General features: G+C 67.3%; 203 protein-coding genes, 1 tRNA gene, 1 pseudogene and 1 CRISPR repeat array (2 of these 206 cut by a window edge). Of the genes and pseudogenes, 127 read left to right on the top strand and 78 right to left on the bottom strand.

The window, feature by feature from the left end; genetic code table 11:
* Nucleotides 1-67, top strand: the end of a protein-coding gene (locus ACOGI8_RS14265) for a vWA domain-containing protein (protein WP_419854456.1). The gene continues 773 nt to the left of window position 1, outside the view; the window shows 67 of its 840 coding nt (coding positions 774-840); its start codon lies beyond the left edge, outside the window; the stop codon is at nucleotides 65-67.
* Between the two features lie 48 nt (nucleotides 68-115).
* Here ACOGI8_RS14265 and ACOGI8_RS14260 read toward each other — a convergent pair whose 3' ends face one another.
* Together ACOGI8_RS14260 and ACOGI8_RS14255 are read right to left on the bottom strand one after the other, a co-directional pair.
* Nucleotides 116-418, bottom strand: coding sequence for a hypothetical protein (locus ACOGI8_RS14260; protein WP_419854455.1), 303 nt, complete (start codon nucleotides 416-418; stop codon nucleotides 116-118).
* 15 nt (nucleotides 419-433) lie between these two features.
* Entirely contained in the window at nucleotides 434-598 is a 165-nt protein-coding gene (locus ACOGI8_RS14255; protein ID WP_419854454.1) for a hypothetical protein, read from the bottom strand.
* Between the two features lie 228 nt (nucleotides 599-826).
* Between ACOGI8_RS14255 and ACOGI8_RS14250 the strand changes: the two genes are divergently transcribed.
* The 6 genes from ACOGI8_RS14250 (at nucleotide 827) to ACOGI8_RS14225 (ending at nucleotide 6,092) form a co-directional block, all read left to right on the top strand.
* Nucleotides 827-1,975 carry an amidohydrolase family protein gene (locus ACOGI8_RS14250; protein WP_419854453.1) on the top strand — a complete coding sequence of 383 codons (1,149 nt, stop codon included), beginning with the start codon at nucleotides 827-829 and terminating at the stop codon, nucleotides 1,973-1,975.
* Between the two features lie 163 nt (nucleotides 1,976-2,138).
* Entirely contained in the window at nucleotides 2,139-2,915 is a 777-nt protein-coding gene (locus tag ACOGI8_RS14245; protein WP_419854452.1) for a TIGR00266 family protein, read from the top strand.
* A 91-nt stretch (nucleotides 2,916-3,006) separates the two neighbouring features.
* On the top strand, nucleotides 3,007-4,077 hold the full coding sequence (locus ACOGI8_RS14240) for a hypothetical protein (RefSeq protein ID WP_419854451.1): 1,071 nt from the start codon (nucleotides 3,007-3,009) through the stop codon (nucleotides 4,075-4,077).
* A 124-nt stretch (nucleotides 4,078-4,201) separates the two neighbouring features.
* Complete coding sequence (locus ACOGI8_RS14235) at nucleotides 4,202-4,981, top strand: hypothetical protein (RefSeq protein ID WP_419854450.1); 780 nt, start codon at nucleotides 4,202-4,204, stop codon at nucleotides 4,979-4,981.
* On the top strand, nucleotides 4,974-5,537 hold the full coding sequence (locus tag ACOGI8_RS14230) for a UGSC family (seleno)protein (protein WP_419854449.1): 564 nt from the start codon (nucleotides 4,974-4,976) through the stop codon (nucleotides 5,535-5,537). Before ACOGI8_RS14235 ends, ACOGI8_RS14230 begins: the two co-directional genes overlap by 8 nt.
* Before the next feature lie 87 nt (nucleotides 5,538-5,624).
* Complete coding sequence (locus ACOGI8_RS14225; RefSeq protein ID WP_419854448.1) at nucleotides 5,625-6,092, top strand: VOC family protein; 468 nt, start codon at nucleotides 5,625-5,627, stop codon at nucleotides 6,090-6,092.
* Between the two features lie 110 nt (nucleotides 6,093-6,202).
* On the opposite strand, the gene ACOGI8_RS14220 is transcribed toward ACOGI8_RS14225, so the two are convergent.
* Nucleotides 6,203-7,567: a hypothetical protein gene (locus tag ACOGI8_RS14220; protein ID WP_419854447.1), complete on the bottom strand. Its 1,365-nt coding sequence runs from the start codon at nucleotides 7,565-7,567 to the stop codon at nucleotides 6,203-6,205.
* Between the two features lie 102 nt (nucleotides 7,568-7,669).
* On the opposite strand from ACOGI8_RS14220, the gene ACOGI8_RS14215 reads away from it, so the two are divergent.
* Both ACOGI8_RS14215 and ACOGI8_RS14210 read left to right on the top strand, forming a co-directional pair.
* Nucleotides 7,670-8,707, top strand: coding sequence for a TIGR03617 family F420-dependent LLM class oxidoreductase (locus ACOGI8_RS14215; RefSeq protein WP_419854446.1), 1,038 nt, complete (start codon nucleotides 7,670-7,672; stop codon nucleotides 8,705-8,707).
* On the top strand, nucleotides 8,704-9,348 hold the full coding sequence (locus ACOGI8_RS14210; RefSeq protein ID WP_419854445.1) for a DNA-3-methyladenine glycosylase I: 645 nt from the start codon (nucleotides 8,704-8,706) through the stop codon (nucleotides 9,346-9,348). The genes ACOGI8_RS14215 and ACOGI8_RS14210 overlap by 4 nt, the downstream gene beginning before the upstream one ends.
* A 21-nt stretch (nucleotides 9,349-9,369) precedes the next feature.
* Here the strand turns inward: ACOGI8_RS14210 and ACOGI8_RS14205 are convergent, their stop codons facing one another.
* Nucleotides 9,370-9,978, bottom strand: coding sequence for a 5-formyltetrahydrofolate cyclo-ligase (locus tag ACOGI8_RS14205; protein ID WP_419854444.1), 609 nt, complete (start codon nucleotides 9,976-9,978; stop codon nucleotides 9,370-9,372).
* Between the two features lie 47 nt (nucleotides 9,979-10,025).
* Here ACOGI8_RS14205 and ACOGI8_RS14200 point away from each other — a divergent pair, with 47 nt between their 5' ends.
* A complete protein-coding gene (locus tag ACOGI8_RS14200) occupies nucleotides 10,026-10,979 on the top strand; it encodes a sterol desaturase family protein (RefSeq protein WP_419854443.1) in 954 nt (317 codons plus the stop codon).
* 168 nt (nucleotides 10,980-11,147) lie between these two features.
* Here ACOGI8_RS14200 and ACOGI8_RS14195 read toward each other — a convergent pair whose 3' ends face one another.
* On the bottom strand, nucleotides 11,148-11,927 hold the full coding sequence (locus tag ACOGI8_RS14195; RefSeq protein WP_419854442.1) for an SDR family NAD(P)-dependent oxidoreductase: 780 nt from the start codon (nucleotides 11,925-11,927) through the stop codon (nucleotides 11,148-11,150).
* Between the two features lie 175 nt (nucleotides 11,928-12,102).
* Between ACOGI8_RS14195 and ACOGI8_RS14190 the strand changes: the two genes are divergently transcribed.
* A complete protein-coding gene (locus ACOGI8_RS14190; RefSeq protein ID WP_419854441.1) occupies nucleotides 12,103-13,443 on the top strand; it encodes an MFS transporter in 1,341 nt (446 codons plus the stop codon).
* A 35-nt stretch (nucleotides 13,444-13,478) separates the two neighbouring features.
* Here ACOGI8_RS14190 and surE read toward each other — a convergent pair whose 3' ends face one another.
* The gene (gene surE / locus ACOGI8_RS14185) at nucleotides 13,479-14,294 is read right to left on the bottom strand and encodes a 5'/3'-nucleotidase SurE (RefSeq protein ID WP_419854440.1); all 816 of its coding nucleotides are present in this window, start codon (nucleotides 14,292-14,294) and stop codon (nucleotides 13,479-13,481) included.
* A gap of 85 nt (nucleotides 14,295-14,379) precedes the next feature.
* Here surE and ACOGI8_RS14180 point away from each other — a divergent pair, with 85 nt between their 5' ends.
* On the top strand, nucleotides 14,380-15,198 hold the full coding sequence (locus ACOGI8_RS14180) for a metallophosphoesterase family protein (RefSeq protein ID WP_419854439.1): 819 nt from the start codon (nucleotides 14,380-14,382) through the stop codon (nucleotides 15,196-15,198).
* Between the two features lie 127 nt (nucleotides 15,199-15,325).
* Here the strand turns inward: ACOGI8_RS14180 and ACOGI8_RS14175 are convergent, their stop codons facing one another.
* Together ACOGI8_RS14175 and ACOGI8_RS14170 are read right to left on the bottom strand one after the other, a co-directional pair.
* Nucleotides 15,326-17,356 (bottom strand): ABC-F family ATP-binding cassette domain-containing protein, encoded by a 2,031-nt coding sequence (locus ACOGI8_RS14175; RefSeq protein WP_419854438.1) that lies wholly within the window; start codon nucleotides 17,354-17,356, stop codon nucleotides 15,326-15,328.
* Nucleotides 17,357-17,467: 111 nt separating this feature from the next.
* A complete protein-coding gene (locus ACOGI8_RS14170) occupies nucleotides 17,468-18,385 on the bottom strand; it encodes an LLM class F420-dependent oxidoreductase (protein ID WP_419854437.1) in 918 nt (305 codons plus the stop codon).
* 241 nt (nucleotides 18,386-18,626) lie between these two features.
* Between ACOGI8_RS14170 and ACOGI8_RS14165 the strand changes: the two genes are divergently transcribed.
* Nucleotides 18,627-20,336, top strand: coding sequence for an ABC transporter substrate-binding protein (locus ACOGI8_RS14165; RefSeq protein ID WP_419854436.1), 1,710 nt, complete (start codon nucleotides 18,627-18,629; stop codon nucleotides 20,334-20,336).
* 241 nt (nucleotides 20,337-20,577) lie between these two features.
* Complete coding sequence (locus ACOGI8_RS14160; RefSeq protein WP_419854435.1) at nucleotides 20,578-22,290, top strand: ABC transporter substrate-binding protein; 1,713 nt, start codon at nucleotides 20,578-20,580, stop codon at nucleotides 22,288-22,290.
* A gap of 82 nt (nucleotides 22,291-22,372) precedes the next feature.
* Here the strand turns inward: ACOGI8_RS14160 and ACOGI8_RS14155 are convergent, their stop codons facing one another.
* A complete protein-coding gene (locus tag ACOGI8_RS14155; RefSeq protein ID WP_419854434.1) occupies nucleotides 22,373-23,974 on the bottom strand; it encodes an FAD-binding oxidoreductase in 1,602 nt (533 codons plus the stop codon).
* Between the two features lie 47 nt (nucleotides 23,975-24,021).
* Nucleotides 24,022-25,218: an acyl-CoA dehydrogenase family protein gene (locus tag ACOGI8_RS14150; protein WP_419854433.1), complete on the bottom strand. Its 1,197-nt coding sequence runs from the start codon at nucleotides 25,216-25,218 to the stop codon at nucleotides 24,022-24,024.
* A gap of 110 nt (nucleotides 25,219-25,328) precedes the next feature.
* Here ACOGI8_RS14150 and ACOGI8_RS14145 point away from each other — a divergent pair, with 110 nt between their 5' ends.
* Nucleotides 25,329-26,372, top strand: coding sequence for an LLM class F420-dependent oxidoreductase (locus tag ACOGI8_RS14145; protein WP_419854432.1), 1,044 nt, complete (start codon nucleotides 25,329-25,331; stop codon nucleotides 26,370-26,372).
* A 17-nt stretch (nucleotides 26,373-26,389) separates the two neighbouring features.
* Nucleotides 26,390-26,884 (top strand): YbaK/EbsC family protein, encoded by a 495-nt coding sequence (locus ACOGI8_RS14140; RefSeq protein ID WP_419854431.1) that lies wholly within the window; start codon nucleotides 26,390-26,392, stop codon nucleotides 26,882-26,884.
* A gap of 27 nt (nucleotides 26,885-26,911) precedes the next feature.
* Here the strand turns inward: ACOGI8_RS14140 and ACOGI8_RS14135 are convergent, their stop codons facing one another.
* Entirely contained in the window at nucleotides 26,912-29,290 is a 2,379-nt protein-coding gene (locus tag ACOGI8_RS14135) for an MMPL family transporter (protein ID WP_419854430.1), read from the bottom strand.
* 220 nt (nucleotides 29,291-29,510) lie between these two features.
* On the opposite strand from ACOGI8_RS14135, the gene ACOGI8_RS14130 reads away from it, so the two are divergent.
* A complete protein-coding gene (locus ACOGI8_RS14130; protein WP_419856418.1) occupies nucleotides 29,511-31,541 on the top strand; it encodes a 5'-nucleotidase C-terminal domain-containing protein in 2,031 nt (676 codons plus the stop codon).
* A gap of 50 nt (nucleotides 31,542-31,591) precedes the next feature.
* On the opposite strand, the gene ACOGI8_RS14125 is transcribed toward ACOGI8_RS14130, so the two are convergent.
* Nucleotides 31,592-33,265 (bottom strand): Ppx/GppA phosphatase family protein, encoded by a 1,674-nt coding sequence (locus ACOGI8_RS14125; RefSeq protein ID WP_419854429.1) that lies wholly within the window; start codon nucleotides 33,263-33,265, stop codon nucleotides 31,592-31,594.
* Nucleotides 33,266-33,359: 94 nt separating this feature from the next.
* Between ACOGI8_RS14125 and ACOGI8_RS14120 the strand changes: the two genes are divergently transcribed.
* Complete coding sequence (locus ACOGI8_RS14120; RefSeq protein WP_419854428.1) at nucleotides 33,360-33,770, top strand: acyl-CoA thioesterase; 411 nt, start codon at nucleotides 33,360-33,362, stop codon at nucleotides 33,768-33,770.
* A 119-nt stretch (nucleotides 33,771-33,889) separates the two neighbouring features.
* Here the strand turns inward: ACOGI8_RS14120 and ACOGI8_RS14115 are convergent, their stop codons facing one another.
* Nucleotides 33,890-34,675, bottom strand: a complete 786-nt coding sequence (locus ACOGI8_RS14115; RefSeq protein ID WP_419854427.1) for an SDR family NAD(P)-dependent oxidoreductase — start codon at nucleotides 34,673-34,675, stop codon at nucleotides 33,890-33,892.
* Between the two features lie 98 nt (nucleotides 34,676-34,773).
* Between ACOGI8_RS14115 and ACOGI8_RS14110 the strand changes: the two genes are divergently transcribed.
* From ACOGI8_RS14110 to ACOGI8_RS14095, 4 genes are all read left to right on the top strand, one after another.
* Nucleotides 34,774-35,805 (top strand): zinc-dependent alcohol dehydrogenase, encoded by a 1,032-nt coding sequence (locus ACOGI8_RS14110; RefSeq protein ID WP_419854426.1) that lies wholly within the window; start codon nucleotides 34,774-34,776, stop codon nucleotides 35,803-35,805.
* Between the two features lie 110 nt (nucleotides 35,806-35,915).
* Nucleotides 35,916-37,466 carry an acyl-CoA carboxylase subunit beta gene (locus ACOGI8_RS14105; RefSeq protein ID WP_419854425.1) on the top strand — a complete coding sequence of 517 codons (1,551 nt, stop codon included), beginning with the start codon at nucleotides 35,916-35,918 and terminating at the stop codon, nucleotides 37,464-37,466.
* 152 nt (nucleotides 37,467-37,618) lie between these two features.
* Nucleotides 37,619-38,869 (top strand): acyl-CoA dehydrogenase family protein, encoded by a 1,251-nt coding sequence (locus ACOGI8_RS14100; RefSeq protein WP_419854424.1) that lies wholly within the window; start codon nucleotides 37,619-37,621, stop codon nucleotides 38,867-38,869.
* Between the two features lie 70 nt (nucleotides 38,870-38,939).
* Nucleotides 38,940-39,722: an SDR family oxidoreductase gene (locus ACOGI8_RS14095; protein ID WP_419854423.1), complete on the top strand. Its 783-nt coding sequence runs from the start codon at nucleotides 38,940-38,942 to the stop codon at nucleotides 39,720-39,722.
* Nucleotides 39,723-39,735: 13 nt separating this feature from the next.
* Here ACOGI8_RS14095 and ACOGI8_RS14090 read toward each other — a convergent pair whose 3' ends face one another.
* Together ACOGI8_RS14090 and ACOGI8_RS14085 are read right to left on the bottom strand one after the other, a co-directional pair.
* Nucleotides 39,736-40,596 (bottom strand): alpha/beta fold hydrolase, encoded by an 861-nt coding sequence (locus ACOGI8_RS14090; protein WP_419854422.1) that lies wholly within the window; start codon nucleotides 40,594-40,596, stop codon nucleotides 39,736-39,738.
* Nucleotides 40,593-41,561: a crotonase/enoyl-CoA hydratase family protein gene (locus ACOGI8_RS14085; RefSeq protein WP_419854421.1), complete on the bottom strand. Its 969-nt coding sequence runs from the start codon at nucleotides 41,559-41,561 to the stop codon at nucleotides 40,593-40,595. Before ACOGI8_RS14085 ends, ACOGI8_RS14090 begins: the two co-directional genes overlap by 4 nt.
* A 138-nt stretch (nucleotides 41,562-41,699) precedes the next feature.
* Here ACOGI8_RS14085 and ACOGI8_RS14080 point away from each other — a divergent pair, with 138 nt between their 5' ends.
* From ACOGI8_RS14080 to ACOGI8_RS14055, 6 genes are all read left to right on the top strand, one after another.
* Complete coding sequence (locus tag ACOGI8_RS14080; protein WP_419854420.1) at nucleotides 41,700-41,942, top strand: FitA-like ribbon-helix-helix domain-containing protein; 243 nt, start codon at nucleotides 41,700-41,702, stop codon at nucleotides 41,940-41,942.
* 6 nt (nucleotides 41,943-41,948) lie between these two features.
* Nucleotides 41,949-42,392 (top strand): PIN domain-containing protein, encoded by a 444-nt coding sequence (locus ACOGI8_RS14075; protein ID WP_419854419.1) that lies wholly within the window; start codon nucleotides 41,949-41,951, stop codon nucleotides 42,390-42,392.
* A 389-nt stretch (nucleotides 42,393-42,781) separates the two neighbouring features.
* Nucleotides 42,782-44,776, top strand: coding sequence for a fibronectin type III domain-containing protein (locus ACOGI8_RS14070; RefSeq protein ID WP_419854418.1), 1,995 nt, complete (start codon nucleotides 42,782-42,784; stop codon nucleotides 44,774-44,776).
* A gap of 286 nt (nucleotides 44,777-45,062) precedes the next feature.
* A complete protein-coding gene (locus ACOGI8_RS14065; RefSeq protein WP_419854417.1) occupies nucleotides 45,063-46,241 on the top strand; it encodes an AAA family ATPase in 1,179 nt (392 codons plus the stop codon).
* Entirely contained in the window at nucleotides 46,238-46,870 is a 633-nt protein-coding gene (locus ACOGI8_RS14060) for a DUF4276 family protein (protein WP_419854416.1), read from the top strand. The genes ACOGI8_RS14065 and ACOGI8_RS14060 overlap by 4 nt, the downstream gene beginning before the upstream one ends.
* A gap of 3 nt (nucleotides 46,871-46,873) precedes the next feature.
* A complete protein-coding gene (locus ACOGI8_RS14055) occupies nucleotides 46,874-47,395 on the top strand; it encodes a hypothetical protein (protein WP_419854415.1) in 522 nt (173 codons plus the stop codon).
* A 240-nt stretch (nucleotides 47,396-47,635) separates the two neighbouring features.
* Here the strand turns inward: ACOGI8_RS14055 and ACOGI8_RS14050 are convergent, their stop codons facing one another.
* From ACOGI8_RS14050 to ACOGI8_RS14035, 4 genes are all read right to left on the bottom strand, one after another.
* On the bottom strand, nucleotides 47,636-48,856 hold the full coding sequence (locus ACOGI8_RS14050) for an HNH endonuclease (RefSeq protein WP_419854414.1): 1,221 nt from the start codon (nucleotides 48,854-48,856) through the stop codon (nucleotides 47,636-47,638).
* 196 nt (nucleotides 48,857-49,052) lie between these two features.
* On the bottom strand, nucleotides 49,053-49,514 hold the full coding sequence (locus ACOGI8_RS14045; protein WP_419854413.1) for a HEPN domain-containing protein: 462 nt from the start codon (nucleotides 49,512-49,514) through the stop codon (nucleotides 49,053-49,055).
* Nucleotides 49,507-50,103, bottom strand: a complete 597-nt coding sequence (locus tag ACOGI8_RS14040) for an ArsR/SmtB family transcription factor (RefSeq protein ID WP_419854412.1) — start codon at nucleotides 50,101-50,103, stop codon at nucleotides 49,507-49,509. Before ACOGI8_RS14040 ends, ACOGI8_RS14045 begins: the two co-directional genes overlap by 8 nt.
* A gap of 125 nt (nucleotides 50,104-50,228) precedes the next feature.
* Nucleotides 50,229-50,693: a hypothetical protein gene (locus ACOGI8_RS14035; RefSeq protein WP_419854411.1), complete on the bottom strand. Its 465-nt coding sequence runs from the start codon at nucleotides 50,691-50,693 to the stop codon at nucleotides 50,229-50,231.
* 411 nt (nucleotides 50,694-51,104) lie between these two features.
* Here ACOGI8_RS14035 and ACOGI8_RS14030 point away from each other — a divergent pair, with 411 nt between their 5' ends.
* From ACOGI8_RS14030 to cas2, 6 genes are read left to right on the top strand one after another with little or no spacing between them, the layout of a single operon-like run.
* Nucleotides 51,105-53,600 (top strand): CRISPR-associated endonuclease Cas3'', encoded by a 2,496-nt coding sequence (locus ACOGI8_RS14030; RefSeq protein ID WP_419854410.1) that lies wholly within the window; start codon nucleotides 51,105-51,107, stop codon nucleotides 53,598-53,600.
* Nucleotides 53,597-55,936, top strand: coding sequence for a type I-U CRISPR-associated protein Csx17 (csx17, locus tag ACOGI8_RS14025; RefSeq protein WP_419856417.1), 2,340 nt, complete (start codon nucleotides 53,597-53,599; stop codon nucleotides 55,934-55,936). The genes ACOGI8_RS14030 and csx17 overlap by 4 nt, the downstream gene beginning before the upstream one ends.
* On the top strand, nucleotides 55,923-56,891 hold the full coding sequence (gene cas7u / locus ACOGI8_RS14020; protein ID WP_419854409.1) for a type I-U CRISPR-associated RAMP protein Csb1/Cas7u: 969 nt from the start codon (nucleotides 55,923-55,925) through the stop codon (nucleotides 56,889-56,891). The genes csx17 and cas7u overlap by 14 nt, the downstream gene beginning before the upstream one ends.
* Nucleotides 56,861-58,285, top strand: coding sequence for a type I-U CRISPR-associated protein Csb2 (gene csb2, locus ACOGI8_RS14015; protein WP_419854408.1), 1,425 nt, complete (start codon nucleotides 56,861-56,863; stop codon nucleotides 58,283-58,285). The genes cas7u and csb2 overlap by 31 nt, the downstream gene beginning before the upstream one ends.
* Nucleotides 58,286-58,295: 10 nt before the next feature.
* Entirely contained in the window at nucleotides 58,296-59,936 is a 1,641-nt protein-coding gene (gene cas1, locus ACOGI8_RS14010; RefSeq protein ID WP_419854407.1) for a CRISPR-associated endonuclease Cas1, read from the top strand.
* 4 nt (nucleotides 59,937-59,940) lie between these two features.
* The gene (gene cas2 / locus ACOGI8_RS14005) at nucleotides 59,941-60,237 is read left to right on the top strand and encodes a CRISPR-associated endonuclease Cas2 (RefSeq protein ID WP_419854406.1); all 297 of its coding nucleotides are present in this window, start codon (nucleotides 59,941-59,943) and stop codon (nucleotides 60,235-60,237) included.
* Between the two features lie 170 nt (nucleotides 60,238-60,407).
* A CRISPR array of direct repeats spans nucleotides 60,408-61,169; the repeat unit is 36 nt; unit sequence GTTTGGCGGGGAATATTCCCCGCCCTTCATTGCAGG.
* Nucleotides 61,170-61,324: 155 nt separating this feature from the next.
* Here cas2 and ACOGI8_RS14000 read toward each other — a convergent pair.
* From ACOGI8_RS14000 to ACOGI8_RS13965, 8 genes are all read right to left on the bottom strand, one after another.
* Entirely contained in the window at nucleotides 61,325-62,320 is a 996-nt protein-coding gene (locus tag ACOGI8_RS14000) for a molybdopterin-dependent oxidoreductase (protein ID WP_419854405.1), read from the bottom strand.
* Nucleotides 62,321-62,404: 84 nt separating this feature from the next.
* Nucleotides 62,405-63,529 carry an ABC transporter substrate-binding protein gene (locus tag ACOGI8_RS13995; RefSeq protein WP_419854404.1) on the bottom strand — a complete coding sequence of 375 codons (1,125 nt, stop codon included), beginning with the start codon at nucleotides 63,527-63,529 and terminating at the stop codon, nucleotides 62,405-62,407.
* A 52-nt stretch (nucleotides 63,530-63,581) separates the two neighbouring features.
* Nucleotides 63,582-64,364 carry an ABC transporter permease gene (locus tag ACOGI8_RS13990; protein WP_419854403.1) on the bottom strand — a complete coding sequence of 261 codons (783 nt, stop codon included), beginning with the start codon at nucleotides 64,362-64,364 and terminating at the stop codon, nucleotides 63,582-63,584.
* Nucleotides 64,361-65,182 carry an ABC transporter ATP-binding protein gene (locus ACOGI8_RS13985; RefSeq protein WP_419854402.1) on the bottom strand — a complete coding sequence of 274 codons (822 nt, stop codon included), beginning with the start codon at nucleotides 65,180-65,182 and terminating at the stop codon, nucleotides 64,361-64,363. The genes ACOGI8_RS13990 and ACOGI8_RS13985 overlap by 4 nt, the downstream gene beginning before the upstream one ends.
* A 13-nt stretch (nucleotides 65,183-65,195) precedes the next feature.
* On the bottom strand, nucleotides 65,196-66,239 hold the full coding sequence (locus ACOGI8_RS13980) for an ABC transporter permease (RefSeq protein ID WP_419854401.1): 1,044 nt from the start codon (nucleotides 66,237-66,239) through the stop codon (nucleotides 65,196-65,198).
* A gap of 10 nt (nucleotides 66,240-66,249) precedes the next feature.
* Nucleotides 66,250-67,251, bottom strand: coding sequence for a TIGR03842 family LLM class F420-dependent oxidoreductase (locus tag ACOGI8_RS13975; RefSeq protein ID WP_419854400.1), 1,002 nt, complete (start codon nucleotides 67,249-67,251; stop codon nucleotides 66,250-66,252).
* A gap of 66 nt (nucleotides 67,252-67,317) precedes the next feature.
* Entirely contained in the window at nucleotides 67,318-68,727 is a 1,410-nt protein-coding gene (gene hydA, locus ACOGI8_RS13970) for a dihydropyrimidinase (RefSeq protein WP_419854399.1), read from the bottom strand.
* Nucleotides 68,728-68,785: 58 nt separating this feature from the next.
* Nucleotides 68,786-69,628, bottom strand: coding sequence for a nitrilase-related carbon-nitrogen hydrolase (locus tag ACOGI8_RS13965; RefSeq protein WP_419854398.1), 843 nt, complete (start codon nucleotides 69,626-69,628; stop codon nucleotides 68,786-68,788).
* A 125-nt stretch (nucleotides 69,629-69,753) separates the two neighbouring features.
* Here ACOGI8_RS13965 and ACOGI8_RS13960 point away from each other — a divergent pair, with 125 nt between their 5' ends.
* The 7 genes from ACOGI8_RS13960 (at nucleotide 69,754) to ACOGI8_RS13930 (ending at nucleotide 77,968) form a co-directional block, all read left to right on the top strand.
* Nucleotides 69,754-71,121 (top strand): MFS transporter, encoded by a 1,368-nt coding sequence (locus tag ACOGI8_RS13960; RefSeq protein WP_419854397.1) that lies wholly within the window; start codon nucleotides 69,754-69,756, stop codon nucleotides 71,119-71,121.
* A 5-nt stretch (nucleotides 71,122-71,126) separates the two neighbouring features.
* Nucleotides 71,127-72,503, top strand: coding sequence for a cytochrome P450 (locus tag ACOGI8_RS13955; protein WP_419854396.1), 1,377 nt, complete (start codon nucleotides 71,127-71,129; stop codon nucleotides 72,501-72,503).
* A gap of 28 nt (nucleotides 72,504-72,531) precedes the next feature.
* The gene (locus ACOGI8_RS13950; protein WP_419854395.1) at nucleotides 72,532-73,542 is read left to right on the top strand and encodes an LLM class flavin-dependent oxidoreductase; all 1,011 of its coding nucleotides are present in this window, start codon (nucleotides 72,532-72,534) and stop codon (nucleotides 73,540-73,542) included.
* Nucleotides 73,543-73,591: 49 nt separating this feature from the next.
* Nucleotides 73,592-74,500 (top strand): TauD/TfdA dioxygenase family protein, encoded by a 909-nt coding sequence (locus tag ACOGI8_RS13945; protein ID WP_419854394.1) that lies wholly within the window; start codon nucleotides 73,592-73,594, stop codon nucleotides 74,498-74,500.
* A gap of 24 nt (nucleotides 74,501-74,524) precedes the next feature.
* Nucleotides 74,525-75,736 (top strand): CaiB/BaiF CoA transferase family protein, encoded by a 1,212-nt coding sequence (locus ACOGI8_RS13940; protein ID WP_419854393.1) that lies wholly within the window; start codon nucleotides 74,525-74,527, stop codon nucleotides 75,734-75,736.
* Between the two features lie 103 nt (nucleotides 75,737-75,839).
* A complete protein-coding gene (locus tag ACOGI8_RS13935; protein ID WP_419854392.1) occupies nucleotides 75,840-76,544 on the top strand; it encodes an RNA polymerase sigma factor in 705 nt (234 codons plus the stop codon).
* Entirely contained in the window at nucleotides 76,541-77,968 is a 1,428-nt protein-coding gene (locus tag ACOGI8_RS13930; protein ID WP_419854391.1) for a hypothetical protein, read from the top strand. Before ACOGI8_RS13935 ends, ACOGI8_RS13930 begins: the two co-directional genes overlap by 4 nt.
* Nucleotides 77,969-78,078: 110 nt before the next feature.
* On the opposite strand, the gene ACOGI8_RS13925 is transcribed toward ACOGI8_RS13930, so the two are convergent.
* On the bottom strand, nucleotides 78,079-79,884 hold the full coding sequence (locus tag ACOGI8_RS13925; protein ID WP_419854390.1) for a fibronectin type III domain-containing protein: 1,806 nt from the start codon (nucleotides 79,882-79,884) through the stop codon (nucleotides 78,079-78,081).
* Between the two features lie 266 nt (nucleotides 79,885-80,150).
* On the opposite strand from ACOGI8_RS13925, the gene ACOGI8_RS13920 reads away from it, so the two are divergent.
* Nucleotides 80,151-81,209, top strand: coding sequence for a TIGR03857 family LLM class F420-dependent oxidoreductase (locus ACOGI8_RS13920; protein ID WP_419854389.1), 1,059 nt, complete (start codon nucleotides 80,151-80,153; stop codon nucleotides 81,207-81,209).
* A gap of 114 nt (nucleotides 81,210-81,323) precedes the next feature.
* A complete protein-coding gene (locus tag ACOGI8_RS13915) occupies nucleotides 81,324-82,694 on the top strand; it encodes an amidase family protein (protein ID WP_419854388.1) in 1,371 nt (456 codons plus the stop codon).
* 118 nt (nucleotides 82,695-82,812) lie between these two features.
* Here the strand turns inward: ACOGI8_RS13915 and ACOGI8_RS13910 are convergent, their stop codons facing one another.
* Nucleotides 82,813-86,541, bottom strand: coding sequence for a UvrD-helicase domain-containing protein (locus ACOGI8_RS13910; RefSeq protein ID WP_419854387.1), 3,729 nt, complete (start codon nucleotides 86,539-86,541; stop codon nucleotides 82,813-82,815).
* The gene (locus ACOGI8_RS13905) at nucleotides 86,538-90,092 is read right to left on the bottom strand and encodes a PD-(D/E)XK nuclease family protein (protein WP_419854386.1); all 3,555 of its coding nucleotides are present in this window, start codon (nucleotides 90,090-90,092) and stop codon (nucleotides 86,538-86,540) included. The genes ACOGI8_RS13910 and ACOGI8_RS13905 overlap by 4 nt, the downstream gene beginning before the upstream one ends.
* Nucleotides 90,093-90,770: 678 nt before the next feature.
* Here ACOGI8_RS13905 and ACOGI8_RS13900 point away from each other — a divergent pair.
* Nucleotides 90,771-91,370 carry a hypothetical protein gene (locus tag ACOGI8_RS13900; protein WP_419854385.1) on the top strand — a complete coding sequence of 200 codons (600 nt, stop codon included), beginning with the start codon at nucleotides 90,771-90,773 and terminating at the stop codon, nucleotides 91,368-91,370.
* A 161-nt stretch (nucleotides 91,371-91,531) separates the two neighbouring features.
* Here the strand turns inward: ACOGI8_RS13900 and ACOGI8_RS13895 are convergent, their stop codons facing one another.
* Nucleotides 91,532-91,909, bottom strand: coding sequence for a clan AA aspartic protease (locus ACOGI8_RS13895; protein WP_419854384.1), 378 nt, complete (start codon nucleotides 91,907-91,909; stop codon nucleotides 91,532-91,534).
* 269 nt (nucleotides 91,910-92,178) lie between these two features.
* Here ACOGI8_RS13895 and ACOGI8_RS13890 point away from each other — a divergent pair.
* Both ACOGI8_RS13890 and ACOGI8_RS13885 read left to right on the top strand, forming a co-directional pair.
* A pseudogene (locus ACOGI8_RS13890) lies at nucleotides 92,179-92,577 on the top strand (AAA family ATPase); the annotation flags it as partial.
* Nucleotides 92,578-92,684: 107 nt separating this feature from the next.
* A complete protein-coding gene (locus ACOGI8_RS13885) occupies nucleotides 92,685-93,488 on the top strand; it encodes a DUF4143 domain-containing protein (RefSeq protein WP_419854383.1) in 804 nt (267 codons plus the stop codon).
* Nucleotides 93,489-93,550: 62 nt separating this feature from the next.
* On the opposite strand, the gene ACOGI8_RS13880 is transcribed toward ACOGI8_RS13885, so the two are convergent.
* The 4 genes from ACOGI8_RS13880 to ACOGI8_RS13865 all read right to left on the bottom strand — a co-directional run bounded on the left by ACOGI8_RS13880 (nucleotide 93,551) and on the right by ACOGI8_RS13865 (nucleotide 98,360).
* Nucleotides 93,551-94,480: a TIGR03621 family F420-dependent LLM class oxidoreductase gene (locus tag ACOGI8_RS13880; protein WP_419854382.1), complete on the bottom strand. Its 930-nt coding sequence runs from the start codon at nucleotides 94,478-94,480 to the stop codon at nucleotides 93,551-93,553.
* Between the two features lie 127 nt (nucleotides 94,481-94,607).
* Nucleotides 94,608-95,837 carry a TRAP transporter substrate-binding protein gene (locus ACOGI8_RS13875; protein ID WP_419854381.1) on the bottom strand — a complete coding sequence of 410 codons (1,230 nt, stop codon included), beginning with the start codon at nucleotides 95,835-95,837 and terminating at the stop codon, nucleotides 94,608-94,610.
* A 122-nt stretch (nucleotides 95,838-95,959) separates the two neighbouring features.
* Nucleotides 95,960-97,528 (bottom strand): TRAP transporter large permease, encoded by a 1,569-nt coding sequence (locus tag ACOGI8_RS13870; RefSeq protein ID WP_419854380.1) that lies wholly within the window; start codon nucleotides 97,526-97,528, stop codon nucleotides 95,960-95,962.
* Between the two features lie 7 nt (nucleotides 97,529-97,535).
* Nucleotides 97,536-98,360, bottom strand: a complete 825-nt coding sequence (locus ACOGI8_RS13865; RefSeq protein WP_419854379.1) for a TRAP transporter small permease subunit — start codon at nucleotides 98,358-98,360, stop codon at nucleotides 97,536-97,538.
* An 83-nt stretch (nucleotides 98,361-98,443) separates the two neighbouring features.
* Here ACOGI8_RS13865 and ACOGI8_RS13860 point away from each other — a divergent pair, with 83 nt between their 5' ends.
* A complete protein-coding gene (locus tag ACOGI8_RS13860; protein WP_419854378.1) occupies nucleotides 98,444-99,394 on the top strand; it encodes a thioesterase family protein in 951 nt (316 codons plus the stop codon).
* A 54-nt stretch (nucleotides 99,395-99,448) separates the two neighbouring features.
* Here the strand turns inward: ACOGI8_RS13860 and ACOGI8_RS13855 are convergent, their stop codons facing one another.
* Nucleotides 99,449-100,294, bottom strand: a complete 846-nt coding sequence (locus tag ACOGI8_RS13855; protein WP_419854377.1) for a response regulator — start codon at nucleotides 100,292-100,294, stop codon at nucleotides 99,449-99,451.
* 39 nt (nucleotides 100,295-100,333) lie between these two features.
* Nucleotides 100,334-101,566: a CaiB/BaiF CoA transferase family protein gene (locus ACOGI8_RS13850; RefSeq protein WP_419854376.1), complete on the bottom strand. Its 1,233-nt coding sequence runs from the start codon at nucleotides 101,564-101,566 to the stop codon at nucleotides 100,334-100,336.
* 52 nt (nucleotides 101,567-101,618) lie between these two features.
* Here ACOGI8_RS13850 and ACOGI8_RS13845 point away from each other — a divergent pair, with 52 nt between their 5' ends.
* Nucleotides 101,619-102,455 carry an SDR family oxidoreductase gene (locus tag ACOGI8_RS13845; RefSeq protein WP_419854375.1) on the top strand — a complete coding sequence of 279 codons (837 nt, stop codon included), beginning with the start codon at nucleotides 101,619-101,621 and terminating at the stop codon, nucleotides 102,453-102,455.
* Between the two features lie 106 nt (nucleotides 102,456-102,561).
* Here ACOGI8_RS13845 and ACOGI8_RS13840 read toward each other — a convergent pair whose 3' ends face one another.
* The 5 genes from ACOGI8_RS13840 to ACOGI8_RS13820 form a co-directional block, all read right to left on the bottom strand.
* Nucleotides 102,562-103,158 carry a class I SAM-dependent methyltransferase gene (locus tag ACOGI8_RS13840; protein WP_419854374.1) on the bottom strand — a complete coding sequence of 199 codons (597 nt, stop codon included), beginning with the start codon at nucleotides 103,156-103,158 and terminating at the stop codon, nucleotides 102,562-102,564.
* Complete coding sequence (locus ACOGI8_RS13835) at nucleotides 103,155-104,384, bottom strand: ABC transporter permease subunit (RefSeq protein ID WP_419854373.1); 1,230 nt, start codon at nucleotides 104,382-104,384, stop codon at nucleotides 103,155-103,157. Before ACOGI8_RS13835 ends, ACOGI8_RS13840 begins: the two co-directional genes overlap by 4 nt.
* The gene (locus ACOGI8_RS13830; RefSeq protein ID WP_419854372.1) at nucleotides 104,381-105,325 is read right to left on the bottom strand and encodes a branched-chain amino acid ABC transporter permease; all 945 of its coding nucleotides are present in this window, start codon (nucleotides 105,323-105,325) and stop codon (nucleotides 104,381-104,383) included. The genes ACOGI8_RS13835 and ACOGI8_RS13830 overlap by 4 nt, the downstream gene beginning before the upstream one ends.
* Nucleotides 105,322-107,565, bottom strand: coding sequence for a S8 family peptidase (locus ACOGI8_RS13825; protein WP_419854371.1), 2,244 nt, complete (start codon nucleotides 107,563-107,565; stop codon nucleotides 105,322-105,324). Before ACOGI8_RS13825 ends, ACOGI8_RS13830 begins: the two co-directional genes overlap by 4 nt.
* Nucleotides 107,566-107,727: 162 nt before the next feature.
* Nucleotides 107,728-108,702 (bottom strand): AAA family ATPase, encoded by a 975-nt coding sequence (locus tag ACOGI8_RS13820; RefSeq protein ID WP_419854370.1) that lies wholly within the window; start codon nucleotides 108,700-108,702, stop codon nucleotides 107,728-107,730.
* 80 nt (nucleotides 108,703-108,782) lie between these two features.
* Here ACOGI8_RS13820 and ACOGI8_RS13815 point away from each other — a divergent pair, with 80 nt between their 5' ends.
* From ACOGI8_RS13815 to ACOGI8_RS13780, 8 genes are all read left to right on the top strand, one after another.
* Nucleotides 108,783-110,126: an amidohydrolase family protein gene (locus ACOGI8_RS13815; RefSeq protein ID WP_419854369.1), complete on the top strand. Its 1,344-nt coding sequence runs from the start codon at nucleotides 108,783-108,785 to the stop codon at nucleotides 110,124-110,126.
* Between the two features lie 5 nt (nucleotides 110,127-110,131).
* Complete coding sequence (locus ACOGI8_RS13810) at nucleotides 110,132-110,920, top strand: S-methyl-5'-thioinosine phosphorylase (RefSeq protein ID WP_419856416.1); 789 nt, start codon at nucleotides 110,132-110,134, stop codon at nucleotides 110,918-110,920.
* Nucleotides 110,921-110,981: 61 nt separating this feature from the next.
* Complete coding sequence (locus ACOGI8_RS13805; protein ID WP_419854368.1) at nucleotides 110,982-115,925, top strand: fibronectin type III domain-containing protein; 4,944 nt, start codon at nucleotides 110,982-110,984, stop codon at nucleotides 115,923-115,925.
* A 205-nt stretch (nucleotides 115,926-116,130) separates the two neighbouring features.
* Entirely contained in the window at nucleotides 116,131-117,051 is a 921-nt protein-coding gene (gene paaA / locus ACOGI8_RS13800) for a 1,2-phenylacetyl-CoA epoxidase subunit PaaA (protein ID WP_419854367.1), read from the top strand.
* Complete coding sequence (locus ACOGI8_RS13795; protein ID WP_419854366.1) at nucleotides 117,048-117,584, top strand: iron-sulfur cluster assembly protein; 537 nt, start codon at nucleotides 117,048-117,050, stop codon at nucleotides 117,582-117,584. Before paaA ends, ACOGI8_RS13795 begins: the two co-directional genes overlap by 4 nt.
* Nucleotides 117,581-117,853 carry a 1,2-phenylacetyl-CoA epoxidase subunit B gene (paaB, locus tag ACOGI8_RS13790; protein ID WP_419854365.1) on the top strand — a complete coding sequence of 91 codons (273 nt, stop codon included), beginning with the start codon at nucleotides 117,581-117,583 and terminating at the stop codon, nucleotides 117,851-117,853. The genes ACOGI8_RS13795 and paaB overlap by 4 nt, the downstream gene beginning before the upstream one ends.
* Nucleotides 117,850-118,623, top strand: a complete 774-nt coding sequence (gene paaC / locus ACOGI8_RS13785; protein ID WP_419854364.1) for a 1,2-phenylacetyl-CoA epoxidase subunit PaaC — start codon at nucleotides 117,850-117,852, stop codon at nucleotides 118,621-118,623. Before paaB ends, paaC begins: the two co-directional genes overlap by 4 nt.
* A 57-nt stretch (nucleotides 118,624-118,680) precedes the next feature.
* Complete coding sequence (locus ACOGI8_RS13780) at nucleotides 118,681-121,017, top strand: xanthine dehydrogenase family protein molybdopterin-binding subunit (RefSeq protein WP_419854363.1); 2,337 nt, start codon at nucleotides 118,681-118,683, stop codon at nucleotides 121,015-121,017.
* Here ACOGI8_RS13780 and ACOGI8_RS13775 read toward each other — a convergent pair.
* Entirely contained in the window at nucleotides 121,014-122,255 is a 1,242-nt protein-coding gene (locus ACOGI8_RS13775) for a DNA recombination protein RmuC (RefSeq protein WP_419854362.1), read from the bottom strand. The two genes, ACOGI8_RS13780 and ACOGI8_RS13775, sit on opposite strands and share 4 nt — an antisense overlap.
* Before the next feature lie 448 nt (nucleotides 122,256-122,703).
* On the opposite strand from ACOGI8_RS13775, the gene ACOGI8_RS13770 reads away from it, so the two are divergent.
* On the top strand, nucleotides 122,704-124,275 hold the full coding sequence (locus ACOGI8_RS13770) for an ABC transporter substrate-binding protein (RefSeq protein ID WP_419854361.1): 1,572 nt from the start codon (nucleotides 122,704-122,706) through the stop codon (nucleotides 124,273-124,275).
* A 64-nt stretch (nucleotides 124,276-124,339) separates the two neighbouring features.
* Nucleotides 124,340-125,368, top strand: coding sequence for a ribosome small subunit-dependent GTPase A (locus ACOGI8_RS13765; RefSeq protein WP_419854360.1), 1,029 nt, complete (start codon nucleotides 124,340-124,342; stop codon nucleotides 125,366-125,368).
* Nucleotides 125,369-125,399: 31 nt separating this feature from the next.
* Here ACOGI8_RS13765 and ACOGI8_RS13760 read toward each other — a convergent pair whose 3' ends face one another.
* Both ACOGI8_RS13760 and ACOGI8_RS13755 read right to left on the bottom strand, forming a co-directional pair.
* On the bottom strand, nucleotides 125,400-126,185 hold the full coding sequence (locus tag ACOGI8_RS13760; RefSeq protein WP_419854359.1) for an enoyl-CoA hydratase: 786 nt from the start codon (nucleotides 126,183-126,185) through the stop codon (nucleotides 125,400-125,402).
* A 44-nt stretch (nucleotides 126,186-126,229) separates the two neighbouring features.
* On the bottom strand, nucleotides 126,230-127,057 hold the full coding sequence (locus tag ACOGI8_RS13755) for an enoyl-CoA hydratase/isomerase family protein (protein ID WP_419854358.1): 828 nt from the start codon (nucleotides 127,055-127,057) through the stop codon (nucleotides 126,230-126,232).
* Nucleotides 127,058-127,122: 65 nt separating this feature from the next.
* Here ACOGI8_RS13755 and ACOGI8_RS13750 point away from each other — a divergent pair, with 65 nt between their 5' ends.
* Nucleotides 127,123-128,289, top strand: a complete 1,167-nt coding sequence (locus ACOGI8_RS13750; RefSeq protein WP_419854357.1) for a mechanosensitive ion channel family protein — start codon at nucleotides 127,123-127,125, stop codon at nucleotides 128,287-128,289.
* A 13-nt stretch (nucleotides 128,290-128,302) separates the two neighbouring features.
* On the opposite strand, the gene valS is transcribed toward ACOGI8_RS13750, so the two are convergent.
* Complete coding sequence (gene valS / locus ACOGI8_RS13745; RefSeq protein ID WP_419854356.1) at nucleotides 128,303-130,930, bottom strand: valine--tRNA ligase; 2,628 nt, start codon at nucleotides 130,928-130,930, stop codon at nucleotides 128,303-128,305.
* A 138-nt stretch (nucleotides 130,931-131,068) separates the two neighbouring features.
* On the opposite strand from valS, the gene ACOGI8_RS13740 reads away from it, so the two are divergent.
* On the top strand, nucleotides 131,069-131,479 hold the full coding sequence (locus tag ACOGI8_RS13740) for a hypothetical protein (protein WP_419854355.1): 411 nt from the start codon (nucleotides 131,069-131,071) through the stop codon (nucleotides 131,477-131,479).
* On the opposite strand, the gene ACOGI8_RS13735 is transcribed toward ACOGI8_RS13740, so the two are convergent.
* Genes ACOGI8_RS13735 through ACOGI8_RS13725 form a run of 3 tightly spaced genes read right to left on the bottom strand, consistent with a single transcriptional unit; the run spans nucleotide 131,480 to nucleotide 133,935 of the window.
* Nucleotides 131,480-132,718, bottom strand: coding sequence for a CaiB/BaiF CoA transferase family protein (locus ACOGI8_RS13735; protein ID WP_419854354.1), 1,239 nt, complete (start codon nucleotides 132,716-132,718; stop codon nucleotides 131,480-131,482).
* A 12-nt stretch (nucleotides 132,719-132,730) separates the two neighbouring features.
* Entirely contained in the window at nucleotides 132,731-132,994 is a 264-nt protein-coding gene (locus tag ACOGI8_RS13730; RefSeq protein ID WP_419854353.1) for a hypothetical protein, read from the bottom strand.
* Between the two features lie 29 nt (nucleotides 132,995-133,023).
* A complete protein-coding gene (locus ACOGI8_RS13725; RefSeq protein WP_419854352.1) occupies nucleotides 133,024-133,935 on the bottom strand; it encodes a DUF5317 family protein in 912 nt (303 codons plus the stop codon).
* Nucleotides 133,936-134,043: 108 nt separating this feature from the next.
* Here ACOGI8_RS13725 and ACOGI8_RS13720 point away from each other — a divergent pair, with 108 nt between their 5' ends.
* The 17 genes from ACOGI8_RS13720 (at nucleotide 134,044) to ACOGI8_RS13640 (ending at nucleotide 148,380) form a co-directional block, all read left to right on the top strand.
* Complete coding sequence (locus ACOGI8_RS13720) at nucleotides 134,044-134,262, top strand: biotin/lipoyl-binding carrier protein (protein WP_419854351.1); 219 nt, start codon at nucleotides 134,044-134,046, stop codon at nucleotides 134,260-134,262.
* 30 nt (nucleotides 134,263-134,292) lie between these two features.
* Nucleotides 134,293-134,973 carry an ATP-binding cassette domain-containing protein gene (locus tag ACOGI8_RS13715; RefSeq protein ID WP_419854350.1) on the top strand — a complete coding sequence of 227 codons (681 nt, stop codon included), beginning with the start codon at nucleotides 134,293-134,295 and terminating at the stop codon, nucleotides 134,971-134,973.
* Nucleotides 134,963-135,631 carry a heme exporter protein CcmB gene (locus tag ACOGI8_RS13710; protein WP_419854349.1) on the top strand — a complete coding sequence of 223 codons (669 nt, stop codon included), beginning with the start codon at nucleotides 134,963-134,965 and terminating at the stop codon, nucleotides 135,629-135,631. The genes ACOGI8_RS13715 and ACOGI8_RS13710 overlap by 11 nt, the downstream gene beginning before the upstream one ends.
* Before the next feature lie 8 nt (nucleotides 135,632-135,639).
* Nucleotides 135,640-136,467 (top strand): cytochrome c biogenesis protein CcsA, encoded by an 828-nt coding sequence (ccsA, locus tag ACOGI8_RS13705; RefSeq protein WP_419854348.1) that lies wholly within the window; start codon nucleotides 135,640-135,642, stop codon nucleotides 136,465-136,467.
* The gene (locus ACOGI8_RS13700; protein WP_419854347.1) at nucleotides 136,464-136,631 is read left to right on the top strand and encodes a hypothetical protein; all 168 of its coding nucleotides are present in this window, start codon (nucleotides 136,464-136,466) and stop codon (nucleotides 136,629-136,631) included. Before ccsA ends, ACOGI8_RS13700 begins: the two co-directional genes overlap by 4 nt.
* Complete coding sequence (locus tag ACOGI8_RS13695) at nucleotides 136,624-137,187, top strand: cytochrome c maturation protein CcmE (RefSeq protein ID WP_419854346.1); 564 nt, start codon at nucleotides 136,624-136,626, stop codon at nucleotides 137,185-137,187. Before ACOGI8_RS13700 ends, ACOGI8_RS13695 begins: the two co-directional genes overlap by 8 nt.
* Nucleotides 137,184-139,148 (top strand): heme lyase CcmF/NrfE family subunit, encoded by a 1,965-nt coding sequence (locus tag ACOGI8_RS13690; RefSeq protein WP_419854345.1) that lies wholly within the window; start codon nucleotides 137,184-137,186, stop codon nucleotides 139,146-139,148. Before ACOGI8_RS13695 ends, ACOGI8_RS13690 begins: the two co-directional genes overlap by 4 nt.
* Nucleotides 139,145-139,948 carry a TlpA family protein disulfide reductase gene (locus ACOGI8_RS13685; RefSeq protein ID WP_419854344.1) on the top strand — a complete coding sequence of 268 codons (804 nt, stop codon included), beginning with the start codon at nucleotides 139,145-139,147 and terminating at the stop codon, nucleotides 139,946-139,948. Before ACOGI8_RS13690 ends, ACOGI8_RS13685 begins: the two co-directional genes overlap by 4 nt.
* The gene (locus ACOGI8_RS13680) at nucleotides 139,945-141,204 is read left to right on the top strand and encodes a cytochrome c-type biogenesis protein CcmH (protein ID WP_419854343.1); all 1,260 of its coding nucleotides are present in this window, start codon (nucleotides 139,945-139,947) and stop codon (nucleotides 141,202-141,204) included. The genes ACOGI8_RS13685 and ACOGI8_RS13680 overlap by 4 nt, the downstream gene beginning before the upstream one ends.
* A gap of 159 nt (nucleotides 141,205-141,363) precedes the next feature.
* Nucleotides 141,364-142,548: an Mrp/NBP35 family ATP-binding protein gene (locus ACOGI8_RS13675; protein ID WP_419854342.1), complete on the top strand. Its 1,185-nt coding sequence runs from the start codon at nucleotides 141,364-141,366 to the stop codon at nucleotides 142,546-142,548.
* Entirely contained in the window at nucleotides 142,545-144,179 is a 1,635-nt protein-coding gene (locus ACOGI8_RS13670; RefSeq protein WP_419854341.1) for a protein adenylyltransferase SelO, read from the top strand. Before ACOGI8_RS13675 ends, ACOGI8_RS13670 begins: the two co-directional genes overlap by 4 nt.
* A gap of 94 nt (nucleotides 144,180-144,273) precedes the next feature.
* A complete protein-coding gene (locus ACOGI8_RS13665; RefSeq protein WP_419854340.1) occupies nucleotides 144,274-144,501 on the top strand; it encodes a CopG family transcriptional regulator in 228 nt (75 codons plus the stop codon).
* Nucleotides 144,498-144,890, top strand: coding sequence for a type II toxin-antitoxin system VapC family toxin (locus ACOGI8_RS13660; protein ID WP_419854339.1), 393 nt, complete (start codon nucleotides 144,498-144,500; stop codon nucleotides 144,888-144,890). Before ACOGI8_RS13665 ends, ACOGI8_RS13660 begins: the two co-directional genes overlap by 4 nt.
* A gap of 462 nt (nucleotides 144,891-145,352) precedes the next feature.
* Nucleotides 145,353-146,513 carry a hypothetical protein gene (locus ACOGI8_RS13655; protein ID WP_419854338.1) on the top strand — a complete coding sequence of 387 codons (1,161 nt, stop codon included), beginning with the start codon at nucleotides 145,353-145,355 and terminating at the stop codon, nucleotides 146,511-146,513.
* Between the two features lie 65 nt (nucleotides 146,514-146,578).
* Nucleotides 146,579-146,833, top strand: a complete 255-nt coding sequence (locus ACOGI8_RS13650) for a hypothetical protein (RefSeq protein ID WP_419854337.1) — start codon at nucleotides 146,579-146,581, stop codon at nucleotides 146,831-146,833.
* 198 nt (nucleotides 146,834-147,031) lie between these two features.
* A complete protein-coding gene (locus tag ACOGI8_RS13645; RefSeq protein ID WP_419854336.1) occupies nucleotides 147,032-148,042 on the top strand; it encodes a hypothetical protein in 1,011 nt (336 codons plus the stop codon).
* Between the two features lie 65 nt (nucleotides 148,043-148,107).
* A complete protein-coding gene (locus ACOGI8_RS13640) occupies nucleotides 148,108-148,380 on the top strand; it encodes a hypothetical protein (RefSeq protein WP_419854335.1) in 273 nt (90 codons plus the stop codon).
* Between the two features lie 713 nt (nucleotides 148,381-149,093).
* On the opposite strand, the gene ACOGI8_RS13635 is transcribed toward ACOGI8_RS13640, so the two are convergent.
* A complete protein-coding gene (locus ACOGI8_RS13635) occupies nucleotides 149,094-149,819 on the bottom strand; it encodes a recombinase family protein (protein ID WP_419854334.1) in 726 nt (241 codons plus the stop codon).
* 178 nt (nucleotides 149,820-149,997) lie between these two features.
* Between ACOGI8_RS13635 and ACOGI8_RS13630 the strand changes: the two genes are divergently transcribed.
* The 4 genes from ACOGI8_RS13630 to ACOGI8_RS13615 all read left to right on the top strand — a co-directional run bounded on the left by ACOGI8_RS13630 (nucleotide 149,998) and on the right by ACOGI8_RS13615 (nucleotide 152,522).
* Nucleotides 149,998-150,228 carry a DUF3107 domain-containing protein gene (locus ACOGI8_RS13630; RefSeq protein ID WP_419854333.1) on the top strand — a complete coding sequence of 77 codons (231 nt, stop codon included), beginning with the start codon at nucleotides 149,998-150,000 and terminating at the stop codon, nucleotides 150,226-150,228.
* A 7-nt stretch (nucleotides 150,229-150,235) separates the two neighbouring features.
* Nucleotides 150,236-151,822 (top strand): sensor histidine kinase, encoded by a 1,587-nt coding sequence (locus ACOGI8_RS13625; RefSeq protein WP_419854332.1) that lies wholly within the window; start codon nucleotides 150,236-150,238, stop codon nucleotides 151,820-151,822.
* An 83-nt stretch (nucleotides 151,823-151,905) separates the two neighbouring features.
* The gene (locus ACOGI8_RS13620; protein WP_419854331.1) at nucleotides 151,906-152,130 is read left to right on the top strand and encodes a hypothetical protein; all 225 of its coding nucleotides are present in this window, start codon (nucleotides 151,906-151,908) and stop codon (nucleotides 152,128-152,130) included.
* A complete protein-coding gene (locus tag ACOGI8_RS13615; protein ID WP_419854330.1) occupies nucleotides 152,127-152,522 on the top strand; it encodes a hypothetical protein in 396 nt (131 codons plus the stop codon). The genes ACOGI8_RS13620 and ACOGI8_RS13615 overlap by 4 nt, the downstream gene beginning before the upstream one ends.
* Before the next feature lie 106 nt (nucleotides 152,523-152,628).
* Here the strand turns inward: ACOGI8_RS13615 and ACOGI8_RS13610 are convergent, their stop codons facing one another.
* From ACOGI8_RS13610 to ACOGI8_RS13580, 7 genes are all read right to left on the bottom strand, one after another.
* On the bottom strand, nucleotides 152,629-152,772 hold the full coding sequence (locus tag ACOGI8_RS13610) for a hypothetical protein (RefSeq protein WP_419854329.1): 144 nt from the start codon (nucleotides 152,770-152,772) through the stop codon (nucleotides 152,629-152,631).
* A gap of 135 nt (nucleotides 152,773-152,907) precedes the next feature.
* On the bottom strand, nucleotides 152,908-153,153 hold the full coding sequence (locus ACOGI8_RS13605) for a hypothetical protein (protein ID WP_419854328.1): 246 nt from the start codon (nucleotides 153,151-153,153) through the stop codon (nucleotides 152,908-152,910).
* Nucleotides 153,154-153,200: 47 nt separating this feature from the next.
* Nucleotides 153,201-154,202: a hypothetical protein gene (locus ACOGI8_RS13600; protein WP_419854327.1), complete on the bottom strand. Its 1,002-nt coding sequence runs from the start codon at nucleotides 154,200-154,202 to the stop codon at nucleotides 153,201-153,203.
* Between the two features lie 197 nt (nucleotides 154,203-154,399).
* Nucleotides 154,400-154,702 carry a hypothetical protein gene (locus tag ACOGI8_RS13595; RefSeq protein WP_419854326.1) on the bottom strand — a complete coding sequence of 101 codons (303 nt, stop codon included), beginning with the start codon at nucleotides 154,700-154,702 and terminating at the stop codon, nucleotides 154,400-154,402.
* Entirely contained in the window at nucleotides 154,674-154,934 is a 261-nt protein-coding gene (locus tag ACOGI8_RS13590) for a hypothetical protein (RefSeq protein WP_419854325.1), read from the bottom strand. The genes ACOGI8_RS13595 and ACOGI8_RS13590 overlap by 29 nt, the downstream gene beginning before the upstream one ends.
* A gap of 38 nt (nucleotides 154,935-154,972) precedes the next feature.
* Nucleotides 154,973-156,703 (bottom strand): hypothetical protein, encoded by a 1,731-nt coding sequence (locus tag ACOGI8_RS13585; protein WP_419854324.1) that lies wholly within the window; start codon nucleotides 156,701-156,703, stop codon nucleotides 154,973-154,975.
* 419 nt (nucleotides 156,704-157,122) lie between these two features.
* Complete coding sequence (locus ACOGI8_RS13580) at nucleotides 157,123-158,061, bottom strand: diacylglycerol/lipid kinase family protein (protein ID WP_419854323.1); 939 nt, start codon at nucleotides 158,059-158,061, stop codon at nucleotides 157,123-157,125.
* Between the two features lie 117 nt (nucleotides 158,062-158,178).
* Here ACOGI8_RS13580 and ACOGI8_RS13575 point away from each other — a divergent pair, with 117 nt between their 5' ends.
* Nucleotides 158,179-158,958 (top strand): electron transfer flavoprotein subunit beta/FixA family protein, encoded by a 780-nt coding sequence (locus ACOGI8_RS13575; protein WP_419854322.1) that lies wholly within the window; start codon nucleotides 158,179-158,181, stop codon nucleotides 158,956-158,958.
* Nucleotides 158,959-159,030: 72 nt separating this feature from the next.
* Nucleotides 159,031-159,993: an electron transfer flavoprotein subunit alpha/FixB family protein gene (locus ACOGI8_RS13570; RefSeq protein WP_419854321.1), complete on the top strand. Its 963-nt coding sequence runs from the start codon at nucleotides 159,031-159,033 to the stop codon at nucleotides 159,991-159,993.
* Between the two features lie 54 nt (nucleotides 159,994-160,047).
* Here the strand turns inward: ACOGI8_RS13570 and ACOGI8_RS13565 are convergent, their stop codons facing one another.
* From ACOGI8_RS13565 to ACOGI8_RS13555, 3 genes are read right to left on the bottom strand one after another with little or no spacing between them, the layout of a single operon-like run.
* Nucleotides 160,048-160,821 carry an SCO1664 family protein gene (locus tag ACOGI8_RS13565; RefSeq protein WP_419854320.1) on the bottom strand — a complete coding sequence of 258 codons (774 nt, stop codon included), beginning with the start codon at nucleotides 160,819-160,821 and terminating at the stop codon, nucleotides 160,048-160,050.
* 58 nt (nucleotides 160,822-160,879) lie between these two features.
* Complete coding sequence (locus ACOGI8_RS13560; RefSeq protein ID WP_419854319.1) at nucleotides 160,880-161,392, bottom strand: DUF3090 family protein; 513 nt, start codon at nucleotides 161,390-161,392, stop codon at nucleotides 160,880-160,882.
* On the bottom strand, nucleotides 161,389-162,027 hold the full coding sequence (locus ACOGI8_RS13555; RefSeq protein ID WP_419854318.1) for an MSMEG_4193 family putative phosphomutase: 639 nt from the start codon (nucleotides 162,025-162,027) through the stop codon (nucleotides 161,389-161,391). Before ACOGI8_RS13555 ends, ACOGI8_RS13560 begins: the two co-directional genes overlap by 4 nt.
* Before the next feature lie 34 nt (nucleotides 162,028-162,061).
* On the opposite strand from ACOGI8_RS13555, the gene ACOGI8_RS13550 reads away from it, so the two are divergent.
* Both ACOGI8_RS13550 and ACOGI8_RS13545 read left to right on the top strand, forming a co-directional pair.
* Entirely contained in the window at nucleotides 162,062-162,811 is a 750-nt protein-coding gene (locus ACOGI8_RS13550; protein WP_419854317.1) for a uracil-DNA glycosylase, read from the top strand.
* Nucleotides 162,812-162,848: 37 nt separating this feature from the next.
* The gene (locus tag ACOGI8_RS13545; protein ID WP_419854316.1) at nucleotides 162,849-163,412 is read left to right on the top strand and encodes a hypothetical protein; all 564 of its coding nucleotides are present in this window, start codon (nucleotides 162,849-162,851) and stop codon (nucleotides 163,410-163,412) included.
* 4 nt (nucleotides 163,413-163,416) lie between these two features.
* Here the strand turns inward: ACOGI8_RS13545 and ACOGI8_RS13540 are convergent, their stop codons facing one another.
* A complete protein-coding gene (locus tag ACOGI8_RS13540; protein ID WP_419854315.1) occupies nucleotides 163,417-164,589 on the bottom strand; it encodes a Coenzyme F420 hydrogenase/dehydrogenase, beta subunit C-terminal domain in 1,173 nt (390 codons plus the stop codon).
* A 248-nt stretch (nucleotides 164,590-164,837) separates the two neighbouring features.
* On the opposite strand from ACOGI8_RS13540, the gene ACOGI8_RS13535 reads away from it, so the two are divergent.
* Nucleotides 164,838-165,254, top strand: a complete 417-nt coding sequence (locus tag ACOGI8_RS13535) for a TIGR03668 family PPOX class F420-dependent oxidoreductase (protein WP_419854314.1) — start codon at nucleotides 164,838-164,840, stop codon at nucleotides 165,252-165,254.
* Between the two features lie 143 nt (nucleotides 165,255-165,397).
* Entirely contained in the window at nucleotides 165,398-166,585 is a 1,188-nt protein-coding gene (locus ACOGI8_RS13530) for an IS481 family transposase (protein ID WP_419854313.1), read from the top strand.
* On the opposite strand, the gene ACOGI8_RS13525 is transcribed toward ACOGI8_RS13530, so the two are convergent.
* From ACOGI8_RS13525 to ACOGI8_RS13505, 5 genes are all read right to left on the bottom strand, one after another.
* Complete coding sequence (locus tag ACOGI8_RS13525) at nucleotides 166,569-167,414, bottom strand: NotI family restriction endonuclease (RefSeq protein ID WP_419854312.1); 846 nt, start codon at nucleotides 167,412-167,414, stop codon at nucleotides 166,569-166,571. The two genes, ACOGI8_RS13530 and ACOGI8_RS13525, sit on opposite strands and share 17 nt — an antisense overlap.
* Complete coding sequence (locus ACOGI8_RS13520; RefSeq protein ID WP_419854311.1) at nucleotides 167,411-168,337, bottom strand: DNA adenine methylase; 927 nt, start codon at nucleotides 168,335-168,337, stop codon at nucleotides 167,411-167,413. Before ACOGI8_RS13520 ends, ACOGI8_RS13525 begins: the two co-directional genes overlap by 4 nt.
* A gap of 12 nt (nucleotides 168,338-168,349) precedes the next feature.
* A complete protein-coding gene (locus tag ACOGI8_RS13515) occupies nucleotides 168,350-169,357 on the bottom strand; it encodes an IS1595 family transposase (protein WP_419854310.1) in 1,008 nt (335 codons plus the stop codon).
* A gap of 123 nt (nucleotides 169,358-169,480) precedes the next feature.
* Nucleotides 169,481-169,552, bottom strand: a tRNA-Arg gene (locus ACOGI8_RS13510).
* Between the two features lie 41 nt (nucleotides 169,553-169,593).
* A complete protein-coding gene (locus tag ACOGI8_RS13505) occupies nucleotides 169,594-170,481 on the bottom strand; it encodes an ABC transporter permease (protein WP_419854309.1) in 888 nt (295 codons plus the stop codon).
* A 118-nt stretch (nucleotides 170,482-170,599) separates the two neighbouring features.
* Here ACOGI8_RS13505 and argS point away from each other — a divergent pair, with 118 nt between their 5' ends.
* Nucleotides 170,600-172,267 (top strand): arginine--tRNA ligase, encoded by a 1,668-nt coding sequence (gene argS / locus ACOGI8_RS13500; RefSeq protein WP_419854308.1) that lies wholly within the window; start codon nucleotides 170,600-170,602, stop codon nucleotides 172,265-172,267.
* Nucleotides 172,268-172,459: 192 nt separating this feature from the next.
* Nucleotides 172,460-173,977 carry a diaminopimelate decarboxylase gene (gene lysA, locus ACOGI8_RS13495; protein ID WP_419854307.1) on the top strand — a complete coding sequence of 506 codons (1,518 nt, stop codon included), beginning with the start codon at nucleotides 172,460-172,462 and terminating at the stop codon, nucleotides 173,975-173,977.
* Between the two features lie 16 nt (nucleotides 173,978-173,993).
* On the opposite strand, the gene ACOGI8_RS13490 is transcribed toward lysA, so the two are convergent.
* Nucleotides 173,994-174,335 (bottom strand): type II toxin-antitoxin system PemK/MazF family toxin, encoded by a 342-nt coding sequence (locus ACOGI8_RS13490; protein WP_419854306.1) that lies wholly within the window; start codon nucleotides 174,333-174,335, stop codon nucleotides 173,994-173,996.
* Nucleotides 174,322-174,558, bottom strand: a complete 237-nt coding sequence (locus tag ACOGI8_RS13485; protein ID WP_419854305.1) for a hypothetical protein — start codon at nucleotides 174,556-174,558, stop codon at nucleotides 174,322-174,324. Before ACOGI8_RS13485 ends, ACOGI8_RS13490 begins: the two co-directional genes overlap by 14 nt.
* 369 nt (nucleotides 174,559-174,927) lie before the next feature.
* Here ACOGI8_RS13485 and ACOGI8_RS13480 point away from each other — a divergent pair, with 369 nt between their 5' ends.
* From ACOGI8_RS13480 to ACOGI8_RS13360, 25 genes are all read left to right on the top strand, one after another.
* The gene (locus tag ACOGI8_RS13480; RefSeq protein WP_419856415.1) at nucleotides 174,928-178,614 is read left to right on the top strand and encodes a DUF2339 domain-containing protein; all 3,687 of its coding nucleotides are present in this window, start codon (nucleotides 174,928-174,930) and stop codon (nucleotides 178,612-178,614) included.
* A 129-nt stretch (nucleotides 178,615-178,743) separates the two neighbouring features.
* Complete coding sequence (locus tag ACOGI8_RS13475) at nucleotides 178,744-180,948, top strand: hypothetical protein (protein WP_419854304.1); 2,205 nt, start codon at nucleotides 178,744-178,746, stop codon at nucleotides 180,946-180,948.
* 65 nt (nucleotides 180,949-181,013) lie between these two features.
* A complete protein-coding gene (locus ACOGI8_RS13470; RefSeq protein WP_419854303.1) occupies nucleotides 181,014-182,357 on the top strand; it encodes a homoserine dehydrogenase in 1,344 nt (447 codons plus the stop codon).
* A gap of 120 nt (nucleotides 182,358-182,477) precedes the next feature.
* Complete coding sequence (gene thrC / locus ACOGI8_RS13465) at nucleotides 182,478-183,878, top strand: threonine synthase (RefSeq protein WP_419854302.1); 1,401 nt, start codon at nucleotides 182,478-182,480, stop codon at nucleotides 183,876-183,878.
* Nucleotides 183,879-183,974: 96 nt separating this feature from the next.
* Nucleotides 183,975-184,223, top strand: a complete 249-nt coding sequence (locus tag ACOGI8_RS13460) for a hypothetical protein (protein ID WP_419854301.1) — start codon at nucleotides 183,975-183,977, stop codon at nucleotides 184,221-184,223.
* Nucleotides 184,224-184,226: 3 nt separating this feature from the next.
* Nucleotides 184,227-184,646: a type II toxin-antitoxin system VapC family toxin gene (locus ACOGI8_RS13455; protein WP_419854300.1), complete on the top strand. Its 420-nt coding sequence runs from the start codon at nucleotides 184,227-184,229 to the stop codon at nucleotides 184,644-184,646.
* 292 nt (nucleotides 184,647-184,938) lie between these two features.
* Nucleotides 184,939-186,138, top strand: a complete 1,200-nt coding sequence (locus ACOGI8_RS13450) for an RCC1 domain-containing protein (RefSeq protein WP_419854299.1) — start codon at nucleotides 184,939-184,941, stop codon at nucleotides 186,136-186,138.
* 237 nt (nucleotides 186,139-186,375) lie between these two features.
* The gene (locus tag ACOGI8_RS13445; protein WP_419854298.1) at nucleotides 186,376-187,809 is read left to right on the top strand and encodes a transcription termination factor Rho; all 1,434 of its coding nucleotides are present in this window, start codon (nucleotides 186,376-186,378) and stop codon (nucleotides 187,807-187,809) included.
* A 67-nt stretch (nucleotides 187,810-187,876) separates the two neighbouring features.
* Nucleotides 187,877-188,134 (top strand): type B 50S ribosomal protein L31, encoded by a 258-nt coding sequence (locus tag ACOGI8_RS13440; RefSeq protein ID WP_323671809.1) that lies wholly within the window; start codon nucleotides 187,877-187,879, stop codon nucleotides 188,132-188,134.
* Between the two features lie 82 nt (nucleotides 188,135-188,216).
* Nucleotides 188,217-189,302, top strand: a complete 1,086-nt coding sequence (locus ACOGI8_RS13435; RefSeq protein WP_419854297.1) for a hypothetical protein — start codon at nucleotides 188,217-188,219, stop codon at nucleotides 189,300-189,302.
* A 45-nt stretch (nucleotides 189,303-189,347) separates the two neighbouring features.
* On the top strand, nucleotides 189,348-190,433 hold the full coding sequence (prfA, locus tag ACOGI8_RS13430) for a peptide chain release factor 1 (RefSeq protein WP_419856414.1): 1,086 nt from the start codon (nucleotides 189,348-189,350) through the stop codon (nucleotides 190,431-190,433).
* Between the two features lie 29 nt (nucleotides 190,434-190,462).
* On the top strand, nucleotides 190,463-192,013 hold the full coding sequence (prmC, locus tag ACOGI8_RS13425) for a peptide chain release factor N(5)-glutamine methyltransferase (RefSeq protein WP_419854296.1): 1,551 nt from the start codon (nucleotides 190,463-190,465) through the stop codon (nucleotides 192,011-192,013).
* A gap of 62 nt (nucleotides 192,014-192,075) precedes the next feature.
* Nucleotides 192,076-192,516, top strand: coding sequence for a ribose 5-phosphate isomerase B (gene rpiB / locus ACOGI8_RS13420; protein ID WP_419856413.1), 441 nt, complete (start codon nucleotides 192,076-192,078; stop codon nucleotides 192,514-192,516).
* A gap of 55 nt (nucleotides 192,517-192,571) precedes the next feature.
* A complete protein-coding gene (gene glyA / locus ACOGI8_RS13415) occupies nucleotides 192,572-193,840 on the top strand; it encodes a serine hydroxymethyltransferase (protein WP_419854295.1) in 1,269 nt (422 codons plus the stop codon).
* A gap of 18 nt (nucleotides 193,841-193,858) precedes the next feature.
* Nucleotides 193,859-194,218, top strand: a complete 360-nt coding sequence (locus tag ACOGI8_RS13410) for a hypothetical protein (RefSeq protein WP_419854294.1) — start codon at nucleotides 193,859-193,861, stop codon at nucleotides 194,216-194,218.
* The gene (locus ACOGI8_RS13405; protein ID WP_419854293.1) at nucleotides 194,215-194,652 is read left to right on the top strand and encodes an ATP synthase subunit I; all 438 of its coding nucleotides are present in this window, start codon (nucleotides 194,215-194,217) and stop codon (nucleotides 194,650-194,652) included. The genes ACOGI8_RS13410 and ACOGI8_RS13405 overlap by 4 nt, the downstream gene beginning before the upstream one ends.
* Nucleotides 194,649-195,473 carry a F0F1 ATP synthase subunit A gene (gene atpB, locus ACOGI8_RS13400; protein ID WP_419854292.1) on the top strand — a complete coding sequence of 275 codons (825 nt, stop codon included), beginning with the start codon at nucleotides 194,649-194,651 and terminating at the stop codon, nucleotides 195,471-195,473. Before ACOGI8_RS13405 ends, atpB begins: the two co-directional genes overlap by 4 nt.
* Nucleotides 195,474-195,582: 109 nt before the next feature.
* Nucleotides 195,583-195,834, top strand: coding sequence for an ATP synthase F0 subunit C (gene atpE, locus ACOGI8_RS13395; protein ID WP_419854291.1), 252 nt, complete (start codon nucleotides 195,583-195,585; stop codon nucleotides 195,832-195,834).
* 9 nt (nucleotides 195,835-195,843) lie between these two features.
* A complete protein-coding gene (gene atpF / locus ACOGI8_RS13390) occupies nucleotides 195,844-196,377 on the top strand; it encodes a F0F1 ATP synthase subunit B (protein WP_419854290.1) in 534 nt (177 codons plus the stop codon).
* A gap of 102 nt (nucleotides 196,378-196,479) precedes the next feature.
* Nucleotides 196,480-197,007, top strand: coding sequence for an ATP synthase F1 subunit delta (gene atpH / locus ACOGI8_RS13385; RefSeq protein ID WP_419854289.1), 528 nt, complete (start codon nucleotides 196,480-196,482; stop codon nucleotides 197,005-197,007).
* The gene (gene atpA, locus ACOGI8_RS13380) at nucleotides 197,004-198,560 is read left to right on the top strand and encodes a F0F1 ATP synthase subunit alpha (protein ID WP_419854288.1); all 1,557 of its coding nucleotides are present in this window, start codon (nucleotides 197,004-197,006) and stop codon (nucleotides 198,558-198,560) included. Before atpH ends, atpA begins: the two co-directional genes overlap by 4 nt.
* Nucleotides 198,561-198,577: 17 nt before the next feature.
* Nucleotides 198,578-199,546: a F0F1 ATP synthase subunit gamma gene (locus ACOGI8_RS13375; protein WP_419854287.1), complete on the top strand. Its 969-nt coding sequence runs from the start codon at nucleotides 198,578-198,580 to the stop codon at nucleotides 199,544-199,546.
* A gap of 39 nt (nucleotides 199,547-199,585) precedes the next feature.
* Nucleotides 199,586-201,043 (top strand): F0F1 ATP synthase subunit beta, encoded by a 1,458-nt coding sequence (gene atpD / locus ACOGI8_RS13370; RefSeq protein ID WP_419854286.1) that lies wholly within the window; start codon nucleotides 199,586-199,588, stop codon nucleotides 201,041-201,043.
* Nucleotides 201,044-201,111: 68 nt separating this feature from the next.
* The gene (gene atpC, locus ACOGI8_RS13365) at nucleotides 201,112-201,495 is read left to right on the top strand and encodes an ATP synthase F1 subunit epsilon (RefSeq protein WP_419854285.1); all 384 of its coding nucleotides are present in this window, start codon (nucleotides 201,112-201,114) and stop codon (nucleotides 201,493-201,495) included.
* 138 nt (nucleotides 201,496-201,633) lie between these two features.
* The gene (locus tag ACOGI8_RS13360) at nucleotides 201,634-202,905 is read left to right on the top strand and encodes an ammonium transporter (protein ID WP_419854284.1); all 1,272 of its coding nucleotides are present in this window, start codon (nucleotides 201,634-201,636) and stop codon (nucleotides 202,903-202,905) included.
* 52 nt (nucleotides 202,906-202,957) lie between these two features.
* On the opposite strand, the gene ACOGI8_RS13355 is transcribed toward ACOGI8_RS13360, so the two are convergent.
* Nucleotides 202,958-203,452, bottom strand: a complete 495-nt coding sequence (locus ACOGI8_RS13355; RefSeq protein ID WP_419854283.1) for a phosphoribosyl-AMP cyclohydrolase — start codon at nucleotides 203,450-203,452, stop codon at nucleotides 202,958-202,960.
* Between the two features lie 3 nt (nucleotides 203,453-203,455).
* Nucleotides 203,456-204,496 carry a class II fructose-bisphosphatase gene (gene glpX / locus ACOGI8_RS13350; RefSeq protein ID WP_419854282.1) on the bottom strand — a complete coding sequence of 347 codons (1,041 nt, stop codon included), beginning with the start codon at nucleotides 204,494-204,496 and terminating at the stop codon, nucleotides 203,456-203,458.
* A gap of 144 nt (nucleotides 204,497-204,640) precedes the next feature.
* On the opposite strand from glpX, the gene lhgO reads away from it, so the two are divergent.
* Nucleotides 204,641-205,852 (top strand): L-2-hydroxyglutarate oxidase, encoded by a 1,212-nt coding sequence (lhgO, locus tag ACOGI8_RS13345; protein ID WP_419854281.1) that lies wholly within the window; start codon nucleotides 204,641-204,643, stop codon nucleotides 205,850-205,852.
* Nucleotides 205,853-205,915: 63 nt separating this feature from the next.
* On the opposite strand, the gene ACOGI8_RS13340 is transcribed toward lhgO, so the two are convergent.
* From ACOGI8_RS13340 to ACOGI8_RS13330, 3 genes are all read right to left on the bottom strand, one after another.
* Nucleotides 205,916-207,511, bottom strand: a complete 1,596-nt coding sequence (locus ACOGI8_RS13340; protein WP_419854280.1) for a replication-relaxation family protein — start codon at nucleotides 207,509-207,511, stop codon at nucleotides 205,916-205,918.
* Between the two features lie 240 nt (nucleotides 207,512-207,751).
* Nucleotides 207,752-208,330, bottom strand: coding sequence for an alpha/beta family hydrolase (locus ACOGI8_RS13335; protein ID WP_419854279.1), 579 nt, complete (start codon nucleotides 208,328-208,330; stop codon nucleotides 207,752-207,754).
* A gap of 41 nt (nucleotides 208,331-208,371) precedes the next feature.
* Nucleotides 208,372-209,955, bottom strand: coding sequence for an MFS transporter (locus ACOGI8_RS13330; protein WP_419854278.1), 1,584 nt, complete (start codon nucleotides 209,953-209,955; stop codon nucleotides 208,372-208,374).
* A 94-nt stretch (nucleotides 209,956-210,049) separates the two neighbouring features.
* Between ACOGI8_RS13330 and murA the strand changes: the two genes are divergently transcribed.
* Together murA and meaB are read left to right on the top strand one after the other, a co-directional pair.
* The gene (murA, locus tag ACOGI8_RS13325; protein WP_419854277.1) at nucleotides 210,050-211,330 is read left to right on the top strand and encodes a UDP-N-acetylglucosamine 1-carboxyvinyltransferase; all 1,281 of its coding nucleotides are present in this window, start codon (nucleotides 210,050-210,052) and stop codon (nucleotides 211,328-211,330) included.
* 42 nt (nucleotides 211,331-211,372) lie between these two features.
* On the top strand, nucleotides 211,373-212,338 hold the full coding sequence (gene meaB / locus ACOGI8_RS13320; protein WP_419854276.1) for a methylmalonyl Co-A mutase-associated GTPase MeaB: 966 nt from the start codon (nucleotides 211,373-211,375) through the stop codon (nucleotides 212,336-212,338).
* Between the two features lie 69 nt (nucleotides 212,339-212,407).
* Here meaB and ACOGI8_RS13315 read toward each other — a convergent pair whose 3' ends face one another.
* Nucleotides 212,408-213,565: an SRPBCC family protein gene (locus ACOGI8_RS13315; RefSeq protein WP_419854275.1), complete on the bottom strand. Its 1,158-nt coding sequence runs from the start codon at nucleotides 213,563-213,565 to the stop codon at nucleotides 212,408-212,410.
* A gap of 89 nt (nucleotides 213,566-213,654) precedes the next feature.
* Nucleotides 213,655-214,644 carry a LysR substrate-binding domain-containing protein gene (locus ACOGI8_RS13310; RefSeq protein WP_419854274.1) on the bottom strand — a complete coding sequence of 330 codons (990 nt, stop codon included), beginning with the start codon at nucleotides 214,642-214,644 and terminating at the stop codon, nucleotides 213,655-213,657.
* A gap of 302 nt (nucleotides 214,645-214,946) precedes the next feature.
* Here ACOGI8_RS13310 and ACOGI8_RS13305 point away from each other — a divergent pair, with 302 nt between their 5' ends.
* From ACOGI8_RS13305 to ACOGI8_RS13295, 3 genes are read left to right on the top strand one after another with little or no spacing between them, the layout of a single operon-like run.
* Nucleotides 214,947-216,134 (top strand): cysteine desulfurase family protein, encoded by a 1,188-nt coding sequence (locus tag ACOGI8_RS13305; RefSeq protein WP_419854273.1) that lies wholly within the window; start codon nucleotides 214,947-214,949, stop codon nucleotides 216,132-216,134.
* Nucleotides 216,131-217,231, top strand: coding sequence for a tRNA 2-thiouridine(34) synthase MnmA (mnmA, locus tag ACOGI8_RS13300; protein ID WP_419854272.1), 1,101 nt, complete (start codon nucleotides 216,131-216,133; stop codon nucleotides 217,229-217,231). Before ACOGI8_RS13305 ends, mnmA begins: the two co-directional genes overlap by 4 nt.
* Entirely contained in the window at nucleotides 217,228-217,683 is a 456-nt protein-coding gene (locus tag ACOGI8_RS13295) for a hypothetical protein (protein WP_419854271.1), read from the top strand. The genes mnmA and ACOGI8_RS13295 overlap by 4 nt, the downstream gene beginning before the upstream one ends.
* Here ACOGI8_RS13295 and ligA read toward each other — a convergent pair.
* A complete protein-coding gene (gene ligA, locus ACOGI8_RS13290; protein ID WP_419854270.1) occupies nucleotides 217,680-220,013 on the bottom strand; it encodes an NAD-dependent DNA ligase LigA in 2,334 nt (777 codons plus the stop codon). The two genes, ACOGI8_RS13295 and ligA, sit on opposite strands and share 4 nt — an antisense overlap.
* A 125-nt stretch (nucleotides 220,014-220,138) precedes the next feature.
* Between ligA and ACOGI8_RS13285 the strand changes: the two genes are divergently transcribed.
* The 4 genes from ACOGI8_RS13285 to gatB are packed head-to-tail and all read left to right on the top strand — an operon-like array spanning nucleotide 220,139 to nucleotide 224,330.
* On the top strand, nucleotides 220,139-221,008 hold the full coding sequence (locus ACOGI8_RS13285) for a hypothetical protein (RefSeq protein WP_419854269.1): 870 nt from the start codon (nucleotides 220,139-220,141) through the stop codon (nucleotides 221,006-221,008).
* A gap of 26 nt (nucleotides 221,009-221,034) precedes the next feature.
* Nucleotides 221,035-221,346, top strand: a complete 312-nt coding sequence (gene gatC / locus ACOGI8_RS13280) for an Asp-tRNA(Asn)/Glu-tRNA(Gln) amidotransferase subunit GatC (protein ID WP_419854268.1) — start codon at nucleotides 221,035-221,037, stop codon at nucleotides 221,344-221,346.
* A 30-nt stretch (nucleotides 221,347-221,376) separates the two neighbouring features.
* Nucleotides 221,377-222,909 (top strand): amidase family protein, encoded by a 1,533-nt coding sequence (locus ACOGI8_RS13275; protein ID WP_419854267.1) that lies wholly within the window; start codon nucleotides 221,377-221,379, stop codon nucleotides 222,907-222,909.
* Entirely contained in the window at nucleotides 222,909-224,330 is a 1,422-nt protein-coding gene (gatB, locus tag ACOGI8_RS13270; RefSeq protein WP_419854266.1) for an Asp-tRNA(Asn)/Glu-tRNA(Gln) amidotransferase subunit GatB, read from the top strand. Before ACOGI8_RS13275 ends, gatB begins: the two co-directional genes overlap by 1 nt.
* A 23-nt stretch (nucleotides 224,331-224,353) precedes the next feature.
* Here gatB and ACOGI8_RS13265 read toward each other — a convergent pair whose 3' ends face one another.
* Both ACOGI8_RS13265 and ACOGI8_RS13260 read right to left on the bottom strand, forming a co-directional pair.
* On the bottom strand, nucleotides 224,354-225,664 hold the full coding sequence (locus ACOGI8_RS13265) for an MATE family efflux transporter (RefSeq protein WP_419854265.1): 1,311 nt from the start codon (nucleotides 225,662-225,664) through the stop codon (nucleotides 224,354-224,356).
* Nucleotides 225,665-225,698: 34 nt separating this feature from the next.
* Nucleotides 225,699-227,051, bottom strand: coding sequence for a PQQ-dependent sugar dehydrogenase (locus ACOGI8_RS13260; RefSeq protein WP_419854264.1), 1,353 nt, complete (start codon nucleotides 227,049-227,051; stop codon nucleotides 225,699-225,701).
* Nucleotides 227,052-227,304: 253 nt separating this feature from the next.
* On the opposite strand from ACOGI8_RS13260, the gene ACOGI8_RS13255 reads away from it, so the two are divergent.
* The 3 genes in view from ACOGI8_RS13255 to ilvC are tightly spaced (at most 46 nt apart) and all read left to right on the top strand, a layout consistent with a single transcriptional unit that may run on beyond the window.
* On the top strand, nucleotides 227,305-229,059 hold the full coding sequence (locus tag ACOGI8_RS13255) for an acetolactate synthase large subunit (RefSeq protein ID WP_419854263.1): 1,755 nt from the start codon (nucleotides 227,305-227,307) through the stop codon (nucleotides 229,057-229,059).
* 40 nt (nucleotides 229,060-229,099) lie between these two features.
* Nucleotides 229,100-229,684 (top strand): acetolactate synthase small subunit, encoded by a 585-nt coding sequence (ilvN, locus tag ACOGI8_RS13250; protein WP_419854262.1) that lies wholly within the window; start codon nucleotides 229,100-229,102, stop codon nucleotides 229,682-229,684.
* A gap of 46 nt (nucleotides 229,685-229,730) precedes the next feature.
* A protein-coding gene (gene ilvC / locus ACOGI8_RS13245; protein WP_419854261.1) for a ketol-acid reductoisomerase crosses the window boundary here: on the top strand, nucleotides 229,731-230,686 show its 5' portion. 82 nt of this gene lie beyond the right edge of the window; 956 of the gene's 1,038 nt are visible here — the first part of the coding sequence; it begins with the start codon at nucleotides 229,731-229,733; its stop codon lies beyond the right edge, outside the window.

Below are 230,686 nucleotides of genomic sequence, written 5' to 3'. Positions count from 1 at the left end.
CGACAACGACGACTTCTTCGGGGGCGTACGCGAAGCCGAGGACGGAATGCGGCGCCGCTCGCAGTAGGCCAGAGGCCATATGGGCTTGAGGTCGCTCGAACTCAGGGCAGGGAACTCACGGCAGGATGGTGTGACTTCCCACCCGATGCCAGATGATGTGACGCTTCCCTTCGACGACCGGGTGGCCCATCGAGAACAGGGCACGCCCGTCCGGGGCCCACGTCATCTCGAACAAGCCGGGGGCACCCCGGACGGCCTTGACCCGCAGGCCTGGTCGGAATCTGTGGGTTGAATCACGTTCCATCGCCAAGAGGTCAAGGATGAACTCGCGTCGTTTGGTGTCGAAGCGGACTTGGTCGGCGAGCGTCAGCAGCCTGAAGTCACGCCAGAACGCGGCTGTCTCGTCGTGCGTGGGCACGCTCGCGGACTGTGCTCAGTCGGCTGGCAGTTCGGAGCGACGGCGCTGCATCGCTGCGAGCAGTTCTTCGTCGCTGTGGTAGCGGGCAGCAACAGCGTCATCGGGTGCTGACTCGTGCAGACCTGTACTCGCATCGAGATCGGCGAGGGTCGGTGAGTCGTGCACAGCGTCTTCGCTCACCTTTGCGGAACCTGTGATGCTCATCTCGTTGCCTCTCATGACGGCACTGCCCGCAGCGTCCCGTGAACGCATCTTGAGGTTATCTCGACGGAGCTGCGCCTCGGCCGACGCGACGGTGCGCCGGCTGGTCCCGGCGCTCGCGGTCGGTGCCGCGGCGACCGGGTGAGCCCGGCGGTGCTTGGAGGCTGGACAGTACGATCCGCTGCGGGGACCGACCTGGAGGGGAACGTGGACGTCGACTATCCGATCATCTCGGCCGACTCGCACATTGCGGAGGCACGCAACACCTACGTCGACTACATCGACCCCAAGTGGCGCGATGTGGCGCCCCGGGTCGAGTGGACCGAAGAGCGCGGCGACGTGTACGTCATCGACGGCATGAAGCGCACGATCGACATGGGCCTCATCGCTGCCGCAGGACAGAAGCCCGAGGAGCTCAAGCGCAGTGCGGCGTACGAGGAACTGCCCATCAGCAGCTACGACCCAACCACGCGGACTGCTGACCAGGACCGAGACGGCGTGTCGGCAGAGGTGATCTACCCGTCGGTGGGCATGGTGCTGTGCAACCACTCCGATCCCGATTACAAGAAGGCGGCCATGGACGCCTACAACCGGTGGATCGCCGACTACTGCTCGGTGGACACCGACCGGCTGCTGGCAGTAGGGCAGACGGCACTCCGCTCGGTGGAAGAGGCCATCAGCGACATCGAGGCCATGGCCGAGGCGGGCATGCGCGGCGTGATGATGTCGGGCAACCCCCATACCGAGTTCGACTTCGACGACCCCCGCTGGGACCCGTTCTGGCAGGCCGCCGTCGACCTCAACCTGCCGGTGTCGTGGCACATCCTCACCAGCCGCGGTCAAGGCCGGCCGAGGGGTCCGAAGGCGAACGCCTTCATGACCATCATCCGGGCCAACCAGGACATCATGGGCACGCTGGTGTTCGGCGGTGTTTTCGAGCGCAATCCCGGTTTGCGGGTGGTCTGCGTCGAGGCCGATGCCGGCTGGGTGCCGCACTACATGTACCGGATGGACCATGCCTACAAGCGCCACCGGTACTGGCTGCCGCCCGGCCAGGAGCTGTCCAAGCTGCCCAGCGAGTACTTCAGCGAGCACATCTACACGACGTTCCAGGACGACTGGGTTGCGTTCAAGATGGTGAACGACGTCAACCACAAGCGACTGCTGTGGGCCAACGATTTCCCGCACTCCGACAGCACCTGGCCGTGGAGCCAGGAGCTGCTCGACGAGCACTCGGCCAATCTGACGCCCGAGCAGCAGCAGGACATCCTCTGCAACAACTCGGCCGAGCTGTACGACATCGACTTGTCGAAGCTGCCTGTCGGTGGCGACCGTCTGGCCGCCAGCGCAGCCTGACTCCGGCGCTCGATTCCGCCGTCGGAACAGAGAAATCGACAGCGCTCCGAGTCGCCGCGCATCGGGACCATCCGCGTCCCGAACCGCATCAGGCCGACAGGTACCGTGGGCCATGCGCGCTGCGAGCGCCTGCTAGCGGCGTACCAGCGAGGAGCCACCACCTATGCAGAGCCACGAAGTCGACTACGAGATCTTCGGCGACGACATGCAGTTCGTCGAGGTCGAACTGGATCCGGGCGAGACCGTTGTCGGCGAGGCCGGCACGATGATGTTCATCGAAGACGGCATCACGTTCGAATCGGTCATGGGCGATGGCTCCCAACCAGACTCAGGCATGTGGGGCAAGCTCAAGGGCGCCGGCAAGCGGGTCATATCCGGTGAGTCGCTGTTCCTCACCCACTTCACCAACACCGATGCCGGCGGCAAGGCGAAAGTCGGATTCGCTGCGGGATATCCGGGCAAGATCATCCCGGTCGACCTGGCGCAGATGGGGGGCGAGATCATCGCCCAGCGAGACGCCTTCCTGTGCGCGGCGCTCGGCACCAAGCTCGACATCGCCTGGCAGCGCGGCATTGGCACGGGCCTGTTCGGCGGAGAGGGCTTCATCCTTCAGCGCCTGTCGGGAGACGGGATGGCATTCCTGCACGCCGGCGGCTCGATCAAGGCCGTGCAGCTGAACAACCAGACCGTGAGGCTCGACACCGGCTGCCTCGTGGCATTGCAACCCTCGCTGCACTACACGATCGAGCGCGCGGGCAACCTCAAGTCGATGTTCTTCGGCGGGGAAGGACTGTTCCTGGCGACCGTGTCGGGCACCGGCTGGGTGTGGCTGCAGTCGTTGCCGTTCGAGCGGCTGTCGTCGCGTGTGCTGGCCAACGCCGCCGGTCCCATGTCGGACGACTCCCGCGGCCTGCTCTCGGGACTGCTCGAGCGAAACTGACAGCCTTGCGACCCGACCCGCGGGCGCGCCCGATTGGTGCGGGCAGTTGGCAGAACAACCAGACGCGGCCAGCCGACCCAGCCATACAGTCATGGCTATGCAGCTGACCTCGAGTCGCATCAGCGTCGACGATCTCTCCGAGGCCCAGGAGGCCTACCACGCCCGCGGGTGGACCGACGGCCTGCCCGTGGTGCCGCCCACCGACGACGCCGTGACGGCGTGTCTGGAGTGGGCGATGCTGCCGCCCGATCACCTCATCGGCATCGAGCCAGTGCGGGCGCGGGCCATCACCGCGGAGAAGGCGGCCGTCAATGCCGTCATGGCGGGCTGCCTGCCGCCGCACTTCCCGGTTGTCGTGACCGCGCTCACGGCCCTGCTTCAGCCCGAATTCGGACTGCACGGGCCCACGGCTTCAACCGGCGGTTGTGCGCTGCTGCTGATCGTGAATGGCCCCATCCGGCACGAGCTGGCGATGGACGCCACCTTCAGCGTGCTCGGGGGAGCCGACCGGTCGCGCGCGGTCATCGCACGGGCAGTGCGGTTGGTGCTCGCCAACGTGCTCGACGTGAAGCCCGGCGGCATCGACCGCTCCACGCTCGGTCACCCCGGCAAGCTCGGCTACTGCATCGCCGAGGACGAGGAGGCCACGGGCTGGGTCTCGCTCGGCGACCAGCGGCTCGGCACCGCGCCCGCCGAGCGGGGCCAGCTGTCATCGGTGACAGCGGTGGCCTCGATGGCGCCCCGGCAGGTCATGAACGAATGGACCACCGACCCCACCGAGCTCTGCGAGACCCTGGCAGCGGAGATTCGGGCCAACCAGCTCAACTACTCCATCTGGCCCGGCAACTACGTGGTCGTGCTGCCCCCGCAGCTGCGAACGCACTTCGACGCAGCCGGCTGGACCAAGGATGACATTGCTGCCTGCGTGTATGAGCGAGCACGCGTGCGCCGGGGCGATTGGGCGGCCGTCGGCAAGGGAGCTGTCGTCAAGGACCGGGCCGAGCGCAGCTACCCCGCGCTGGAGTCGCCCGACGACCTGCTGATCGTTGGCGCTGGCGGCCCGGCAGGCGGTTTCGCAGCCGTCATCCCGCCGTGGCTCGGCACGCGCAGCCACGCAGCCACGGTGGCCGTGGGCGCCTGCGTGGATTGCGAGATCAGCTAGCGCGACGAGCCGTCGGTGGCGAGGCGGAACCTCGACACCCTCGGCGTGTGCGTCCTGCTTGGAGCCTGCTGCGCTCAGCCGCGAGTGAACGCCACCGCACGCTTCGTCGCGCAAGACTCCGAATATGGACAAGAACCACAGTTCGCACCAGCCGCAGACTGTGCACGATGGCCTGCTGGCGGAGCTGCCCGATGAGTACCTGGCCTCGGTCGAGGACTATCACCGGCTGGCGTATGCCGTGGTGGGCGAAGCGCGCCGGGTGGCGACCGGCAGGTTCGGGTTGCGCAGCCTGGACGCGGGTTTCGGCACGCCCGTCTTCGAGGTGACGATGGGCCGCGCCGGCGAGATGGAGTGCCAAGTGTGGGTCAGCGGCGACGAGCTGTTTGCCACCGAAGGCGGCGCCCTTCGCAGTGCCCACATCACGACGCTGGCGACAGCAGCGAGTTTCGCCGGCGTGTCACCGGGCACCGAGGCGCGCGAGCACGACAGTCCAGAGCTTGGCGACGTCGATCGCTGGCTGCGGGTGAGCCCCGAGATGGGAGCGCACCTCACTGCGTGGTTCCGGCTCGGCAAGCAGGCCCTCGGGCAGCTGCACGAGCTGCCCGGTGCAGTGGAGCCCGACGAGATCCAGCTATGGCCGGGGCACTTCGACATCGCAACGGCCATCGGCAACGCTGATGCCGGCACGCGGGCCACCTATGGCCTGTCGCCCGGCGACGCTGCGCACCCATTCCCGTATGCCTACGTGGGGCCCTGGGGCGAGGTGGATCGCAGCGATCCGTACTGGAACGACGATGCCTTTGGCGGGGCGTCGCTGCCGTATGCAGAGATCATCGCTGCGGCAGACCCCGCCAGCGCCGTGTTTGAGTTCCTGTACGCCGGTTTCGACAACATCAATGGCTGAGATACTGGGTCTCGGCCACGACGCCAGGGAGGACAGCGTGGAACTGCTGGACCCGACACACGAGCAGGATCCCGCCGGGTTTGTAGCCCCGGCGCGCCTCACCAGCCTGAAGGGCGCCACGATCGGCGTGATCTCCAACGGCAAGGAGAACACCAAGCCGTTCTTCGACCATGTCGAGCGCCTGCTGCGTGATCGCCATGGCGTGGCCAAGGTGATCCGGCGGATCAAGACCAACTACAGCGCTCCGGCGCAGCACGAGCTGCTGGCCGAAGCGATGGGCTGGGACGCGGTGCTCGCAGGCGTCGGCGATTGAGGCAGCTGCTCGTCGTGCAGTCTGCACGACGCCGTCGCCGCCGAACGGGTCGGCGTGCCCGCGATCAGCGTGATGACCAGCGCGTTCATCGATGCCGCCGAGCTGATGGCCCGGGTGCAGGGCGTGCCCCACCACCCATTCACCGTGATCGAGCACCCCATCGCCAGCGCTGATGCAGCAGGGCTCGAAGACCGAGCCGAAACGGCGGTGGAGCAGGCCGTCAGGGTGCTGGTGGCGCACTAGCTTCTGGCTGCGCCCGCGGAACGGCGGATCGCACCGATAAGCGCTCCGGCCGATGCGCCGGTATCCCGAATTCAGGAGTACATCGCGATGGTGAACCCAATTCCCGACGACTACCCGCGCATCTCGGCCTCGATGAGCATCGACGGCGCGGCAGACGCCATCGCGTTCTACACCGAGGTTCTCGGCATGACCGAGCGGATGCGCATCGACATGGGCGGCAGGATCGGCCATTCCGAGTTGGAGCTGGGCGACTCGCTCATCATGGTGGCCGACGAATTCCCCGAGATGGAGTTCCACTCGCCCAAGCACTATGGCGGGTCACCCGTACAGATGAGCGTGTACGTGGAGGACGTCGACGCCACGTTTGCGGCGGCGCTCGCAGCGGGAGCCACCGAGGTGCGGCCCGTTGTGGACCAGTTCTACGGCGACCGCTCGGGCATGATCGAGGACCCGTGGGGCCATCGCTGGAACCTCACCACCCACATCGAAGACATCGATCCCGAGGAGATGGCGCGCCGCTCGGAAGCCGCCATGGCCGAGATGGCTGACGGCTGACAAGAGCCGACCAAGCCCACTCGGGATCTCACGCCGGAGTCTGGATCAGCCGCGACACGACGGCTCGGTCGTCATGGCGCGCCGATGCCCGACGTGCCCTGCTGCGTGAATCAATCCTCTGACGCGGCAGTGCGCCACCCGACAACTGCCGCGGGCGCTGCGGAGACGGCGAAGAGCGCCGCGGCAATGGCGAGCGCGAACGGCACCGAGACGAACTGCGCCGCCGTTCCCAGCGCCAGACCGATGGACACTTCTCCCATCGCCTGGGATTGCCCGACGAACGAGACCACTGTGGCGCGAACTGACGAGTCGGCATGCCGATTCGCCATCGCCTCGGTCAGCGAATATGCCGTCTCGCCCGCCACGTCGAGGACTGCCCAGCCGATGAGCGCCACCGTGAACCACGGGCTCAGCGCCAACGCCAGAGCGCCTGCTGCGGCGACTGTTAGGAATCGCGCCAGCAGGAAGGCATCCCGCTGAGCGCTTCGCTGGTCAGCCTGGGAGCGCTCGAGGTGACGGCGCAGCCACGTCATCATCGGGATCGCCAGGGCGGACATCACGAACCACGTTGCGCCGAAGAACAGCACGGCCTCCCGCCCGCCCAGCTCGGTGAGACCGAGTTCGAACAGCCGCAAGACCGAAAGTCGATCGTTGGCTTCCCACGCTCCGGCGGCGACTGTGGCCGAGAGGGTCACCGCCAGTAGGGATGGATTGCGGCGGACGAGCCGTGCGCCTCGCTTCCAGAGGGCGATCGCGTCCTTCCACGCGCTCGTGCGCGCTGGCCGGGGTGCGCCGCTGGCCCGGCGGCGGGGCGACTCGAAGCCGGCTTCGGGCATCGTGACGGCCAGGTATCCGGCCGCCGCGATCGCAAGCAGGCCCATCACGGCCATCGACCCCCGAACCGACCACGCACCCATTGCGGTGGCGGCGACCAGGCCCACCATGACGCCCACCGACCGGAAGACGGCATGGCGCACGATGAGCCCGTCCACCTGGCGGCTGGGATCGCTGCCGGCCGCGCCGCCGGCTTCAGCACCGGAGTCGTCGCCCGCGGTCGAAGGCTCGACCGGCATCACCGCGGCACTGCGATGCGAATGCGATGCGTGATGGGCAATCTCGTCGGTCATCCACGCCGTGGCAGCGCCGCTCTGCAGCGTCCAGCCGACGCCCCACAGCACCTGCCAGATGACGAGCACGCCGAATAGCTCTGTCACCGGGGTCAACGCCATCGCCAAGCCCATCACGACGTACGCCGCCACCACCGAGTACTTGCGGCTGTACAGGTCGGCGACCACGCCGGTCGGCGTCTCGGTGACCAGAATCGACAGCACCAGCGCAGTGCCCAGCACCGCAAGCCGGAATGGGGACAGCCGCAAGTCGACCACCCACCACACCATCGCCGGCAGGCCCCACGAGAAGGCCAAGCCCTGTACGCCCCCCGTCAGCAGAAAGAGCCGATCAGGCCGATGCCGCACAACGCCGCAGCCTATGGACGCCCGATAGGGCAAGATTCACCCGGCTCGGCAGCAGCTTTTGTCGGCGAGTCGCGAACTGAGAGCGTTGAGGAGACCTATCTCATGAATACAACCGGAACAGCACAGCACCGCATCGACGGGGCGACGACTGCGTCGACACCGGGAGGCTGCGCCGACGAAGCAGCGCAGTTCGAGGAGATGGGGCTGTCGGCGGCGTGGTCGTTCGAGGCGTCCCACGATCCGTTCCTGCCGTTGGCGCTGGCAGCAGAGCGCACCGAGAGCATCGAGCTCGGCACAGCGATTGCCGTGGCCTTCGCCCGCAACCCGATGACATGCGCCGTCACCGCGTGGGACCTGCAGCGCCACAGCGGCGGCCGTTTCATCCTGGGGCTCGGCACGCAGATCAAGCCCCACATCACCAAGCGCTACAGCGAGCAGTGGTCACGCCCTGCCGAGCGGATGCGTGAGTACATCGAGGCGGTGCGGGCCATCTGGCACACCTTCGAGACCGGCGAGCGGCTCAACCACCGGGGCGAGTTCTACACCCACACCCTGATGACGCCGTTCTTCAATCCGGGCCCGATCGGCATGGCACCACCGGCGATCTACGTGGCCGGCGTCGGTCCCCGCATGGTCGAGGTGATCGGTGCGGCGGCGGACGGATTCTTCGTGCATCCGTTCCACACCGCCCAGTTCATGACCGATGTCACCCTCCCGGCCATGGCGGCCGGCGCCGAATCGGCCGGACGCGATGTCGGCGACGTCACCGTTGCCTGTCTGACCATCATCGCGATGGGCGAGAACGACGAGCAGATCGACAAGGCGCGCCGCTCCGCCGCAGGCCAGCTTGCGTTCTACGGATCGACACCGGCCTATGCGGGTGCGCTCGACCACCACGGTTACGGCGAGCTGCAGCCACGCCTGAACACGCTGTCCAAGCAGGGCGACTGGCGCGAGATGAGCGACCTCATCGACGATGATCTGCTGGATCTCGTCGTGGTGTCAGGCACACCGTCGGAGGTGGGTGCGCAAGTCGCCGAACGCAACACCTTCGCCGACCGCACGACGATGATGTTCTACGGACCGACACCCACCAACGACGCCATCGCCGAAGCCGTAGCAGCCGCCGGCAACGCATGAACCAACCGGCCGATGTGCCCTCCGGCCTGCGGCGGCGCGAGGACGGAACGCTGGCCTGCTGGTGGGGCGAAGGCCACGACGATTATGAGGCCTACCACGACACCGAGTGGGGCATGCCGGTCACCGACGACGTGCGCCTCTACGAGAAGATGTGCCTCGAGGGCTTCCAATCGGGACTGTCATGGCTGACGATCCTGCGCAAGCGCGAGAACTTCCGGGCCGCGTTCTGCGGGTTTGACTTCGAGATTGTGGCGGGCTTCGGCGACGCCGATGTCGAGCGACTCCTCGGCGATGCCGGCATCGTGCGTCACCGCGGCAAGATTGAGGCCACCATCAACAACGCCCGGGCTGCGCTCGACACCATCGAAGTGCACGGCAGCTTGGCGGCATTCTTCTGGTCGTTCGAACCCCAGCCAGAGGATCGGCCGGCAGTCATCGACTACCGCACACTCGCCTCGATGCCGTCAACGCCTGAATCGACCGCCCTCAGCAAGGCACTGCGCAAGCTGGGCTGGCGGTTCGTCGGCCCCACCACCTGCTACGCCCTGATGCAGGCGTCGGGCATCGTCAACGACCACCTCGAAGGCTGCCACCGCCGGCCAATCATCGAAGCCGCCCGCGCAGAGCTGATCCGACCGTGAATCGTGTCGGCCGGCGAGGAATCAAGCGCCGATGGCGATGACGCCGTCCTCGGTGGCGAGGTGGGTCATCGACACGTCATGGGGTTCACACGGAAGCCGTTCGAAGACGATGTCGCGGCACGCGACCCCGACCCGCGGGCAGTCCTCGGGCAGCCGGGCCAGCAGTTCGTCGAAATAGCCCACGCCGTGGCCCAGTCGTGTGCCGTGGCGGTCGAAGGCCACGCCGGGCACCAGCGCCAGCGAGATGTGGCGGGGCTGCAGCTCGAACGCATCCGCGGTGGGCTGGGGGAAGCCGTAGCGGTGCTGTTCCATGGCACCGATCGCCGGGTGCAGCGTGAGCGGGCCGTCCGGGGGAGTGCGCGTCACGGCAAAGCGCTGCCAGCCGACGGCGTCGGCCAGCCCGTCGAGCGACAGCTCATTCGCCATTGCCCGGTAGAAGAGGATCAGATTGGCCCGCGAGGGCACCGGCCCGCCGGCGACCGCAGTCGAGCCTTTGTCGAACGCCTCGATGAACGCTCGCAGGCCCGCTACGACGGCGGCGGTCGACGCTGCTGTGACCGGCTGGCGGTGTTCTCGGATCCACTGGCGCCAAGCGTCCTTCGAAGTCCCAGGCCCGGGCTCGCCGCTCATCTCAACGACGCTAGGTGTCTCGCGCCCGCGGCCATACAATTCGCGTCGTGGGGATTGGGGAGGTGACGCTCCCGCCGCTGTACGACCGGCCGCCTCGCCCCTTCGCGATGGCGCGCTGGACGATCACCAAGTTCCTGTGGTGGCAGGGCGGCCTGTGGATCGCCGTCGGCATCGTGACATGGAACTGGCTCACGCCGCCGCTCGAGAGCTTCGCGTCGCCCGCGGCGTGGGCCGTCGCAGCGGTGTACCTGCGCAACGTGGCGCTCATGATTGCTGTGGTCGGCGGCCTGCACTGGTGGCTGTTCATCCGGCGCAGCCAGGGAACCCAGCACAAGTACGACGAGCGCTGGCTGTCGGTCGGGCGCCGCCCGTTCCTGTTCCGCAACCAGACACGTGACAACGTGTTCTGGTCGCTCGCCAGTGCATGCTCCATCGCAGCGCTGTACGAGACGCTGATCCTGTGGTTGTATGCCAACGACCTCATCTGGACCGTTCCCACGAGCGGCAGCCTCGGGGCTGGTGCCTACACCGCAGCGCTGACGCTCGCCGTCTTCCCGCTGGGGTCGATCCACTTCTATGGCACCCACCGGCTGCTGCACACCCGGTTCCTGTACCGCTGGGCGCACTCGCTGCACCACCGCAACGTCAACATCGGGCCGTGGTCGGGTGTGTCGATGCACCCGATCGAACACCTGCTGTACCTGTCGGTGCCGTTCTTGTTCCTTGTGATCCCCGGCAACCCGTACCTGGTGACGCTGGCGACGACCTACTTCTTGCTGTCACCGGCAGCGTCGCACTCGGGCTTCGACCGCTTCGTCGTCGTCGGCGGTCGCACCGTGGCAGGCGGGGATCGCTTCCACACGCTCCACCACCGGTACTTCGACTGCAACTACGGAACCGCGCTGGTACCGCTCGACAAGTGGTTCGGCACCTTTCACGACGGCAGTGACGAAGCCACCGACCGCATCGTCGAGCGCCGCCGCAGCGAAATTCGTTCGTAGTTCGGCGCAACCGGTTCGTATGGTGATCCGTGAGGCGGGTCGCTGTCACGACATTGACAGGCCAGCGCAGCGACCTGCCTCACTTGTCGGATCCGAGACACCACGGTACCACGCTCCGGCACCGAGCCGTCCGGCGCATTACGTCGATGTCTCGCTAGGCGGCGAGTTTCAGGCGATGGTCTCTGGTTCGGTGGTGACGAGCAGTTCGGCGACCGATGCGGTGTTTGGCAGCCGCAGGATCGTGGCCAGAGCCTGGGCCAGATCGTCGGCTTGGATCATGATCGACGGGTCCACGCCGAAACCCGATGTCATGTCGGTCTGTACGTAGCCGGGACATACGGCCGTGCAGCGGATCCCGTCAGGAAACGTGAGGTGCCGGACCGAGTGATGCAGCGCCATCGCGGCGTGCTTGCTCATGGCATAACCGGGCGCGAAGGTGCCTCGCACTCGCTTGCCCGACATCGAGATCACGTTCACGATGCGGCCCTCGCCGCTGCGGCGCAGGTGGTCGAGCGTGGCGCGCAGCATGCGGAACGGCCCCTTGGCGTTGACCTCCCACATCTCGTCGAGCATGTCCTCGGTCAACTCTTCGAACACATCGGTATGGGCGACGCCGGCGTTGTTCACGAGGCAGTCGATCCGGCCGTGTGCCGCAATCGTCTCGGCGGTCCAGCGCTCGGCTGCATCGAGGTCGGTCGCGTCGTAGCGGTGCAGGGTGACGGCCGGTCCGCCGTCGTGCCGCCTGCTGCCGTCGCTCCGCCGAGCAGCGTCGTCGGCATCGCCGCTGACATCGGTTCGGTACACAGCCGCCGAAGCCTCGAGCGCGGCCATATCGCGAGCGCCCAGCGACAACGCCCAGCCGTCGGCATGCAGTGCCGCGGCGATGGACTCGCCGATGCCGCGATTCGCACCGCTGATCATCGCCACGCAGCCGGTGATGTCTCGCATCTTGCGCTCCCCGCGAGCGGCACCCGTCGCCGGACGCGCTGTTGTGCCGCAACCGTAGGCACGGCAGGCCGTTCGCCGCACCTTCCCACCTCCCGATCGGCTGCCGTGCGACGGCTGGCATCTCGCCGTAAGCACCCTGAAGCTGCGGCACGGCCCCCGCTAGCGTTCCGGGGCGGTGCCGCGGTACACGCCGCCAGCCGATCCGGAGGCCAGGTCGATGGTGCAGAGTTTGTCGGAGGGCGGCGAGGCATCTGCATACCTCCCGGGTTCGCCCGAACGCGAGGAACTGGCACGCCGCACCATCGGGGTCCTGCAGCTCGGGGTGATACCCGGCGGGCTGGCCATGACGGCGTCGTTCGCGGCGGCTACCTTGCTCGCCGACCAGATGACCGGCAGCGAGACCAAGGCCTCGCTGGCCGCCGTGTGCCTCAGCATCGGCGGCACCCTCGCAGGCATCCCGCTGGCTGCACTGATGGCCCGCCACGGCCGCCGGACTGGCCTGGGCGTCGGCTACCTGATCGGCGCAGCAGGCGCCACACTCGCCTTGCTGTCCGCGTTCGCCGGCAGGTACTCGATGCTCGTTGGGGGCATGGTGCTGATCGGCACCGGACAAGCGGCGAACCTGGCTTCTCGCTACGCAGGCGCCGATCTGGCCACCGACGAGAACCGGGCTCGCTCGATCAGCCTGGTGCTGTGGGCAAGCACGGTCGGCTCGGTCTTGGGACCCATGGCGGGGCTCGGTCTCAAGCACTTCTTCGCCGATACCGAGGGGCTCAGCGGGTTTGCATTGCCGTACGCGTTGGCGCTCGGACTGTTCCTGCTCGCTGCGGCCAACATCTTGCTCCGGCTCCGGCCCGATCCGCTGCATGTGGTGGCCGCCGATGCCGGCTCGACAGGCATCAAGCTGCCGAGCTTGGCCGAGGCCGGCCGCATCTTGGCCCATCCCGTGGCGTCCATTGCGCTCATCGCGATGATGCTGTCCCAAGCCGTGATGGTGGGCGTGATGACGGTGTCGCCCATTCACATGTCCCATGGCGACCAGAACCCGCTGATCATCGGCATCATGCTCTCGCTGCACATCACCGGGATGTTCGCCTTCTCGCCGTATGTGGGCTGGCTGGTGGACCGAGTCGGCGGCCAGATCATCATCGTCGCGGGTGCGCTCGTGCTCACGGTCGGCGCTGTCATCGCCGCCAACACCGACGCCGAACATGCCACCGGTCTGCTGTTGGGGCTGTTTCTCATCGGCATCGGCTGGAGCTGCTGCGTAGTGTCCGCCAGCTCGCTGCTGACGTCGTCGTTCCCGGTGGAACGCCGCGTCAGCGTGCAGGCCACCGCGGACGTGCTGATGACCGCACTCGGTGCTGCCGCCGGCGTGAGTTCAGGCTTGGCGGTAGAGCACCGCTCCTATGCCGATCTGGCGAGCTGGGGAGCGTGGGTGGCTGTAGCGCTCGGCATAGCGGCCGTCGTGATGCTGGTGCGCAACTTCCGGGTCACTCGGCGCTTCACGGCTTGATCAGCCGCTCGGCTTGCAACACCGTCCAGAGCGGGTCAGAACAGGCCGTTGAGGCAGGCGGTCAGCTTGGTGTCGGCCGTGGGCGGCTGGGCAGTGATGCGTGACAGGAACGACACCGAGACGAAGTCGTCCATGACGGCGCCGGTGTCGACCTCGGTGGGCATGTCGACGGCGTCGCCCCACTCCATGGCGACCCGGAACGCGTCAGCGTTGTCGGGATGCGGCTCAAGGCTCACCGAGGTGATCGAACGCGGCGGCAGGGTGCCCACCTCGGTGAACCGCCAGCCCTTCATGTCGGCGACTTCACGATTCGGCACATTGAGGTTGACTGCCCACGCCGATTCGTGTTCGTCGGCCAGCAGACCGCTGAGCACGACGCTGGCGACCTCGGCCGCCGAATGCCACTTCTGGTCGGCGATGGCGTCTTCCCAGCCTTGGCCCTCAACCCCGAATCCCTCGACGGTCTGACTGACCGCCAAACCCGGGATGTTGCCGTTGCGACCGGTCAGCACAGCACCGACAGTGCCCGAGTGATACACAGACCGGCCGACATTCGCGCCCGGATTGATCCCCGACACCACCAAGTCCACCGGGCCGAAGGCACCCAGCCGGGCGAACATCACGCACAACGCTGGCGCCCCCGAGACCGCCCAGGCATCGGTGACGCCTTCGAAGCGCACCTTGTGGACTTCGGGATCCATGAGATGCAGCGGACCGATCGCAGCGCCTGCGCCTGAGTATTCGGAATCTGGCGCCACGACAACCACATCGCCGTGAGCGGTCATAGCGCTCGCGAGGACGTGCAGCCCCTCCGACTCGATGCCGTCATCGTTGGTCACCAGGATCCGCACCGTGTCGAAGGTACTGCCCGCAGGTGACGTATCGACGTATGGCTCCCGAACGGAAAGTGTCGGTGCCGTGGCAAGCTGTCTCGCTGTGAAGGAGTGGGCTGAAACGGGCTCGTCTGCGACTGAGCGGGGCAGCGGGCGCCAGTTGCGCGTCCTGCACACATCCGATGTGCACATCGGGCATGTACGCGGGCCGCACGGCAGTCACCGGGACATATGCCAGTGCCCTATCCATGCCCTCGCGGCAACCGCGGTCGCCCATGCGGCCGACATCTTGCTGATCGCGGGCGACCTGTTCGACCACGCTCGGCTGAAACGGTCCGATGTCGCGCACACCATGGAGCTGCTGGGCGGCGTCGATGCGTCGGTTGTCATCATCCCCGGGAACCACGATGTCCATGACGAGCAGTCGCTGTGGGGTACCCATGCCGACCACGAGCACCGGCTCGAGGTCACCGGCGCCGGCGTGATCTTCCTCGACGACCCCGAGGGAGCGACGCTGCATTTCGGCGAGCACGACCTGACGCTGTGGGGCCGGGCGATGGACCTGCACCACTCCGAGTACCGGCCCCTTGCTGGCGTGCCGGCACGCCCCGACGACGGCTGGTTCATCGCCGCCGGGCACGGGCACTTCCAGCGCAACGCCGACGATGCGCACCGATCATCGCCGATCGCCGCCGAAGAGATCGAGGCCACCGGAGCCGACTACGTGGCTCTCGGGCACTGGCATGTGACGACCGATGTCTCGGTCGGCGACGTCGTCGCTTGGTACCCGGGGGCACCCATGGGCGTCCCGTCGAATGGCACTGCCTCGCTCGTCACGTTCTCGCAGAGTGCTGACGGCGCTGACCGCTCGGTCGCTGTATCACATGTGCCCGTGGCTGCGCCTCTCGACGGCTGCGCCTAGCCGGTCCGCGCCCGATCCGCGAGGCAAAGCCCCGGGCCGAAGCGAGCTAGAGCGGCAAGCGTAGGGTGCCGCCGTGGTCTAAGCGAGCGGGAGCGATGGGGGCCGCAGGTACCGACCGCTGAGTCGTCTACAAGCTGGCAGTGGCGCGGTCGATGCGTCGTTGCAGCACCTCGCATTCGGACATGTGGCGCATCGCATCGGACTTGGCGGTGCCGTAGTCCTCGGCGACCTGGCGCGCTCGTTCGGGGTCGTCGTAGGTCTCGGGCTCGCCGAGCAGTGCTTGCAGTTGCGCGACGCGGTGCTCGGCGGCTTCCCAGGCTCGCTCGGCCGCAGCCAGTTCCCTGCGCATGGAAGCGGTCGCTTCGTGGACGGCCTGGCGCTTGCTGGCCCCCTCGCGACGGCGCTCAGCAGCGGCAGCCCGCGACGTCGTTGCTCCCGTGCCGGCGCCCCGGCCATCAGTGTGCTGGCTGCTCGTGCCTCTGCTGCTCGTGTGCTGGCTGCCGGTGCCGCCGGTGCTCCCCGCAGTGCTGCCACCAGCGGTCCGTCTCGTGCTCAGCCCGGGTGGTCGCAGCAGATCCTCGTCGACGCCGGGGTGCAGGGTGGCGGTGCCGTCACGCACCACGATCAGCGAGTCGGCCACGCTGCGGATGAGGTGGCGGTCGTGGGTCACCAGCAGCACTGTGCCGGGGTATACCGACAGCGCATCCTCCAGCAGATCGCAGCTCGGCAGATCGAGATGGTTGGTGGGCTCGTCGAGCACCAGCAGGTTCACCGGGTTCGCCATCGTGATGCCGAGTGCCAGCCGGGTGCGCTCGCCGCCGGAGAGATCCGCCACCTTGCGGTCTGCAGCGTCGCCGGGAAATCCGAACCCGCCGAGCATCGTGCGCACATTCCGCCCGGGCTGATCGCCCACTGAGGCGGTGAACTCCTCCACCACCGACCGTCGTGGATCCATGACCTCGGCAAGGTGCTGAGCGAATGTGGCCATGTCCACATTGCGGCCGCGGTGCAGCTCGCCGCCGAGAATGCCCAATTCGCCCTGCAACACTCGCAGCAGCGTCGTCTTGCCCGCGCCATTCGGACCGACAACTCCCACCTTGGCGCCGCGTTCGATGACGAGATCCACGCCTTCGAGCACCGGAGCGTCGCCGTCGGCGTATCCCACCGAAGCGTCGATCATCTCCACGACGACCCGCGACGAGCGCCGCGGCGTGCCGAATCCGAAGCGGGCCGCCAGCTCCTTGCGGCTCGGCACCTCGACTGGCGCCAGCTTCTCCAGTGCCTTGATCCGGCTCTGCACCTGCCGAGCTTTCGTGGCCTTGTAGCGGAACCGCTCGATGAATCGCTCCGTGTGAGCCCGCCTGCGAGCTTGCTGAGCCGCAGCCGCCTCGGCAGCCGCTATCCGCTCCTCGCGGGCGACAACGAATTCGGCGAAGCCGCCGACGTGCTCGTGCACCGTCGTGCCGTCCATCTCGATCACGCGGTTGGCAACTGCGTCGATGAAGTCACGGTCATGGCTGACGAACAGCAGCCCGCCCTCCCACGACGCAAGCTGGTCCTCCAACCAGGCCACTGAGTCGACGTCGAGGTGGTTCGTGGGCTCGTCAGCCAGCAGCACATCGGGTTTTGCCAGCAGCAGCTGTGCGAGAGCGACCCGCATCCGCCAGCCACCCGACAGCTGCGCCACCGGCCGCTGCGCATCATCGGCTGCAAAGCCCAAGCCGGCGAGCACCCGGTGCGCATCCGCTTCGAAGCCGTAGCCGCCGATCTGGCGAAAGTGAGCCTCCAGCTCGCCGTAGCGGGCGAGCACCTCGTCGTGGTCGGCAGCGTCCACATCGGCCAGCCTCGCCTCGAGCGACCGAAGCTCGGCCGTCATAGCGGTGATGTCACCCGCCCCGGCCAGCGTCGCGTCGAGCACAGTGCCGTCGGCGATCTCGGTGAGTTCTTGGGGCAGGTAGCCGATCGTCAGCCCGCTTTGGCGGTGGACCGCGCCCTCATCCGGTTCATTGATGCCAGCCAGGATCTCCAGCAAGGTCGTCTTGCCGATCCCGTTCCCGCCCACCAGCGCCACGCGCCGGCCAGGCGACAGCTGCACGCTGACATCGGCAAACAGCCGCCGCGGCGGGTACGACTTGGCGAGCGAGGATGCCCACAGCACGGCCCGAGTCTGCCGCCGGACGGCGGCGCATCACCCGCTGCGGCAGTTGCGCCTGCCGCCAGGCCGCAAAGGGAAGCGCTCGTCTGCCGGCGGCGCCGGAAGACCGAGCCGCTAGACAAAGTGGGGAGCCACGTCGGCCATGAAGGCACGCAGCGCGTCGAGACGGCCCTCGATGCCGCCGCGCGCCACCGGGTCGAGCACGAAATGCGTCACGCCGGCCTCGGCAACTCGCCCGACACTGTCGATCATCTGCTCGGTGCTGCCGGCGATCGACACTTCGGGTTTCATTGCTGATGCCGGGTCGAGGTAGTAGCGCAGCGACAGCGTGATCTCGCTGCGGTCCCGGCCCTCGGCATCGCATGCCTCGCCCACCCCGCTCCAACCCGAAGCCACCTCGTCGACCGTCTCGAACGCCGCGTGGAAGCCGTGCCCATGGCGTGCCACCCGCCGGTAGGCAGCGGCCGTGTTGCCGCCGACCCACACCGGCACCGGGTCTTGCACCGGTTTGGGCTCGAAGCCCACGGCGGGGAACGAATAGAACTCGCCGTCGAAGCTCGGATCGTCCTCGGTGAACAGCGCGCGGAACACCTCGAGCTGCTCGTCAGAGCGCTTGCCACGGCGATCCCATGGCATGCCCAGCACTTCTGCTTCCTCGCGCATCCAGCCCACGCCCACGCCCAGGATCAGCCGGCCGTTCGAGAGCACGTCGATGGTTGCGAGACGCTTCGCCGTCTCCACTGGCGGCCGGTACGGCAGGATCAGCACGCTGAAGCCCAGCCGCAGGTTCTCGGTGACGGCGGCGACGAACAGCAGTGTGCCGATGGGGTCGAGCCATCCCGTCTTCGGCGGCGCCGGGAACGAGCCGTCGTCGGAGTACGGGTACTTCGACACCAGCTCGGCGGGCCAGCAGACATGGTCGGACGCCCAGCCCGAAGTGAATCCGAGCCGGTCGACCTCCTGAGCGAACGTGATGAGCCCGTCCCGTGATCCGATACGGCCCAAGTGCGGCAGAGTGACTCCCCATTCCATGGGCCGACACGCTATGCCGCTCGCGCCCCCGCCTGCCGGGTGCGCCCGTTGCGGAGACCGCAGGACCCTCGGCTCGGCGATTGTCACGCAATCGTCGTACCTGAGCTGAGAACGGCCCGGTGCGGCGCGATTACTCTCGCGCGCACCGCCGCAGCGGTCATGGGGAGACAGTCGGGGGCTACGGCTGCTGATTGTCGGCTTGCGACGCCGCGGTGGCTGCTGTTCCACCGAGGAGGGACCCATGCAACTATCCAAGAACCGCCTATTGCGCTTGCTAGCGCTGCTCTTCGCGTTCTCGCTCGTCGCGGCCGCCTGCGGTGGCGACGATGGCGACGACGACGCCGGCGAGACCCAGACCACCGAGGCCATGGCCGAGGAGGAAGCGGACGACCACGACGAGGACGACGGCCACGACCACGAAGAGGAGGAGATGGCCGCCGACGAGCCCGAGGAAGAGGCCGGCGGTCTCAGCCAGGACGTCATCGAGCAGGCCTCCGAAGAGGAGGAGATGGCTGACGAGGAGATGATGGACGACGAGGAGATGATGGAGTTTGACCGCTCCACCATGGAAGGCATCTTCGAAGAGGCCACCTTCCGTCGTGCGCAGGTCGTCGAGCGGATCACCGCGCAGATCGAGGCCGGCGAGTGGGGTGTAGGCGACGACAACATCCTGCGGGGCCCTGAAGGCTTCATGATCGACCTCAACGAGTGTCCCGACGACTGGTCGAACACCGAGGGCATCACCGACACCGAGATCCGTCTCGGCCAGACGGGCCCGCAGTCGGGCACCCTGGCGCTGTACGGCAACGCTCGCTTGGGCTGGCAGACCTACCTTCTGCATGTGAATGCCGAAGGCGGCGTCGCGGGCCGCGACGTGGTCATGAAGTCCTACGACGACGCATATGTGGCTGCACAAACCATCGAGTTCGTCGACGAGCTGATCGAGAACGACAACGTCTTCGCGATCCACACGCTGGGCTCGCCGAACACGCTGGCCGTGTACGACACGCTCAATGCCGAGTGCATCCCGCAGCCGTTCGTGTGGACGGGCCACCCGGCGTGGGGCGATCCCGAGGTGCACCCATGGACGACGGGCAGCATCCTGTCCTACTCCACTGAGGCCGTGCTGTGGGGCAACTGGATCAAGGACAACCTCGCCGATGAGCTGCCGGTCGTGGTGGCTGGCCTGGTGATGGACAACGACTTCGGCTTGGCCTACGAGCTGGGCTTCGAGGAGTACGCACACAACAACCCCGACGTGGTGTCGGAGTTCGTGCCGGTACGCCATGACCCTGCATCGCCGACGATCACCAACGAGATCACGACCATCGCTGCGAGCGATCCGGACGTCTACATCTCGATGACGGCGGGCAACGCATGCCTGCTGGCCATCCAGGAGGTCGCAGCGTCGGGTCTGAAGGATGACATTTCGGCAGCCTTCACACCGTCGGTGTGCAAGGCACCGGCGAGCTGGGTCTCCCCGGCAGGCGACGACGGCGACGGCTGGTACATCGTGGGCGGCGGTGTCAAAGACACCACCGACCCGGCGTTGATCGGCAGCGATGCGTTCATCGACTTCATCATCGAGAGCCTCGAGGCCAATGACCTCGATCCCACCATCTCGATGTTCGGCAACGGCTACATGCTGGGCTACCCGTACGTGGAGGCGCTGCGCATCGCCGCGGAGCTGCCTGCGAGTGCGAACAACCCGGCGGGCCTGAACCGGGCCAACTTCATCCTGGCCGTGCGGGCCATCGACATCCACCACCCGATCTTCCTGGACGGCATCACGTTCGCCATGAACGGCAACGCGGATGCCTTCCCGATTGAGGGCACGGATATCAGCCAGTACGACTCGTCCACGCACTCCTGGATCGTCTCGAACGTCATTGACGTGAATGGCGCTTCGGGCAACTGCGTCTGGGACAAGGACAACGGCGGCTGCCGCTAGGCAGGCGCATGGTCTGACTCGGGGCTGGCGTTAGGTCAGCGTCGAGCACCTGACTGAATCAGATAGGCGGCCGTCGCCGCCGGGAGCAATCTCGGCAGCGGCGGCCGCTTGTCGCGTTCGGGCTCCGTTGCCGATGGGCGGGGCAACGCGGCGTTCGGCCAGCGATTAGCTTCGGCGGAACTGTTGGGCGCCAGGGGATCGTTCGGCCGCTGGTGCGGAGACACATCAAGAGGGAGTACCCATGACCGGATCACACCGACGGCTGTGGCGCTTGCTGGCGCTGCTATTCGCGTTCTCGCTCATCGCAGCCGCATGCGGCGGCGGTGACAGCGACGATGCCGACGACGGCACAACCGACGCAGGCACGCAAACCGCCGAAGAGGACATGGCCGATGACGAGGCCATGGCTGACGAGGAGGAGATGGCCGACGAGGCTGAGCCGGAGGACGAAAGCTCCATCGGCGGCGGCATCACCCAGGAGGCGCTGGAAGACGACGCCGCCGAAGACGAGGGTGACATGGCCGATGAGGACATGGCCGACGACGGGATGATGAGCGTCAACCCCGACGACTTCGATCTCTCCACGATCGACGGCATCTGGGAGCTGGCAGCGGCACAACGTGCCGCCATCGTCAGCAATCTGACTGCCGGCATCGAAGCCGGCGACTACGGCGTCGGAAGCGATGGCATCCTGCGCGGACCGTCAGGCTTCGAGATCGACATGAACGAGTGCCCGTCGGACTGGTCGGACACCACCGGCATCACCGAAGACACGATCCGGATCGGCCAGACCACGGTGAAGTCAGGCAACCTCGCTGCATACGGCGACATCACCGTCGGCTGGGAGAACTACTACGAGTACGTGAATGCGACCGGCGGCGTAGACGGCAAGGACATGGTGCTGATCTCCCGTGACGACGGCTATGTGGCCGCACAGACCATCGAGTTCATCGACGAGCTGATCGAGTCGGAGAACGTCTTTGCCCTGCACACGCTGGGCTCGCCGAACACGCTGGCCGTGTATGACCAGATCAACGACGAGTGCATCCCGCAGGTGATGGTCGCGACGGGCCACCCGGCCTGGGGCGACCCGGTGAACCACCCGTGGACGACCGGCCTCCAGATGTCGTACTCCACCGAGGCGATCCTGTGGGGCAACTGGATCAAGGAGAACCTGGCCGATGAGCTGCCGGTGAAGGTCGCGGGCCTGGTGATGGACAACGACTTCGGTCTGGCCTACGAGCTGGGCTTCGAGGCCTATGCACACGCCAATCCCGATGTCATCAGCGAGTTCATCCCGGTGCGCCATGACCCGGCCGCTCCCACGCTGACCAACGAGGTCACCACCATCGCTGCGGCGAGTCCGAACGTGTTCATCTCGATGACTGCGGGCAACCCGTGCCTGCTGGCCATCCAGGAGGTCGATGCGTCGGGCCTGCTCGACGACCTGTCGGTGGCGTTCACGCCGTCGGTCTGCAAGGCCGTGGCTGCCTACATGGCACCGGCGGGCGACTCCAGTGACGACTGGTGGATCGTGGGCGGCGGCGTCAAGGACACCACCGACCCGAAGCACGTGGACGAGCCGTTCATCTCGTTCCTGCGCAACGAACTGGCCGATCGCGGTCTCGATCCCGAGATCTCGCTGCTGGGCACGGGCTACTACTTCGCGTACCCGCACACGGAGGCGATCCGGGTGGCCGCTGAGCTGCCGGGTGGGCTGACCAGGACGAACTTCATCCTGGCGGCGCGTTCGCTCGACATCTACCACCCGCTGCTGCTCGACGGCATCAGCTTCGCGGCCGACGGCGCGGTGGACGGCTACTACGTCGAGGGCTCGGACTTCAGCCAGTACGACGCCACAGAGCAGACGTGGAACATCGTCGGCGACATCGTGGATGTGAACGGCGGCTCGCCGAACTGCGCTTGGGACAAGGACAACGGCGGCTGCCGCTAGGCAGGTGCGCAGCGTCTGATTGAACGACACAGCGGCCGTCGCCGCCGGGAGCGATCTCGGCTGCGGCGGCCGCTCGTCGCGTCTAGGGGTCGATCAGCACGCCGGGGTTGAGGATGCCGTTGGGGTCGAGCCGCTTCTTGGCAGCTCGGATCGCCTCGGCAAACAGCTCTGGGCGCTGGCGGTCGTAGGCGTTGGGACGGTGCATGCGGCCCACTGCGTGATGGTGCGTGCACGTGCCGCCGGCTGCCTCGAGTGCCTCGTTGGCGGCGTCCTTGACGGTCTGCCACTGCTCGATCTCGCCGCCCTGCGTGCCCATGCCCGACCACGTGTAGTACGGCGCCGGGCCGTCGGTGTAGACGTGGGTGAAGCGGCACGACAGCGTGTGATGGTCGCCGAACACCTCAGCCAGCACGGCGCCGACCTTCTCGCGCACCACGGCGTCGAATTCGGGCCACCGGTCCCAGGTGATGGCGGTTTCGAATGTGTCGTTGATGAGACCCAGCGAGGTTTCCACGCCGTTGCCCACACCGATGAACGCGTTGCGCCACGCGCCGACCGCGCCGCCCCGGCCGGTGGGCGTACCGCTGCCGTCGTCGATCTGGATCTCGTCGTCGGGCACGTAGCCGTTGCACTCACGCGCGATCTCGACCGCCTGGGCGACGTTGTGGCGTTGGGTCAGTTCGGCCGATTCGAACGACACGATGACCAGCGCGCGCTCGCCGTCCATGCCCGCGGCGCGCCCGGCTTCGGCCGGGTCGAGGATCCGCAGGTTGGCCGGCCACAGCTTGGCCTGCACCAGGTGCCGCACGGCGTCGTAGCCGGCTTCCCATGACGGGAATGTGATGCCCGCCGTGGCGCGGAAGGTGGGGCGCTTCTGGATGCGCATCCACGCCTCGGTGATGATCCCGTAGATGCCTTCGGAGCCGATCACCATGCGGTCGGGGCTGGGGCCGGCACCAGAGCCGGGCAGCCGGCGCGATTCCCACCAGCCCGACGGCGTGATCATCCGGGTCGACTCGACGAAATCGTCGATGTGGGTGTGGTTGGTGGCGTAGTGGCCGCCGGAGCGTGTGGCGATCCATCCGCCGAGAGTGGAGAAGCGGAAAGATTGGGGGAAGTGGCGCAGCGTGTGGCCGCTGGGCCGCAGCTGATCTTCGAGGTGCGGGCCGAACACGCCGGCCTGGATGCGAGCCGCGCGAGACACGTCGTCGATCTCGAGCACCTGGTCGAGCTGGTCCAGCGAGATCACCACGGTGGGGCCGCGGTCCTCGGGCGGCGTCAGGCCCCAGACCACCGACGAGCCGCCGCCGTAGGGCACCGCGATGTAGCCGTTGGCGTCGCACCAGTCGAGCGTGGCCTCCACCTCGGTGTCGTTGCGGGGGTGCGCGACCACGTCGGGCGGGTTCGGGAAGTCGAGGTTGAAGGCCCGGACGCGTTCGGTGAAGTGTGCGCCGTAGGCGTAGCGGGCCCGGTCGTAGGTGCTGGTCGAGCACCAGCCGGCCACCGAGTCGGGAATCGCGATGCGAGGCGGGCGCAGGTCGGCGTCGTCCACCGACGGCACGGGCTTCGCGGCGATCTCGGTGCCGTATTCCGCCGACAGCTTTGCGGCCAGCTCGGCCCGATCAGCGTCAGTGGGTTCCTCCGATTCCAGGCACCACGCCCAGAACGACTTGCGGTCTGCCATTGCTCATGCCTCCACGTGCGTGCTCGTCAACCTAGGCCAGAGCTGTCTCAGTCGTCAGCGAGCAGGGCGCGGCTGATCACGAGTTTCTGGATCTCGCTGGTGCCCTCACCGATGATCATGAGCGGCGCATCGCGGTAGTAGCGCTCCACCGGGTACTCGGTGGAGAACCCGTTCCCGCCGTGGATGCGCATTGCGTCGAGCGACAGTTCGGCAGCCGTTTCCGATGCAAATAGTTTGGCCATGCCCGCGGCCAGGTCGACCCGCTCACCCGCATCGGCCCGGCGGGCGGCGTCGTAGGTCATCAGCCGCGCGGCGTGCAGCTTGGTGGCCATCTCGGCAATTTTGAAGGCGATCGCTTGGTGCTTGGCGATGGGCTTGCCGAAGGCTTCGCGCTGCTTGGCGTAGGCCACCGCGGCGTCATAGGCGGCCTGGGCCACGCCGACACCTCGTGCCGCCACGTTGATGCGCCCCAGTTCCAGCGCGGCGAGCGCCCAGCGGAGCCCGTTGCCGATCCCGTCAGGCCCGCCGAGCACCCGGTTCGCCGGCACCCGGTGGTCGACGTAGGCCATCTCGACGGTTTCGAGGCCGCGGTAGCCGATCTTGTCGATCTTGCGGCTCACCGTGATGCCGCCCGAGTGCTTGCCCGGTGTCTTGTCCACCAGGAAGCAGGTGATGCCCGAGTTGCCCGAGGGGTCGCCTTCGGGCACCCGAGCCAGCAGTGCCACGATGCCCGCACGCTCGCCGTTGGTAACCCACATTTTCGTGCCGTTGATGACGAACTCGTCGCCGTCGCGCACCGCACGGCAGCGCAGCGCGCCAGCGTCGGAGCCGCTGTCGGGCTCAGACAGCGAGAAACAGCCGCGCAGCTTGCCGGTGGCCATGCCGGGCAGCGATCGGTCGCGCTGCTCGTCGGTGCCGAAACGGGAGATGAGCTTGGCGCAGATGAGGTGGCTGTTGACGATGCCTGCCAGCGACATCCAGCCTCGCGACAGCTCCTCGATCACCCGCGCATAGGTCACATGATCGAGGTCGAGCCCGCCGTGCGATTCGGGGATCGTCGCGCCGAACAGGCCGAAGTCCTCCATCTGTTCGGCCATCTCGGTGGGGTATTCGTCGGCTAGCTCCAGGGCCGACGACCCCGGCACCACCACCTCGTCCACCCAGCGCCTCAGCGTGTCGACGATCTCGTCGGAGACATCGTCTGCGGTCGCCGACGACCCTCCGGCGTCTCCCTGGATATCCATCACTATTCCTCCCGAGTGGGTGCCGCCGATGCTTGCCCCGTCATCGACGCGACGTTGCTCCTAGCATTCGCCCCGACCGAATGCAGCAGTGAGCACGACGGAGTACGACGATGAAGATATCCATGGCGATCGGAGCGGGTGCGAGCTTGGACCCCAAGCGCCTTACCCAGCATGTAACCGATCTCGAAGCTGCCGGTGTCGACATGATCTGGGGCGGCGAGATCTACGGCTTCGACCTGGTGTCGACGCTGGCGTATGTGGCGGCCAAGACCGAGCGCATCCAGCTCATGACCGGCATCCTGCCCATCTATTCGCGCAGCCCTGCCATCATCGCCCAGACGGCGATGACCATCGACACGCTGTCCGAAGGCCGGTTCATCCTGGGCTTGGGAACCTCGGGACCACAGGTGATCGAGGGCTGGCACGGCGTGCCGTTCTCCAAGCCGATGGGACGGACCCGCGACGTCATCGAGATCTGCCGCAAGGTGTGGTCGGGCGACAAGGTTGTACACGACGGCAGTGCCGTCAGCCTGCCCTATGACGGGGGCACGGGCTTGGGCAAGCCGCTCAAGCTCATGGCCAAGCCGCACCGCCGCGACATCCCGATCGCGGTCGCATCGATCGGCCCGCGCAATGTGGAGATGACTGCCGAGCTCGCCGAGGTGTGGCAGCCCATCCACTTCCTTCCCGAGAAGTTCAACGACGTATGGGGTGATGCGCTGGCTGCAGGCGGCGCCAAGCGTGCCGACGACTTGACCGACCTGCAGATCGTGGCCGGCGGCACCGTGGCGATGGGTTCGGGTCCGATGGTCGACGCGGTCCGCAAGGGCGTGCGTGACAACGTGGGCTTCTACGTCGGCGGCATGGGCGCTCGCGACAAGAACTTCTACAACGACCTGTTCAAGCGCTACGGCTATGTGGACGAGGCCGAGAAGATCCAGGACCTGTTCTTGACCGGCAAGCGTGACGAGGCGTTCGCGGCGGTGCCCGACGACTACGTCGACCGTGCCAGCCTCACCGGCGACCCCGAGCGAGTGCGCGAACGCATCGAGGTGTATCGCTCGGTGGGCGTGAGCTACCTCGACATCACCATCCCGCCCGAGACCGAGAAGCCGCTCGACGTCATCTCCCAAGTCAAGGCCTGGGCCGAGTAGCGCGGCGCGGGCTGCTGATGGGTGGCGAAGCCGCGTCCAGCGCGCGCCTGAGCGCTCGTGAGCGGTTCCTGGCCGGCGCTGAAGCACTGGGCTTGACGCCGGAGATCCTGCGTTTCCCGGAGGGCACGCGTACTGCTGAGCAGGCGGCTGCGGCGGTCGGCTGCGAGCTCGGCCAGATCGTGAAGTCGCTGGTGTTCCTCTGCGATGGTCAGCCAGTGCTGGCGCTGACCTCCGGCGCGAACCGGGTCGATACGAAGCGGCTGGGCGAGCTGCTCAGCGGCAAGATCACCCGGGCCGATGCTGCGGGTGTGCGCGAGGCCACCGGCTACGCAATCGGCGGCACACCCCCGTTCGGCCACGCGCAGGTGCTGCAGGCTGTCGTGGACCGGGCGCTGCTGACATACGAGACGGTGTGGGCTGCCGCAGGTACGCCCGACACGGTTTTCGAGCTGACGCCCGGCGAACTCGTGGATGCGAGCGGCGCGGAGGTCGCTGACTTCGTCGCTGGCTGACTGCGATGGGCTCAGCCGTGCGCGCGCTCAGCCCGCGTGCTCGGGCTCTTCGCCGTGTTCGGGCTGCTCAGCGTGCTCGGGTTCAAGATCCTCGTCGTCGGCCTGCCCGATGTCGGGCAATTCGCCTTCGACCCGCAGGTTGGGGATGATGCGGTCGAGCCAGGCAGGCAGCCACCAGTTGCGAGCGCCGAGCAGTTCCATGGTGGAGGGCACGATCAGCATGCGCACGAGCGTCGCGTCGATGGCGATGGCCGTGGCGAGGCCCAGGCCGAACAGCTTGACGACCCGTTCTTCCTCCAGCACGAAGCTGCCGAAGACCACGATCATGATCGCTGCCGCTGCGGTGATGACCCGGGCCGTCGCGGCCAGCCCGTCGGCCACGGAGTTGACCGGATCGCCGGTGCGCTCGTATTCCTCCTTCATGCGCGAGAGCAGGAACACCTCGTAGTCCATCGACAGCCCGAACAACACGGCGAACAGCATCATCGGGATGAACGGCTCGATCGGCGCCGGCTGGATGCCGAGCACGCTGCCGAACCAGCCCCACTGGAACACGGCCACGAGTACCCCGTAGGACGCCCCGATGGACAGCATGTTCATGACGACCGCTTTGAGCGGCACCACCAGCGAGCGGAACACGGCCATCAACAGCAGGAACGACGCCCCGAGCACCGCTCCGAAGAAAACCCACATGCGTCCGGCCAGGTAGTCGCTGAAGTCGATCTGGAAGGCCACGGTGCCGCCGACCAGCGCGTCGACGCCGGTGCCGTCCATCGTCACCGGGATGACCTGATCGCGCAACGTGTGGACAAGCGTCTCGGTACCGCCGTCTTGGGGGCCGGTTACGGGCAGCACCCGGATCATCGCGGCCCCCCCGTCGGGGCTCGGGAACGGGGGAGAGGCAGCCACGACGCCATCGGTGCGGTTCAGCGCGTCGGTCAGCTCAAGTAGAGCGAGGAAATCCTGGCGTCCAGAGGTCTCAGCGACGATCAGCAGCGGGCCATTCGCTCCTGGGCCGAAGCCATCGGCGATGAGGTCATAGGCCTTGCGGGTCGTGCTGTCGGGCGGAAAGTTGCCCTCATCGGAAAAGCCCAGCCGCAATGCGAAGACTGGGGCGGCGGCCAAGACCAGCACGGCCGTGCCGCCGAGCGCAAACAGCCACGCTCGGCGCTGCACGACCCGGCTGAGCCGGTACCAAGCAGTGGCTCGCAGCGGCTTGGGCTGACGGTGGTGCAGGATCCGCCTCAACGGGTTGCGGGGGCCGCCGAACGCCCCTGCGAGCAGGACGGCGGCAGCCGCAGGCAGCCCGGCCAGCAGCGGGCGGATGCCGAGGCCGAAGCCCAGCAGCGCCACCGCCACCAGCGATGCGGCGAACATGCCGCGGACCCGGGTGGTCGTCATCCGGTTCCGCATCAACCCAAGCACGGCGGGCAGCACGGTCATCGAACCCGCCATCACGATCGCGACGGTGATGGCCGCCGACAGCCCCAATCCGGCCACGAAGGGCAGCCCCATGAGCAGCAGCCCCAGCAGCGACACGACCACGGTGGCCCCGGCGAAGACCACCGAACGGCCTGCAGAATCCAACGCTGCACCCACGGCGTCCAGCGGCCCGAAGCCATGGCGAACCCATTCTCGGTAGCGGTTGAGAATGATCAGCGCGTAGTCGATGCCCACGCCGAGCCCGATCATCACGCCGAGCGTCGGGGCAATGTCGGGCACGGTTACCACGTTGCTGAGGATCGTGATGGTGAGCGCGCCGATGCCCACGCCGATGAGCGCCGTTCCGACGGTCACGCCCATGGCCACCACCGAGCCCACGGCGGCAATCAGCACGAAGACCGCAAACGCGAGCCCGATGGCCTCGGTTTCGGGAGGCTCCTGGCCGGCGAGCCACGCGCCGCCGACCTCGATCTGGACGCCTGGGATGTCTCGCACGCCGCTGCGGTCGATGAGTTCGGTGATGTGTTCGCCGAGCCCACCGGCCTCGTCGATGTTGAACGAGCGGCTGATCTGGATCTCGGCAACGGCGATCTGGCCCGCATGCGGGCCCTGCTGGGCGATGAACTGGCGGCCTCCAGGCGCGTACGGGGAGTTGATCGTCACCTCGTCGATGGCGTCGACGGTGGCGAACAGTTCGGTGAGCGTCGAGCGCACGGCCGGGTCGTTCACTCCGGAGCTCGACCTGACCACGATCGAACCGCCGATGTTGGCTCCGATGTCGCCGAAGTGCGTCGACAGCACATCGGCGGCGCGGTCGCTCTCGGAATCGGGTGTGTTCAGCGCTGCGCCGAATGACGGTCCGACGAGTCCCGCCAGCAGTCCGGCTGTGACCGCGAGTGCCAGCCACGCGGCGAACACACGCCACGGGTTCCGGAAGCACCACTGACCGAGCGCGATGTACATGGTCGGCGTCCTTCCGTGGTGGCGAGCGTTGCGGTGGCGCAGTGTGAATGCTGGTGCCCGATACACGGCGCTCAGAGAGGGTCAGCCGGGCAAGTTACCGTCGCGGCGCGCAATGCGGTGCGCGCTCAGAGTTTCCCTCTACGTTTCCTGCCGATGGCATTGCCGTCACACGGCGCTGCAACACTTCGTGGCGAATGAACCGAGGAGGCAGCAGGTGGCTATGACCATGACGAGAACCGAGTTCGCGGCGCCGCGGCGCACGGCGAGGCGCCTGCGAGCGGCCGTGATGGCCGTCGTGATGCTCGCGGCCGTGCCGCTGGTTGCCACGCCATCGGGTGCCCAGGCCGGCGGCGATGGCGACGGCGATGCCACGCCCACGCTCATCTCTGCGGCTCCAGTGACGCTCACGATCCTGCACAACAACGATGGCGAGTCGAAGCTGCTGCCCGACGTCGAGTCGGGATTTCCGGGCGTCGCGAGGTTCGCAGCGGCCATGCGCGAGTTGCAGGTCGCTGCGACCGGTCCCGTGGTGACGCTCACCTCGGGCGACAACTTCCTGGCATCGCTGGAACTCGGCGTGTCGCTTGACCGCGACGGTCCGATGTACGACTCGGTCGCGCTCAGCGGCATCTACGACGCTATGGCCCTCGGCAACCACGATTTCGACTTCGGACCCGACGTGACAGCCCGCTTCATTGAGGGGTTCGACCCGCCGATCCCCTTCCTGAGCGCCAACATCGACGTCTCGGCCGAGCCGGCCTTGGCGGCCCTAGCCGAACGGGGATTGGTGGCGCCGTCGACGGTGATCGAGACCGGCGGCGAGCGCATCGGTGTGATCGGCGCGGTGACGCCGTGGCTCCCGAACATCTCCAGCCCGCGCAAGGTGGTGGTGAGTGCAGTGCTGGCCGCTGTGCAGGCCGAAGCTGATCGCCTGACCGCTGATGGCGTCAACAAGATCATCCTCGTCAGCCACCTGCAGGACCTGAGGGAAGAGGAGGCGCTGGTTGTCGGGCTCACCGGCGTGGACGTGATCATCGCCGGCGGCGGCGATGATCTCCTGGCGAACCCCGGCGACACCTGCCAGCCCGATGAGGAGCCGGTGGGGCCGTACCCGACGTGGGTCGACGATGCAGCGGACAGCCGGGTGCCGGTGGTGACTGCTCCCGGCGGCTACCGCTGCATCGGCAAGCTGGACGTGACCTTCGACGCCGACGGCAACGTCACCGCCGCGGTGGGCGCTTCGATCGGGATAGCGCTCGACCGCGATCCCGATGCCACGGTGCAGTCCGATGTGGTGGAGCCGCTGACTGCAGAGGTGGCCCTGGTGGGCAGCACCGCCCTCGGCACGAGCGACGTCGATCTCGAAGGCCGCAAGCCGGTCTTGCGCACCCAGTCCACCAACGTCGGCAGCCTGGTGGCTGACGCGTTGCGGGTGCGCGGCGCGCATCTCGCCCCTGGCTTCGGCGTGGCGGTCCCGCAGGTGGCGGTGACCAATGGCGGCGGGCTCCGCAACGACTCGGTCATCCCTGCGGGCACGGTGAGCGTGGGCACCACGTGGGACATCGCCCCGTTCAACAATGTGCTGGTGACGGCCGAGGTACCTCGCGCCACGCTGGCCGAGCTGCTCGAGCGGGCGCTGAGTGTCTTGCCGCGAGCGACGGGCCAGTTCCCGCATGTCTCGGGCATGACCGTCGTCTACGACCCCGACGCCGCGGGGCAGGGCATCGACCGTGACGGCGACTGCGCGCTCATCGAACCGGCCGGTGCGCGTCTGTGGGAGGTCACACTGGACGACGGCACGCAGATCGTGCGATTCGGCAACGTGGTCGACGGCGACCCGGTCTCTCTTGCGACTCTCGACTTCCTGGCGAACGGCGGCGACTGCTACCCGCTCGCCGACATCGCGTTCACCCGTCTGGGAGTCACCTACCAGCAGGCCCTGGCCGACTACATCGCCGAGGACCTGAATGGCTCGATCAACGCTGAGCAGTACCCCGTCGACGGCGGCAACCGCGTGATGGCGCAGGCGACCGAAGACGAACCTGACGACGAGGCCGCCGAGGACGACTACGTGCTCTACACGGTGCAACCCGGCGATTTCCTGTGGAACATCGCGGTGGCGCACCTGGGCCACGGAGCACGCTGGCCGGCCATCTTCGAAGCGAACCAGGGGCGCCCCCAAGCCGACGGCGGCGCGCTCACCGACCCGAACGTGATCCGAATCGGCTGGGTGCTGCGCATCCCGTCATAAGCCGACCGCTCAGGCGATCGATCAGCGACGGCGCGGGCGTCGACGCCGATTCAGGTGCCGGCGCTCGCGGCCAGGGTGTCCTCGGGCTGGGCTCTCGACTCGTCGGCGTCACCGCAGCCCAGCCCGTTGGTGGGGTGGCCCGGCTTGCCGGTTACGGCGACTTCAGGCTCGATCACCACGCTTCGTCCGGTGATCGCGGCCAGGAGCTCGCTGCGGTTCTGGGCGGTGAACAGCTCCACTGAGGTGTCGACACCGGGGGAGACGCGTGCGACCAGGCAGAGCTCGCCGTTCTGCGTCGGGGGCGGGCCGTCGCCTGCGACACGCACGCGGGTCACCACCTGACGATTCGAGCGGTCCAGGCCGATGGCGACGCGCAGCATGGCCGCCATCCACCGCACCCGATCCTTGTCAGCCCCATTCAGCGATGCGAACTCGACATGCTTGGACTTGGGCGCACTCTTGCGGTGGTAGCGGGCGACTTGGGCGATGATCTCGATCTCGCGTTCGGTGAAGCCGGTGAGGTGCTCGCTGTTGCGGATGATGTAGTAGCTGTGGCGGTGGTGGGCGCTGTGGGAGATGAAGATGCCCACGTTGTGCAGCAGCGAGGCCGCCTCGAACAGCTCCCGGTCCTCGTCGTCGAGCCCGTGCAGCGGGTACAGGCCATCGAATAGCTCGAGCGCCAGATCGGTGATGTGCTCGGCGTGACGGAGGTCCTCGTGGTAGCTGTTGGCCACATACATCACGCCCGAGCGCCGCAAGTCTTCCAAGCGGTGGAACGGATCCAGACCCGGCGCCGTGGCCCGGCGCAGCTGCTCGAACAGGATGCCCTCACGCAGTGCGTAGTCGGAGACCTCCATGCGCTTGATGCCCAGCAGCTTGAAGGTCTCGGCCAGCAGCAGCGCGCCTCCCACGATGATGTCGGCCCTTCGTTCTTCTAGCCCCTCGATGCCGAGACGGCGTGCGGGAGTCGAGGCATCGGCGAGGTCGCCTGTGAGCGATCGGAGCTCCTTGGCGGTGAACGACAGCCGTCCGGTGCGGCTGTCGCGGTCGCCGCGGCGGATGGCGCACATGCGTGCCAGTGCGGTGATGGTTCCCGACGAGCCCACTGCAGTCTCGAAGCCGAGCGCTGCGATCTCGGCGGGCAGGTGTCCGAGGAACGACCGGAGGTAGTTGCGGCACTCGCGCACGGAGCGCTTGCGTGTGCGGCCGTCGGGGAAGAAGCGATCGGTCAGCCGGATGGAGCCCAGCTTGAGGCTGCGCAACAGCAGCGGCTCGGCGCCGTCGCCGATGATGAACTCGGTGGAGCCGCCGCCGATGTCGATGATCAGGTGGCGCTTGTCGAGCAGCGGCACCGCCGCCAGCACGCCGAGGTGGATGAGCCGGGCCTCTTCGAACCCGGAGACCACCTCGATATCCACGCCCGCCTCGATGCGGGCGCGCTCGGTGAACTCGTTGCGGTTGTCGGCCTCGCGCACCGCGCTCGTGGCGACTGCGGTGATGCTCTGCGCGCCGGCATGGGAGGCGATTCGCTGCATCCGGCCGAGCGTCGCGATGCCTCGCTCGATGGCGTCGGGCTCGAGCACCTTCATGTCCTCGCCGCCCGAGCCGAGTCGCACCGGCTCGCGCTCTCGCGTCAGTACCTCGAAGTGGCCCTCGTCGTCAACGTCGGCGACGACGAGATGGAACGAATTCGTCCCGACGTCGATCGCCGCGATGACGCTCACGTGTCGCAACGCTAGAGGGCGAGCGCCCTGTCACCGAAGATGGCAGCAGATTGCGACGGATGGCAGGGGGCGGCTGCCCACTAGCGTTCCGCCGATGGCGACACACGCGACCCAGATCGTGCCCCGATTCGGCGAGCTGGACCCGTACAACCACGTCAACCATGCGGTGTATGTGTCGTACTTCGAGGCGGCCCGCTGCCTGGCGCTGGAATCCGCCGATCTTGCACTGCCGAACCTGTCAGATCAGAACGTCCAGATTGTGGTGACGAACCTGGAAGTGCGTTTCCGGGCGCCGGCGACCGCCCGCGACACGCTGCGCGTCGAAACCGAACTGGTCGAGCGCCGCCGTGCGAGCACGCGCTGGCAGCAGCGGATCATTCGCGAGTCTGACGACGCCGTGCTGGTGGAGGGTCATCTGACCGCAGCCATCTGCGACAACAGCGGCAAGCCCCGCCGACCGCCCCCAGATCTGATGGACAAGCTCGGTGCCCTCACCCCCGGTTAGGGGCTTGAGCCTGTAGGTGCGCCCGCTGCGGCGGCGTCAGAACCAGCTGCGACCAGCGATCCAGCCGGTCGCAACGTCGCAGAGTTCCCTGCCGCCTCCGCAGATATGGCATCTGCGTCCTAGACGACCGGGGACAATCCGCCGTCGATGTTGATTGCGGTGCCGGTGACGTAGCTGGCGGCGTCGCTGGCGAGGAACAGGGCCAAGTTGGCGAACTCTTGGGCGTTGCCCATGCGCCCTACGGGGATGCGATTCCCGATGGCCGCGGTGTAGTCCTCGAAGGCGGTGTCGTGACCCTCGCGTTCCCAGCGTGTCTGCCACTGGTGGGTCACCAGCAGTCCGGTGATGAGGGCATTCACCAGCACGCCGTCAGGGGCAAATTCTGACGCCAGCGCCTTGGTCATCGCCAGGCCGGCGGCACGACTCGCTGAGGTGGGGCACGTCTGCGCGCTCGCTGCCTTCGCACCGACGTTCAGCGAGTTGATGATGCGGCCCCAGCGCTGATCGCGCATGTGGGGAATGCAAAGTCGGCAGAGGCGTACTGCCGAGAAGAGCTTCAGATCGAGGTCGTCCTGCCAGTCGTCATCGTCGATGTCGAGAAATGGCTTTGCATTCGATGTCCCGGAGTTGTTCACGAGGATGTCGATCGGGCCGCAGGCCTCCACCGCCTCGGCGTAAGCCCGCGCAACCTCGTCGGCCCGCCGGACGTCGGCCGAAATGGCTGCGTGAGCCGCGCCAGGGTTTGCAGCTCGGAGTGCGCCGAGCGTGTCATCAAGCACCGCCTGGTCGCGGGCGACTACCGCCACCGCGGCACCTGCAGCCGCAAAGGTCTCGGCCATCGCCCGTCCCAGACCTCGGCTGCCCCCGGTGATCAGCGCTGTACGGCCGTCAAGTCTCAATTCCATACGCGCACCATATTTGTGGGCGCTGTCTCGCGCTCAATCTGGGCGCCGCTGACCACCGGGCCCGGTGCGCTGGGGCCAGTCGTGCGCGACCATGTGGCATGCGCACGGGACTGGTGACCGGCAAGGAACAGTTCGAGCTACGGGAGGTCGACGAGCCGACGCCCGGGCCGGGCGAGGCGCTGGTGGAGATCTCGCTCTGCGGGATCTGCGGCAGCGACGTGCATGCCTATGCCGAAGGCTGGCCCTATGCGCCGGGAATCTGCGGCCACGAGTGGGTCGGCAACGTGGTTGCCGTGGATGCCGATGTTCAGGTGGTGGGCATGGGCGACCGTGTCACGGGCGGGCTGGCACCGGGCTGCGGCCAGTGCCCGGAATGCCGCGCCGATCACCCCGCCTACTGCTCCACGGCGCGCTCGTACTACATGGGTCCGAAGGCGCCGGCCTCGGGCGGTTTCGCGCCGTTCATGGCGGCGAGCGCAGACCGACTGGTGCGCGTGCCCGACGAGCTCACCGACGACGACGCTGCGGTGATCGAGCCCGCCTCGGTTGCGTTGCACGCGGTGCGTCGCAGCCGAATGCGAGCGGGCGACGTGACGTGCGTCGTGGGCTGCGGACCGATCGGCCTGCTGGTCGCCCAGTGCGTTCGCCTCGCGGGAGCGGGGACGGTGATTGCAATCGAACCCGACGCCGACCGGCGACGCCTCGCGCTCGAAGTCGGGGCCGATATGGCTGTGGAACCCGGCGCAGAGATGCGCGAGGCGGTGAATGAGGCCACCGGCGGCTTGCGGGCCGACATCGCATTCGACTGCGCCGGCATCCCGCAGACGATCCAGCAGTCCGTGGACATGGTGCGCTACGGCGGCTCGATCTGCATTGTGGGCGTGACGGGCAGCGATGCGGTGATCCGGCCGAACCGCTGGCTGTTCAAGGAAGTCTCGGTGGACACGTCGCTGGCATTCACACTCGACGAGATGCGCGCCGCGGCTGGCTTCATCGCCGATGGCCGCATCAGCGTCGCCCCGCTGGTGCAGGGCACGATCACGCTCGATGAGCTGCCGCAGACGATTGACGATCTCGCGACGCGGCGCAATGCGGCGATCAAGCTGCTGGTCGATCCCACTGCCGGCTGAGTAATTCGGGATCTTCTTTTGGCTTCAACGGCAGGCACCCCGAACTCGGCCGTACGCTCTGTGCGGAACTCAGAGGCTGAGCCGGAGCGAGCAGCCAGAACGGGGGTCGCATGAGCTGGGAGCCTGAGATCGCTGAGCTGCGCCGCCGCGAAGCGTTCGCTGAGGCGCTGGGCGGGCCCGACAAGGTCGAGCGGCAGCACTTCTTCGGCAAGATGACCGTGCGCGAGCGCATCGATGCCATGGCGGACAAGGGCTCGTTCCACGAGATCGGCAAGACCGCCGGCGTCGCCGAGTACGACGATCACGGCAATCTCGTCCATCTGACGCCGTCCAACTTCATCTTCGGCCTCGCCCGTATCGACGATCGGCCTGTTGTCCTCTCGGGGGACGACTTCACCGTGCGCGGCGGCTCCTCTGACGCCACAATTCCCGAGAAGCGCAATGCGGCGGAGTCGATGGCGTACGAGATGCGGCTCCCGCACATTCGCCTAGTGGACGGCATGGGCGGAGGCGGCTCGGTCAAGTCCATCGAGATGGCAGGCCGCACGTACATTCCCGAACTGCGGGGCTGGGATGTCATCGTGAACCACCTCTCGGTGGCACCGTCGGTGTCGCTGGCACTGGGTTCGGTGGCGGGCATCGGCGCCGCACGGGTGGCCACGGCGCACTACTCGGTCATCGTGCGCGACACCGCGCAGATGATGATTGCCGGGCCGGCACTGGTCGAGCAGGCGTCGCTGGGCGATCACGGCAAGGAAGAACTCGGCCACGCCGACATCCATACGGCCAATGGCGCCATTGACGACGTGGTCGACAGCGAGGACGAGGCATTCGAGCGCGCACGTCGGTTCCTGTCGTACCTGCCTGCCAATGTGGACGAGCTGCCCGAGCGGGTGCTGAGCGGCGACAGCCCCCAGCGGCGCGACGACGATCTGATCTCGATCGTGCCCCGCGAGCCACGGCGCGTCTACAAGATGCGCTCGATCATCGAATCAGTCTGCGACCAGGGCAGCTTCTTCGAGATCGGCAGTCGCTGGGGGCGATCGATCATCACCGGCCTGGCACGCCTCGACGGCTGGCCAGTGGCGATCTTCGGCGAGGACCCCTACGTCTATGGCGGCGGCTGGACTGCGGACAGCTGCCGCAAGCTCATCCGCCTGCTCGACACCGCCTCCACGTTCCACCTGCCGGTGGTGCACCTCGCGGACTGCCCGGGCTTCCTGATCGGCAAGGAATCCGAGGAGAGCGGCACGATCCGGTTCGGCTCGGCGGCGCTGGCCGCACTGGGTCAGCTCACCGCGCCGTTCGCCTGTGTGGTCATCCGCAAGGCGTTCGGCGTGGCCGGCGCGGCCAACAACCAGCCGGGCGCCCGCAGCTTCCGGGTGGCATGGCCCTCGGGCGACTGGGGCTCGCTGCCCATCGAGGGCGGCCTCGAAGTGGCCTACAAGCAGGACCTGGCCGACAGCGACACGCCCGACGAGCTGCTCGAAGAGATCCGTGAGCGGCTCAACAGCGTGCGCTCGCCTCACCGCTCGGCAGAATTCTTCGAGATCGAGGAGATCATCGACCCCCGCGACACCCGCCCGGTGCTGTGCGAGTGGGTGGATCTGGCCCGCCGCTCACTCCGGCCCGGGCCGAGTACCTTCGGCTACCGGCCGTAGGCCGGGGCCGAAGCGACCAGCACAGGGGCTACCGGCCGTAGGCCGGGGCCGAAGCGACCAGCACAGGGGCTACCGGCTCTGAGCCAACCCTCCTGTCGCGTGGCAGACTCAGCGGCGAGCTGAGCTGAATCTCAAGCAGGGGAGCGCACACCATGGATCCCACCTACACCGACGAGGCCGACGACTACCGCGAGAAGATCCAGGCCTTCCTGGCCGAGCACCTGCCGGCCAACTGGGGTGGCATGGGTTCACTCGACGAAGAGGCCCGCGACCAGTTCGTCGAGGAATGGCGGGCGCTGCTGTCGGAGAATCAGCTGCTGGCCGTCTCATGGCCGGTCGAGTACGGCGGCGCCGGGCTCAGCGAGGTCGAGCGTGTCGTGATGGCCGAGGAGTTCGCCAAGGCTGGCGTCCCCGTCGGCGGCGACAACGACGGGTTCAGCATCACGATGGTCGGCAACGCCATCATCGAGTGCGGCACCGAGGAGCAGAAGCGCCATTTCCTGCCCAAGATCATCTCGGGCGAGCATCGCTGGTGCCAGGGCTACAGCGAGCCCGACAGCGGCTCAGACCTTGCCAACCTGGGCACACGCGCCGTGCTCGACGGCGACGAGTGGGTGATCAACGGCCAGAAGATCTGGACTTCCAGCGGCCACACCGCCAACTGGATCTTCGTGCTGTGCCGCACCAACCCCACCGAGGCAAAGCACCGCGGCATCTCGTTCCTGCTGGTGCCGGTTGATCAGCCCGGTGTGGAGATGCGCCCGATCATCAACATCAACAACCGGCACGACTTCAACGAGGTGTTCTTCACCGACGCCAAGACGGCGAAAGAGAACGTCGTCGGCGATGTGAACGACGGCTGGCGGGTCGCCAACGTGCTGCTCGGTTTCGAGCGCGGCCATGGCGCCACCACCGACGCGCTCCGCTTCCGCGACGAGCTCGACCGCATCACGGCTGTGGCCGTCGAGCGCGGCGCCACCGACGATCCACTCGTGCGCCAGGACCTCGCCCAAGCGCACGCCAAGGTCGAGATCATGAAATGGATGGGCCAGCGCAACGTCACCAACGTGCTCGCGGGCAAGGCCCCTGGGCCCGAGTCATCGCTGCACAAGCTGCTGTGGAGCGAGTATCACCACTGGATCACTGAGTTCTCGATGGACCTGCTCGGCATGGAGGCAACGGCGCCCAGCGGGCATCCAGCGGTGAACGGCATCAATACCGACGCCGTCGGGGCGGACTTCTCCTCGCTGGCGTGGGTGCAGACGTTCATGGGTGCGAGGCCCGGGACGATCTACGCGGGCACCTCGGAGGTGCAGCGCAACATCGTCGGCGACCGCGTGCTCGGGCTGCCGCGTGAACCGCGTGCCGACGGCGGCCCGTGGAACCAGATCGGCAAGAGCTAGGCCGGGCGGAACGAGACCTGCACGAACGAGGCGCGCACGCGCACTCACCTACGACTGAAGGGGACTGATCATGGAACTGCGACTGGATGGCAAGACGGCGCTGGTGACCGGCGGCTCGGCCGGCATCGGCAAGGGCATCGCGAAGTCGTTCGCCGATGCGGGCGCGAACGTGATGATCACGAGCCGCAAGGCCGAGAAGTGCGAGGCGGCAGTGGCCGACCTGGCCGAGAGCGCCAGCGGCGAGGTGAGCTACATCGCGTCCCACATCGGGCACCTCGAAGAGGCCGAGCGGGTGATGGACGGCACAATCGAGCGCTACGGGTCGCTGGACATTTTGGTCAACAACGCAGCCACGAACCCATGGGCAGGCCCGATGATGGACTGCGACATCCCCCGGCTCGACAAGACCTACGAGGTGAACCTGCGCGCACCGCTGCAGTGGTCGCAGGTTGCTTGGGACAAGTGGATGGGCACCCATGGCGGTTCAGTCATCAACATCGCTTCGGTAGGCGGGCATCACACGTCCGAAGCGCTGGGCGTCTACTGCATGTTCAAGGACGCTCTCATGCACATGACCCGCCAGCTTGCGGCGGAGATGGGGCCGAAGGTGCGGGTGAACTGCATCGCGCCGGGGCTGATCCGCACCGATTTCGCTCGTGTGCTCTGGGATGGACCCCGCGGGAAGATGATCGCCGACCAGTTGCCGCTCAAGCGGCTCGGCGAACCGTCCGACATCGGCGAGGCTGCGCTGTTCCTGTCGGCTGCCGGCTCGTGGATGACCGGCCATGTGATGGACATCGACGGCGGCGAGTGCGTGAAGATCTCCGGAGAGCTGCCGCTCGAAGAGGGCTGAGCCGGGCTGCCGGTCAGAGGGCGTCGGCGAACCCAGGCAACGTCGCGAGCCAGTCGATGACCTGTTGCGGGTCCTCGACCATGGCGTTGTGACCGACGCCTGCGAACACAAACGGCGTCGTGACGCCTGCCGCCAGCGGCTTCGATGACGCTGCTGCGGCCAGATCGTGGTGGTGGTCGACAGCGACCAGCGGATCATGCTCGCCCAGCGCCATCACCACCGGGCACTTGGCCGCCGCGAGCAGGCCCGTCATGTCAGGCGGGCCGACTTCGACGGTGGCAGGGTCTTGGGCCACGCACCAGCCCGGCGCCGGTCCGGGCGGGTCGATGCGCATCGGCTCGCCGTCGTCGGTGAAGCGCAGCTCGGTGTCGGTGCGCATGACGCCGGCGTCGATCGCCTCTTCGATGCGCTCATCGTCGGGAGCGATCACGCCGTGCAGGCCCGCCAGCTTCATGAACCATTCGACGGCGTCGGCACGGTCGGGGAACTCCCGCGGCGGTCGGCTGGCCAAGTCGTCGATTCGGCCGATCTCCTCGTCGGACCAGCGCAGCTTCACCCCGATGGTTGCAGCAGCCAGCGGCGGTGCCCCGAACCAGCCCGACGCCAATGCCAGGCCCACGATGCCGCCCATCGAATGACCGAGCACCACATACGGGTCGTCGGCGTATTCGTCCGCCAGCATCTCGGCGACGTCGGCCGCCATGGCACCGAATGAGTACCGGCCGCGCCACTCCGCGCCGCCGTGCCCTCGCAGGTCGGGTGCCACGATGGCGCCGTCCCACGGAAGCGAGCCGATGAGCGGGTCCCAGACGAACTGGTTGGCACCGAGCCCGTGCAGCAGAACCAGCACTGGGGGATCTGCCGTTGCGCTCACCGGGGGCGCTCGCCGTAGTCGCCGTGGGGTGCGTCGCGTTCGGCGATCACTTGGCGGAAACCCTTCGTCTCGAAGTCCTCCACCCAGCGGTAGGCCTCCTCGGTGTGGCGTGTCACGCCGTCGAAGAACGTGCCGAGCAGCTGGCTGGTGCGCAAGCCCATGTTCTCGTAGGCCTGGTTGACCAGCAGCTTGTTGAGCGCGAGCTGGTTGGCGGGGATGTGCGCCAGCCGACGGGCGAACGCCTCGACCCGCTCGCCGAGTTCGTCGGGCGGGTGCACGTAGGCGACGAGACCGATGCGGTGGGCAGTCTCCGCATCGATGGCATCGCCCGACAGCAGGAACTGCTTGGCGTGCTCGAGGCCCAGCCGGTACACCCACATCATCGTGGTGGGCGTGCCGTAGATGCGCGACGGCGCGTAGCCGATATGGGCGTCATCGGCCATGAACAGCAGGTCGCAGCACAGGATCATGTCGGTGGCCCCGCCGATCGCCCAGCCGTGGATCTGGCCCAGCACCGGCTTGGGGCACTCCCAGATCTTCATGAACCGCTTGACGTTGTGGCCCATGAACTGCCAGTCGCGCACCGGGTCCCAGGCGCCCTCGCGGGGCTTGGGGCCGGGGGCGCCATAGGGGCTGCCCCAGGAGTCGTACAGCTCTTCGGCGCTGGCTGTGTCATTCCCGTGGCTGCCGCCACGGGTGCCGCCGCCGGGGTTGAGGTCGTAGCCCGCCGTGAGCGTGGGGCCGTTGCCCCGGATGACGATCGAGCGGACGTTGCGGGAGGCCGTCGCCCGGTCGATGCCGTCTGCCACCCCGGCAATGACGCTCTCAGTCAGCGTGTTCATGCGCTCCGGCCGATTCAGCGTGATGAACGCGACCGTGTCGACCTCGTCGTACAGCACCACCGCCTCGCCGCCCGTATTGCCCGCCCCGTCCGCCGTCCCGCCGACAGCACTGCCCGCATCCATGCCGCGGACGCTACTTGTGCAGCACCCAACCAGTAGGCCGCTGTCGTCATTCGGGCGACTGACGGCCGAAACGGTCAGGCCCGATATGATTGCAATGCAATCATCCGCGAGAAGCCGCAGGTATCGGGAGTCGCAGCGTTGGCAAGCATCACGATTCGTAACCTCGACGAGCACGTCAAGACCGGGCTGCGAACGCGCGCGGCGGTTCATGGCTGCTCAATGGAGGAGGAGGCCCGCCGGATCCTCCGCTCTGCCGTCGAGGCCGACGTCGTGCCTGCGGATCTCGTGGCGTCGATTCGCGCACGCGTCGAGCCGCTCGGCGGGGTGGAGCTGGTGCTGCCTCCGCGCGAGCCGGTGCGTGAGCCACCAGTGTTCAGCTAGACGGCGATGTTCATTCTGGACACGAACGTCGTGTCGGAGTTGTTGCGTCCCATTGCCGAGCCGTCGGTGGTGGGGTGGGTTGCCGCTCGGGACGCTTCGCATCTGTTCCTGACTGCCGTGACCGAGGCAGAGCTTCGCTTTGGTGTGGAGATCATGCCGGCCGGGGCACGCCGGGATGCTGTCGGTGAAGCCATAGACGCGCTGTTGCGCGAGGACTTCGCCGGTCGAATCCTGCCCTTCGACAGCCCGGCCGCAGTCGCGTACGCCGAGTTCGCCGCAGCGCGGAGAGCAGCTGGCCGTCCGGCGGCGCACGCGGATGCCCAGATCGCTGCCATCGCATCTGTGCACCGCATGTCGGTGGTCACGCGCAACGTTGGCGACTTCGCTGGCGCGGGCCTCGACATCGTCAATCCGTGGTCGGCAGGCGAGGGCGACGTCGCAAGGCCGTGACGGTACGAAGCGGGTGCCGTCCGGCTGTGGGTCCCAATCCCGCTGGTCACGGCACTCGCTGCCGGGTCGTGGGTGTTCGGTCGCATGCGCTTGGAACTGCAGATCGATGACGGTGGCTTCACGGCCCGTGTGCGACCGTCTCCCCGCACCGTGAGGGCGATTCCTCATATGCGCGGAATGTGCGACCCCGGCGCAGCCGGCATGTGTCTGTCCGCGGTCTGCCGCGTGTAGTGTCGCCCGCGTCCATGGACGACAAGGGCGAACGACAAGGGCATGAATGATGACTGAACCAGCACGTACCCCGACCCGAACCGCACGCATGTTCGGGGGGGGGGGGGGGGGGGGGTAGACGTTCCGCCCTCAAACTGACGCTGGCCGCAGCGGCCAGCATGCTCATGCTCAGCACCGCGCTCACGTTGACCGCCCAGCCGGCCGCGGCGCAGACACCATCTTGGTCCGCCACGCTGGCGGCGCAGACGCTGGACAATGGAGCTGGCTGCCTGAACGGGATAACGGACGCCGAGTGCAGCGACACGGACAACCTGTCGGAAGACGACTTCACGTTGGGAGGCAACGCCTGGTCGATTACCCAGATCGTGTACAGGTCAGCCCACAACGACATCGTTGTATCTTTCAACCGCAGCGTGGTGACCGCGCTGGACAGCTACAAGTTCTGCGTCGGCGCGACCGCCCATGCGTTTTCCTCGGCCACGCATCCGGCCAACGACGAGACGGCTGAGTTTGACACCACCGCCAGCTGGTCCGGCGGCCGCGGCGCGGTGCTCAGCATCGTGGCCAGCGGCGCATCCTGCCCCCAGCCGGTCTCGATCGGCCGCCAGGGCAGCATGTCTGTTGACGGGTTCCACCCAATGGGACCCGGGCGCATGAAGATCGCCGAGGGCGCATCGATCACCTACGGCATCGTGCTCCACCAGCCGCCGACCGCGGATCTGATCATCGCGCCGCGGCATCACAACGTCCGGCCGGACGGCAGTGATTACCCCAATGTCGACAACGGTCTGTTAACGATCCACAACTCGGTCACTTGGAAGGCCGCTCCGCATCCCAATTACTTGAGCGGGGACTGGCAGCGGTCCAAGTCGGTCCGGCTCACCGCGGTGGACGACAACGTGTGCAAGTCTCCGCCCGGCACCCGGTACTGGATCAGGCACCACGGCATCGGCGGCGGTCCCGACTGGGGAGGCTGGGACCGCCAGGACCGGCACCATGGCCTGGTGGTGTCGATCGAGATCATCGACGACGACTGCCGCTTTTTGGCTCCTTCCCCGGGCTCCGTGTGGCTGGAGGAGGGCGCCAGCGCGACCTACACCGTCCGCCTGAAGACGCCGCTGGAGGACGCCGCGTACATTTCCCCGCGCGTCAGCGCCGCCGGCGACAGCGACATCGACGCGATCACGGTCTCTCCCGAGCGGATCTGGGTCGAGGCGGGAGACACGAGCCCGAAGACGTTCACGGTCAGCGCCGGAAAGGACGCGGACTCCCGTGCCGAGGTCCTGCACGTCGACCACAGCGTCGACTCGCCGGAGGTCCCGCCGGATTACCTGGGCGCCCGGGTGACCGTCGTTGTCATGGACGAACAGAGCGCGCAGAACGCGGCGAGGCACCAAGAGCGCGACCCGCTGACCGTGACCGGGCTCGCGCTCACGGCCGGTTCGGGAGCGGTGGCGCTGAGCCCGGCCTTCTCGACCGATGTGACGTCGTACCGGGCGGAGGTCCCGGCGGGGACGACGAGCGTGACGCTGGCGCCGCACTGGAGCGGCGGGGAGAGCGTGCACGCGGGCTCGCGCCAGGGCGCGACGACCTTCACGCGCCCGGCGCGGGTGCGGCCCTCGGGCACGACGGTCGATCTGGCCCTCGCGCCCGACGGCGGCGCGACCGAGCTGTACGTCATGGTCAGCGGTTCCGGCGGCACGACCACCTACAGCATCGAGGTGACCGAGGCGCGCCCCGAGCCGAAGATCGTCACCGTCCCCGACGACGACGCCCCCGAACCACAACAGCAACAACAGCCACAGCAGCAAATCCCCGAACAACAACAACCAGAGCAGCAGCAGCAGACCGCGGACCCGGTGGAGACGCCCGGCCCGGTGGTCGGCCTGCAACTGACGGCCAAGCGCAACAAGGTCATCGTCACCTGGGAGGCCCCGGCCTCCGGCGACACGCCCGACCGCTACATCGCGCACATCAAGAACACCGACACCGGCAAGGGCAAGAACCGCAATATCGCGGCGGGCAAGACGACCACCACCTTCGGCAACCTCACGCCCGGCGCGACCTACCGGGTCTGGGTGCGAGCCCAGAACGAAGCCGGCAAAGGCGAGCGCATCCACGCCCGCATCACCCTGCCGACCGAGGCCGAGTAACAGGCCGCGCAGCCGGAACCCGAACAGCAGTAGCCACAGCAGCAGCCGGAGCCGCAGAACACTGATCCGCCACAGCCGGAGCCGGTCGAGCAACCGCCGCCGAACAGCTTCAGGCATCTCTGGATTTGATGCCTCCAAATCCCCAACTCGAATCGTCGCCCGTGTCGTAGCGACGCCTCCGAACCCGTCGCGCCCCGGGTGGCACCGTAGGATCAAGAAGCATCCGATTGCCGCAGAGTTGGGCCAGACCATGGGCAGCCCCGGTCAATGAGGTGTCGAGTTCCTGATGGATGACGAATCCCAGTGGGAAAAGCGGACGCATACAGCTGCGGAATCTGCAACGGCGAGGCTTGAGTCAGTGGCGATTCGCGGGTTCCGTTCGCTAGCTAACGTCGAGTTGGAAGGATTGCGGGGCGTAACGGTTCTCATCGGCGCGAACGGTTCGGGCAAGTCAAACTTCGTTCGCTTCTTTGAGATGTTGGGTTGGATGCTGCGATCAGGCCGCCTTGAACAGTTCGTTAACCAATACGGCGGTGCCGACGACCAGCTGTTCATGGGGAACAAAGTGACGCCGCGAATGGATGCCGATGTTCGCCTCTCGACTTCAAAGGGACTGAACGAGTACTCGATCTCGCTCTCCTACGGTGCTCCCGATCGCTTCATCTTCAGCGACGAGCGCTGGCGATTCAGCGATCCGAAAAGAGGGACGGGGTTGGCCAAATGGATCTCGGTGGGCAGCGGTCATACTGAAGCGAGGATTGATGACGCCGCCAAGGGTCGCATTCCCGATCTCAAGCCGACGACGGCGCGTGTGGTCTGCAACCTGCTGAGGGATTGCCACACCTTTCAGTTCCACGACACCTCCCTAGGCGCCCCCATGAAGCGGCCATGGGACGCGAGCGACAACCGTTTGCTGCGCTCCGATGGCGGCAACTTGGCCGCTGTGCTACTTCGACTCTTGGAGGAGTACCCGGATCACTACGAGTGGGTCCAATGCAATATTCGACGCATCCTGCCCAACTTTGATCAGTTTCTCCTTGAGGAACGGAACGGCAAAGCGATCTTGAGGTGGCGCGCGGCGGAATGGGACAAGACTCTCGGCGCCCATCTGACCTCGGATGGGTCGCTGCGATTCTTCGCGTTGGTCACGCTTCTCAACCTTCCGTCCGACATGCTGCCCAAGGTGATGGTGCTCGATGAGCCAGAACTGGGCCTGCACCCTGCTGCTGTCTCGCTGATGGGGTCGATGATCGAAGCCCTCGCAGATCGGTGTCAGGTGATCGTGGCAACCCAGTCGCCGTTGCTTGTCGATGCATTCGATCTCAGCGAGATTGTGGTGATGGAACTGGAGAAGTCCGAGACGAAGGTGCGCCGCCTGAACCGAGCGGACTATGTGCGCTGGCTTGACGAGAACTACACGACGGGAGAACTCTGGCAGATGAACCTGCTCGGCGGTCGCCCGTGAAGCGGGTGGCTGTCGCGGTCGAGGGCGAAACCGAGGAAGAACTCGTCAAGCAGCTGTTGTCACCGCACCTCGCTGACCAGGGCATCTTGGTTGACCCGATCAAGCCATGGAGTCGAGGCGGAAACATCAACGTCGACCGGCTGGCGCCGCACATGGCGAAGCTGTCTTGGAACTACGACGCCGTGACCTCGTTGGTGGACTTCTACCGTTTCGGCCGGCTCGAGCCGGGCGAGACGGTTGACGACCTCACGGCGCGAATCGACGCGGCAATCGGCAACCACAGCCGGCGAGAGCCTCGTGCCACCCCGCAGTTCGCGTACGTCCAGCAGTATGAGCTTGAGGCGTTGCTCTTCTCGGACCCGAGTTCGTTCGGCGTCATTGCGGGCCTGCCAGCATCGGCAGTGGAGTCCCTCGGGCAGATTGCAGCTGGCTTCGGCACGCCCGAGGACATCAACGACGGCGACACGACTGCCCCGAGCAAGAGGGTCGAGCGCTGCTTCAAAGACCACGGGATGAAGTACGAGAAGCGGCTTCACGGCCCGGCGATTGCCAACGCGATCGGACTCGTGAGAATCCGTGAAGAGTGCCCTCGCTTCGACGGTTGGGTCGCTCGACTCGAAGCGTTGTAGGCCGTGGCGAGCGAGCTCGTGGAGCGGTTCGACGGCAAGAGCCGGCGCGCGCAGCAGATATTCGTAGCGGCGCTGCTGGTCATGGCGGCAGGGCTGGGCACGCTCGTCACGGCGGTCCCCGACGATGACCTGACGGGTACAGCCCGGTTGTGGGTCACGGTCCCGCTGGTCATGCCGTTCGCCGCTGCGTCGTGGATGTTCAGCCGTATGCGTTTGGAACTGCAGATCGACGATGGTGGCTTCACGGCCCGTGTCCGGCCGTTCCGCGGTCAGCGCGTGGATGCCCGAACGGTCGTGAGCGCAGAGATCGTCGAAGTGGAACCGTTCTGGGAGTTCGGCGGCTGGTGGCACAAGGGCCTGCGCAGCAATCGCCTGCTCGGTGGTACCGGCAGCACTGCCCTGCGCGTGACCTACGTGCACCAGGTCGGCGCTCGCGAGCCGAAAACCTGCCGCCTCACGCTCCTGACCGCCCACGCCGGCCACCTGCTCGATGCGCTGCAACGGGGTACGCCGAACCGAGCCTGAGCACGGAGCGCCGCCGGTAGAGTGAACCCAATCCTGCCCGCCTTTCTGGACGCTCCGGCTTGACTAGGAATGGCGGGCCTTTTCGTCGGTCGTCGTCTGCCGCCTCCGGCAAGCCGGGTCCTATTGGTGCCAATCCCACACGCCGGGTCACCTTGGCGCCGATCCCGCGATCCTCGGCCTCGGCACACAGGCTGTGGGCGCTCTCGGCCGAAACCGGCCCGCACCCCGCCGCCCCGACGTTCAAGCTGGGGGTGCTCTTGGGGCCGTGCTGTCACCCGTCGTCGGCGGCGTTGCAGGAGCACGCAGTTCGTAGCGGCTGGTGCAGGGCACTTGTTCGACGGTGTGGCCGTGGTGGTGGATTTTGTGGTGGCAGTCGTTGCAGACCAGCACGAGGTTGTCGTAGTCGGTGCGGCCGCCGTGCTGCCATTCGATGATGTGGTGCGCCCGGCAGTAGTCGGGCGACACGTCGCAGCCGATGCAGCCTTGGTCACGGAGTGCGAGCGCGGCACGCTGCAGTTCGGTGGCTGTGCGACGGCTGCGGCCCATGCGCAGGTCACCGGTTGCGTGGTTGAAGATCGCTGGTAGCACCTGTGCGTCTGCGGCGATGCGGCCGATCTCGCCGATGGGGATGGGGGTGCCGTCTGACAGGCGGGCGTTCGTGAGCTGGTGGTTCACTGCGTCGTAGTCAGCTACCACCAGCAGCGAGGTGCCCACGGGCCGTGCGGCGTCGGGCTCAAGGATCAGCATTGCGATCGAATCCGCGGTGCGCTGGGGGTGCGATGGCCGTGACTTGGGGTCTTCGTTGCTGTAGAGGCGCCGTTCTGTCGCGGCGATCACGGACGCCAGGCGAGCTCCGGTGACGGGGTCGAACTGGGCATTGAGCACCACCATGCCGTCGTGCCGGCTGGTGAAGATCTTCCCTGCGCGCGCTTGGCGCTGGCGCTCCAGCAGTGAGGCGCCGTCATCACTGCTCGCCTCAGCCTGATGTCGGGCGACGGTGCGGCGGAACTGGTCATACCCCTCGCGCTGAGCCCGCTCAGCCAGCCATGCCTCGTCGATGGGCCCCTCAGTCGATGCACGGGCGATCAGCTGAGCGTGCCCGTCGGGAATCGTGCCCTCCTCGAGACCGCTGCGAGTCGCGTCGAGGTCGCCGAGCGCCACGCTGAGCTTCACATCGCTGCGCGCCGCCCGCCCCGGGATTCTCAGTGTGTGCTTGGCCGTCTGTTCAGCCGTAGCGGTGTCAGTACGGCGCGTCAGCTCCCGCAGCGTCTCGCTGCGCAACGCCGCCAACGCCGACGTTGCCCGGCCGATCTCGGCCAGCCGTCGATGCAACGCAGCATCAGACAGCTCAGACACCGTCACCGCATCGGCCCGCACCTCGACACCGGCAGATGCCTCATGTGCCGTATCTGAAGCAGGGGAGTCGCCGCCGCCAGCCCGGTCGCCGCTGTCCGTTTCCATGAGAACAACCGTACGAAGGGGGTGTCACAAGTATCAAGCCGAGGCAGAGCCGAGGGCCGCGCTGCACGACAGCACGACCGCGGCGGATCGCCGCGGCGGCTGTCCATCCGGTGAGTTGATCGACCCTTCACCGATAGGGCGCGCGGCGTTGCCTGTGCGCCCGGGGCGCGATCTTGCGCACGGGCGCGGCCGCTGGTTATATCTGCTGCGTCGATTCGCCTGCGAGAGCGCTGGCGATTGCGTTGACGACTCGTTCCGCTACGTCGGCCGCATCACGGGCGTGGCTTGCAGTCAACTTTCTGGACGCAAAGTCGCCATATTCGGCGAGGGCGCGGTCCATTCGGATCTCGTTCGCTTCGACCAGATCACTCTCGTTGATCGTGCCTGCCAAATGGTGTCGGGCGTAGTCGAGAGTGATGCGATGAGTGCCTTCGCCTCGGCGCACGCGCAGCCCTCGAGCTGACATGTGGCCCGTCAGGGCCTTGCGGATGGCGTCGTGGCAGGCTGCTATGGCAAGCGTCGTGTCGCTCTCGGCGATTCTGCGGGCCGAATGGACGTGCCGCCTGGCGTCGTTGATGCGCTCGCCGGCGGCACCCATGTTCGCCGGCACTCGCTCCACGTCTCCGGTTGCAATCGCCTCCGCCAGCCAGTCAGCCATCGGGGCCTGCGTCGAGCGAGATCGGCACCAGCGGCTGCTCCCGGATGTGAGCAACGAACGGCTCCGCTTCTGGAGCACTCCAAGCACCCTTGTCGATCACAACAGGATTGATGTCTACTCGCAGGTGCTGCTCGACCTCGCGGCATTTTCTGCGGACTGACCGCAGCGGCACGTCGCCGACTACGACGACATCGACATCGTTCGGAAAGGGACCTGGCTCGCCTTCGAAGCGAGCGGCCCACGATCCGAACACAAACGCTTCATCGGCACCTTCCAGTCCGCTGAGCGCTTCTCCGAGGCGCCCCAGCACGCCGACGGTCTGCAACAGAATCGAGCGCAGCTCCGGCGCCCACGGGAGGCTCCAGTTAGGGCGCACCAGCCGGTTGCGGCCCAGAGCCCGCGTCTTCACGAGGCCGTGCTGTTCGAGACGAGCGACCTCGCGGCTCGCGGTAGCTTGCGCAACCTCAGCGCGCACGGCGAGTTCTCCCACAGTGAGTTCATCTCCAGTACCGCCGAAGAGGACACCGAGAATGCGCAGCTGCTGATCTGATCTGAACAGCGGCACCAGCGCCGGCGCTGACGTATTCACATTCTCAATCTTATCATCGAGTATGCGAATATTTAGGTCCGAACGTTGCCGCATTCAGTACGAGTGCGCGCCCACCGGAGCAGCGGTTCGCCACGGCGGGTGTCCCATGCAACTGGGGCTGGTGCTCAGGACTGCTGGCGCGAGTCGATGGTGCCGTTCAAGAGCAGGGCTTCGATGCGCGCGAGACGCTCGGCATGATCGAGCAGCACCGCACCGACCTCGGTTCGGAAGTCGTGCAGTTCGGTGCGCAGCGATCCGATCTCGTCTCGCATCTCGGTGCGCAGTGATCCGATCTCACCGTTGATCTCCTCTCGCAGCTCGGTTCGCACGGAGATGATGTCGGAGCGGAGCGTGTTGAACGCCGTGACCGCCGCGAGCGTCATGGACGCGATCAGCGCGGCGATGATCGTGATCGCGGCCGTCTGGCCGAGGAAGGGCCTGCGACTGCTGCTGCGATCACCGGCAGTCGGTGCCGGTTGTGTGCTGCCCGCGCCGCCATCGCGCCCGCCCGCCGACACTCGGGACTCGGCCGCACTGTCGGGGCCGTCTGTCTCGCTGGCCGTGTCTGTTGCAGCGGGCTGCTCCGGCACAGTCTGAATGGTAGCCATGCGCTCTCCTGCCGCTCGGCTCGCGATGCACCCCCGAAACGTAATGTCATCGGTTCGGCGCACCCGAATGGTTTTTGAGGTATCTCACGCCCGTCGCCGGAACTGAATCGCTGTGGTGGTGTTGCCGCTGCCGACGGCGGAGGACCGCGGCATGCCGCTATCGACCATCTCGGCCTTCGACCCGCTGCCTGTGCCGCAAACAGCCGATTCGGCAATACGCCGACGCGCTGTTCGGAAGGGTGGGCATGAGACTGCCCGACTGCGGTATCGGGCGATCGGTGGCCTGTAGATGTTGAGCACCTCTGAGCAATTTCACTCAATGCGAACCACTGGAGGCAGATCATCACGCGGTGGTCACCGTTCGTGTCACAGCCCCCGACTAAACCCTGACCAATGGTCCACGATGCCGCCTCAGATGCAAACCGACCTGCGCGGGTGCCCAGTTCCTCGCATCGGTATCGATCGACTCTCGCGGCGCGGTCCGATCTCACGGTAGAGGAGCTGTACCTGCGAGCGACAGGGTTCAGGCCGTATGGATTTCAGCGACGTGTTGCTGACAACGGACTTCCCGAGCTGCTTCAAGTTCCGACAGGCTGTGGCAAGACGGAAGCCGTTGGCCTGGGATGGCTCTATCGCCGCCGCATGCACCCGGATGCCCATGTCCGCGCTGCCACTCCCCACTGGCTTGTCGTTGCGCTGCCGATGCGAACCCTCGTCGAGCAGACCGCCGACCGATTCGAATCGTGGCTCAAGCGCCTCGGCATGGATGGTGACATCGCCCTTCACAAGGTTCAGGGTGGAGCTGGTTGGAGCGACGACGACTGGCGGTTCAGCCCTGATCGTGATGCTGTGTTCATTGGGACCATCGACATGCTGCTGTCCCGAGCTCTCAATCGCGGGTACGCCGATCGCCGGTGGCATTGGCCTATGGCATTCGGGGGGTTCAACAACGGAGCGCACTGGGTGTTCGACGAGATCCAGCTGATGGATGTCGCCACGCCCAACACCCGCCAGCTCCAGTCGTTCCGTGACTCTTTCGGCACGGCTCTACCGACGTCGAGCACGTGGATGTCTGCCACCGTGGATGAGCGGCTCCTGCGCACGGTAGATCGGCCTGACATCGGGCCCAAGATCGAGCTAGATGATCATGATCGCCGTGGTTTCCTCAGTCGCCGCTTGGATGCACTCCGGACGGTCTCAGAGATCACCTTGCCGGCGAAATGGCCGGAGCGAACTCTCGCGGAACAGCTGGTTGACCGCCACCAACCAGGCACCCTCACGTTGGCAGTGTTCAACACAGTGGACCGAGCGACAGCTGCCTGGAATGCGCTTAAAAAGCTCGGCCCAGATGCCGACCTGGTGCTCCTGCATTCTCGTTACCGGCCCGCCGACCGTGAGGCGCACACGGCTGCTGCGCTGTCCCCACCGGGTCTGGCGGGAAAGATCATTGTCAGCACGCAGGTTCTGGAAGCCGGCATCGATCTCTCGGCGACGCTCCTGTTCACCGAGTCTGCGCCGTGGCCATCGGTCGTGCAGCGTGCCGGGCGCTGCAACCGAGACGGCGCACGAGACGACGCTCAGCTGTTGTGGGTGATGCCGCCCAAGTCCCCGCCCTATGAGGAAGACGACGTGCACGAGTCGGTCGAAGCGCTTCGCTCGCTTGACGGGCAACGAGTGTCGACTACCCGATTGCAGAACGCTGACGTGCACACAGCCGATCGGATCACGCCGGTGATTCGGCGCAAGGATCTGATCGACTTGTTCGACACCACTCCAGATCTGAGCGGCAACGATGTCGACGTCGCCCGGTTCATTCGTGACCGAGACGATCGCACGGTCCTGGTGGCATGGCGCGAAATCGCCGACAATCAGCCGTCGGGGGCATCGCCGCGTAGAGATGAACTCTGCGGCGTGCCGATCGCCGAACTTGGGCAGTGGTTGCGGAAGGGCAACTCGGGGAAAGGCAATTCGGCATGGTTCCTCGACCACTTGGCTCGCGACCGCGACCAGCCTTGGGCGCGATGCACCGCTCGCGACCTGCGCGACGGGATCGAGGTGGTGCTCGACGCGAGCAAGGGGGGATATGACTCAGAAATTGGTTGGAATCCGAGGAGCGCCGAGCCGGTGGCCGTCGTCACACCACCTGACGCGCCATCGTTCAACGCGGGGTTGTCACCCGACGAGGACGTCGCGGTGGCTGACGAACCAGCGTCACTCGCTGATGCCTGGTATCCGCTGACCGAACATCTCATCGATGTCGAGCGCGAGTGCACGATGTTGCTTGAAGCGTTCGGAGCCAACGGCCTGAGTCCCGAGATGCACCGTGCCGCAATCGTCGCCGGACAGCTACACGACATCGGAAAAGCATCAGAGGTGTGGCAACAGGCGGCACTGGCAACCGTAAGCGCCGACGAGCGAGCTGGTCTCCAATCAGACGGCCCGTTTGCCAAGACGGGCAATCGCAGGCCATTGCGCTTCGATCCACCATTCTTCCGGCACGAGCTTGCGTCGGCGCTGGCTCTGATGAGTGAGGGTGCGTCCGCACTGGGTGACCACCGGGAAACTGATCTAGTGATCTACCTCGTTGCGTCTCACCACGGACGCATCCGTCTGTCGATCCGCCGGCCACCCGAAGAACTCGGCACCGATGATCGGATCGTTACCACGCTCGGCATTGCGCCCGGGTCAGCGCTGCCGGAGGTCGACCTTGGCGATCGGACGATTCCAAAGAGTCATCTCAGGATTCCAACAGGGCACGATCGGTATGAGCGACGCGCGCTCGCCTTGCGGGACCGTCCCGACCTCGGTCCGTTCCGCTTGGCGTTCCTTGAGATGGTCGTCCGCTGCGCGGATTGGCGGGCGAGCCGCAACGCAGGCCAAGCCCCATGAACACAGTCCATCTGCGCGGGTGCAGAGCCGAGCCCTTGCTGTCCTACCTGACAGGTCTCGGAGTCATCCGATTGGTCGGCGAGCAACTCGATCCAGATGCATCGGCCAGATGGGATGGCGATCATTTGGTCGTCTCCAGCTCGGAACTGAGCGAGACCAATCTCGTCGACTTCTTTGCTGAGGACTACAAACCCACTCCGGCAGTAGCCCCTTGGAACAGCGGGGGCGGCTTTCAGGATGCAGGCAAGCCCACCTCCCCATCCGCACAAAGAGTCGTCGAGAAGGTCAGAAACAGTGACTTGGCGCGGCTAGGCCCGTACCGCGAAGCGATAGTCGCCGCCGACGAGGCACGGCACAGGGCACGCCGACTCGGGCTGACCAAGGACGGCAAGGTCCTCAAGCAAGGTAAGGCGCAGCTCATTGAACTGTGCCGCGGTTCGTTTCCGGACGAAGCACTCGCGTGGCTGGATGCATCGGTGGTCCTGCTCGACGACGACATTCGCTACCCGTTGATTCTCGGCACCGGGGGCAACGTCGGCAGGATGGACCTCTCAGCCAATTTCTTGGAGCAGCTAGAGACAGCCGGGCTCTTGGAGGATTCACCGAATCAATCGGTACGGGGGCGCAATGACGCCCCCACGTCAAGAGCGCTTCTTCGTCATGCTCTGTTTCGAGTCGGCGAGGTTCAATTCGTTCCGAGCAGTACCAGCCAATTCGACCCGGGTGCCAAGGGCGGCCCAAACTCTTCCGCGTTCGGCGATGGCAAGGCTCTCTCGAACCCGTGGAGCTTTGTGCTGGGTATCGAGGGAGCCATGGTGTTCGCCAGCGCAGCTGCCCGGCGGCTCAGTGTCGAGAGCCAAACGGGCAGCAGCAAGGCCAGCATGCCCTTCACTGTCGATGCAACGGCTAGTGGCTATGGGTCAGCCTCGACAGGCGAGAACGTAAAGGGTGAGTTGTGGGCGCCGTTGTGGCGTAATGATCTGTCTCATCGTGAGATCGAGCACCTGATCTCAGAAGGGCGATCTCAGTGGGGCCGCAGTCAAGCTCGCTCGGGGCTTGATTTCGTCCGAGCCACGGCAACGCTCGGCGTTGATCGCTCCATTGATGAGTTTGTTCGTTATCTCATCGGCGTTAGGGATGGGCGGAGTCCGCTGGCAGTGCCGATCGGACGATTCAAGGTTCGCGACCGGGTGAGGCCCGAGGTCGATCTCTTGCGTCAACTCGATGGATGGGTCGGCAAGGCGCGACTCAACTTCAACAGGGTGCCTGCAGCCGTCAGGTCGGCACTGAACGCTGTGGAGCGGGAGCAGTTCGCGGTGTCGACGTTTGGCGGTGCCGTCCGTCTTCAGACGGTGCTTGCCGTGCTCGCCCAGACGGAACGAGCCGCGTCCCGGTCAGCCAAGTATCGGCAAGACCGACGTCTTGAGCCGATTTCGGGGCTCTCGGCCCGAGAGTGGGTGCCGACACTCAATGATGATTCCGTTGAGTTTCGGATCGCAGCAGGCCTTGCTTCGCTAAGCGATCGCATGTCTGCGGGGCGGCCCACCCCCGCGGAGGCTGTCGGTGGAAGCCTCATGACGCTTCTTCGTCCGGTCGTCCGGACTCGATTCGGTTTGGGCTGGGCGAACGGCGGGCCGAGGGTTCCGAACCTGGGCCGTCGCCCGCTGTTCGATGTCCTCAACGATGTCGTGGGTGCTCGCGCTGCTCTTGCGTGCTCCATGCAATCAGGAATCGAGGTTTCGGATCAAGTTGCAGGTCTGCCCTTCGCGTTCGACTATGGGCTTGGCGTTGACCTCGCCGACATCGGATGCCTCCTGCATGGGCAGGTCAACGAGGAACGCCTAGATGCGATTCTCAGCGGCTTGCTGCTTCTGGAATGGAAGGACTCGTTCAACGTCATCGGGCATGGTCTGGCTGTCCCTGATGATCCGGTCGCCCGATTTCATGCCGTGAGCGAGCCCGCCTATGTCGTGCTCGCCCCCTTCTTCGCCGGGCGGTTGCCGGTCGCACCGAGCGACGCAGAACCAAGACCCAACGGGTCAATCGCGGTACACCCGCGGCCCGAGTGGGTCGGAGCGGTCCGCACAGGACGTGCCCATGCCGCAGCACGAGCTGCTGCGCGACTACTGCGCGGGCGCGGCTGGAGGCTCATCGTCGACAGCTTCGAACGGTCCAACGTTGAGCGGGGCCGGTTGGCAGCGGCGCTGTTGCTGCACCTCGGCCGGGGCGACGGTGATCTGCGCCAGATTCGTTTTCTGCTCAACCACCAATGCACAGTCGGAACTCGCTGGATTGCGAGTCGAGAGAGTCAGGAGTCAAGCAATGAGCAAACGTGAAATGCACGCGATCGAGCTGAGGGCCGTGCCCTCGGATCGCTTTCAACCCACCGGCTTCCCAGACTTGGGAGCAGCCAAGTTCGAGAAGCCGGTCGGCAGCAGCGAATGGGTCGACGCCATCCTCGTTGAGTCCGCTCAGTCCATGGCGAATCGGTTCGAGGCCGTGGGCTGGAGTGAGGCACTCCAGGAGCCGGTATCGACGCTCAAGGGATTGCCATGGATCAAGGTCGTAGCCGAAGACGACGGTCGATACTTGACATCCAGCCGCACTGAGGCGCATCGGCTGGCTTCTGCGTTCGTCAAGGAATCGATGAATGCCAAGGGCGAGGACATGGTCACCAGCCTCGGCGGCCTTCTTGAGCTGTCTGACGATACCCCTCTCGCGGCGAACCGCATAGCTGCTGCCATCTTCGCCTTGGACCCTCTGTGCCTGATCCACGGTGTTTTCTTTGCCGACGCGAAATGGCCTGGCCAGCCCAAGGTTGCTCGCGCACTCACCGGCTTCATCGAGGCTGTCGATGTCAGAGAGGCCTACTCCGGAGGTGTGAAGCGAGATGATGTTCGGCACAAGATCGGCGAAGGGGACAGCGGATCCACCGAAGGGTACGGACACGTCCCGTACCACCGAACCGAGTACACCGCCCGGTCAATCACGCTGTATGTGTCGATCGACATAGGCCAGATCGAGGCATACGGCCTCTCTCCGGAGGCAACAAACCTGTTGCTCGCCGTGGCCCGCTGGGAGGTCCGCTCACTTCTCGACAGCGGACTGCGTCTACGCACAGCCTGCGAATTCGAACCGCGACACGACGACCAGACGATCGATCTCGCGGACAGCGAAACCCTGGCGTCGGAGATACGAACCCTCGTTGGCCCAGGAATCCCCGAGCTCCGAGACCTTGCTGAGCCTCCCCTGATCGTCCGGTGGTCAGATGGGAAGAAGCGCTCAAAGTGACCACGGTTCTCCGGCTGGAATTTCCGTGGGGCCGGTATCACGCCACGCCCTGGGGCCGCAATGTGAACGAAGGGCTGCCCGAGTGGCCCCCATCGCCATGGCGCATTCTTCGAGCGCTGGTCGCTTCGTGGAAGACCCGCTGTCCAAGTCTCCCAGCCGAGGATGTCGGAGCGGCCTTGGGTCAGCTCGCAGGTGCGCCAACGATTCACGTCCCGGCGATGAAGCCTGCCCACCTGCGCCATTACATGCCCCAGATCGCTCATCGTTCGGTTGGCAAGCGCTCCACGACGCTCACCTTCGACACGTTTGCGGTGATGAACCCCAGTGCGTCGATCTTCATCGAGTGGGACGCCGACATGGCGCCTTCGGCACTGAAGGCGCTCGACGAAATGGCACTCGGAATTCCATACTTGGGCAGGTCGGAATCGATCTGCAACGTGGCGTTGGTGCACCAAGTCGAGGATCGCGCCCCCGTCTCGTGGCGACCAGTAGCGAAGGACGATCCGACGGATGCCGAGATCCTGTGTGCCCAGCAGCCCCTCGAGTTGAGTGACCTGATGCAGAGCCCGGACATCGTCCGGAGGAACAGGCGACTGTTCCCTACAGGAAGCAGGCTTGTGCCCTATCGGAAGACCGACTCGGCAAGGACTCCGGCGACCGCCGATGACTGGCGACCGACACACGCGGCAGTGCGGTTCGCAGTTCACCCCCGACCTCGACCGACGCTCGCTGACGCGGTCGTTGCGGCCGAGTTGCTGCGACGCGCTTCACTCAGCAAGCACGGAGCCCCGTCCGCGACCCTCAGCGGCAAGCGGTCGACTGGGGAGCGGCAATTGGGCAGGCATGAACACGCCCATTACATTTCCCTTCCCGATCAAGACCGGGCGGGACCATCGTCGCCAATCGAATCGCTCCTCGTGTGGACACCTAGGCGGTTGAACGGAGATGAGTTCGCAGCGCTTGCCCAAATCCGATGGCTCCGCGCCGGCCGCGCCGTATCAGGCTTTCCAGACATCGCAATAGCAGTTCAGGGTTTTGGAGATGTAGATGAAGTCGCTCCCGAGATAGTCGGGCCATCGTCCGTCTGGGTCTCGTGCACTCCGTTCGCACCGGGAAGGCACCCCGGCAAGAGGATCACTTGGCCAGACCACGTAGCGGCCGAGGTCGAACGTGAACTAACGACGTACCGTGATTACCCGCCCCCGGTTTCCGTCGAAGTGATTGACGGGAACGCTCGAAGATTCCGCAGGTATCGCTTGCCGCCCAAGGAACGCTTGGCGAACAGCCGGTATGCCTCCATGGTCGAAATCCGATTTGCACATGCCGTCCGAGGCCCCATCGCCCTCGGCTCTTTGAGCCACTTTGGGCTCGGCCTCTTCAAGCCGATCGGGTAGATCCCTCGACGTGGCTGACGTACCTGAGCTCGTGCCGGCCCGGATGGTCAACGAGTTCGTGTACTGCCCGCGGCTGTTCTACCTCGAATGGGTCCAGGCCAGATTCGAGGACAACGCTGACACGGTGCACGGCCGCTATGTGCATCGCAACGTGGACAAGGGCGGCGGACGCATGGGTGAGTCGTCGGAGGACGATCCTGTTCGCGACGCTCGCTCTGTGCTCGCGAGTTCCGAGCGTCTGGGCCTCATTGCGAAGACGGACATCGTCGAGGGTTCCGACGGCAAGGTCGTGCCAGTGGAGGTCAAGCGGGGCCGACCGCCGAAGCACGGTCCCGCGTGGGAGCCCGAGCTGGTGCAGTTGGCCGCAATCGGGCTCATCTTGCGTGACAATGGCTACGACTGCGACCGGGGCCAATTCTACTTCGCCTCGTCACGCGAACGCACAACTGTTGAGTTCGACGACCGATTGGTTCACCGGACGCTCGACACAGTCGACCGTTTGCGCGAGGTCGCCGCTGCCGACGATCCGCCGCCGCCGCTGGTGGACAGCCCGAAGTGCCCGCGTTGTTCGCTGGTGGGTATCTGCCTTCCCGACGAGACCAATTTCCACACCGGGCGTGTCGAAGGGACGCCTCGACGCCTGACGCCTCGCGATTCGGCTGCACGGCCGCTGTATGTCGGCCAGCAAGGCGCCCGGCTCGGCATCAGTCAGCGTCGGGTTGAAGTGAAGGTCAACCGCGAGGTGGTCAGCAGCGAGCGCCTGATCGATGTCTCGCAGATCAATCTCACTGGCAACGTGCAGGTGTCCACTCAGCTTCTCCACGCAGCGTTCCGGGAGGACATCCCGGTGTGCTGGTTCAGCTACGGGGGATGGTTCCAAGGGATGGCCCACGGCCTGCCGTCCAAGCATGTGGAGCTGCGGCGGCGCCAGGTCGCGGTGGCAGCCCAAGCCGGCCTGCCGTTGGCGCGTCAGATGATTGTCGGCAAGATTCGCAACTCCCGAACTCTGTTGATGCGCAACTCTCGTGAACCGGTGGACTCAGCCGTCGCGCAGATGAAGGAGCTCACCGCGAAGGCTGCCGAGGCTGACTCGGTCGAGTCGCTGCTCGGGATCGAAGGCGCCGCCGCTCGCTCGTACTTCGGCAGCTTCGCAACGATGCTGAAAGACGACCGCCTCGGCACATTCGACTTCGATGGGCGCAACCGGCGGCCTCCCCGCGATCCCGTGAATTGCCTGTTGTCGTTCCTGTACGCCCTGTTGGTCAAGGACCTCACCGCGGTGGCGTTCTCGGTCGGCTTCGATCCCTACCTGGGCGTCTATCACCGGCCGAGATTCGGGAGACCGGCGCTCGCGCTCGATCTCGCTGAGGAGTTCCGCCCCATCATCGCTGAGTCCGTGGTGGTGAACGCCGTGAACAACGGCGAAGTGGCCGAGAACGGGTTTGTCATCCGAGCCGGGGGAGTGGCGCTGGAGCAGCCAGCGCGCCGAGCAGTCATCGCCGCCTACGAGCGGCGTCTCGACCACGAGGTCACTCACCCGACATACGGTTACAAGATCGCCTACCGTCGTGTGCTCGAAGTGCAGGCACGGATGCTCGCAGCAAGCATGCTCGGCGAGATCCCCGAGTACGTCCCCTTCATGACCAGGTAGAACCATGAGTGATCGACGTCGATACTTGGTCTCATACGACATCCGAGATCCGAAACGGCTGCGCAAAGTCCACAAGGCCATGAAGGCATACGGCTGGCCGATGCACTACAGCGTGTTCATCAGCGATCTAGACGGCATCGAGTTGATAGATCTCAAGTTCGAACTCGGCGAAGTGATCCACCATGGAGAAGATACAGTTGCGTTCATCGACCTAGGAATGCCAACAGAACGCGGCCGAGATTGCTTTGATTTTCTCGGAATAGCACCGCCACTGCCACAATCCGGACCGGTAATCGTCTGATGCGAGCGGTCCAGTCAGGCCCCAATTCCCGGGCAGCGCTCGCAGCCCTGAAATACGGGCCTGAAACGCACCTTGACAACAGAATCTCATGCTTCCCGAGCGCTCCTACACAGGGAGCGCTCGCAACTGCCCTCAAAACCGCTGGTCACAGCCGGTAGTTTTCGAGAGCTGTTTGGCGGGGAATATTCCCCGCCCTTCATTGCAGGAAGGGTATGACGTTGATGCGTCGGGTCAGCGGGTTTGGCGGGGAATATTCCCCGCCCTTCATTGCAGGGCCGTTGCAATCCTGCCCGTGTGGTCGCTGACCGGTAGTTTGGCGGGGAATATTCCCCGCCCTTCATTGCAGGCAGGTACTCGCGTGCGCGCTCGCACTGGCGGATCAGGTTTGGCGGGGAATATTCCCCGCCCTTCATTGCAGGGTGGACAGTAGGTCTCGAATCGGCAGCGCCCGGCTCGGCGCGTTTGGCGGGGAATATTCCCCGCCCTTCATTGCAGGGGGGGTGCCGATGTCGGCGAGGGCGCGGGCGGCTTCGGTTTGGCGGGGAATATTCCCCGCCCTTCATTGCAGGGGGCTGCGTCTCGACACCAGACAGGTCGATGTTCTCCGTTTGGCGGGGAATATTCCCCGCCCTTCATTGCAGGGCTGTCACTGCCAGCGTGCCCGGTCCGTACAGCCCGGTTTGGCGGGGAATATTCCCCGCCCTTCATTGCAGTTCGGTCGTGACGGCCAGCAGCGGGGCAAACTCCCACCAGTTTGGCGGGGAATATTCCCCGCCCTTCATTGCAGTCGCCACGCGCAGCACGAACCACGTCACCGCCAGGCCGTTTGGCGGGGAATATTCTCCGCCCTTCATTGCAGTGGGATAGGAGAGACATAATGACCATCAGACACCTAGGTTTGGCGGGGAATATTCCCCGCCCTTCATTGCAGCATGAGCCCACGGCGAATGAGGTAAAACGTGAGGCCGAGTTTGGTCGGTTATCTGGATCGGCCCTTCATTGAAGCGACGCTTTTTCTTGGCAAGTGCTAGAGCGTAAGCACGCTATGGCGCGTCACCCGCAGCGCCCTTCGTTGAGCGATGGCTAGCTATTCGGCGGGGAAGGGGAGCTGGAGCCACCAGGGGCGGCCGACGGGGTCGACTCGGGTCACCCATTTGACCCACCAGAAGCCGCGCCTGCCGGGTGCGATCAGCCGCACCGGGGCGCCGTGGCCTCGGCGCAGGGGTTCACCGCCGTAGCCGACGGCCAGGTACAGGTTGGCTGCGTCGCGGGCGGGGAACAGGCGGCTGTAGCCGGTCAGCGAGGTGACTTCCAACGTGGGCGCGTCGGTGTCACCTAGCAGCTCGGCCAGCGGCACTGCATCCCACGACTGGCGGCTCCACCATCCTCCGGTGCAGTCGAGGTCGGCTTGCACCGGCGCAGCTTGGTCGTACAGGGTCTCGAGCTTCACTGGTTGGCCGGCGACGGTGAGTTCCCAGTCCGACACTGCCACCCGGGGTGTCCTGTCGTTGAGCCACATGGTCGTCGGCATCTCTGCGGGCGTGAACGAAGCGATCTCGTGCGAGCCGGTGAATCGTCGGTTGTCGCCCACCACCAGCTGCTGGATCCAGTAGGCCGCGCCCGCGGCCGCCAATGCAATGCTCCCGCCGATGAACGCCCTGCGGTCGAGGTCGGCGATGCCGGGACGGCCCGGCCGGCTGACGATGTGCCACACCAGCAGCGGGGCCACGAACGCGACCAGCAGGACGTGGGTCCACAACGCCGACCAGTAGCCCACGCCGTGCCACAACCCGGTTGCGTGCAACACCCCGAGCACGACGGTCGCAACGACGAGAGCTCCGAGCAGCATCGACAGCCATCGGCTGGCACGGCGGCGCTTCAGGCCGGTGCGCACCGAGCCGCGGAGTTTGGCGGGGGCCAGCGCCAGCAGGCTCAGGCCGGCGAGGGCGTGCGTGACGGTCAGCCAGCGGCCCCAGCCGGTGCCCACCGCCCACGACGCCAGACCCGTCCCGACCGCGACGATCGCCGCAGCAGCCAAGAGCACATCGACCTGCCGGGCGGTGAGCCACGGGCCGCGTTTCACATCATGTCGATCTGAGATGGCCGACCGGGGTGGCGGCAGCGAGCCCGCCGCCACCCCGAATCGGTCTGGTGGGCGTGCGAGCGGCTACTCGCCGCCCTCGAGCAGCACGACCGGGATCCGCTCCCAGTCGTCGCCCACGACATCGACGCCGGCGTCCCGCAGATTCGCCACCGCCGCCTCGGCGATGTCGGTGCGGTAGGCACCCTCATCGGGCTCGGCAGCCAGGATGCCCTCGCTGGTGGCCACCTCGACGGTCTGCGCCCACAGGTCAGCATCCATGATGCCCGCACCCAACGGCGACGGCCAGATCAGCGCGCTGATCTCGTTCATCTGCCATGTCTGGTGCGACTGGCCCAGCGTCGGGACATTGTCGAGCACGATCTGCACACACTCTTCGGCGTTGTCCCGGCAGTGGATCCAGCCACGCAGCGACGCTTCCACGAACCGGACCGCCGCGTCGTAGTACGCAGGATCGTCATCGAGGCGGTCGGCGTCGGCCCACAGGGCGTCCTGGAGCATCGCCGTGCCCTCGTCGTTCCAGTCGATGATGTTGAGATCGGACGGCTGGTAGAGCTCGCCGGTGGCAGGGTTGATCGTCTCGAGCACTTGCGCGTACTCGTTGTAGATCATGGCCTGCGCCGCGTCGATCTCTCCGGAGATCAGCGCCAGCATGTCGAAGTTCTGCTGCACGAGCTGGATGTCGGAATCCGGATCCAGCCCGCTGCGGCGCAGCCCAGCCAGCAGCTCGAATTCGTTGCCGAATCCCCAGTTGCCCACGGTGCGGCCTTCGAGGTCCGCCACCGAGTTGATGCCGGAGTCAACAAAGGACACCTGCAAGGTGGCGCTTCGCTGGAACACCTGGGCGATGTTGGTGATGTTGGCGCCCTCTTCTCGTGGCACAAGGCCCCTCGGCACCCACGAAACTGCGAATTCCGCGGCACCCGAGTCGAGCACTGAGGCCGGCACGATGTCGACGCCGCCCTCGAGGATGGTCACGTCGAGCCCGACGTCTTCGTAGAAGCCGAGCGCCTGCGCCGCGTAGTACCCGGCGAACTGTGCCTGCGTGAACCACTGCAACTGCAGCGACACTTCGGAGATGGGCTCGAATTCGGGCTCATCTGCGTCGTCGCCGCCGGTGCACGCCGCGGCTAGCAAGCCGAGCGCCAGCAGCGGCGCCAGCGTCCGGATCAGTGTTTTTCTTGCCTTCATATTTTCCCCCCGTGTTGGGATTCCCAATGGGCGCTCACGCCCAAGGTCAAGGTCATGTCGCCCTCCTTGCTGCGAAATACCACGGCATGACGAGCCGTTCGAGCACGACAGCGATGGCGTAGAGGCCGATGCCCACCAGCGAGCCGGCCAGAACGGCCGCCCAAGCGTCGTCGTAGCGGGTCAGGCCGGCCGAGTTGGTGATGATGTTGCCCAAAGCGTCCTGGCGGCCGCCGAAGTACTCGGCCACGATGGCGGCGATTACCGCGAGCGACGTGGCGAGCTTCAACGCGGTGAAGAAGTACGGCATCGCGTTCGGAATGCGTACCTCGCGCATGATCCGCCACTTGCCAGCGCCGTACGACTCCATGAGCTCGATCTGGCTGGGCTCGACCTGCCCCAGCCCCCTGGTCGTGTTGATGAAGACCGGGAAGAAGACCAGCACCACGACGACCGCCTGGTTGGAGCGGGGCGACAGGATCCCGAACCAGGCGTTGAAGATGGGCGCCAGGGCGATGATCGGCACCGCATTGACTGCCACGGCCAGCGGCGTCAGGGTCTCGTGGGCCGAGCGGAAGGCCGTCACGAGCACTGCCGCCAATGCACCCACCACCACGCCGGCGATCAAGCCGGTGACGATGATGAATCCCGTGATGCCCGTCGCAGTCGAGATCGTGTCGAAGTCGCCGAACAGGGCGCTGACGATGCGTGAGGGCGGCGGCAGCACGAAGCCGTCGGGGTTCAGCACGGCCAGCAGGGCTTCCCAGCCGCCGAACATGATCGCCGCTGCCACCACCGGGGGCAGCCATGCGCGCAGCACAGCCTTTGCGGCGGTCATGAGGCGTGGTCTCCTCGCAGCGCGTTGCGCACTGCGGTCACGTTGGCGAAGTATTCCGGATGGTCGCGCGTGGCCTCGCTGCGCTCACCTAGGTCGGTGTCGATGATCGCTGAGATCCTGCCCGGCCGGGGCGACATCACCACGACCCTCGTGGACAGGAACACCGCCTCGCTGATGGAGTGTGTCACGAAGATCACCGTGGTCTGGGTCTCCGTCCAGATCCGCAGCAGCTCGTTCTGCATGTGCTCGCGGGTCATTTCGTCGAGTGCGCCGAACGGTTCGTCCATCAGCAGCAGCTTCGGATCGAACGACATCGCTCGGGCGATGGCGACGCGCTGCTGCATGCCACCCGACAGCTCCGCCGGATGGTGCCGCGCGAATTCGCTCAGCTTCACCAGGTCCAGCATCTCGGCCGATCGCTGCCGCCGGTCGGCCGCTTTCCAGCCCATCAGCTCGAGCGGCAGTTCGATGTTGCGCGACACGTTGCGCCAGTCGAACAGACCGGCCCGCTGGAACACCATCGAGTAGTCGCGATCGAGCCGGGCCCGGTCTGCCGTCTTGCCGTTGACGCTGACAGATCCGTCGGTCACGTCGGTCAGCGCGGCGATCAGCCGCAGCAAGGTGCTCTTGCCGCAGCCCGACGGGCCGATCAACGTCACGAACTCTCCCGAGGCGATGCGCAGATCGATGCCGGTCAGCGCATTCACCTCGTTGGACCGACCCGGGTTGAACACCTTGCCCACGCCGTCCAACTCGACGGCTGCGACATCGGGCGCGATGTCGCCGTCGGGGCCCTTCGCGTCGGGGGCATCGCTCATGGGCCCGCGCCGTTCATGTCCCGTACTGCCCATGTGCCGGCTCACGGCCCTTGCGTCCCACCAGCGCGTACTCCACCGTCGAGATCACCACGAACACGAAGATGCCCAACGCAGCCGCGCCGAGCACAGCGACATAGAGGCGCTCGGGTCCGGTCGTGTAGCGCTGGGCTTCGAGCAGCACCCGGCGGCCGAGCCCGCCCTTCACCCCAGCGGAGATCTCGCCGACGATGGCGCCCACCACGCTTGCGGTCGCCGCGATCTTGAACGCAGCGAACAGGTATGGCAGCGATGCCGGCAGGCGAAGCCGCCACAGGGTCTGCCCCCAGGGCGCGGCGTAGGAATCCATCAGCTCGAGGTTCTCGGGCCGGGGCGATTGCAGGCCCCGCAGGCCGTTGATCGTCACCGGGAAGAACGTCAGGTACGTGGCGATGATCGACACCGACATCCAGTCCTGCCATTCGAATGGCAGGAAATCGAAGCTCTTGCGTCCCCAGATCACGATGATGGGAGCGATCGCGATCAGCGGGATCGTTTGGCTGGCGATGACGTGGGGCACCAGCGCTCGCTCCAAGCGCCCTGAGGTGGTGAGCGCGATGGCGATGCACAGACCCACCACGACCCCGATCGCGAAACCAACCGCTGCCTCCCGCAGTGTGAACGCTGCCTCGGAGGCGACGATCGTCCAGAAGGGATCGCCTGTGCCTCGCGGCTCCTCGAAGATCCCGGCGAGTATGTCAAGCACCGGCGGCATCTTGAGGTCGGTGGTCTCCGGCAGGAACGACCCGATCAGCAGCCATCCTGACTGGGCATCGTCAATGGCGGTACCGAACGCCTTGTAGGCGGTGTACGCCAAGCCCAGCAGGCACACGAAAACTGCCAGTACGACGACCTGGCGAACGATGCGGCGGGTACGTGCGCGACGACGCTCGCGCGCAGCCTGCAGGCGGATGAACTGGTCGCGGACGATCAGGTCGTCGCTCTCCCGCGGGCCAGCTCCCGGGGAATGCGCCGGGGAAGGTGCCGGTGATTGCGATGCGGGAGCGGTCTCTGCTTGCACGGCTCGCCAGTCAGGTCGCGAGCGCCGGAATGATCCGCTGGCCGTAGGCGTCCAGGGTTTCGTCGGGGGCGTCATGCATGAGGTAGATGGCGAACTGGTCGACGCCCAGGTCGCGCAGCTCGCCGAGCCGGGCTACGTGATGATCCGCGTCGCCGAGAATGCAGAACCGGTCGATTACCTCATCGGGCACGAAGTCGGTGTGGACGTTGCCGGCCTTTCCGTGTTCGGCGTAGTCGTAGCCCTCGCGCCCAGCGATGTAGTCGGTGAGGGCTTGGGGCACCGCGCCCCCGGTGTCGCCGTATCGCTCGACGAGATCGGCCACGTGGTTGCCCACCATGCCGCCGAACCAGCGGCACTGGTCGCGTTGGTGGGCGACGTTGTCACCCACATAGGCCGGCGCCGCCACACAGATGTACAGATCATCGGGGTTGCGCCCGGCATCAGCCGCGGCACGGCGGACGGCGGCGACGGTCCACTCGGTGATCTGGGGGTCGGCGAGCTGCAGGATGAACCCATCGGCCTGCTCGCCGCAGAGCCGTAAGGCCCGCGGTCCGTACGCCGCCATCCAGATGTCGAGCCGGCTGCCCGACGACCACGGGAGCTGCTGACGTGTGCCGTTGTAGGTGACCTCGCGGCCCTCGGCCAATCCCTTGATGACCGTCATCGACTCCGACAGCGTGGCCAGGCTGGTGGGGCGGTGGCCCAGCACCCGCATGGCCGAGTCGCCCCGGCCGATGCCGCACACCGTCCGGTTGCCGAACATGTCGTTGAGCGTGGCGAACAGCGATGCCGTGACCGTCGGGTTCCGGGTGCCCGGATTGGTGACCATCGGGCCGACAATCATGCGGTTCGTGGCCGACAGCATCTGGCTGTAGATCACGTAGGGCTCTTGCCACAGCACGTGGCTGTCGAAAGTCCACCCGTAGTCGAACCCCAGCGTCTCGGCTCGCTGGGCGAGGTCCACCACTCGCCACGCGGGCGGATCGGTCTGAAGAACAACGCCGAAATCCATGTTCTCAGTCCCCCGATCCGTTCCGCTGCCCGAACGCTCCGTTGCGTCGGGCCATGGTGTTGCCCCCTACTGCAGGTACTGGCAGAGACCCCGGCGCAGGTACTGGCCGTCGCCGGCGCGCCCCAGGTACTGGTTGTCGTCGATGATCTTGCGACCCCGAGAGAACACCGTGTCGACATGTCCTGTCACCTCGACCCCTTCATAGGCCGAGTGGTCGATGTTCATGTGGTGGTTGTCGACGCTGATCGTCCACTGCTTGTCGGGGTCGTAGATGACGACGTCGGCATCTGAACCCGCGGCGATGATCCCCTTGCGCGGGTACATGCCCATCATGCGAGCCGGGGTGGTGGCGCACAGCTCGATCCAGCGAGCCAGGCCGATCTCACCGGTCACCACGCCTTGGTAGATCATGTCCATGCGGTGCTCGACGCCGCCGATGCCGTTGGGGATGGCCCGGAAGTCGTTGAGCCCGAGCTCCTTCTGCTCCTTCATGCAGAACGGGCAATGGTCGGTGGACACGACGGCCAGATCGTTGGTCCGTAGCCCCTTCCACAGGGTGTCCTGGTGGCCGTCTGCCCGGGAGCGAAGCGGCGTGGAGCACACGTAGGCGGCGCCCCCGAAGCCGGGCCGGTCGAGGTGGTCCTCCAGGCTGAAATGCAGGTACTGCGGGCAGGTCTCCGCGAACACGTTCATGCCTGCGTTGCGTGCCAGCGCCACCTGCTCGAGGGCCTCCGCGGCGGAGAGGTGCACGATGTACAGCGGGGCCGCGCCCACCTTGGCCAGCTGGATGGCCCGGTGAGTGGCTTCGGATTCGAGCTCGGGGCGGCGCACGTAGCCATGGGTGACCGGCGAGGTCTCGCCGCGCTCGAACGCCTGGTCGGCCAGCACGTCGATGGCCAAGCCGTTCTCGGCGTGCATCATGATCAGCCCGCCGTTGCCGGCCGCTTGTTGCATTGCTCGCAGGATCTGCCCGTCGTCGGAGTAGAAGACGCCCGGGTACGCCATGAACAGCTTGAAGCTCGTGATGCCCTCATTGACCAGCAGGTCCAGCTCCTTCAGCGAGTCATTGTCGACGCCGCCGACGATCATGTGGAAGCCGAAGTCGATCGCGCAGTTGCCCTCAGCTTTGGCCATCCACTCATCGAGGCACTCGCGCACGTTCTCGCCGTAGCGCTGCACGGCGAAGTCCACAATGGTGGTGGTGCCGCCCCACGCCGCGGCTCTCGTGCCCGTCTCGAACGTGTCCGAGGCATAGGTGCCGCCGAAGGGCAGCTCCATGTGCGTGTGGACGTCCACGCCGCCTGGCACCACGAGCCGTCCGGTGGCGTCGATGACCTCAGCGCTCTGCTCGGCTGCGACAGCGATGTCGCTGCCGGGTTGCAACACGGCAGCGATCTGCTCGCCGTCGATAAGTACCTCGGCCGGATCCGCGCCGGTCGAGCTGACAACGGTGCCCCCCTTGATCATCGTCGTCATCTTCGTGGTCCCCCTCGGTCGCGATCTGTGAAACCCCACCCAGTCCTGGCTTGACCCCTCAGGGCGCTACGAGCGGTTCGTACGATTCGGGCCGGCGGTCTCGGTAGAAGGCCCACTGGTTGCGGACCTCATCGAGCATGTCGAGGTCCAGCTCGCGCACCACCAACTCCTCGGCGTGGTCCGATGCGGCCCCATCGACGATCTGTCCCCGGGGATTGGCGAAATACGACGTGCCGTAGAAGTCGTTGTCGCCCAGCGGCTCGACGCCGACCCGGTTGATGGCCCCGACGAAGTACATGTTCGCCGCCGCGGACGATGTCTGTTCGAGCTGCCACAGGTATGCGGACAGCCCCCGGCTGGTGGCTGAGGGGTTGAACACGATCTCCGCTCCGGCCAGCCCGAGCGCACGCCAGCCCTCCGGGAAGTGACGGTCGTAGCAGATGTAGACGCCGACCGTCCCGACCGCGGTCTCGAAGACGGGATAGCCCAGATTGCCCGGCCGGAAGTAGAACTTCTCCCAGAACCCCTTGACCTGCGGGATGTGGTTCTTGCGGTACTTGCCGAGATAGGTCCCGTCGGCGTCGATGACGGCTGCGGTGTTGTAGAGGAGCCCGGCCTGTTCCCGCTCGTACATCGGCACCACGAGCACCATCTCGTGCTGTTCCGCGAGCTCGCAGAAGCGCTTGGTGGTCGGGCCGTCGGGAATCGCTTCGGCGTAGGAGTAGTACTCGGCATCCTGCACCTGGCAGAAGTAGGGCCCGTAGAACAGCTCCTGGAAGCACATCACCCGGGCGCCGGCGGCAGCCGCTTCGGCCACGTACTTCTCGTGGAGCTCGATCATCGACTCCTTGTCGCCGGTCCAGGCGGTCTGCACGATTGCAGCGGTCACCGTGCGTGCCATGTTGTGCCCTCCTCGCTCCGTTGGGAGTCCTTGGTGCGTGGCTGGAGGAAAAAAACGAGTCTAGATCAGCCCAAAGAGGGGCTCTGAACCGACGCAGCAGCCGCCTCATCAGGCAGGATGTAACGATGTCCAAACGCAGCACCACCTTCCGCGGCTGGAAGGTGGTGGGTGCGGGGGCAGTGATCCAAGGGCTGCAGAGTGCATTCGTCATGCACTCGCTGGGTGCCTACCTGGTGGAGATCGAGCGGGAGTACGGCTGGAGCAAGACCGCCCTGTCGGGCGCGTTCGCGGTGAATCGGGCCGAGACGGCGCTGCTGGGGCCGGCGCAAGGCTGGCTGATCGACCGGTTCGGGCCCAAGGTCATCACGCGGGTGGGCGCCGTGGGCATGGCGGTCGGCTTCGTGTGGTTCAGCCAGCTGCACTCGTTGTGGCAGTTCTACGGCGCGTTCCTGATCATGGCCGTCGGCAGCGCGTTCTGCGGCTTCTTGACGGTCACGGTCGCGATCGTGCGGTGGTTCGAGCGGCTGCGGGCCCGCGCGCTGGCGTTCGGCGGAATGGGCCTCGCTGCGGGCGGCGTGTGTGTCCCGCTCGTGGTGTTGTCGTTCACGTGGTTCGGCTGGCGTACGACCGCTGCGGTCACCGGCGTCGGGGGCGCTGCTGTCGCGTGGTGGCTGGCCAAGTACCTCGACGGCAGCCCTGCTGAATTCGGCGAAGAGGTCGACGGGGGGGCCAAGATCGTTGCCAACGGGAAGACGGTCCGCGCCGAAGGCCTGACCGACATCCACTTCACAGCGAAGGAGGCGATGCGCACGAGGGCGTTCTGGACAATCTCGTTCGGTCACCTGAGCGCCCTGTTCGTGGTCGGCGCAGTGATGGCGCACCTGCAGCTCTATCTGACATCAGAACGGGGCTACTCGCTGCAGCAGGCAAGCTTGTTCGCTGCAGCGCTGCCGCTCATGCAGCTCGCCGGCATGGCCGTGGGCGGCTGGCTCGGCGATCGGATCAACAAGCGGCTCATCGCGTCGGTCGCCATGTTCGGGCACGCCGGGGGCATCTTGCTGCTGGCGTGGGCTCCCAACGCGTTCGTGGTGGTGCTGTTTGTGATCTTCCACGGGCTCGCATGGGGAGCGCGCGGGCCGCTCATGCAAGCCTTGCGAGCCGACTACTTCGGCTCGTCTGCGTTCGCTGCGATCATGGGCGTGAGCTCGCTCATCGTGATGATCGGGCCGATCGTGGGCCCGCTCGCCGCAGGATGGCTGGCTGACACCACGGGCAGCTACGTGACTGGCTTTGTGGCGCTCGCTGCCATCACCGCCGCCGGGATGCTGTTCTTCGTGATCACCAAGCCCCCGAGCCCGCCGCAGCGCAGCGGCAGCAGTCCCGACAGGCACGCGGCCGACGCGAGCAGCAGCGATGTCGATGCTCCCGGCGTCGCCGAGGGGTCGAGCGAGGGCGCGGACGTGGGTTCCGCGCAGCGTCAGGTGGCAGGCTGAGCGGCGTGAGCACGGCTTGTGCCGCGAGCGGCTCGAACAACACTGCACCGGATCCGACGCAGTTGTTCGACCCGCGCACGTATCTGGACGGTGTGCCGCACGGTCTGATTGCCGAGTTGCGTTCGTGCGCCCCAGTTCACTGGGTGCCCGAGCCGGAGCTCATGGGGTGGGAGGCCGGACCTGGCTTCTGGGCGGTGCTCACGCACGAGCTGATGAACCGGGTGCTACGCGATCCGGGGACGTTCTCGTCCCACCTCGGCGGCACGCAGATCCGCGACCCTCAGACCGCTGCGATGCTCGAATTCGTCCAGCGGATGATGCTCAATCAGGATCCGCCGCAGCACACGCGGCTGCGGCGCCTGCTCATGCGGTCGTTTACGCCGAGCGCAGTGGCCGAGCTGGAGGCCACCATCTCGGCTCGTGCCGAGCGGCTCGTGAGCGCGGTGGTGCATCGCGGGCACGCCGATTTCGCCAAGGAGGTCTCGGCCGAGCTGCCGCTGCTGACGCTCGCCGACATCATGGGCGTGCCGTCGCAGGACCGGATGTTGCTGTTCGACTGGTCCAACCGGGTGATCGGCTACCAGGACGCCGAGTACTCGGTGTCCGACGCGTTCGATCCGGCAACAGGGACCGAGATGGCGCAGCGCGCCTGCGAGGTGCGGGCCCAGATCCGCCCCGGCCCCGACGGTCGCATGCCCGACCCTCGCTCGCGCGAAGGTCTCGCCGACATGTACGGGTACGCGCACGACCTTGCGACCTACAAGCGGGCGAACCCGGGCGCCGACGTGGTGTCGATATTGCTGGCGGCCGACGACGCCGAGGGCGGCATCACCAACGAAGAGTTCGAGACCATGTTCTTCCTGTTTGCCGTCGCCGGCAACGAGACGTTGCGAAACGGCATTCCCGGCGGGCTGTGGGCGCTGCTGCAGCATCCCGAACAGCTCGACAAGCTGCTCGCCGACCCTGGGCTCTTGCCGGGCGCCATCGAGGAGATGCTGCGGTTCATTCCGCCGGTGGTGCACTTCCGCCGCACGGCCTCGCGCGATGTCGAACTCGGCGGCTGTTTCGTTCGTGCGGGCGACAAGGTGGTGGTATTCCACGTGGCGGCCAATCGCGACCCGGCCGTGTTCGTCGAGCCCGACCTCTTCGACATCGAGCGCAGCCCGAACGACCACCTCACGTTCGGGGCAGGGCCGCATTTCTGCCTGGGCGCGCACCTGGCTCGCCGCCAGATGTCCGCCATGTTCACCGAATCGCTGTGGCGCATGCCGAATCTGCGCCTCGATCCGGCCGGCAGGCCCGAGCGCCTGCTGTCGAACTTCCAGCACGGCTTCAAGCACCTGCCCGTGCTCTGGGACGTACCGGAGCAACCCCGGCCATGATCCCGACCGCTGCTGTCGAGACCCAGGCGTGAGCGACCCAGAAGTGACCGAGGCGGCAGTATCCGAGAACGCGCCGGTGCCGCCCATCCGGGTCGGCGTCACGCCTGACGTCAAGCTGTGGTCGCGACCGTGGGCCGAGCGCCGCCATCTGGTCGAGCTGGTCGCCGATGCCGGCATCGATTGCATGTTCTTCGCCGACCACGTCAGCTTCCGGATCGGGCACGGCAACGACGGCATGGTCACCGCTGCGGCGCTCGCCAACCTGCACCCCACGCTGGGCGTCTATCTCGGCGTCTACCTGCTTCCGCTGCGTCACCCGGTTCCCGTCGCGCGACAGCTCGCGAACCTGGCCGAGATGGCGCCCGGACGCATCAGCTTCGGTGTGGGCATCGGCGGCGACGACCGCCACGAAGTCGAAGTGTGCGGAGTCGATCCGCGAACGCGCGGGCGACGCACCGACGAGTCGCTCGAGATCGTGCTGCGGCTGCTCGGCGGGGAGACCGTCCATCACCAAGGCGAGTTCTTCTCTCTGTCGGACGCTCGGATCATCCCGGTGCCTGACCCGCCCATCCCGACCTATGTCGGCGGCCGATCAGATGCCGCGATCCGCCGCGCCGGTCGCTTCGCCGATGGGTGGCTGGGCATCTGGTGCACCGTCGAGCACTACCAGGCAGCGCTGCGCCTCTTTGCGGAAACGGCGGCGACGCAGCGGGCGGTCCCGGGCACGCTGCCTGACGTCCCCGACCATGGCATCCAGCTGTGGGTGGGCATCGGCGACAGCCGGGAACAGGCGGCGGAATGCGTGGCCCCCGAGCTGGAGCGCTTCTACCGCGTGCCGTTCAAGGCCTTCGAGAAGTACACGCCGTATGGCACCGTCGACGACATCGTGGAGTTCTTCATGCCGTACGTCGAGGCGGGCTGCCGGCACGTGAACATGACACCGTGCGGTCCAGACCCCAATGAGGCGATACTTGCAGCCGGGGAAGTGGCACGGCGCCTGCGGGAGGCAGATCCGCTGGCGGTCACCGCGCCTGCGTGAGTGTTGCGCGAGGCGCAGCAGGGGAGCCCAGAGGGATGAGGACAGTGCGATGAGCACAAAGGCGGCACCGGGGCAATCCGGCGCAGGACGGTTCGAGTCGGCACTGCTTGACGTCCGGCCGCTGGCGGGCGCGCTCGGCGCCGAGCTGTGGGCGCCCGATGGCGAGCCGCTCGATGTCACGACGATCGACGCCGCCGGGTGCGCAGCGATCCGGGAGGCACTGTGCACCCACCACGTCGTGGTGATCCGCGATCAGCAGATGGATGCGCCAGCGCTCGCACATTTTGGCCGTCGCTTCGGCGAGCTGGAGCGTCACCCGTACCTCGGCGGCACCGCCGAGGAGCCCGAGGTGGTTCCCGTCATCAAAGAACCCCACGAGACCGTCAACTTCGGCGGCGGATGGCACTCGGAGATGTCGTTCCTGGAGTGCCCACCGATGGCGACAGCGCTGTATGCGGTGGAGGTGCCGAGCTTCGGCGGGGACACGCTGTTCGCGAATCAGCAGGCGGCCTATGTGGGGCTGTCCGACACGATGAAGCGCTTTGCTGAGAGCCTCAGCGCGGTGCACTCGGCAGCCCGCCAGTACGGGCGGCGAGGCGACTCAGACCGGTACGCCGGCCAGCGCAGCTCGATGAAGGTCCAGGTGTCCGACGAGGCGCACGCACAGCTGACACATCCGATCGTGCGGACCCATCCAGAGACCGGCGCGAAAGCGCTGTATGTGAATCGGGCATTCACCGAGACCATCTCGGGCATGCGCCGGCACGAGTCGAAGGCGCTGCTCGAGATGCTGTGGAGCCATGCGGTCGGTGAGCAGTTCACGTGCCGGGTGCGGTGGGAGCCGGGAACGCTGACCATGTGGGACAACCGCAGCGTCCAGCACTACGCACTGAACGACTACCACGGGCAGCGTCGGCACATGCTCCGGGTGACGATCGCCGGCGACCGGCCTCGCTGAGTCACTGCGCGGGAGGCTGAGTCGATGAGACCGCTGGCAGGCATCCGCGTGGTCGACATGAGCCGCGTTCTGGCCGGGCCGTTCGCCGGACGGATTCTCAGCGATCTCGGAGCAGACGTCGTGAAGGTGGAGCCACCTGAGGGCGACATCTCGCGCCTGTGGGGCGTCAATCGAGCGGGGCTCGCGGGCTTCTACACCCAGCAGAACGTGGGCAAGCGAAACGTCTGCATCGACCTGCGTGCCGAGGGCGGCGCCGAGACGGTGAAGCGGCTCGTGGCGGAGGCCCATGTGCTCGTCGAGAACTTCCGACCGGGCGTCATGGCGCGCCACGGTCTGTCGTTTGCCGAGCTGTGCCAAGTGAACCCGGCATTGGTCATGCTGTCGATCAGCGGTTTCGGGCAGGAGGGCCCCGATTCGCAGCGGGCGGCCTATGCGGCTGTGCTGCACGGCGAGTCGGGCTGGATGGCTCGCGCCGCCAAGATGCACCAGCAGCCGCTCCAAGAGCCGTACCTGGCCGTCGCCGATACCAACGCGGCACTGCACGGATCCATCGGCGTCCTCGCCGCGCTGCGCGTCGCCGAGACGACCGGGCAGGGCCAGCACATCGACATCGCGATGCTCGAGGCATTCCTGGCGACCGATGAGGGGAGCCAGGCCGGGCTCGACGGCGGCAACTACACATCCCAGGGCGGGCTCGTGTGGGACGGCGTCGACGGCCCGGTTCTGACCGCAGGCGATTTCCGGTGGATCTGGCGGCAGCTGAGCCAGACCCACGGGCTCGCTGACCCGTCGCCCCCCGATGCCGACATCCCGACTAAGCGGGCGCACCGCACCGATGCAATCAACGCGTTCCTGAGCTCGTTCACGACCCGTGCGGAGATGCTGTCAGCCCTCGACGAAGCGAACCTGGCATGGGGCGACATCCGCACGACGGCGGAGGCGCACGAATCGCCTACCGCGACCCATCGGGGTTCCTCGGTGGAGATCAGTGCTCGCGACGGCGGCACGCGCCGCGTGACCCAGACGCCGTACAGATTTGCCGGTGCTACCGCGGATTCGGCGGCGGTCTCGGGGGTGACATCGGACTCACTGGCGCCGTACCTCGGCGAGCACAACGGCGAGGTGCTGGCGGAGTGGCTGGGCGCCGGCCGCGCGGAGATTGACGCGTTGCGCGGAGCGGGCGTGCTCATCGAGGACGAGTTCGCGGCCGACGGGCGCGTGCACGAGCGGCCGTGACGGTCGACCATGACATTCATAGACATTCATATGACGATTTTCATGGAACCGAAACAGTCCGGCCGGAGTCTGAAGGGGTAGGCAGTCTTCGTGGGGACTTGGGATGGCTGGCGCGCCTACAGCAGTGATGAATCTGGCAGTGATGCACGCGGGTCCGCCGTTCGGCGCCTCGCGGCTGGATTCGGCGCTGATGGGCTCGGGACTCATCGGGGCGGGGCTCATGGGCTCGCAGCTGATGGGTTCGGGCACGATCCGTTCTGGATTGACGGTGAGCGCCGCTGAGGGTGCGCCGTCGTCTGGGGCTGCCCCCATCGACGCGGTAGCAGTCCGGTTCGAGGATTTCTATGCGACTCACCGCGACGAGCTGGCGCGGGCACTTGGGCTGGCGTTGCGCGACAGCGCGCTCGGCGCCGAAGCTGCCGACGAGGCATTTGCGCGCGCTTGTCAGCGCTGGGGACAGGTCAGCTCCTATGCGAATCCGCAGGGCTGGATATTCCGTGTCGGGTTGAATTGGGCACGGTCATGGCTGCGACGGGTCCGGCGCGAGCGCGAGCGCCGGCCGCTGCTGGCTCAACCCCACGCGACCGAGGATCGTGCCCGCGATCTGGATCTCGAACGCGCCCTCGAAACCCTCAACGATGCCCACCGTGCAGTGATCGTGGCGCGTTTTTATTTGGATTGGTCAGTGGCCGAGACGGCAGACGCGCTGGGTATCGCTGAAGGCACGGTGAAGAGCAGGCTCAGCCGCGGGCTCAACCAGCTGCGCGACGTGCTCGAAGGGGCGCCTGTCGAAGGGGAGGGATCGTGACCGCCGAGGACCGCCTCCGCAGCCGGCTCCGCAGCGCGGCGTCCGCAATGCCGGTCGGCCCGGGTTCGGTGGATGATGTCCAAGCGAGGGCCGCCCAACTGCAGCGCCGGCGCAACGCGATGCGTGGCGGGACGGGCGCCTTGGCGCTCGTGGCGGTCGCGCTCGTGGGCGTCATCTCCCTGCGAGACGGTGGCCTTGATGAACTGACCGACTCCGTGGTGGCCACAGATCCACAAACCGAGGCCGAGGCCATGCCCGCGGCAACCGCTGCTGTCGCAGCGAGCGCCGACGAAGAGGAAATGGCCGACGATGAAATGGCCGACGAGTCCGGCGTCGAACTCGCCGGTGCGGCAGCGACGAGCGAAGACGCACCTCAGCAGGACGCGGCGGAACAACTGGAGGCGACGGCAGGCGGCGCCGTGCCTCCAGACAGCGAGACACTCGAACCGGAGGCGGCTGGCGAAGCGGAGAACTGGGACAGCACACAGCCCGCCAGCAGCGATCCGGAAACCGCCGTGTTCGCCACGACCGTGTCTGTCGTGAAGCCGCCGCCGCAGGCCGAGGGCGCAGACATGCGCTACTCGTTCAGCGGGCAGCATGCTGTCGTTCAAGCAGCCGATGACTGGTATGCCTACGACGGCAGCAGTTGGCACTCTGTGGGCCTGCCTGAGGGCATGGAGGTGATCGCGGTTGACCTGTCTGTGTCAGGGCGCATTGCGGTGTTTGGTGCCGTCCGACCGCAGGAGTGCTCCCGGAAACAGATTGTGGCGATCCGCACCGACGAGAACGACGGGGAGTGGAGCTACGTCCGCGTCGATGACGACACACCGCCGACGGTGGGGTGGGAACTGCTCAACGCTCGGATTCGTGTCACCGACACCGCCATCGAACTTGAGCGCGCCGAACGCTTGTGGCTGGACGAGCAGTGCGCGGACCCATCGGAGCACGAAGCGCCGACTGGCGCGGTTGCGGATCTTCTCGCCGACCTAGCGCAGCTCGGCGAGATCCACCGCGACAGCTGGCCGTATGCGTCGTTGGACGGGGGGTTCGCGGCACGCTGGCCGGACGTGGCTCGCTCCGATGCACATGCCGCTGCGGCATCCGGTGCCGACTTGGAGTGGACGACTATGAGTCCGCCGAAGTACACGGTCGCCGCGCTGCAGCTGGCCCCGAGTCGATCGGCAGACGGAGGTGCCGCCACCGTGGCTCTGCACGAGACCACCATCATGGACGTCGCGACGACGGTGCATGTCAGCCAGGGCATGGCGATGCTGCAACGCGGCGAGCAGACGTGGGAGGTTTGCCCGATCCCCGATGAGGAGCTGGACCGGGTGAACGGGCAGGTCGGCAGGGCGGGCGAGCATCTCGCGGTCGTCGTGGGCAAGCCAGAGCAGACGCTGTTTCTTGTCGAGCGCGCCCAGTAGCGCTGCGACGATCTGCGCCGCCGTGCGCGAGATGGCGGCGATGACCGGCCGCGCCGCCGCACAGCGCTCCGGCAACGACCTGCGGCATCGGCCTGTGAGCCCCAGCACGGTCACTCGACGGTGATGGCGGCGTGGACGCGTTCGCCCTTGCCGCCCTCGTTCTTGGCCCGAACCCAGATGTTGTAGGCAGTGCCGCTCGCGAGGTTGCGGAAGATGACCTTCTGCTTGGCGGCCTTTGGCCGTCTGGTGTCCCCCTTGCCGCCATCTGCAGGCCTGAGGTGCACGATGTAGCGGTCTGGCGCGTCGCCGCTGATGGGAGCCCGCCAGGTGACGGTGACGGTGTTCGCTGTGGAGGACAGTTGCAAGCTGGCCACCGGGCCTGGCCGCTGGGGCACCGGCTGCTCTGGTTGTCGCTGCAGTTCCTCGTCCGCAGGTGCCTGCTGCGCCGACGCGGGATCTTGATCGCGGATGCTCCGCTGTCCGATTGACGGGCCGAGCTGGGCACCGACTGCGTCAGGGGCCTGTTCCTCTACCACAGCCTGGCTGCTTGCTTCGCAGATGCCGGTGCTGTCGACGCCGTCGGCGAAGGCGATGCTGGAGTACGACGAGACGTTGGCACCGTTTCGGTCCTGGGCCCAGTAGGTGATGGCGTAGCGGCCTGCTGTGGTGGGGGTGCCGCTGAGGGTGCGGGTGGCAGTGTCAAAGCTGAGTCCGGTGACGACCTGCGCAAGGGGGAGGACGGTGTCGTTGTCGGAGAGCTGGTAGGTCAGCGTGCCGGTGCCGCCGTAGGCGGGAGGCAGTACCACGCTGATCGGCGTGCCCACGGCGCAGTCGTGGATGCCCCATTCGAACAGCCCGAGCGGCTGGTAGGCGCCGCTGATGGGGACTGCTCCGACGTCGGCGGGGTCGAAGGTCAGCGCGGGATTGACGGTCACCTCGAAGGTGAGCGAGTCGGACGCGCCGTGCTCGTCGGTGACGGTGTAGGTGACGGTGACCGGGCCGTCGGTGGCGGCAGTCGGCGTTCCCCGGAGCACACGGTCGTATCCCATGAACAAGCCGTCAGGCAGCCCCTCGATGCTGTAGGTCAGCGTCCGTCCGCCGCCGCTGGCCTCGGGGAGCCGTGGCATGCCCTGGTCGGCTGCGTTCGAACGCGCCCAGTCCACCCGGGCGCCCACCGTGTAGGTCTTCCCAGACACCGCCGCACCGTCGAAGCTCAGCGGGGAACCTTGGGACAACTCGGTCGGCACGAACTCGAGCTGGTTGGACGACTCGGCGCTGAGCTTGCCGTCCGCGACGGCGTTTACCGATGCTTCGTAGTAGGTGCCGATGAGGAGGGGCTCGCTGATCACATATGACCTCGCGGACGCCGGCAGCCTCTGCGAAATCGACTCGTGGCTCACGCCGTCGACCCAATACCGCCAAGCCACCTCGTAGCCCGTCACCGTGACGCCGTCTCGCGGCTCGCCCGGGCGCCAATTCACCGTCACGGTCCCATCGGATTCCGTCACCGAGTCCAGGATCGGCGGGTTGGGAACCCCGATGCCGTAGGCGCGCGCCACCCTGGTGTACGCCTTGTCCGTGTCGTCGTCATAGGTCGACCACCTGCCCTGCTCCGTGCCGCGTGTGCCCCGTATGCGCCACTGGTACGTGGTGCCCGCGGTGAGCCCCGTCACGATTGCCGGCTGGTCTGTGCCGCTGTGAGCAACCGGCGACCACTCGCCCCACTCGCCCCCGCTCCGTGCCCGGATCTCGATATCGAACCCCGTCGCTCCCTGCGACTCATGCCAGAACAGATAGAAGCCGCGATCGATGCGCACCGTCTGCTCCGGATTGGTCCACGCCGGCACCTGGGCCGCCGCAGGAGCGGGTACGCCCCACATCGCAGCCAGCAAGACGAATGCCGCCAGCTTCTTCACAACATGTCCCCCATGTGCCAGAACGCGCACCCATACGGCGACGCGAACGCTTCCGTTCAGCTAGCACCGCGCAGCCGCACGTCATGGTCGATGCGCACAAATTCGCGAGATCGAGCCGCTATCTGGCAAATCTGCATATGCATTGCACATGAAGAAGCACATTGATCGAATGAAGTCGCCTATGGACTCATTATCCGATCAGTGCCGTGGCGCTTCCAGCGTTCCCAGCCCCGTTCGTCGGCGGACCGTCATCTAGTGTTCCGGCGATGTCAGACGGAGTGGCCACTACGCAGGAATTTCCCGAGCTGGGCTTCTACATGCTGCCTGGCGATGCGCTCGACTCAGCCGATGCGCTCACCGAGGTTCAAGCGGCCGAAGCGATGGGGCTCGGCAGAGCGTTCCTCGGAGAACGGCCCAATCGCAAGGAGGCCGGCGCCCTCTGCGGTGCTGCTGCTGCGGTTACCGACTCCATCGGCATCACGCTGGGAGTCACGAACATCAACACCCGCCATCCGACGATCACGGCGGGCCTTGCGCTGACGGTGCAGAGCCTGGCCGGCGGTCGGTTCACGATGGGCTTCGGGCGCGGCGTCGCTGTGGCGCAGCAGATCATGGGCCTGGAACCCGTCACCACGGCCGAGCTGGAGCGCTTCGCCTTGGTGATGCGCCGGCTGTTCCGGGGTGAGATCGTCGGCGACTACGACGGTCCGACCGGCCGCGTGCCGATCCTGCTGCTCGACCAGGAGCTCGATGAGCACTTGCCCTTGGCGCTGGGGGCGATGGGGCCGAACTCGCTGGCCCTGGGCGGGCGCTGTTTCGACGACGTCATCCTGCATCCGTTCTATTCCGACGAGACCTTGGTGCGATCGGTAGGCGCGACGAAGTCGGCGGCCGAGCAGGCCGGGCGCGATCCGGCTGAGGTGAACGTGTGGTCGTGCTTCGTCGTGGTCAGCGACGAGGTGCCGCATGAGTTGCGGCTGCGCAAGACGATCGGACGGCTGGCCACCTACCTGCAGTACTACGGCGATGTGCTGGTGCGGGTGAACCGCTGGGACCCAGATGTGCTGGCGCAGTTCCGAGCGGACGAGGTCGTGGCCAAGTTCCTTGCCCCGATCGACGGCACAGCCACGGTTGCCGAACTCGAGCACATCGGCACGCTGCTCCCCGATGAATGGCTGGCCCCGATGGCGACGGGCACGCCCGCCGAGTGCGCCGCGGCCGTGAGACGGCAGATCGACCTCGGCAGTGACGCCGTGCTCATGCACGGCGCAACGCCCGCCGAGCTGGCATCGGTCATCGATGCCTACCGGCAGATCGCCGTGTGAAAGCTGAGGCTGCTCCCTCCGCGACAGCGCTCGACCCGGAACTTGCCTGCAACGTCAGAACTAACGTCGGCGCAGCGCCGGGCGGTAGTCGGCGCCTGGGGATCAGGGGACGAGATGGCGAGCGATGATCCGGGACTGTGGAGTGCGAGCGAGCAGGCAGCGGCCATTGCCGCGGGGGAGATGTCGAGCCGCGAACTGACTGCGCACATCATCGATCGCATTGAGCGGCTCGACGGCGACATCAATGCGGTCGTGACCCGCGATTTCGGCGGAGCGTTGGAGCGAGCCGCCGCGGCGGACGCCGCGCAGGCAGCCGGCGAGACGCTCGGGCCGCTGCACGGCATCCCATTCACCGCCAAGGACGCCCTGATGACGGCGGGAATCCGTTCGACCGGCGGGGCGCGGGAGCTGACCGACAACGTGCCCGACACCGATGCGGCTGTCGTGGCGGCCTGCCGTGCTGCGGGAGCGATCGTGATCGGCAAGACCAACCTGCCGCGCTGGTCGGCCGACAACCAGTCGTTCAATGACCTGTTCGGCACCACCAACAACCCGTGGGACCTGACCAAGGTTCCCGGCGGCTCCTCGGGTGGCGCCGCGGCGGCAACCGCCATGGGCTTCACGAGTTTCGAGATCGGCACCGACATCGGAGGCTCGATCCGTTTCCCGGCCTCGTACAACGGCATCTGGGGCCACAAGCCAAGCTTCGGGGTGATCCCGACCACCGGCTATCTGGATCACCTGCGCGGCGGCACCACCGAGCCCGACATCAACGTGTTCGGCCCGCTGACGCGGAGCTGTGACGACTTGGAATTGCTCTTCGACGTGCTGTTGCGCACCGAAGCGCCGTGGGTGCCGCAGCTGCCGCCCCCACCGGCTGAGGTCGGCGGCCTGCGTGTTGCCGCATGGCTCGACGATCCCTACTGCCCGGTCGACGGAGACGTGCTGGAGGTGATGAACGCGGCCGTTTCAGCGCTCGAGGCGAGCGGCGTGAGCGTCGACCACGCAGCCCGACCGGATATCGATCCGCTGCCGGCATGGGAGACCGGCCTGTGGTTGGTGCGAGCCGCCATGACCCTGGCTGGCCGCGGCGAGGGTCCCGGCCATCGCGAGTGGCTTGAGCGCCACATGGCGCGTGAGGAGTGCCGCCGCAAGTGGGCCGATTTCTTCACCGGCTACGACGCGATCCTCATGCCGGTGAGCTTCCACCCGCCCTTCGATCACATGCAGGAGGGCACCTTCGCCGAGCGCCGCATCCCCGCAAACGGCATCGAGCGGCCGTACATCGAGATGACCCGCTGGACGATCCTGACCGGTATGTCGTACCTGCCTGCCACCGTCCCGCCGCTGGGACTCACCACCGGGGGCCTGCCCGTGGGCTTCCAGGTGGTCGGCCCCTACGGCGGCGATCGCACCACCATGGCGCTGGCCCGCCGAATCGGCGAACTCACCGGCGGCTACCAGCCCCCGCCCCGCGCCCTGTAGCGCAGGGGACGGCAGCAGCTACTGCGCCAGCGCGCCGAGAGCCACCGCGGGCACGGCGCCAATCGCGCGCCACTCTCGCGGAGCCTCGGCACGCCCTCGCACTCTGGGGCAGCGATCTCTACGACGCCGACTCGTCGGGTGCTTGGGCGAGGTCGGCTGCGAGCTCGTCCACATCGCCGATCGCTTGGCGCAGCGTTTCGCCCTCCAGCGCATCGCTGTGAGCCTGCGTGCCGTCGGCGCGCAGGTACAGCAGCACCACACGAGCGACCCGAAGACCGGTCGCCCGTTCGAGGCACCATGCGTAGACGGTGACCTGCCGACGATATTGCTCGGCTCGTTCGTGGTCGGCGTCGGGCATCGCGCCGAGCGCATCGGTCTTGTAGTCGACCACGACGAGCCCGTCGGACTGGTCGTCCTCGAACAGCAGATCGATGTAGCCCTCTACAACCGGACCCGAGGCAGCACCCGACGATGACGCAGCCGGCACCGCCGGGGCGGCCACGTACACCTCGCGCCAGCATCGCCCGGCGGCGGCGCGCTGCACCTCGTCGCTTGCCAAGGCCGAGCGGACGTAGTCGGCCACCGCGCCTGCTCGTGCTGCCACCCCTTCGACGACAGACTGTGCAGCGGCCAGCTCCTCGAGTCCAGCTCCGCCAGCCAGATCGATGGCTTGGAGCACACCGTGCACTGCCTTGCCCACTGCCGTCGCGCCCCGCCCGCGGCGGGCAGGAGGCCCCTCGTCGCCGAGATGTTCGCCGGGCGCGTCCTTGCCGATATGGCGTGCATCGGCTGAATCTGCGCTGAGTCCGTCGTCGGTCGGGCCGATGTCGCTCGGGCTACGGGCTGGCGGACTGTCGTCGCGGGGGCTCGCGTGCGGGCCGACCTGGTGATGTCCTCCGTCGCCGACCGCAGCGGCACCGCCGTGAGCAATGAAGGTGGTGCTGAGCGCCGAACGAGCTCTCGTCGATCGCACGGCTCGCTCCCGTCGCGCAAGCCAGTCGCCGCGCTCGGGCAGCCCGCTGCGCGACGCCGCCGTGTCGGCGGCGTGCATGGCAACCGTCGCGTCGCCGGAGACCTCTCGGTAGTCCCAGCCGCGCTCGCTCGCCACGGTCCCGGTGCCGAGCCTCGGCATCGCTTCGAAGAGCAGCTGCGCACTGGGCTTGCTGCGCGGCTGCCGCGCGCTGTCCTCGTTCGCGGGCGGCAGCGGGCGATGCAACGACACGATCAGATGGTCGCGTGCGCGGGTGCAGGCTACGTACATCAGTCGGATGCGCTCGAAGTGATCCGCTGCCTTCTCGCGTTCGGCCCAGAGTGCGTAGCCGGCTGTCTCGGCGCCGGCGCGCAGGCGCACTGCAGCAGCGCCGCAGCAGTGATCGAGGCCGTCGCGGTCAGCACCGGTGAAGCCCACGAGCGACGGCCGCGACCGGTTGCCGCCTTGGAGGCCGGCCACGATCACGATCGGGAACTCGAGCCCTTTCGCTGCGTGAATCGTCATCACCCTGACCGAGTCGTCGTCAGATTCAGGCAGGATCGCCTCGGTGACTTTGGCGCGTTCGGATGCCTGCATCGCGGCCCAGCGGAGGAACTGCCGCAAGCCTCCGTGCTGGCTGTGCGACCATGCCCGCGCCTGATCGATGACGTAGCGCACATGTCGCCAGACCTCGCGGGTTCGCCGCCCGGCTGCGGCCTGCTCGAGCACGCGCCGCTCGCGTACCAGGCGGTCGAGCAGCACCGAGGGGGCGGCAAGGGCGTGCTCGTCGTAGAGACGCCGCAGGTGCTGCATGCCTGCGGCCACGGGGTGCTCGGCGCCGTCCGGCACGGCAGAGAAATCGGAAGCGAAGAGGCTCCATGACCCGACCGCGCAGTAGTACGTGTACAGATCGTCGTCGCCGCACCCGTACAGCGGCGTGCGCAGAGCGCTCACTACAGCGAGCGCGTCGTCGGGGTCGGCAACGGCCCGCAGGCACATCAGCAGGTCACGCACCGTCCGGGAGCGCCACACGAACTCCGATGCGTCGAGGCGATACGGCACCTGCGCTGCGGTCAGCCCCGCTTCGAGCTGCGGCAGGCATGTCCGCGTCGGGATGAGGATGGCGATGTCGCCGAGGCGGGCTGGCCGCTCGCCGCCGCGGTGACGGTCTTCGACAGACCATTGATTCGCGAGGATCTCAGTGATGACGCCGGCGATGTCGGCGGCCTCCGCGTCGCGGATGCCTTGAGCACTGAGGTCGCGATGCCCGCTCAGGCCCAGCGCCACGACTGCGGGCCCCTGGCCCACAGCCGATCTCGATGCGTGCATGGGTGCATATTCGGGGTGCAGCCGCTCCGAATGCTGTGGAGCTGTGCCGGCTGCCGCGGGCGGCTCGGCACCGGCGTCGTGCGCCGCGGGTGCGAGCTGATCGGCCGGATCGCTGCCGCGGGCAGCCATCAGCCGATCGAAGGTGTGGTTGACCCAGTCGATGATGGGCTCCGTCGTGCGGAAGTTCGTGACCAGCGCCGCCGCTGGCTGCGAACTCGCGAAGCGGTCCCGGGCATCGAGATACAGGCTGATGTCGGCCCGACGGAACCGGTAGATCGACTGTTTGGGATCGCCGACGAAGAACAGCTGCCCGTCCACGGTGTCGATGTGCTGCCAGCCGTCGGGCACGGGTTCGTCGGCATCGACCACGGCCGCGATGCGCGTCGCGATCTCGATCTGGATCGGGTCGGTGTCCTGGAATTCGTCGAGCAGCAGGTGCCGGTACCGCCGGTGCAGCGAGTCGCGGGCGTCATGTGACGACTTCAGCAGGTCCCGGGCGCGGACCAGCAAGTCGTGGAATTCCAGCCGCCCGTTGGCGCGCCGCTGCTCTGCGGCTTCGAGCGTGAAGCGAGCGACGTGGCTGCACCACGCGGAGATCACCTGCTGCAGCGCCTCGGCCGCCGCCTCGGTGCAGTGCACGCGCAATGCGGTGAAGTCCTCGCGCACCGACGCGATGTCCTTCCAGTTCTGGGCTTGCCCTGTCCCCCTGCGACGGGTGCCGATCTTGGGGACGCCGTGACGGGAGTCTTCGGCATCGAGCAGCACGCCCAGCGCCTCGGCGTCGTTGCGCGCCCATCGCAGACGTGCCACGAACTCCTCGAGCTGCCCGAAGCGGGCCAGCGCCTTGTCGCCGGGATCGCTGCACTCGCGCCTGCGCGCGCAGAGCGCACTGCCGCGGGCCACCAGACCGTCGATCTGCAGCGGCGCCGGCTCGAATGGCCGGTCCGGCGGCCTGATGCGGTCCCAGTTGGTGCCGAAGGCAGCGCCCACCTCACGCAGATCGGCAGGCGTGACGCCGGCCGCGTCGAGCATCTGCACGAGCCACAGCGCATCGTCGTCGGCCAGGAGCTCGTTGACGAAACTGCGCCAGCGGTCGTCGAACTCGACATCGCTCGTGATCTGATCAAGCGTCTCGAACAGCGGCGGTAGCCCGGCTTCGATGGGATGCTCGCTGAGGATGCGGCGAGCGAAGCTGTGCAGCGTCGAGATGGCTGCGCTGTCGAGCCCGTCTAGCGCGTCACGCAACTGCTGGCACGTCCGGGCGTCCTGCGACCCTGCCAATCGGGCGTTCAGCTCCGCGCGGATTCGATTGCGCAATTCGGCGGCGGCCTTCTCGGTGAACGTGATGGCCGCGATCGCGCTGATCGGCACGGCATGCTCGCCCGACACCAGCTCGACGATGCGACCGACCAGCGCGGTGGTCTTGCCGGTGCCCGCGCTGGCCTCCACGAACATCGTCGAGCCGACGTCGTGCACGACACGCTCGCGTGCGGAGTGATCGACAACCGCTGCCGACGCTGCCGGCCCGGCGCCGATTGACGCGCTCATAGCGGCCCGTCCATGTGACGCCCGTACGGTGACGCCGCGTTGGCCTCGGCCGCTGCGCCCGGTGCGTCATGCTCGTCGGGCTCGGCCAGGCGGCTGAATCCCTCGAGCAGCGGCTGGTGCCGCTTGCGCATCCAGTCGTCGCGGACATCGCCCGAGCTGATCCCGTCGGGATCGCAGTACGGGCATGCCACGAAGGGCAGGCGATCGTCGCCGGGGCGCGCATAGCCGGGGAACACACCGCCGCGGATGCCCGCCACGATGACTTCGATCACCTGCGCGAACCGCCGCATCACCTCGTCGTCGACGGCGAGATCGATCCACTCCCAGTGGCCGGGCTGGCTCGAGATGAACCAGTAGGCGGCGTGATCTGCTGCGCCGGCGGTCGCAGCGCCGCGAAAGTGCTCAGCCGCAGCCAACGCATAGACGGGAAGCTGCAGCTTCGTGCCTCGCAGGGTGGGATCGGGCTCGGCCGTCCGCGGCGTAGTGGCCGGCGTCAGGCCCCGGTAGCTGCGCGGCGAACCGGTCTTGTAGTCGATGACCACCAACGCGCCATCGTCCGTGCGCTCCACCCGGTCGATGACGCCTCGAAAGCGCACGGTGCGACCGTCCGTGAGGTCAAACGCGACGGCCCCGACCGCGGAATCGGCAAAGCCGAACCGGAACTCCGACCCTTCGATCTCACCGCGGGGCGGCCGGTGCTTGTCGCCGTCTCGCTCCAGCATCTCGGCCAGATCACTCAAGATCGCGGCCCGGTCACGCCGCCACAGCAGCGGCGAACCGGTCAGGCCTTGTGCTTCGCGCCGGTCTGCCAGCCCGCGGCCGATTGCGACAAGCTCGTCGCGGTCTTCGTCGGAAGGCGGACGCTGCGGTCCCGGCGGCATGCGGCCCGGACCGCTGAGGGCCACGGGCGCGCCCCTGCCTGCCGGCTGTCGATTCGCTATCAGCGGCTGCAAGAAGCGATCGATGGCCTCGTGCATGAGCTGGCCTCGTTCGAGCGGGCTGAGCCGCAGGATGTCCTCGGGCTCTTCGACGGCCTCGATGCCGAGCAGATCCTCGAACAGGTAGCGCCGCGGGCAGGTGGCCCAGTGCTCGAGACGGGTGGCGGACATGACCTTGGCCAGCGCGCCGTCGGCATCGATGACGTGGGTCAGGTTCCCGTCGAAACGGGTGAACTCGCTGCTGGCGCGGGCGTCGGTCAGCGAGACGCCCCTGCGCCATGCGGGGTCGCGCCACAGTGCATGGCTCGCGACCGGGTTCCCGCTCGCACGATGCGCAAGCAGGCTGGCCGCGTCGTACTCGGTGACCGTGGCCGGAAAGCCGGCCGAGCGAATCCCGGCGAGATACGAGGGGGCCTCGACGATGTCGTCCACCGTGCTGTCGAGCGCCGCTGCACTGAGGCTGTCGCCGTCCACAAGGCCGTCGGCGAAGTACTCCTGACCGCTTTCCGGGCGGCCCGCCGGGTTCTCCGCAGCATCGGCGCCACGAGCATCACGCTCGATTCGGCGAGCGGTGTTGATGAGCAGGCGTGACGGCACGTACTCGCAGTTGCGACGCAAGTCGCCGCGTGGCAGCAGCAGTGTGCAGGCGTGGCGGGCGCCGGCCATCGCGGCCAGCAGCGCTCGATGCTGCTCGGCGGTCGCGTCGGTCTGCAGTGCCAGTGCGCCGCCCAGTGCACGGCGCTCGTCCTCGTTGATGAGGCTGTCGGGCACGGGACGCGAGGGGAAGATGCCCTCGGCCAGGCCCACGACGTACGTGCGATCGACAACGATGTCGATTGCGCCATTGACATGACCGACGTACACGCCAATGCCCTCGGTGCCGCTGCGGCCGTGCGGTTGGCTGAGTTCGACTTCGAGCGCGCGGCGCATCACACCCAGCGTGACCCGCCTCTCCACCGTGCCGAGGTCGGCCAGCCGGTCGAGCACGCCTTCCACGCGCTCCGCGGCACTGCGCTCCCACGGCGGCCAATCCTGCGTCCAGCCGTCGCGTCCCACTGCTCCCAGGTAGCGCCGCAGCGAGGCGCGCATCCAGTCGCACAGGCTGCGCCACGTCTGGTGCTGCCTGCCCTGCTGCACGCGATCGCGCAGTTCTGCCGCGAACTCTGCTGCGGCACGGCACTCGCGGGCCTGCCGACGGAGCCATGCGACTTGGGCGTCTGCCGATGCTTCGCCATGCGCTCTCAGCCGTGCTTGCTCTTCCAGCCACTCGGCGTGAGCCGACAGCCGGACCTCCCAGTCGTCACCGCTGACCACATGGGCTGCGCGAGCCAAGCGCTCCCACGCCGAGTCGGGCACGAAGAAGTGCGCGTCAGCATTTCGCTGGCGGGCCTGCCGGCGCGGGATCTTGGCACCGGCAAGCAGATCGAACACTTCGCGGCGCCCGAGAACGGGAGCGCCGTTGCCGTCGTCGGCCAGCGCGGTCAAGCCCAAGGCAAAGCGACCGTAGATCGACTCGCTCAGCGTCCGTGCGGTGCTGCCGTACGTGAGCACGCCCGCAGCCTCGAATTGCTCTTCGAGCATGCGTCCGTAGGGCTCGGCCGCCGCGTAGAACACCGCGGCGCGGCCGGGGGCTACACCGTCGTCGAGATCGGCCAGTACGGCGCGCACCACAGTGCGCGCTTCCTCGTCGGGGTCGGTGACGCTCATGATCCGCGTGCCGGTCGGCGGCATCGCCTCATGGGCCGGCAGCCCGGCGCCCAAGCGCTCGCAGACCGCTCGCGCCGATGCGTCGGCTGCATGATCGCCGGTGACGCCCACCAGTACATGCAGCGGCTTGCGGCGCGCGGCCAGCGTCCACAGGCCGAGTGCGCGTACCAGTCGGGTCTCGGGCTCGCTGAGCCGTCGCGGCAGGTACAGCACGATCTCGCCCGGGTCGAACGCGAGGGCATCCGGCGGCGCAGCCTCCGCGTGTGCAGCGGCGGCCTGCAGGAGTTCGCTCGTGTCGTACCACTTCGGTGCGAGCGCTGACCTGATGCGTTCGCAGATGGCGACGACGGCCGCTGCGCGCGCCGAGGTCGCGGCGACCTGCCTCAGTTGGTGCGGCGAGAGATCGCGCAGCTCGCTGTAGGCCCCCGCCAGTGCCTCCGCGGTGCGGTGGTGGTCGGCCACTGGCCCGAAGAGCGCAGCATCGTGGCGAAGCGCCTCGCGCACGGCTGCCGTCAGCACCATGGTGCCGTGCGGCCGCCGACCGGCAGCTTGCAGGGACGGCCCGGCCAGTCGATCGGCGAGAGCCCCGAATGTCAGCGTGTCAAGCGCCGCAATGCCGCCGCCGATCGCCTGCACCGTGTCGCCTGATGCCTCGCCTCCCTCATCGACGACCCCCGGTGCGAGGGCCCGGCGCAGCGCCAGCCCGGTGTAGTTGGACGGCACCACGACGGTGACCGGTCTCAACGGGTCGCCCGACTTGGCTTCGGCCACCAACGCAGCCAGCGCCTGTCGTGCCGGTTCGCCGAATTCGACTGGCATCACGCGCAACGCGCTGTCGTCATGCCGTGCCCGAGGCCCTCCGCGGTCTGCAGGCTGTGGCGCGGTTCCGCTCGCCAGGTCGCTCATGAAAGCGACACTACGCAGGGCGTGTGACAGGACACGCTGTTCAGGGGGGGGGGGGGGGGGGTATGCGGGATGGTGCCGAAACCCGATCAGGTCAGGACGGGCCTCTCAGGCGCCGCATGATGGCGCGGGCTGCGTCCTCCTTGGTCGCCTGCTGGGCTCTTGGGACTGCTCGTGTGGGGTGCGGAGTGTCGCAGCGTGGGGATCCAGGATTTCTTCTCATTGCGTGGCTGGCGGCGGGTCGAGCGTCTCGCTGGTGGGTGGGGCTGCGGGCGTGGGGGGCTGGGATGTTTGTGGTTGTCGTGGTGTCGTGGTGTGTGCTGCGGCGCGGCCGGTCGGCTAATGTGCGGCGCGACTCTCGCTCAGGAGGTGCACATGCCCGCCAGGACCGTACACAACGCTTCGGGGTTCGCAGCGGCGCCTTTGGCGCGCGGGCGCGCCGATTCTGCGGGGGGGGGGGGGGGTAGAGCACTAGCTCGCCGTGGCGTCCGCCTGCGCCTGGCCGCGCTGCTGCTGGCCGCGCTGGCTGCGGCGGTCTTGGCTGCATCGAGCCCGGCCGTCGCCCAGACCGTCCCCGATGGCGGGGAGGAAGCCTGGTCCGCCACGCTGACGGTCCAGACACGGGTAGACGGGGTCACGCGTGGCTGCGACATCAGCGGCGCCAACCGATGCGCTGCGCATTTGACTGACCCCACCTTCCAGATCGGGACCACGACCTACACGGTGGTAGCGGTGACGGGCGGTACCAGCGCGTTGGCGATAACGACCAGGCCCGCCCTGCCGTGGGGTCGGGTCGCGGGCTGGCAACTGGCGATAAACAGAGGCCCATCTCGCGGGCTGAGCACGTACACGGCGCGCGCCGAGTCTGTGAGCATCATCGTGTCGGTGTCGGGTTACCCGTTCACGGCGGGCGAATCGGTGAAGCTCACGCTGTACAGGCCCTATGAGGACGTAGCGGCCGAGGACGCGCGGAAAGGGGCCAGCCGCTCGGGCGCGTGCGGCTCGCCAAACCTGGAAGGCCTATCGGCTGCCAAGCAAGCCGTTCAGGCAGAAAGCGCCGAGAAGGGCTTGTGGCATTGCCACGGGGACGGCGTCTATCACCGGCATCCGGATTGGCGCTACCGTCACCCGGCGCCGGGCCAAGCGGTGCGCCCGACCGGGGACCCGGTCGCCCGGCCTCCGGCGACTGCCCCGTCAAGCGCGGCCGATAAGGCGAAGGGCTTCGGCGATTGGCACTCGCACCCTGACGGCAGGTTCCACCGCCACGCGGGCGGGCATTAGCCATAAGCGACCCGCCCCCGCGCCGCCGCGGCTGCCGTCAGCGCATCATCCGCTGACAACCCGATCAAACTCCTCCGAGAGCAGCACCTCGATGCGCGACATGGGGAAATCGTCATGGCAGCGCCTCGAATGACCCGAAGCGATGTACTCCCCGGCGTGAGTCAGTGGGCAGCGAGCGCCTTGAGTCTCACAGCAGACAGGCGCTTGAGCTGCTGGTTGCGCGGGTCGACTTCGATGCCGGCCGACTCCAGCGCAGTGAGGCCCAGGAGCGGCTCGACGTCGTCGTCGACGAACACGACGGTGCCGCCGACTGTCTCGTCCATGAACTTCAATTCGGCAAGCCCGATGTCGAATTGCAGCCGACGGCCGTCCGCCATCTCATATGTGCGAGATCCGAACGGCTCGACGCCGATGGCCTCGAGGTGCTGGCGCGGCACCAGCGAATCTATGGCGCCGGTGTCCACCAGGAACTCGCCTTGCCAGGCGCGGTCGCGTGCTGCTGGGTTCTTGACGGTGACGGTGATGTGCGTGGTGCCCACAGGAGGCCTCCTCTGTCGAACAGGGCGTAAAGACGGCAGCCGACGGCTGCGTCGGTGAGCCTCGCGTACGTCGCGAGTCACATCACCATCATTTTCGGGCACGGAATCTTCTGGAGTCGACGTCATGGGTTCATTGTCGCAGCGAAATCGCGTCAGTCGCGACCCACCAACTGACAGACCTCAGGTGCCCGCGCGCCGGGCCATGACCGACATCACCCGATATATTGGGTGATGACTACCCAAGATATCGGGGAACTACGGCCGGAGACATGAGTTCAATATCTGCCCAGGAGTACGTGCCGCGCCTGGCAGACGCCAAGCTCCGAGACACCCTGCAATTCTCGCCTGCGGTGGTGATCGAGGGTCCGCGGGGGTGCGGAAAGACCACGACCGGGAACCAGGCGGCGGCGTCATTCCTGGCCGTGGATGAGATCGAGCTGGCCGATGCGTCGCGTGCCGCACTGCGCAGCCTGCTGGACCGTCCGGCCCCGCTGTTGGTAGACGAATGGCAGATCGCTCCCGCCATCTGGAATGCGGTGCGGCGGGAGTGCGATCGGCGCGGCAGCGCTCCGGGCCAGTTCATTCTGACCGGCTCGTCGACACTGCCCGACAATCCGATTCGCCACTCGGGTGCGGGCCGGCTCGCGCCGATTCGTCTGAGGACGTTCTCCTCGTTCGAGACAGGCATGTCGAATGGAGCCGTGTCTTTGGGTGCCCTGCTGAGAGGCGACGCCGTGGATGCTGTCGCGGAGGAGTCTCTGTCTCGCCTGGAGTTGTGCGAGGCGATCTGCCGGGGTGGTTGGCCTGCGACGTTGAAGATGCCGCTCTCGGGGCGCTGCGCTATGTCGACTCGTATGTGGACGCGATGTGCGGCATCGACATCCGGCGCAGTGCAGATGCGCCCCCGTACACGAGCACCGAGACCGCTCGGCGCGTGTTGCGGTCACTGGCTCGAAATCTGGGCACCGTCGCCTCGGCGAGTGCGCTGGCTCGTGACACCGCGGAAGGCGAACCGCGACCTCCTTTGGACCGCAAGACGCTTCCCGCGTACTTGCAGGCCTTCGAAGACGTCTATCTGCGGGAAGACTGCCAGCCTTGGGGCTTCCAGCCCGCCTCGAAGCAGGCAATGCGAGTGACGCCCAAGCGCTTCTTGGCAGACCCATCCGTCGCGACCTCGGTGCTCAGGGTCGGTCCCCGGCGGCTAGCGGAAGAACCCGAGTACTTGGGCGGAGCCTTCGAGTCGCTGGTCATGCGAGACCTGCGGGCCTATGCCGACGCGAACGATGCCGAGGTTCGGTACTACGCAGAGAGCGGATTCGAGGTCGACGCGGTAGTGGAAGACCGCGACGGCAGGTGGACAGCAGTGGAGGTCAAGCTGAGTTGCAACGACGTGTCGCTCGACAAGGCGAAGCGAGCGTTGAAGCTGCTCGCCCAGCGAACGCGGGACGCGGGCAAGCGACCGCCCTCCAAACTGGTTGCAGTGTTCGGAGTAGGCGCCCCGGGCAGTCACACGGGCCTGCGAGTGGCGCGTGAGGATGACGGCGTCGCCGTCGTTCCCGTGGCGGCACTCGGTCCCTGAGCAACTGCGGCGAGCTATCCCGCCGCGGCAGCGAGCCCCTTGAGTCTCACTGCTGGCAGGTCTCAGGTGCCGGCGAGCCGGGCCACCACCGGGGCCATCGCATCGACCTCGGGGTCGTGCACGATGATGTAGCTGGCGCCGTAGGTCTCGCGATGGTGGTGCAACTGCTCGCAGATGTCGTCGACCGTGCCGGCCAGTACCAAGGGCACCTCGCGGGCCTCGTCCAGCGTCAGCCCGAAGCCGGGAGCGAACTGCTCCAGGATGCTGTCAGCGTCCTCGGTCACCAGCGCCATGAACGTGTTGAGCTGGATCTCGATGTCGGCGAAGCGGTCGCCGGCGGCATCGGCGATCCACTGGCGGCGCTCTGCGAACTTGGCCGCCACCGAGCTGCGGGCGGCATCGGGCCCCACGGTGCCCGACCGCAGATTGGGGTTGAGGCTGATGATGTCGGCCAGGCGGGCAGCCTCACTCAGCACCCGCTTGCCGCCGCCGCCGATGATGACCGGCGGGCCGCCGGGAGAGTGGGGGAGCGGGCGGCCGACCATGCCGGAGATCTGGTAGTGCTCGCCGTCGTAGTCGAAGGGTTCGCCCCGCCACAGCCCCTTGATGACCTCCAACGCCTCGATCATGCGATCGATGCGCACACCCGGGCGGTCCAGCGGGATGCCCGATTGCTCGTAGTCGTCGGTCAGCCAGCCGGCGCCGATGCCGAACTCGGTGCGGCCCTCCGCGAGCAGGTCGAGCGTGGCGAAGTCCTTCGCCAGCACCGCGGGGTGGCGATAGTCGGCAGCGAACACCAGCGTCCCCACCCGCAACGTCGTGGTGATCTCCGCCGCAACAGCGGGATGCACGATGGGCGACCAGCTGTCCCAGAAATGGTCGTGGCAGAACAGCGACGAATAGCCCAAGTCCTCAACCTTGCGCGCCATCTCGCGGAACGCCGCAGGACTCTCCGGCTTGCCGTACTGGACGCCGAATCTGAACGGATGCACGGCGGCAGGCTACGCGCTGCCGATCCGCCCCCGACGACGGCCGCGCGTCAACAGCGCGAAGCCGCGATGCTGGGTGCTGGCCGCCGGTGCCGGGCGCTGGCGTCGGCCACCAGTGCCGGTCCGGGCGCTAGATCTGAGTCTGCTGGTGCAGGAAGGAACGCTCCGCCAGGCCGTGCCACTCGGCGATGCCGTCACGGAACTCCCGCCACGGTGCCAAGATGGCAGCGAAGCGAGCGTCGTCCGCCGCCACGCCGTCCAGCACGTTCTCGGTCTCTTCCTTGAACGCTGCCATCAGCTCGGCCGGGAACTCGCGAATACTGGCGAATTCCTTGACGCGCTGGAGGTCGGCCTGGTTGCGCACGTCGTAGTCGGCGATCGTGTTGATGTTCGCCGATGCCGCCGCAATTTCGATGGCTGCCTGGTACTCCTCCGGAAGGTCGTTCCACAGCGACAGCGGGAACTGCACCTCTACTGCCGTGCCCGGCTCCCACCAGCCTGGGTGGTAGTAGAACAGCTCGCCGGCGAACTGGTCCAAGCCCAGGATCAGGTCGTCGGTGGGTCCCACGAACTCGGCGCCGTCGATCGCGCCCTGCTGGATGGCGGGCAGGATCTCGCCGCCCGCCAAGGTGACCTGCTCGCCGCCGAGGCTCTCGAGGACACGCCCCGCAAGGCCGGGGATGCGCATCTTCAGGCCCTGCAGGTCGCTGACCGAATTGAGCTCCTTGGTGAACCAGCCGCCCATCTGGCAGCCCGTGCCGCCGGCCGGGAAGGCAATGACGCCATGCTCTTCGGCGTAGAACTCGTTGAGCATGTCGAGGCCGCCGCCCTTGTACAGCCAGGCGTTCTGCTGTCGTTGCGTCAGCCCGAACGGGACGGCGGTGCCGAACTGCTGCACGGGGCTGAGGCCCACGTAGTAGTACGACGCCGTGTGGCCGGCCTGCACGCCCACGTCACGCACGGTGGGCAGCACTTCGAGGCCGCCCACGATCTCGCCGGCCGGTCGAGGATTGATCTTGAACCTGCCGCCGGTGAGCCGGCTCACTTGCTCGGCGAAGAAGTTGGCCGAGCCGAACAGGGTCACCAGCGCTGCCGGCCAGCTTGTGGCCATTTCCCACTCGATCTCGGGACCGTCCTGGGTGAGCGCCACCGATGTGGCCGGCGCGTCGGTGGCGGCGGGACCTTCGGTCGTCGCTGCTGTGTCTCCGTCGTCGGAGGTGCAGGCGTTGAGCACCGTGGCGGCCGCTGCGAATCCTGCTACGCCGAGACCGGCCTTGAGGAACGATCGCCGGTCAAAGCCGGCGTCTTCGATGACTTCATCGAGGGCAGTCTCCGGACTGGCCTCGTCGTGCATGGTCATAGGTAGTGCCTCCCCGCGGGCGCGCAAGCCGCGCCTACACGTGGCGCGAAATTAGCACGCGTCGAAACCACGCCTGACGGGCTGACGCAGCCGGATGCAGAGAACTGATGACTTGGCTGCAGCTAACTGAACAATTCGAGCGACGTGTACACGATGCCTGGGAATACGCCGAGGATGACCAGCGCGATCGACTGGAGCCCCATGAACGGGATGGCGCCCTTGTGGATGTCGGCGGTGCGCACTTCTGGCGGTGCCACGCTTTGGAGGTAGAACAGCGAAAAACCCACCGGCGGCGAGATGAACGCCATGTTCAGGTTCACCGCCATCATCACGGCGAACCAGATCTTCTCGTCTTGGGTGAAGCCCAGAATTTCCATGGCCGGAACGAAGATGGGCACCACGATGAACGTGATCTCGAGGAATTCCAGATTGATGCCCAGCAGGAACACGGCGATCATCGCGACGATGACGAAGCCCAGCTTGCCGCCGCCGATGGAGGTCAGCCATTCGGAGGTCTGATCGGAGCCGCCGAGCTGGAAGAACATGGCACTGAAGAAGGTGGAGCTGAACAGCAGCGTCATGACCAGCACCACCACGCTGGCGGTGGACTTGCCCGCCTGCATTGCAGCCGAACGGCTGAGCCGCCACTGGGGCGTGATGTGGGTGGCGCCCTCGCGCATGAGCAGGCGGTCGAAGAGCCAGTTCAAGCCCGTGAGGGCAAGTGCTCCGAACACGCCGACAGCGCCCGACTCCGACGGCGTGGCGATCCCTTGGAAGATCGACACGAGCACACCCAGGATGAGCACCACGATCGGCACGATCGCGATGAGCACCTCGCACGCCAGCATGCGGGTGAACGCCATGATCGCGAAGCTCACGACCAGCACCAGCACTGCGACGATCAGGGCCGTGCGCAGGTCCCTCAGCAGCATCACGCACCCGACCATGAAGCCCAGCAGCGCAGCGATCAGCAGCTTGGTCTGGATCGACGGGTTGCCTTCCAGCTTGCGTTCCTCGACTGGCATGGCCGGGCCCATGTTGGGCTTCCACCACGACACGGCCAGCACGTAGGCCACGTACAGGCCGCTGAGCATCAGGCCGGGCAGCAGCGCGCCGGCGAACAGGCCCAGGATGCCCACGCCCATCTGCTGTGCCAGCAGGATCAGCACGATGCTGGGCGGCAGCAGCTGCGCGAGCGTTCCTGAGGCGGTGATGGCACCCGTCGAGAGCTTGTTGTCGTAGCCGAGCCGCACCATCGCCGGCAGCGACAGCAGGCCCATCACGATGACAGTCGCGGCCACGACGCCGGTCGCAGCGGCCAGCAACGTGCCCACCAGCACCACCGCAGCGGCCACTCCGCCGCGCAGCGCGCCCATCAGCATGCCGACGGCGTTCAGCAGCCGCTCTGCCATGCCGGATCGCTCCAGGATGGCGCCCATCAGCACGAACAGCGGCACCGCCAGCAGCACCGGGTCGCTGATGTTCACGAACCAGCGCGCCGGCAGCGTGTTCAGCGTGGCGGTGTTGAACGAGCCGGTGATATCGCCGATGAATGCGAACGCCAAAGCCGTCGCGGCGAACGAGAAGGCGACGTTGTAGCCGGTGAGGATCATCGCCATGAAGACGATGAACATCGTCAGCGCCAAAAAGACGCCCGTGTCCATGCCGAATATGGCCAGAAGATCGGTCATGGAGCGGCTATTCGACCCGAAGCGGCGACTCGTGCTCGACCAAGTCGCCCTTCTCGTCGTCGCCGATCATCACGAAGCCGGTCTTGATCATCTCCGCAAGGATCTGCAGGCCGAACAGGATGAACGCGATGAGAATCATCACCTTGATCGGCCCCACCGGGAGGCTGCCCGCGTCGACGCCCTGCTCCCAGCTCTCCCAGACGCGCCAGCTGCTCGGCCACTCGCCGTTGTGCCGGCGGCCCAGTGAGGTGGCCGCGTAGCCCCGGAGGATCCGGATGGCCATGATGATGAACGGCAGCAGCAGGGCCGAGTGAATGATGAAATCGAGCCAGGCCTTGCGCTTGGCGCTGAAGTTGGCCCACCAGAAGTCGATGCGCGGGTTCACGCCGTCGCGCACGCCGAAGTTGATGGCGAGCAGGAACATGAGCGCGAACGACTGCCACGCCAGGCTGGTGGTCTCGCCGAAGAGGATGTCGGTCTCGACGAGGTCGTTGCCGTAGCGGGTGATCACGTTGAACAGCTGGAGCAGGAAGACCACCCACGCCAGGATCCACGCCGCGGTCAGGCTGAACGTGGCGATCGACTCCACGCCGCGGCGGAGGCGATCCAGCCCGTCGTGCCAGAGGCCCATTGCGAGCGCGCCCGCGAGCACCAGCCAGTTCCACCACACCAGGTTGCCGATCCAGTACTCGGTGTCCCAGAGCAGCCGGGCGATGATTCCGAAGAGGATCGTGGCACCCGCCAGCCAGCCGATCGGATGCAGGCGCGCCCACCATGGCAGCTCCATCGCCACCGCTGGTGCTTGGGGAGCGGGCGTGGCAGTGTCGGTCACGTCGCCCCCTTCCCCTCTGACTCGCCGGTACCGCTCGAATGCGGAAACAGGCGATCCAACATCCTGCCACCTAGCTTGTCGCCGTGGCGAACATCGGACCCGAGCCCAATAGCGCGAACTCTCATTCCGCCAATCCCACGCGTCCGGGCGTGATGCCGCCGGCGCTCTTCGTTCTGGAGAGGGGTGCTGTGCGCGCGACCGAGCTGACGCGCGGACCGTGGGCGCATCAGGTGATGCATGGCGGTGCCATTGGCGGTTTGCTGGGCTGGGCGGTCGAGCGCGAGCAGCAGCGCCTCGGCATCTCGCAGGTATGCAGCCGGTTGACGGTGGAGATCCTCTCGGGCATGCCGATGGCGACCTATGAGATCACTGCGACCATCGTGAAGGGCGGTAAGCGGACGGCGCTCGTTGACGCCGAAGTGCGAGAGGCGCCCGGCGGCGGGGGACGCGGGCGCTTGGTGGCGCGGGCAACCTCGCAATGGCTGACCCCCACTGCGCCGCCGGGCGACGAACCTACCGGTGACGGGCAGTCGCTGCCGCCGATCCCGGCCGAGCGCGCCGACCCAGGAGCCAATCCCGACATCGACTACCCGCGTCCCGGTTTCAACGCCGATGCCGTGGATTTTCGCTTCGTCGGGGGCTCGACGGAGGAGCCGGGCCCCGGCCGCACGTGGCTGCGGTTGGACCATCCGTTCATGGCTGGCGAGGAGACGTCACCGCTGGTGCGGGTTGCGACCTTGGCCGATCTCGGCGCGGCTGTGGGGTGGGACTTCTCGCCGTCCGGCGGTGCCTACATCAACACCGACGTAACGCTGCAGCTGCTGCGCGTTCCAGGGGGAGAGTGGTTCTACTTCGACGCGGCCACGGTGGTGGCACCCCAGGGGCTGGCGGGAACGCACACGGCCATTTGCGACCAGCACGGCCTGCTCGGCTGGGTGCTGCAGAGCCAAGTCGAGGCGCCTGCGGCGATCGGGTTCCCCGGCGGCATGGCTGCGTCGCGCAATGCGGCCCTGCGCGAGGCCACGACTGGTTAGCCGGCCTGTGCTGTCTCGTCGCCGGTTAGCCGGCTCGTGTCTGCTGATCGCCGGTTAGCCGGCGACTTCGGCCAGCAAGTCGTCGATGACGTGGGCCATCTGGCTGTAGTCGGGCCGCTTCATCACGAATGCATCCGCGCCGAGGTCATACGCGCGGGCGCGGTCGTCGGCGGCCTCGTCGGTGGTGAGCGCAACCATCATCACCTTGTTGAATTCGTCGGCGGCACGTGTCTCGGCGAGCAGATCGAACCCGCTCACCACCGGCAGCTTGAGATCGAACAAGACGAGATCGATCTCCGACGGTCCCACCGCACGCATGAACGCCAGGGCATTCGCACCGTCATGGGCCACACGGAGCTGGTTGCGGGTGCCGGCCTCGGCGAGCGCCATGGTGATCACGTCGACGTCGTGCTGGTTCTCCTCGGCCAGCAGCACATGAACCGTGTCGTCGGGAGCGTGGATGACCGGCGGCTCGAACGTGCCTGCGCGATCGACGGTCTGCGTCTCCGCCGAGACGTGCTCGACGGGAACGCCGAAGCGCCGCTGCAGCCGATGGGGCAGGTCGAGATGCAGCCACCTGCTGGCGCCGGCGGGCAACGTGCTCAAGATGATGAGGTCGGGATTCAGCCGGTCAATGGCCAAGTTGACCGCCACGACTGGATGTGCGGGGCCGACCTCGCCGGTGACCCGGGCACCGATGTCGTCGAGCGCTTCGAACGCCTGGCTGAGCCGGCGGCGTGCCCCGGCGAGCGCCCGCGCGGGATCAGGACCGTTCGCACCAGTCGCGGGCACAACGATGTGAAACCGGGTCTCGGGATCGACGGCCAGGATGTGCTCCACGCGCTCGTGCAGGTGGCTGCCGACGAGGGTTTGGTTGGCCACGATCAAGACGTGTCGCATTCCGGGAGCCTCCTCGGTGGTCGGTCTGTGAAAGCGAACTTAGACGCGACGCTCTTGTGCCTCGCGCACGGCGTCGTCGGCGATCAGTGCGTCGATCTCAGCTTCGGACATGCCCGCAGCGGCCAAGACGTCGCGGGTGTTCTCGCCCAGTTTCGGCGACGGCCTGCGCGGGCCGACCTCGGCGTTGGCGAATCGCATCGGGATGCCGACGCTGCGATAGGGGCCGATGTCGGCGCTGTCCAGCGTGGGGAACATGCCGAGTGCCTCGGCCTGTGCGTCGTCGACCACCTCATGCAGACCCAGCACCGGTCCCCAGATCATTCCCTCGGCATCGAAGATCTCGCCCCACTCGTCGCGGGTCCGGTGTGCCAGCGCCTCGTCGATACCGGCCACGATCTCAGGCATGTGGGCGAACCGGCCGCGGATGTCGGCAAAGCGCTCGTCGTCGAGCCAGTCGAGCCGCTCGATGATCCGGCACAGCAACGGCCAGGCGCTTTCTTGGGGCATGTTGAGCACCACCCACTTGCCGTCGCCGCAGGGATACCGGTTCGCCGTCGGCACGATCATGTTCTCGCGGGCCCGCTGGCGTAGCGGCGCCCTGTCGACGGCGGTGATGGCGTAGTCGGACGCCTGGGTCCACACCGCCGTCTCGTACAGCGACGTCTCGACGACTTGCGCCTCGCCGGTGCGTTCGGCCAGCCGCAGCGCGGCGAGCACGGCGCCCACCAGCGCCAGGCCCGTGGTGTGGTCGCCCTGGGCGGGGCGCGCCATCGGCACTGCCCCGTCGGTTCCTTCCCGCATGGCGTCGTAGATGCCCGAGCGGCCGAAGAATGCCGTCACGTCATAGCCGGGACGCCATGCCTCGGGACCGGACGTGCCGTAGCCGGTCAGCGTGGCGTGCACGATGCGCGGGTTGACCGCCGTCACCGTGGCCTGGTCGAGGCCGAATCGCTCCTGGCGGTGAATGAGCAGGTTGCACATGAACACGTCTGCGCCGGCGATGAGCTGGTGGACCACCTGCTGGCCCTGCGGCGAGCCCAGATCCACAGCGATCGAGCGCTTGCCGCGGTTGTCCACGTCGAACTGGAAGTCGTAGTCCTTGATCTCCGGCGGCAGCTTCGCCGGACGGCTGTAACCCCGCATCGGGTCGCCGTCGAGCGGTTCCACCTTGATGACATCGGCACCGAGGTCGGCCAGGATCGCGCCAGCCGAGGGGGTGGCCATCCAGCTGTCCACCTCGATCACCTTCACATCGTCCAACGGTGCCGCCATCGGACCTCCAAGCCAGCGTCGAGTCCGGGCCGCGAGATTACGCTGCCGGGCCATGGAACTTGCTAGAAGAGTCGCAGTCGTCACCGGTGGTGCGAGCGGAATCGGGGAGGCGCTGGTCGAGCGCTTCCATGCTGAGGGGGCGCGGGCTCTGGTGGTCGTCGACCGCGACGAGGTCGGCGCACAGGCGGTGGCTGAGCGGGTGGGCGGCACGGCCGTCGGGCTCGACGTCACCGACGAGGAGGCCATCAAGACGGTGGTCGCCGACACCGTCGCAGCCCATGGTGCGCTCGACGTGTTCGTCTCCAACGCCGGCTATGTGACCCAGGGCGGGCTTGAGGCTTCGAACGACGAAATCCAGCGCATGTGGGAAGTACACGTGATGTCCCACGTGTATGCGGCACGCGCAGCTGTGCCGGTCATGGTCGAACGTGGCGGCGGCTATTTGCTGAACACGGCCTCGGCGGCAGGCCTGCTGACCCAGCTCGGCTCGATGCAGTACGCCGTCACCAAGGCCGCCGCGGTGTCGCTGGGCGAATTCCTCGCCATCACCTATGGCGACAAGGGCATCGTGGTGTCGATGCTGTGCCCGCAGGCGGTGGAGACCAACATCCTGGCCAACAGCCCCGACCGCACTGGCAATGGCGACCAGGAGCGCGGCACACCCGGCGCCGCCGCAGGCGACGGCATCCTGCCGGTCTCGCAACTGGCCGACACCGTCATCGAGGCAATGGCCGAGGAACGCTTCCTGGTGCTGCCCCATCCCGAGGTGCAGACCTACCGCGAGCGCAAGGCATCCGACATCGACCGCTGGCTGTCGGGCATGCGCCGCTTCCAGTCGCGGCTGCACGCCGAGTCCGACATCACGCCCGCGGACTGGCTGCTCGGCTGAGCGCTTGGCGCGAGGGTCGAGAGGTTGAGTCGTTGAGGCGAGACCGGGACCCGAACGGGAAACAAGTGGTGCGATAGCCGGAAGACTCGCCTGCTCCCGAGGGGGCTCAGTCTGCCCGGCGCGCGACGAGGCGAGCCTCATGGCGCTGGCCGAACCAGCCTTCGTCGAAGCTGACGGCCTCCAATCCAGCGCACAGCCCGGGCAGTTCGCCGCGTTCCACCAGGAACGGGCGGCCTGGGCGCGCGTTGTACAGCAAGTTGTCGACGGTGGCGATCAGCACGAAGGCGATACCGCCGGGTGCCAACAGTGCGTGCAGGGTGCCGAGCAGGGGACGATGCAGGAAGTTGGTACAGACGGCCGCATGCCAGCCGCCTTGGGGAACAGCAGAGGCTGCAAGCCGAGTCAACTCGGCCGGTGTCGGCACGGGATCGGCCTCGAGGTCGGCGCAGATCGTGTGCAGCAGGAGATCCCGCTCGCCAGCGGCGCTTCGAGCAATCTCCAACGCGCGCTCGGAGACGTCGACGAGCGTGGTGTCGATGCCCTGCTCGGCGAGCCACAGTGCGGTGCCGCCAGCGCCGCCGGCCAGATCGACGGCCGTCGCGCAGTCCACCAGCAGGTCGGCGTGGCCCACGACGAATTCCGACGGTGGACCCGGTTCATGCCAGTCGGCGTACTTGGCGTTCCAGCGGTCGGCAGCAGTCATGCGTCGTAGGACCGAACGGCGCGCGCCCGGCGACTGCGTGCGTAGGCGGCCACCAGCAGCAGTGCCGCATACAGGAAGAACTCCGACTTCACGAAGCCGATCCAGCCGCCCTGGGTGACCCAGCCGGGACGATCGACAAGCCAGACGGGCAGGAGCACCAGGACGGCCGCCGCCGGCACCGTCATGATGAACCGGCTGCCCCCGATCGCCGTGCTGCCGAAGGCGATCGTCAGGGCGAACAGCTTGATCGACAGCTCCTCGGGATACAGCGACTGGTCGTTGAAGTTCACCGGGATCAGCATGAGGCCGCCGGCCAAGCCGGCGAGACCGCTGCTGAGGCTCACGCCGGCCAGGCGCAGGCGGTACACCGAGACACCGAACGTCGCAGCCGCGGTCGGCTCGTCTCTGGTGGCGACCAGCGCACGGCCGATCAGCCCCGTCAGCAGGCCATGCAGCAGCCAGAAGGCGACCGCCACCCAGACCACCACCACCCAGAACTCCCAGATGTGCTCATCGTTCGGTGCGATACCTGTCCAGCCCGGCGGGATGAACTCGCCATCGAGGGTGACCGGCAACGGACCGTCGAGCTGGCGCAGCACGATCGGGAAAGCCACAGCCGCCGACAGGGTCAGCAGCGCCAAGTACGCCTTCGGCAAACGCAGCGCCGGAACGCCCAGCAGGGCACCCACCGCGCAGCCCGCAGCAAAGCCGGCCAGCGGCATCAGCATCGGTGGCAAGCCGAAGTCGTTCACTGCATGCAGCGCTGCGTAGGCGCCGACGCCGGTCAATGCGCCATGGCCCACCGACAGCAACCCCATCCGGTGCGTCAGCAACCAGAGCCCAGCGAACACAAGGCAGAACGCTGCGAGCTGGGTGACGTCGGTAAGGAAGGTGGACGAGGCGCGCAGCGGGACGACCACTGCCATAGCGGCGATCGCGACCAGTGCGACAGCAGTCAGCCGGTTCGGCCACGTTGCCGCGGCCGGCTGGGCCGATTCGGACGACGGCAGCGCACGGCCCGGTGCTTCGGCCGTCCGGCTGGCGCTTCGCTGGTCCGGCGAGGGGGAAGCCGGCGTCTCCGATTCTGCGACCTGCGGTGTTGGCCCGACCCGGGGGATCGGAATGCTGGCAGCGGGATTGCCGTGCGGGACGGGAGCTTCGCGTAGAGCCAAGCGGAACACCGCTGGTTCGGAACTGGGAGCTGGCTGCTCGTGCGAATCGGTCACGTCCGCAGCCCCTCACGCGCTGCTTTGCGCGACAGCAGGCCCGACGGCCGCACCGACAGCACCACGATGAGCACGCCGAGCGCCCACACCAGCGTGACCTGGCTGTCGATGAAGCCGACGTAGCCAGCCATCATCGTCTCGGCGAAGGCGAACAGGTAACCCCCGGCGAGCGCCAGCGCCGGGCTGCGCAGGCCGCCGAGGGTGGCCGCTGCGAGACCGAAGATAAGCAGACGTTCCATCATGTCGGGGCGCACGTTGAGCTCGCCCGCGATGAGCCCGCCGGCCAGCCCGCCCAATGCGGCTGCGACAGCCCATCCGCCCATCACCACCCACTCCACCCTGATGCCCACCAGTGCCGAGCTGTCGCGATTGGACGTGATCGCTCGGAACGCGAGGCCCACCTTGGTGGTGCGCTGAATCAGCGCGAGCAGACCGATGGCCGCGAGCATCGTCAGCGTCAGCCCGATGGTGTCGAACCACAGCCGAGCACCGCCGATGATGAACCGGTCGGTGTGCTCTTGGGGGAACGGAGAGCCGAGGAACCTCTGGCGACCGGTGAAGTGCTTCACCACGAACGTGCCGATGAGCAGGTAGAGCCCGAGCGTCGCCCCGATGGTCGGCACGGGGTCGCCGCGCATCGGCCGGATGACCGTGTATTCCAGCAAGGCCCCCACCGCGGCCGACACGACGACTGCGCCGGCAACCGCCGCCCAGATCGGCCACGGCGTTGCGAAGGGAGTCAGCCAGCCCGAGAACGCCACACCGGGATCCGCCCCTGCAGCGAATACCACCGCTATGTACGCGGAGAGCATTGCCATCTGGCCCTGCGCGAGGTTCAGCACCCCGGTCGAGCGAAACACCATCGAGATCGCCACCGCCAAGGCTGCGTACGCAGAGCCGTTGGCGAACGAGTCGAAGACCCGCTGCAGGAACAGAGTCATATGGATGCGTTTCTTGCCTGCTGGCGTATTCGAACTTGGAGTTGCTGTTGAAGGATCTGGTACAGGTTCGTCAGTCGTTCCCGGTCCCAGAGTTCGACTGCGAGCGCGTATCGCTGCGTCCTGGGCGCCTCAGTCAAACCGGATGTCCAAGACCGGGTCCGATGAGTCACGGACACGTAGTACGCGTCGCCATCGTCGGCATTGAGTGCCCGGGCCGATTCCATCCTCCACCGTCGTACGACGAGTGTTGAACCTGCCGTCAGGGTCTGTGTTGGTCTGAGCTCGTAACCGCGCCAACGCCGATCTCGTGGGAGGTCGCCTGCATCCCGGCTCGAGAGCTGGTCGGCGAGCAGCGAGGGCTCAACGTTTCGATACAAGCCCACTTCCATGAGGCCTGCGATGTAATCGCAACGTTGCCAGCGCACCGGCGGATCGAATGCCAACGCGATCGAGATCGACCTCTCAGAGGCCCCGATGGCAAACTCACTGGGTACTGGAAACTCGTGCACGACGACCGAATCGCATTCCAATTCACCCTCGTGCACCATTACGACTCGTTGCGGATCCGAGTCTGTAGCCCTCTCCGTAGCAGGGAGCCCATATCCGATCGTCGCCAACAGGTCCTCCTCCGAGTCGAACAGTTCTTTCGATCTCGGGGGCTGGTCGCATGACAAACCGACTAGCGCTCGCAAGAGATTGGCTGACGAATCGGGATAGCGAGCGACGAGCCTCGCAGCGAGGTTCGCCACTCTTGGGGCGGCGAAGCTCGTTCCAGATGCGGCTCTGAAGAGTCTCTGTTCGGGCCGATGACTCAGCGAGACTACGCCGAGTCCGTGGTCATCCGGCTTCGCACGCGAGGAACTCGAATAGGCGATATCGCCGCCGAGATGCGCTACGTCCGGCTTTGCCTTTCCGACGACACCCGGACCAGACCGACTAAAGGGAGATGGGCGACCTAGGCCAGCAACAGCGTGCTCGTCGATGTACGAGGATCCGCTCGGTGTTGAGGGTGCCGGTGAGGCACCGAGGCTTCCTACTGTGATCACGTTGGCGGCAGTTGCCGGTTCAGCGAGACGGTGAGATTCAGATGTCAGATAATGCGGGTAATCGTGCAGGACGTGGCCGCCGTCGTGCAATTCACCAGTCCGTGCGATGCCCCGGTTGCCGGCCGCGACAACGATGACGATGTCGAGTTCGCGCACGAGCGAATCGAGCGTGACAGTCCAGAGGCTCGCATGAGCTCCACTAAAGGCCTTCGTGTCGGTGATCGACAGGTTGAAGATGCGGACTCCGTGCGCTTCGTGCATCCACCTGATTGCTTCGTCAATTGTCGAATGCTCGGGCGAGTCTGACGGAAAGCGGGTGCCGTACGGACCCGTGCCGTCATCGGGTTCCAAGACTCTCGCGACTACAAGTCGTACCGGCGAATGGAGCCTTGCCTCGCCATTTCGCAGATCGTTGGAGAGTGCTGACTCGAAGCCGCCGTAAGCGGCCAGACCGGCCACAAGAGTCCCGTGCGGGCTGATCGTGCCCCAATCGTGATCAGACGGAAATGCACGTTGATCGACGACCAGCCCATCGAGCATGGGGTGGCCCGTTGCGACGCCATCATCGATGACGCCGACGACGGCGTCGAGCGGTACCGGCCGTGCAAAATCTTCGAGGTCGGCTGAGAGCCATCCCGACGGCTCGATCGTCGGCGCGAGTGGCAGTCGCACACTGGCGACGACTGCGAGTTCCAATACAGCATTGAGAGCCTCGTTGGAACAGACGATGCGAACCGCTGTTGTGTTGGGTGCTTCATCGCGGCCGCGCAGGGTCCCGCCGAACTGCTCAGCAACAACTTGTACTTCCTCGAGACGTCGGCGCGCCTCCGAGATCACTGCCGAAGGCCACACGAGGACATCGACCGTGTGAGGCCCGCTGCCGCGCTGCAGGACCGCTGCAACCTCTTGGGTCAAGCGATCTTCTCTGCCGTAGGGCTCAATGTCCTCGATCTTGTCAATCAGGCTTTGAAGGGGTACTGCCACGCCCTCGTCCGCGGTAAGGGCTGCCTGTGTGTAGTCCTCCAAGACGCGGGCGAGGTCATCTCCGTCATCGAGAGGCAGCACCACGTATACCCATCCCGCGCTCTCGCCGAGCGGCTCCAATTGACGAGCCCGCAACTGAGCGTCCAAGAGCGGCGAGTTGGCACGGATCTTGAATACGTAGCGAGGGTCGACGCCCTCGCCAATTCTCACGGGGGGTGCCGAACGAGCGGTCTCGAGTTGCCGCACCAGTCGAGCGCCGTGGGCTGAGCGGTCTGCGGGCGGTGTGGGTACGGGTGGCTGACGTGTCCGACGAGTGCTCCGGGTTACGGGCGCAGGCAGGGGGAGATGATCGGCCACAGCTCTGCTGAGCGGCTACCAGGGTCGCTGTCGTGTGCGGTCGATCGCGGCTGACAGTGCGGTGCTAGTGACGCGTGATTCGCCTGCAACCAATTGGGTCCGATACGCATCCCACACCGCATACTCGACGGCTGCGTGGGGCATGCCGCGCAAGCGCGAAGCCGACTCGTCAATCCTCGGGCGGTGACTGGGAATCGTCGCGAGACGCTGTCTGAGCAGCAGGCGAATTTGAGCCACGGTAGGACGACGGAACTCGACGACATCATCGAAGCGTCGCCACAATGCGTCATCAAGCAGCTTCTCGTGGTTCGTGGCTGCGATCAAGATGCTTGGCCCATCGAACCGTTCAAGCATCTGCAGGAAACTGCTGACGACGCGCTTGATTTCGCCATGCTCGGTCGGGTCGTTGCGTTGCCGACCCAAGGCGTCGAACTCGTCGAACACGACTACCCACTGCGAGGCACGGGCCTCCTCGAGTATCCGCCGCAGGTTCGCTGAGGTTTCTCCTAGGAACGAGGACACGACGGAATCTATGCGGACGCTCATGAGTGGCCAGCCGAGTTCGTTGGCGAGCGCTTCGGCGGCACTGCTCTTGCCGCAACCGGGTGGTCCCCAGAACATCAATTTGCGCCGGGGGGGCACCCTGTGTTCGGCCAACAACCGTCGATGCTTCGTCTCGACCGCGATGGCCATGAGCGGATCCGATGAGCGGGGCGCCAATACGAGGTCGGCGAAGGTCTTCTGCGGCCAGAGGATGTCGGCGAGCGGGACGTCGTGATCCGGGTCACGTGGAGCTGCCGGCAGAGGGACAAGGTCCGAAGCAGCGTGCTCGCTGTCATCGTCGGCGATGCGCTTGCGGAGGTCTCGCGCGAGCGCAAAGTGCTGTTTTGCCTCTTCCTCCTCGATGATCGTCAGGGCGGCGCGGCGAAATGCCGCGTCATCCCCGGACGTGTAGGCCGAAAAGATCTGCTTCAGCTCCCTTCCCGCCATGCAGCGCAAGGTACCAGCGCGCAGTTACACGTTCGCCGGTGCGTTGACCCGCGGCGGCCGACCGGTGCGAAGATGAGGCCGTGGCGAGCTCTTCACCTGGCGCAGGCGGCACCCGATTCCTGGCCGATGTCGTGTTGACCTGCGACGAGGCCTTCGCCGTGTTCGACCGGGGCGCCGTCGATGTGGGGGCCGACGGCCGGCTTGCCTGGGTAGGCGCCGCAGCGGATGCGCCTGCGACCGATGCACCGGTGATCAGCGTGGGCGGGCTGTTGATGCCGGGGCTGGTGAATGCTCACGCGCACACGCCGATGACCCTGGTGCGCGGCGCGGGCGACGGCCTGCCGCTGATGGCGTGGCTCACCGAGGTGATGTGGCCGCGTGAGGCTCGCCTCAGCCCCTCCGATGTGTGGTGGGGGATGACGCTCGGCTCGGTCGAGATGCTGCGCTCGGGCGTGACGACCACGTGCGAGATGTATGCCTTCGAGCACGAGGTGATCGATGCGGGCCGCCAGGCCGGCATCCGGCAGGTCATGTGCCCGGGGGTGCTGTCGGTGGCGCACTTGGACGACTCCGGAGGCGTCGCCGATCGCGTCGCCGAGATCGCCCGGGTGCACGACGAGCACAACGACCCATCGGGCCGCGTCACCATCGGGTTCGCACCGCACTCGGCGTACGACCTCGGCGTGGGCCCCTGCGCGGAGATCGCCGCTGCTGCCCGCGAGCGCGACGCCCTGCTGCACATTCACGTCGCGGAGACCGCCGACGAGGGCGACGCGCTGGCCGACAAGCACGGCGGCGCCAGCGTGCCGCGGCTCCTCGCTGATGCCGGCGCTCTTGAGGGCAGGGTGCTGGCTGCGCACAGCGTCTGGCTCGACGATGCCGACCTCGACATCTACGCATCGACGGATGTGGCAGTGGCGCACTGCCCGGTCAGCAACATGAAGCTGGGCTCGGGCGTGGCGCGGGTGCCCGAGATGATCGAGCGCGGCATCACGGTCGCGCTGGCGACCGACGGTCCCGCCTCCAACGACGACCTCGACCTGTGGGAGGAGATCAAGATTTCCTCGCTCCTGGCCCGGGTGACCGCGCTCGACCCCACCCTGATGAGCGCGCAGCAGGTGATCTCGATGGCCACTCGCAGTGGCGGCGAGGCGCTCGGCTTGGATGTCGGCGTGCTGGCACCGGGCCGCTGGGCCGACATGATCCGGCTGGACATCGACGATGTTGCATTCGTCCCGGTCACCTCGCCGCAGGAGCTGATCGCCCATGTGGCATGGTCCGGCGGCAGCCGCCACGTCACCGATGTGTGGGTGGGCGGCGAGCGGGTCGTCGCGGGTCGGGTCTGCCTCACCGTCGACGAGGCACGGGCCCGCTATGAGGTGCAGCATCGAGCGCAACGGCTGGCGCAGGAATCGGGGACGTGAGCGAGATGAGCGAAGCGAGCGAGACCGACAAGACCGGCGAAACCGGCAGCGCAGGCCCCGAACCTCCACCGGTGGGCATCATCGCGGGCACAGGCTTCTACGCGCTGCCGGGACTGAGCGAAGCCGAGCACCATGAGGTGCAGACCGACTGGGGCGCCGCTCACGCCATGACCGGGCGCTGGCATGGCCGGCGCATCGTGTTCGTGCCCCGCCATGGCGGCGACCACTCGATCCCGCCCTCGGCGATCAACTACCGGGCGAACATCGCCGCCATGGGCGACCTGGGTGCCACGGCCATCCTGGCGGTGAGCGTTGTCGGCTCGATGGTGCCCGAGCGGGGCACGGGCTCGTTCCTGCTGCTCGACGACTACCTGGAGTTCACGACGGGTCGCGCCGCCACCTTCTTCGACCAGCCCGGTCAGGTGGTCCACACCGACATGACGACTCCCTACGACCCGAAGCTGCGCGCCGTGCTGGCGGTGGCGGCCGATGCCGAGCACATCGACATCGCACAGCGGGCGACGTACGTCTGCACGGACGGCCCCCGCTTCGAGACGCCGGCCGAGATCCGCATGTACGCACAGATGGGCGGCAGCGTCGTCGGCATGACCGGCTACCCCGAGGTGGCACTGGCCCGCGAGGCCGCCATTCCCTACGCAGGAATAGCTGTCGTGGCGAACATGGCAGCAGGCATGTTCGACGGCGAGATCTCCCACGAAGAGGTGTCCGCGGCGCTCGAAGCCACCAAAGCGCCGCTCTTCGCGCTGCTCGGCCGCGCGGTGTCGATGATCTGACGCCCGCCCGGTCTCGGTCTGCCATCCGCTACCAGCAGATTGGCGAGACATAGAGTCCGGCATGATGCCTGCATTGACGTCGTTTGCATTGGCCAGCGGGCTGCGCCGATATTTCCGCGAAGGCACTCGCGCACATGCGGGGCGGCTGATGCGCACCAGTTCGAGACTGCTCCGGCGACTGCGCGGCGGCGCGCTGATGCTTGCAGTTCTCGCGCTGTTCGCTGCCGTGCTGACGCCCGCGGCGTCGGCGCAGAGCCGGTCTGTGGGCACCGTGGTCATCGCCAACGGCTGGAGTTCTGCCGATTCGGCCGTCGCGTCGGCCCTCGCGGCCCTCGAAAGCGACAGCCTGTCCGATGCGGTGGTGCTGTATGCGAACTCGAGAGAGCTCACGACCCGTACAGCCAGCTTCATCCGAGACCGCCAGCCGTCTGCGGTGATCCTGGTCGGTGGCACGGCTGCGCTGTCGACCGCAGTGCAAGACGAGGTGTTCGCACTGGTCGGCGGTGCCGCACTCAGGCGGATCGAGGGCGCCGATCGCTTCGACACGGCCGCGAAGGCAGTGCCGTCGAGCGCAACCACGTTCATTGTGGCGAACGGCTACAGCGCTGCCGACACGGGCGTCGCGGCTGCCGTGGCGGCGACAAGGTCCAACGCAGCAGTGCTGCTGGCCAACACAGACAGCCTGACCGAGCCGACCGAACGCGTCATCCGTGAACAGCAGCCCTCGCGAGTCGAATTCGTCGGAGGCACGGCGGTGCTCGCAGCATCGCTCGTCGATCGTGTCCGAGAGCTCGCTCCGTCGGTGCAAAGCGTGCCTCGCCACAGCGGCGCGTCCCGCACCGATACCGCTGCAGCGGCCGCGCCCAACACCTCCACCACGCTGGTGATCGCGAACGGGTGGAGTCCCCCAGACATGGGAATTGCCGCCGCCTACGCGGCCATCACCAGCGGCGCCGCGGTGCTGTACTCCCAGACGAGCACGTTGACTGCGCCCACCGAGCGACGCATCCAGGCACTGCGGCCGCGTGCGATCGTGCTCGTCGGCGGGAGCGCGGCGCTCGACACCAGCCTGCACACCCGCCTGCGCGCCCTCGCCCCGACAGCGGCGCTCCACAGAATCAGTGGCTCGGACCGCATCGACACTGCGGTGCGCGCCGCGACCGGCACGCTGACGGCCATCGGCACCGATCCGCCGGCCGCGCCGACGTCGCTCACGGCGACCGCCAGAAACGCCGGTCTGGCGGTGTCGTGGAGAGCACCCACCAGCACCGTCGGTGCCGCAGTCTCCGGCTACGTGGTGGAGTACCGCGCGTGCACGGCCGCGCCGAGTACCTGCACTTCCAGCCCGAGCTGGGGCAGCTGGACTGCACATGCCCATGCGGGCACCGGCACCAGCACCACCATCACCGGCCTCGCCAACGGCACCGCGTACCAAGTGCGGGTGGGGGCGCGCAACATATTCGGGCTCGGCTCATGGTCTCAGATCGTGTCTGCCGTACCCGAAGTACAGACAGGGAAGCCCTCGGTGCCGACCAGCTTGAGGGTGGAAGCAGCGAACGAGCAGCTGAAGGTGACGTGGGGGCCGTCGTCTCCCCCGCGGGGGGGCGCCGTCGAAGGCTACGACATCCAGTACCGGACCTGCGGTGCGAGCCTGACATGTGGCAGTTGGACGCAGCACAGCCACACGGGCACCGGCACCACCACCACGATCTCCAAGCTGAGCAACGGCATCAGGCATGAGGTACGGGTGCGGGCCCGCAGCAGCGGGAGCGAGAGCGAATGGTCGCAGACTGCGTCTGCAACACCTGAGCAGCTGCCGAGCTTCGAGCGTGCCCCCGCCTTGACGCCGGGCGACCGGCAGATCCTCGTGCAATGGAACGAACCCGCATTCTCCGGTTCGGCCATCAGCGACTACGACGTGCAGTACCGGGCCTGCACGGCGACGCCGAAGGACTGCTCTGACAGCGAGACCGAGGCCTGGGGCAGCTGGAGGGCACGCGGTCATTCGGGCACCGGCAAGATCACCACGATCACGGGGTTGACCAACGGCACTGCGTACGAAGTGCAGGTGCGGGCCAGGAACTCCAACGGCTTGGGGCCGTGGTCGACGGCTGGGGAGGCGATACCGGTCTCGGTGCCGGCGAGGCCGAACACCCCGACCGTGGAGGCGGGCAATGCGCAGCTGGTGGTGACGTGGATCGCTCCGTTCGACAACGGTCTTGCAATCACCGGTTATGACGTCGAGCACTGCACTGGCACCTGTGCCAGCAACTCAGACGACTGGAGGGACGTCCCAGCTCACTCGGGCACAGCTACAAGGCACGAGATCACCGGTCTCGCCAATGGCACGACCTACAAGGTGCGCGTCCGGGCCATAAACGATCTCGGCGGCGCGGGGGCAGGCTTGGGCCCGTGGTCGGGAATCAGGACGGGTACGCCGAGGGCCCTGCCTGACGCCCCCGCCGCGCCGACTCTCACACCTGGTGACCGTCAGATCACCGTTTCGTGGGTTGCGCCAATCGACAACGGCACGACGATCAGTCGCTACGACGTGCAGTTCCGGGCATGCACGGCGACGCCGAGGGACTGCAGCTCGAATCCACGGTGGGGGGGCTGGCAGACGAGAGCCCACACCGACCTCAGCAGCCTTGAGCTGTCGATCACGAGCCTTGCAAATGCCACCAAGTACCAAGTGCGGGTGCGAGCGCGCATTTCCAATGGCGTGGGGCCGTCTTCGCCAGTCGCAGAATCAACGCCACTCGGCAAGCCGGCCAAGCCCGCGACGCCCACGCTGACCCCGGGGAACGCAACGCTGGTGGTGACGTGGAAAGCACCGGCAGACAACGGTGCTGCCATCAGCCGCTACGAGGTCGCGCACTGCGTGAGCACGGCAGATTGCAGCCTCGACGGAGATTGGACGGATCCGCCAATCGCCGTCACGGGAGACCCGCTGCCGACCTCCCACACGATCACCTCATTGAACAATGGCACGACATACAGGGTGCGCGTCCGGGCTACCAACAGCGTGGGTGCCGGCCCGTGGTCTTCGTCTGCGTCAGGCACGCCGTCATTGCGGCCCGACGCTCCTGCAGTGCCGTCTGTGTCGGTGGGCAACCGGCAGATCGGCCTCTTGTGGTCAGCGCCGAGCGGAAACGGGCTGGCGATCACCCAGTACTACGTGGAGTACCGGGCCTGTACCGCGACGCCCAGGGATTGCAGCGGTGCCGAACCGACATGGGGGAACTGGATCGAGCGCAGGTACCCGGCCACCAGCCTCTCTGCGACGATCACCGGGCTGACCAACGGCACCAAGTACGAAGCGCGGGTGCGAGCCCGTAACGCCAATGGTGCAGGACCTTGGTCGCCGGTCGCGTCCGGCGTCCCGCTGGCGGCGCCATCGACACCGACAGGGCTGACCTTGGAGCCCAGCAACACCCAGCTGGTGGTGTCGTGGAGCGAGCCGGCATCGCACGGTGCGGCCATCACCGGCTACGTCGTACAGCACCGCGACTGCACGGCGACACGGAAGGACTGCACGTCCAGCCCGAAGTGGAGTGAGACCTGGACACCGCATTCGGACACCGGCACCGACACCAGCAGGACGATTACCGGTCTCACCAACGACACCGCGTACCAGGTGAGGGTGCGGGCCACGAGCAGCACCGGCGACAGCGGTTGGTCGCAGATCAAATCAGCCATCCCGGCTGCGGTACCCGCTGCTCCGGCTACGCCGGATCTGACTGCCGACAATCGCCAGCTACGTGTCGACTGGGAAGAGCCTGACGATCGTGACTCGACGATTGAGCACTACGAGGTGGCCTACCGGGCCTGCACGGCGACCGACGCCGACACCACGGTCAAAACCTGTGCGACGAATCCGACTTGGGGGAACTGGCGGCTCCACGGCGATGTCGAGGCCAGCCTGTCGAGGATCATCACCGGGCTGACCAATGGCACTGCGTATCAGGTGCGGGTGCGGGCCGAGAACGAGAAGGGCTGGGGGCCGTGGACCGCTACACCGGCGATAGGCACGCCGATAGGTGCACCGGCGGCACCCACCACGCCGATAGTGACCACAGGCGACACCGAGTTGGAGATGAAGTGGATCATCCCGCGATCCAACGGTTCGACCATCGACGGCTATGACGTCCGATACCGGGCCTGCACCGCGACCAACTCCGACACCAAGGTTCTCACCTGCGCCTCGAATCCGACATGGGCCAGCAGTTGGGAGACGCACGCCCATTCGGGCACCGGCACCAGCACGACCATCAGAAGCCTGACCAACGGCACCGCCTACCAGGTGAGGGTGCGCGCCCGTGCCGGCGACCGCGAGAGCCCGTGGTCGCAGCCGGCCATGGGAATGCCGAGAGGCAAGCCCGATGCGCCCACGATGACGTTGGCATCAGGCAACCGGCAGCTGATCGTGACGTGGCCCAAGCCGAATGCCAGGGGGTCGGCGATCACGAGCTTCCAGTTGCGGTACTGCGAGACTGGTGACGCCACCAAGGACTGCACCAGCGACTACGACGATTGGACGACCAGGGCCGGGATCGGTTCGAGTTCGACGAGCTACACGATCTCTGGGCGCACCAACGGCAACTCGCACAGCGTTCAGATGCGCACCATCAGCAGGAGCCATGGCGAGAGCGACTGGACGAGTCCAGAATCCGCGACACCGGGTGGGCCGAATCGGCCCTCGGCACCTCGACTGACGCGTGGCGACACAGAGATCACCGTGACGTGGACGGCACCCGCCGAGAACCACTCGCCGATCTCCTCGTACGACGTGGCGTACTGCAACTACACCGACGACGGCGACCGCTGCTCCGCTGTCGGCGGCGACTGGCAGGATCCGGTGCCCCACACAGACCTCGCGAGCTTGAGTACGACGCTCACGTTCCTGACAAACGGTAAGAGCTACAGGGTTCGAGTCAGGGCTGAGAACGCTCAGGGAAAGGGTGCCTGGTCGGCGGCTGCGGCAGCTACGCCCACGTCGGGCTAGCGAGTCGCGCCCACCCAACCACTAACGCGCGGTTGGAATTCCATGACCGAGTTCGAGGCGTCCCTTGAGGACAACTGCTGAATGAGGGCCAACCGCGCCGAGGGGCGAAGTTGCGCAGTACGCGTGAGACAGGACTCTTGTCGTGGTCGGCCCCGCACAGCGCGGGCGTAGCATTCGGGTTGTTCACCTCGACAGGGAGGCGTGCATGCGCAGCTGGGATTCGATGGACGACTTCGAGGCCTTTCTGGATGACGGCGGGTTGGTGGAGCCCGACGATGACATGCCAGACGCGTACCGCGAGGCGGTGTTCCGGTTCATCGAGCTGCACGCCAACAGCGAGTACATGGGCGGGCTGACCGAGCGCGACTGGATCGCCAAGGCACCGGGACTGATGAACAAGCTGACCGCGTTGGCCAAGACTCAGGACGAGATCGGCCACGCGCACCTGCTGTACATGGTGGCGGCCGACATGGGCGTCAAGACCCGTGACGAGATGACCGCCGACCTGCTGGCGGGCCGCACCACGTTTCACAACGTGTTCCATTACCGGGCCTACTCGTGGGGCGATCAGATCGCGATCGCGTACCTGGTTGACGCGGCGGCACTCGCCAGCCAGCAGGCCGTCTTCAAGAACTGCAGCTACGGGCCCTACAAGCGCATCCTGCGGCGGATCATCGCCGAGGAGGGCTTCCACATGCGCAACGGCGAGGAGCTGTTGCTGAAGATGGCCAAGGGCACTGTCCAGCAGCACGAGATGATGCAGGAAGGCATCGACCGGTGGTGGTGGCCGTCGGTGCAGCTCTTCGGCCCCGACACGAGGCCCGACGACGTGCTGCTGCGCTGGCACATCAAGTCTGAGCGCAACGAAGACCTTCGGGATCGGTTCGTCCAGAAGATGGTGCCGCAGCTGACCGCCGCCGGCTTCACCATTCCCGACCCGGACTTGCACCAGGATCCGGAGACTGGCCGTTGGGTCAGCGGGGAGATCGACTGGGATGCGCTGAAGGCGGCCATTGCGGGACGCGGTCCCGACAGCGCTCGCCGCTTGAACGACGCGCGCCTTGCTTGGGACGGGGCAGCGTGGGTGCGTTCCGCGCTGGACGAGGCCGCGGCGGTGCCTGCATGAGCCGAGCGGTTCTGGCTGGTGTCGTCGCGGCTGTCCGCCGATCCGTTTCCCAGGTGTGCGACCCGGAATACCCGGAGGTGACCATCGCGGAGTTGGGGATCCTCGAACGAGTCAGCAGCGGCGACGGCGGCTCGACTGTTCGGATCGAGCTCGTGCCGACCATGCTGGGCTGCCCCGCGCTTGATGTCATCGCCCGGGATGTCACCGATGCAGCGCGAGCGGTGTGTGCCGGTGCCGACGTCTCGATCGAAGTGACCTTCGTCGACGACCCCGTGTGGACGCCGGATCGGATCGCGCCATCGGCGGTGGGCTTCTTGGCTCGGGAGTACTCGGTGGCAGTGCGAAGCCGGTCGGCGGCCGCGAGCTGCCCCATCTGCGGCAACGATGCCCTGGAGCACCGATCAGACTTCGGGCCGACGCCATGCCGCAGCGTGGAATGGTGCCCGAGCTGCCGTAACCCGATCGAGGTCGTCGGCAGGGTTGATATGCCGGCCGCCGTTGGGGCGGCGCCAGCTAGCCCGGCTTTGACATGAAGACCTACGAGGTGTTCCTCAAGCGTCCCGGCAAGGATCCGTTCACCCACGTGGGCGCGCTCGAAGCACCCGACGACGATCTGGCCCTCAGCTTTGCCCGCGACTGCTACACCCGGCGCTCCGAGGGAGACCAGATGTGGGTGGTGGCCCGCGAGGACCTGCTGGTCGCCGACCCCGTCGAGCTCGAGATGGCAGACCGTCCTCACCGCCACAATGACGGAGCGCTGTTGCGGGATCTGCGGCAGGCCGGAGACCAGTCCGCCTCATGACCGACTCGGTTCCGGAAGGCATGGACGGCGCGCGCGAGATGGTGCTGGCGCTCGCCGATGACGAGCTGTGCATCGGTCAGAACCTGGCGTGGTGGATCGCTGTCGGCCCGTTCCTCGAGGAGGACCTTGCCCTCACGTCGATCAGCCAGGACGAGTTGGGTCATGCTCGGGCGCTGTACGGGCTGCTCGGCGACGACGTCGACGCGCTGGCCTATGGACGCCAGGCGCACGAGTACCGCAGCGCGCACCTCACCGAGTTGCCGTGCCGCGACTGGGGCGAAACCCTGGTCCGGCACTTCCTGTACGACACCGCGGAGACTGTCCGCTGGGCGGCGCTCGCGGACTCGTCGTGGGAAGCGCTCGGTGCCGTTGCGCGCCGAGCCCTGGCCGAGGAACGGTCGCATCTGCGCCACGCTTCTGGGTTGCTGTCACGGCTGCTGCGCACCGAGGCAGGCTGTACGCAGCTGCTCCCGCTGTTCGATCAATTCACGCCGTTGGCGTGTGAGCTGTTCGAGTTGCCGCCGGACTGCTCTGCCGATGACCTCGTTGCTGCGGGCATCGTGGCTCGCCCCTTGAGCGACCAGCGCGCCGAGTGGCAGTCAGCGGTCGACGATGCTGTGGCGAGCGTGGGGTACCAACCGCAGTGGCCCGCTGACGGCGCCACCCCGGCATCGGCGAGCGGCCGTGCAGGTCAGCGCTCAGCGCACTTTGCGGCTCTGCACGCCGAAATGGTCGAGGTGCTCTCGCTGGATCCGACGGCGCGCTGGTAGCTCCTCTGCCACAATCGCCGGGGTTTGGGATCTCAGACGGGCAATCGGAGCTGATTCATGTCATTGCGAGGAACATCTGTCGTCCGGCGCGAGGACGAGTCGCTATTGCGCGGCCAGGGACAGTTCGTCGCCAATCTCACCGCCGACGCCGACTGGGAACCCATGGCGCACGCCTGTTACGTGACGTCAACGGTTCCCCACGCCGAGATCAGCAGCATCGATGTGAGCGCGGCCCGCAGCGCGCCCGGTGTGGTCGATGTCGTCACGGCAGCCGATGTCAATCTGGCGCCCTACCCGTCGCCGAACCCAGCGTTCGACGCGGCCATCGTGCGCCCGATGCTGGCTGCGGGCCGGGTGAGGTTCGTGGGCGAGCCCGTCGCCGTCGTGGTGGCGGACAGCCCGGCCGCGGCGATCGACGCAGCGGAGTTGGTCATCGTTGACTACGAGCCGCTGCTGGCGCTCGTCGATCCTGAAGAAGCGCTGGAGGGCCCGGCGCTGTTCGACGGCATGGCCGAACCGAACGTCGTCATCCGCATGTCGCTCGATGACGAGCAGGCCGATTTCGACTCATGCGAAGCGGTCGCCGAGGTCCGCACGATCAACAACCGCATCGCACCGTGCCCGCTGGAACCGCGCGTTGCGGCGAGCCGCTGGGCCGACGACGGACGCCTGCACCATGTCAACGCCGGCCAAGGACCCCACCCGGTACGCGCCGGTCTCGCCAAGATGCTCGAACTCGACCGGTCCCAGATGCGTGTGCTCTCGCGCGACGTGGGAGGGAGCTTCGGGGCCAAGGCCCGGCCGCATCCCGAGGAAGCGCTGCTGGGTTGGCTGGCAGCACGCACCGGCAGGCCAGTCATGTGGGTGCCCTCGCGCACAGACGACATGGTCGGTCTCGTGCACGGCCGCGGGCAGATCCAGTACTGCCGCATCGGCGGCACCCGCGACGGGCGCATCACAGCATTTGCGGTGCACGTAGTCCAGCAGGCCGGCGCCTACGGGAACATGGGCGCGGCGCTGCCGAACAACGGTCGGGCGATGCTCGCGGGCTGCTACGACATCGCCACGCTGGGCTTCACCTCGGTCTCGGTGCTCACCAACACCACGCCGACCGGTCCCTACCGCGGCGCCGGCCGGCCCGAAGCGGCGGCGGCCATCGAACGTGCCGTCGACGTCTTCGCCGCCGAGATCGGCATGGACCCCGCCGAGGTGCGCCGGAAGAACTTCTTGCAACCGGAAGTCTTCCCGCTCACTACCCGCACCGGCATGCCCTACGACACCGGCGCCTACGAAGCCAGCCTGGATGCTGCGCTCGACGCGGCCGGGTACGGCGAGTTGCGTGCAGAGCAGGCCCGCCGCCGTGCGGACGGCGACGACAAGCTGCTCGGCATCGGATTGGCGACCTACGTCGAGCGCACCGCAGGCATCGGACGCTCCGAGTACGGGGCAGTCGAACTGCTTGCGGGCGGTCGCATCGTGGCTCGCACCGGCTCATCGCCGTACGGGCAGGGCCACCACACCTCGTGGGCCATGCTCATCTCCGACCGCACCGGCGTGCCGATGGAGAGCATCGACATCGTCCATGGCGACACCGACGAGGTGCCCCGCGGCGAGGTGACCGGCGGCTCACGTTCGGTGCAGCTGGCAGGTACGGCCATCTGGGAAGCCTCCGGCACGCTGGTCGATCAGGCCCGATCGGTGGCGGCGACCCTGCTGGAAGCCGACCCAGCGGACATCACGCTCGACACCGGGGCCGGCGCTTTCCATGTCGTGGGCACGCCGGCGGTGTCAGTGGGCTGGACGGCGATCGCCGAACACCTCGCGTCGGCCGCCGAGGCGTCAGAGAGCGACGGCACTTCGGACGGCGACAGGGCTGCGGGGCCGCGCCTGCTGCATGCCGAGGAGGTGTTCGACTCCGAAGCACCCACGTTCCCCTTCGGCACCCATGTCGCCGTGGTGGAGGTCGACCGCCACACCGGCGAGGTGGAGCTTCGCCGGCTCGTGGCCTGCGACGATGCCGGCACCATCCTCAACCCGCTGCTTGCAGCCGGGCAGGTGCACGGAGGACTCGCACAAGGTGCGGCCCAGGCGCTGTACGAGGAGTTCGTCTACGACCCCGACGGCAACCCGCTCACCGGGAACTTCGCCGACTACCCGATCATCTCTGCGGCAGAGCTGCCGTTCTTCGACCGCGTGGTGCTCGAGACGCCCACGCACATCAATCCGCTCGGCGCCAAGGGCATCGGCGAGTCGGGCACTGTCGGCGCCACGCCCGCCGTCCAGAACGCTGTCGTCGACGCCGTCGCCCACCTGGGGATCCGCCACATCGACATGCCGCTCACCCCCCAGCGCGTCTGGCAAGCCATCACCGACGCATCGTCCTCGAACAACTAGGGCGTCTCACGTTCGTCGGCTTCCTCAATTGCACGACGTTCCGGTGCCGTAAGCGGCCGTACTCCGGCTTCGAGTTGTTCCAAATCCGGCATTTCAGTGCCAGCTTCGACCGCCCCCAGCTTGTCGAATTCTCTAGCAGTGACCAGCACCCGGCCCTCGAGCGAAGCAACACTCCGGTTGTACGCGGTGACCGCCCTCCCGAGATTGGTCCCGACACGTTCGAGATGGGAGATGTGGGTGCCTAGGCGTTCGTAAAGCCTCTGGCCAAGTTGTGCGATCTGCTTGGCATTCTCTTCGACACTGCGCCGTTTCCATGCGAACGCCACCGACTTCAGTACAGCGATCAAGAGGCTCGGACTGGTAATCAGGACGCGGTGCTTAGTCCAGGCCTCTTCCCAGATGTCTTCCCTTGCGTCGATCGCCGCGTCCAAGATCGGATCGGTCGGCACATACATCAATACGAATTCGGGAGCGTTCTCTAGGGAGTTCGCGTAGTTGCGATCGCCCAACTCCTTGGCACGGCTCCTGAGGGCTTCCGCATGTTGACGCAAGTACTCGTCGCGTTCTCGTTCGTCGTTGGTTTCGATCGCCCGCTTGTACGCGTCTAGGGGTGCCTTGGCGTCAATCACCACGTCCACATCGTCTGGAAGATGAACGACCATGTCGGGGCGCAATTGCGAGTCAGCACCGATGGCGGTCTGGGTCACGAAGTCGACCCGCTCCCGCAGTCCTGCCAGCTCCACGATTCGTTGGAGCCCTTGTTCGCCCCACGCCCCACGCATCCGAGAGTCGCCGAGCACCTGACGCAGCTGCTGCGTTTCGCTTGCAAGACTCTCGCGAGCGTTCTCGGCTCGATCGACGTGCTTGCGCAAGTCGCGTAGATCGGCATGAACAGGATCGAGAAGCTGTCTGACATTCTTCTCCGCTTCCTTGGTCTGGCGGCTCGTCAGCAAGTCGAGCTCCTTGAGAAACGCGTCCCGGTTCGATGCCGTTATCTGTGCGGCAATGCCCTTGAACTGCTCGGTTAGCTCCGAACGTGTTTCCTCCAGGCCACGCTGCGCTTCCTGAGCGGCTCCTGTCCTGGCCAGCTCAAGGTCACGTTCGGCGATGTCGCCCGTGAGCCGCTCGCGCTTGACCTTCTCATTGGCTAGGCGGCGGGACAGCACGGCCCATACGGCACTCGCACCGGCGACCAGACCGACTATCACTCCGAGCACGACCGCAAGACCGGTGGACATATGGCTCACTCCTTGAAGGTGGCCGGCGTGCGCTTCCTGCGAACGCGACGAACCAAGTTGCGCTGCTCAATGTCTAGCTAGGGGCTGCGACACGAAGGCGCTCATGCACCTAGCCGCAATTGGCCTTGATCATCGCGCCACTAGCGTCAGCAACGGTGCACGGCACAAACGCCAGGACGCGTTCATGGGCCTCCAGCGGCAAGGGCCCGGGCTCCTGAGACGCTGGCGATCCGGCGCGGCCGCCCTTGCGACGGCTCTGCTGCTGGCGACCTCGTGCAATCCGGCAGTCGACGAGGCACCTGAAGTCCCTGCTGCTCCCGCGACGATCGGCGGCGCATCCGACGCGACGGGAGAGACTCCGCCAGCTACCACGCAGTCAATCCGCAGAACCGCACCGGAGGATCCGTCAGGTACCGACGCGTCCCCACGCCGGGGGGGCACGCTGCGCGTGCTGCTGGCTGCCGATCCCACGCCCATCACCGGCTGGACACCGTGGGATCACGTCTGCGCATGGTCGTGCCGCAATGTGCTCGACCATGTGCTCGAGACGCTCACCGTCGTGGCGCCCGACGGATCGGTGGAACCCTGGCTGGCGGAGTCGGTGTCCGCGGACCCTTCATTGCAGCGATGGACGGTCAGGCTGCGGCCGGGTATCACCTTCACCGACGGCGAGCCGCTGGACGCGCTCACGGTCAAGACCGGCATCGATGACTACCTGCGCTCAGGTAGAGCCAGCAGCAGCCACCTGCGGGAGGCTCGCATCACCTCGGTCATCCTCGTCGACGAGCTCACGCTGGTCATCGAAGTGGGCGAACCCAACGCCGGTCTTCCCGCTGCACTGGCTGGCCCCGTCGGGCGGGTCTTCTCGATCGTCGCCGCCGAGGCCGAGCCGGAGACCTTCGCCAGAGCGCCGGTCGGCACCGGGCCGTTCGTTTTCCGGCGCTGGTCGGTGGGGGAGCCGGCGGTCTTGGAGGCAAACCCCGACTACTGGCGCACAGCCGCGGACGGCTCGACACTGCCTTGGGCCGACGACATCGTCTTCACCGAGATTCCTGACGAGCGCCAGCGTCTCGAAGCACTGCTCGACGGCCGCGGCGACATCCTGACGTCAAGATCGGCCGAGCTGTCCACGGCGGTCGCCGCGGCAACTGACGGCGGCGGCCGTCGGCTCACTGCCGTCCAGCGATTCGACGACAACGCAGGAGTGGTGCTGTTCAACCTGCTGCGCGCCCCGCTCGACGACATCCGCGTACGGCGAGCGTTGCTGGCTGCCGCCGACCAATCCCGGCTTGTCTCTGCACTCGGCCCAGACGTCGACTGGCTGGCCGCGACGCAGTGGTGGTCGCCGGCAAGCATCTGGTACTCGGAGGAGGTCGCAGCGGCCTGGCCGACCCATGACGCCGAGCGCGCCCATTCGCTGCTGCGTGAGTACACGGAGGATCCCGAACGCTCTGACGGCCGGGATCCCGGCGAGCCTGTGCGGGTCAGGGTGCTGTGCACCGACGACCTCGCCCTCGGCCGTATGACCGCCGAACTGGAACGCCAGTGGGAGAGCACCGATCTCATCGACGTCGACGTCGAGACGCTGGCCCGCACGGGGCTCATCAGCCGGGTCATGGGTTCGGTGGTCCAGAGCCCCTCCTTTGCCGGCGACTTCGGCGCAACGTGCTGGCGCGTCGGCGGCGAGTCTGACCCCGCGGTGTTGGCATCGGCCGCCGTCGGCCCGGTGCGAACCACGCCGCTGAACGCATCCAACGTCACCGGCGAGCACTTAAGCGCCCTGGTGAGCCTGATCAAGTCGACTGATGCGGGAGACGACCGGCGCGACGCCGTTGCACAGTTCATGACCGAACTCGCCAACGAAGCCCCCTACGTGTTCCTGGCCTACTCGTCGAGCGTCGTAGCGGCGACGGCGGATGTGGCCGGGCTGGGGCGGATGTCGCTTCCCGACGGCAGCCTGGTCGAAGGGCAACGACTCGGCGTGGGTCGCTACGACGAGGTGTGGCTGCGCCGTGAGTGACAGTACTGCGCAGCTCGGTTGGCAGCGCCGAGCTGTTGTGCCGCAGGTTCCGCCGGGTCATGGCGTGAGCCGGGTCGCGGTCGAGCATCGCGGCGCCTACGAACTCGTCGACGACGCCGGTGCGATGATCGGAGCGCTCGATGCGGCCATGCGCCGGGCGGCCCGCACGCCATTCGACTATCCGACGGTCGGCGACTGGGTTGTCCGGACGCTCGAAGCACGGCATGACCGCCGTGTGGCGATCACCAGCGTGCTGGACCGCAGTTCGCTGCTGTGCCGGCGCGCTGCGGGACCGCACGCGAAACCGCAATTGGTGGCAGCGAATGCCGATGTGCTTGCGGTGGTGATGACGCCCGCATTTGCCAGCGGTGCTGCTCTGGCGGACACGGCTGGATCGGCGACACCGAGCGTCGGAATCGGCCACCGGATCGAGTGGTATCTGACAGCGGCATTCGGCGGTGGCGCTCGACCCGTGATCGTCGTGAACAAGATCGACACGGTGTCGAACGCCGAATACGAGGCGACCGTCGATGCGCTGCGACGGCGGCTCGGCTCCGCAGCGGCGGACGTGCCGATCCTGGCAACCAGCGCGCTCGACGGCCGCGGGCTCGACAGCCTCGGCGCCCTGGCCGGCGACGGCGCGACGGTCGCGCTCAGTGGACCGTCCGGGGTCGGCAAGTCGTCGCTGGTCAACCAGCTCGCCGGAGCCGATGTGGTGCCAGTCGCCCCGCTGAGTCCAGACGGCCGCGGACGGCACACGACAGTGCGGCGCCAGCTCGTTCCGGTCGGCGGACCCGACGGGGGGACATTCGTCGACACCCCGGGCTTGCAGGATCTGATCCCCTGGAGCGGCGATCTGGGCCTCCCGGCAGGGGCGACGGTGCTCGACGGCCTGGCGCAGACGTTCGGTGATGTCACGGAGCTCGCTCAGCACTGCCGCTTTGCCGATTGCTCGCACACGGTCGAGCCAGATTGCGCAGTCATTGCTGCGGTGCAATCCGGTGAACTCGCAGCCGAGCGCCTGAGCACCTACCTCGAACTCGTAGCCGACATGGCGGGGGATCGATTGGGCGATCAGAGCAGCCCTCGCTGAGACGCGACTCTCACGCGGCGCCGAGATTCGCTCAGCGGCCCTTGAACTCGGGTCGGCGCTTGTTCATGAACGCGTCAACGCCCTCTTGGTAGTCCTCGCTGTCGAAGCACGCCCGGATCATTGCCTCCACCTCGGTGAAGTCACGCTGAGACTCCGGCTTCTGCCATTGGGTCAGCGCCGCCTTGGCGGCAGCAATGGTCAGCGGGGCGTTCTGGCCGATGAGGTCGGTCCACTCGGTGACGGACGCCTCGAGGTGCGCCTTGGGCACTACCCGGTTGACGAGACCCATCTGCAGGGCTTCCTGCGCGCCGAAACGGTCGGCCAGGAAGAAGATGCGCTTGGCTGCGGAGGGCCCGACCAGCCGCATCAGCGTGCCGATGCCGGCTGCGCCGTAGCCGAGTCCGAGGCGGGCTGCGGGGATCGTGAACTGCGCATCCTCGGCAGCGACGCGCAGGTCGGCCGTGAGGGCCACCGCGAGACCGCCGCCGATGCAATAGCCGTGAATGGCAGCGATGAGCGGCTTGGACAGTCCCAGCAGCGAGGCGTGCGCTCTCGACGTCGTGTCGTCGTAGTCACGGTTGCCGCTTGCGTCAGATCGCTGCTCGCCGAATTGGCTGATGTCGGCGCCTGCCGCGAACGCGCGCTCACCGGCGCCGCGGATCACCACCACCCGGATCTCGCGGTCGTTCTCCAGCTCGGTCGCGGCGTCGGTGATGCCGTTCCACATCTGCGCGCTGATGGCGTTGTGCCGCTCCGGATGGTCGAGAATGATGCGGCCCACATGGCCGTCGCGTTCGAGATGCACCTGCCCGCTCACGGCGGCCGACGCTATCGCCCGAAGCCGATCAGCTGCGTCTCTTCTCAGGATTCGGGCGGGACCCAGCCGGCGTCGCGGCGTTCGCGGAATGCGGCAATGCCCTCGGCTGCCTCGTCGCTCTGGAACAGCCGCTGGCTCAATTCGGCCGTCCACTCCCATGCCTCGTCCCGGGGCATCTGCGGCACCTTCGTGACGAGCTGCTTGGTATTGGCCAGCGCGTTGGGGCCGCCCCGCACCAGGCGACGCAGCGTTGCCGTCACTTCGTCGTCGAGCAGGTCGCGCGGCACCGCTCGATTGATCAGCCCGGCCGCCGCTGCTCGGGGGGCAGGCACCCGTTCGCCCTCGAGGAACAGCTCGCTGGCATCGGCACGGCGCAGCTTCGGCAGGCAGACCACCGAGATCACGGCGGGCGCCACGCCGATGCGAACCTCGGTGAAGCCGATGATGGCGTCGTCGGCGGCGATGGAGATGTCCATCGCTGCAGCCAGACCCACGCCGCCGGCGGTGACATGACCTGCCAGCCGGCCCACCACAGGCTTGTCACAGGTCATGATCTTCTCGAGGATCTCCACGAAGTTGTGGCGCAGCGTCGGCTGGGGCACACCGGGCTGGGCGGCGCGCAGGTCCGCACCAGCGCAGAACGTGTTGCCCACATGGGTGAACAGGATCGCTCGCACTCCAGGGTCGGCCAGTGCCGCTTCGAAGTGATCGCCGACGCCGTTCACGATCTCGACGCTGAGCGCGTTGCGGTAGTCGGGCCGATTCAGCGTGATCGTTGCCACCCCACCCGCGATCTCATAGAGCACGGCCGCATTGGGGTCGTCTATCGGCGTGCGATTGTCGGTGCTGTCGCCTGCAAGGTCCTCTGACATCGCGGCGATGCTAGACATCCGGCGGTCGGCACACCGCGTCGGGAGCGACTCCTAGGCTCCCTCAGATGACCGGACTTCTTGCACAGGCCGAATCGGCGACCGACGCGGTCAACGCGTTGCTGGAAGTCAGTCGCGTCAACGAAGTGTGCGGCCCCGAGCCCAGTTGGGTCTGCGAGCGCATCTACGACTGGACGGGCAGCGAGGGCTTCGCGTCGGCCTCGGTGTGGATCGTGGACAAGCCGCTCACGGTGCTGATCATCCTGCTGCTGGCCGTCATCGCCCGGCGAGTCGTGCGCCGCGCCATCGATCACATGGTGGAGCGCATCGCGTCGGACAAGCAGCACGCCGAGGAGGACGAGGCCGCCCGCACCGCCGAAGAGGGCCGAACCTGGGACCCCGAGCGGCTCGCCGAGAAGATGAAGCAGCTGCGTGAGCGCACCGAGCGCGCCAGCCAGCGGGCCACGACGCTGGGCACGCTGTTCAAGAGCATCGCCACCACCATCATCTGGGCCGTTGCGCTCATGATGCTGCTCGGCGAATTCGACGTGAATCTCGGGCCGCTCATCGCAGGCGCCGGCATCATCGGTGTCGCCGTCGGCTTCGGCGCGCAGTCGATTGTGCGCGACTTGCTGACCGGTGTGTTCATGCTGATCGAGGATCAGTACGGCGTCGGCGACGTGGTCGATCTCGGCGATGCGGTCGGCACGGTGGAGTCGGTCGGGCTGCGCACCACACGCCTGCGCGACATCGCCGGCACGGTCTGGCATGTGCCCAACGGCGCCATCGCCCGGGTGGGCAACATGTCGCAGCTGTGGGCCCGGGTGCCGCTCGACCTCGACGTGGCCTACGACACCGACCTCGATGAGGCCATGGCGATCATCAAGCGAGTCGCGGACGAGGTATGGCAGGAGCAAGGCGAGAGCACCACAGTGCTCGAAGAACCCACCCTCTCGGGAGTGCAGGCCTTCGGTGCCGATGCCGTCACCATCCGGGTCATGCTCAAAACCGAACCATCCGAGCAGTGGGCAACGGCGCGCCTGATGCGCAGGCGCATCAAGGCCGCATTCGACGAGGCCGGCATCGAGATCCCGTTCCCGCAGCGGACGGTCTGGGTGCGCAGCGGCGAGCCCGATGGCGAGAGCGGCGAGCGGCGTGTCAGCGCTTTCGAGACCGTGGCGTCGCCGATGGAGGCCGAAGACCCCGACACCGACGGCGCCGACAGCGACCTGTAGCTGCTGCGGCGATTCAGGCGTCGGCCGGCGCGAGCGTCACGCTGACTTCGGGGTGAGCCAGCGAGCCATCCGCCACGAACGTCAGGCTCTCGATGCGTCCGGCATCGATCAGGTCGGCGCGCGTCTGCTCCAGCGTGGCGATGTGCGCGTCCGCGGCACCCACCGTCACCTGCTCTGCGGGCACGCGAAGGCTGCGCCTGGCCTCGGTCTTGGCCCGGCGAACCTCGCTGAGCACCGATGCAGTGAGCTCGAAAGCGCCCGAGGGATGGTCGGGAACGAGCGCGTCGATCTCTCCTGCATCGGGCCACGTCGACTGGTGCACTGAACCGCCTCGCCACCACGACCAGATCTCCTCGGTGACGAAGGGCAGGAACGGCGCGAACAGTCGCAGCAGCACGTCGAGCGCCGTCGTGAGGGTGAGATGCGCGTCAGCCGCTGCCTCGTCGCCCTGCCCGCCATAGGCCCGGCCCTTGGCCAATTCCACGTAGTCGTCGGTGAATCGCCAGAAGAACTGTTCCGACCGTTCGAGCGCGCGCGCGTAGTCGAAGTTCTCGAAGGCGTCAGTAGCGGCTCGCACCAGCCCGGCGAGTTCAGCCAGCAGCGCTGCATCCAGTGCGTTGCGCACCGGGCCGGCACGACCGTCTGGACCGACGCCTGTGGCCGCCCCGGGACTCGCTCCGCCGGTCAGTGTCAGAGCGAACTTCGCTGCGTTCAGCAGCTTGATCGCCAGCCGGCGCCCGATCTTCATCTGCCCTTCGTCGAAGGCCGTGTCGGTGCCGGGACGGCCGTTGGCGGCCCAGTAGCGCACGGCATCGGCCCCGTAGGTGTCGAGCAGGTCGACCGGGGTCACCACGTTGCCCTTGGACTTGGACATCTTCTTGCGGTCCGGGTCGAGGATCCAGCCCGACAGGGCACAGTGATGCCAGGGGGCACAGCCATGCCCGAGATGGCTCCGTACCGCCGTCGAGAACAGCCAGGTCCGGATGATGTCATGGCCCTGGGGGCGCATGTCCATCGGGTAGGTGCGTTCCCACAGGTCGGGGTCCTCGCTCCAGCCGCAGGCGATCTGCGGCGTCAGCGATGACGTGGCCCACGTGTCCATCACGTCGTGATCGCCGATGAAACCGCCCGGCTTGCCCCGCTGCGACTCGTCGTAGCCGGCCGGCACGCCGCTGGACGGGTCGACCGGCAGCACGCTGCCGTCGGGCACCAGCGGCTGTTCCCAGATCGGCTCGCCGGCGTCGTCGAGCGGGTACCACAGCGGAATCGGCACCCCGAAGTAGCGCTGGCGGCTGATCAGCCAGTCGCCGCTCAGGCCCTCGATCCAATTCGTGTACCGGCCCTGCATGTACGGCGGGTGCCAGGTCATCTCCGAGCCGCGGGCGATGAGCGCGTCGCGCAGCTCGGCGTCGCGCCCGCCGTTGCGGATGTACCACTGGCGGCTCGACACGATCTCCAGCGGCCGGTCGCCCTTCTCGAAGAACTTCACGGCATGGGTGATCTGTCGGGGCTCGCCAATGAGATCGCCGGCGTCTCGCAGCAACTCGACCGTTGCGGTGCGAGCGCCTCCCACCGTCCGGCCGGCCAGGTGCTCATACGCCTCGCGGCCCGCGGCTCCGTCGATGCCGTGCGGCGGGTCGGGGGTGATGCGGCCCCGGCGGTCCACGATGGCGCGCACGGGTAAGTCCAGCTCGCGCCACCACGTCACGTCGGTGGTGTCGCCGAATGTGCAGATCATGGCGATGCCGGTGCCCTTGTCGGGCTCGGCCAGCTTGTGCGCCACCACCGGCACTTCCACGCCGAACAGCGGGGTCATCACCGTCGAACCGAATAGCGGCTGGTAGCGCTCGTCGTCGGGGTGGGCCACGAGCGCCACGCATGCGGCCAGCAACTCCGGTCGAGTGGTCTCGATCTCGACGCTGTCGTTGCGTGATCCTTCCGAGCCGCTGCGGTGGAATGCAATGCGGTGGTAGGCGCCGGGGCGCTCGCGGTCTTCGAGCTCGGCCTGGGCCACAGCAGTGCCGAAGGTGACATCCCACAGCGAGGGCGCTTCGATCTGGTACGCCTCGCCGCGTTCGAGATTCCCCAGAAATGCGCGCTGTGCGATCCGCTGGCAGCGCTCGTCGATGGTGGCGTAGGTCATCGACCAGTCCACGCTCAGCCCGAGCTGGCGCCACAAGGCCTCGAAGGCGTGCTCGTCTTCGGCGGTGAGCACGTGGCACAGCTCGATGAAGTTCCGGCGCGAGATCGCCAGCTCGCCGCGGGCTTCCACTGCCTTGGCATCGCCGCCGTCAGCAGGCGGCTCGAAGTTCCCGTCGTAGGGCAGCGAGGGGTCGCAGCGCACCCCGAAGTAGTTCTGGACGCGCCGCTCGGTGGGCAGGCCGTTGTCGTCCCAGCCCATCGGGTAGAAGACCTCGTAGCCGGCCATGCGCCGGTAGCGGGCGATGTTGTCGGTGTGGGTGTAGCTGAACACGTGCCCCATGTGCAGCGAACCGCTCACGGTCGGCGGCGGGGTGTCAATGCTGAATACCTGCTCGCGGGTGGCGGTGCGATCGAAGCGGTACACGCCGTCGGCTTCCCAGCACTGCGACCACTTCGCCTCGAGCCCGTCGACGGTGGGCTTGTCGGGCACCTGCGTCATGCGCCGCAAAGCTACCGGCGCGCTGCGCCAGAGGCCGATCCCGAGCACCCGTCAGATGCGAAGTGCTTCGCCAATGTATCCGGGGCTGTCATGAAACTGTCACAAAAAAGCAATGAAACAGATTAGTGTGTGCGGTGGTTGCCGCCTGCGGGGGCGGTCGGCAACTTCAGCCGTACTGCCGACCAAAGGGGGTCGATTGGCATGATGGCGACAATTCTGACGCTGATCATCCTGGGCATGGTGTTCCAGGGTGCGATGGTGGTCGTGGACAGCGTCCTCGACACGGTCAAGGTGAACGACACCTTGAAGTCGATTCCGATTATCGGAGGCAATCTGAACCTGATCTGGGCGTACCTGTTCGTGCTGATCTCTCAGATCAACGGTGCGAACGATGTGCTCAATCTGGGATTCGGAACGAACATGGAAATGCTGTCGCTGGGCCGCTTTGGCATGGACGTAGCGACTGCCATAGTTCTCGTTGCCTTCATCCCGGTTCGAGACGCTGCAATCAGCGCCTTGAAGAAGGGCATTGGCGGCCGCGGCGACTGATCAATCCGGCAGCACGATGACGCCCTGGTCGAGCAGCGCGTCGATCTCGCCGCCGCCGTAGCCCAGCTCGCTGAGAATCTCGAGCGCGTGCTCGCCCAGCCGCGGGGCATGGCGGCGCAGCCGAGTCGGCGTCGCTGAGTAGACCACCGGATCGGCCACATAGCGGTACGCGCCTTCGGTGGGATGTTCCGAGATGCTGACGAGGCCCACGGCGGCGAGCTGAGGATCCGCGTCAAGGTCTGCCAAGTCCATGACTCTCGCGGCCGGGATCGAGTGGGTATCGCAGTAGGCGATCCACTCGTCGGTGGTGCGACGCACCGAGAGCTCCCCGAACAGTGCGTACAGCTCGTCGATGTGAGCGATCCGCGAGTTGTGGTCGGCGAAGCGCGGATCATCAGCCAGCTCAGGTTGCTCGACGAACGCGAAGAAGGCTCGGTACTGCGCGTCGTTGTAGGGCAGCAGGCACACCCAGCCGTCGGCTGTGGGGTAGGGCCGCCGGTGCGGCGTGAGCAGCCGGTCATAACCGAACGGTCCCTCGGGCGGTTCGAACACGGCGCCGCGGTAGTGCTCCACCAGGTTGAAGGCCACCATCGTCTCGAACATGGGCACTTCGATGGCCTGGGCCACGCCGGTCCGTTCCCGATGGAACAGGGCCGCGAGCACGGCCTCCACCACATGCAGCCCGGTGACCTTGTCCGCGATCACCGACGGGACGAAGCCGGGCTCGCCTGCGATGCGGCCGATCAGGTTCGACAGGCCGGACGCGGCTTGGATGGCGTCGTCGTATGCCGCTTTGTCGCGGTATGGGCCCCCGCTGCCGTAGCCGTTCGCACGGCAGCAGATGAGCTGCGGATGCTGTGCTCGCAGGGAGTCGGCGTCGAGGCCGAGGCGTTCGAGTGCCGCGGCCCGCATGTTGGTGATCAGCACGTCGGAGCTCGCAAGCAGCCGCTGCATGGCTGCACGCCCGGCGTCGGACTTGAGGTCGAGCGCGAGCGAGCGCTTGTTGCGCTGGATGTTGAGGCTGAAGCCGGACATGCCGGCAGACCGGGCAGGCAGGCCGTTGCGCGTCGAGTCTCCGTCGAGCGATTCCACCCTGATCACGTCGGCGCCGTGATCTCCCAGCATCCGGCACGCCATGGGCCCCATGAGCACGGTGGTGAGATCGACCACACGTACGCCGTCGAGGGCTCCGGCCGCTTCGTTGGCGGCCGCGGCGGCAGTGCCTGCAGTGTCTGACATCAAGAGCCTCTTCTACTCAGTCGATCCGGCGGCAGCCGCTTGGCGCTCCTCGCGCTCGGCGGCCTTGATGCCGTGGCTCATGATGATGGTGGGCGCGAGCAGCATCGAGCCCACCACGAGCGCCACAGCGATCAGCGTGCTGAGCAGCGGCGTGTACCCCCAGCGGATGCCGATGACGCCGCAGATGAGCGACGCGGCATAGAGGCCGTACCCGGTCCGTTGCCCCAGGCTGGTGATCCGCTTCAGCCGGGCTCGCCGAGCGAGAACGTCGTCCACGGTCCCATTATCTCGGCACGCTGCGGCGTTCAGGCTCCGAAGAGATGGGGATCGTGGCTCTCCGTTGGCTCGTCGCCCGAGACCCGGTCGGGTGTCCCGGTCGGATAGGTGCTTGGCTCATCGGCCTGCGGGTCATGGGGCCACGGAGCGGGGGCCGGCCACGGTGCCGGCTCGACCCGCGACGCCCAGGCCGGTTCGCTGGGTACGGGCACCGGGATGGGTTCGGCCGGAGCAGCGACGGGTGCTGGCGCCTCGTGGGTTGCGGCTGCAGCTTCGCCGACGAACGGGGGATGCTCCAAAGTCGTGCGCTGCCCTGCCGGCCTCAGCACGACCGAAGTGTCGTCGTAGTCGTCGAAGTCGCTGTACGCCACCGCCGCCAGTCGTTGCAGATCCCGGGCGCCGGGCCACATCAGCCGGAATCCGACATTCGCCAAGCCGGCCGCGGTCACCAGGTCGCCGAGTGTGATGACGTCTCTCAGCGGCGCGAGCGGGATCGCACTGCCCAGCCAGGCAGCGATCGTCGCGTCGTCCGACCACCGGCGTGCCGCACCGAGCAGCACCCGGTCGATCCCGTCGAAATCAATGATGCCCGCGGCCACGACGGCACCTTCGCTCACCGGCACGTAACCGTTCACGAGGAGCACGCCGAGATTCGCAGCCATGCCGATTGCGGCGACGCTCGCGCCAGCGATGTGCCGGTTGAGCAGGCACCCGGCGAGCAGCAGCGCCAGCGAGATGCCGAGGGCGAACCGACCGGCGAGCATGTTGGTGTCGAGCCCGACGGCAAGCGACAGGACAGCTCCGAGCACCAGCACCGGCCAGTGGTGGATTCGCACCCCTCGAAGCCTGCTGAGAATCTCGGCCGGCGTGCGGCCGGTCACAAGAGCAACGGCAAAGCCGACGCCGAATCCGATGAGGGTCACGAGCGCGATGAAGGACACCGCGTTCCGAAGATACCGAGTGGCGCGCGAGCGTTCGGGGATGTGACAGCAGGCGGCCCTGTAGCTTTGCGCCGGCCCTACGCCCCGGGTCCGTGGAGGAGAGACGACGTGCTGGACGTTCGAGCTGAGTTGACTGCGACCGTGTGGAAGGTGGTCGCCGAGGTGGGCACCGCCGTCGCCGCCGGCGACGATTTGCTCATCCTCGAGTCCATGAAGATGGAGATCCCGGTCACTGCACCAGAAGGCGGCACGCTCGCGGAGATGCGTGTGGCCGAAGGCGACTCCGTCGCCGAAGGCGATGTGCTTGCGGTGGTCGCCACGTCCTGAACAGACGCTCGGCCGTAGCCTTGACGTTCCGTGGGCGCTGCCGTTGCCTTCGAGGGCGTCGTTGCCCTGCTGGACCGCTTTCCCGCACTGGCGGGCGTGGATCTCAGCGTGCAAACCGGCGAGATGGTGTGCCTGAGAGGACCCAACGGAGCAGGCAAGAGCACGTTGCTCCGGGCCTGTGCGGGGCTCGTGCCCGTGCGGGGCGAGCGCGCCGAGGTGCTGGGCTTTGACCTGAGGGCGCAACGTCGCTCAGTGCGGCCTCATGTGGGATTGCTGGGGCATCGGTCACCCCTGTACGGCGATCTGCGGGTCGACGATCAGTTGCGCCACAGCGCTGACGTGCACCGCGCCGGCCCGGGCGAGGTTTCGGCTGCGATCGAGCGCTTTGCACTCGGCGGCCGTCTCGGCGAGGTTGCCATTCGACGGCTGTCGGAAGGTCAGCAACGACGGGTGGCGCTGGCGTGCCTGACCATTGCACGCCCGCGGCTGTGGCTGCTCGATGAGCCCCATGCCGGGCTTGACACCGTGAGCCGCGACGCGCTCGATGACCTGCTGGCCGATGCCGTCGAGGCAGGCGCCACCGTGATGTTCGCAACGCATGAGACCGGCCGCACTCGCGTTGCGGCCGCTCGCCAAGTGATGCTGGCCGGCGGCCGCGTCGACCCGACTGCACCCGTGCCACCGACGACTGGCCCGACCGATGTGGCGTGAGATCTGGCTCGTCTGCCGCAAGGACCTGGTCATCGAGTGGCGAGCTCGCGTCACCCTCATCCAGATCGTCCCGACCGTGCTGCTGGTGCTGGTCGTTTTCGCATTCGCCCTCGACGCGAACCCCTCCTTGCTGGGTGCAGGGGCGGGCGGCCTGTTCTGGGTGGCAGTGCTTTTTGGGGCCGTGCTCGGGGCGAAGCGCAGCTTCGACATCGAAGCCGAAGGCGGGAACCTCGACGCTTTGCGTCTGGGTGGGCTCGTGCCAGCGGCCATTCTCTGGGGCAAGGCTGCGGCGCTGGCCCTGCAGCTCGTGCTGGTCGGCGTTTTCGCTGCTGCGGGCCTGCTGGTGCTCTACTCGGTGACGGTCCACGACTGGCTGCTGATCGTGGTCGCAGGACTGTGCGGCATGGCTGCATTCGCCATCTGCGGAACGCTGTACGGGGCGATGACGGTAGGTCTGCGGTCCGCAGATACCCTGCTCCCGCTGCTGCTGATCCCGGTGGCAGCACCGGTGCTCTTGGCCGGAACCCGGGCGTTCGATGTGGCGCTCGGGACCAGCGCCGACCAAGGCTGGAGCTGGACAGCACTGCTCGCAGTGGTGCTCGTCACCTATATCGCAGTGGGCTGGGCCGCAGCCGGCCCTCTGCTGGAAGACGCCTGAATCACCCGATGATCGAGACCCCTGAGCCCGACCTTCGCCAGCAGGCGCAGCGAGCCGCTTCCCTGTCGATGACCGGCAGCGTCGCCACCCGGGTGCTGGGCGTGGTCGCGATCGCCGCTGTGGGCGTGATGGCGCTGCTGGCGCTGTGGATCTCACCCGCCGATGCGGTTCAGGGCGACGCAGTGCGGCTCATGTACGTCCACGTGCCCTCCATCTGGGTGGCCTATGGCGGCTTCGTGCTGACCGCATTCGCCAGCGCTCGGGTGCTGTGGCGCACTCGCAGCGGCACCGGCGGCACCCACGGCGTCATCGCCGATCGGCAGGCTCGGCGGTGGGACCGCGTCGCCGGCGCGGCTGCCGAACTTGGAGTGCTGTTCACGGCCCTCACGCTGGTGACGGGTTCGCTCTGGGGAAAGGTGACCTGGGGCACCTACTGGCAGTGGGACGCCAGGCTCACCACGACCGTGCTGCTGTTCGTGACCTACTTGGGGTACCTGGCGCTGCGCCGGCTCCCGGCCGAGTCGCGTGCCCGGGCCCGCAGGTCGGCGGTGATGGCGCTCATCGCGGTCGTCAACCTGCCGATCGTGCATTACTCGGTGGACTGGTGGCGCACGCTGCATCAAGAGGCCAGCCTGAACCTCGAGCCTGGCGGCGACCGCAACATCACTGGCGAGATGTACTGGACGCTCCTGTATTCCTGGGCCACCTTCACGGTGGTGGCGCTGTGGATCGGCATTCACCGCTACCGGGTGCTGCGCCTCGAGGAACTCGCCGAGGAGGCATCGCTGGAAGAACTTCTCGCCCAGCGTCGTGACGAGCAGGCGGCGGGCCTGTGACGCACGCGGCGAACGTGTTCTCGGGTTACGTGCTCGCAGCGGCGGCAACCGCCGCCTATGTCCTGTGGGTCATCCGCCGCGGACGCACGCTCGGCCGGGACTTGGGGATCGGTGCGGGAGGCCCCGTTTCCGACGGCGGCGACGAGTCCCGTCCCTATGACTGACCTCAGCCCGCGGCACCCGCTGGAGGCGCCGGATGATCGCGCGGCGGCGCGCCGGCAGATGGGTCGCCGGCGCAAGGTCGTGATCGGCGCCTTCGTGCTGTTGCTGCTCATTGCTGGCGGGGCGGCCACGGTTGCCGGCCTGCGCAACGCCACGCTGTTCTTCCGCAATGCCGACGAGGCCATCGCAGAGCGGGTCGAGCTGGGCGACCGGCGCTTTCGCCTGCAGGGACGGGTGGTGCCCGCTTCGGTGGACGTCGACGGCGGCGTGACCACGTTCGAAGTGATTCACGACTGCGCATCGGTTGCGGTGCGCCACTCGGTCGATCCTCCGGACCTGTTCGAGTCGCCGTGGATACCGGTGGTGCTGGAAGGGCGCTGGGTGCCAGGAGACGTGGTGACGGTTGCCGGCCGCGATACGCACTTCTTCTCGAGCGACAACATGCTCGTGAAGCACACCAACGAGTACGTGGCGGCGAACGAAGGCCGTCTGCCCGACCCGAACGAGGCTCCCGAGGGCTTCTTGGACGACTGTCCCTTTGAGGTGCCCCGGCTGTGATTGCCGTGCTGGGCACGCTTGGCGTGGCCATCGGCCTCGTCAGCGCGCTCGGCGGGGCTGCAACGCTCGTCGCCGCCAGGGTGCTGGGGCAGCCCGAGCGGTGCCGCCAGGCGCTGGCGTGGATCGCGGCCATGGCCGGCGGCTGCGCGCTGGCCGTGGGAGCGATGGAGTTTGCCCTGCTCAGCGACGACTTCTCGCTCGCGTACGTGGCGCGCAACTCCACCATCGCCACGCCGCTCATCTACAAGATCGCCACGCTCTGGGGCGCGCTCGAAGGATCCATCCTGCTGTGGGCGCTGGTGCTGTGCGGCTATGTGGGCGCCGCGGCATGGCGCTTCCGCGCCCGGACATCAGAACCGACGGTTGCCTGGGCGCTTGCGGTGATGCTGGGCGTGTGCATCTTCTTCTTCGCCCTGCTCGCTGGTCCGGCGAACCCGTTCGGCACGCTCGCCGATCCTCCTGCGGACGGCGGCGGCCTGAATCCGCTGCTGCGCAACCACCCGCTGATGGCGATTCACCCCGTGATGCTGTACCTGGGGTACGTCGGGTTCACCGTGCCGTTCGGGTTCGCGGTCGCCGCGCTCATCACCGGCCAGTTCGACAGCCGCTGGCTGGCCGATACCCGCCGCTGGACGCTGGTGGCGTGGGGCAGCCTGGGCGCAGGGATCATGCTGGGCGCCTGGTGGTCCTACGAGGTGTTGGGCTGGGGCGGCTACTGGGCGTGGGATCCCGTCGAGAACGCCTCGCTGCTGCCGTGGCTGACCGCGACTGCCTTCGTGCATTCGCTGATCACCCAGCAGCGCCGCCAGATGCTGCGCGTGTGGAACCTGTCGCTGCTCATCGTGACGTTCGCGTTGACCATCTTCGGCACGTTCCTCACGCGCTCGGGCGTGCTCGAATCGGTGCACGAGTTCAGCGAGTCGTCGCTGGGGCCCATCTTGCTGGCGTTCTTTGCGGTGATCGTGGTGAGCGGGGTGGTGCTGGTGGCCTGGCGCGGCGAGGCGCTGCGAAACCCGGCCAGCCTGGGGTCGATCTGGTCCCGGGAAGGGTCGTTCCTCGGCAACAACCTGCTCTTCGCCGTCGCAGCATTCGTGGTGATGCTCGGCACGGTGTTCCCGCTCCTGGCCGAGGCGGTCGCGTCCGAGCGCTTGGCGGTGGGGCGGCCCTATTTCGACCGGATGCTCGCACCGGTCGGCATCGCATTGCTCGGCCTCATGGCACTGTCGCCGGCGCTCAACTGGCGCGACACGCCGGCTGAGCTTCGCTCGAAGCGGCTCGTGTGGCCTGCAGGGGCAGGAGCGCTGACCATGGTGCTGTCGGTATGGGCCGGAGCACACGGTCTGTGGCAGGTGCTGGCGCTGGGCATGGGCGGTTTCGTCATCGGCAGCGCGGCGCGGCTGCTGTGGCTGGGCGTGCGGCGCAATGGCTGGCGCGGACTGCTGGGACGCACCGGCGGCGGAATGATCGCCCACATCGGGGTCGCCGTGATCGCCTTCGGGTTCATCGCGTCGAGCGCATACGGATCTGAAGGCGAGTTCACGCTGTCGCCGGGGGAGTCCGGCGTGGTCGCGGGCCACCAAGTCACCTACTTGGGGCTCACCGATGAAATAGAGAATGGCAACCGGGTCGTGCGGGTGCGAGTGGACGTCGAAGATCGGGGCATCTTCGAGCCGGCCGTGACGCGTTTCGCCGAATTCGGCCAGCCGATCTCGACGCCATCTGTGGCCACGAGCCTGATCGACGATGTGTACCTGTCGCTGGCCACCATCCCCGAAGAAGGAGACAGCGACGTAGCGCTGCGTGTGCTCATCAAACCGCTCGTGGCATGGATGTGGCTGGGCGGTGCCGTGCTCGTGCTGGGCATTGCCGCTGTCCTGGTGCCGACCCGCATCGGCGCACGCGACCGCGTCCCGCGCCGCACTGGCTCAACCGCGGATTCCGTCGGGGCGCGCGAGTCGTGACGCCGCCACCCAACGATGCATCGAGCGTTGAGCCGCAGGCTCCATCCGGCAACAGCAGCGACTCGGGAAGGCGACGGAGCCGCTCGTGGGTACGGGTTGCGGCAGTGCTCGTGGGCTTGGTGGCCGCCGGCCTGATCGCTCTGCTGGCGACTCGGGATTCCGATGGCGGCAGCATTCGCGCCGCGAGCCCGCTCATCGGCGAGTTGGTCCCGCCACTGCGAGGTGAGCTCATCTGGCCGCCCGATTCGTTCCTCGACGCCGGCGGCGCGCGGGCCCTGCCGGGGGTGCGGATCGGTCCCGATGACGTAGCGCGATTCGACATCGACGCCGTGGGCCCGCTGTCGTCGAATCCGCGGTGGGTGCTGGTCAACTTCTTTGCGTCGTGGTGTGTGCCGTGCGACCGCGAACACCCTGCGCTTGCGACGTGGGCGGCTCGCCATTCCCACGATGGCGTCTTGGTTTCCGTGCCGTTCGGCGACCGCACATCCGACGCGATTGCGTTCTACGAACGCCTCGGCGGCGACTGGTCGGTAGTCGACGACCCCGATTCCCGCTGGGCGGTGGAGTTCGGCGTGCTGCGGCCGCCCGAGTCGTTCCTGATCACACCCGACGGCATCGTGGCAGCTCGCTGGCAGGGGCAGATCAGCGCCGACGATCCCGATGCGGTCATTGCCTTGCTGCTGGGCGCCGCGAATGGTGATGCAGCGGCCCCATCATCTCCTGCTCTTGTTCCCGGCTCTGATTGGGCACGGGCTCACGGGCCACCCGGGCCCGGGGCTCAGCCTCTGAGCTCGCCATGAGTGACATCGGGGCGTCTTCGCCGGCTCCGCCGACCCGAGGCGGTCCTGGACTGCGGCGCATCGGCTGGCTTGCCATCGCCGTTGTAGCCGTCATCGCCGCCGTTCTCGCCGCGACATCGTCGCGCCCGCCGGCGACAGAGGCCGAGCGTGCCTACGAGCTCAAGGAAGCGACGCTCTGCCCGGTCTGCGACGGCCAGAGCGTCCTTGAATCGAATGCACCAGCGGCGGCAGCCATGCGCCGGCAGATCGATCTGTGGGTGAGTGCCGGCCGCAGCGATGCCGAGATCAGGGCCGACCTTGCTGCCGCCTACGGCGACGACGTGAATGCGCTGCCGCCGGGGGAGGGGGTGGGCACGCTGGTGTGGGCGCTGCCCGTGGCTGCCTTCGCCGCGGCCGCGGCAGGGCTGTGGGCCGCGACCCGCCGCTGGAAGGCCCGGGCCAGTGCTGTCGACGCTGACGGCAATTTGTCTGACGGCGACGGCGTCGAGGAAGCAGTCGGCGCTGGTGGAAACGGGGCTGACGGCGACGGATCCACCGCAGCGGTTGACCCCAACCCGCCGGGCAGCCGTGACCGCAGATCCGGCTGGCGCAGCGCCACTGTCGTCACAGTCAGCGGACTGGTGCTCGTGGGCGCGGTGGCCGGGGTACTGGTGGCGCGCTCGGCAGGGCTACGCCTGTCGGGCGAGACCCTGACGGGCGACATCGACCGTTCGGCCCGCTCGCTGCTCGTGGATGCACAGCGTCAGTTCGCGGCGAACCAGCTCGATGAGTCCCGCGCCACGCTGGAGGAGATCTTCCGGCTCGATCCCGACCTGCGCGGCGCGCTCGTACTGTCAGCCCGCCTACACCTGCGTCACTGCGAATCGGCGTCATCGCAAGACCCATCCGGCGCAGGTGAGGCAACCGATGCTCCCGCGGCCGGCTGCGATCTGCAGTCGGCCCTCGTGGATCTCGACCGAGTCCTCGCTGACGACCCCAGCGACACCGAGGCACTGGCGTTGCGCGGCTGGCTGCTGGTGCGCATCCCGGACCGCGAGCTCATTGTCGCCGGCATTGCGTCGCTCGACGCCGCCGTGGCGCTCGATCCCGGCGAGTTCGATCCGTGGGTCTTCCGCGGTTACACAGCCCGCTTCATCGAGCGCGACCTCGAAGCTGCCATCGGCTACTACGGCGCCGCGTTGCAACGCAACCCGCCCCCCGCAATGGCCGCCGCCCTCGAAACCGCCATCACAGAAATGCAGGCTGAACTCGAATAGCCGACCGCAGAACCTCCGCTAGGGCGGTCGGTCGAGATGGTGCGATGCGCTGCGGCCGTGGTCGGTTGCGGCAGTAGCGTGCGGGGCGAACGGCAGGTGCGGCTGCAATGCCGGTGCAGTCATCACGCGGCAAGCGATCGCAACCGGTCAGGGGCACCAGTGAAGGGCAAGCGTCGAGGGTCAGCCGCCAACGGCGGACCAGCCAGCGTCACTGATCAGCAGCTGGCCGCTGCGGTAGCTGATGTGATCGATCCCGAGTTGCGCCGGCCCATCGGCCAGATGGGCATGCTGCGAGCTGCTGCAGTCGCCGGGCGCGCTGCACAGGTGCTGGTCGCACTTCCGTCGAATGACTGGCCGGCTGCGGGGCATGTGTCCCACGCTGTCAGCGAGGCGGGACGCGCCCTCGACGGCATCGACGATGTGGTCGTGGAATTCACCGTTATGGACGAGGCCGAGCAGTCGACGTTGCGGGCTCAGCTCATCGGCGACCCGGCGGCCACCGCAGGGACGCAGGCCGGCCACGGACACGCCGAAGGCCGCGAGGTGCCATTCGCCCAGGCCGGCAACAAGACCCGCGTGCTGCTCGTGGCCAGCGGCAAGGGCGGCGTCGGCAAATCCAGCGTGACGGTCAACCTTGCGATTGCGCTAGCCCAGCGCGGCACGCGCACCGCCGTCATCGACGCCGATGTGTGGGGTTTCTCCATTCCCCGGATGCTCGGCGTGCAGCGCCCGCCCACCGTGATCGACCAGATGGTGGTGCCCACCGAGGCGCACGGCGTGCGGTGCATGTCAATGGGCTTCTTCGCTCGCGAGGACCAGCCGGTGATCTGGCGCGGCCCGATGCTGCACAAGGCGCTCGAGCAATTCCTCACCGATGTCTTCTGGGACGAGCCGGACCATCTGCTCATCGATCTGCCGCCCGGCACCGGCGACATCTCACTGTCGCTGGCGCAGTTCCTGCCCCGTTCGGAGATGCTGGTGGTGACCACACCGCAGCCTGCAGCGCAGAAGGTTGCCCAGCGCGCTGCCCAGATGGCGGGACGTGTGAACCTGCAGGTGAGGGCGGTGATCGAGAACATGAGCTGGTTCACCGGCGACGACGGCAAGCGCTACGAGCTGTTCGGCTCCGGCGGCGGCCAGGCGCTGGCCGACGAGTTGGACGTGCCGTTGCTCGGCCAAGTGCCGCTGGTGCCGCAACTGCGCGCGGGCGGCGACGAGGGCATGCCGATCGCCGCGGCAGACCCCAACAGCGAGACGGCCGGTGTATTCCAGGACATGGCGCGCCTGCTGTGCACCGAACACCTGCCGACCCGCCGCTACAACGAGGGATTGAAGCTGCTGTGAGCATCACTGCGGCGCCGACGCCGATCGGCTCGCTCGACAAGCTCAGCTTCGACAACCGCTTCACTGCCGCGCTGCCGGCTGACCCCGACGCCGCCAACGTCCGCCGGCAGGTGATGGGTGCGTGCTATTCGAGGGTCGAGCCGACACCGGTGCCCGCGCCGCACCTGCTGGCGCACAGTGCGGAGATGTTCGACCTGCTGGGATTCGACCCCGACTTGGCGAGCGACCCGGAGTTCGCAGCGGTGTTCGGCGGCAGCACGCTGCTCGACGGCATGGATCCGCATGCCCACTGCTACGGCGGCCACCAGTTCGGCAACTGGGCCGGTCAGCTCGGCGACGGCCGTGCCATCGCGCTCGGCGAAGTGGTTGACCGCAACGGCCAGCACCAGACGCTGCAGCTCAAGGGCGCCGGCCCAACGCCGTATTCCCGCACCGCCGACGGCTTGGCCGTGCTGCGCAGCTCGGTGCGCGAGTTCCTGTGCAGCGAGGCGATGGCACATCTCGGCGTGCCGACGACCCGGGCGCTCAGCTTGGTGGCGACGGGCGGCATGGTGATGCGCGACATGCTCTACGACGGCCACCCCGAGCTCGAGCCCGGGGCCGTGGTCTGCCGAGTGGCGCCGTCGTTCGTACGGTTCGGAAACTTCGAGATCTTCGCCTCCCGCGGCGATATCGACACGCTGCGCACCTTGGCCGACTTCGTCATCGGCAACGACTTTCCTGACTTGGCTGCCGACGCCGGGTCCGGCAGTTCCTCGTCGGAGCGGTATGCGCAGTTCTTCGACGAAGTGGTCCGGCGCACGGCCGACATGGTCTGCGAGTGGATGCGGGTCGGCTTCGTCCACGGCGTGATGAACACCGACAACATGTCGATTCTGGGCCTGACGATCGACTACGGCCCCTACGGCTGGCTCGACGACTACGACCCCGACTGGACCCCCAACACCACCGACGCCGCCCACCGGCGCTACCGCTTCGGCACCCAGCCGCACATCGCCCAGTGGAATCTGATGCAGCTCGCCAATGCGCTGTATCCGCTCGTCGGCGAGGCCGAGCTGCTGCAAGCAGCCCTTGACGGCTACGTGCCGTATTTCGAGCAGAAGTGGTCGGCGATGATGGCCGCCAAGCTCGGACTGCCGGCGCTGGAATCCGAGACCGACACTGAGCTGGCGACCGGGGTGCTGGAGGTGCTGCGGCTGGTCGAGACCGACATGACGGTGTTCTGGCGACGGCTCGCCACCGTGGACACCGCTGAGGGCGTCGACCGTGCCGAGCGCATCGCCCCGCTCGCCGATGCGTACTACGCGCCCGACGAGGTCACCGACGAGCACCGCTCAGCCACGAGCGAGTTTGTCGAGCGCTACGCGGCCCGGCTGCGAGCCCAGGGCATTGCCGACGGCGCACGGGCCGAGACGATGAACCGAGTCAATCCCAAATACGTCCTGCGGAACTACCTGGCCCAGCTTGCGATCGACTCCGCCACTGCGGGCCGCCCCGAAGCCATCGGCGAGCTGCTCGACGTCATGCGTCATCCCTACGACGAACAACCCGATCGGGAGTCGTACGCAGCACTGCGCCCCGACTGGGCCCGCACCCGGGTCGGCTGCAGCCAGCTCTCCTGCAGCTCCTGACCCGCCGACCACAGCGATCGGGGTCGATCGTCAGGGTTGAGGTCTCGCTTGGCCGGGCCACTCAGAAGTTGCGGATATAATGTATACTGCACTAATGCGGCGTATACAGCTCTACATCGAGCCCGACATCGACGACGCCCTGTCGGCGGCTGCTGCCAGACGAGGGGTCTCGCGGTCCGCGGTTGTGCGAGAGGCTGTCCGCTCAGCGCTGCGTCGCGACAGCGATGTGCTCGCTCTAGACCCGTTGGACGCGCTCGTCGGCAGCGTCGACGTCGCCCCCGACGACGATCTTGACGCCGTCATCTACGACACTGAATCGTGAGGTTCGTCGACACCTCGTTCTGGATCGGTCTGCTGGTCCCACGCGATCATCGCCATCGTGACGCAGCTGCGTTGTGGCCGGGCGGCAGCCCGCTCAGGACGTCCAACTTGGTGATGGGCGAAACCTGGACGTGGCTGCGTCGTCGTGCCAGCCATGCAGAGGCTCTGCGCTTCGTCAACATGATGCACCAATCGCCACGCGTCTCGATTGCAGTGGTGGACGCTGCTGTCGACCAGCGGGCTTGGGAATGGCTGGCCGCCCACGACGAGCGTTCGTACTCCTACGTCGACGCCACGAGCTTCGAGATCATGCGCCGCGAGAGAATCACCGAGGCACTTGCATTCGACGGCGACTTCAGCGCAGCCGGCTTCGTCGAAGTCCGCCCCTGACGGTCAGGCAGTCGTGCGCAGAGGGACTTGCCAGCGCGTGAGCCGCGTGGTGCTCGCGCCGGTGCCGCGGGTGCCACGGCTGCCTGACGACATCGTTAGCGGCTGATCTCGGCGGCTGGGCACCGTTCTGCGGCGCTGTCGACGTTCTCGAGACTCTGGGCCGCAAACCCCGACCCTTGACCCGCACAGCGACCTAAACCTGCTGGTCAGAGGCGGTTTCAGGGTGTACGTAAAACGTTCGTATTGTATACACCTCGCACAGGCCCGTCAACACCCCGGCGGCGCTTCTGAGCGCTGACGCTGCGCAACCGCCCGGGCGGGCCGCGAACCCCCATGCCCGCTGGGATTCCGCCCTGACGCGCCCCGCTGGCCGCGCTGCGCCGCCGACGGCTCCCAGATGTCCGTTCGTGTCCGATCCGGGTGCTCGCAAAACGAACGATTTCCGTACAGAAGGGGTCCGCCATGTCTCAGAGAATCGGCATCTCTTGGAGAACCGCGGCGGCGCTAGCGGCAGCAGTCGTGCTGCTGCCGCTGCTGGTGTTCGTAGACCTGCCAGAAAGCGCAGCTCACACCAAGACCGTTAGACGATGCATCGTCGACCCGCCCGTCAATCACTGCTGGGACGAAAAGGTCGCCCACACCCACCCCAAGCCGACGCCGACCGCCGCGCCTGATCCGTGTCCGCCGCCTGCGCACGACCACGGCGACTACGGCTGTCACTGGTCCGGCGACCCCCACACCACCACGCCCCCGACTACCGCAGCGCCGCCGCCGCCCGAGTGCCCAGCGGGCCAGATCGGCACCCCGCCGAACTGCGTGCCGAAACAGACGGCCACCTACACCGTCAAGCCGTGCACCCCATACCAAGTCATGCCGGGGGTGACATACCAGCGCCACAGACACCCCCTCGGCAGCGGCACCACCGACACCGAATGCCACCACCACGAAAACTCGCACTGCCCCGCCGGACACACCGAGCACGGCGGCCACGGCTCGCAGGACTGCCGCAAGAACGACCCCGTCGACAACATCTTCACGCGCGTTCAACACCTGCTCAAACAAGGCGGGAAAGCCGCCCTCAAAGCCGTTGCCGAGACGCTGAGGAACGAAGCCGCAGACCAGCTCGAGAGCATCGACTGGGACAGATTCGAAACCGACCCCGTCGAGGCGTCGAAACTGCTCGAACTGCTCAATCCTGTGCTGCGGCGGCAGAACATCGAGGTCTACACACTCGACGACCTGCAGACCCTGTGGTCCGACATTGGCCGGGGCGGCCGGGGCGGCGCCGGGGCTGTGGCGTGCGATATCGGGGTCGAGGCCGGCCTAGCGAAACTCACGAAGGGCAAGAGCCTCAAGAAGAGTGTCCGCAAAGCGGTACGCACCGTTGTCGTCGCCGTGTGCGGCGGTGTTACAGCGTTGGCACCGGTGCCAGATCCCGACGACGACAGCGGCGACGACAGCAGCACGCCGCAGACGCCGGCGCCGACCACCACGCAACCGCCGGCGCCGACCACCACGCAACCGCCGTTCGACCATACCGATTGCCACACATGGCTCGAAGCGATACGTGCGTGCATCAAGATCGACGAAAGAGACGGCAGGGCGACAATCACGTATCACTGAGCCCGTGCCGGCAGCCCGCGGCCCGCGCTGCCGCCCCGCCTACGAGCAGGAAGTACCTTGAAGCCATGAGCACCACCGAGGCGGCGACGAGCCCCGCCCAACAGAGCCCGAGCCCTTGGCGGCGGTCTGTTTGGCCTCTCGTGCTGGGTGTCGCCTTGCCGCTGTTCGTGCTCGGCCTGATAGAGGAGCACTGGCTTTCGTTGGAGGGACGTACGGGCCTGATCTTCGGCGTCGGCATAGGTGGGGCGGCCGGCGTGACTGTGGCGCTCATTCTCGGCAGGCTGAGAGAGCGGCGGCAGCGGCGCGAGGCTGCCGACTAGACCGCTGCGGCGCTTCGCGTTCCCGGCCCGGAGCTAGGACCGCCGCCGCTGGGCGCCTGCCCCGCCGGCCTGCCTGCTGCCACGCCCGGGCCGCGGCGGGGCCGTGTCGGTGCCGGCTATCGCCCGTTGGCCGGCCGTCGGTCTCGTACTGGCGGCGACGGGAGCAGCGGCTCAGGCAACGGCGGCACAGCGTCGACCGTGAAGACCTGCCGCGGACGCGCACAGAGCGCCCTGACCCACCACGATCACGGCGGCACCGTCGACTGCCACCGCAAGAGCGACAACAGCCACTCCCACCCCGAACCCGCCAAGCCCACTGTGAAGACCTGCAGCGGACGAGGACAGCCTTCACACACCCACCACGATCACGGCGGCACCGTGGACTGCCACCGCAAAAGCGACGCCCCCGCCGGCCACGGCCACGCCCCCATCACCGCCAGCGACCCAGTAGGCGACGCGCTCAAGCGGGCCGGGAGCCTGATAGCGACCGGCACCAAAGCCGCCCTCAAAGCCGCTGTCGAGGCGTTGAGGAACGAAGCCGCAGACCAGCTCGAGAGCATCGACTGGGACAGATTCGAAACCGACCCCGTCGAGGCGTCGAAACTGCTCGAACTGCTCAACCCCGTGCTCGAGCAGAGCAACCTCGACGTCAGGGTCTACACACTCAACGACCTGCAGACCCTGTGGTCCGACATCGGCGAGCAGGGCCGGGCCGCCGCCGCCACCGGCGCCGGGGGTGCAGCGTGCTACGTCGCGGTCGAGGCCATCCTGGTGAAGGTCACGAAAGGCAAGAGCCTCAAGCCGGGTAACCGCCACGCGGTAGGCCTCTTCCTCGGCGCCGCGTGTGCCATTGGGGCAGAGCAGGTGCCGGTGCCAGATCCCGACGGCGACGGCAGCAGCGACGACGGCAGCAGCGACGACGACGCCAGCGACGACGACAGCAGCGACGACGGCGACGGCGACGGCGACGACAGCAGCGAGACGCAGCCGACGTGCCAGCCGTGGCCGAACTGCCGCACTGCCAAGCCCAGAGACGGCGGTGGCAGCAGCACGCCGCAGACGCCGGCGCCGACCACCACGCAACCGCCGGCGCCGGCCACCACGCAACCGCCGTTCGACCATACCGATTGCCACACATGGCTCGAAGCGATACGTGCGTGCATCAAGATCGACGAAAGAGACGGCAGGGCGACAATCACGTATCACTGAGCCCGTGCCGGCAGCCCGCGGCCCGCGCTGCCGCCCCGCCTACGAGCAGGAAGTACCTTGAAGCCATGAGCACCACCGAGGCGGCGACGAGCCCCGCCCAACAGAGCCCGATCCGTTGGCAGCGATTTCGCTCGCAGCTCGGGCTGGGCATCGCCTGGCTCGTGCTGCTCGTGCTGTGTGTCGCCTTGCCGCTGTACGTGACCGTCCAGATAGTCCTGGGACGTATGGACCTGATCAACGCCGGCATAGGCGCGGCGAGCGGCGTGACCGCATATCTCATTCTCACCGGGCTGAGAGAGCTGTGGCGGCGGCAGCGCGAGGCCGAGGCCTTCGACTAGGGCCGCGGCGCTTCACGTTCCCGGCCCGGAGCTAGAGCCGGCGTCGGGCCGCGCTCGGGCCGTTGCGGGGCCGTGTCGGTGCCGGCTATCGCCCATTGGCCGGCCGTCGGTTTCGTACTGTGGGTGGCCATGAGCGCCGCAGCCTCCCAGAACCCCGCCGAGGTGAAGCGCCGAGCGGCTGCGATGCTCGCCAACGGGGCGAGCGTGCGGGCGCTGGCGCATGAAACCCCGCGACCGCCGCGAGCGCGTGACCTTCTTTGTGCTGTGCTTCTTGGGGGCTCTTGTGAACGTATGGGTGTTGAACTGGGCCGGGTCGGCAGGCTGGCCGGTGTGGTCTACAGCGCTCACGGTCTTGGCTGTGTTCTGCGCGTTGTACGCCCCCTTTCATCTTTGGTATCGGCGGCGCACGCCCGTCATGGCGGCGAACTAGGGGCATCCGCTAGAGCTTGGGGTGCCGCTCGGGGCTGTCCCCGAGGCCGGAACCCGCAGGAAGCTGGCTGCGCCCGTTGCGGGCTGGCGGCACGACCGTTGACGCAGGCTGCAGCCGTGTGCTGCGTTGTGCGCGGGCTGTCCCGATGGGGCATCCGCTAGGACTTGGGATGCGGCTCGGCGTGTGGCTGAGATCGATGCGGCGTCCGGCGAACCTTTCAGCACCACGCCCATGACGTGCCCGCCAGGTCAGCACTCCTGCAACGGCGGGAGCAGCGACGGACCTAATGGCTGCGCTGTTCGGCGGCGTGGCGGGCGGCGTTGGCCTCGGCCTCCTGGTCGAGCTGGGCGGTGCGCAGCAGTGCTCTGACGCTGGAGGCCGGCCACTCGGTCTTGCCGGTGGCGGTGCGAAGCCCTGCTTCTTGGAGCGCCGCGGCGATCTCGCGCGGGCGCATGTCGTCCGCGTGCATCGCCACGGCCAGTTCCTTGGCCGCCTGGGGCTGGCGGCTTGGCCGCCCGAGCCGCTGGCCCCGGCTGCGCGCCACTGCGAGGGCCGCCTTGGTGCGGTCGCTGATGAGCGAGCGGTCGAGTTGGTTGGCAGCACCGAGAATGGTGAGCAGGAACGCGCCGACCGGCAGGTCACCATTGACGGGAACGTCGAGCCCGATGAGTTCCCAGCCGCCGTGGTCTGCCAGATCGAGCAGAGCCTGCAGATCGCTACTCGACCGGGCGAACCGATCGAGCCGCACCGCCACGAGCGCGTCGGCCTCGCCGGCGTCGAGCTGCGCGAGCGCCATGGAGAGCTTCGCCCGTCGGCTGGGTTCGATGGCGGCCGACACAGCGTCGTCAGTACAGAGGTCGACGATCTGCCAGCCCCGTTGGGCTGCTGCGGCTTGCACCGCACGATGCTGCGCCTCGATGCCTAGGCCTGACGCAGCCTGGGCGCCTGTGGAGACCCGTGCGTATGAAATGGCGCGCAATGCCGTGAACTCGTTCATAGGTTGATGCATCGGACGAACAATAGTATCTACATACAGACGTTGCCATCGTGATTGTTTGCATCAATCGAGTCGTACACGCGCCGGGCCCTGGACGCCACGCTGGCTGCGCGAACCCGCTTGACGCGCGTGCCGAGAGCTCGCACAGGTTCAGCAGTCGCGGACGACCCCACCGGTAGCCTGCGGGGCCATGGACATCCGGATCGGCATCACGCACGGCGGCCGCGAACTCAGCGTCGAGATCGACGACGACGGCGCCGATGACGCCGCAGCCGCGCTCGAAGGCGCACTGGGCGGCGATTCGACGGTGCTGTGGCTGACAGACCGCAGCGGCCGCCGCGTCGGGGTGCCCGTCGACAAGCTGGCCTTCCTCGAGCTGGGTCCGGCTGGCGATCGGCGCATCGGCTTCGCCGCGGACTGAGGCAACGATGCGGGCGCCCGCTGATCGGCCCCGGCCCGCACCGCACGCGCACGACAGCCCACGCGAGCACCTGCGCCGCCTCATGGCGTGGTGGTCTCTGCTTGCAGACCTGTCGTTCTCGGACTTGCTCCTGTTCGTGCCGGGGCAGCTGAATTCGCTCGACGAGCTGCCGGACGACACTGCAGGCACTGCCCCACACGGCGAGAATCCAACGCGCCGACTCGGCTCCGATGCGCAGATCACCGTCATCGGCCAGATCCGTCCCACGACCGGGCGCACCCTGTACCGCGACGACCACGTCGGGCTGTGCGTCACGGCTTCCGAGCGCCCGCTTGTCTCGGAGGCGTTCGCGCGCGGCGTGATCGTCACCGGTGAGGGGCTGCGGGTGCCCGGAGACAGGCGGGCGCGCATCACCGCGGTGCCGGTCACCTACGACGGCGAGACGATCGCCGTCATGAGCAGCGAGGTCACGCCGCGCTTCACCGACATCCGCGACCCGGGCGAGCTGGAGCGGACCTACATCGCCACCTTCGGGCGGCTGGCTCGCATGGTTGCCGCGGGCTCGTTCCCCTACCGCGGGGTCGACATCGCCGGCGAGGGGACACCCCGGGTCGGTGACGGACTGTTCCTGACCGATGAGACGACGCGCATCGGCTTCGCGTCGCCGAATGCGGTGAGCGCACTGCACCGCATCGGCGTCGGCGGCAACGTGCAGGGACGGCGTGTACGCGACCTCGATCTGGGCCCCGATGTCGTGGGGCGAGCGATGAGCGGCGGCATCCCCGCGGTGGGCGAGGTCGAGCATCGTTCGGTGACCGTGCAGCTGCAGGCGCTGCCGCTGACCGACACCCCGGTGCGCAATGCGCTGGTGCTGCTGCGAGATGTCACCGAGCTGCGCCGCCGCGATCGGCTGCTCATCTCCAAGGACGCCACCATCCGCGAGATCCACCACCGCGTCACCAACAACCTGCAGACGGTCTCCTCGCTGCTGCGCATCCAGGCGCGCCGCCTGGAGTCACGCGAAGCCAACCGGGCGCTCGAGGAGGCAGTCCGGCGCATCCGCGCCATTGCGCTCGTCCACCAGACGCTCTCGAGCGAGACCACCGACGATGTCGACTTCTGCGACGTCGCTGAGACGCTGACCGAGACGATGCGCCAGAGCATCACATTTCCGGAGCGGCCGATCGAGTTCACCGTCTCCTGCGAAGCGGGGATGCTGCGCTCGCAGACGGCCACATCGCTGGCCGTGGTGCTCAATGAGCTGCTCCAGAACGCCGTTGACCATGCCTTCCCCCAGTTGTGGGAGATCGAGGACCAGGCGCTCGAGGCGGCGCCGGCCCTCGACGAGAGCCCTATCGGCCGAGTCGAGGTAGAGATTTCCCGGCCGTCGGCCGATCTGTTGTCGATGGTCGTCCGTGACGACGGCGTCGGGATCCCGCCTGGCTACGACACTGAGCGATCTGGCGGGCTGGGCACCTCGATCGTGCGGGCTCTGTGCGGTGCAGACCTCGGCGGCACGTTCGAGGTCCGGCGCCGGATGCCCCCGCCGGGATCCGAGGCGGTGGTGCAGATCCCCCTGCGGACCATCGCCTGACCGCCGCTCAAGATGCCGAACTCGTTGCGCTGAAGGCCGGCACCTGAAGTCGCCCGCAGTTATGAAGATATATGATTCTGGCCGTGGCCATTGAACGCCTCACCATCTCGCTTGAGTCAGGGCTCGCGGCTGCGGTCCGTGACGCCGCTGTGACAGACGAGCAGAACATGTCCGCGTGGCTGGCCGATGCCGCACGCCGTCGGCTTGTCACCCGGGGCCTGCACGATGTCGTCGCCGACTGGGAGGCCGTGCACGGGGAGTTCACCGAGGCTGAATTGGCCCGAGCGCGCGCTGAGCTGGGGCATTGACGGCGTTAGTGCTTGACGCAGGAGCGCTGATCGCGCTCGACCGAAACGATCGCGCCATGTGGGCGCGCCTGAGGGCCGCCGCCGACGCTCGCGACATCGTTGCCGTCCCAACGGGCGTCATCGCACAGACGTGGCGAGGTGGTCGCCGTCAGGCGCTGCTCGCCAGAGCGCTCATGCATTGCGAGGAGCTAGTTCTCGACAGCGCGATGGCCCGGGCCTGCGGGCGGCTGTGCGCCCGCTCCCGCACTGGCGATGTCATAGACGCTTCGGTAGCGGTCGCCGCAGCACAGCTCTCTCATCACCACCGCACCGTTGTCGCAACATCAGACCCCGACGACATCAAGGCGCTGACCGCGACACTCTCCGGTCAAGTTGTCGTGGTGACCGTATAGACGACACAGCTGAGCCGTTCATCAACCCTCGCTTCGACATCCCAATGCGTGCACGAGCCGGTGGCAGCAGTCGTATTGCGCCCAGGATTCGCTTGGTAGTGACCCTCTACGAGCTGCCGGAGAGCTGGCTGGAGCCGACTCGGGTACGCGCCCAGTCGGGGCGCAGTGCTGCGTAGGACTCCCGATCGGGTTGTTCGTCGTAGGGACGACACATGACGTCGAGCAGCTCGCCGCCGATCAGCACAGCCAAGTTCGCAAGTCCTACCGCTGTCTCTGGCCGGTCACGCGCCAGCACCAACCACGACGGACGCCGCGACGGCGGTCCTAGCTCCGGGCCGGGAACTTGAAGCGCCGCACCAACAGCGCGCTCTAGGCCAAGGCCAAATCAGACCTTGGCTGCCGCGTCGCTCTCAGCCGCACGCCGCCGGCGCTCCCGCTTCGCGAACGACCTATACGACACGATCACGTAGGTCAGCAGTGCGGCCCACATCGCCCCGATCAGCACCCAGTTGCCTGTGCGGTGCGCCGCGCCGAACACGTAGGCCGACGCGCCGCTCACAGAAATCATGATGATCCACCAGCGGATCCCGAACTTGGGCCGTGGCTGTTCGGGGGGCCGTGCGGTGGTCATGGTGTCAGGGTAGTTCGTTGCGCTCAGGGCCTGAATATGCCTCTCGCTCACTTGCAGAATTGCGAAAAGCCGAGCTGACAGCGGAAACGGTTCTTGATTGCTTCTAATTGCTCGCGGGTGATGCGCCCGGCAATTCTGTCGCGGTTTGCCTGCGCTAGCTGGCCCGGCGACACCTCGCCGGACTCGGGCTCAGACTCATCGTCCGGCTGAGGCTGCGCCGCGGCCGTTCCGCCTTCGCTCGGTGTCGGCTGCGTTTCGCCGCCGCTGCTGTCGCCGCCGCTGCTGCTGCCATCGCCGTTGCCCGAGCCTGAGCCGCGGCCGGACCTGGTGCCCTTGGCACCCTTGCCGTCGTCGCCGTTGCCGTTCCCGTTGCCGCTGGTCCCGTCGCCGCTGGTCCCGTCGCCGCTGCTGCCATCGCCGCTGCCGATGATGGCAGTTTTGGCCGCTGCATAGAAGCCCCCGCATGTCACTCCGGTAGCAGTCTGGTACTTGGCGGCCGCTGCGATCCATGCCGGGGCTGCTGCGCCTGCTGTGGCGACGGTGCTCGTGGCTACGAGCTTGACCAGAACGGCGCAACCCGTTCCCGAGGCCACGGCCTCGATGAACGCTTGGAGGGGCTCAGGCGTCTTGTTGTAGAGCTTGTTGATCTCTTGGTTGAGCTGCCGGGCCTTGTCGGCGGTCCACTGCGCGTCGTCCTTGACGTCTGTGGCGATCTGCTCGAGGAGGTCGCGGGCTGCATTGAGCGATTCGGTGGTGCCGGTCGCTATCAGGCTCCCGGCCCGCTTGAGCGCGTCGCCTACTGGGTCGCTGGCGGTGATGGGGGCGTGGCCGTGGCCGGCGGGGGCGTCGCTTTTGCGGTGGCAGTCCACGGTGCCGCCGTGATCGTGGTGGGTGTGTGAAGGCTGTCCTCGTCCGCTGCAGGTCTTCACAGTGGGCTTGGCGGGTTCGGGGTGGGAGTGGCTGTTGTCGCTCTTGCGGTGGCAGTCGACGGTGCCGCCGTGATCGTGGTGGGTCAGGGCGCTCTGTGCGCGTCCGCGGCAGGTCTTCACGGTCGACGCTGTGCCGCCGTTGCCTGAGCCGCTGCTCCCGTCGCCGCCAGTACGAGACCGACGGCCGGCCAACGGGCGATAGCCGGCACCGACACGGCCCCGCCGCGGCCCGGGCGTGGCAGCAGGCAGGCCGGCGGGGCAGGCGCCCAGCGGCGGCGGTCCTAGCTCCGGGCCGGGAAGCGAAGCGTTGCAGCGGTCTAGTCGGCAGCCTCGGCCTCGCGGCCCCGCCGCCACAGCTCCATCAGTCCCATGGCAACGAGTATCCCGGTCAGGATGCTCGCCGCGACTATGACGTGGTCGCTGATCGGGTTCGTACGCCCCAGAATCCTGTACTCGATCACGTACACCACCAGCACGTACACCAGCACGTACGCCACGAGCCAGGCGATGCCCAGCCCGAGCTGCGAGCGAAATCGCTGCCAAGGGCTCGGGCTCTGTTGGGCGGGGCTCGCCGGCGTCTCGTAGGCCAAGTCAGACCCCGGCCGTCGCGTCGCTCTCACCCACAAGCCGCTTCGCCTCCCGCCGCCGGCGCTCCCAGACGCCGCCCAAGATGCAGAGACCGATTGTCAGGATCCCTACGACTCGCAAGACCGTCATGCCGCCGATCGTGTCGATCAGTTCCGGCGTGATGAGCCACACTCCAACGACTGAACCGAAAACCGGACCTGCGGCGATTGCGACACGCCTGGTCCATCGCTGCCTGCGCAGCGTCGTCGTGGCCGGAGCGGTCATATGGCGATTGTACCGTTCGCTCATCTGTTGTCTCGGGCTCAGTGATAGGTGATGTGGTGCACGCCGTTTACGATCCTGAAGCACATACGCGTCGCTGGGACCCATGCGTGGCACTGCGTATGAGGGTTGAACGCTGGTGGTGCGGTCGTCGGGGTCGGGCTGTCGCTGGCGTCGTCGTCGCTGGCGTCGTCGTCGCTGCTGTCGTCGTCGCTGCTGTCGTCGTCGCTGCTGTCGTCGTCGCTGGCGTCGTCGTCGCTGCTGTCGTCGTCGCTGCTGTCGTCGTCGCCGTTGTCGTCGCTGCTGTCGTCGTCGTCAGGCGGGTCTTGGCGGTTGCGTTCCGCTTCGGCCAGCTCGGCACCGCAGGAAACGGAGATGTAGGCACCGCCAACACCGCCGACGAAGGGTGCCCCTAGAGCAGTGCTAATTGCGGCAGCTCCGAGGCCGAGCGATGTGCAAAAACTGCCGATGGCGTAGTCCTTCTGCTTGGGCGTGAGCTTGTCCCACTGCTTGAGCAGCCAAGCGTTTATTTCCTCGCCGGATTTCTTCCGGATCTCGGCCTCGGCTAGTGCCGCCTCGCCGGTGTCCTCCGCTATCGCATTGACCATCCTCGTCAAGGCTGACCAAGAGGCCGCCGTAGTGACCTTGACAACGTTCACGACCGGGTCGCTGGAAATGATGGGGGTGTGGCCGTGGCCGGCGGGGGCGTCGCTTTTGCGGTGGCAGTCGACGGTGTCGCCGTGGTCGTGGTGGGTGTGCGAAGGCTGTCCTCGTCCGCGGCAGGTCTTCACAGTGGGCTTGGCGGGTTCGGGGTGGGAGTGGCTGTTGTCGCTCTTGCGGTGGCAGTCGACGGTGCCGCCGTGATCGTGGTGGGTCAGGGCGCTCTGTGTTCGTCCGCGGCAGGTCTTCACGGTCGACGCTGTGCCGCCGTTGCCCGAGCCGCTGCCCGAGCCCGACCCGGAACCGGAACCGGAACCGCTGCCCGACCCCGAGCCGCTGCCCGAGCCCGACCCTGAGCCGGAACCGGAACCGCTGCCCGAGCCGCTGCCCGAGCCCGACCCTGAGCCGGAACCGGAACCGCTGCCCGAGCCGCTGCCCGAGCCCGACCCGGAACCGGAACCGGAACCGCTGCCCGAGCCGCTGCCCGAGCCCGACCCTGAGCCGGAACCGGAACCGCTGCCCGAGCCGCTGCCCGAGCCCGACCCTGAGCCGGAACCGCTGCCCGAGCCTGAGCCGTTGCCCGAGCCGCTGCTCCCGTCGCCGCCGTTGCCCGAGCCCGAGCCGCGGCCGGACCTGGTGCCCTTGGCCCCCTTGCCGCCGTTGCCGTCGCCGCTGCTCCCGTCGTCGCCGTTCCCGTCGCCGCTGCTCCCGTCGCCGCCGTTGCCGTTGCCGTTGCCGAATTGGTCGATTGGGTAGCAGCTAGGTGGCGTGCCGGTCATTCCTGCGGGGCAGGATGCGGGCGGTTTCGGTTTCGGCTTGGGTGTCTTGGGGATTGACTGGCAGTGCGGCCACGGCTGGCAGCGCGGCTGCGTTGTCGGGGTCGGGGTGGTGGTGGGCGGTCGGGGGTCGGGCAGCCGTGCGGGGTGAACGTGAGTGTGAGACACCGCGACGGTGCGGCAGTTGAACTCCATTCCCGACAGTGGGTCGAAGTCGCAGCGGCGCTCGGTCTTGCGGTGCGCTTCGGCCGGGTCGGCGCTGGCGAGCGGCACGATTGCGAGCACCGATGCGAATACCAGCAGCGCGCCCAGCGCCGAAGTGAGTCGTTTGGGCATTGGTGGGTTCCCTCCGGACCGGTTGGCGTGTGGGTGATCCGCTCACGCGCCGACCCCGAAGGGGGATCCATGCAACTGATGCCGCCCAGCGGGTCGGCGTGTACGCGAATCGTTGGTTTTCCGAACGCCCGGATCGGACACGAACGGACATCTGGGAGCCGTCGGCGGCGCAGCGCGGCCAGCGGGGCGCGTCAGGGCGGAATCCCAGCGGGCATGGGGGTTCGCGGCCCGCCCGGGCGGTTGCGCAGCGTCAGCGCTCAGAAGCGCCGCCGGAGTGTTGACGGGCCTGTGCGAGGTGTATACAATACGAACGTTTTACGCACACCCTGAAACCCCCTCTGACCAGCAGGTTTAGGTCGCTGTGCGGGTCAGGGGTCGGAGTTTGCGGCTCGAATACCGCCCTTGACAGGCAACGAAACTCAACGAGACTCTTCCGGGATGGCCAACCGCAGCACGTCGGGCACCCATTCGAGCTGGAGTTCGTCGACGGCACCGAGGTGGTCGCCGTCGAGCTGGTGACCGAACGGGTGCATCCCGGTCACGGTGACGTCGCGCACGTCGTCGATGCGCTGCACGACGCTCGGATCGGTGTCGCTCAGGCTGCCGTTGGCTCGGAACACCGCGGAGAGCACGTCCAGCGCGTCGGCGAACCGGAGCGACCGCAGCCCGACCACCGACAGTCCGGTGTGCAGTGTTGCCGCGGGAGCGATCCGCACCGGACGGCTGCCGAGGAATGTGTAGGGGTCGGTGTTCGCCGCGACGACAATGAAACAGCCGTCGATGGTCGCCGATGCCGGAGCCGTTGTCCGCACGCTCAGCGTGCCGGTCCGGCGGTCGTAGCGGCGCAGCAGCGTGTCGATGCCCGCGAGGAGGAACAGCGGGTGGCCGAGATACCGCTTGAGCGTCGGGTGCCTCTCGACCTGCTCGACGATCGCAGCGTCGAGCCCCATGCCGCAGTGGAACAGGAAATAACGGCCGGAGGTGCGTCCGAGCCCCGCTGAGGTGATGCTGCCGTTCTCGAATGCGTCAAGGACGGCTTCGGTCGCTGCCAGCGGATCGTCGGGCGTGCCGATCGTCCGGGCGAACACGTTGGTCGAACCGCCCGGCAGTGCGGCGAGAACGCAGTCGGTGCCGGCGACCCCGTTGGCGGCTTCGTTGAGCGTGCCGTCGCCGCCGAGCACGACCACCGCGTCGGTGCCGGTCGTCGCCGCCCCACGTGCCAGGCGAGCCGCGTGCCCTCGCCGGTTGGTGAAGGCCACATCGGTGTCGTGCCGCTCCGAGAGCGCCGTGTGGATGAGCACTCGCGTGCGGGCCGTGGTCGACGATGCCGAATCGTTGACCAGCAGCAAGACACGCACCGCGCAAGTCTCGCCCCGACGCGAGCTTGCGAGCGCCATGAGGCAGAGCCGGAGCCTGCGGGCGTCATTGGGCGGTGGGTGTGGCATCGAAGCCGTGAGTCGGCAGACTCTCGCCCCATGAAGGTCGTTGTGTGCGTCAAGCAGATCCCAGACCCGGCTATCCCGGGCGAGCTGGTTCCCGAGACCGGGACGCTGAACCGGGACGACAAGCTGATCCTGGACGAATCCGACTCCTACGGCGTCGAGATGGCGCTGCAGCTCGCCGAGGCGGCCGGCGGCGGCCAAGTGTCGCTGGTGTCGATGGCACCCCGGTCGGAGACGAGCGGTCTGAGGACGGCGCTCGCCATGGGCGCCGACGATGCGGTGCTCATCAGTGACGATGCGCTTGCCGGCAGCGACGCGCTCGGCACGGCCAAGGTGCTGGGCGCGGCGATCGCCGGGCTCGAGGCCGACCTCGTGCTCGCCGGTGTCGAGTCCAGCGACGGGTACACCGGCACCGTTCCCGAGATGATTGCCGGCGTGATGGGGCTGCCCTCGGTGACGTTCGCGAAGCACATCGAAATCGCCGATGGCGTCGCCAGTGTCCAGCGGCAGACCGAGGCCGGTTACGACCAAGTGGAGTGCGCTCTTCCGGCTGTCGTATCGGTGACTGCGGGCGTGGTTGAGCCCCGTTACCCCTCGTTCAAGGGGATCATGGCGGCCAAGAAGAAGCCGGTCGACTCGAAGGATCTCGCAGCCCTCGGAATCGATGCGGCCGCGGTCGGTGTGGCCGGGGCACGCCAGGAAACGGTCGAGGTGACCGATGCGCCCGAGCGCGAGGCCGGGGAGATCATCACCGACGAGGGCGATGCGCACGCCAACATCGTCGAGTTCCTGACCGAGCTCAAGGTCATCTGACCTGCCCGCCAGCTATCGGCTGACTCAGCTTCCTGACCCACTCACCCACGAAACCGACTGGAACCACCCGCAATGACGCTTGCACAGATTCTGCTCTTCGCTGAAGGCGACGCCGACGGTGCCTCCGGCCTCACGCTGGAACTGGCCACCAAGGCCCGCACGCTGGCCGACACCGTCACCGCCTTCGCGCCGGCACACGGCGAGGCCATGGCTGCCGACCTGGGCGCGCACGGCGTGTCGACCGTGTACGCACTCGACGGACTCGGCGACAGGCTGGTCGGCGTTCACGCCGCCGCAGCGCTTGCCGGGCACATCGAAGCCACCTCGCCCGATGCCGTGTTCTTCGGCCAGACCACCGACGGGCGCGACACCGCCGCCCGCTTGGCGGTGCTGGCGGACCGTCCCGTGTCCACCAACAACGTGGGCGCCGAGGTCGTCGACGGGGGCCTCGTCACCGAGGAGCCCATCTTCGGCGGCACGCAGAACATCTTCACTGCGTACCGGGCACCGGCACCGGCGCTCGCAATGTTCCGCCCGAAGAGCTTCGAGGCCGAGCCCAGCGGCGGCGGTGCCGCTGCGGTCGAGAGCGTGGCAGCAGTCGACGCCGGCGAGGCGGGGCGTGCGACGGTCACGGGCCGCCATGCCGAGGAGCGCTCGGGCCCGCAGCTCGACGACGCCGCAGTGGTGGTGTCCGGCGGTCGAGGGCTGGGTCAGCCCGAGGCGTACTCGATGGTCGACGAGCTGGCAGGCCTGCTGGGGGCCGCGTCCGGTGCTTCGCGCGCCATCGTGGATGCCGGCTGGGTTCCCTATGCCAAGCAGGTGGGCCAAACCGGCAAGGTGGTGAAGCCCAGCGTCTACATCGCCTGCGGCATCTCCGGCGCCACCCAGCACCTGGTGGGCATGAAGGGCTCCAAGAACATCGTTGCCATCAACAAGGACCCCGAAGCGCCGATCTTCGGCGTTGCCGACTTGGGCATCGTGGGCGATGTCCACAAGGTGATGCCGGCGCTGATCGAAGCCCTCAAGTCGCGCTAGTCGGCCCGCCGCGGAGGCGGCCGGTTAGACCAGCGGTTGCCACATTTCCGCTGGCTAAACCAGCGGCCAGGGCCAGCGGCGGCCGCCATCGTCGTCGGGGAACTTGCCGAAGTCGGCGAGCCATTCGGCGCGTTCGGCCAGGGCGCTGAGCTCCTCAGGCCGCAGCCAATGCGTCAGTTCGGCAGGCGGATCGGCGGCCGAACCGATGGCGGTGTCTAACTCTTCGTCGAACGGTTCTCCGCCGAAGTCCCAGATGACCGTCCGCAGCTTGAAATCGCTGGCGAAGCACAGGCCTTGGTCGATGCCGTAGATCGGCCCCCAGCGCGACGCCAAGCAGTGACCCGACTTGCGGTCGGTGTTATTGGCGATGAAATCGAACGCGCAGATCCGCCGCAGGTCGCCATGGTGCCGGTCCTCGGCAACCAGCGTGAAGTAGTGCTCTGTGAAGTCCGCGTCGATGAAGAGCTGAACCGAGCCGACGCCGAGCGGGCCGTCCCGTTCGACCGTGGGCGGGATGACGTGCCATCCCAAAGCCTCAGACAGCTCGAACGCAGCGATCTCGCGCCGGTACAGGCCAGACGGAAAGTCCCACAGCGGCCGCTCTCCCCGCTCGGGCTTGTAGATCGCGGCCGTGGGTGTGGTGGCGTGCTCGATCTGCACCAGAAAGGTGGCGTTGCTGCTGTACGGCATCCGTCCCAGGATCGAGATGTCGCCCTCCTGCAGCACCTCGAGCACGTCTGCCACAGGCGCATCCCGGATCACCGGCAGCTTCAGCTGCTCGCCGTCCTCGTCGGTCGGCATCAGGTGGTGTGGGGAGGGTGCGTTCACGCGCCGCCCTCATTCATGGAGAGACAGTGCGATTGGGGCCGGTCACGAACCGCACCGTTCATGTCTTGGGCGGACGGTGTCCGTTGCGCATGCCGAAGTCGCGGCCTTCTTCGACGAGCAGCAGTGCTTGCTGAGCAAATCCGAGCGCCGCCGGGTAGTCGAGATGGATGCGGGCTCGACCGCCGGTGCGCTCATCGTCGTCGGGATCCGACATCTCGCCCGCAGCGCCCGACTCGGCTTCGGAGTCGTCGTCATCGTCATCGATCTCGTCGGCAATCACCACGATGACCTTGCCTTCGGTGTCCATGCCGGTGGCGAGGCGGCCGACGGTCCATGCGGCGGTCACCGGTTCGACCAGCTCGCCGAAAGCCGCCGCGGGTCCTTCGTAGCTCTCGCCTTCGAGCAGTTCGCTGAGCAGGTTCGCCAGCGCCCAGACCTGCCCCTTCTCCAGCTTCAGCGAGACCACATGGCCGGCCTCGGTTGCCTGCAGGAAGAAGATCCGCTGGCCGGGCGGCCCGACGGTGCCCGCCACGAACGTGTCGGGATTGCGGAGGTCGAAATCGTCACTCATGCCGGAGCCAATGCTGCGAGGTCGGACGTGCTGTTGGTGGCCAGCACGACGGGGCCGTCAGCGGTGTACAGGATCGCAGTCACCGAGCACGGCGACACCACGATCCGCTGGAAGAGATCGAGATGGGTGCCCATGGCGTCTGCCACCAGCGCCCGAATGGGGTCGGCGTGGCTGACGGCGACAACGGTCGCGCCGCGATGGCGGGACGCCAGCTCGCTCGCCGTCGCCGCTATGCGCGCCTGCATCTGGCGGAACGTCTCGCCGTCGGGGAAGCGAAAGCCGCTGGGATAACGCTGCACCTGCGACCATGCCGCCAGCTTGCGCAGCTGGTTGAGCTTGCGGCCCGTCCAGCGGCCCATGTCTGCTTCGTTGAGGCCGTCATGGGTGCGCACGCGGCGTCCGAGCGCGGCGGCTATCGGCGCGGCAGTCTCCTGGGCACGCTCCAGCGGGCTGGCATAGACAGCCGCCACCCGGCGTCCGCCTGCGGCGATGCGCTCTGCTGCACGCTGCGCCTGCTGCGTTCCGGCCTCCGACAGGTGCACCCCGGGCCGCCGGCCGTACAGCTCGACGCCGGTGGTCGGCGTGAGTCCGTGCCGGACGAACAGCAGCAGTGTGGGTCGAGTTCGGTTCGGCACCGGGGTGACGCTACTTGCCTGGCACACTCGCAGGGTGAGCGCTGCACCGAGCCCGCCCGGCGATGTCGAGCGCATCGCGGCGTTGCGCTTGCTGAACGACGAGGTCACAGCATGCAGGCGCTGCGACCGGCTCGTGAGGTGGCGCGAGCAGACCGCCGCCGACAAGCGGGCGGCGTTCGCCGACGAGGACTACTGGGGCCGCGGCGTGCCCGGCTTCGGCGACCCGGCGGCAGCGGTCGTGCTCGTCGGTTTGGCGCCGGCTGCGCACGGCGCGAACCGCACGGGCCGGATGTTCACCGGCGACCGGTCGGGCGACTTCCTCTACGCAGCCCTGCATCGTTGCGGCTTCGCCAACCAGCCGACTTCCGTGCGCGTCGGCGACGGGCTCGCGCTGCGCGACGCGTACATCACCGCCGCGGTGCGCTGCGCGCCGCCCGCCAACAAGCCCACTCCCACCGAGCGGGACGCCTGCCGGCCATTCCTCGAGCGCGAGCTGGCGCTGCTGGTCAATGCTCGCGTCGCAGTCGCCTTGGGCGCATTCGCGTACGGCGTGCTGTGCACGATCGGCGGGGTGCGGCCGCGACCCCGCTTCGGCCACGGTGCAATCGTAGAGGTGCCCGCCGCCGAAGGGTCAGCCGAGCTGCCGCCGCTCGCTGGCATCTCCCGCATCATCTGCTCGTTCCATCCCAGTCAGCAGAACACCTTCACTGGCCGTCTCACCGCCGACATGGCCGATACGGTGCTCCGCGATGCGCGCCGGCTGGCGAACCTCGCGCCTGCCTGAATCAAGGCGGCCCCGCCTCCGGCGGGGCGTACGACTGGTGGCCGCCCTGCTGGCATCGGCGGGCATGTTCGCGTGCTCGGCCACGGTGGTCGAGGTGGAGCCGGCGACCACTGGCTCCGGCCCCGCAGGCGCTGACGCGGGGCTCGGGAACCCGGGCACGCTTGCCCCGCCGACCGTGCCCGGCACTGGCGCACCGGGGTTGCTCGCGATCGAGCCGCTCATCGCCTTCATGGATGCGTGTGTGGCCGACGCGGGTCTCGTCGGGCCCTGCCACTGCGCGGCCGACCGCATCGAGGGCAGCCTCACAGTGATCGATCTCGAGGTATTCGAGGACCGCATGTCTGGTGCGCTGGAGTTCTCGCCTGAACTCGCGGGAGCCTTGGTGGACTGCCGTGAGGCCGGGCCGCCGCCCGAATGGTCCGATGCTCAACGGCAGACGTACCTGGACGCGTGCTCGGCCGGTTCAGATCGGATGAGAAGCCTGTGCGCCTGCTCGCTGGCCCGTGCTCAGGAAGTCGTCCCCGCTCACCGGTTGAACGACTTCCTCGCAAGCAACGAGATCCAACCGGGCATCGTCGACTTCCTGAACCTCTGCCTCTAGCCCCCTACTTCTTGGTGGGCTCGGGCAGCAGCGCCGGCTTGTCCCACGCAAATTTCGGCCAGCGGACACGCGATTTCTCGCTGAGCTTGTGCATGAGCGCGATGGCACCCGGGTCCTCGTCGCCGGGGCGGCCGATGAGCGAGCCGTCGGCGAGCATCTTCATGATGATCTCCCGCCCGATGTCGGTGCGGACGATCGTGAGGGTCCAGTCGTTGTACTTGCCGATGCCGCCAGTGGAGATGTCGGCATGCTCGGCGGCGAAGTCGGGGCAGTGATTGCAGCCCTCGCGGGTCCAGGCGTGGCATTCCTTGAGGTTGATCTCGTAGTAGCCGCCGTCGTGGGTCCAGATCTGGAACACGCCCTTGATGTTCGTCTTGCGGATGCGATGCCGGTCCAGCCCGTATTTCTGCTCGAACAGCTCCTCGAAGATGGCCTCGTCGAACGACTTCGAGCACAGCAGCCCGATGTTCAGCACGAAGCGGTTGCCGACCTTGCCGACCTTGCGCGATTTGGCCACTGGAACGATCGAGCTCTGGCAGCTCATGCCGACCAGCGCGATCTTCTGCGCGCCGGCCTCCATTGCCTCGTCGTAGGCGAGCGTGTTGGCCGAATACGTGTACCGGCTGCCCGCACCCCGCAGCACGTCGTCTTTGTTGAAGGCCACCCCGGGCGAGGCGGTCCATTGGTTGCCCTCGCCCTCGCCGACGTAGGACGTCAGCGCTGCGTCGATGTAGCCGTGGTCGAGCGCCCAGATGAGGATTGCCGACACCAGCCCGCCGTCCTGGCCGATCTCGTGGACGAAGTCGTCGGACGCCCTGGTCAGGATGATGTCCTTGAATACACCCGATGGCTCGTCGGCGGTGCGGTGGCGGCCGAACATGAAGTCGTCGGCTTCGTCTTCCCACGTGCGGAAGCGGGGGCAGGCTCGCGTGCAGCTCGTGCAGCCCTTCTGGCCGTGGCCGCAGTCTTCGAGGCCGAGTTCTTCTTCGAGGTGGAACGGCGTGAAGCCGCCTTGGACATGCTCGTAGCCGATGACGTCGTGCGGGCAGGAGATCACGCATCCGGCGCAGCCGGTGCACAGCCCGGTGGTGATGACCTCGTCGTACAGCTCCTTCCACTGGAACGTCCAGCGCTGCGGTGCTCCGTTGGGAGTCGGCGGTGACTCGGTCATGGCCATGGCCACAGGCTACGTCAGGTGCCCCGCAGCGCTACGGGTCGATTGCCCGGCACCGGGTCGTGGTACCGTATGGGGCAGAGGCCAGCACCCCGAGTTCAGGTTGAAGGCTCTTTCGAGATGACTCGGGGGCTGGCCCCTTCGCGAACCTATTGGGTGCCCGTCCGGTGCCAAGAGCGAATTTCCCCGAGCATTGGGAATCTGCGTTCCGAGCGCTGAAACCGCTGCTCAGGGCTCTAGGGTGGCGCGCCGTGACAGACGCTGAACTGCTGGAGCTGCTCGAGCAGGGACGGGTGGCAACCCTCGCGACGATCCGGTCCGACGGGCGCGTCGACCTGGTGCCTTGCACCTACGCGTTCGAGGACGACGTGGTGGTGACAGCGGTCGACCACAAGCCCAAGACAACCATGGACCTCAAGCGGCTCGACAACGTTCGACGCTTCCCCGAGGTCACGATGCTGATCGAGCACTACGACGACACCGACTGGGAGCGCTTGTGGTGGGTGCGTCTGCGCGGGCGCGCCGCGGTGCACACCGAGGGCGCGCAGCACCGGCATGCGATCGAGTTGTTGTGCAAGCGCTACCCGCAGTACGCAGCTGAGCCGCCCGTCGGCGCCGCCATCGTCATCCAGCGCACTGAACTGACTGGCTGGTCCGCCACGGGTTGAGCGCCCACCGCCGGCATGGTGCCGGCGCAGCCAGCACGGCGGCATGGTGCCGGCGCAGCGCCCTCGGCAGTGTGGTGGTTCAGGACATAGGAACCTTATGTCGCGAGACATAGGAACTTCGGCTGTGCGGTCCAGGGTGTGCGATGTCGCGGAATCGCCTGGTGATCATGGCTGTTGTGGTGGAGGGGCGAACCCACGCTGATGTGGCTGCTCAGTACGGGTTGTCGCGTTCGTGGGTGACCAAGCTGGTGGCTCGCTGGCGGGCTGAGGGCGAGGCGGCGTTCGAGCCCAGGTCGCGTCGCCCTCGCAGCTCGCCGGCCCGCGTTCCCGACGCGGTGACCGATCTGGTTGTGGGCCTGCGCATCGAGCTGGCCGCCCAGGGGCTCGACGCGGGGCCGGCGACGATCGCGTGGCATCTGGAGCGCCGTCACCAGATCATGGTGTCGCCCTCCACGATCCGGCGGCGTCTGGTCGCGGCGGGCCTGGTCACCCCCGAGCCCGCCAAGCGGCCCCGCAGCTCCTATGTGCGATTCGCGGCGGACCTGCCCAACGAGACCTGGCAGACCGACTTCACCCACACTCGGCTCGCCGACCGCGCCCCAGCCGAGATCCTGACCTGGCTCGATGACTGCTCCCGCTACGCACTGTCGGTCACCGCCCACCGGCGAGTCAGCGGCCCAGCAGTCGCCGACACGTTCACAAAAGCAGCAGACCAGCACGGGTGTCCCGCCTCGGTGCTGTCAGACAACGCCATGGTCTACACCACTCGCTACGCCGGCGGCCGAGGCGGCAAGAACGCCCTCGAGACCCTCCTGGCCGACCTCGGCGTCGCACAGAAGCACTCCCGCCCCAACCACCCCAGAACCTGCGGCAAAGTCGAGCGCTTCCAGCAGACCCTCAAAAAATGGCTCGCAGCCCGACCCCCCGCCCACAGCGTCGACCAGCTCCAAGCACACCTCGACGACTTCACCGACGAATACAACAACCGCAGACCCCACCGCAGCCTCGGCCGCTCCACCCCGGCGGTCGCCTACCGGCGCCTGCCCAAAGCCACACCCCAACCCCACAACAGCCCCACCCACCACCGCGTCCGCACAGACCGCGTCGACAAAACCGGCTCAGTCACACTGCGCCACAACGGCCGACTCCACCACATCGGCATCGGCCGCTCCCACACAGGCACCCCAGTCATCCTGCTCATCGCCGGACTCAACATCCGCGTCATCGACCACGACACCGGAGAACTCATCCGAGCCCTCACCCTCAACCCACAACGCGACTACCAACCCCAAAACTGGGGGATTACATACGTGACTAAGCACCGGCGCTGAACGGTCGCAGTCGCTCCCGTAGTTGCTGCTCGAAGTCAGCTCGCGGGATCGGGGTAGCTGCCAGCAGTTTCTCGCATGACGCTTCGAGCGTCAGCACTTCCCAGTGTCGCCGGGCTAGCTGCCCGTCCACGACTTCGGGCACCAGCCAGATCACGTCGCCTGCGTCTAGGTCATGCGACGGGGCAGCCGATGGGCCACCTATCGAGTCGAAGAACGGGCGGTCCACGGCTACGGCGATCTTCGATCCCCACCTGCGCAGCGTGGGCACCTTGACCTGTAGCTGCGGAGCGAGCCGCTTGGCCGACGATGAGCGCCAGTCGGGGCGGCGCACCCCGTTGGGGTACAGCGGCTCGGTGCCTTCGTCTCGCAGGTACCGCACGAACTCATCGTCCATGCCCGGCCCGGAGAAATAGACGGCCTGAATCTCTAGCCCGAACCAGCGAAGATCGTGCTGCTCGGTGGCTACCACTAGGTCGATCTTGCCGGCCGGCTTGCCGGTGTTGCCGACCATGAACGGCACTTCGCGGGCGAGCATCGCATCGGCACCGAAGCCGACGATCTCGTTCAGCCATTCGAGCAGCAGGTGGTCTTGCTCGAAGCGGCTGGGGCACATGATGACGGTTCGCCCGGCTGCGGACGTGATGCGCCCGCGGTGTTCGTCGTACTGCCGCATAGAGCACACCCCGCCCGTCTTGTTGCACGGACCGGGCCGGTAGGGGCATGGCCGCTCGCGGCGGTTCACAGCGGCGTCAGCGTGGTCTCTGCGCTCTGTGGTGGTCAGGTCGAGCAGGTCGTGGCCGTACCACTCCGCGATCCCGTAGCGGGTCACGCGAACAGGCGGTCCCGTGTGATGACCAGCTCAGAAATGCGGGTGTTGTGCCCGTTGCTCATCTCGACAGTGACCGCGTGGAAACGGTGCTCAGCGACAAGCTCGGTGATCTCGTCGCAGCAGTCGTAGGTCATCAGAAAGTCGGTGCCCGCAGCGGCAAGCGTCTCGAAGATGCGCCGGTGATCCACCGCGTTGTGCGCGTACAGGCGGCTGCCTGCCCGCTTGCCGCCCGCCGTGTACGGGGCATCCACGAACATTCGCACTCCGTCGATGTCGGCTGTCATCTCCAGCACCGCGGCACCGTCGCCTTCGCAGAACGTGAGCCGGTCCGCGTGCTCAGAGATTGCAGCGAGCCGCTTGGCGAGCGTCTCGGGGTACCACCGCGAAGCGATGCCGTTGCCGTTCTCGCCGGATCGGGTGAGCGACGCGCCCGGTGCGAGCACCCCGCCGCGTCGGGTGCGGTTCAGCACCAGCGTGCGGAACCCGTGAGCCACGACACACGCGGGGCACTGCTGCTCTAGCTCGGTGACGCTCTCGCGGGTCACGTCGAAGGTCAGCACCCGCTCGGCCAGTTCGTCGCCGTGCATGAGCGCGGCACGCCACAGTGCCGCTACGTCGCGGTCTAGGTCCACCATCAGCGCACGCTCGGCTAGCCCTTCCATCACGGCGGTGAGCGACACGATGCCGCCACCGGCGAATGGCTCTACGAGCACCCCGCACGGCTCAGCTAGCCAATGCCGAATGTGGGGGATCAGCCACGTCTTGCCGCCGGGGTACCGCAGCGGGCTGCGCTGGGGCACTGACGCGACGTTGACGGCGGGGATGCTCGACACGGCGATCTCTGCGGGCCGCTGCCGGAACAGCCCTTGCGCTATGCGCTCGGGTGGCGTGTCGATGACGGGCAGGGTGATCTCTCGCTTCATGGGGGGTTCCTCCTACCACGGCTCGCCGTAGTCCGGCTCGGCCACGGTGCCGGGCAGCGCGTTCGCTGTCAGGGCTGCGTAGGTGAGCCGCTTGCCGTTCATGCGGGCGACAGTCTCGCTCATCATCGTCGCCGTGTCTTCGGGACGCAGATTGTGACGGGTGGCGAACTCAGCGACGTAGCGCTGCAAGTGCTTCGGGCTGATGTGGTGGAACGTGCCGTGGTAGCCGCGCTTCAACAGCGCCCAGAAGCTCTCGATGCCGTTCGTGTGTGCCATGCCGCTGACGTACTCGCTGACACTGTGCCGCACGGTCTCGTGCGGGTGGGGGATGCCCAGATAGCCCTTGTGGTCATCGGTGTAGACCGTCGCGCCTTGGGCAGCAGCCGAAGCCACGAAGCTGTGCAGCGTCGCCTTGTCAGTGCCTGAGATCACCCGAGCCGACACGTTGCCCGTGGCCCGGTCCTTCGCTCCCGCTACCGCGGTCTTGTCGATCCCGCCGCGGCCCGTGATCCTGCGCTCACGGTCCACCGCGTGCATGTTCTTCGCCTTGCCGCCCACGAACGTCTCATCGACTTCGACCGGTCCGGCCATGTCGCCGCCCATGTCCGACCACGCTTCGCGCAGCCGCTGAGCGAGGAAGTAGGCCGACTTCTGCGTGATGTCCAGGTCGCGGTGCAGCTTCATGCTCGACACGCCTTTCAGCGAGGTCGCCCACAGGTAGATCGCTATCGCCCACTTGCGCAGCGGAATCTTCGACCGGTGCATCACCGTGCCCGACCTGACGCTGAAATGGCGACGGCATGAGCCGCACCAGTACGGCAGCGGCTTGCCCGACTTCGTGGCGTTCAGCCGATCCTTCGAGCCGCACAGCGGGCAGCAGTGTGGCTCGCCCGCCTTGCCCCACCGCTGTTCCTCGAACCAACGCTCCGCTGTCTCATCGTCGGGGAACATTTCCACGATCTCGATGAGCGAGATTCCCTTGCGGAAGCTCTTGCCGGGGGCCTTCGTGTGTTCTGCCATGTCCCTAGTGTCGCAGGGGGGTGTGACATGAATAAGCGTACTCTGCTTAGTCAGCTATATAATCCCCCAAAACTGACAACCGCGCAGGTTCACAACGTTCCGATGTCTCGCGACATCACACAGCGCCCTCGGCAGGATTCGAACCTGCGCACATGGCTCCGGAGGCCACTGCTCTATCCCCTGAGCTACGAGGGCTGAATGCCCGGACGGTTGCCGGGGCTCACCGACCGGTCAAGCTACCGACCGCCGTTGCGCCCCACTCTGGCGGCGGCTGATCGTCGCCAGAGCCTCATTCTCCCGTAGAGCCTGACGCGCGGCCGCGAGAACGGGCTGTCGGCCGGCGGCGCATGCAGCGGGCGGGCCACGCGTCCGTCGGGAGTTGTCGCACGACGAGCGGTTCCCAGCACCACGACAGCGACGGTGAACGCGACGCCGCCCAGAACCAGGAACATCACGATCAGCTGCGCCAGCACAGCATCGAGCGGATCGGCACCGGCCAGGATCATGCCCGTCATTGCCCCAGGCAGGGCCACCAACCCGACCACGCTCGTGCGCTCCACTTGCGGGATCAACGCTGCCCGTATGGCCTTGCGGACCTGCGGTCGAATCGCCGAACTGCCGTCGAAACCCAGTGCGAGCATGGCATCGATCTGCCCACGCTCGTCAGCCAGCAACTCCTCGATGCGCGAAGCGGCGGCAACAGCCGTGGGAAGCGAGTTGCCGAGCAGGATGCCGGCGACCGGCACGAGCGCTGTCGGCGTCAGGTCGAACACGCCGAGCCCGAAGGTGACCGTCAGGCAGATGGCCAGCGGCACGACGACGGCGATCGCGATGGAGATGATCGACGGCTGGAACGGCCGCAGGCTCCGCGTACGCCGCCGCACCACGCCGGTCGCCAGCCCCACCATGGCGGCAACCCACAGCCATGACCACACCAGCGCCGCATCGGGCTGCAGAACGACGATGAGCACGCCGCCCACCACGGCGAGCTGGGCGGTGGCCCGCGCGGCCGCGATCACGACACCTCGGGCGATGCCGAGACGAAGCCAGACGGAGAGGATCACCACGGCGGCGACCAGCGTGAGGCTGGCCGCCACGTTGAGCCACCCCAGGTCCAGTTCCACGCACCGAGACTGTCACGCCGCCGGGTGGCGCGACCCCGGTCTCGCAGACTCGCCCAAAATTGTCCCGAGGATCGGCACCCGGCAGGGATAGGTTCGCTTCGGTGATGGAGCTGTGGTGATGGAAGCAGTGCTGACTGGCGCTATCTCGGCAGCGTTGACGCGCCTCGGTGTCGACGCCGATCTGTCGCGCATCGGCCTCGAGCGCCCGGCTCGCACCGATCACGGCGACTGGTCGACAAATGCCGCATTGGTGAGCGCGAAGGGAGTGGGGCTGGCGCCTCGCGAGCTGGCGCAGCAACTCGCCGCGGAACTCGACGGCGCCGGCTTGCCGCATCTCGAACGGACCGAGGTGGCCGGCCCGGGATTCGTGAACATGCACCTGGCACCGTCGTGGCTGCACGAACTGCTCGCAGCGGTACTGAACCAGGGGGCCGAGGGTTACGCACGCCACGACATCGGTACCGGGCAGACGGTGAACCTCGAGTTCGTGTCGGCCAACCCCACTGGTCCGCTACATGCCGGTGGCGGCCGCTGGGGAGCGTTCGGCGACAGTCTGGCTCGCCTGTTCCGCCGCTGCGGCTACGACACCGTCACCGAGTACTACGTCAACGACCGCGGCACGCAGATGGAGCTGTTCGGGCGTTCGCTGGCGGCTCGCTTGGCGGGCGAACCGGTACCCGATGACGGCTATCACGGCGAGTACGTCACCGAGTGGGCGAACGAATTGGCCGTCGAGCTTGAGGCAGACACCGCTGTAGGTGAGGCAGGTCCTCTGGCCGTGCTTGAGGCCCGGGGCGGCACCGCCTTTGCGGCATCGTGGGGTCGCGAGCGGGCGTTGCGCGATGTCGCAGAGTCGCTGGCGGCCATGAACGTGGGCTTCGACCGTTGGCAGAGCGAGGCATCGCTCGTGGATTCGGGCGCCATGGACGATGTCATCGAGCGGCTTCGCGATGCAGGACGGGTGTACGAACAGGACGGCGCTGTCTGGCTCGCGACCAGCGAGTTCGACGATGCCAAGGACCGGGTCTTGCGTCGCAGTGACGGCGAGCCCACGTACTTCGTGCCCGACATCGCCTACCACCACGCCAAGTTCGGCCGCGGCGATCGCGTCATCGACGTGCTGGGCGCCGATCACCACGGCTACGTGCCGCGCATCGCGGCGGCCATGCAGATGCTCGGGCATCCCGCCGAGTCCTATGAGGCCATCGTCGGCCAGAACGTGACCCTCATGCGCGACGGCAAGGTCATCGAGCTGTCCAAGCGCACCGGCACCATGGTCGAGGTACGCGAGCTCATCGACGCGGTGGGTCCCGACGTGGCGCGTTTTGCGTTCCTGCTGCAGTCGATCGATTCGCGCCAGACCATCGACATCGATCTGCTCTCGGCGCAGGCTGCGGAGAACCCGGTCTTCTATGTCCAGTACGCGCACGCTCGCATCGCGTCGGTCGCTCGCCGCGCTGAAGCGGACGGCGTTGCCCCCGTGCCGCCGCCAGGCACCGATCTCTCACCGCTCATCGGCGATCGGGAACTGGCGCTCTTGCGGGCGCTCGAAGTGCTGCCGTCGGTGGTGGAGATCGCGCTCCGAGAGCGAGCGCCGCACAAGGTGACGACCTGGGTCCGCGACTTGGCGGCCGCATTCCATGGCTTCTACCACGACTGCCCGATCCTGCACAGCGACGTCTCGCCCGAGGTGCGAGACGCCCGGCTCTGCCTCACCGAGGGCACACGCGTCGGCTTGGCGATCGGTCTCGACCTGCTCGGCGTGGATGCGCCCGAGGCGATGTAAGCTGGATTACTTGATAATGCCGTCGAGCGTTCGATGGCAACGGTGCGCTTCGACGTAGCTGCGCCTTTGAGGACATGGGGCATGTGTCGATGCTCGTGAGCCAGCGGAATTCCGAATCGTCGAGCATTAGGCTGCGGCACTTGCAGAGCGCCCATGCGCGTTCGACGCGCAAGGTCTGAGGAGGCACAGCGGATGGATCCACTGGGGGTCGCCAGTACTGAGGTCGATTCAGGCCATTCGCGCCGAGCTACGAAGGGCATGACGGATCGGTCGGCCCCTGGTCGACAAGCTCGCGAAGCGTCCCGCGATTCGGCGGTGCGCCGTAGCTCCGTCAGCCATGGCGCAGCAACGGTTGCCGACGCGACCCTCGATGAGGACGCGACGGGCCCGATTCCGTTGCGGCTCCTACCCGAGAATTCTGAAATTGCCGAGAACGGACACTTGCGCATCGGTGGCTGCGATGTCATCGATCTGGCCCGGGAATACGGAACACCGCTCTTTATCTATGACGAGGCACACCTTCGCTCTCGCTGCCAGGACGCGGTATCGGCTTTCGGCAGGGGAACCGCCTATGCCGGAAAGGCCTTCTTGTGCAGTGCGATGGCACGGCTCGCGATTCTTGAGGGTCTGGATATCGATGTCTGCAGCCTTGGAGAACTTGAGACTGTCTTCCGAGCATTCAGGAACGATGCACCAGTCGACCTCGCGCAGCGCATCGTGATGCACGGCAACAACAAATCGGATGAAGAACTCACGGAGGCTCGGCGCAAGGGCGTGGGCCGTATCGTCGTTGACTCGTTCGATGAACTGGATCGACTTGAGAGGTTGCACCGTGACGACGGCGAGGCACCACGCGTGTTGCTGCGCGTTACTCCAGGCGTACAGCCGGAAACGCACAAGTTCATCTCCACTGGTCAGGTCGACTCGAAGTTCGGATTTGGCATTAGCGGCGGTGTGGCGACGGAGGCCGTAAGGCGAGCCGCCTCTTCGACGAGTGTGGAGCTCATCGGCATTCACTGTCACATCGGAAGTCAGCTTCTTGACATCGACAAGATGCTGGAGGCGCTCGATGCGGTCGCGGAATTCGCAGCACCACTCTTCGGGAGTGGGGGCATTGCCGATGGATGCCTTGAGGAGATGTCTATCGGTGGCGGGCTCGGTGTCGCCTACGTGGAATCGCAAAGCGCACCGACCATTGCTGCATGGGGCAAGACACTGAACGCGCGTTGGGACGTGCTGAAGGAGCGCTATGGCCTCGGCGCTCGATTGGTCGCCGAGCCGGGTCGGGCGATCGCTGCTCAGGCAGCTATCACCGTGTACGAGGTCGGGAGCATCAAGCGGGTGCCGAGTGGGCCTACCTACGTCGCCGTCGATGGTGGCTTCTCCGACAATCTGCGCCCGATGCTCTATGGCGGCAACTACACCGCTTTCATGCCAGCGAGGGCGACGGCACCGCGACCCGACGAAGTGAGTCTCGTTGGCAGGTACTGCGAATCGGGTGACGTGATTGTGCCCTCGGCTCAAGTTCCCAATGAGCTAACGGTTGGAGATTTCGTCGCCACGCCAGTAACAGGCGCATACGGCTACTCGATGGGCGCTCCCTACCACCGCGTCGGCAGGCCCGCCGTCGTGTTCGCCGCCAATGGTGACGCCCGACGGGTGATCCGCCGCGAGAAAGTCAAAGACATGCTCGCCCTCGACGTTCTCTGACTCCCGCCACGGCACCTCAGGGGTGGTTCAGCAGAGTTCTGACGATCTCGCTGACGTGCCAGCTGATGTCGACGTCAACGGCACCGAGGCGGTGGACCAGGCGACTGGCATTGACAGACCGCAGCAGTTCACATTGCACAAAGCTCGTCTCGTCCAGGCCTGTGCGAGCGTTCGCGGGGACCTCGACGTGCAGATCCAGCCCCCGACGGGTTGTCGTGAGCGGCGCCACGATCGCGATCGGGAAGTCGGTACCGAATATGTCCGGCGGTCCGAGCACGAGCGCAGGCCGCATCGAGGCAGGTTCGTTCGGATACGGCTCGCCGAAATCGGTCAGCCAGATCTCGTCAATCGACGCCATCGCTCACATGGGTCGATTCGGCCTCTGCCAAGTAGCCGGCCCACGCTTCAGGGTCGTCGCGCAAATCGGCGTATTGCGCCTGCACTCGCAGCCCGAATCTCATCCGGCGCAGGGCGTCGGCGGCCTGCCGGACCGTGTCGGTGAGGCTGTCACCACTCGAACGGCTCATCTCGACCAGGCGGGCATGTGTGTCCCGATCAACGCGAATCGTGGTGGTGTCCATGGCGCAACGCTACCGCGCCATGCTGCGAATATGTCTACAAATTATCTACATCTGTAGGACCGACGCTGACCCGACGACGGCTTGAGATTGGGCGCCGGTCAGATGCCGGTCACTGGTTTTGCACATAGATTTGTGAAATGAGCGAAAGCTCGGGTCCTCGCTACGGGTCCGGTGCGGCAGTGTTGGGCGTTGTCGTTCAGACCGCGCTACCGGGGAGTTCCGTGCCTCGATCGAGCTCAGGCTGACTGAGTGCTCCCGGCTGTCCTTGCCGTCGTTGGTGCGCTCGTCGGCGCGGCTGCTGGTCCCGGCGGCATCCCGGTAGGAGCCGCCATCGGCTACTTGATCGGACGAGACATCGGGTCTCGTGAGATGCGCTCTCGCCTGGACTCGCTCGAGCGCACGGTCGACAGCCTACGCCGCTCTGATTCTCCGTCCCTGTCGTCGGAGACGCTGCAAGAGGCTCTTGGAACGACGCAGCCGACTCCCGCGCCCGACCCAGATGGTTCACCAACACCCGAGAGCGGGCCTGAGCCAGAACGCGAGCCCGAATCGCCTGAGGCTGAGCGGGAACCGCCTCCCGAAGTGTCGGAACCCGATGCAGCGGCGCCGCCGCCCCGCGCGCCGCGGCCGGCGCCAGCACCCCGCCCAGCGACAGCGCCGCGGCCGGCGCCAGTGCCGCGACCTGCACCGGCGGCCGACCCAGCTCGGCGACCAGCTCCCGCGCCCCGGCCGGGAGTGCCCGCGGCTCGACGGCAGCGGGTGCCTCGTCGGCCGGCGCGGCCCGCAGAGCCCGGCTGGGTTGCAGGAGCTGTCGCCCGTGCGCGTACCTGGCTGCTGACCGGCAACTCGCCCGTGAAGATCGGGATCATCGTCTCGCTGATCGGGCTGGGCTTCCTGCTGCGGGAAGCAGCAGTGCGCGGCTGGGTGGACTTCACGATCGAGATCCGTCTGGCAGCAGCGACGGTGTTCGGGCTCGGCTTGCTGGGCTTCGGCTGGCACCAACGGACGCAACGGCCGATATACGGCCGCAGCCTGCAGGGCGGCGGGATCGCCGTTCTGTACCTGGTGACGCTCGCCGCGTACGCGCTGTACGACCTTCTGGCACCGCTGGCCGCCCTGGCTGCGGTCGTGCTGATCACCGTTGCGGCGGGTGCGCTGGCCATGATCCAGGGCTCGCTGACGCTCGCGATGCTGGGGCTCATCGGCGGCTTCTCCGCACCCCTGCTGGCCTTCGCTTGGCCTCAGGATCATTTCGAGGTGTTCGGCTTCTACGCGGTGCTCGGCGTCGCCGTCGTCGCCGTGAGCAGGCGAATGGCATGGCCGACCCTGGTGCTGTCGGGCTACCTCTTCACGTTCGTCGTCGCGGGCCTGTGGCTCTTTGCCCGCGAGGGAAACAGCGACTGGATGCAGCTGCAGCCGTTCGTGGCGTTCTTCGTGCTGCTGTACACGCTCGTGCCGCTGGCATGGCCTCCGGTGCCCTCGTCTCGCGACGAGCCCGTCGGTTTCAAGGACGCGTGGATCACGCCGCTGGTGTTCTGCACGCCGTTCGCCGGGCTGGCCATGCAGGCATTCCTGGTCGGCCACTTGCGCTACGGGGTTGCGATCAGCAGCGCCGTGCTCGCTGTCGCGCACGCCGCCTACCAACAGCTGTCCCGCCGTCTTGCCCGCACACCCAAGCAGATCGAAGTTGCCTATGCGGCGCTCGCCGTGGTGTTCTCCGCTACGGCGATTCCGCTGTTCCTGGGCGCATCGGCTACATCTGCCATCTGGGCTGTGCAGGGTGCGGTGCTCGTGTGGGCCGCCTCGCGGTGGGGCTCGCGGCTGGCGCTGCTGGGCGGTTCGATCCTGCAGGTCATCGCTGCTGTCGCGTATGGGGTGCGACTTACGTCTGACTCCGCGGATTGGGACTCGCCTGCGGTCTTCGGGTTCTGGGCCGAGGCCACGCCGGTGGTCAATGTGTATGCGCTCGGCGCCGTCATGCTGACGGCCTGCGGGCTCGCGAGCGCAGAGTCCTTGCGCAGATCGTCGCACTTCGAGGGCTGGCGACCATGGGTGCAGAACGGGGCCTTGGTGTGGGGTGCCGGCTGGTTCCTCTTTGCTGAGACTGCCGCCGTCTGGCTCCGATTGGGGTTGGTGCCCACTCTCGGGTTGTGGGCAGTGCAGGGCGCTGCCCTGACATGGGTCGCATCGAGACGACGTTCTTTGCCGGGCGCGGCTGCCGGCATTGCCATGCAGGGAGCAGCTGCTGGCGCAGCCGTGTTCAAGCTGAGTGACGACGCTGCGAGCCTGTCCCCGGGCTCGTTCGGGTTCTGGGCGGACACGCTGCCGGTGGTCAACCAATACTTCGCGATCACCGTGCTGCTGGCGGTATGCGGATTCGCCAGCGCCACCGTTGTCTCGGCGTTCGCAAACGCTCGTGATGACGGCTGGCGTGCAGTCATGTACTCGGCATTGGCGCTGGGCGGAGCCTGGTTCCTCTTCGCCGAGTCAGTGGAAATGTGGGTGCGCGCAGGGCCGTTCGCGATGGCGGCGCTGTGGACGGTCGAAGGCGTGGTGCTGGTGTGGTTCGCTGCGCGGCGCAGCATGGTCACCGGCGCAGTGCTCGGCACGTTGCTGCAATTCGCAGCAGCGGCCGCCTATGCCGTTCGGTCGGTTGAGGACCGCTTGGCCGCGGAGGGTGTGAATGCCTCGTCCGCCCTGACCTTCTGGGCAGACGAGACCCCGTTGCTCAACCAGTACTTCGGCGTCGCCGTGCTGCTGGCCGCCTGCGGTGTTGCGAGCGCCGTGATCGTCTACCGGTCATCCTCCGCGCTCGGTGATCTCCGCGTCCCGTTGATGTGGCTGTCGCTGCTGTGGGGTGTCGGCTGGTGGCTGTTCGCAGCAGCAGCGCAGATCTGGGTCGTTACCGATGACTACCGGCTGTGGGGGTTGTCGCTGCTGGCGGTCGGCACGTCGTCAGCAGTCGTGGCCGCCGGTCGGGCGCTGAGGTGGCACGAGTTGGAATGGGCCGGCGTGCTGATGCTGCCCACGCTCGGCCTGGCGTTGGTGATCGCCTTGGCCACCAAGGACTACCCGTCTGCGGACTGGGGCTGGACAGCGTGGCCGATCATGATCGTGGCCTACGTGGCGTTCTTGCGCACCGGCGGCGACCGGCTGAACGCAATTGGGCTGTACGGCGGCTTGTACTGCGTGCTGAGCGTGTTCCTGGCCGCGGAGGTGTACGGCCAGTTGGAACAGGTGGCCGACGGGGAATGGCCGCTCTATGGCGCTGCGGCTGCGGTGCTGCTGTGGCTGGAGGTTTCCCTGCGTGCCCGCCCGGTCGCGTCATGGCTTGTGGGTGACGGCTGGCGTTGCTGCCTGCTGTATGGCATCACTCCGGTCGCCTGGGCGGTTGCGGCGGGTGTCGGCCTTGCTGTGTTGAACCACCATGGAAACGTCGATCCGCTGCAGTTCCTGCCGATCCTGAATCCGATCGACATCTTCGCGGCGGCCTCGGTCCTCTCGCTGCTGAGGTGGAAGCGCGAGATGGTCGCGGAGTTGTCCGATGACGAGGACAACCTGACCCCTGCCATCGGCAGTCTGCTGCGCTTGTCCGCGACACCATGGCTTGCGGCACTCAGCGTTGCAGGCGTGGCAACGCTCACGATGAGCGCTGCCCGGACGGTTCACCACTGGGCGGGCGTGCCGTTCGATCTGAGGTCGCTCGTGTACTCCACCGAACTGCAGGTGGCGCTGTCGATCCTGTGGGCTGCGACTGCGCTGGCGGCGATGGTCGTCGGTGTGAGGGCGGCCGATCGGCGCATCTGGATCGTCGGCGCGTCCTGGATGGGTGTCGTGGTGATCAAGCTGTTCTTGATCGACCTCGCGAGCCTGGCCGCCCTGCCGAAAGCCGGGTCGTTCATCGGCGTCGGAATCGTGCTGCTGATCGTCGGCTATCTGGCCCCGGTTCCGCCATCGCAAGCCAAGTCCGAGAGATCAGAAGACGATCCGGAAACACCTAGCAACGACGACCCGCCGGGCGCTGACGGCACGCCACAACCGCGTGATGCCGCGTAGCTCTCGTCCATAGCTGCGGGTGCACATGGACCTAGCTCTTTCGGCATCCGATTGCGCGATGCGCGCATGGGCGGACCTTCCCGCTGTCTTGCGTGGCAGACTCGGCAGCGGTCGTGCGAGGCCCATGTGATGAGCGATTCGGATGAGGCCCAGCGCCGCACAGCACCGGTGATGCTGTGGGAATTCGCGTCGCTGGCAGCACTTCTGGCACTGCTCGCGGCGGTGCTGTTCGTCATCGAGTGGTCAGCCGGCGACGGCACACCGGAGACGACGGAGACCCCCGAGATTGCGTCGGCGGCCCGATCAGAGCAAGCATCGACTGAGCCGTCGGCGTCATCGGCGCCCAGCGAGGGCATGCCTGAGCGCGATACAGCGATGAGCGATGCCTCCGCGCCCGGCGATGCGGTGGGCCAGAGCCAGCAAGCCGGATCGGCGGCGGTGGACTCCGTGCATGAACAGGCTGCGAGCCAGAGCCAGCAACCCGGGTCGGCTGCAGTGGACGCTGCGCATGAGGAGGCTGCAGGGCAGAGCCAGCAACCCGAATCGGCGGGGGACCCTGCCGCGTCACTCAGCGACGACGCGCCGTCCGATGCCATGTCCGACGGTGCTGCCGAGACCTACTCGATAGAGATCCAGATACGGGTCCACGAAGCGTTCGACTCGATCTCGGTGGGCGGGAATTTCGTGTGCGGCCTTCGGCCCGACGGCACCGCCCGCTGCTGGGGGTCGCAGAGCGTGGGCCAGACCGATGCGCCTCCGGGCGCCTTCAGCAGCATCTCGTCGGGCGCAGGGCACACATGCGGTCTGCGTGAGCACGGTGCCGTCGAGTGTTGGGGATGGAACGACGCCGGCCAGACCGATGCCCCGTCCGGTGAGTTCGCATCGGTCAGCGCGGGTACCTGGCACACGTGCGGTCTGCGCGCGACCGGCGCGCTCGAGTGCTGGGGCGATAACGGATCGAACGGTCGAGTACCCGCTGGGTCGTTCCGCTCGATACACGCAGCGCACCGGGTGACGTGCGGACTGCTTGTCGATGGCGAGGTGGCGTGCTGGGGTGCCGCAGAGGCCGCCGGTGCGACGCTGCCCGACGGGCCCTTCGTTCAGCTCTCGCTGAGCCGCGACGGTGCTGTGGCTTGTGGCTTGCGGGCGGATCGGACGGTGGCATGTTGGGGGCGCGATTATCAGGGACAGGCCTCGGCACCGGCAGGGTCGTTCAGTGATGTCGCCGCCGGCGGCTGGCATGCCTGCGGAGTTCGATTGGGCGGTGCCGTCGAGTGCTGGGGCAAGGATGATCTCGGCCAATCGGAAGTGCCCCTAGGTCACTTCGATGCCATCGTCGTCGGCGATGGCCATGCTTGCGCCCTGGGACCTGATGGGCACGTCGCGTGCTGGGGCAACCAAAAGGAGTCCCAAGGAACGTCGCCAGATGGGCAGTTCGTCTCGCTGGTCGCTGGCGACTACGTGACCTGCGGCGTGCTGATCAGCGGCGCTGCCGTCTGTTGGGGGGACCAATACGACGGACGCGATTTTGCCCCCCACGGGGAGTTCTCCACGTTCGGCACCGGGGCGTGGCACGCCTGCGCTGTCCGCGACGACCGCAGTGCCGAGTGCTGGGGATGGAACTTCGGCGGCCAGACAGATGTCCCGCCTGATCGATTGCTTTCCGTCGACGGAGGCCGGTACCACACGTGCGGGCTGCGGCCAGACGGGTCAGCATCGTGCTGGGGCGGCTTCCCAGACGAACTGAGCGGCACCCATTTCGTGCCCGACGAGCAACTCGTCGAACTGTGGTCGGGAGGCGGCAGCACGTGTGCACTTCGGGCCGATTCCACTGCGGTGTGCTGGGATGCCGACGGGTTGATCGACGCGCCATCGGGCACGTTCACGTCGCTTTCGGTGGGCGTCCACCAGAGCTGCGGCCTGAGAGCGGATCGCTCCATCGACTGTTGGGGCGACAACAGGTTCGGTGCACTGAACGCGCCGCAAGGTGCCTATGGGGTGGTTGCCGCCGGGGAGTCGTCGTCATGCGCACTGGATCTGCAGGGCCGCATCTCCTGTTGGGGCAGCGAGCACGACGGGCTGCTCGACCCGCCGCAGGGGAGCTTTGCCGATGTCTCTGTCGCTGCTTGGCATGCCTGCGCGCTTGACCACGACGGCGAGGTGGTGTGCTGGGGCGACAATGGGCAGGGCGAGCTCGACGCTCCGCCCGGACCTTTCGACGACGTCATCGTCGGCAGGAACTTCTCCTGCGCACACCGGATCGACCGGAATCTGGAGTGCTGGGGCAACGGCGGCCGAGCCCAGCTCGCAGCCAGCGGCTGGCACAGCCGCTAGCTGCGCAATGCTGGCCCGCGAAACTCATGCCGGGGCACGGATGCGCTGGCGGTACCGTTTCGGCCGTGCCTGAAGCTGCTGCTGAGCCTGCGTCGTCCTCTGCCGCTCATGCGGGAGAGCCGCGGCCCCTGCGCGTCGGCATCCTGGGCTGCGGAAACGTCGGCGCCGCGCTCGTCGCGATCCTGGGGCGCGACGCAGCGCATCTGGCGAGCCGCACCGGGCTGGATTTCGAAGTCGTCCGGGTTGCGGTCCGCAATCTCAGTGCTGAGCGGTCGGTGGAGCTGCCCGAAGGCGTGCTGACCCGCGGAAGCGAGTCGCTGGTGGTGGCCGACGATGTGGACATCGTCGTCGAGGCGATGGGCGGCATCGAGCCGGCCCGCCACTTGGTCAGCGCCGCTCTCGGTGCAGGCAAGCCGGTCGTGACGGCCAACAAGGAACTCATCGCCAACGTGGGCGAGGAGCTGTTCGCATTGGCCGCTGCCAACGGCGTCGACCTGGCGTTCGAGGCGGCCGTCGCCGGCGGCATTCCGCTCATCGGCGCGCTGCGCAACTCGCTTATCGGCGAACGCATCACCCGCGTGATGGGCATCGTGAACGGCACCACCAACTACATCCTCACCCGCATGACCGAGGACGGCGCCGACTACGCCGATGTGCTTGGCGAGGCGCAGCGGCTGGGCTACGCCGAGGCCGATCCGACTGCTGACGTGGAGGGCTTCGACGCGGGTGCCAAGGCGGCGATCCTGGCCATGACGGCATTCGGGGCCAAGGTGGTGGCAGGCGACGTCTACCAGGAGGGCATCAGCGGGATCGGCAAGGGCGACATCGCGGCAGCCGCCCGCATGGGTCACGTCATCAAGCTGCTTGCCGTGGCCGAGCGCCAGAACGGCGAGATCGCCGTGCGGGTGCACCCCGCAATGGTGCCGACCGACCACCCGCTGGCCTCGGTGCGCGATGCCTTCAACGCAGTGTTCCTGGAAGGTGAAGCCGTCGAGGACCTGATGCTGTACGGGCGTGGCGCAGGCGGGTTCCCCACTGCCAGCGCAATGCTGGGCGACCTCATCACCGTGTCGCAGAATCTTCGCCGGGGAGTGTGCGATGGATTCGGACCGTTGAACGCAGCGCGACTGCGCCCAATTGACGAGACCTACACCGCCTACCACCTGCAGTTCGACGTCACCGACAAGCCCGGCGTGCTGGCCGCTGTAGCCGGCGTGTTCGGCGAGCACGGTGTGTCGATTCGCTCGGTCGAGCAGACCACCCGGGCCGGTGCGGCCGACGACATCGCTCACCTGGAGTTCATCACGCATCGTGCCCGCGAAGCCGACGTGGCCTCCACACTGCGGGATGTTCGCGAGCTCGACGCGGTGCGGCGCATCGGCAACGCGATCCGCGTGATCGGCGAATAGCGCGCACATGGTCGTTCGTCGCCTCGCGTCGGTGTGGACTCGCGCCGTCGGGCGCGGTGTGCGGGGCCGCGTGGCATTCGAGGCGATGCCGTCCGAACGCCGATCATCTGTGGTCGGGCTGTGCGCTACATAAGCACGCGAGGCGACGCGCCGACGCTCGATTTCGGCGGCGTCCTGCTTGAAGGCTTGGCCGCCGACGGCGGGCTGTATGTGCCCGACGAGCTGCCGACGATCAGCGCCAATGATCTGAGGGATTTTGCTGAGCTCGAGTACCACGAGGTGGCGACACGGGTGCTCGCACCGTTCGTGGCACCGTCACTGGGCCCCGACGATCTGGCGCCACTTGTGGAGGGCGCCTACTCAACTTTCGCCCACTCCGATGTCGTTCCCGTCAGCACGCTGACCGCCGGCGAGCATCTAGTGGAGCTGTTCTGGGGGCCGACGCTGTCATTCAAGGATGTCGCCTTGCAACTGCTCGGCCGCCTTTTCGAGCACGAGCTGGACCGGCGCGGCAGCTTCATGACCGTCGTCGGAGCCACCTCGGGAGACACCGGTTCGGCCGCCATCGAGGCGTGCCGGGACCGGGCAGGCATCGAGCTGGTGATGCTGCACCCGGCTGGCCGAGTCACCGAGATTCAGCGGCGCCAGATGACCACGGTGGACAGCCCCAACATCCACAACGTGGCCATCGACGGCACGTTCGACGACTGCCAGGATCTGGTGAAGTCGTTGTTTGCTGACCGGCCGTTCCGCCAGCAGATACGTCTGGGCGCGGTGAACAGCATCAACTGGGCGCGCGTCGCAGCGCAGACCGTCTACTACGTGACCACGGCAGTACGGCTGGGCGCTCCAGAGCGGGCCGTGTCGTTCTGCGTGCCCACCGGCAACTTCGGCAATGTGCTCGCGGGCGATGTGGCCCGGCGCATGGGTCTGCCCATCGACCGGCTGGTGGTCGCCACCAACCACAACGACATCCTGGCCCGCACCCACCGCACCGGTGAGATGGCCATCACCGAGGTTCGGCCTTCCACCAGTCCTGCCATGGACATCCAGGTGTCCAGCAATTTCGAGCGGCTGCTGTTCGAGCTGAACGGCCGGCGAGGCGCCCCACTGGCAGCCGACATGGCCCGCTTTCGGACTGAGGACTCACTGGCACTCACGCCCGAAGTGCTCGAAGGCCTGCGTGCAGGCTTCGACGCCGGTTCAGCGACCGAAGGCGAGGTCTCGGCCACCATCGCAGCAGTGAACGAAGCCGACGAGCGCCTCATCGACCCGCACACCGGGGTAGCGCTCACCGTGGCACGACGCGATGCCCCCACCGGCGGCTGGACCACGCCCATGGCCGTGATGTCCACAGCACATCCCGCCAAGTTCGGCGAAGCAGTACTCGAGGCCACTGGTCAACGACCCGATCTCCCGCCGGCGCTGGCGGCCCTCGCAGACCGCGAAGAGCACCTCACCGCGCTGCCGAACGACCTCGCCACCCTCCGCGACTTCGTCACCGCCTGCTGCACCCGGTGAGAGTGGCTGAGGAATCTGTGGGAGCGGCCACGGCCAGACCTGCAAGTGCGGAGTTGCTGGATTGACATCAAGATAGTGATGCTATGATGTCATCCTATGCGAACGATCATCACGCTGCCGGATCAGATGCACGCCCTTGCGAAACAGCGCGCTGCGGAACTCGGCATCAGTTTCGCTGAATTCGCCAGAAGGCTGTTCGAAAAGGAACTCGATGCCTCGGCACCTCAAGGAGACCTCGAGTCAATCTGCGGCATGGTGCAGGGCACGCCCTTCGACATGGCGCGTGACGGTCGCAGCATCATCGAGGCAGCGGTCATGGCCGAGATGGCTGAACGTTCGGGCTGAGAAATGGAATTCAGCTTCGTTGACACCTCGGCTTGGGTATCGATGGCCGACAGCTCGGAGGCGACGCACACTCGAGTCGCGGACGCGCTGCGGGAACGACAAGGCCGTCTGCTGACATCCGATCACGTGTTGCAGGAAACCTGGACGGTCATGCGAAGTCGGCACGATGCAACCGCAGCCGAGGCGCTGGTCAATGCAATCCGCGGCGGCATCGCCCGCATCGAGGTCTCGCTTCTCGCCGACCTCGAAGTAGCTGCTGCGATTGGCGCTGCGTTCGGTGACCAAGACTTCTCGCTCTCGGACCGTACGAGCTGGGCAGTCATGGAGAGACTCGGCCTCAGCGAAGCAGTTTCGCTAGATCGCGATTTCCGCATCTACCGCTACGGCCCAGGACGTCGCCGAGCCCTCCAGGTCGTGCCCTGATCGAATACGTCAGTACGGTCGCAATTCTGGTCTGGATGATGGCGTGAACGAATGGCGATGCGAATGCAGTGCTCCGACCATGCTCCGAAACGCCGTCGGCAGCTGGCAGTGCCGGAGCTTGCGATACCGATACCAAGGTTCCGGTCCCGCCGCATAGTGCTTGGGCACATCAGGCGGTGACCAACCAGTCGGGCAACGAGCCTCGGCTTGCGCCTTGCGGGAGCGTCTGACAGGCCTTGCCGCGGGAACGTCGGGAACGAAGCAGCAGCCAAGGCGGAACTACGTTGACGGCGTGATCGACACCAACGCAATGAGAATCGCCGCCGCAGTGCTAGCGCTGAGCTTGGCAGTATTCGGTTTGTCCGCCGCGCCCGTGGCTGCGCATCCGACGCCTGAGCCGAAGTGCTCTGGGGAGATGTACGCCGTCGTGGCTGCCGAAGGCGACGCCGCGATGGCAGAACTAATCGCGTCATGGCAGGTGCTTGACACGAAATGCGTGGTTGAGCCGGGCGATACGGACCGAATCGAATCGCACAAAGTTGTAGTGCTCGGCGGCACAAGAGCAGTACCGGACTCTGCCGTAGCGGGCCTGAATGTCATTGTGAGGCTTGCCGGCGCGGACCGTCTCGCTACGGCGCGTGCAGTATTGGGATGGATCGACGTTCGCGCCGCCGCCAGCAATGCGCAAAAGCTCGCTGCTGGCGCCGGCGAATCGTGCGTGATTCGCTCAGACAAGACGATCGCATGTTGGGGTGCGAGTAGCTCGGGCCTGCTCGACGCGCCGTCGGGTACCTATACAGCGGTCGCCGTCGGTGTATCTCATGCCTGCGCGATTCGCACTGAGAACACCCTCGTCTGCTGGGGCGATAACGACCTGGGCCAGCTCGACGCGCCCGCCGGTAGCCACACTGCGGTATCCGTCGCAGGCGAGGGGCGCGCTGGCTACGGCTACTCGTGCGCGATTCGTTCCGATGGCGCTATCGCGTGCTGGGGGAATAACGAGTACGGCAAGGCGGATCCACCCGCCGGTTCCTATGTCGACGTCGCCGCCGGCCCCGGCCATTCGTGCGCGATTCGTTCCGATGGCGCTATCGCGTGCTGGGGGAATAACGAGTACGGCAAGGCGGATCCACCCGCCGGTTCCTATGTCGACGTCGCCGCCGGCGTGCACCACTCGTGCGCGATCCGTTCCGATAAGTCCATCGCGTGCTGGGGTCGAAACCGATGGGGCCTGCTTGATGCGCCCGCTGGCACCTACATCAACATCGACGCGCGCGGCCATTCGTGCGCGATTCGCTCAGACAGCACCATCGCCTGCTGGGGCGGCGTCAATGTCACGGGAGCAACGGACGCGCCCGTAGGTACTTACACGTCGGTCACCGTCGGCTTCTTCCATTCGTGCGCAATCCGTACCGACAACACCATTACGTGCTGGGGCTTCGACGAACTCGGCCTGCTCGACGTGCCCGAGGGGCTGCGAGCTGCCGCATAGAGCCGCTGGACAATGTCGGTTCCGCCGTCCTGCGAGACTTCGTCACCGTTGCAGTAGCGGCTCTACCAGGGTGGCGGTAGCGTCGGCGCCGATCGACGGTTCCCTAGTGCAGGGTTCGCTCGGGCGTCGCGGGACCGGATCGCTGGGTCGGGCGACAAGGCCTGTCACAGCAAACACAGACTCACTTCGCTGACCCGCCGGGCGCAGCGAGAGCAGGCTGGAGCTTGCGAGGAAGCCATGTCAGACATGCCGGATCGTGCCTTGCTGGAATCCAAGGAGCGAGACGAGCTGCTGCAGATCGCCGCAGCGCTTGGCGTCGAGGTCAACCCCCGCGCCCGCAAGAACACCATCATCGGCGCGATCTTGGCCCCCGACGGCGAGGCGGGCACCGGTGAGGAATCCAGCGACGGCTCCGCTGAAGCCGAGCCCGCGTCCAAAGCTCCGGCGGTCACCAAGCGCACCCGCACGCCAGCACCGCCAGCCGACGCCGCACCTGCAACCGGTGCCGACGCCCCAGCCGAGCAGCCGGCCGCTGCGAGCGACCCGGGTGCGTCAACCGAAAGTGCCGCCGAAGCGGATGCGGAGGCTGGCGATGCGGCGGACTCCGGGGCGGCCGCGCCCGATGCTCCGGTAGCTGAGGAAGGCAACCGGCGCAGCCGCCGGCGCGGTCGAGGGCGTGACGATGCGCAGATCGTCGGCGAGACGGTTCACTGCGACGGCCTGCTCGACCTGCGCGACGAGGGCTACGGCTTCCTGCGCACGAACGGCCCGCTGCCATCGGCCGACGATGTCTACGTCGCAGCCCGCCAGGTGCGCCAGTACGACCTGCGTCGCGGCGACCGGATCACCGGCGTCAGCCGACCGGCTGCCCGCAGCGAGCGCAACCCCGCGCTGCTGCGCCTCGACACGCTCAATGGCGAGCCGCCGCCCGAGCAACCCGAACGACCGCTGTTCGACGACCTCACGCCGGTGCTGCCCACCGATGCGTTGCCGCTGGCTGGCGAGCAGGGCGCCGGTGCGCTGGCAACCATCGACCGCCTCTCGTTGATCGGGCTGGGATCCCGCGGCTTGCTGACTGCAAGCGGCACACGTTCGGCATCTCCGCTCATCGCGTCCATGGCCGCCGCGGTCGGCGATCAGCATCCCGACATTCACCTCATTGTCCTGCTCATTGCGGAGCGGCCCGAGGACGTTACCGACATGACGCGCCGGCTTGAGACGTCAGGCGAGGTGTTGGCATCGACATTCGATCGGCCCCCCGAGGAGCACCTTGCGGTGGCCGAGCTCACGCTGGAGCGAACGAAGCGCATGGCAGAGGCCGGCGCCGACGTGGTCATTCTCTTCGACGGCTTGACACGGCTCGCACGTGCCTACGCGGCTGGCGGCAACGGGAGACATCAGCCGGCCGACACCGTGGGTGCGGCCATCACCTCGACGCTGCGATTCTTCGGCGGCGCCCGCAATCTGGAAGATGCGGGTTCCATCACGATGGTGGCGACAGCGCGTACCTCGACGGGAAATCAGGTCGATGACCTCGTGGCGGCACGGCTGCAAGAGGCTGCGAACCTGGAGATCGCGCTCGGCGAGGGCCTGCCCGGCACCGCTGAGCTGGACGCGGGCGAGGCTTCCCTCGACAGCGACCGCAGCTTCAGCCTCGGCGATCACCGCTGACCAACTCGTCGCCAAGGCCCGGAGTCCTTAGGCTGATTGGCCCAGAGCCTTCGAATCAGGAAACACGATGAAGAGCGACATCCATCCGAACTACCGGCCCGTGGTCTTCCGGGATGCCAGCGCCGACTTTGCCTTCCTGACGCAGTCCACCATCGAGACCAGCGACACGATCGAATGGACAGACGGCAACACGTACCCGCTGGCCAACGTTGAACTGTCCAGCGCCAGCCATCCCTTCTTCACCGGCCAGATGAAGATCGTGGACACGGCGGGCCGGGTGGAGCGCTTCGAGCGTCGCTACGGCCAGCGCAAGCGGCGGAGCTGACGCCGTCGGGCCACCACGCGGCCCCAGTGCGCGGCGAGCATCGTGAACGGCGAGGCACGACTCGTGACGGTCGGCAGCCGCGATGACACTTGACGCCGATCGCATCCGGGCCCTGCACGCGGCCAAGCTGAGAGCCTTGGCCCGCAGCGTGCTCGATGTGGAGTTGGCCGAAGTCTCGGGTACCGACGACGGCGCGCTCGCCGTGGCCGCCGGTGCCGAGCCTGCGGTGGTGTGCCTCGCGCAGGAGCGCTCCGAACGTGCGCTCGGCGGCGCATTGGCGCTGGCCGAGCGGACCGGTTGCGATGACGTGCACGTCTTCGCTGAGGATCACAGCGGTGTGCTCGCTCGACGGGCGGCGTGCTTCGTGCCGGCGCCCGTGGTCTGGAGCATCGAGGGTGCGAGCGCGACGGCCGCAGAACCGGCGCCCCGACCGGTCGAACCGACGCCGCCGCGCGTGCCTGAGCTCGTGTCGCTGCTCGCCAGCGCCGGCGTCGAGATTGCGGTCGAGCACGGCGTCATCACCGGTGAGGTGGAGGGTCTCGAGGTGGCCCGCGTCGTCCCCGCTGCGCCGGCTGCCGAAGCCAGCGACGCCAGTGAGGGCAGCGGCGACATCGACCCCCACGACGGCCACGAATCTGCGACTGCGTGGCAGATCGAGGTCGGCGTCGGTGCGCATGACCGGGAGGCCTTCGCGCTGCTGCACGCCGACGAGCCCACCGCCGAGGCCATCGGCCGGGTCGCCGAGGTCGTGCGAACTCACCGTTCGCCGGGCGCATCGCCGCACCCGCTCAACCGGATGGGTGCGGCTCGCTGGCTGCGCTCGCTGCTCATCCGCCGGCCAGAACTCGTCGACGCTGGCCGCTTGCGGGCGGCATCGCCGCCAGTGCCCCGAGAGGGCCCCAAGGAACTGTCGCCGGCGGTGGCATATGGCCTGACGCCCGATGGCCGCCGCCTCGTCGTGGTGGTCTGCGTCGGCATCGACCTCGACGTGGTGCCGTTCGCAGCAGACGCCCGGCTGTTCCTCGATCCTGACGCCGAATTGACCATTGTGCTGCCGCGACGCGACGCACATGACGTCATCAGGGCCATGGCTGCGAGGCTGGACAGTCCTGCTGAGATCGCCGAGATCGACGACGAATGGCGCACGCTGTCAACCGCGGGCGCCTGATCCGGCCTGAAACCCCCCGGTTAGCCTGAACGCGTGTCGGGCGCCTTGGATTCCCTGCGGCTTGACGCGCTGGAAGCCGAGCGAGCCGAACTCGAACGGAAGCTGGGCGAGGGCGCGGCATCCGGCGATCGTTCGCAGTTCGCGGAGCTTGGTCGGCGGCTCGCGCGCATCGGCGAGATCATCGACGTAGCCCACGAGGCCCAGCAAGCACAGGCTGACGCGGCGGCCGCCAAGGACCTCTTCGACGCAAGCGACGGCGACGACGCGGTCGATGCCGCCGAGATGCTCGAGGCGGCAACCGCGCGGGCAGCAGAGCTCGACGAGCGACTCAAGGTGCTGCTGCTGCCGCAAGATCCCAACGACGAGCGCGATGTCATCGTGGAGATCCAAGGTGCCGAGGGCGGCGAGGAAGCCAACATCTGGGCACGCGATCTCTTCGAGATGTACCGGGCGTATGCGTCGGCGCAATCCGGCTGGTCGCTGGAGCTGCTCGGCAGCCAGGACAGCGACATGGGCGGGTTCACCAATGTGGCCTTCGCTGTGCGCGGCCCCGACGTGTGGCGGTCGCTGAAGCATGAAGGGGGGCCGCACAGGGTGCAGCGCGTGCCGGTCACCGAGTCCCAAGGCCGTGTCCACACGTCGTCCGCGACCGTCAGCGTGCTGCCCGAAGCCGAGGAGGTCGACATCGAGATCGATCCCAACGATCTGGTCATCGACACCTTTCGCTCGTCGGGACCGGGCGGCCAGTCGGTGAACACGACCGATTCGGCAGTGCGGATCACCCACCAGCCCACCGGCGTCGTGGTGTCGATGCAGGACGAGAAGAGTCAGCTGCAGAACCGGGCCAAGGCAATGCGAGTGCTGCGCGCCCGGCTCTTGCAGATCCAGCAGGAGGCGCACGCTGCCGAGGTCGCGGCGCACAAGCGGGACCAGGTCCGCGGCGGCGGCCGATCCGAGAAGATCCGCACCTACAACTTCAAGGAGAACCGCGTCACCGACCATCGTGTCGGGCTCACGATCTACAAGCTCGATCGGGTGCTCGCCGGCGAGCTGGACGAGATCATCGACGCCCTCGCGAGTGCGGAGCGCGCTGAGCAGCTCGCCGCCGCGGTCGCCGACAGCGGCGGGTGAGCCGGCCCGGCGCGGCAGCAGGCTCCACTGTGTCCTCCAAAGACGGGCTGACGCTGGGCGATCTGTACCGGGGGCTGCGCGAGCAGTTCGCGGCAGCCGGCGTGCCCGAGCCCGAAGTGAGCGCGCGCCGCATCGCGGCGGAGGCCAGCGGCACCAGTGCCGCCGAGGTTGCACTGGCACCGCAGACGCCGATGACCGTGCGGATGGTGGCGCACGCCGACGCCATGGCCACCCGTCGGGTGGCGGGCGAACCGCTGCAGTACGTGCTGGGCAGCTGGGGATTCCGAAAGCTCGACCTGGCAGTGGACAGTCGGGCGCTGATCCCGCGCCCCGAAACCGAGGTGGTTGCGGGCATCGCCGTCGACTGGCTCAACGGGACGGCCAGGCACCGTCGTCCTGCGGGGTTAAACGCTGCCGACCTCGGCACGGGCTGCGGCGCGATCGCCTTGTCGATTGCGCACGAGGCTCCCCACGCCCGGGTGTTCGCCACCGACAGATCCGCTGACGCGCTGGCGCTGGCAGCGGCCAACCTGGCCGGCCTGGGTAGCGCGGCGGCTCGCGTCTCGCTGCACCAAGGGAACTGGTTCGAAGCCCTGTCTGAGCTTCAGGATCCGCATGCGGACGTCCGCGCCGCAGGGCCTCTGCGGGGACGGCTCGATCTGGTGGTATCCAACCCGCCATACGTGGCCGACGGCGATGTGCTGGCTCCCGAGATCGACGACTGGGAGCCGCACGAGGCGTTGTATGCCGGGCCTGACGGACTGAGCGCGCTCCGCACCGTGGTCCGGGATGCCCGCGGCTGGCTGGCGCCGGGCGGCCTGCTGGTGCTGGAACTCGGTGCCGCGCAGGCACAGGCGGCCGCCGCCATGGCGACCGCCCGCGGCTACGAAGACGTGCGCATCGAGCGGGACCTGGCCGGCTTCGATCGGGTGCTGGTTGCGTCTCGCCCGCAGTCCGAGCCCGATGAGCCCGAGCTGAGCGCCGCCGTCGAATGGCTGCACGATGGCGGGTTTGTGGTCGCACCCACTGACACCCTCTGCGGGATCATGGCCCGCTACGCCGACACCGAGGCCGTGGCCCGGGTATGCGAAGCCAAGGAGCGTCCTCGCACGGAGCCGATGCCGATCCTGGTCTCGGGGCTGGAGCAGGCCGATGAGCTGGTCGAGCTCAGCCCGGCCGCCCGCGCGCTGGCCCAGCAGCACTGGCCCGGCGGCCTGACGCTGGTTGCGAAACGCCGGGGCGGGCCCGACCCGCTGCACGGCCGCGAGACGCTGGGCGTCCGCGCACCGGCGCCGGGCTGGCTGCGCTGGCTCATCGACGACGTCGGGCCGGTCACCGGCACCAGTGCGAACCGGCACGGTCTGCCCACGCCGGCCGATGCGTCTGAGGCAGCGGCGCTCCTGGCCGCTCGCCCGGGCGAGACGACGGTGCCCGGGCGGGTCATCCGCGGACTCGCAGCGGGAGAGACGGCTTCCACTGTCGTGGATGTCACGGGAGACAAGCCGATCGTGCTGCGAGCCGGTGCCGTGCCCGCCGAAGCGCTGGAATTCCCCGAAATTCCTACCGAAACCGGCACCTGAGCGGCGGCGACCGCTGCGAGACTTGCACGGTGGCTCACGACGAACCGCACACCCCTCCGACGTTGGCCATCGCGCTCGCTGCCGACCACGCCGGCTGGGAACTCAAGGACCGCTTGGCGCAGCACTTGCGCGGCAGCGGCTACGAGGTGGTCGACCTGGGCACCAACGGTCCGGAATCGGTCGACTACCCCGATTTCGGCGAGGCCGTCGGCAAGGCCGTGGCGAACCGGACGGCGGACCTCGGTGTGGCCGTGTGCGGCAGCGGCATCGGCATCGCGATGGCCGCCGGCAAGGTGGCCGGTATCCGTGCCGCCACCGTGCACGACGAGACGTCGGCCCGGCTCGCCCGCGAGCACAACGACGCCAACGTGATCTGCCTCGGCGCCCGCCTGCTGGATCCCGCCGGAGCGGTTGCCGCACTCGATGCGTATCTCGCTGCGGCCTTCGAGGGTGGGCGGCATCAGCGACGGGTGGACAAGATCGACGCACTCGGCCGGCGCTGAGAACGCCTCGCCGTCCGAGGACACCCCGAGGCATACCGCAAGGAGACACAGCTTCATGACCCGAACGCACCCCACAACAGCGAGATGGGCGCCGGCGGGCGACCCCGAGATCGATGCCGTGCTGGCAGCCGAACTCGAGCGCCAGATGACCACGATCCAGCTCATCGCCTCGGAGAACTTCGCCTCGCCCGCCGTCATGGCCGCGACAGGCAGCGTGCTCACCAACAAGTACAGCGAGGGCTACCCCCGCCGCCGCTACTACGGCGGCAACGCCAACGCTGACACCGCCGAGCAGTTGGCTATCGACCGCGTAAAGGCGCTCTTCGGCGCTGAGCACGCGAACGTGCAGCCCCACTCGGGATCACAGGCCAACGCCGCGGTGTACCTTGCGCTGCTCGACATCGGCGACACGGTGATGGGCATGAGCCTGGATCACGGCGGTCACCTCACCCACGGATCGCCAGTGAATGCCAGCGGCAAGCTCTACAACTTCGTCAGCTACGGGCTGACTCGCAGCGACGAGCGCATCGATTACGAGGCCATGGCTGAGCTGGCTCGTGAGCATCGTCCCAAGCTGATCGTGGCTGGAGCTACGGCGTATCCCCGCCGCATCGACCCGGCACCGTTCCGCGAGATCTGCGACGAAACCGGTGCGGTGTTCATGTTCGACGCAGCGCACATCGCCGGGCTGATCGTGGGAGGCGTGCACCCGAACCCGGTCCCGTTCGCAGACATCGTCACGTTCACCACGCACAAGACCATGCGCGGACCGCGTGGCGGAGCGATCCTGTGCACCCAGGAATACGCGAAGCGCATTGACTCAGCGGTGTTCCCCGGCAGCCAGGGCGGACCGCTCGACCACGCGGTCGCCGCCAAGGCGGTGGGCTTCGCCGAGGCCGCCCGTCCCGAGTTCGCGGCTTACCAAGCCCGCATCGTCGAGAACGCGGCGGCGCTCGCCGATGCGCTCGGCCAGCACGGCTTCCGAATGGTCTCAGGCGGTACCGACAACCACCTGCTGCTGATCGACCTGCGCACGTTCGACGCCGACCTGACCGGCAAGGTCGCCCAGGAGGCCCTCGACGCCGCCGGCATCACACTGAATCGCAACGCCATCCCCGACGACCCGCGCTCGCCCTTCGTGACGAGCGGCCTGCGGATGGGCACCCCATCGGTCACCACCCAGGGCATGGGGTCAGACGAGATGGCGAAGATCGCCGAATTCACCGCGCGTATACTGCGCACCCCCGACGACGAGGCCATCATCACCCAGGTGCGCGCCGAAGTGGCCGAACTCTGCGCCGCTCACCCGCCCTACGACCGCTGACGCTCGTAGCCTGTGCGCATGGCACGCGGCCTCGTCGGCAGCAACGGCAGCGAGGACGGTTTGGCCAAGGCCATCGAGATCGTGGTGACGCCGGCCATTTTCGCGGCGGCGGGGTTCGGCTTGGATCGCTGGTGGAGTACCGGACCATGGCTCGCGCTGAGCTTCGGCATGACCGCTTTCGTGGTGAAGATCCTCGTCGAGTGGCAGCGCTATGCCGAGCGCATGCAGGTCCACGAGCAGGAGCTGGCTTCGAGCCGTCCCTCCCAGCGGCGGGGCATCGACCGTGACGGCAACCTCGAAGAGCCCGCATCGCTGCCGACCGGCGTGTCGCTTGACGCCTCGGAACCGCCCGAACCGACTCCGCCGGCGGCAGCGTGAGCTCCGCCACAGTCGACCGCTCTCCTGAGCGCGACCTTGCGTTCGACATGGCGCGCCGCAGCCTGTGGGTGTTTCCCGCCTGGGTTGCCGTCAGCGGGTTCATCTGGGGCATGGGCGGGGCGCTCTCGTCGGCACTCGGCTACGTGCTGGTCATCGGCAACCTTGCGGCGGCCGCAGTGCTGATGGCGTGGGGTGCGCGCACATCGCCGGTCGCGCTCATGGGAGCAACGCTGGGCGGCTTCATCGTGCGGCTCGCAGTACTCGCCGGCATCGCTCTAGGGGCCAGTCAGCTCAGCTTCTTCGAGCCCGTGCCCCTCGCAATCACCATCGTCGCGAGCCATCTCGGTTTGCTTGCGTGGGAGATCCGCTATGTTTCCCTGCGGCTCGCAGCCCCAGGCCTCGATCTCCAACGTCCCGGCAAGGAGCAGAAGTGAACCTGCTAGCGCTGACCTTCCCTGACATCGGGCACCTCTTGGAGTGGCCGGGCCTCTTCGGGCACGACCCGGTGACGGGCACCAACGAGTGGTACGCGCTGAACAAAGTCGGCATCATCTACCTCTTCGCCTTCGTGGCGCCAGTGGTGATGTTCGTGATGGCCAAGCGTCGCTACGACCGTTCCGAGGTCAGCGTCGCTCCGAGCGGCATCCAAACCGTGGCGGAGACCTCGGTCGGGTTCATCCGCGAGAACATCATCATGCAGACCATTGGACCGGACGGCCTGCGCTACCTGCCGTTCTTGCTGACGATGTTCTTCTTCATCCTTTTCTCGAACATCACCGAGGTTGTGCCTCTGATCCACTTCCCGGGCAACGCCCGCATGGCGATGCCGGTCACGCTCGCACTGCTGGTGTGGGTGATCTACAACACGATCGGCATCAAGCACCACGGGTTCTTCGGCTACCTGAAGAATGTCTGCATTCCGCCCGGCGTGCCCAAGGCGTTGTTGATCATCGTCTTGCCCATCGAGTTCATATCGACAATCGTCGTGCGGCCGTTCTCGCTGGCGGTGCGGCTCTTCGCCAACATGCTTGCCGGCCACCTGTTGCTGGTGACGTTCGCCGTGCTGTCTCACACGGTGTTCTGGCTGGCGCTCACCGACAGCACGCCCACGTGGCTAGTCATCATCACGCCGGCCCCGTTCCTGATGCTGATAGGCCTCACGGGATTCGAGATCTTGGTGGCATTCCTGCAGGCGTTCATCTTCACCATCCTCACCGCCGTCTACATCGGCGGCTCGCTGCACCCCGAGCACTAGGCCCAACCCCAATCCAGATCATCCAGTCCCCATCGACCAACGGCCGCACAGTGCCCCGGCGCTCCGGCCCCTGCCCCAAGATCCCGTACAACACAGGAGATAACGAGTAATGGACTTGCTCGCACAAGCGGACACCGCAGTTGACGGCCTCAAGGCGCTCGGCGCCGGCCTCGGCTATGGCCTCGCGGCCATCGGCCCGGGCGTCGGCATCGGCCTCGTCGTCGGCAACGCCATCACCGCAATGGCTCGCCAGCCCGAATCAGCAGGCATGGTCCGCACGACCATGTTCCTGGGCATCGCGTTCACCGAGGCCTTGGCCCTCATCGGTTTCGTGGTGTTCATCCTGCTCAACTTCACCTAGGAGGCGGCAGTGAACGCACTATCCGGTCTGCTCGCAGCGTCCGAGGGCGAGTCGTCCAACCCGATCATCCCCGCATGGTTCGAGGTGATCTGGGGTTCGATCGCGTTCTTCATTCTCCTCTTCGTGATGTGGAAGCTGGCGCTGCCGCCGATCAGGCGGGCAATGGAGGCGCGCACCGAGCGCATCCAGGGCGACCTCGACGCTGCCGCGACCGCCAAGACTGAAGCCGAGGAGTTGCGTGCGTCCTACGACGCGCGCCTGGCCGAGGCCAACGCCGAGGCAGCACGCATCATCGAGGAAGCGCGCGCGCAGGCCGAGGAGGTCCGCCAGGAGCGGCTCGCGGCCATCGAGCCCGAGATCGCCGAGCGACGTGCGCAGGCCGAGGCCGATATCGAGGCCGCCCGCGAACGTGCCATGGCCGAGGTGCGGGCCGACATCACTTCGATCGCGGTAGGCGCCGCTGAGCAGGTAGTGATGGCCAGCATCGACGAGGCGGCGCATGCCCAGTTGATCGAGGACTACATCGAGCGGGTGGCGAACTGAGCCATCCCGCCGAAGGTTCCCGCCGTCGCCCGCAGCACCGCCATGGCTGCAACGGCAGGCGGCGGACCCCACAGGAGTTGAACTGATGATCAGGATCGACCGATGAGCGAGCGAACCGAGGGCTACGCCGGTGCCGTGGTCGCTATCGCCCAGGCCGAAGACGTGCTCGACCGCGTCACCTCCGAGCTGGCATCGGTGGGACGGGCCGCATCGAGCAATGAAGAGCTGCGGCGCGTGCTGTCGGACCGCACGGTGCCGGCGTCACGTCGCATCGGCATCGTGGAAGACCTGCTGGCTTCGACGGCCTCACCGGTCACCCTGAATGTGGTGGCGATGCTGGTGGGTGCCGGCCGGGGCGGCGACCTTGAGTCCATCGCGGCCGAAGCGTTGGAGCTCGCCGCAGCCACGCGCGGCGAGGCAGTAGCCGAAGTTCGCTCGGCAGTCGCGCTGACCGACCAGCAAATTGCCCGGGTGGCCGAAGCGCTGAGCCGTGCCAGCGGCCGCAACGTGACCGTCCATGTCGTAGTCGATACCGAGATCATCGGAGGACTGACCGCCCAGATCGGCGACACAGTCTTCGACGGCTCGGTGCGCACCCGGCTTGACCAGATGAAGGAGCGCCTGTCGTGACCGATCTTTCCATCAACACAGCCGATATCACCTCCGCGATCCGCCGGAATCTCGAAGGCTTCGATCCCTCGATCGAGTCGGGCACCGTCGGACGCATTCTCGAAGTCGGCGACGGCATCGCCCGTGTCTCGGGCCTGCCCGGCTGCTCGGTGAACGAGATCCTCGAGTTCCAGAGCGGTGATGTCGGCCTGGCGCTGAACCTCGACGAGGAGTCGATCGGCGCCGTGGTGCTCGGCAGCGTCGAGCACATCGAGGAAGGCCAGGCAGTGCGGGCCACGGGCCGCATCCTGTCGGTGCCGGTGGGCGACGCCGTGCTGGGCCGCGTGGTGAACGCGCTCGGCCAGCCGATCGACGGCCAAGGCGAGATCACCGGGGCCGTCGAGCGGCGCATGGAGATCCAGGCACCCGGCGTGATGGGCCGCAAACCGGTGCACGAGCCGCTGCAAACGGGCATCAAGGCCATCGACTCGATGACGCCAGTCGGGCGGGGCCAGCGCGAGCTCATCATCGGCGACCGCAAGACCGGCAAGACCTCCGTCGCAGTCGACACGATCCTGAACCAGGCAGGCCTGGGTGTGAAGTGCATCTATGTGGCCATCGGGCAGAAGGGCTCGACGGTGGCGCAGGTGGTGAACACGCTGCGTGAGCGCGGCGCCATGGAGTACACGGTGGTGGTCTCGGCGCCTGCGTCAGACCCCGCGCCGTTCAAATACCTGGCGCCCTACGCAGGCTGCGCCATGGGCCAGCACTGGATGGAGACCGGCGACCACGCCCTCATCGTCTATGACGACCTCTCCAAGCAGGCCGAGGCCTACCGCCAGCTGTCGCTGCTGCTGCGCCGGCCGCCTGGCCGTGAGGCCTACCCGGGCGACGTCTTCTACCTCCACAGCCGGCTGCTGGAGCGTGCCGCCAAGCTGTCCGACGCCAACAGCGCGGGCTCGCTGACGGCGCTGCCGATCATCGAGACCAAGGCAGGCGACGTCTCGGCGTACATCCCGACCAACGTGATCTCGATCACCGACGGCCAGATCTACCTCCAGGACGACCTGTTCAAGTCCGGCGTGCGACCGGCGGTGGATGTGGGCATCTCGGTGTCGCGGGTGGGATCTGCTGCGCAGACCAAGGCGATGAAGAGCGTGGCCGGCACGCTCAAGATCGACCTCGCCCAGTTCCGCGACCTCGAGGCATTCGCCACGTTCGGTTCCGAGCTCGACGCCGTGTCGGCAGCGCAGCTCGGCCGCGGCTACCGGTTGGTTGAGCTGCTCAAGCAGGGGCTCAACTCGCCTATGCCCGTCGAGGAGCAGGTGGTCGTGATCTATGCGGGTACCAACGGTTACGTCGACGGCATCGAAGTCGACGACGTCAACCGCTATGAGGAAGAACTGCTGGCCTACATGAGCACCCGCCACAGCGCATTGATGTCGGACATCCGCTCCACCGGCGATGTCGACGCTGCTGCGCTGCAGGCAGCCGTCGAGGCATTCACCGCCCAGTTCGTGAGCACGGCCGATGCCGCCGACGGTGCGGCCGCCGACGGCGACAACGAGGACTGAGCGGGGACTGAGCACCGATGGCAAGCGGTCAGGAGCGCATTCTTCGGCGTCGCATCAGGTCGATCGACGCCACCAAGAAGATCACGCGCGCCATGGAGCTGATCGCTGCCTCACGCATCGTCCGGGCCCAGGCCCGGGTGCGTGCCGCCCGGCCCTACAGCGACAAAGTGACCGCGGTCATCGCCAACCTGGCGTCCGCCGGCGGCGAAGCCGACCACCCGCTGCTGCGCGAGCCGGCCGAGGTGACCAAGGTCGCCTACGTGGCCATTGCAGCAGACCGCGGGCTGTGCGGCGGTTACAACAACAATGTCCTGCGGGCCACCGAGCGGGCCATCGCTGCCGACGCAGCGGAGGGCCGTGACTACGAACTGGTGCTGTCGGGGCGCAAGGCGCTCGGGTACTTCCGCTTCCGCAACTACCGCATCGCGGCGGGTTTCGAGGGCTTCAGCGACCAGCCCAGCTACGCCGACGCTCAGCAGGTTGCCGCGGCGGCAACCGAGCTGTTCGAGAACGGCTGCCAGCGGGTGATGCTGGCTTACACCCAGTTCCACTCCATGGGCAATCAGTCGGTGGCCATCGTGCCGTTCATGCCGCTCGACACCGGCGACTTCGACGAAGCTGACGGCGCCGAGGACTCGGGGGGCGGTCCCGAGGGCGGGTACGAGTTCGAGCCCGAACCCGCCGTCATCCTGGAACGGCTGCTGCCGCGCTATGCCGAAGCCCGGCTCTACTCGGCACTGCTTGAGGCCTCGGCGTCGGAGCATGCAGCCCGCCAGCGGGCCATGAAGGCGGCCACCGACAACGCCGAGGAACTGAAGATCAACCTGACGCGCGTCATGAACCGTGCCCGCCAGGACGCCATCACCACCGAGATCATGGAGATCGTCGGCGGCGCCGAGGCGCTCGCACAGACCGGCGGCGAAGTCGACCTGCTCTCCGACACCATCGAAGCCCGCACGGCGGACTTGTTCCGTGCACGCGAGTAACCCCACCGAACCTCCGCTCTGCTCCAAGGAGTGACAGACATGACGATGACCGAAGAACGAACTGCGGGAGACGCAGCCGAGCACGCCGATGGCCGGGTTGTGGCCATCGCCGGGCCGGTCGTCGACGCGGAGTTCCCGCCCGGCGAGATCCCAGAGATCAACACCGCCGTGGAGATGCACGTCGAGCTCGAGGGCCAACCGGTCACGATCACCGGCGAGGTCGCCCAGCAGATCGGCGACAACCGCGTCCGCATCGTGTCGATGAAGGCCACCGACGGGCTGACACGCGGCATGGCGGTCGTCAACACCGGCCAGGGCATCACCGTGCCAGTCGGAGACGGGGTGCTCGGGCACATCTTCAACGTGCTCGGCCAGCCGCTCGACGGTGCCGATGTCACCGACGACATCGCCGACCGCTGGGAGATCCACCGCCCGGCGCCCGCGTTCGACACCTTGGAGCCCAAGGCCACCATGTTCGAGTCGGGCATCAAGGTCATCGACCTGCTCGAGCCCTACGTGGAGGGCGGCAAGATCGGCCTGTTCGGCGGTGCCGGCGTGGGCAAGACGGTGCTCATCACCGAGATGATCAACCGCGTCGCCTCCCAGCACGGCGGCGTGTCGGTGTTCGCCGGGGTGGGGGAGCGCACCCGTGAAGGCACCGACCTCTATCTCGAGATGGAGGAATCCGGCGTGCTCGAGAAGACGGCGCTGGTGTTCGGTCAGATGGACGAGCCGCCGGGTGTCCGGCTGCGGGTGGCGCTGTCGGCGCTGACGATGGCCGAGTACTTCCGCGACGTGCAGGGCCAGGAGGTGCTGCTGTTCGTCGACAACATCTTCCGCTTCGTGCAGGCAGGCTCCGAGGTGTCCACCCTGCTGGGCCGCATGCCCTCGGCGGTCGGTTACCAGCCCAACCTCGCCGACGAGATGGGCGAGCTCCAGGAGCGCATCACCTCGACGTCGGGCCACTCGATCACGTCGCTGCAGGCCGTGTACGTGCCCGCCGACGACTACACCGACCCGGCGCCGTTCACCACCTTCACGCACCTCGACGCGACCACCGAGCTGAGTCGGCAGATTGCCTCGCTGGGCATCTACCCGGCCGTGGACCCGTTGGCGTCCACGTCCACCATCCTCAGCCCCGAGGTGGTGGGCGACCGCCACTACAACGTGGCACGTCGCACCCAGGAGATCCTGCAGCGCTACAAGGAGCTGCAGGACATCATCGCCATCCTGGGCCTCGACGAGCTGTCCGAGGAAGACCGCATCACCGTCGACCGTGCCCGCAAGATCCAGCGCTTCTTGAGCCAGCCGTTCTTCGTGGCCGAGGTCTTCACGGGCCTGCCGGGCATCTTCGTGCCGGTCTCGGAGACCATCGAGTCGTTCGAGATGCTCTGCAACGGCGACCTCGACGATCTGCCCGAGCAGGCGTTCCTCAATGTCGGCAACGCCGAGTCGGCGATGGCCAAGGCCCGCGACTTGGCGCAGGCCGGGGCCTGAGCGGCGTCGGCGAAGGCTGTTGAGTCCGACGATGCGCCAGAGCAGCGCAGCACGGTCAGGCGTCACTGATGCAGGTTGAGCTCGTCTCGCCGGAAGCGGTGCTGTTCAGCGGCGAGTGCAGCCAGGTAGTGACGCGCACGGTCGACGGCGACATCGCTTTCCTCGATCACCACGCGGCGTTCATCGGGGCGCTTGATATCGGGCAGACTCAGCTCTGGGCATCCGACGGCATCGTGACGCTGGCGCTCAACCGCGGCTTCGTCGAGGTCAGCAACAACGTCGTGACGATTCTCAGCGACGCTGCGTACGCAGCCGACGAGATCGATGTCGCTGCTGCGCAGGCTGACCTCGAAGCGGCCCAGGCCGCAGTCGCGGCCGACGATGACGATGACGACGCCAAGGCAGCCGTGGCCTGGGCCGAGACGCGCATCGCAGTTGCCAGCGCCGCCTGAGCGCGGCCGCCGTACCTTCCTCAGCCAACAGGCGTCGCCGCTGATCGCGGCGTGACCATTCGGCCCGCGAATGTCGTGGCGCCCGCGTGGTGCCTGCAAACATGTGAGCGTCCTGTCGCAGCCCGGAAAGGACTTCTCATGATCGAGCCCTCGGGTCAGTTCGTCCTCAACACCTTCATGTTCCTGGTGTGGGGCGCGCTGATCATGTGGATGGCGGCCGGTTTCACGATGCTCGAAGCCGGCGCTGTGCGCACCAAGAACGCGTCGATGATCTGCCTGAAGAACATCGACATCTACTCGGTCGCCGGCCTGGCCTTCTACGTCGTCGGCTACAACCTGATGTACGTCGACGTCGGCAGTCTGTGGGGCACGTTCACGTTCCTGTACGGGCCGAGCGCGAACGAGTTGGCATTGATAGGTGGCGATGCAGCCGCAGAGGCCGCCGTGGCGGGCGACGGCTATGCGTCGATGTCGGACTGGTTCTTCCAGATGGTGTTTGTCGCCACGGCCGCTTCGGTCGTATCCGGTGCCATCGCCGAGCGCATCAAGATGTGGTCATTCTTCGGCTTCACGCTGATCCTGACCGCCATCATCTACCCGATTGTCGGGGCGTGGACGTGGGGCGAAGGTTGGCTGTACCAGCAAGGCTTCCAAGACTTCGCGGGCTCGACGATCGTGCACAGCACCGGGGGCTGGGCAGCGCTGGCCGGCGTGCTGGTGGTGGGGCCGCGGCTCGGCAAGTTCCGCAAGGATGGGTCGGTTCGGCCCACGCCGCCATCCAACGTGCTGGTCGTAACGCTGGGCGTTTTCATCCTGTGGCTGGGCTGGTTCGGCTTCAACGGCGGTTCGCAGCTTGCGCTCGGCAGCGTGCTCGACGCCGTGGAGATGAGCATCGTGCTGGTCAACACCAATCTGGCCGCTGCCGCTGGCGTGGTCGCAGCGCTGGCGGTCTCCCGCTCCCTGCTCGGGCGCATCGACCTCTTTGCCGGACTCAACGGTGCTATTGCCGGCCTGGTGTCGATCACTGCCGGGCCCAACATCACCGAACACTGGTGGGCGATCATCATCGGTGCTATCGGCGGCGTCATCTGCACGGCCGCCATCAAGGGTCTCGAGCTGATCAAGGTGGACGATGTGGTGGGCGCGATCCCAGCGCACCTTGTCTGCGGCATCTGGGGAACCCTCGCAACTGCCATCGCAGCGGGTGCCCAGCTTCACATTCAGCTGCTGGGCGTCGTGGCGGTCGGTGCCTTCGTGTTCATCGCATCGTTCATCGTCTGGAAGATTCTGGACTTCGTGCTCGGTCTGCGAGTCTCGAAGACGGTGGAGCAGCTCGGGCAGGACTCGGGCGAGCTCGGTATCGAGGCATACCCCGAGTTCGTGCTGATGCCGGAGAACTTCGACGAATAGCGGCCCGGGCCGGTCGCCGCACCGGCCCGGTCGACGGCAACTGAGAGTTTGCTCAGCCGCCCAAGTGGCGCAGCTCGGTAGGGCTGTCGACGGATCGGTAGTAGCAGCCCGGCCGGGAGTTGCCGCTCGCGTCGCGGGTATGGCAAGCGCCGCCGCCGTCGCGTCGCACCCGGTACAGCAGCGAGTTCTGCTCGCAGTTCACACGCACGTCGACCAGCGAGAGCGTGTCGCCCGAGGTGGCGCCCTTGTGCCAGATCTCGTTGCGCGACGTGGAGTAGAGCACAGCGCTGCGTCGCTCGAACGTGAGCCGCAGCGCCTCCTCGTTGGCATAGCCGATGAACAGCACGTCGCCGCTGTCGGCGTCCTGCAGCACCACGGGCACGACCTGGTGGCCGTCGCGGCCGATCTGGGCCACCTTGCCGAAGTCGATGCGGGCGACGGTGCCTTCTTCGAGGTCGTTGCCGACTGTGCCCTTTTCGAGGTCGTTTCCGACCGGGGCGCCCGGCGCTGTCTCGCTCCCGGAGTTGTGATTCTGGATCTCGGCCATGACTCAGGTGAAGTCCACCGCGGCGTAGGCGCTGAGCTTGTCGATGTCGTGCGTGGCCTTGATGTGGCGCACGGTGCCGCTGCGGGAGCGCATGACGAGCGAGTCGGTGGTGGCGCGATGGGCCGTGAACTTCACGCCGTGCAGCAGTTCGCCGTCGGTGATGCCGGTGGCCGCAAAGAAGACGTCGTCGGACTGGACGAGATCGTCGATGTGCAGCACCCGATCGAGGTCGTAGCCGGCGGTGACCGCCGCTTGGCGTTCATGGTCGTTGCGGGGCCACAGGCGGCCCTGCAGCTCGCCGCCGAGGCACTTCAGCGCCGCTGCCGAGATGATGCCTTCGGGCGTGCCGCCGATGCCGAACAACACGTCAGTCGAGTCGCTCGCAGCTGCGGAGATGGCACCGGCCACATCGCCGTCGGGAATGAGCCTGATGCGAGCGCCGGTCTCGCGGATCTCCCCGATCAGCTCGGAGTGGCGGTCGCGGTCGAGCACCACAGCGGTGAGGTCGCGCAAACCCTGCCCGGTGGCCTCCGCGATAGCTCGCAGGTTCTCTGCGGGCGACCGGTTCAGGTCCACCACGCCTTTGGCATCGGGGCCGACAGCGATCTTCTCCATGTAGACGCACGGACCGGGATCCAGCATGGTGCCGCGCGGCGAGACGGCGATCACCGCTATGGCATTGCCCCTGCCCAGCGAGGTCAGCGTGGTGCCGTCGATCGGGTCCACCGCAACATCGGTCAGAGCCCCGGTGCCGTCGCCGATCAGCTCGCCGTTGAACAGCATCGGCGCTTCGTCTTTCTCGCCTTCGCCGATCACGACGATGCCGTCCATGGGAACGGTCGACAGCACCACCCGCATGGCGTCCACGGCGGCGCCGTCAGCACCGTCTTTGTCGCCGCGGCCCATCCAGCGTGAAGCGGCCATTGCTGCCGCCTCGGTAGTGCGCACCAGTTCGAGTGCCAGGTTGCGATCAGGCGCCTGACGGCTGAGATCTGGACCGCCGACGCGACCTCGATCGCTGCGGAACCTGCGATTGTCATTCATTGCCGCCGACCCTAGAGGATGCGCGGAGAGATGAGCCTTCTGATTAGGCCTCCTGTGCTTCCCGCTCTTGTTCCCCGTTCTCATGCGATTGGGCTCACGGGCCGCTCGGGCCACGGCTTCGCCTCTGGCGATAGCTTCGCCCCGGTGAGCAGCGCTTCGACCTCGTCGGCTGGTGCCGATCTGGCCGTCGTGGGGGCGGGCATCATCGGCTTGGCCACGGCGCACAGGTATCTGGCTGACCATCCGGGCCACCGGGTGGTGATCTGTGAGGCCGAGGAGCGGCCGGCGCTGCACCAGACCGGTCGCAACTCCGGAGTGCTGCACTCGGGCGTGTATTACCGGCCGGGGTCGGCCAAGGCCTCGCTGGCAGTCGCCGGGCGCAGCTCGATGGTCGAGTTCTGCCGCGAGCGTGGCATTGCGCACGAGTTGTGCGGCAAGGTCATCGTGGCGGTGGACAGCACCGAGCAGGCGCGGTTGGCAGCGCTCTATGAGCGTGCGGCCAGCAACGGCGTGGCCGCGGAACTGATCGACGCCCGCCGCCTCGCTGAGCTCGAGCCCTATTGCGCCGGTGTGGAGGCGCTGTTCATCCCCAGCACTGGAATTGTCGACTACAGCGCGGTGTGCCGCGCGCTCATCGACGAGATCACCGCTGCCGGCGGCGAATTGCGGACGGGCACCGCGGTTGTCGGGCTCGCTCCCGCCGCGGACCGCGTCCGGATCACCACCACCTCCGGGGACCTGGAGGCGGCGTGGCTCGTGAACTGCGCTGGGCTGCGGTGCGACCAGGTGGCGGCGCTCGCCGGTGCGGCGGGTGGTTACCGGATCGTCCCGTTCCGCGGCGAGTACTACGAGTTGGTGCCCGAGCGCTCCCACCTCGTCAACAACCTGATTTACCCGGTGCCCGATCCCAGCTTCCCATTCCTCGGGGTGCACCTGACGCGGATGATCGACGGCACGATCCACGCCGGCCCGAACGCGGTACTCGCGCTGGCCCGCGAGGGCTACCGCTGGAGCGACATCAGCAGGGCACAGCTGCGTGAACACATCACCAACCGCGGTCTGTGGCGACTCGCCCGGCGCTACTGGCGCACCGGAGCCGGCGAGGTGTGGCGCTCGCTGAGCAAGGCCGCGTTCACCCGGGCGCTGCGGCGGTTGGTACCCGACATCGAAGCCGACGATCTCGTGCGCTCGCCTGCCGGCGTGCGTGCCCAGGCCATGGATCCCGACGGCGAACTCGAGGACGACTTCGCCGTCACCGTCACCGGCCGCAGCACCCACGTGCTGAACGCCCCGAGTCCTGCGGCCACCTCAAGCCTGGAGATCGCCAAGATGATCGTCGATCGGATCGACGGCTGAGATTCGCCGCCGCGTCGACGAGGCCTGGTGCCGGATGCGGGCATCAGGGCGCCGACTCAGCCCTCACACGCAGCGCAGCGAGACCGCAGCGGTATCGCGTTTCCGCCAGACGGTGCTGTCACCCGTCAGCCGGCCTGCCTCGACGGCCGCCATGTGGGTGACCAGCAGCGGCACCAGCGTGTCGAACTCGGCGAATCTCTCGGCGGCTTGCTCGGTCTCGCAGACCATCAGCAAGGGCACGTGACGTCCCACGGCGGCACACTTGCGGTACGTCCTGATCTTCTCGATGACCTCAGAAGGGGTGGTGGCGCTGCGCTCGTACTCGAGGCAGTGGGCGCCGGCGCCGAGAGGCCCGTCGGCAACCAGCACCACGAGGTCGGGCCTGATCTGGGTGACGCCGAGCACGTTGATCTCCCCCCTCCAGCCCACGAATGCTGCCGCGCCTTCGGCGGCGAACTGCAGTACCAGTTGGTTGACACCATCGTCGTGGTGGCGCTGTCTGTGCCGGAAGGCGGGCAGCAGGTATGCGCCGTGTCGCCGAATGAGCGCAGATGCCAGCAGTCGACTGACATTGGCAGCCCGCCGCAGACCCCGTTCGGTGAGATAGCAGCGGCCATCGAAACGATCGATGAGTCCGACCTCGACGAGCCTGGCGAGTGCGTCGCTGACGCTCCGCTGCGAAGCGCTCAACAGGCGGCTGAGCTCGCCACGTCGCATGGCCGGGAATTGGGCGACAGCCATGAATGTTGCGTAGGTGAGGGAATCGGTGATGGCCACGGTGTCAGCATTGATGCGCCGCCAGCGCCCCAGTTGCTCTGCCCGCCCCGCCTCCATCGGCGTGACCGGATCATCGACCCGGTCACCGGAGGGCCGCAGTTCGACCGGATCGCCCCAGAGTCCGTCGGGGGTGCAGATCAGCGGCCGGGCGCCGCGAGCGAACTCGCACTGCGCTAGGTGGGCCGCCCATGAGTCCGCAGCCAGCATCACCTGCGCGGAGGGCGTGGCTTCGTATTCGGGGTCACCGTAAAAGACACGATCGACAGCCCGCTCGTGCGCATCGTGCTCGCTCGCGTAGGCGTCAAGGCCCCAGAAGCGATGGGCTCGCTTGCGCCGCAACGCCCTCTCGGTGGCGTGCAGGCCGACGTAGGTGAACGTCACCCAGTAGTGCTCGCCGTAGTGCGCGACGGCGTGAAACCAGCCGCCGTAGCGCAGCAGGCGAAAGTCGGTCATGCCGATGTCGAGACGGTCGGCAGTGTCGCTGTCGGGTACGCGCAGCCAGCCCGAATGCAGCAATCCCGGGGCGAGCCGGTAGAGCGGCTCCAGCGCAGCCAGTCGCCGCACGCAGGTACGCACGCCTCGCGAGGTGGCTGTCCACGGCAGGTGCTCACGACGTTCCGACGTCGGCGCGTTGACTGGCAGGCGGTCTGAGAAGGGGGTCGGCGGCCGATCGCCGTCCCTCGTTGCGTGCACGCCATCGTGGGCGTAGAGAGCCTGAGCGGCTTGGTTCGTGACGAACCAGCGCTGCTGGCGGGCTTCGGTCATCCCGACGCTCATGCACTCGATCCAGCCGGCGTGACGCAGCGAGCCCAGCCGGGCCCGCACCCGGCGCTCGTCGTCAGTGAAGATTGGTGCCAAGTTCGGGGCGCTCACCAAGGGCATGCGTCCGATGATTCGGACCAAGCGCTGATCGGCGGCACTGAGCAGGCTCGCCGCCGCTCGATCGGTTTCGGCTGGCACCCCGAGGAGTGAGCCGTCGCCTGCCGCGGCTCAAGCCTGAAACCGGCAATACCACGCTTTCCGGCCGGATATGCAAAGCGATCTTGAGCAGTCCCGGCTACGTCAGCGCGGCAGGCGCCCGCGAGCCGCTGCCCGTTCGGCTCACGAGATCGAGCCGGTGGCTCAGCCTCCGAGCGTGTCGAGCCAGCAGTTGAGGTATTCGACGATGGCCTGGCGGGCCGCGATCGTGTTGGGATCATGTCGGCCACCGTCAACGAAAGCGAGTGTGACCGGGCCCGCGATGGCCCGGGTGTGCTCGCTCAGCTCCTCAGGAGTGGCAAACGGGTCACGCGTGCCCGAGACGAACAGGCACGGCACGCCGATCCGCTCGAAGTGCTCGGTGCGGAGGCGCTCGGGCCGTTCGGGCGGGTGCAGCGGGTAGCTGAGCAGCACAAGCCCTGCGGCGCGGGCGCCGTCGGCCACCGCCATCGAGCAGACACGGCCGCCGAACGACCGGCCGCCGATCACCAGACCGCCCGGCGACACGCCCAGATCGGCCGCAATCGGGGGCAGGTCGCCCAGCAGTTCGGCAACGACGCTGGGCGCTCGCGGCGGCGCCCGCCGCCCGGCTCGCCGGTAGGCGAAGTCATGACGGCGCACGGGCAGGCGGCCCGACAGCGCGTCATCGATCTCGACGAGCGTGCGATGATCCGCGCCGCCACCGGCACCTGGCGTCAGCAGGAGTGCTTCGGCAGCGCGCATCGCAGCCCCATCATGTCCCGGCCCGGTTTCACCGGCATCAGTCACAGGCCATGCGACCATGGGCCTTCGGGGTCTACCGAGGCGTCGGCGGGATGCAGCTCTTCGAGTTCCTGCCCGCTGCGCTCGGTCAGCCACAGCACAGCGATGAGCGCAGCAACCAGAGGCGCGATCCACAGCAGCGCAATGATGTCGCCGAAGCTGCCCCAGGCTGTGCGCAATTGGCCGGTGAAGTAGATGCCCGCGGCTGCGCCACCGACGCCCATGGCGCCGGTCAGCGTCGCGGCACGTGCGCGTACGGCGGTCGGGAACAGCTCGCCGCGGTAAACCCCCAGTGCCGGCAGCAGTCCTGCCGAGAGCATCGCGCCGACGAGGCCCAGCAGCCACAGCGTCGCTCCGGTCACATTGAACATCCCCACTAGGGATCCGAGTCCGAGAACGGACGCAATGGCCAGGATGATGCGCCTCCCCCTGGAGTCAGCAAGCCGGCCTGCGGCATACACCGCGAGTCCTGCCGGCGTTGCGGTGCTCAGCACGAACAGCGTGACCACGCCCGCACTGAAGCCGTGTTCGTCGCGCAGGTACTCGATGCGGAACCAGTCGATCGGTCCCAGAAACAGACCGAATGCGAGGTAGATGCCGCCGAGGAGCGCGATCGGTCGCCAGTACTCGCGGAGTTTCACGTCGCGGCTGCGTCGTTTGAAGCGACGGCTCTCGGGCAACCGCTTCATCAATGGACGCACGACGAGCAGCGCCAGGAGCGGAATGCCGAACAGCAAGCGCCAGATCCAAGGAGCGAGGTCCGCGGTGGACTGGAACCACACCACCACGCCCGCGCCCAACGCGGCCGCCATGGCCAGCACAGACAGGCACCACGCGCGGCAGCCCGCAGGAATCTCCTCGAGTGCCATCACGACGATCGTGGCGCCGAGTGCTGCGTTGGCGGTGCGGCCAACCACGAGAAATACGCCCAACCACGCCATGGAGGGTGCCAACGCCGCCAGCGCTGCGCTCAATATGCCAACGAGCATTGCACCGGCAGCGATGCGTCTGCGCCCGTAGCGATCTGCGAGTACGGACACGCCGATGGCGAGCAGTGTCCCGATCCGTACCACGAGTCCGAGTGTTCCCTGCGCTGCTTGGTCGGATCCGAATTCGTCGGCGGCGTAGCTGTGCAGTTCGGACGGTGCATTGGCCAGGTAGCCGCTGAGCATGGCCGCCGCCGCCAGCATCGCCATGATCGTCGCGGAGCGCGCGTCAAGCCGCCGCGGGGGTGCCCAGACGGGCTGGGTGCCGTCGCCGGAACGACCGGTGCGCATGGCGCGCCGTACCGCGAGGTTGATGGCCGGGCCGAACCACGGCACGGCCAACTGCCATTCGACCTTCTCGGTGATCCGGAATCGGGGCGAGGTGCTGGTATCAGCACCGCGTGCATCGCCGCCGTCATCCGACTCGATGTGTACGAGGCGGGAGTAGCTGCTGAACGGCCCGCCCGCCAATCCGAAGCGGTACTCGCCATCGCCATCGATGCGGCCGGCTGGTGCTTCGAGCACGATGTCGTCGCGCGGGCGCAGCAGGTCGTCCACCTCATCGGCGCCTGCGGTGAAGGTGCGCACTTGCCGTGTCACGGCGGCGGGCCTATCACACGCACCGGTCCTGCACCTGCATCGCGATACTGCGGAGCGTCACGAACCTGCTGTCAATGGTGGTATCGCTATGTCGATGGACTTCGCCACCGGCGGCGAGCGCGACACGTTCGTGACGCAGCGCAGCCGCGCGCTCGACGGCGAAGTCAGCATCGGCGGCGCCAAGAACAGCGTGCTCAAGCTGATGGCGGCCTGCCTGCTGGCGGAAGGGCAGCACGTCCTGGCCAACGTGCCGGACATCTCCGACGTGTCGCTCATGTGCGAGCTGCTCGAAGCCATGGGTGTGACGGTGACGCGTGCCGATCATCGGCTGGTCATCGACGTGCCCTCCGAGCTGAACACCGAGGCGCCCTACCACCTGGTGGAGCGCATGCGTGCGTCGATCGTGGTGCTCGGCCCGCTGCTCGGACGCTTCGGAACTGCCCGGGTTGCCCTGCCGGGCGGAGACGACTTCGGGCCACGACCGATCGACATGCACTTGCGGGCACTCGAGAGCCTGGGCGCGACGTTCAGCACGGCTCACGGCGACATCTCGGGAACCGCAGAGTTGCTGAGGGGAACCGAGGTTGTGCTCGAGTACCCCTCGGTCGGAGCGACTGAGAACGTGCTGATGGCCGCGGTGCGAGCCAAAGGCCGCACGCGCATTGTGAATCCCGCGCGAGAACCCGAGATCGGCGATCTCATCGAGTTCCTCAACCAGATGGGTGCGCGAGTCGGCTGGTCAGGGGATCGCTTGGCAGTCGACGGCGTGGAACGGTTGGCGCCTGCCCCCTCCGGCGACGGCTACCGGGTGATTCCCGACCGCATCGAGGCGGCCACGTTCCTCGCGGCGGTCGGCATGTGCGGCGGGTCGGTGTTCCTGCGCCATGCGGTGGCCGAGCACATGACAATGCTCATCCGCAAGCTCACCGAGATGGGAATGCACATCGTCATCGAGGAAGAGGGACTGCGGGCGACCGTGACTCAACGGCTGGCGTCGGCCGACATCTCCACATTGCCGTTCCCGGGTTTGGCGACCGACTACAAGCCGTTTCTGGTGTCGATGCTCACGACGGCTTCCGGCGTGGGAATCGTCACCGAGAACATCTTCACGGGCCGGTTCCGCTACATCGACGAGCTGCGGCGCATGGGCGCCGACATCCGCACCGAGGGCCACCACGCTGTGGTGCGCGGGGTAGAGCGGCTGTCGGGGGCACCGGTGCGTGCGCACGACATCCGCGCAGGCGCCGCGCTGGTGGTGGCGGGCCTCGCCGCTGCGGGCGAGACAGAGGTTGTCGGCGCGGTCCATGTCGACCGCGGCTACGAGAACTTGGCCGGCAAGCTCGCCGGTCTCGGTGCCACCATCACGCGTCGCTGAGACGTGCTGCGCCCGCTCGGCATCGCTACCGTCGGCGCGCCGATGACATCACCCGACCATCCGCTCACTGCTGATGTTGCAGAGCTCCTGGAAGCTGCGCGCTCGGGCCAGCGCCGTGCGTTGGCGCGGGTGATGTCGTTGGTCGAACGTGGCGGTTCGCAGGCGCGTGCGCTGGGCGCGCTCACGTTCGCCCAGTCAGGCAGCGCTCACACGGTCGGCATCACCGGTGCGCCCGGGGCCGGCAAGTCGACGCTCAACTCAGCCGTTGTCGGCGTGGCACGCGAGCGGGGCGAGCGGCTGGCGGTCTTGGCGATTGACCCGTCGTCGCCGTTCAGCGGCGGCGCAATCCTGGGCGACCGCGTGCGCATGTCCGACCACACCTTCGACGAAAACGTCTACATCCGCTCGATGGCGACGCGTGGCCACTTGGGCGGCCTCACCTTGGCGACACCGCTCGCGGTACGAGTGCTGGACGCACTGGGTTGGCCCTGGGTGGTGATCGAGACGGTCGGCGTCGGCCAGATCGAGACGGAGATCGTGGGCGCGGCAGATACCACCGTCGTCGTGGTGAACCCCGGTTGGGGCGATTCGGTGCAGGCCAACAAGGCGGGTCTCATGGAGATCGCCGACATCTTCGTGGTGAACAAGGCCGATCGGCCCGGCACATCGGAAACGTGCCGGGACATCCGCCAGATGCTGGATCTGTCCGCGCCCGGCGATTGGGACCCGCCGATCCTGACCTCGGTGGGCACCACCGGCGAGGGCGCCGCGGAGTTGTGGGATGCCATCTGTGCGCACCGCGACCACTGCACGGTCTCGGGCGAGCTTGAGTCTCGCCGCGCGGCCAGGGTGCAGACCGAGCTTGATGAAGTCTTGCGGGCCACTATTGCCGAACGCGTAGCAACCCTCACCGAAGGGCCTGCGGCGGAGCGCCTGCGCCAGCAGCTCGCCCGCCGAGAGCTCGATCCCTACGCCGCCGCCGAGATGCTCCTCGACCAGGACCGCTGAAACTCGGTCGACCGATTGCGGCAGATGGTTTCCTGACTCTGGCAAGTCAGGACGACTCAGGCGAACTCGTCAGTCGAGTTCGCCGCGGGCGAGCGCGAAGACCGCCTCGCGCTCGTTGGGATGCAGGTTGCGGTCGAGGAGCCGCAGGTCGGCTGCCGCGCGCAAGTGCGAGAGAATCGCGTCGGCGCCGAACTCCTTGAGAAAGGCTCGGGCGAACCGCGTGCGAAACGCGTTGATGACCGCCCGGGCCGCAGCGTGGTTGTCGGGCGCGGCAGTGCGCAGCCGGACGTAGGTGGAGGCCGCGTCGAAGGCGGCGTCGCCGGCTGCTGCGTTCGACCAGTCGATGACGACGGGGCCGTCGGGCGTGAGCTTGACGTTGTCGGGCTGCAGGTCGAGATGCACCACCGAGCTGCCGCCAGAGACCTTGACCCAATGGCCGGCGGCAGGCACGTCGCCGAGAAGCCGGTGCAGCCGTGCCAGACCCTTGACGTGGCGCGTCAGGAGCCACGGCTTGGCCGCCAGCTCGTCGAGCATTGTCGGGCCGGTCAGACGCTCCATTACCACCGAGTGGTTGTCGGGCTGCTCGATGACCTCCGGTGCAGGAAATCCATGGGCCCGCACGTGACGCATCGCCTCGGCCTCATGGCTCAGGTCTCTGCCGCGCAGGCTCATGCGAATGATGTGCGGGCCGTAGGCGCGCATCTCCGAGTCGCGGCCCATCCCGAGCAGCGGTCCGGGCTCGTGACCGGTCGGTCCCTGCTGACGTTCGAGCATCCGTGCGCGCAGGTTCCGCAGGTTCTTGCGCCAGACGCGTTCAAGCACCAGCGAGGCAGGTTGCTGGCCCATCCGCGAGCCGAAGTACCACGGCAGCGTCAGATCCTCGCTCCAGGTGAAGCGGGTGCCGTCTTCGATGGGTTCGAGCGCGAAGCGGCCAGTGCCTGTCACTGCACCTTGATGGGCAATGCCGAGCGTCTTCGGCGGGTCCCATTCGGTGACCTCGATCTTGTCCGTGGTCTTCATCGGGCCGATCTTGGTGACGCAGTCGAACGTCGTGCCGACACCTTCGGTTTGGGCAGACGTGAAGTGGATCGACTGAGCGTCAGCCATCCACTCGACGTTGCTCGCGAGGTCTGCGACGTAATCCCAGACTTCCTGCGGCGATGCCGGAATGTCGATGGAGACCTCGATGCCCATGGGGGTGATTGCCTTGTCGATGCCTGCTTGCACGCGAATCGCGTCTCGAATCGCTGGTGCACTGCGTCACGCCGACGCTCGTTTCCAGCGACCGGCAAGTGTTGCACCAAGACCGGGCGATGTCACCCCGCGGCCGTCGCGTCGCCGACGTCGGGTTTCGATGACGCAGGCGAGGGTGCCGATCCGGAGTTCGCATCTGCCAGTCTCGCTGCGATGAGTTCGGCCAGCTCCCGGTACAGGGGCGCAGCCGGCGAGCGACGCCGCCAAACAAGCGCCAGCTGTCGCTTTGCCGTGACATCGCTGAACGGCCGCACCACGATTCCGGTGCCTCGCCGGGCCTCGATGGGGGCGGCGCTCGCGGGCAGCAGTGTCACGCCCATCCCCGCGGCCACCATCTGGCAGATCGTCGCCAGGCTCGTGCCGCCCTTGCTCACCTCGCGGGCGCCCACGCTCCGGCACACCTTGAGCACCTGGCATCGCAGGCAGTGGCCGTCCTCGAGCAGCAGCACGGTCTCGCCGGCGAGGTCATCGATTGCCACTGAGGGCTGGCGGGCCAGTCGATGCTGGGGCGCCATTGCCAGCAGGAGCGGGTCTTCGAGGATGATCGTGTGCGCGAGGTCATCGTGCGCCTCAGGTTCCGCCATCAGACCCAGATCAAGCTGTGCTGCGGCCAGTGCCTCGACCAGCGCAGAGGCCCTGAGCTCGTCAAGGCACAGCAGCACCTCTGGATGTCGCTCGTTGATCACCGCAAGCATGCGGGCAAGCAAGTAGGGCGCCGCCGTCGGAATGGCTGCGATTCGCAATGGTCCGCCGAGACCGTCCGTGCTGCTGCGGCCCCATTCGAGCATCTCGTCGGTGTCACGCAGCACCGCTCGTGCGCGTTCCGCGAGTTCGCGGCCTGCAGGCGTCACGACGATGCCACGGCCCACGCGCTCGGTAATGGTGACGCCCAGATGGCGCTCAAGCTGCCGGATCTGCGTGCTGAGCGTTGGCTGGGAGACGAAGCATGCTGCTGCCGCGCGCCCGATGTGCCCATGGGCGTCGAGGGCCACCAGATACTCCAGCTGGCGTATCGTCGGCCTGCCTACGGCGACGTTGGTACGTGTGCTCACGGAGCGTTCACGCAACCTTCATGGGTCATCGCTGGGGGAAACTGCCAGCTCACCGATGCAGAGATGTTCATGAAGCTCTTTCTCTCGGGCGGCATTCGGCAGTTGCACATGTCCTCGTGTGCGATCTGTCCCCACTTGCATTTTCGCCTGACTCCGCTTGCACGTGGTCGCGCGAACGTGAAGAAATCAATCGTTTGTGCCTAAGGAGTCGCATAGGCCGAGTCCATGAATCGCTGGCTTGAGCAACGTCGCATTCACTCCGGCGGGCGGCTGGTCGAGGACCACACCCGTAGCCTCGCGGCATGAGCGCGGTGCAGAACCAGCCGGCCAAGCATCGGCAGGCCCAGCGTGATCAATCCCAGCGTCCCGCGTATCTCGACTGCGCTGCGTCGACGCCGATGCGGCCGTGCGCCATCGAGGCCATGACGCCGTTCTTCGAGAACCAGTTCGCCAATCCCTCGGGCGCGCACCGCATGGCGCGCAGGTCGCGGGCAGCCATCGATGACGCGCGTGAGATCGTCGCTGGGTCGCTCGGCTTCGACCCGCACGGCGTCGTGTTCACCAGCGGCGGGACTGAAGCAGACAATCTCGCCGTGCACGGCGTCACCTCCGCAACAGGCATGACGGCGCTGTGCCCAGCGACCGAACACCACGCGGTGCTGCACCCCGTCGAAGCGGTCGGCGGCCGGTACGTGCAGGTCGATGCCGGCGGCGACGTCGACCTCGACCACCTGGCCGCACAGTTGGCGCCCGACGCGGGCCCGCCTGTGGGGTTGGTATCGGTGATGCTGGTCAACAACGAGTCGGGCATCATTGCCGATCTTGAGGCCGTGGCCAACGTGGTAAGACGCCATGCCCCCGAGGCGCTGCTGCACACCGATGCTGTGCAAGGCGTCAACTGGGTCGATATTGCCGAGGCAGCGCATCCGGTAGATCTGCTGTCGTTGAGCGGCCACAAGTTCGGTGGGCCGAAGGGCGTGGGCGTGCTTGCGATCCGGCCTGACGTGACGCTGTCGGCGCAGCAGCTCGGCGGCGGGCAGGAGGCCGATCGGCGCAGCGGCACGCACAACACCGCGGGGATCGCCGCGCTCGGCGCCGCGCTCGGCGAGCTGCACGAGACTCGCAGCGAGGACATCTGCCGGATCAGGGACTTGGCGGACCGGCTGGCCGATGGCCTGCTGGCGGCGATTGACGGGTGCACCGAGACGGTCGCGCGGTCTCGGCGAGCCGCGGGCATCTGCCAGATGCTCATTGACGGCATCGAGACCGAGGCGCTGCTGGTGCTGCTCGACCGCTTCGATGTGATGGCCTCCGCGGCGGCCTCGTGCGCGTCGGGTGCCATGGAGCCGAGCCATGTGCTCGCAGCCATGGGGGTTGAGCGCCATGCTGCAGCCGGCTCGCTCCGCCTGTCGCTGGGCTGGTGCACCGAGCCATGGGAGATTGAGCGAGCCATCGACGCCATCCCCCGGTGCGTGGAACAGCTGCGATGACTCTCGAGCGGCACGGTGCCGCTGCGGGGAGCTCTGAGCGGCACGGCGCCGCTGCAGGGCGCAGGGTGCTCGTTGCGATGTCGGGCGGCGTCGACAGCTCGGTCGCTGCGGCCCTGTGCTTGCGCGCGGGGCACGAAGTAGTGGGCGCCACCCTGAAGCTGTGGGGCGGTCCCCAAGACCAAGGCTGCTGCGCAGTCTCGGATGTGGACGATGCCCGCAGGGTGTGCCAGCAGCTCGGCATCGACCATTTCGTCTTCAACTATGCGGCCGAGTTTGAGCGCGACATCGTCGAGCCGTACGTAGCCGCACACCGGCGGGGTCTCACGCCCAACCCGTGCATCGCCTGCAACCGGCACGTCAAGTTCGACGTGCTCTTGGACCGGGCCCGCCGCTTGGGCTTCGATCGTCTGGTCACGGGTCATCACGTTCGCATCAGCTCGCACTGTGGCAGGCGACGGCTGCAGCGCGGTACCGACAGTGCAAAGGACCAGTCGTACGTGCTGTACATGCTCTCCGAGGCCGACTTGGCGGACCTGTGGTTTCCGGTCGGCGACTACCGCAAGGACGAACTGCGCGAGCTCGCTGCCGATCTCGGCCTGCGCACGGCGGACAAGGCCGAGAGCCAGGATGTCTGCTTCATCACCGCCGACGCGGGCAGGGAGCGCTTCCTGGCTGAGCGCATCGACCTGCATCCGGCGGAGCTGGTCGACACTGCCGGCCGGTACGTGGGCGCGGCACCGGCGGTAGAGCTGGTGACGGTGGGTCAACGCAAGGGCCTAGACCTCGGCGGTGCACCGCAGCGGCGCTACGCCATCGACGTCGACGTCGCCGCTCGTCGTGTCACTGTCGGCGAGGCCTCCGAGCTGTCGGCACCGGGCGTACGGCTGGTCGATCATCGCTGGGCCGGCGACACCGTCGAAGGCGACGTCCTAGCCCAGACGAGCGCCCACGGTCCGGCGTTGTCGGCGCATCTCGATGCCGGGGGCCAATTGCGTTGGGTGGAGCCCCAGCGCCGCGTCGCGGCCGGCCAGGCTGTCGTCTTCTATGAGGGTGACGAGGTGCTCGGCGGCGCGACCGCTGCCGGACATCTCACATGAGCCGCGACGAGTCCGCTGACGGCCAGCCGCGCGTGCCCTGGGCACTGCGCAAAGGCGTCTCCACGACCATCACGCTCGGTGCGCTCGTTGCTGCTGCAGCCGTCGTTCTGGCAGTGTGGCTGACCCGCGGAGGCGAGCCCGCACCGGCCTACCCGAGCGGCTTGCAGGCTGTCACCCCGGTGCCCGGCGCGAACGTGCCGCACCAGAGTCCCATCGGCGCTCGGCTCGAAGCCGGTTGGAAACTGACGCTCGTCATCAACGGCACCACCATTCCTGCCAGTCAGCTCGACGCAGGCACCGTCCAGCTGGGCGAGTACTTCTATTCGCCGGGCGACGGCAAGGTCATCGAGAAGCTGCGCAGCGGGCGGTCGTGCGCTCGCCTCGTCGCAACCCCCACCATCGACATCGAAGCGGCCGACTTCACCTACGAATGGTGCTTCACCACGTTCTAAGGCTCCGAGCCATCGACCGTTCCCGCAGCGAGCAGGGTGCGCAGGCCGTAGTCGTCGAGGACTGGGACGCCGAATTCGGCGGCCTTGTCGAGCTTGGCCTGCCCGGCACCTGCTCCGGCGATGAGTGCGAAGGTGCTCTTGTTGACGCTGCCCGGGCTCTTGCCGCCTCGTGCCTTGATGGCGGCTTTGGCCTCATCGCGGCTGAGGTGCCAACCGTCGAGATTGCCCGTCACCACGACGGACTTGCCAGCGAGCACCTGCGGCGCGTCGAGTTCGCCGTCGACTCGGTCGAAGCGCACCTGCGCATCCCGCAGGCGCTGGACCAGAGCGGCGTTGTCGACGTCGTCGAAATAGCTGCGGACGCTCGCGGCAATGATGGGTCCGATGCCGTCGATGGCCGCGAGCTGCTCATCGCCGGCCGTCATCACGTCATCCAGTGAGCCGAATCGTCGCGCCAACAGTTCCGATGCCGTTGGACCGAGGTGTTCGATGCCGAGGCCGATGAGCAACCGGGCCAGTGGCGAGTCTCGAGCGGCGTTGATCTCGGCTACAAGACTGTTGGCCGACTTCTCGGCGAATCCCTCGAGTCCGATGAGGTCATCGGCGCTCAAGCCGAAGAGGTCGGCCGGATCGGTGACGAGGCCTCGCTCGTAGAGCGTCACGACGGTCTGTTCGCCGAGACCTTCGATGTCGAGCGCACCGCGGCCCACGAAGTGCCCGATGCCTTGGATCACCCGATCTCGGCAGGCGCGGTTGCGGCAGTACGTGTTGGCGTCGCCCTCGCTGCGCTTCAACGGGCTGCCGCATGACGGACATCTCTCGGGGAACTTCCACGGTTCGGAGCCAACAGGGCGCTCGGCGAGCACGGGGCCGACCACCTCGGGAATCACATCGCCGGCTTTGCGCACGATCACGGTGTCGCCCGGGCGCACGTCCTTGGCGGCGACCTGATCCTGGTTGTGCAGTGTGGCCAGCGACACCGTCGATCCGCCGACGAAGACGGGCTCCATGTAGGCGAACGGCGTGGCGCGACCGGTGCGCCCGATGGAGACCATGATGCTGCGCAGCTTGGTCGTGCGTTCTTCTGGGGGGAACTTGTAGGCCACCGCCCACCTCGGCGCACGGCTGGTGTAACCCAGCTGTGACCGGAGTTCGAGGTCGGCCACCTTCACCACGACCCCGTCGATCTCGTAGGCGGGCTTGTGGCGGTCGCGCTCCCACTGCCTGCAGAAGTCCTCGACTTCGGCGAGCGTGCCGAAGGTCCGGATTTCGGGGTTTACCGGCATACCGAGCTTGCCTAGGTACGCGAAGACCTCGCCGGCGTCGCTGAGCTTGGGACCGTCGGCCAACCCGCCGACGTCGTAACTCCAGAACGACAGGCCACGCGTCGCGACGATCGAGGGATCCTTCTGGCGCAGGCTGCCCGCAGCCGTGTTCCGCGCATTGGCGTAGTCGGGATGGCGACGCTGCACATCGACCGGCGTGAGCTTGGCCAGCGTTTCGAGCTTCCGCCGCTCGCTCGCAGGCATGTCGTCGGGAGCTTCGGCGATCTGTTGCTTGGCGTCCTCCGCAGCCGCGGCGAGGGCTTGGCGAGCTTCGGCCTGCGACTCGTTCAATTCCCGGAACCTGTCCAGCGGCAGGAAGATCTCGCCGCGCACCTCGATCGCCTCGGGCGCCGGCGACGTCGTGCTCAGTTCCCGGGGGATGTCCGCAATGGTCACGACGTTGGCGGTGACGTCCTCGCCGACACGCCCGTTGCCCCGCGTCGCCGCCTGGACGAGGCGTCCCTGCTCATAGCGAAGCGATACGGCCAGCCCGTCGAACTTGAGCTCGCAGATCAGCTCCGGTTCAGGCAGGCTCACCTCGCTGCCGCTGCCGCTGCCGCTGCCGCTGCCGCTGCCGCTGCCGTCGTCGCTGGCTTCATCGGCGTCTGCGTCGGCGAACAGCGTCGGCTGCGCTGCAGCGAGGCCGCGCATGACACGGCCGTGCCACGCCCGCAGCTCATCGAAGTCCATCGCGTTGTCGAGCGACATCATCGGCCTGGCATGGACGACCTCGCTGAACAGCGCCGACAGCTCGGCGCCGACGCGCTGGCTGGGCGAATTCGGATCTGCGAAGTCGGGGTAGCGCGTCTCGAGTTCGACGAGCTCGCGCTTGCGGGCGTCGTACTCTCCGTCGGGCACCGACGGCGCATCGTCCCGGTGGTACTCCACGTCGTAGCGATTGATAAGACTCGCCAGTTGCCGCATGCGCTTGAGATCACTCTCGGCAGCGGAACTCAGCGCCGCTTCCTGGCGCTCGCCCGTCGAGTTATCGCTTTCGGAGGGCATCGCACTGCTGAGAGTACCGAGGGGCTGTGACTGCTTCGGCAGCAGCAAGACGGAGAATTGCGGTGTCCAGCGGCAAGACTTCGCCTGTGGGAGCAACGCTGCGCGCGCACCCGACCCTGTGGTTGATGCGGCTGTTGTGGCTGGTGATGCCGTGGAGCGTGGGTGCCGCAGCGGCGGATGCGCTCGTCGCCTGCTCGGAAACCTCGGCGCGCATCCTGAGCGCCGAACTCTGGGCTGCATGGGCGTTCGTGCTGACGGCAACCCTGGTGCGCCGGCCATGGGCGCTCACCGTCGTGCGCATTGCCGCGCCTGCCTCGGTCGGCGTGGCCATCGGCGCGGTCGTGGCCGCAGCGGCGTGGGATGCCGACCTCGCTGCCCCGCGTGCCGCGGCAGCCATCGCGGGCGCCGCCATCGCGACCGCCGTTGCGCTGCTGCCCGAGACCGGCAACTCCATGGTCGACGGCCTCAGCTACGGCAACGAGCGGCGCATGCTGCTGCGTACGCCGTTCCTGCTGGCGGTCGCTCCGATCCCGCTGGTGTGGGCGGCCGTGGTCGCGGGCATTGCGGCGCCGGCGGTGCTGTGGGCAATCGAGCAGTGGATCTGGGCCGTCGTTGCCACGGTCACCGGGCTCACCGCGGCCGTGCTGGGCTTCCGCTCCCTGCATCAACTGGCGCGCCGCTGGGTGGTGTTCGTTCCCAACGGACTCGTGTTGCATGACCGCATGGCCACGCGCGAGCCGTTCCTGCTGCGACGGGCCGACATTGCGTCGCTCGGCGCTGCGCCCGCCGACATCGATCTCGCAGCCGACGACCTGGTGGACATCAGCGGCAATGCCCTCGGTCCGGTGTTGCTGGCCGCTTTGAACGGCCAGGTCGAGGTGGTGCCGCGCACCACCGGCACTGCACACGTGCTGTCGGTGTCGCGGGTGCTGTTCAGCCCGACTCGTCCCGGCGAGATGCTGGCAGAAGCCGCCCGGCGACGAATTCCCCGCTGAGGCCGCGCCGGTACCCTGCCGCTGCAATGGGAGAGCCGACCGCAGCGATCAGCACGGACGATGTTGCGCATGTGGCGCGGCTTGCCCGGATCGAGCTCACCTCCGACGAGATCGAGCACTACACGGGCCACTTGGGACGTGTGCTTGAGCATGCCCGCGAGCTGGAAGATCTCGATCTCGACGATGTACCTCCGCTCGCACACCCCTACCCGCTGCGCAACGTGTTCCGTGACGATGCTGCGAGTTCGCCGGTGGATCGCGACGAGGTGCTGTCCCAGGCGCCCGCCGCGTCCGACGGCCAGTTCGAAGTGCCGCCGGTGCTCGGCGAGGAAGCCTGAGCTAGCCGTGTCCTGCTCGGTGGCTGCACGATGACCTTGGCTCACGTCATCGCCTCCGAAGTGCGCGCCGGCACCCGCCGAGCAACGGATGTGCTCGAAGACTTCCTCGGCCGCATCGCGACCCACGACGGCGACGTTCACGCCTTCAACACGGTGACGGCCGAGCAGGCTCGAGCCGCTGCAGCGGCCATCGATGCAGCAGTCGACGAGGGCCGCGACCCCGGACCGCTCGCGGGCGTCCCCGTCGCCTTCAAAGACAACCTGTGCACGCGCGGCGTCGCCACCACCTGCTCATCGCGGATGCTCGAAGGCTGGCAGCCCCCCTACGACGCCACGGTCGTGCAGGCCATGACGGCCGCCGGTGCCGTCATGATCGGCAAGACCAACCTCGATGAGTTCGCGATGGGCAGCTCCACCGAGCACTCGGCCTTCGGCCCCACGCGCAATCCCTACGACCTCGCCCGGGTGCCGGGCGGCTCCAGCGGTGGCTCGGCTGCAGCGGTGGCCGCTGGCTTCGCGCCCTTGGCGCTGGGCTCCGATACCGGCGGCTCGATCCGCCAGCCCGCATCGCTGTGCGGCATCGTGGGCATCAAACCCACCTACGGCCGGGTCAGCCGCTACGGGCTCGTGGCCTTCGCCAGCTCGTTCGATCAGATCGGCCCGTTCGCAACCGACGTCGCCGATGCTGCGCTCGCGCTCGGGGTGATCAGTGGCCACGATCCCGCCGACAGCACGTCGATTCCCGCAGCCGTGCCCGACTTCGCGGCTGCGCTGGCGCGGGGCGTCGAGGGACTGCGAGTGGGTGTCGTCAGCGAGCTGACCGGGAGTCGCAGTGGTGGTGCGAACGGCGGCCCAGCGCTGGGAGATGCAGCAGGCGAGGTGCTCGACGGGATCGATGCGGATGTGACCGAGCGGGTGCTCGAGGCGGCTGATGCGCTGGCCGACGCCGGGGCGACCGTCGGCAGGGTCTCAGTGCCAGCGGTCACCTACGGCCTCACTGCGTATTACCTCATCGCACCGGCCGAGGCCTCGAGCAACTTGGCGCGTTACGACGGCACTCGCTACGGGCTGCGGGTTGAGGGCGCTGACGTCGAGGAGATGAACCGCCTGACTCGCCGGACCGGCTTCGGCGACGAGGTCAAGGCGCGCATCATGCTGGGCACGTTCGCCCTCAGTGCCGGCTACTACGACGCCTACTACGGCAAGGCCCAGCGGGTCCGCATGCTGACCCGGCGAAACTTCGACGCTGCCTACGCCGATTTCGACGTGCTGCTGTCGCCCACCTCGCCCTGCGTGGCATTCCGCTTCGGCGAGCGCGCTGACCCGATGACCATGTATCGGTGCGACACCTGCACCATCCCGTCGAATCTCTCGGGCGACCCGGCCATGTCGGTGCCGTTCGGAACCGGTGCGGAGGATCTGCCGGTGGGCGTGCAGGTCATGGCCCCTGCACTGAAGGAGGAAGCGATGCTGACGGTGGCCGCCGCGCTGGAGCGCGCTGCGCCGCCGCTGCCGAAGCCGCCGATGGTCGGCGTGAGCGGCTCGACAGGGGCAGGAAGCTGATGTCCGCGGGCTGGGAGACCGTGGTCGGGCTCGAAGTCCATGTCGAGCTGGCGACCGACACGAAGCTGTTCTCCGCTGCGCCCAGCCGCTTCGGCGATGAACCGAACACCAACGTCACGCCGGTCTGCCTGGGTCTGCCCGGCTCGCTGCCCGTGCTGAACCGCCGCGCCGTCGAACTGGCCATGGCGGTGGGCCTCGCGCTCAACTGCGAGATCCGGCCGTCGGTGTTTCACCGCAAGAACTACTTCTACCCCGACATGCCGAAGGACTACCAAGTCAGCCAGTACGACCAGCCGATCTGCTCCGACGGCTGGCTCGACGTGCCGGGTGGCAGCCGTGTCGGGATCGAGCGGGCGCACCTGGAAGAGGACGCCGGCAAGACGACGCACCTGGGAGGCACGGACGGTCGTATTCACGGTGCCGTCGGCGCGCTCGTCGACTACAACCGAGCGGGCACGCCGCTGCTGGAGATCGTCTCGCGGCCCGACATCGCCTCGGCAGCCGAGGCCAGCGCCTACGTCGAGGAGCTGCGGACGATCCTGCTGACGCTCGGCGCATCCGACGCTCGTCTGGAAGAGGGCTCCATGCGCGTCGACGCGAACATCAGCGTGCGGCCCGCGGGCTCGGGCGAGCTGCGCACCCGTTGCGAGGTCAAGAACCTGAACTCGCTGCGGTCGCTGCGGAACGCCATCGACTACGAGGCCCAGCGCCACATCGAGCTGTACGCCGCTGGCGAAGCCCCCGTCCAGGAAACCCGTCACTGGTCCGAAGACGGGCGCACGCACTCGCTGCGCTCCAAGGAAGAGGCCGACGACTACAGGTACTTCCCCGAGCCCGACCTCGTGCCGCTGGTGCCCGACGACGAGTGGATCGCCGAGGTCCGCGCTGCCATGCCCGAACTGCCCGCATCCCAGCGGGCACGCCTGCACGAATGCGGCGCCGAGCCCGACGATGCCCAGGTCATCGTGGGCCGCGGCCTGGCACCGGTGGTGCTGGGGGCGGTCGAGGCGGGAGCTGATGCCAAGCGCACCGTGACCCATGCCGTGCAGAACCTGGCGCTCGACGGAGCCGAACTGCTTGGCTCCGACCATCTGTCCTCGCTGGTCCAGATGGAGACGTCAGGACAACTCACTGCGACGCAGGCCAAGACGGTGCTGGGGATCATGTGCGAGCGAGCCGCCGCCGGCACCGCCGATCCTGCTGCGATCGCCGCGGAACTGGGCTTCGAAGCCATGGCCGCCGACGAGCTCGAAGCACTGGTCGATCAGGTCATCGCGGACAACCCCGAAGCGTGGGAGAAATTCTGCGCCGGTGAGGCCAAGGTGGCCGGTGTGTTCGTGGGAGCGGTGATGAAGGCCACCCGCGGCCAAGCCGACGGCCAAGCCGTCACCCGGCTGCTCGCGCAGCGACGCGACGCCTGAGCGCCGCCGAACAGCCGCGGCGCTCAGTCCTCGCCGGTGCGCAGCCAGGCGTCGCCTCGGAAGCGGATCCACTGCGGCGCGGCGCGGAAGCACATGAACAGGGTGAGCGCGGCCCACAACCAGCCGATGCCCAAGTCCAGGATGCGCATCGCGCCGCCGACGATCGCGAAGCCCGCCGCTGCACCGGCCATCGCCCACGCCAGAAAGCCCAGGTCGCCGGCGCCGATGAAGATGCCGTCGAAGGCGAACGCGGCGGCATTGACAGGCTGCGCGACGGCCACGAACAGCAGGATGAAGCCACTGAGCGCGACGACAGCAGGGTCGTTGCTGAAGATCGATGCCAGCGGCCCGCGCAGCAGCACGAGTGCCAGCCCGAACACTGCGCTGAGCTGGATGCTCATGCCGATCATGCGGACGCTGGCCGCGCGAGCCACCTCTGGCCGGCTGGCGCCGAGTTCCTTGGCGACCATGGCCTGACCCGCAATCGCCACTGCGTCGAGGGCGAGCGAGAAGAACGACCAGATCTGCACGCCGATCTCGTGCGATGCCACCTCGGTGGTGCCGATGCGGGCCGCGAACACGGCAGCCAGCACGAACGCTCCCCGCAGCGATGCCGTGCGCACGAACATCTGGGCGCCGACACGGGCGTAACGCCACGCTGCGGCAGCAACCAGCCGCAGCCGCGCGCCGACCGCTCGAACGTGGCGATGGACAGCGACAGCGAAGGCCACGGCGGCACCCCACTGGGCGATGACCGTTGACCATGCCGCGCCGGCGATGCCCATGTCGAGCTCGAACACCAGCACCAGTTCGATCAGCAAGTTCCCTGCGGCTGAAGCGACGGCGATCACGAGGGGGGTGACAGTGTCCTGGGTGCCCCGCAGGTAGCCCGTGGCCGCCATGCCCGCCAGCAACGCGGTAAAGCCGATGAGGCTGATCCTCAGGTACGTGAGCGCGTGATCAGCGACTTCGGGGGTCGGGTCGAACACGCCGACGAGAGAGCCCGAGCCGGCCCACATGCCCAGGCTGAACACCACGCCCAACCCGATCGACAGCCACATGCCGGCGATGCCCTGTTCGGCTGCTCGACGCAGCGATCCGGCGCCCACCAGCCGGCCGACGAGGCCGGTTGTGCCGTAGGCGAGGAAGATCAGAATTGCGTGAGCACTGAGCAGGATGGCGGAGGCGATCGCAAGACCGGCGAGTTCGGGCGTGCCGAGTCTCCCGACGATCGCCCTGTCGGTGAGCACATACAACGGCTCGGCGATCAGCGCGCCGAACGCCGGCACTGCGAGCAGCAGGATCTCACGGTCGTAGACCGTGCGTCGAAACACGGCTACATCCCCGACACGGTCGATGCAGCGTGCGTCATCCGGCGAGGCGCCACACGCCGGTCTCGATGTCGATCACATACAGCTCGCCAGCAGCGTCCACGCCGAAGCCGACGGGTCGGGGTGTGCTGACGCCGAGACTCCACACCTCGTCCGGCTCGGTGCCCGGCTGCACGGCGACTGCGTAAATGTCGCCCCCGCAGAGATCGGCGAACACGTATCGACCGGTCAGCCAGTCCAGCTCGCTGCCGCGGTAGACGTGCCCGCCGATGACCGCGCAGAGGCCGCGCCCGTGCCGGTATTCGAAGTCGGGTTCGCGGTGGTTGTCGAGTTCGGTGCCGACGAAGCGACGGCTGCCTTCATAGGAGTTCCAGCCCAGGTTGGCCCCGGCCTCGTCGAGCCCGAGGACGGTCACCTCCTCCATGCACTGCTGGCCGACATCTGCGACCCACAACGTGCCGGTGACCGCGTCGAGGGAGATCTGGAACGGGTTGCGGGCGCCGTATGCCCAGATCCGCGGGTCGCTGGCGGTACCGAGATCCGGATTGCCCGGTGCCGGCACCAGCCGCCAGTCGCCTGCGTCGGTGCTGCCGCTGTCGTCGACGGCGAAACGCAGGATCGCGCCGAGGGGCGTCGTGAGGTTCTGACCGTGGTGATGCGGGTCGCCGAGGCCGCCGCCGTCGCCGAACGACACATACAGCAGCCCGTCAGGTCCGAATACCAGGGCGCCGCCGTTGTGCTGAGCGTTGGTCTGCTTCACCTCCAGCACATCGGCGTAGCGGCTCTCCAGCGTGCTTCGATCGGCTCTCGGCGTGAGCACGGTGAGCACGCTGGACCCGTGCCGGTCGGTGCGGTTGATCCACAGCCGCCCGTCGGGGCCCAGCGTCATGCCCACCAGGCCTTGGTCGTGCTCGGCCGCCGTGTTTGAGGAGAAATCGGCAACGGGTTCCCCGCTGATGATCGCACCGAAGTCGCGGCCGGCCTGCGCTGCGAAGTTGGGAGCAAATCGCCAGACGCGTCCCCGGCGATCGCCCACGAATCCGCCGCCTGCTGCACCGGCACTGTCGAAGACCATCACCGTCGCCTCAGCCAGATCGATATACGGCACCAGGGTCAGGGAACGCCCGGGCGCCACCTCACCCAGCGGTGTCGCACCCAACTCGGTCAGACCCTGCGGACAGGGTGTGTTTGATGCGATGTACTCGGGCGTCTGCGTCAGTGGCAAGGTGGTCGCAGGCTCGCTTGTCGCGGCGCTGCCCTCGCCGCCTGGGCTGCTGACGGCGGGGCCGGTGCCGTCGCCGATGCCGATGTCTGAACATCCCATCGCCATCGCCCCCGCGGCAACGGCCACGGTGCAGGTAGCGATGCTGAACAGCCGTCCACCCCGCACCCGGCCAATGTACGCCTAGCTACCGCTGTCACAGCAGGCGCAGGTTCTGGTGCCGCGCAGGCACCCGTCAGGTTGTGGCTGCCCGAACGGCCCGACAGAATGTGCCGGTGAGCGCGTCAGCACGCCGAACCGGCTGCCCGGCCGAGCCTGCGAGGCGCGGCGCGACAGGAGGGGTACTCATCTAGGCGAGCCGTTTCGTCCGCGCTCGCCCTGCCTCCCGCTCGGGGGGCTTTTTTGTTTCAGGAGAATCTTCATGGAGCTCACAGGCGCTCAGGCACTGATGCGAAGCCTGGAGATGAGCGGCGTCGAAGTCATGTTCGGCCTGCCCGGCGGGGCAATCCTCCCGGTCTACGACCCCGTGCTCGACTCACCGATCCGCCACGTCCTCGTGCGCCATGAACAAGGCGCAGGCCACATGGCGCAGGGCTACGCGCACGTCACGGGCAAGCCAGGCGTGGCAATGGTCACGAGCGGGCCCGCTGCCACGAACATCGTGACGCCGCTGTGCGACGCCTTCATGGACTCGATCCCGATGGTCGTCGTGACCGGCCAAGTCGCGATGTCGGCGATCGGCTCGGATGCTTTTCAGGAGTGCGACACCACCGGCATCACCATGGCGGTCACCAAGCACAACTACCTCGTGACCGACCCGGCCGACATCCCGCGCATCGTGGCTGAGGCCTTTCACATCGCCACGACGGGGCGTCCGGGCCCAGTGCTGATCGACCTGCCCAAGGACGTCAGCAACGCGACGATGGACTGGTACTGGCCAGACAGCGTCGACCTGCCCGGCTACCGGCCCCGCCGCGAGATCGACCCGGCCGCCATTGCCGAAGCTGCCCAGCTCATCCGCACGGCTGAGCGTCCCGTCATCTACGCCGGCGGGGGACTGCTGAAGGCCCGAGCGGCCGAAGCGCTGCGGGAGCTCGCCGAGATGTGCGACATCCACGTGGTGACGACTTTGATGGCGCGCGGCGTGTTCCCCGACCGTCACCGGCTGTGCCTCGGCATGCCCGGCATGCATGGCAACTACACCGCAGTGACAGCGATGCAGCAGGCCGACCTGCTGATCAACCTCGGAGCGCGCTTCGATGACCGGGTCACAGGCAACCCCGCGCACTTCGCCCCGGGTGCCAAGGTCATTCACGTCGATATCGACCCGGCCGAGCACGGCAAGGTGCGGGTGCCCGATGTGCCGATCGCCGGAGATGCCAAGGTGGCGATCGAGGCGATGATCGAAGCGCTGCGCCCCAGCGACGGCAGCGCCGTCACCGATGCGATGGCGGATCGATCTGTGTGGAAATCGACTGTCTCCGGCTGGCAGGAGCAGTACCCCCTGAGCTATGACCAGCCGTCGAGCGGCCACCCGCTCAAGCCGCAGTACGTGGTGGAGCAGCTGCGTGATCACACTCCTGACGACACGATCGTCGTGGCGGGCGTGGGCCAGCACCAGATGTGGGCCAGCCAGTTCTGGCAGTTCGACCACCCCTACACCTGGGTGAACTCAGGCGGTCTGGGGACCATGGGGTTCGCCGTGCCTGCGGCCATCGGGGCCAAGGTGGGCCGGCCGGATCGAACGGTGTGGGCCATCGACGGCGACGGCTGCTTCCAGATGACCGCGCAGGAGCTGATCTCCGCCAGCGCCGAGAACATCCCCGTGAAGGTGGGCATCCTCAACAACGCCTACTTGGGCATGGTGCGCCAGTGGCAGGAGCTCTTCTACGCCGAGCGCTACAGCGAGGTGTATCTCAGCGCCGACCACCCCGATTACGTCGGCTGGGCCGAGGCGATGGGCTGCGTCGGCATCCGGGTGGAATCAGCGGAGGAAGTCGTCCCTGCCATCACCAAGGCGAACGCTGTCAACGACCGTCCGGTGGTGATCGACTTCCGCGTCGACACCGAGGAGAAGGTGTACCCGATGGTGCCGGCCGGAGGTTCCAACGACGACATCATCCTCGGTCCCGAGGGCGACGCCGACGCGGCCTTGAAGGGCAGCGCGCCGTCGTGAGCGGCGCGCAATGCAGTAGTGCCGTCGTGAGCGGCGCGCAATGCGGCAGGCCGTCGTGAGCGGCGCGCAAGGCACGAACCTGTCCCCTGAGGAATCTGCGGTGGTGAGCCTGCCGCAGGAACCCGACCTGCACATCTTTGCGGCCATCGTGGAGAACAAGTTCGGCGTTCTTGCGCGGATTGCAGGGCTGTTCAGCCGGCGTGGCTTCAACATCTTCTCGCTGGCAGTGGCCCCGACGGCCGATCCGTCCTACAGCCGCATCACGATCGTGGTCGATGTTCACAACACTGACGTCAACCAGATAGCGAAGCAGCTCGACAAGCTCGTCAACGTCATCAACATCAGCGAGCTGCACCCGTCCGATTCGCTCGAGCGCGAGCTGATGCTCGCCCGCGTCGGTGCCGCCGACCTCGAAGCCGTCACCGATGTGATCTCCGAGTACGGCGGGGAAGTGCTCGATCACGCCGATGGCGAGGCCATTGTGAGCGTGAGCGCCCATCCAGACCGGCTCGACCGGTGCGAGCGCCAACTGCGTCCGTTCGGCCTGCATGTGCTGCAGCGCACGGGCCGCATTGCGCTGCGGGCGCTCGATGCCGATGAGCCCGCCGTCGGCATGACCACCTGAGGCTGGCAGACTCCCGCCAACGCTGACTCGGAGAGGAACTACACGAATGCCCGCGACCATCTATTACGAAGAAGACGCAGACCTCAGCCAGCTCGCTGGCCGCACGGTGGCGGTGATGGGCTACGGCTCCCAAGGCCACGCCCACGCCCTGAACTTGCGCGACAGCGGCGTGGATGTCGTTGTGGGGCTGCGGGAAGGCTCGTCGTCGCGTGCCAAGGCCGAGGCCGAGGGCCTGCGCGTCGCCGATGTCGCAGGCGCCGCCGCTGAGGCCGACATCATCATGATGGCGCTGCCCGATACCGACCAGGCCGCCATCTACGAGGATTCGATCGCGCCGAACCTGCAGCCGGGCAATGCGGTTGCCTTCTCGCATGGCTTCAACATCCACTTCGGCCAGATCAGCCCGCCTGATGAGGTCGATGTGTGGATGATCGCCCCCAAGGGACCGGGTCACAACGTCCGGCGCACCTACGTGGAGGGCGGCGGCGTTCCGGCGCTCGTGGCGATTCACCAGGACGCCAGCGGGCAGGCGCTGGCCGACGCGCTGGCTTATGCAAAGGGCATCGGCGGCACACGGGGCGGCGTGCTCACCACCACGTTCGCCGAGGAAACCGAGACCGACCTGTTCGGCGAGCAGGTGGTGCTCTGCGGCGGCCTCACCGAGCTGATCCGGGCTGGCTACGAGACCTTGGTGGAGGCCGGCTACCAGCCCGAGTCGGCCTACTTCGAGACGCTGCACGAGGTGAAGCTGATCGTCGACTTCATCTACGAGGCCGGCATCTCGGGCATGCGCTACTCCATCTCGACAACAGCCGAGTACGGCGACATGACTCGTGGCGCACGCATCATCACCGACGAGACGCGGGCGGAGATGAAGCGCATCCTGGCGGAGATCCAGGACGGCACCTTCGCCCGGGAGTGGATCGACGAGAACCGCAACGGGCTGCCCAACTACCGCCGGATGGTCGAGGAAGGCAAGCAGCACCCCATCGAGCAGGTCGG

It is taken from the genome of Candidatus Poriferisodalis sp. (genome assembly GCF_965204195.1).
Classification (GTDB): Bacteria; Actinomycetota; Acidimicrobiia; order Acidimicrobiales; family Poriferisodalaceae; genus Poriferisodalis.
Note: the sequence above shows the minus strand (reverse complement) of the source record. Positions and strands in the feature narration are given on the sequence as shown.

Excerpts from the sequence above, each read along its gene's own strand:
- ACOGI8_RS14245 (WP_419854452.1), top strand. The coding sequence starts at position 2,139 with ATGCAGAGCCACGAAGTCGACTACGAGATCTTCGGCGACGACATGCAG.
- ACOGI8_RS14240 (WP_419854451.1), top strand. The coding sequence starts at position 3,007 with ATGGCTATGCAGCTGACCTCGAGTCGCATCAGCGTCGACGATCTCTCC.
- ACOGI8_RS14235 (WP_419854450.1), top strand. The coding sequence starts at position 4,202 with ATGGACAAGAACCACAGTTCGCACCAGCCGCAGACTGTGCACGATGGC.
- ACOGI8_RS14225 (WP_419854448.1), top strand. The coding sequence starts at position 5,625 with ATGGTGAACCCAATTCCCGACGACTACCCGCGCATCTCGGCCTCGATG.
- ACOGI8_RS14215 (WP_419854446.1), top strand. The coding sequence starts at position 7,670 with ATGAATACAACCGGAACAGCACAGCACCGCATCGACGGGGCGACGACT.
- ACOGI8_RS14210 (WP_419854445.1), top strand. The coding sequence starts at position 8,704 with ATGAACCAACCGGCCGATGTGCCCTCCGGCCTGCGGCGGCGCGAGGAC.
- ACOGI8_RS14205 (WP_419854444.1), bottom strand. The coding sequence starts at position 9,978 with ATGAGCGGCGAGCCCGGGCCTGGGACTTCGAAGGACGCTTGGCGCCAG.
- ACOGI8_RS14195 (WP_419854442.1), bottom strand. The coding sequence starts at position 11,927 with ATGCGAGACATCACCGGCTGCGTGGCGATGATCAGCGGTGCGAATCGC.
- ACOGI8_RS14170 (WP_419854437.1), bottom strand. The coding sequence starts at position 18,385 with ATGGAATGGGGAGTCACTCTGCCGCACTTGGGCCGTATCGGATCACGG.
- ACOGI8_RS14165 (WP_419854436.1), top strand. The coding sequence starts at position 18,627 with ATGCAACTATCCAAGAACCGCCTATTGCGCTTGCTAGCGCTGCTCTTC.
- ACOGI8_RS14160 (WP_419854435.1), top strand. The coding sequence starts at position 20,578 with ATGACCGGATCACACCGACGGCTGTGGCGCTTGCTGGCGCTGCTATTC.
- ACOGI8_RS14155 (WP_419854434.1), bottom strand. The coding sequence starts at position 23,974 with ATGGCAGACCGCAAGTCGTTCTGGGCGTGGTGCCTGGAATCGGAGGAA.
- ACOGI8_RS14150 (WP_419854433.1), bottom strand. The coding sequence starts at position 25,218 with ATGGATATCCAGGGAGACGCCGGAGGGTCGTCGGCGACCGCAGACGAT.
- ACOGI8_RS14145 (WP_419854432.1), top strand. The coding sequence starts at position 25,329 with ATGAAGATATCCATGGCGATCGGAGCGGGTGCGAGCTTGGACCCCAAG.
- ACOGI8_RS14140 (WP_419854431.1), top strand. The coding sequence starts at position 26,390 with ATGGGTGGCGAAGCCGCGTCCAGCGCGCGCCTGAGCGCTCGTGAGCGG.
- ACOGI8_RS14135 (WP_419854430.1), bottom strand. The coding sequence starts at position 29,290 with ATGTACATCGCGCTCGGTCAGTGGTGCTTCCGGAACCCGTGGCGTGTG.
- ACOGI8_RS14130 (WP_419856418.1), top strand. The coding sequence starts at position 29,511 with ATGACCATGACGAGAACCGAGTTCGCGGCGCCGCGGCGCACGGCGAGG.
- ACOGI8_RS14120 (WP_419854428.1), top strand. The coding sequence starts at position 33,360 with ATGGCGACACACGCGACCCAGATCGTGCCCCGATTCGGCGAGCTGGAC.
- ACOGI8_RS14115 (WP_419854427.1), bottom strand. The coding sequence starts at position 34,675 with ATGGAATTGAGACTTGACGGCCGTACAGCGCTGATCACCGGGGGCAGC.
- ACOGI8_RS14110 (WP_419854426.1), top strand. The coding sequence starts at position 34,774 with ATGCGCACGGGACTGGTGACCGGCAAGGAACAGTTCGAGCTACGGGAG.
- ACOGI8_RS14105 (WP_419854425.1), top strand. The coding sequence starts at position 35,916 with ATGAGCTGGGAGCCTGAGATCGCTGAGCTGCGCCGCCGCGAAGCGTTC.
- ACOGI8_RS14100 (WP_419854424.1), top strand. The coding sequence starts at position 37,619 with ATGGATCCCACCTACACCGACGAGGCCGACGACTACCGCGAGAAGATC.
- ACOGI8_RS14095 (WP_419854423.1), top strand. The coding sequence starts at position 38,940 with ATGGAACTGCGACTGGATGGCAAGACGGCGCTGGTGACCGGCGGCTCG.
- ACOGI8_RS14085 (WP_419854421.1), bottom strand. The coding sequence starts at position 41,561 with ATGGATGCGGGCAGTGCTGTCGGCGGGACGGCGGACGGGGCGGGCAAT.
- ACOGI8_RS14075 (WP_419854419.1), top strand. The coding sequence starts at position 41,949 with ATGTTCATTCTGGACACGAACGTCGTGTCGGAGTTGTTGCGTCCCATT.
- ACOGI8_RS14070 (WP_419854418.1), top strand. The coding sequence starts at position 42,782 with ATGCTCATGCTCAGCACCGCGCTCACGTTGACCGCCCAGCCGGCCGCG.
- ACOGI8_RS14065 (WP_419854417.1), top strand. The coding sequence starts at position 45,063 with ATGGATGACGAATCCCAGTGGGAAAAGCGGACGCATACAGCTGCGGAA.
- ACOGI8_RS14050 (WP_419854414.1), bottom strand. The coding sequence starts at position 48,856 with ATGGAAACGGACAGCGGCGACCGGGCTGGCGGCGGCGACTCCCCTGCT.
- ACOGI8_RS14045 (WP_419854413.1), bottom strand. The coding sequence starts at position 49,514 with ATGGCTGACTGGCTGGCGGAGGCGATTGCAACCGGAGACGTGGAGCGA.
- ACOGI8_RS14030 (WP_419854410.1), top strand. The coding sequence starts at position 51,105 with ATGGTCCACGATGCCGCCTCAGATGCAAACCGACCTGCGCGGGTGCCC.
- csx17 (WP_419856417.1), top strand. The coding sequence starts at position 53,597 with ATGAACACAGTCCATCTGCGCGGGTGCAGAGCCGAGCCCTTGCTGTCC.
- cas7u (WP_419854409.1), top strand. The coding sequence starts at position 55,923 with ATGAGCAAACGTGAAATGCACGCGATCGAGCTGAGGGCCGTGCCCTCG.
- cas2 (WP_419854406.1), top strand. The coding sequence starts at position 59,941 with ATGAGTGATCGACGTCGATACTTGGTCTCATACGACATCCGAGATCCG.
- ACOGI8_RS13995 (WP_419854404.1), bottom strand. The coding sequence starts at position 63,529 with ATGAAGGCAAGAAAAACACTGATCCGGACGCTGGCGCCGCTGCTGGCG.
- ACOGI8_RS13990 (WP_419854403.1), bottom strand. The coding sequence starts at position 64,364 with ATGACCGCCGCAAAGGCTGTGCTGCGCGCATGGCTGCCCCCGGTGGTG.
- ACOGI8_RS13985 (WP_419854402.1), bottom strand. The coding sequence starts at position 65,182 with ATGAGCGATGCCCCCGACGCGAAGGGCCCCGACGGCGACATCGCGCCC.
- ACOGI8_RS13975 (WP_419854400.1), bottom strand. The coding sequence starts at position 67,251 with ATGGATTTCGGCGTTGTTCTTCAGACCGATCCGCCCGCGTGGCGAGTG.
- hydA (WP_419854399.1), bottom strand. The coding sequence starts at position 68,727 with ATGACGACGATGATCAAGGGGGGCACCGTTGTCAGCTCGACCGGCGCG.
- ACOGI8_RS13965 (WP_419854398.1), bottom strand. The coding sequence starts at position 69,628 with ATGGCACGCACGGTGACCGCTGCAATCGTGCAGACCGCCTGGACCGGC.
- ACOGI8_RS13960 (WP_419854397.1), top strand. The coding sequence starts at position 69,754 with ATGTCCAAACGCAGCACCACCTTCCGCGGCTGGAAGGTGGTGGGTGCG.
- ACOGI8_RS13945 (WP_419854394.1), top strand. The coding sequence starts at position 73,592 with ATGAGCACAAAGGCGGCACCGGGGCAATCCGGCGCAGGACGGTTCGAG.
- ACOGI8_RS13940 (WP_419854393.1), top strand. The coding sequence starts at position 74,525 with ATGAGACCGCTGGCAGGCATCCGCGTGGTCGACATGAGCCGCGTTCTG.
- ACOGI8_RS13935 (WP_419854392.1), top strand. The coding sequence starts at position 75,840 with ATGGCTGGCGCGCCTACAGCAGTGATGAATCTGGCAGTGATGCACGCG.
- ACOGI8_RS13920 (WP_419854389.1), top strand. The coding sequence starts at position 80,151 with ATGTCAGACGGAGTGGCCACTACGCAGGAATTTCCCGAGCTGGGCTTC.
- ACOGI8_RS13915 (WP_419854388.1), top strand. The coding sequence starts at position 81,324 with ATGGCGAGCGATGATCCGGGACTGTGGAGTGCGAGCGAGCAGGCAGCG.
- ACOGI8_RS13910 (WP_419854387.1), bottom strand. The coding sequence starts at position 86,541 with ATGAGCGCGTCAATCGGCGCCGGGCCGGCAGCGTCGGCAGCGGTTGTC.
- ACOGI8_RS13905 (WP_419854386.1), bottom strand. The coding sequence starts at position 90,092 with ATGAGCGACCTGGCGAGCGGAACCGCGCCACAGCCTGCAGACCGCGGA.
- ACOGI8_RS13875 (WP_419854381.1), bottom strand. The coding sequence starts at position 95,837 with ATGACCATGCACGACGAGGCCAGTCCGGAGACTGCCCTCGATGAAGTC.
- ACOGI8_RS13870 (WP_419854380.1), bottom strand. The coding sequence starts at position 97,528 with ATGACCGATCTTCTGGCCATATTCGGCATGGACACGGGCGTCTTTTTG.
- ACOGI8_RS13855 (WP_419854377.1), bottom strand. The coding sequence starts at position 100,294 with ATGCGACACGTCTTGATCGTGGCCAACCAAACCCTCGTCGGCAGCCAC.
- ACOGI8_RS13850 (WP_419854376.1), bottom strand. The coding sequence starts at position 101,566 with ATGGCGGCACCGTTGGACGATGTGAAGGTGATCGAGGTGGACAGCTGG.
- ACOGI8_RS13845 (WP_419854375.1), top strand. The coding sequence starts at position 101,619 with ATGGAACTTGCTAGAAGAGTCGCAGTCGTCACCGGTGGTGCGAGCGGA.
- ACOGI8_RS13840 (WP_419854374.1), bottom strand. The coding sequence starts at position 103,158 with ATGACTGCTGCCGACCGCTGGAACGCCAAGTACGCCGACTGGCATGAA.
- ACOGI8_RS13830 (WP_419854372.1), bottom strand. The coding sequence starts at position 105,325 with ATGACTCTGTTCCTGCAGCGGGTCTTCGACTCGTTCGCCAACGGCTCT.
- ACOGI8_RS13820 (WP_419854370.1), bottom strand. The coding sequence starts at position 108,702 with ATGGCGGGAAGGGAGCTGAAGCAGATCTTTTCGGCCTACACGTCCGGG.
- ACOGI8_RS13810 (WP_419856416.1), top strand. The coding sequence starts at position 110,132 with ATGAGCGAAGCGAGCGAGACCGACAAGACCGGCGAAACCGGCAGCGCA.
- ACOGI8_RS13805 (WP_419854368.1), top strand. The coding sequence starts at position 110,982 with ATGATGCCTGCATTGACGTCGTTTGCATTGGCCAGCGGGCTGCGCCGA.
- paaA (WP_419854367.1), top strand. The coding sequence starts at position 116,131 with ATGCGCAGCTGGGATTCGATGGACGACTTCGAGGCCTTTCTGGATGAC.
- ACOGI8_RS13795 (WP_419854366.1), top strand. The coding sequence starts at position 117,048 with ATGAGCCGAGCGGTTCTGGCTGGTGTCGTCGCGGCTGTCCGCCGATCC.
- paaB (WP_419854365.1), top strand. The coding sequence starts at position 117,581 with ATGAAGACCTACGAGGTGTTCCTCAAGCGTCCCGGCAAGGATCCGTTC.
- paaC (WP_419854364.1), top strand. The coding sequence starts at position 117,850 with ATGACCGACTCGGTTCCGGAAGGCATGGACGGCGCGCGCGAGATGGTG.
- ACOGI8_RS13780 (WP_419854363.1), top strand. The coding sequence starts at position 118,681 with ATGTCATTGCGAGGAACATCTGTCGTCCGGCGCGAGGACGAGTCGCTA.
- ACOGI8_RS13775 (WP_419854362.1), bottom strand. The coding sequence starts at position 122,255 with ATGTCCACCGGTCTTGCGGTCGTGCTCGGAGTGATAGTCGGTCTGGTC.
- ACOGI8_RS13755 (WP_419854358.1), bottom strand. The coding sequence starts at position 127,057 with ATGTCAGAGGACCTTGCAGGCGACAGCACCGACAATCGCACGCCGATA.
- ACOGI8_RS13750 (WP_419854357.1), top strand. The coding sequence starts at position 127,123 with ATGACCGGACTTCTTGCACAGGCCGAATCGGCGACCGACGCGGTCAAC.
- valS (WP_419854356.1), bottom strand. The coding sequence starts at position 130,930 with ATGACGCAGGTGCCCGACAAGCCCACCGTCGACGGGCTCGAGGCGAAG.
- ACOGI8_RS13735 (WP_419854354.1), bottom strand. The coding sequence starts at position 132,718 with ATGTCAGACACTGCAGGCACTGCCGCCGCGGCCGCCAACGAAGCGGCC.
- ACOGI8_RS13710 (WP_419854349.1), top strand. The coding sequence starts at position 134,963 with ATGTGGCGTGAGATCTGGCTCGTCTGCCGCAAGGACCTGGTCATCGAG.
- ccsA (WP_419854348.1), top strand. The coding sequence starts at position 135,640 with ATGATCGAGACCCCTGAGCCCGACCTTCGCCAGCAGGCGCAGCGAGCC.
- ACOGI8_RS13695 (WP_419854346.1), top strand. The coding sequence starts at position 136,624 with ATGACTGACCTCAGCCCGCGGCACCCGCTGGAGGCGCCGGATGATCGC.
- ACOGI8_RS13680 (WP_419854343.1), top strand. The coding sequence starts at position 139,945 with ATGAGTGACATCGGGGCGTCTTCGCCGGCTCCGCCGACCCGAGGCGGT.
- ACOGI8_RS13665 (WP_419854340.1), top strand. The coding sequence starts at position 144,274 with ATGCGGCGTATACAGCTCTACATCGAGCCCGACATCGACGACGCCCTG.
- ACOGI8_RS13655 (WP_419854338.1), top strand. The coding sequence starts at position 145,353 with ATGTCTCAGAGAATCGGCATCTCTTGGAGAACCGCGGCGGCGCTAGCG.
- ACOGI8_RS13650 (WP_419854337.1), top strand. The coding sequence starts at position 146,579 with ATGAGCACCACCGAGGCGGCGACGAGCCCCGCCCAACAGAGCCCGAGC.
- ACOGI8_RS13640 (WP_419854335.1), top strand. The coding sequence starts at position 148,108 with ATGAGCACCACCGAGGCGGCGACGAGCCCCGCCCAACAGAGCCCGATC.
- ACOGI8_RS13635 (WP_419854334.1), bottom strand. The coding sequence starts at position 149,819 with ATGCATCAACCTATGAACGAGTTCACGGCATTGCGCGCCATTTCATAC.
- ACOGI8_RS13630 (WP_419854333.1), top strand. The coding sequence starts at position 149,998 with ATGGACATCCGGATCGGCATCACGCACGGCGGCCGCGAACTCAGCGTC.
- ACOGI8_RS13625 (WP_419854332.1), top strand. The coding sequence starts at position 150,236 with ATGCGGGCGCCCGCTGATCGGCCCCGGCCCGCACCGCACGCGCACGAC.
- ACOGI8_RS13605 (WP_419854328.1), bottom strand. The coding sequence starts at position 153,153 with ATGACCACCGCACGGCCCCCCGAACAGCCACGGCCCAAGTTCGGGATC.
- ACOGI8_RS13590 (WP_419854325.1), bottom strand. The coding sequence starts at position 154,934 with ATGACCGCTCCGGCCACGACGACGCTGCGCAGGCAGCGATGGACCAGG.
- ACOGI8_RS13585 (WP_419854324.1), bottom strand. The coding sequence starts at position 156,703 with ATGCCCAAACGACTCACTTCGGCGCTGGGCGCGCTGCTGGTATTCGCA.
- ACOGI8_RS13575 (WP_419854322.1), top strand. The coding sequence starts at position 158,179 with ATGAAGGTCGTTGTGTGCGTCAAGCAGATCCCAGACCCGGCTATCCCG.
- ACOGI8_RS13570 (WP_419854321.1), top strand. The coding sequence starts at position 159,031 with ATGACGCTTGCACAGATTCTGCTCTTCGCTGAAGGCGACGCCGACGGT.
- ACOGI8_RS13560 (WP_419854319.1), bottom strand. The coding sequence starts at position 161,392 with ATGAGTGACGATTTCGACCTCCGCAATCCCGACACGTTCGTGGCGGGC.
- ACOGI8_RS13540 (WP_419854315.1), bottom strand. The coding sequence starts at position 164,589 with ATGGCCATGACCGAGTCACCGCCGACTCCCAACGGAGCACCGCAGCGC.
- ACOGI8_RS13530 (WP_419854313.1), top strand. The coding sequence starts at position 165,398 with ATGTCGCGGAATCGCCTGGTGATCATGGCTGTTGTGGTGGAGGGGCGA.
- ACOGI8_RS13520 (WP_419854311.1), bottom strand. The coding sequence starts at position 168,337 with ATGAAGCGAGAGATCACCCTGCCCGTCATCGACACGCCACCCGAGCGC.
- ACOGI8_RS13515 (WP_419854310.1), bottom strand. The coding sequence starts at position 169,357 with ATGGCAGAACACACGAAGGCCCCCGGCAAGAGCTTCCGCAAGGGAATC.
- argS (WP_419854308.1), top strand. The coding sequence starts at position 170,600 with ATGGAAGCAGTGCTGACTGGCGCTATCTCGGCAGCGTTGACGCGCCTC.
- lysA (WP_419854307.1), top strand. The coding sequence starts at position 172,460 with ATGGATCCACTGGGGGTCGCCAGTACTGAGGTCGATTCAGGCCATTCG.
- ACOGI8_RS13490 (WP_419854306.1), bottom strand. The coding sequence starts at position 174,335 with ATGGCGTCGATTGACGAGATCTGGCTGACCGATTTCGGCGAGCCGTAT.
- ACOGI8_RS13485 (WP_419854305.1), bottom strand. The coding sequence starts at position 174,558 with ATGGACACCACCACGATTCGCGTTGATCGGGACACACATGCCCGCCTG.
- ACOGI8_RS13480 (WP_419856415.1), top strand. The coding sequence starts at position 174,928 with ATGCGCTCTCGCCTGGACTCGCTCGAGCGCACGGTCGACAGCCTACGC.
- ACOGI8_RS13475 (WP_419854304.1), top strand. The coding sequence starts at position 178,744 with ATGAGCGATTCGGATGAGGCCCAGCGCCGCACAGCACCGGTGATGCTG.
- ACOGI8_RS13460 (WP_419854301.1), top strand. The coding sequence starts at position 183,975 with ATGCGAACGATCATCACGCTGCCGGATCAGATGCACGCCCTTGCGAAA.
- ACOGI8_RS13455 (WP_419854300.1), top strand. The coding sequence starts at position 184,227 with ATGGAATTCAGCTTCGTTGACACCTCGGCTTGGGTATCGATGGCCGAC.
- ACOGI8_RS13445 (WP_419854298.1), top strand. The coding sequence starts at position 186,376 with ATGTCAGACATGCCGGATCGTGCCTTGCTGGAATCCAAGGAGCGAGAC.
- ACOGI8_RS13440 (WP_323671809.1), top strand. The coding sequence starts at position 187,877 with ATGAAGAGCGACATCCATCCGAACTACCGGCCCGTGGTCTTCCGGGAT.
- ACOGI8_RS13435 (WP_419854297.1), top strand. The coding sequence starts at position 188,217 with ATGACACTTGACGCCGATCGCATCCGGGCCCTGCACGCGGCCAAGCTG.
- glyA (WP_419854295.1), top strand. The coding sequence starts at position 192,572 with ATGACCCGAACGCACCCCACAACAGCGAGATGGGCGCCGGCGGGCGAC.
- ACOGI8_RS13410 (WP_419854294.1), top strand. The coding sequence starts at position 193,859 with ATGGCACGCGGCCTCGTCGGCAGCAACGGCAGCGAGGACGGTTTGGCC.
- atpE (WP_419854291.1), top strand. The coding sequence starts at position 195,583 with ATGGACTTGCTCGCACAAGCGGACACCGCAGTTGACGGCCTCAAGGCG.
- atpH (WP_419854289.1), top strand. The coding sequence starts at position 196,480 with ATGAGCGAGCGAACCGAGGGCTACGCCGGTGCCGTGGTCGCTATCGCC.
- ACOGI8_RS13375 (WP_419854287.1), top strand. The coding sequence starts at position 198,578 with ATGGCAAGCGGTCAGGAGCGCATTCTTCGGCGTCGCATCAGGTCGATC.
- atpD (WP_419854286.1), top strand. The coding sequence starts at position 199,586 with ATGACGATGACCGAAGAACGAACTGCGGGAGACGCAGCCGAGCACGCC.
- atpC (WP_419854285.1), top strand. The coding sequence starts at position 201,112 with ATGCAGGTTGAGCTCGTCTCGCCGGAAGCGGTGCTGTTCAGCGGCGAG.
- ACOGI8_RS13360 (WP_419854284.1), top strand. The coding sequence starts at position 201,634 with ATGATCGAGCCCTCGGGTCAGTTCGTCCTCAACACCTTCATGTTCCTG.
- ACOGI8_RS13355 (WP_419854283.1), bottom strand. The coding sequence starts at position 203,452 with ATGGCCGAGATCCAGAATCACAACTCCGGGAGCGAGACAGCGCCGGGC.
- glpX (WP_419854282.1), bottom strand. The coding sequence starts at position 204,496 with ATGAATGACAATCGCAGGTTCCGCAGCGATCGAGGTCGCGTCGGCGGT.
- ACOGI8_RS13340 (WP_419854280.1), bottom strand. The coding sequence starts at position 207,511 with ATGCCCTTGGTGAGCGCCCCGAACTTGGCACCAATCTTCACTGACGAC.
- ACOGI8_RS13335 (WP_419854279.1), bottom strand. The coding sequence starts at position 208,330 with ATGCGCGCTGCCGAAGCACTCCTGCTGACGCCAGGTGCCGGTGGCGGC.
- murA (WP_419854277.1), top strand. The coding sequence starts at position 210,050 with ATGGACTTCGCCACCGGCGGCGAGCGCGACACGTTCGTGACGCAGCGC.
- meaB (WP_419854276.1), top strand. The coding sequence starts at position 211,373 with ATGACATCACCCGACCATCCGCTCACTGCTGATGTTGCAGAGCTCCTG.
- ACOGI8_RS13305 (WP_419854273.1), top strand. The coding sequence starts at position 214,947 with ATGAGCGCGGTGCAGAACCAGCCGGCCAAGCATCGGCAGGCCCAGCGT.
- mnmA (WP_419854272.1), top strand. The coding sequence starts at position 216,131 with ATGACTCTCGAGCGGCACGGTGCCGCTGCGGGGAGCTCTGAGCGGCAC.
- ACOGI8_RS13295 (WP_419854271.1), top strand. The coding sequence starts at position 217,228 with ATGAGCCGCGACGAGTCCGCTGACGGCCAGCCGCGCGTGCCCTGGGCA.
- ligA (WP_419854270.1), bottom strand. The coding sequence starts at position 220,013 with ATGCCCTCCGAAAGCGATAACTCGACGGGCGAGCGCCAGGAAGCGGCG.
- ACOGI8_RS13285 (WP_419854269.1), top strand. The coding sequence starts at position 220,139 with ATGCGGCTGTTGTGGCTGGTGATGCCGTGGAGCGTGGGTGCCGCAGCG.
- gatC (WP_419854268.1), top strand. The coding sequence starts at position 221,035 with ATGGGAGAGCCGACCGCAGCGATCAGCACGGACGATGTTGCGCATGTG.
- ACOGI8_RS13275 (WP_419854267.1), top strand. The coding sequence starts at position 221,377 with ATGACCTTGGCTCACGTCATCGCCTCCGAAGTGCGCGCCGGCACCCGC.
- gatB (WP_419854266.1), top strand. The coding sequence starts at position 222,909 with ATGTCCGCGGGCTGGGAGACCGTGGTCGGGCTCGAAGTCCATGTCGAG.
- ACOGI8_RS13255 (WP_419854263.1), top strand. The coding sequence starts at position 227,305 with ATGGAGCTCACAGGCGCTCAGGCACTGATGCGAAGCCTGGAGATGAGC.
- ilvN (WP_419854262.1), top strand. The coding sequence starts at position 229,100 with ATGCGGCAGGCCGTCGTGAGCGGCGCGCAAGGCACGAACCTGTCCCCT.